Genomic DNA, 176,538 nt, shown 5'->3' with positions numbered 1-176,538 from the left:
CCAAAAGGCCCAACCACCACGGCGCGTGCCCCCCCCTGCGGCCACAGCAACCCCGCCCACCCCCACTCCGCCGCCCCGCCCCCCACACCTCTCCCCCGATCGACGGGGGAGAGGAAGGGCTCCCTTCCGCAACCGTTGCGGAGGATGGGCAGGCAGGTGAGGGGCAGCGCAAACGTCCGCAGGAGATTCAAACCCTGAAGCGCTGCCTTAGACCGATATGCGAGATTGATCCGAGCTGGCGCGCCAGCGCCACTTATGTCCAACACGGTACGAATCCGGCCGATGCAAAATCGTTACCTGCCCTATTTATTGACCTTGCCCAGCCTGTTTCTGGCCGCGGTCGTCATCTTCTGGCCGGTCTGGGACCTGATCCAGATATCGACGCATGATGTCAGCCGTTTTGGGCAGCTGCGCGACTTCAACGATTTCGCCAATTATTCCGCCTTCCTCGCCGATCCCGATTTCCTGGCGGCACTCTGGCGCACCGGCCTGTGGACCGTGCTGGTGGTCGGCGGCGCGCTGCTGTTGTCCGTCCCCGTGGCGATGATCCTCAACACCGATTTCTACGGCCGCGGCATTGCCCGCGTCATCATCATGCTGCCCTGGGCGGTGTCGCTGACGATGACGGCGGTGGTCTGGCGCTGGGCGCTCAACGGCGAAAGCGGGATGCTGAATTCGGCGCTGATCGGGCTCGGCCTGATACATGAAAACATCCAGTGGCTGGCGCGCGCCGAGACCGCCTTTCCGATGCAGGTGCTGATCGGCATATTGGTGACGGTGCCGTTCACCACCACGATCTTCCTCGGCGGCCTGTCGTCGATCCCCGACGACCTCTACGAGGCGGCGGCCCTGGAGGGGGCGACGCCGCTGCAGCAGTTCCGCGAGATCACCTTTCCGCTGCTGAAGCCGTTCATCAACATCGCCATCGTGCTCAACACCATCTACGTCTTCAATTCCTTTCCGATCATCTGGGTGATGACGCAGGGCGGGCCGGCCAACTCGACCGACATATTGGTCACCCATCTCTACAAGCTGGCCTTCCGCATCGGCAAACTGGGTGAAGCATCGGCGGTGTCGCTGCTGATGTTCGCCATCCTTTTGATCTTCACCATGATCTATGTGCGGCTTGCCATGCGGGAGCAGCGCACATGACGCCCAAGCTGAAGCGTACGATCATCGCCTGGCTGCTGCTTTCGCCGCTGCTCGTGGTGACGATCTTCCCCTTCGCGATAATGTTTTTGACCGCGGTCAAGCCGCGGCAGGAGGTGCTGTCGCCGACCTGGTGGCCAAGCGAATTCCGCTGGTCGAATTTTGTCGAGATGTGGGTGGCGACGGGATTCGGCCAGGCGTTGGCCAATTCGCTCTATGTCTCGGTCATCGCCACCGTCGGCGCCATCCTGATCTCGGTGCCTGCTGCCTATGCCATGTCGCGGTTTCGCTTTGCCGGGTATGGCGCCTTCCGCCAGTTCCTGCTGATCTCGCAGATGATCTCGCCGATCGTGCTGGTGCTCGGCCTGTTCCGGCTGATGGCGGCCTGGGGGCTGATCGAATCGACCACGGCGCTCGGCGTCATCTACATGGCTTTCAACGTCGCCTTCACCGTGTGGATGCTGCAAAGCTATTTCGACACCATCCCGCGCGATCTCGAGGAAGCAGCGTGGATGGAAGGCGCCGGCCGATGGCTGACCTTGCGAAAAGTGTTTCTGCCGCTTTGCCTGCCGGCAATAGCGGTGACCGCCATCTTCACCTTCATCAACGCATGGAATGAGTTCGTCGTCGCGCTCACAATGCTGCGCAGCCAGGAAAGTTACACGCTGCCTATCCAGGTGTTCTCGCTGGTCGCCGGCCGCTACACGATCGAATGGCACCATGTAATGGCGGCGACGCTGCTGGCGACGCTGCCGGTGGCAATCCTGTTCATCTGGCTGCAGCGCTATCTCGTCCGCGGGCTGGCGCTCGGGGCGGTCAAATAACGGCGCCATTCACAACGGAGCTTTCATGCGCATCTTCACCGCCTCGCTGGCGACCGAAACCAACACCTTCTCGCCGGTGCCGACCGACCGGGCGTCGTTCGAGATGGCGTTCTATGCCGGGCCGGGCAAGCATCCAGACACGCCGACCTTGTGCTCCTCGCCGATGGTCGCGCTGCGCCGGCGTGCGGCTGCCGAAGGGCTGACCGTCATCGAAGGCACCGCCACCTGGGCGGAGCCGGGCGGGGTGGTGCAGCGGCAGACCTATGAGTCGTTGCGCGACGAGATTCTCGGCCAGTTGAAGGCAGCCTTGCCGGTCGACGCCGTCATCCTCGGCCTGCACGGCGCCATGGTGGCGCAAGGCTATGACGATTGCGAAGGCGATCTGCTGGAACGGGTTCGCGCAATCGTCGGGCCCGACGTGGTGATCGCGGTCGAGCTCGACCCGCACAGTCATCTGACCCCAAAGCGCGTCGCGGCATGCAATGTCATGGCCTATTTCCTCGAATTCCCGCACACCGACTTCTATGAGCGCGGCGAACATGTCGTCGAGCTTGGATTGGCGGCGGCGCGCGACGAGATCAAGCCGGTGATCTCGACGTTCGACTGCCGCATGATCCAGGTGCTGCCGACCAGCCGCGAGCCGATGCGCTCCTTCGTCGACCGCATCAAGGCGCTGCACGGCAAGGACGGCGTGCTGTCGGTCTCGGTCATCCATGGCTTCATGGCCGCGGACGTGCCGGAAATGGGCACGCGCATCCTGGTCGTCACTGACAATGACAAGGCCAAGGGCGATGCGCTGGCGGAGAGGCTAGGGCACGAGCTTTACGCCATCCGCGAAAGGACGGCGATGACGATGCTGAACACCGAGGACGGCATCGCGCGGGCACTGGCCGTGCGCAAGGAAAATCCCGGCAAGCCGGTTGTGATTGCCGACATCTGGGACAATCCCGGCGGTGGCGTCGCCGGCGACGGTACGGTCGTGCTGCGCGCCATGCTGGAACAGGGCGTGGACAATTTTGGCGTGGCGACGATCTGGGACCCGATCGCTGTCACCTTTTGCCAGGCGGCAGGCGAAGGCGCCGTCATCGACCTGCGCTTCGGCGGCAAGGCCGGGCCGCTGGCCGGCGAACCGATCGATGCGCGCGTCAAGGTGTTGAAAGCCGTCCCCGAGGGCTGGCAGAGCTTCGGGCCGAGCCGGGTGACGCTCGGACCGACGGCGCTGGTGCGGCTCGAAGGCACCGAAATCGACATCATCCTCAACACCAACCGCACGCAGACCTTCGAGCCGGATGTCTTCTCCAACATCGATGTCGATCCGTTGTCGAAGGACATATTGCTGATCAAGTCAACCAACCATTTCTACGCCGGCTTTGAACCGATCGCGGCGGAGATCATCTATGTCTCGGCGCCGAGCTCGTATCCGAGCAATCCGGCGGTGACGGATTACAGGAAGCTGACGCGGCCGGTGTGGCCACGGGTGGCGGATCCTTGGCGCTGGTGATCTCCCCCTCGAGGGGGGAGATAAGGCGGCGCTATAGCAATCCCCGCTTCACCATCATCGCTTCCGGCGAAGGCATCTTGCCGCGGAACGCCGTGTACAGCTCCTCCGGATCCTTCGACCCGCCAGCGGCATAGATATTCTTCCAAAGCCGTTCCGCCAGCGCCGGGTTGAAGGGATCGCCGGTCTCCTCGAAGGCGGCGAAGGCGTCGGCGTCGAGCACTTCCGACCACATGTAGGAATAGTAGCCGGCTGAATAACCGTCGCCGGAGAAGATATGGCCGAAATGCGGGGTGCGATGACGCATGGCGATGGTGTCGGGCATATCAAGCTTTTCCAGCGTTTCGGCTTCGAAACGCAGCGGTTCCGCCGGCGCATCCGGCCGCGCGTGATACGCCATGTCGATCAGCGCCGACGCTGTGAACTCGACCGTGGCGAAACCGGCGCCGAACGTGCGGGCGGCCAGCATCTTGTCGAGCAGCGACTTCGGCATCGGCTTGCCGGTCTTAACATGCAGCGCATGCTTTTCCAGCACTGCGGGCACCGTCAGCCAGTGCTCGTAGAGCTGCGAAGGCAGTTCGACGAAATCGCGGGAAACCGAGGTGCCCGCCACCGACGGCCAGGTGACGTCGGTCAGCATGCCGTGCAAAGCATGGCCGAACTCGTGGAACAGGGTCTTGGCCTCATCGACCGACAACAGCGCTGCTTCCCCGGCCGGCGGCTTGGCGAAGTTCATGATATTGTAGATCACCGGCTTGGAGCCATCGCCAAGCTTGTAGCCCGACTTCAGCGCGCTCATCCACGCGCCGGAGCGCTTCGAGGACCGGGCGAAATAGTCGGCGAGGAACAGGCCGCGCTCGCTGCCATCGGCGTTCTTCACCACGAAGACGCGCGCGTCGGGATGCCAGGCGGCGATGCCCTTCTTCTCCTCGAAGGTGATGCCGAACAGTTTTGTGGCGACGTCGAAGCAGGCGTCGATGACCCGGTCGAGTTGCAGATACGGTTTCAGTTCCGCCTCGTCGAAGGCGAATTTTTCGGCGCGCAACTTCTCCTGGTAGAAGCGCCAGTCCCAGGCGGCGAATTTTTCGTTGCTGCCTGCCTTGGTCGCCAGCCGCTCCAGCTCCTTCTGGTCGGCGGCGGCCTTCTCCAGCGCTTTCTCCCAGACCGGGTCGAGGAGGTCGTGCACAGCCTTCGGCGTCTTGGCCATGGTGTCGTCGAGTTTCAGCGCGGCGAACGAGGCATAGCCGAGCAGCTTGGCCTTTTCGGCGCGCAATTTCAGCATGTCGCGCACCACTGCGGTGTTGTCGCTGGCGCCACCGTTCTGGCCGCGCATGGTGAAAGCGCGGAAGGCGGTCTCGCGCAGGTCGCGGCGTTCGGAGAAGGTCGTGAACGGCTCATAGATAGAGCGCGACAAGGTGACTGCGTAGCGGCCTTTCTGGCCGCGCGTCTCGGCGGCTTCGGCCATCGAACTCTTCACGAAGTCCGGCAGGCCCGCAAGATCAGCCTCGTCGAGGAAAAGCGCCCAGTCGCGCTCGTCGGCCAGCACGTTCTGGCCGAAGGTCGTGCCGAGCGAGGACAGCTCCTCGCTGATGTTGGCCAGCCGCTTCTTGCCGTCGGCGTCGAGTTTTGCGCCCGATCGCACAAAGCCTTTCCAGGTCTTCTCCAGCACCCGCAGCGTCTCGACGTCGAGTTTTAGCGTCTCCCGGCGCTGGTAGAGGTCGTCGATGCGGGCAAACAATTTCTCGTTCATCGAGATCGCCGAGAAATGCCGCGACATCTTCGGCGAGATCTCACGCTCCAGCGCCTGGATCGCATCGTTGGTGTGGGCGCCGGCCCGGCACCAGAAGATCGACGAGACATGGTCGAGCGGCTCACCGGCGAGCTCGAGGGCTGCCAGCGTATTCTCGATGGTCGGCGCATCCTTGTTGCCGGCGATCGCATCGATTTCGGCCTCATGTGCCTTCAGCGCCGCGTCGAACACCGAGGAGAAATCGCCGTCGCCGATGCTGGCAAAATCCGGCAGGCCGAGCGGCCCTTGCCATTTGGTCAGCGGATGGGCGGCGAGATCGACGGTTTTCGTGGACGGCATGGGGGATCTTTCGATGATTGGCGGAGCTTGCTGATCGATGTAGGGCGATGACTGGCGCGGCGCAACAGCGCGGCCGTTCAAGCCCGCGTCAGAAGCCATCGCAATTTTCCGCGATCGCCGCTTGCGAACTGGCGGTGATGCGGTTGCCGGTGACGGCGAACGTTTCCTGCATCAGCATGTCATTGTTGGGGAAATCATAGCAGGCGATGACAGTGGTGACGCCGGCCTCGCTCTTTTCGACGCGATGCCGGATTGCGGCGCCGGCGACCGCGCCCTTCCATTCGTCGATCGACGCGATGAACTCCTGCTTCGACTGCACGACGCCGAGATCGTCGAGCTTGGTGCGGACATCGTCGGCGAGCAGGTCCGACAATTCGGTGCGATCGGCGACCAGCAGCGCCGAATACCAGCGGTCGATAATGGCGCCGTCATCGGAGCGGGCAGGGACGAGCGAAATCAGCAGCGCCGCTACGGCGAAAGCGATCGCACGCCAAACCCGCATTCTTCCCTCCTCTTATTTGACCATGCCCTTATCCGAAAACCGGTTCCCACTTTTCGGGATCATGGGTCTACGTCAAATCCGGCCGCTCGAAGTCGCCAGTGTCCTTGTTCATCACCCAGAGCTCGCCTGTCGAGATGTCGAACCAGGCGCCATGCAGCGACAGCCGCCCCTTGCCTTCGAGGATGGAGACGCAAGGGAAGGTCCTGAGATTGGCGATCGAATAGCGGATGGAAATCCGCTCCAGCGCCGTCTGCCGTTCGGTTGTCGTCATGAACGTGCTGGACGAAACGGTTTCGGCCGCCGGCGCGATCAGGCTCATCCATTTGCCGATGAAGTCGCCGGGCGACAGCGGCGCCGAATTGGTGTCGAGCGCGGCGCGGATGCCGCCGCAGCGGCCATGGCCCATCACCACGATGTTTTTCACCTTCAGGCTCTGCACGGCGAATTCGAGCGCGGCCGAGGTCGAGTGGAACTCGCCGTCCGGTGCATAGGGCGGCACCAGATTGCCGACATTGCGCAGGACGAACAGTTCGCCCGGACCGGCGTCGAAGATCGCCTCGGGGGCAGAGCGGGAATCGCAGCAGGCAACGATCATGGTTTCGGGCGCCTGCCCCTCGCGGGCGAGCTCGCGATAGCGTCCGCTCTCGGTGAGATAGCGGCCATTCATGAAGTTGCGGTAGCCGGTCCAAAGATGTTCGGGGAGATGGGGCATGGGTTAGGGATGAAGCCTTTCGGGGTTAGCGACGGCAGCTCATTTCAAGTTAGAAAGGCTCTAACGGCAAATGCCCGTCGCGGGCAATGCCGAATTGCGGATGGCTTCGTCGCAAATCGCCATGCCGCACGCATGGCTCGCCGCTTGCCTCACGCCCAGATCGCCAGGGGAATGCCCAAACGGTCGGCAAGCGGCGGGTCGGGAAACGGCTTTGCCTCGCCGCCGGCAATGCGTCCGGCAATCAGCATCATCGCTGCGGCGTCGAGGAAATCGTCGGCGGCAGCACCGCGTTGCGGCGGCTGGTCAAGGAAAGCTCTGGTATAGCCCTGCCGGCAGAGCAGTGCCTTGCGCTCTTCCATCCCGGCAGGATTGACTGCGCCCTTGATCTTCTTCGGCAGCGTCATCGGTTTTTCGCCGTTCAGCCGGCAGAAGGCCACTTCGGGGTGCGATTCGAAGACGCGGCGGCGCAGTTGCGGACGTGCGATCAGCAGCGCGTCGATCTCGCGTATCTTGGCAAAGATGCCGAAGGCCTGGATCGAGACGCCGCGTGGCGGATCGGAGGTCGCCCTGGCCACCTCGCTGGCGCGCCGATGCGCCTCATACCAGGCCTCGACCGTGGTGAAGTCGCTGATGTCGGCGTAGAGGGCCGCACGGGACGGGATAGAGAAGACGCTGGATTGCCGTGCTCCGAGCATTGGCCGTACCAAGGTCTCCGGCCCGCGCCCGCCTCTTTGCGAGACGTCCGGCAGGCCGATCGGCATGTCGACGGCCACTGTCGCATCGGCGGGCAAGGCGTCGAGCAGGGCCGCAAAGCTGGGAAAGACGCGGACTGACGGCGCGGCATCCAGATCGCGGCGGACGGCGATCCAGCCGGCCTTGCAGCCGTCGACGCCGACGACCAGGGTCGAGGTCACGCCCGGCGGTCCCGCCCCGGATGGGTGAGGTGGCGCAGCTGCACCATCGCCATCGGGTGCGACAGGCTCTGGGCATCGGTTTCAAGCTGCAGCTCGTCGCCGCCACGCTTGGCGGTTCGCGCCAGGATTTCGTAGACGGCGGCGGTGGTCGATTGCAGCGCCTTGATCGGCGGCTGCCCCGACAGGATGCGGGCGAGGTAGACGGCCGCAGTCAGGTCGCCGAGGCCATTCGGCGGCTTGTCGATGAGGCGGTGTTCGGCCAGCAGCGCCTGGGTGCCGTCAAGCAGCAGATTGCCGGTGCCGCCGGTCATCATCGACTGTGCCGACGTCACCAGCATTGTTGACGGTCCGGCATGGAGGGCGGCCGAGATCACCGATTTCAGATCGGGCAAAGGCGCACCGGCCATCCATTCCAGCTCATAGCGGTTGGGGGTGGCGATGTCGGCGATCGGCATCAGTCGATCACGCATGGCGGCGGCCGTCAGCTCGGGCACGTAGAGCCCGCCGGAATCGCCCATCACCGGATCGCATATATAGATCGCGTCCGGCGTCTTGGCCTTGATGGCCGCGACCAGCGAAGCGACGGCGTCGGCCTGGCCGGCCTCGCCGAGATAGCCCGACAGCACCGCACCGACCTCACCCAGCCAGGGCGCGCGCTCGAGATCGGCCATCAGCGCCTTGAACTGGTCGAGCGGCGGCACGATGCGCGTGGCGCGGCCGTGGCCCGGATGCCAGGGCAAGATGACCGTCGGTACCGCCCACACCGGAAAGCCCAGCGTCTCCAGCGCAAACACGGCGGCGCGGTTGCCGACCGAGCCGCGGGCGACATGGCTGGAAATGACGATGACCGCGCGCGGCGCGTCGGCTTTTTCGCTGTTCATGGAAAATCCTAGATACGGATAATTTTTCGTTGAATCGTCATCCTGATCTATCTCTTTGGTTGGAGCATGATCTCCGGACAAAACGGTTCCCGTTTGTCCGAGAAAACCGGTTCCCACTTTTCAGGATCATGCTCTAGCTGCCCCGGGAGACGTAGTACACGAGCCAGATCAAAAGGCCGAGGGCGACGATGAGCCCAAGTGTGCGGCCGATGCGGGTGCCCCAGACCTCGATCGGATCGGATCGGTCGGCCTCGGCTGCGGTAACATGATCGCGGGCGCCTTTCGCTGCCCGTGACACCAGCGATGCGCCGCCAAGGCCGCCCTCGTTCGCCACGCGCTCAATAATGCGGCGCGATTCGCTGTCATCGTCGCGGCGTTCCGCCATGATCCTGTCCTGTTTGCCGGCAACCATATCGTGTTCGCGCGATCAATCACAGGGCCTCGCCGGCGCATGAATGCGCGCCAGGAATGCGCGCCAGCGGCAGACATTTTCTTGAGCGCGGATTGTGCTAATGCTTCGCATGCAACTTCTGTCGAGGGACCTCACCATGTTTGCCCAGCGCCTTGCCTTCCCTTTCCGCAGTCTGCCGGCCGTGCTGATGATGGCCGTCGTGCTGCCTCTGCTCGCCGGCTGCGGCTTCAACACCATCCCGACGGCGGAGGAAAACGCCAAGGCGGCATGGAGCGAGGTGCTGAACCAGTATCAGCGTCGGTCCGACCTCATTCCCAATTTGGTCGAGACGGTGAAGGGCTATGCCTCGCATGAAAAGGACACGCTCGATGCGGTGGTCGAAGCGCGCGCCAAGGCGACGCAGATCACGGTGACGCCGGAAACGCTGAAGGACCCCGAAGCGCTCAAGAAGTTCCAGGATGCGCAATCAGGGCTGACCAGCGCGCTATCGCGGCTGATCGCGGTGTCGGAGGCCTATCCCGACCTCAAGGCCAACCAGAATTTCCTGGCGCTGCAGGCGCAACTCGAAGGCACCGAGAACCGTATCGCCGTGGCGCGGCGCGACTACATCCTGGCGGTCAAGGATTACAATCTGACGCTGAGGACCTTTCCGTCGGTGCTATGGGCAACCTTCTGGTTCCGCAGCAACGAGCCCTTCGCCAACTTCACCGTCGAAGAAGACAAGATGCAGCCGCCGAAGGTCGATTTCGGCACGAAGCAGGGCGGGTGATGACGTCTGGGTGAGCTTGGCCTTTGCCAGCCTTGCGTTCCTTCACACCCCCCTCTGTCCTGCCGGACATCTCCCCCTCAAGGGGGGAGATCAGCTGTCTTCTGTGCTTGCGCCAAATATCAGCGTTGCCGGCTGAGCGTCGGCAGCGAGATTGCCAATCTCCCCCCTCGAGGGGGAGATGTCCGGCAGGACAGAGGGGGACGCGAAGGAACGCCAACCTTGGTGTTCTTCTCGCCTTTCTGGCCGTCTTCCTGCCCCTCACCGCCTTCGCCGCCGACCTCCCCGCGCTGACCGGCCGCGTCGTCGATAACGCCGGCATTATCGACGCGGGAACCAAAGCCGCGCTCACCCAGAAACTCGCCGACTTCGAGACAAAAGGCTCCGACCAGATCGTCGTCGCCACCATCCCCAGCCTCGACGGCGAGGAGATCGAGCCTTACGCCAACCGGCTGTTTCGCTTCTGGAAGCTCGGCCAGGCCAAGGAAAATAACGGCGTGCTGCTGCTGGTGGCGCCGAACGACCGCAAGATGCGCATCGAGGTCGGCTATGGGCTGGAAGGCACGCTGACCGATTTGCACACCAAGCTGATCATCGAAAACGACATGGTGCCGGCGTTCCGCGCCGGCGATTTCTCCGGGGGCATTTCCAAGGCCGTCGACGACATGGTGATGGTGCTGGAAGGCAATCCGGAGGAATTGGAGGCGCGCGGCGAGCGCAACCAGAAGCCGCCCATCAATACCGACAATCTGTTCTTCGGCGTCTTCATCAGCATCTGGGCAATCATCTTCTTCGGCAGCATGGCCGCCTCCATCCTGCCGCCGATCTTCGGCCAAAAACTCGGTCCCGGCCGCTATCGCTGGCTCGGCATGACATTCGAGCCGGGCCGGCGGTCGTCCAGCGGCGGCTGGTCTTCGGGCGGGGGCGGCTGGTCGTCGGGTTCAAGCGGTGGTGGCGGCTTTTCCGGCGGCGGCGGTTCGTCCGGCGGCGGCGGCTCCTCGGGAAGCTGGTGACGAGATGACAACACGCATCGCCAATCCCTGGCATGGCCGCTTCGCCACGATGACCGGCGCTGCCTTGCTGGTCTTGCTCGTCAGCTTCGCGGCGCTGGCGGCGGAACTGCCCGCCCTCACCGGTCGTGTCGTCGACAATGCAGGCATCATCGATGCCGCGACCGAGGCGGCGCTCACCCAAAGACTGGCCGATTTCGAGACCAAAGGCTCCGACCAGATCGTCGTCGCGACGGTTCCCAGCCTCGACGGCGAGGAGATCGAGCCTTACGCCACCCGGCTGTTCAACGCTTGGAAGCTCGGCCAGAAGGCCAAGAACAATGGCGTGCTTCTGCTGGTGGCCGTGAACGACCGCAAGATGCGCATCGAGGTCGGCTACGGGCTGGAAGCCACGCTCACCAACCAGCACGCCACACGGATCATTGAAGGCATGGTGCCGGCCTTCCGCGCCGGGGATTTCTCCGGCGGTATTTCCAAAGCGGTCGACGACATGATCATGGTGATTGAGGACAGTCATGGTGGTTGAGGGGAACTGGTGACGGCATGACAGTACGCGTCTTCAATCCGCCAAGACCTGGCCGCGCAGCCGCGACGATCGGCATCGCGCTGTTGACGATGCTCACCATGCTGTTTGTAGCTTTGGCGGCAGACCTGCCGGCACTCACCGGGCGGGTGGTCGACAATGCCGGTATTATCGACGCCGCGACCAAGGCGGCACTGACGCAGAAGCTCGCGGATTTCGAGACCAAAGGCTCCGACCAGATCGTCGTCGCCACGATCAACAGCCTCGACGGCGAGGAGATCGAACCCTACGCCAACCGGCTGTTCCGCTTTTGGAAACTCGGGCAGGCCGGCGAAAACAACGGCGTGCTTCTGCTGGTGGCCAAGAACGACCACAAGATGCGCATCGAGGTCGGCTACGGGCTGGAAGGCACGCTGACCGACCTGCACACCAAACTGATCATCGAAAACGACATGGTGCCGGCGTTCCGCGCCGGTGATTTCTCCGGCGGCATTTCCAAGGCCGTCGACGACATGGTCATGGTGCTGGAAGGCAACCCGGAAGAGCTGGAGGCGCGCGGCAAGCGCAACCCGGCCGACCGCAGCACGCCCATCGATCCCGTCGTCGCGGTCTTCCTGATCCTGTGGGCGGCGATGTTCTTCGGCGGCCTGGCGATGGCCTTCCTGCCGCCGATCTTCGGCACCAAGCTGTCGCCGGGCGTGTATAAATGGCTGGGCATGACCTTTCGCTACGGCCAGGGGCCGAGCGGATCGTCCTCGGGCTCCAGCAGCTGGACAACAAGTTCGTCGTCGGGCAGCGGATGGTCATCGGGAAGTTCGGGCAGCAGCTGGTCTTCGGGCTCAAGCAGCGGCGGCGGGTTTTCAGGCGGCGGCGGTTCGTCTGGCGGTGGCGGGTCTTCAGGGAGCTGGTGAGAGAAGATGGCAACACGACCGATCAGCCCACAGGACCATGAGCGCATCGCCACCGCGATCCGCGCGGCCGAGGCCAAAACCGACGGCGAGATCTACTGCGTCGTTGCGCATGCCAGCGACGGCTATTTCTTTCCCGCCGCCTTCATGGCGACATCAGGCATGCTGATTGCCAGCCTCGCCGTCGCTTATGGGCTGGAAGCCTGGTGGCTGTCGATCCGGCTGCCGCATTTCGTCATTGTCCAACTGCTGGCACTGGCCTCGGTGTTGGTGCTTTTGTGGGCGCTGCCGGGCTTGCGCATCCATCTGGTGCCGCGCCGGCAGCGTTATCAGGCGGCACATCACAATGCGCTCAGGCAGTTCCTCGCCCGCAATGTCCACCGCACCACGGCGCGCACCGGCGTGTTGGTCTTCGTGTCGACCGCCGAGCGTTATGCCGAAGTGGTCGCCGATTCGGGCATCGACAGCAAGGTCGGCCAGCATGTCTGGGACGGCGTGGTGCGCGATCTCCTGCAGCATGCCGGTGACGACCGGCTCGCCGACGGCTTCGTCAAGGCGATCGGGCAGGTCGGCGCGGTGCTGGCCGAGCATTTCCCGGTGACGTCGGGCGACGCCAATGAGCTGGACGATCATCTCGTCGAGATCTGAAGAGCCTGCACGCGCTACCCGGACGGACGCCTGACCGCGCCGGCTGGGCGCGTTTTCCAGGCAGGCTTTGCCCATTGTCAGCAGTGTCGCGATCGGCTGTGAGAAAGCGGTCGGCGGGCTGACCTCGAGTCTTGCAAATGGCCGATGCGGGTTTATGGTTAACAAATCATGAATACGCTGAGCATCGACATCAGGAAAGCCGAACCGCGCGACGCCGGCGCCATTGCCGACGTGCACCAGCTGGCCTGGGAGGGCGCCTATTCCGGCATCATCCCGCATCGCTCGCTGACCTCGATGATCAACCGCCGCGGCGCCGACTGGTGGGCCAACGCCATCCGCCGCGCCGCCACCGTTCTGGTGGTCGAGATCGGCGGCACCATCGCCGGCTATGCCACGATCGGCAAGAACCGCGCCCGCGAGCTGAAGCAACAGGGCGAAATCTACGAACTTTACCTGCGTCCGGAATATCAGGGCATCGGGCTCGGCAGCCGGCTGTTCAAGGCGGCGCGGGCGCGGCTTGCCGACCACGGGCTGAAGGGAATGGTGGTGTGGGCGCTGGAAGACAACCAGAACGCACTTTCCTTCTATGCCGGCGCGGGTGGCCGTGACGTCGCCGAAGGCGTCGAGATTTTCGAGCAGAGGGCGCTCAAGAAGGTCGCCTTCGTCTGGGAATGACCGGCCTCGGTTACAAATCATCATAAACCGTGCGCTTCCGTTAGCGCTTCGCACCAATCGCCGCATTGCACCATGCCGCGCCGCCCGCTATCGATCTTGGACATCGAGAGAGGGATTTAAGCCATGCGAATCGAAGCCATTGCCATCGGAAAGAACCCGCCCGAGGACATCAACGTCATCATCGAGGTGCCGATCGGCGGCGAGCCGATCAAGTACGAGATGGACAAGGAGGCCGGCACGCTGTTCGTCGACCGTTTCCTGCATACGTCGATGCGCTACCCCGGCAATTACGGTTTCGTGCCGCACACGCTGTCGGGCGACGGCGACCCGATCGACGTGCTGGTCTGCAACACGCGCGCGCTGGTGCCGGGCTGCGTCATCAATGTGCGGCCGATCGGCGTGCTGGTGATGGAAGACAATGCCGGCCAGGACGAGAAGGTCATTGCCGTGCCCTCGCCGAAGCTGACGCTGCGCTACGAAAACGTCACCGAATACACGCAGCTGCCCGAGATCACCCGCGACCAGGTCCAGCACTTCTTCGAGCACTACAAGGATCTCGAGCCCGGCAAATGGGTCAAGATCGAAGGCTGGCACGATTCGAAATACGCCAAGAAGATGATCGTCGACGCGATCGCACGGGCGAAGGCGGCGAAGTAGCGCCGAGAGAGGCCTGCGTCTCGTTCAAGTAAGCGGCAAACGCCAGCGCGAGGCACCCCCCTCTGGCCTGCCGGCCATCTCCCCCTCAAGGGGGGAGATCGGATGTCGCAACGGCTTTCGTCAATTTTCAGCGCCGAAAGAAAAGCGCCGCCAGCGAAGCTGCCAATCTCCCCCCTTGAGGGGGAGATGCCCGGCAGGGCAGAGGGGGGTGCCTTGCACCCACGTGGCTAGTTATCCACCCGACCAAACGCCGGCACGTTGCCGATGACGGTGTGCTTGTCCTTGCCACAGGCGAAACTCTTCGCCTTTTCGTCCGCCAGCTTGCGCGCCTGGTCGTTGGCCTGAGGGTTGCCGGTGGCGAGCACGAGGCCGATGGTGCAGCCGTCGCGGGCTTCCATCTGGGCGACCTTGGCGACGAGCAGCACTTCGGTCGGCTTGTTCTCATCCTCGGGATTGCTGATCGAGCGGCGGTGGATCACCGCGAAGGGAACGGCAACGTCGCCCTTGGTCTCGATGCGCCATTCGACCTTGGCGCCGGACGAGTTGAAGCCGGAAAAGCTCTCCCAGACCGAGGTCATCTCGCCGCCGGGCGGAAACCCGTAGAATAGCGATTCACGCGCATCGTCGTAGGCGATCAGCACGGGATAGCCGCGATAGCCGGAGCAGGCGAGTTCGGCCCAGTCGCCATCGCCTTCCTCGGCCTGCGCATAGGTCACGCAATCCTTTTGCGAGTCGAGGTCGGTGTAGACGCTGGATATGCCATCGGCATGGGCTGCCTGGCAGAGGGCGGCGAGGGCGAATGGAACAAGCAGCAGGGTTCGCATGCGGACTTTTCCCTTGAGGTTGGCCCCAGCCTATCGCCAAATTTGCGGCCGGCCTAGCGTGCCAATCTCAACGTTGGCGCCGCCCACATCGCCCTGCCGGGCAATTCTCCCCCTGAACGGGAGAAAGTGGCCGGCTGCGCCGCTGGCGACAACCTTGCAACGCTGGCAATTGGCGAAATCGTGATGAGAGCGTTCCTCGCCCCATTTCCGGGAAAGGATGCCGTTAGGTGAGGGCGGCGCCAACGTTCGAAATGTTATTTCTTCAAGCTCGCCTCGATCAGCAGGTCGGCGTTGCGGGCCACCGATTGCGCCGGGCCGCCTAGGCCGAAGAGCTGGCCGCTGATATAGGCGCCTTCGATCAACAGCAGCAGGCCGTCGCCGAGCGTGTCAGGGTCTTTAGCGCCCATCGCTGCGGCCATGGCGCGCAGGCGGTGGCGCAGCTCCTGCTTGTTGGCCTCGCTGACGACACGCGCCGGATGGCCATGTTCGGGATATTCCACCGCCGCGTTGGTCATGCCGCAGCCGCGATAGTCCGGCCTTTGCGTGCGCTTGCCGACGCGAGTCAGGAAAGCCCTGAGCTGTGCGCGCGGGTCGCCGGGGTGGGCAGCCACGGCTTCGTCGAAACGCTCCCAATACTCACGGTCATATTGCCTGAGATAGGAAGCGGCGAGCTCGTCCTTGGAGGGAAAGCTGCGGTAGAGGCTGGGCTTGGTGACGCCGGCGCGCTTGACGATCTCGTCGACGCCGATCGCCCGGATGCCGCGGCGGTAGAACAGGTCGTACGCCACGTCGAGGATTTTCTTGGCAGCCTTGGGCGGTGCCACTGCATGACCGTCCTTGATGGTCAGTTCAAAATTTTTGTCCGTTGGCATGGTATGACTCGATTGACGTGTTACCGATCGGTACGTATACAGGTCCTCACCCTGCAACGTACCGGTCAGTAACATGATAGCTCAATCCCGTCCGTTTGGCCAGCGCTACGCTTTCGTCGTGGTTGGCGTCATCTTCCTCTGCCTGTTGATCGCGGCCGGGCTTCGTTCCGCACCCTCGGTGATGATGCTGCCGTTGGATAAAAGCTTCGGCTGGGGGCGCGATACGGTTTCGATTGCCGCCGCGATCGGCATCTTCCTTTACGGCCTGACCGGGCCGTTTGCCGCCGCATTGATGGAGCGTATCGGCTTGCGCCGCACGCTGCTTGCCTCGCTTGTGATCATGTCGGGCTCGACCGCGCTCAGCCTGCTGATGACCGAGCCATGGCACCTGTTCCTCACCTGGGGCGTGTTTTCCGGCATCGGCTCCGGCGCGGTCGCCACCGTGCTCGGCGCCACCATCGTCAACCGCTGGTTCAAGACCAATCGCGGCTTGGTGATGGGGCTGATGTCGGCCTCCAGCGCCACCGGCCTCTTGGTGTTCCTGCCGCTGCTGGCATCGCTCGCCCAGTCGGGCGGCTGGCAGCCCGTCGCTACCGCCGTCTCGATCGCCACCGCCTGTCTTCTGCCGCTGGTCTGGCTGTTGGTTCCGGAGCGTCCCGCTTCGATCGGCATGGTGCGCTATGGCGCCGGGGCCGATGACGTGCCGCCGGTATCGCCGGCATCGCAAGGCAATTTCCTGGCGCATACGCTCAACACGCTGCGCCGCGCTGCCGGCACCCGCGTCTTCTGGTATCTGTTCGCCACCTTCTTCATCTGCGGCTTCACCACCAACGGGCTGGTCGGCACGCATCTGATCTCCTTCTGCGGCGATATGGGCATCCCCGAGGTACAGGCCGCGGGCCTGCTGTCGCTTATGGGCATTTTCGACCTGATCGGGACGACGCTCTCGGGCTGGCTCACCGACCGTTTCGACCCGCGCAAGCTGCTCGGCGTCTACTACGGCATTCGCGGTCTGGCGCTGATCTATCTGCCCTATTCCGGCTTCTCGGCGACCAGCCTGATCATCTTCGCGGTGCTCTACGGTCTCGACTGGATCGCCACCGTGCCGCCGACGCTCAGGCTCGCCAACGAGGCCTTCGGTGACCGCAGCGGCCCGATCGTGTTCGGCTGGATCGTAGCCGGCCACCAAGTCGGCGCCGCCACCGCCGCCGCCTTCGGCGGCACCATGCGCGAATTGCAGGGCAATTACGAACTGGCTTTCCTGATCGCCGGCATGACGGCGATCGTGGCTGCGTGTCTGTCGCTGCTGATCAATACGAGCAGGCCGGCTTTCGATCCGGAGCCGCAAGCGGCGTAAGGCGCGGTACTAATCTCCCCCCTCAGGGGGGAGATGGCCGCGAAGCGGCCAGAGGGGGGTCCGTGCGACCGGACTCAGCCTCTTGCGCAGAGGTCGGCGCTCCAAGCGAGGCGACCCCCTTCTGTCGCCTTCGGCGACATCTCCCCCCTCAAGGGCGGAGATCACCTGTCGATTGTTATCAAAGTTTCATCTTCCCGAGATGTGGCTGAAACATTGAAGCTGGAGCTTGCTGGCACCGTTCGAAGCCATCAGGAGACAGCCATGAACAAGATCTCGTTGACCCGCCGCGCTTTCGTCACCTCTGCCAGCGCCGCCGGTCTGCTCGGCGCATCGGGGCTCGCTTTGCCCTATTATTCGCGCGCCAGCCAGCGCCCGGCCTTCACCCATGGCGTCCAGTCCGGCGATGTCGATGCCTCGAGCGGCATGGTGTGGACGCGCACCGACCGGCCTTCGCGCGTCATGTTCGAAGTGTCGTCGACGGAAAACTTCGCCAATGCGACGCGGCTGGCGCCGCTCGATACCTCGCCGGCCAGCGACTTCACGGTCAAGCGCCTGCTCACCGACCTCGCCTCCGACCAGGATATCTTCTACCGGATGACTGCCGCCGACCTGTCGGATATCAACGCCGTTTCCGAACCGATCGTCGGCCGTTTCCGCACAGCACCCGCCTCGAAGCGCGACATAAAATTCGCCTGGTCGGGCGACACGGCCGGCCAGGGCTGGGGAATCGATGAGACCGGCATGAAAACCTACGCCACCATCGCCAGGCACACGCCGGATTTCTTCCTGCATTCCGGCGACACCATCTATGCCGATGGCGCCATGAAGGACGAGGTAGACCTGCCTGGCGGCGGCAAGTGGAAAAACGTCGTCCTGATCGACGGCAAGCGCAAGGTGGCCGAGACGCTGGATGAGTACCGCGACCAGTGGAAATACAACATGATGGACAAAAACGTTCTGGCCTTGAGCGCCATCTGCCCGACCTTCTACCAGTGGGACGATCACGAGGTGCTGAACAACTGGTCGGATTCGAAGAATCTCGGCGCCGACAGCCGCTACACCGAAAAATCCGTCCATGTGCTCGCGGCGCGTGCGGCGCGCGCCTTCCATGAGATGACGACGATCCGCTACGAGCCGTCCGAGCCCGGCCGCGTCTACCGCAAGATCGCGCATGGGCCGCTGCTCGACGTGTTCTTCCTCGACATGCGCTCCTATCGCGGCCCGAACGGCCCCGACATGCAGGAGGACATGACGCCGCAGTCACGCATGCTGGGCGAACAGCAGACGAAATGGCTGAAGCGCGAGCTGACGAATTCCAGGGCGACCTGGAAGATCATTGCCGCCGACATGCCGCTCGGCCTCGTCGTCTGGGACGACGGCGCCAAGAAGGTCGGCGCGGAAGCCATCAGCAATGGCGACAATGGCCTGCCCAAAGGCCGCGAGCTCGAGATCGCCGACCTGTTGCGCTACATCAAGACTGCCGGCATCACCAACACGGTCTGGTTGACCGCCGATGTCCACTACACGGCGGCGCACTATTACAACCCCGACAAGGCGCGGTTCCAGGATTTCAATCCTTTCTGGGAATTCGTCTCGGGCCCGATCCACGCCGGTACCTTCGGTCCCAATGATTTCGACATGACCTTCGGCCCGGAGCTGAAATTCATCAAGGCGCCGACCACCGAACAGGGCCAGAACCTGCCACCCTCGGCCGGCCTGCAGTTCTTTGGCCTGGTGGACATTTCAGGGGCGACAGAGCAGCTGACCGTGCGACTGATGGATCGCGACGACATCGAGCTTTACAAGGTGACGCTCGATCCGGTGCGGTCGGCGTAAGCCTTTGGGTCGGTGCGAAGGATCGCTATGCCTGGAATGGGCAGCCGTCAGTCCGGGTAGCAAACCGTCGGAATCTTCGGCCACACCGCGCTGTCGCAGCCTGCAACCTGCTGCCTCTGCTTGAAAGAGGCGCTGACCGGGCCGGTGACCACGGGGTCGACGCCATCAGGGGCGTCGGCAAACATCTGCTCGGCCGTCCGGTCGGACGACGAAGCCGGATTGGCTTCCTTCACCGTGGCGGCCGATTGAGCGGCATTGGCCGCCAGCACGGCAGCGAATGCGACCGAAGCGATGAGGGGCCAAAATCGATTGAGTTTGTCGGTCATGAATTTCGAACTACCCGGGCCCAGAAAGGTTCCCGCCTTGGTTAACAAAACCATCTCACACCGAGATGCTTAAGATTTGATGAGTATTTGGTGGTGCGCCTCCTCTTTCGCAATTGCGAAAAACCCTGTATGAGCCGCGCAACCGAAAGAGGCGGCGCCTTTTGGCCTGCTGCCTGCAACGCTCCCGAGACCACAAAATGAAAATTCGTAATATCGCGATCATCGCGCACGTCGACCATGGAAAAACCACCCTCGTCGACCAATTGCTGCGGCAATCCGGTTCCTTCCGCGACAATCAGCGCGTCGCCGAGCGCGCCATGGATTCCAACGACCTCGAAAAGGAACGCGGCATCACCATCCTGGCCAAGGCGACCTCGGTCGACTGGAAGGACACCCGCATCAACATCGTAGACACCCCCGGCCACGCCGATTTCGGAGGTGAGGTCGAGCGCATCCTGTCGATGGTGGATTCGGCGATCGTGCTGGTCGACGCGGCCGAAGGCCCGATGCCGCAGACCAAGTTCGTCGTCGGCAAGGCGCTCAAGGTCGGCCTGAAGCCGATCGTCGTCATCAACAAGATCGACCGTCCGGACGCCCGCCACGTCGAAGTGGTCAACGAGGTGTTCGACCTGTTTGCAGCGCTTGACGCCACCGACGAGCAGCTCGACTTCCCGATCCTCTACGGTTCTGGCCGCGATGGCTGGGTCTCGGAAAATCCGGAAGGCCCGAAGGACCAGGGCCTGGCGCCGCTGTTCGACCTCGTCATCAAGCATGTGCCGGAGCCGACCGTTCATCCTGGCCCGTTCCGCATGATCGGCACCATCCTGGAAGCCAATCCCTTCCTCGGCCGCATCATTACCGGCCGTATCGAGAGCGGCACGCTGAAGTCCAACCAGGCGGTCAAGGTGCTCCACCATGACGGCACGCAGATAGAAACCGGGCGCATCTCCAAGATCCTCGCGTTCCGTGGCCTTGAGCGCCAGCCGATCGAAGAGGCGCAGGCGGGTGACATCGTCGCCATTGCCGGCCTGTCCAAAGGCACCGTCGCCGACACGTTCTGCGACCTGGCGGTGACCGAGGCGTTGCATGCGCAACCGATCGATCCGCCAACCGTGACCATGTCTTTCCTGGTCAACGATTCGCCGCTCGCCGGCACTGAAGGCGACAAGGTGACCAGCCGCGTCATCCGCGACCGCCTGCTGCGCGAAGCCGAAGGCAATGTCGCGCTCAAGATCGAGGAATCGCCCGACAAGGATTCGTTCTTCGTTTCCGGCCGCGGCGAATTGCAGCTGGCCGTGCTGATCGAGACGATGCGCCGCGAAGGCTTTGAAATCGCCGTGTCGCGTCCGCGCGTCGTCATGCAGAAGGGCGAGAACGGTGAATTGCTGGAGCCGGTCGAGGAAGTCGTCATCGACGTCGACGAGGAGCACGCCGGCATCGTCGTGCAGAAGATGTCGGAGCGCAAGGCCGAGATGGTCGAGCTGCGGCCTTCGGGCGGCAACCGTCAGCGCATCGTCTTCCACGCGCCGACGCGCGGACTGATCGGCTACCAGTCGGAACTGTTGACCGACACGCGCGGCACCGCCGTGATGAACCGGCTGTTCCACGCCTACCAGCCCTACAAGGGCGAACTGCCGGGCCGCACCAACGGCGTGCTGATCTCCAACGAACAGGGCGAGGCAGTGGCCTATGCCATGTGGAACCTCGAAGACCGCGGCCCGATGGTCATCGACCCGGGCGTCAAGGTCTATCAGGGCATGATCATCGGCATCCATAGCCGTGACAACGACCTCGAAGTGAACGTGCTGAAGGGCAAGAAGCTGACCAACATCCGCGCCGCCGGCAAGGACGAGGCGGTGAAGCTGACGCCGCCGATCCGCATGACGCTGGAGCGCGCGCTGGCCTGGATCCAGGACGACGAGCTGGTCGAGGTGACGCCTAAGACCATCCGCCTGCGCAAGCTCTATCTCGACCCGAACGAGCGCAAGCGCTTCGAGAAGTCGGCCAAGGTTGTGGGCGCGGCGTAATCGTCTGATTTCCAAATCCGGAAGGAGGCGAAGCACCGATGTGCTTCGCCCTATTTCGATTATCTGCTCGCCCTTGAGATGATGGTTTCTCGGTCGGCTTCGCCGGAGAGATCAATTCGCACGATCGTGCCATCGCGGGCCGGCTTGCGCAAAGCTCTGGCGCCTTCGGGAACAACAACCAGCAATCGTTTCTCCTCCAGCGCCTGAAGCCTTGATCGGGAGATGCCGAGTTCGCCGGCGAGCAGACGGTCGAGCCGCAGCGATGTCGGCATTTCCAGCCCAAGCCTGATTTCAAGCGCGGCTGCGCGTCGGCCTTCGCCGCCGAGCCGGTGTTTGTGAACGGCGACATCGGGAAACTCCTCGACGCGGCCGACCCGGTTTCGCAAAGCCACGACATCGAAGGCATGGCGGCGGGCGAGGGCCGGATCGTTGCTTTCGAGCGCTGCCAGCAGCGCGGGTTCGATGTCGCGGCGGTTGCAGCGTTCGAAAATGCCGAAATTCCACGAATTGTCGCAGTCGATGCAGCGATAGATCAGCCAGACATCAATGCGTTTGCCATTGGCGTTGACGCGGAATTTGTCGCTGCAGCGATAGGCTTTCACGGCGCTGCAGCGGTTGCAGTGGACCAGGGGTCGAGGCGCGATTTCGGGCGTGATTGCCCAGTGGATAGCGAGATGTTGGGACAAGCCGGAAGACCTTCCAGTGTGGAAGTTCTTCAGGTCGGCAATGGCGAGATGCCCATGCGGGCACGGCGTGGCGAGAGCTAGCTATGTCGGAAATCAGCTGTCACGGGCGGCAAAGCGCGCGACAACGGTTCAGCAGTGCCAAACCGGTCTCGAACCGCCGCCTGAGGAACACGTGAAATGGAGCAGGCACCGCTTAATGCGGCGCCCTGCCAAGTGTGATCAGGGGAGTTGGCGAGACCGGCGGTTACTGAGGCAAAATGAAGCTCGAAATGAATGTCGGGACGGTTCTTCTAGCGGCAAGATGCCGAGCGGGCAAGGTTCATAGGGTGTCTCGCCCTGCTCAGGCGAAGGCGATCTGTACCTTCATCGATTTGTTGCGGTCGCCGGCGATCTCGAAAGCCGCAACCGCCTCGTCCATTGGATAGATGCCGGTCAGCAGCGGCTTGACGTCGACGCGACGGTTGTTGATCAGATCGACGGCCAGCGCGAACTCGTCATGGAAACGGAAGCTGCCGTGCATCTCGATCTCCTTGGCGACGATGAGATTCTGCGGCAGCGACATATCGCCGCCAAGGCCGAGCTGGACGAGCACGCCGCGCGGCTTCAGCACGTCGAGCCCAGCCCGCACCGCGCGTTCATTGCCGGAGCACTCGAACATCACGTCGAAACTGCCCTTCTCGACATTGTAGGCGGCGAGGCTGGCGCCGTCGGTGGCGACGTTGATGGTGCGGTCGGCGCCGATCTCGTTGGCCTTGGCCAGAACCGCGTCCATGACATCGGTGACGACGATCTCGCGCGCGCCGTGGACGCGCGCGGCCAGGATGCAGAGCGCACCGATCGGCCCGCTGCCTGTGACCAAGACCCGCTTGCCGAGCAGCGAGCCGGCGCGGTTGACGGCATGCAGCGTTACCGCGAACGGCTCGGCAAAGGCGGCTTCGTTGATGGAGACATGGTCGGCGATCTTGTGGCACTGCCAGGCCTCGGCGACGAGGCACTGGCGGAAGGCGCCCTGTATATGTGGCATCGGCATAGCGCTGCCGTAAAATCGCATGTTGAGGCATTGGTTCTGCACGCCCTGCAGGCAGTACCGGCACGCATTGCACGGCCGGCTGGGCGAAATCGCGACGCGGTCGCCGACAGCGAGGCTGGAGACGCCGGCGCCAAGCACCTTCACCGTGCCGGCGACCTCATGTCCGAGGATCATCGGCTCGCGCAGGCGCACCACGCCGAAGCCGCCATGATTGTAGTAGTGCAGGTCCGAGCCGCAGATGCCGCCGGCCTCGACCGATATTTCGACCTGTCCGGCGCCAGGCGCGCCCGAATCGGTCTCTTCGATGCGCAGATCTTTTGCGGCGTGGATGACGATTGATTTCACGGCCGCGATCCTTTCTCAAACCGCTGGCACGGGCAAGTCCGATCTCCGAAATGTGTCGCGTTCGTTGGCCCATCAGGCAGAGGGGTGCCAAATTGACGCCGATCGGATATTCTTCGCCATCCAACGCTCGAAGGCTCCGTCATGCACCTCACCTCGCTCCTGATCTTCGCCGCCGCTTTGTTCGTCGCCGCCGGTTCGCCCGGACCGTCGATCGCAGCCCTTGTCGCCCGCGTCATCTCGAAAGGCTTTCGCGACGTGTTCCCGTTCCTGCTTGCCATGTGGATCGGCGAGGGCATCTGGTTGTCGCTGGCGGTGTTCGGGCTGGCGGTCGTGGCGCAGACGTTTCATTTCGCCTTCGTCGTCGTGAAATGGGTGGGCGTCGCCTACCTCGCTTACCTCGCCTGGAAGATGTGGACGGCGCCGGTCGAGGCCAGGGAAGGCGAGATGCCGCGTGAGGATTCGCCGCTCAAGCTCTTCTTCGCCGGCATGGCGGTGACGCTCGGCAATCCCAAGATCATGATGTTCTATCTGGCGCTGCTGCCGACGATCATCGACCTCGCTTCGGTGAGTGTCATCGGCTGGGTCGAACTGACGGCGACGATGGCGGTGGTTCTGATCGCCATCGATCTCGCCTGGGTCGTCGCGGCCTCACAGGCGCGCAAACTGTTGAAGAGCAAGCGTGCGATGAAGATCGCCAACCGCATCAGCGCCACGACGATGGCCGGCGCTGCCGGGGCCATCGCGGCGCGATCCTGACCGCCTTTCTATGGGAACCTCAAAGCTAGACTTTGTCCAATAGATCCATGCTATCAGACGTGCCAACTTTCCAGCCGGCGAAGCATCCCAAAACGCCACAGGCCGCGCATCGTACGCCAACATAAAGCCAGCGAACGCCGTCACGTTCCGGGTAGATGGAAAACCCGACACCGATGTTTGCAGCTTCGGAGCCGCACTCGGTGCACGCCCATCGTTCCGGCTGGGCTTCGTCCCAAAATTCCCCGCTGTCGCAGATAAGATGCTCGGAGCCACAGGCTGTGCATGTTCGTCGCGCCACACCCTCGTCATCGTCGGCATCGAGGAGAAACGAGATGGAACCGCACTTGCAGCGGGCGAGCCTGAAGTCGTGAACCTCATATCCTTCGGAGGCATACCCCTCCAGGTATTCTGCGATGTCCGTGGGTTCCCTCCAACCCACCATTTGCCTGAGGTGTCTATGGTCATGAGTTATCTCGTCTATGGCGTGATATCGTTCGTTCGGCCGCATATCGATGGCCGCCGTTACGACTCTCTATTTAGCTGTCGGCATAACAGTTATGTTCCATATGTCGCCGAACACCTTTGTCCTGTTCTGCCCAATTGCCTCAAGCTTTTCCTCGTACAAAACATGTCTGGTCACGCCGCTATCGATGTCGACCGTGCAGTCAGCTGTGTTTGATTTGTGAACCGCAGCATCGGTACGGACGATCTGCTTCTCCGTTTTACCCGTTTCTGGATTCAGTTTCTCGACCGTGTCGACAAGAACCCCGGAGAGTTTCTCGGCATCCGAGGTCATGTGGAATTTCAACGTTGCCGTCCGCGCAATCTGATCGACGCCAACGAGCAGACTCGAGCGCGAATTGGCGAAGGGGTCACCGGCTTCATTTAGCGTCGTGTCGGTCGACGCTGTTTCCCTGCCTATGGGTAAATCGCTGTTCTGGCAGGTCGCTATGATATCAAGTTCCTGTAGGAAGTAAGGAACAGCCGTCTCGGGAGTTAGACCCGCGAAAAACTTACGAATCGTATTTTGAGCTGCTTCGTGATTGGCGTATTTGGGCAGTGCGAACAGCTCCTTCTCGACGACGTCTCGAACAGCTGGCCAACTCTTCAGGGCAACAGGCGCTCCCCGAATGTCGGTATCGAACTCGATGCGCATTCCGCGAAGCGCCGAGACGGTAGCCCAATTGTAAAGCGGGACTGGCCCGCTGCTAAGTTCTGTAATGGTCCAGGCAGAGGAATAGCCGCCTTCGCGGCTTTCTATCACTTCATATCGACCGCTGATCCTGCCTCTTTCCGTTGAGGTGACGCCGCGATCGGCAATCGTCTTCGTCCGCTCTATTTCGACAAGCCAGACTTGTCCCGCGGTTGGTTGGTAGGGAAGGGAAATGGATGCGCCGGCGGGGGCGGTTGTCTCACCATGCGTTTCATGGCCTACCAGCAAAACCGATACGATGGCGGCTGCAAAGATAGAAGCTCGAACCACTTTAACCCTCACCTCGCCATGGCGTGGTATTCGTCGTTCGGCCGCATGTCGATGGCCGCCGCCACGCGGTTCGACATGTTGAAGAAGGCGGCGGTCGAGGCGATGTCCCAGATGTCGCGGTTGGTGAAGCCGGCGTTGCGCAGTGCTGCCCTGTCCGCCTCGACGATCTTTGCCGGCTCTTCCGTCAGCTTGACCGCGAATTCGAGCATCGCCGTCTGCTTCGGTGAAAGATTGGCAGCGCGGAAGTTCATCACCATCATCTCGCCGAGAGCCGGATCGCCGGAGAGCTGGCGCACCGCCGCGCCATGCGCGGTCAGGCAATAATAGCAATGGTTGATCGAGGAGACGACGACCGCGATCATCTCCCGCTCCAGCTTCGACAGGCCGGATTCACCCAGCATCAGATCATTGTAGGTGTCGGTAAAGGCGCGCAGCTTCTTCTCGTCGAAGGCATAGGCAAGAAGCACGTTGGGAACCAGGCCGAGCTTTTCCTCGCATTTGGCGAAATAGGCTTTTGTCGCCTCGCTCAGCTCCGCGATACCGAGGTCAAGTGCGCTGATTTTGCCGGACATGGGGTCTCCTCCTGGTTCACCGCCGCCTGACCGTCGAATTCCTGTAATTCTTATCGAGCCGTCAAACCTTTGTCGCCAAACAGCGGTCATCTGCTACCATAGTCGTAAAAGCATGTGACGGGAGGACAACATGGCGAGCGTGAAATCCGCAGCTAAGCCGAAGAAAACAGCCACTGCCGGGATGAAACCCGACGGGAAGCCGGCCAGGCTCGCCGACTATCTGCTGGCCCGCGCGCCGGCCGAAGACATTGCCGCCTATGACGCCGCCGACCTGGAGCGCGCCGCCGACCTGGCAGGACGTGCGGTCGCCGCCCACAAGAAGGGCCAAAGTGTCGTCGCCGTCGATGCCGGGTCGGGCGTCTCCCGCGAGGGCCGCCCGATGACGACCATCACCGTCGTCAACGACAACATGCCGTTCCTGTTCGATTCGATCCTCGGCGAGATCACAGAAACTGCCGGCGAACCGACTTTGGTCACCCATCCGGTCATCGTCGTGCGTCACGGCAAGGCCGGCGTCGACGAGATCCTCGGCGACGGCAGCGCCCTCAAGGACGATGGCAATCACGACCGCCTGAGCGTCGTCCATGTCCATATTCCGCGCCTGACGGCGGAGCAGGCCGACGCGCTGGCCGACCGCCTGCGCAAGATGCTCAACCAGGTGCGCGCCGCCGTCAGCGACTGGAAGCCGATGCTCGCCCGTCTCGACCAGGCGATTTCCGAATTCCGCTATTCCGCCGTGCCGCTCGACAAGAAGAGCGTTGCCGAGGCCATCGCCTTCCTTGAATGGCTGCGCGACGACAATTTCACTTTCCTTGGCATGCGCGAGTTCAAATATTCCGGCGGCGCGGAGAGCGGCAATCTGGAGCGCGCCGACAAACCCGGTCTCGGCATCCTCGCCGACCCGGATGTGCTGGTGCTCCGGCGCGGCACCGAGGCGGTGACGACGACGCCCGAAATCCGCGCCTTCCTGCATGGGCCGGAGCCGCTGATCGTCACCAAGGCCAACGCCAAGTCGCTGGTGCACCGCCGCATTTATCTCGATTATATCGGCGTCAAAACCTACACCGCCAAGGGCACGCTTGCCGGCGAGTTGCGCATGGTCGGCCTGTTCACCTCGACTGCCTACACGCGCTCGGTGATGAAAATCCCGTATCTGAGGTCAAAGGCCGAGACCATCATCGCCAAGTCCGGCTTTGACCGGCACGACCATTCCGGCAAGGCACTGATCAACGTTCTGGAGAGCTATCCGCGCGACGAACTGTTCCAGGTGCCGGTGCCGATCCTGAAGAAGCACGCCGCGGCCATTCTCGGCCTGGTCGAGCGGCCGCGGGTGCGGGCGCTGGTGCGCGCCGACCAGTTCGACCGCTTCGTCTCGATCCTCGTCTTCGTGCCGCGCGACCGCTATGACAGCGTCGTGCGCGAGAAGATCGGCACCTATCTCAAGACCGTCTTCGAAGGCCGTTTGTCGGCTTATTATCCGGCGTTTCCGGAAGGCGGGCTGGCGCGTGTGCATTTCATCATCGGCCGCTCGGGCGGCAAGACGCCGAAGGTCGAGCAGGCGGTGATCGAAGCGGCGATCCGCGATATCGTGCGAACCTGGGACGACGCGCTGGCCGAAGCCGCGGAAGCCGTCGGCGGCGATCCATCGCTGAAGGCGATCGCCGCGCGTCTGCCTGAGAGCTATCGCGATTCCTTCAGCGCGGCCGTCGCGCTGAAGGATGCGGGGCGCATCGCCGGCATCAGCACCGCCAACCCGATCGCCATCGACTATTACCGCCATGCCGAGCAGAAACCGCATCAGGCAGCGCTGAAGATCTACCACCACGGCAGCCCGGTAGCGCTGTCGCGTCGCGTGCCGGTGCTGGAAAACATCGGCTTCCGCGTCATCAGCGAGCGCACCTTCGAGGTTGGCGAGGACGGCGGCGACACCGTCTTCGTCCACGACATGGAGCTGGAGAACAGCTACGGCAAGCCGATCGACCTCAGCGATGGCGGCGCGCTGTTCGAGGACGCGTTCCTGTCGGTCTGGCGCGGCGACATCGACAATGACAGCTATAACGGGCTTGCCCAGACCGCCGGCCTGTGGTCGGGCGAAGTCAGCATTCTGCGGGCCTATGGCCGCTACCTGCAGCAAGCTGGTATCCCGCAGAGCCAGGATTTCATCGCGGCCGCGCTCAACCGCTATCCCGACATTGCGCGCGGCCTGCATGCACTGTTCGTCGCTCGTCTCGGCCCGACCGCCGAGACGGAAGGCGTCGTCGCCGCCAAGCACCTCAAGGCCAAGATCAAGGACGCGCTGGAGGAAGTCCCCAACATCGATGACGACACCATCATCCGCCGCTATCTCAACCTGATCGAAGCCTCGTTGCGCACCAATCATTTCGTTGCGGGAACGAAGGCGCGGGGCCAGTCACTGGCGATCAAGCTGGACTCGCAAGCGGTCGAAGGCCTGCCGGCGCCGCGGCCGTGGCGCGAGATCTTCGTCTACGGTTCCGAGGTCGAAGGCGTGCATCTGCGCTTCGGCCCGGTTGCGCGCGGCGGCCTGCGCTGGTCGGACCGCGCCCAGGATTACCGCACCGAGGTGCTCGGCCTGGTCAAGGCGCAGCAGGTCAAGAACGCCGTCATCGTGCCGGTCGGCGCCAAGGGCGGCTTCTATCCGAAGAAGCTGCCGATGAGCGCCGGCCGCGACGCCATCTTCGAGGCCGGCACCTCGGCCTACAAGAATTTCGTTTCCAGCCTGCTGTCGATCACCGACAATATCGGCCTCGATGGCGTCATACCCCCAGCCGGCGTCGTCAGGCGCGATCCTGACGACCCCTACTTTGTCGTCGCCGCCGACAAGGGCACGGCAACCTTCTCCGACACCGCCAATGCCATTTCGGAGAAACACGGTTTCTGGCTCGACGATGCCTTCGCCAGCGGCGGCTCGGCCGGTTACGACCACAAGAAGATGGGCATCACCGCCAAAGGCGCCTGGGAAGCGGTCAAGCGGCATTTCCGCGAGATCAACCGCGACATCCAGGCCACCCCCTTCACCGTCGTCGGCGTCGGCGACATGTCGGGCGACGTGTTCGGCAACGGCATGCTGCTGTCGCCGCAGACCAGGCTGATCGCCGCCTTCGACCATCGCGACATCTTCATCGATCCCGATCCAGACAGGGTGGCGTCGATGGCCGAGCGCGAGCGCATGTTCGCGCTGCCGCGTTCGTCCTGGCAGGACTATGACAAGACCAAACTGTCGGAAGGCGGCGTCATCGTCTCGCGCAGCCAGAAGTCGATCACGCTGCCTGCGGCAGCGGCGGCGGCGATTGGCCTCGCCAAGACCACCGCGACACCGGCCGAGATCATGACCGCCATCCTCAAGGCGAACGTCGACCTTCTGTGGTTCGGCGGCATCGGCACGTATTTACGGGCCTCGGGCGAAACCAATGCCGAAGTCGGCGACCGCGCCAACGACGCCATCCGCATCACCGCGCTCGATGTGCGGGCCAAAGTGATCGGCGAGGGCGCCAATCTCGGCGTCACGCAGCGTGCCCGCATCGAATTCGGCATGAATGGCGGTCGCTGCAACTCCGATGCCATCGACAATTCCGGCGGCGTCAACTGCTCCGACGTCGAGGTCAACATCAAGATCGCGCTGGCGTCCGCCATGCGCAAGGGATCGCTGACCCGGCCGGCGCGCAACAAGCTGCTGGCCGAGATGACCGACGAGGTCGCCGGCCTCGTGCTGTCCAACAATTACGAACAGACGCTGGCGCTTTCCATCGCCCGCAAGCGCGGCCTTGCCGACATCGCGCACCAGAGCCGGTTCATGGCGGCGCTGGAGGCTCGGGGCCTGCTCGACCGCGCTGTCGAGACGCTGCCGTCGCCGGCCGCCCTTGCCGAGCGCGAGGCGCGTGGCGAGCCGCTGACCCGGGCGGAGCTTGGCGTGCTGCTCGCCTATGCCAAGATCGTGCTGTTTTCCGACATCGTCGCCAGCGACGTGCCTGACGACGCGCATTTCGACCGCGACCTGATGGGCTATTTCCCTGACCGGATGACGAAGAAATATGCGGCCGAGATCCATGGCCACCGGCTGCGCCGCGAAATCATCGCCCGCGTCGTCGCCAACGATCTCGTCAATCGCGGCGGACCGTCATTCGTCAACCGGCTGCAGGAAGCCACGGGGCGCAGCGCGGCCGACGTGGTGCGCACCTTCGCCGTGGTGCGCGACGGCTTCGCGTTGCCGGCGCTCCATCGGGAGATCGATGCGCTGGACAGCCACATCGACGGCCAGGCGCAGCTCGATCTCTACCAGTCCGTCAGCCGGCTTATCTTCGTGACCAGCGGCTGGTATCTGAAGAACGATGCCGGCACCGCAGCGCTCGGCCAGCGCATTGCCGAACTGCAAGAGGCGCGCATGGCGCTGGAGCCGAAGCTGCTCTCGCTGCTGCCGGCCTTCTCGCGCGAGCGGGTCGAGGAGAGGCGGTATGGCCTGTTCAAGGCCGGCGCCCCGGAAAAGCTCGCCGGGCAGCTGGCAATGGCCGATGTGGCGGGACTGATCCCCGACATCGCACTGACGGCGCGCACGGCCAATGCCGACGTCGTCGCCTCGGCCAAGGCGTTCTTCGCCGTCAGCGATGCCTTCCGCATTCCGCGCGTCGAAGAGGCGGCGCGTTCTATCACGCCGTCGGACTATTACGACCAGCTGGCGCTGTCGCGCGCCACCGACACGATCGGCGCGGCGCGGCGCGGCATCGCGGTGGCGGCTCTCGCCGGCCATGCCGGGACGGCGGATCCTGTGGCGGCCTGGCTGGAAGCCGGCGGCGAGCGCGTGGCGCGCATTCGCGAGCGGCTGCAGGCGCTGACCGAAGGCGGGGATATCACCGTGTCCAGGCTGTCGGTGGCTTCGGGGCTGATGAGCGATCTGACGGGGATGTGAGGCTCGGGACTTTGCCCTCCCCCTTGTGGGGAGGGTCGCTGCGAAGCAGCGGGGTGGGGGTGCGGCACCGACCCCACCCGGACCTTCGGTCCGACGTCCCCACAAGGGGGAGGTAGAGGCGCGGCGCCTTTCTTCGCGTCTCTATGCAGGTAGACAGCGGCGACATCCAGGTGAGGGGCAGCGCGAATCTTTGGCGGTTTGCATGAGCATTCGAAACATGCAGACATGGCGTCCGACAAGCGCGGTGTCCGGGGGAATCATCATGGCGGCGGTAGATGCAGTGCAGCGGGCATCCGGGCGTGGCATCTGGGGATGGATGTTCTTCGACTGGGCGGCGCAGCCGTTTTTCACCGTCGTCACCACCTTCATCTTCGGGCCTTATTTCGTCTCGCGCATGGCGAGCGATCCGGTCTCAGGCCAGGCGGCCTGGGGCTACGGCATCGCTGTTGCGGGCCTGGTCATTGCCGTTTTGTCGCCCATCCTCGGCTCGATTGCCGACCAGACCGGGCCGCGCAAGCCGTGGATTGCGTTCTTCGCCTCGATCAAGATCATCAGCCTTTGCCTGCTATGGTTCGCCGCTCCCGGCTCGAACCTTTTCCTGGTGGTGCTGTTCTTTTCTCTCGCTTCGGTCGCGGCGGAATTCTCGACCGTGTTCAACGATTCGATGATGCCGCGCCTGGTGCCGAAGAGCGAGATCGGCCACGTCTCCAACATTGCCTGGGGACTTGGTTATCTCGGCGGCATGATCGCGCTGATCTTTGTCGTCGCCTGTCTGGCGGGTTCGTCGGAGACCGGCAAGACGATCATCGGCATCGACCCGCTCTTTGGGCTCGACCCGAAACTCGGCGAGGACGCGCGCGCCACCGGGCCGCTGTCGGCTGGCTGGTATTTCCTGTTCATCCTGCCGATGTTCTTCTTCACGCCGGACGCCATCAAAGGCATTCCGATCGGGCCGGCGGTGCGCGAGGGGCTGTCGGAGCTGAAGTCGACGCTGACTGAAGTGCGCCGGCGCAAAGGCATCTTCCGCTTCCTTGTCGCCCGCATGATTTATCAGGACGGCGTCAATGCGCTGCTCGCTTTGGGCGGCACCTTTGCGGCAGCGATGTTCCATTGGTCGATCACCGAGATCGGCATGTTCGGCATTATTCTCAACGTCGTCGCCATCGTCGGCTGCCTGGTTGCCGCATGGCTGGACACCGCGCTTGGCTCCAAGACCATCGTGATGATTTCGCTCGTCCTGCTCAGCATCGCCACCATCGGCATCGTTTCGACCGGGCCAGGCTACACGCTGTTCGGCGCCTGGATGATGCCGGGAGCCGATAGTGGCGGCCTGTTCGGCACGGCGGCGGAAAAGGCCTACATTTTCTATGGCCTGTTGATCGGGCTGGCGTTCGGACCGGTGCAGGCGTCGTCACGCTCCTACATGGCGCGCAGCGTGACCGCAGCCGAATCCGGCCGCTATTTCGGCATCTATGCGCTGGCCGGAAGGGCGACGAGTTTCCTGGCGCCGTTCATGGTGGCGTCGATCACGCTCGCCAGCGGCTCGGCGCGGCTGGGCATGGCGGCAATCGTGCTGTTCCTCGGCGTGGGGATCGCGATATTGATCTGGACGCCGTACCCGGCGGATCAGCCGGTGGAATAGCGCGGCTCTTCCTTCTCCCCTTGTGGGAGATGGTGTCGCCGCAGGCGACGGATGAGCGGTGTTCCAGAAGACACCAACGTCTCACTCCGCTGAAACACCCCTCATCCGCCTCGGCGCCTAATGCCTAAAATGCCTCACGCCCGCAAACACCATGGCGATGCCATGTTCATCCGCGGCGGCGATGACGTCGTCGTCGCGCATCGAGCCGCCGGGCTGGATCACCGCCGTGGCGCCGGCTTCGATGGCTGAGATCAGCCCGTCGGCGAAAGGGAAGAAAGCGTCGGAGGCGACCACCGAGCCCTTGGTCAACGGCTCCGCGAGGCCAGCTGCTTCCGCCGCGTCGAGCGCCTTGCGTGCGGCGATGCGCGAGGAATCGACGCGGCTCATCTGGCCGGCGCCGATGCCGACCGTGGCGCCGTCCTTGGCGTAAACGATGGCGTTCGACTTGACGTGCTTGGCGATGCGGAAAGCGAATTTGAGGTCGGCCATCTCGGCCGCCGTCGGCGCGCGCTTGGTCACCACCTTGAGCTCGAGATCGTCGACCACCGCGTTGTCGCGGCCCTGGACGAGCATGCCGCCAGCGACGGATTTCACAGTGATGCCGCCGGCGTGCGGATCGGGCAGACCGCCGGTGACCAGCAGTCGCAAATTCTTTTTGGCGGCGATGATGCGGACAGCGTCCTCCGACGCGTCCGGCGCAATGATCACCTCGGTGAAGGTTTTTACGATCTCCTGAGCCGCTTCGGTATCGAGGATGCGGTTCATGGCAACGATACCGCCAAAGGCCGAAACCGGGTCGCAGGCCAGCGCTCTCGCATAGGCAGCAGCCAGCGAAGCGTCCTCGGCGACGCCGCACGGGTTGGCGTGCTTGATGATGGCAACGGCGGCGCAGCGGTTGGGATCGAACTCGCCGACCAGCTCGAAGGCGGCATCGGTGTCGTTGATGTTGTTGTAGGACAGCTGCTTGCCCTGCAACTGGCGAGCCGTGGCGACCCCGGGCCGCTTGTCGCCATTGACGTAGAAGCCGGCGCTCTGATGCGGGTTCTCGCCATAGCGCATGACGCTTTCCAGCCTGCCGCCGAAGGCGCGCCAGGTCGGGTGCTCGATCTCAAGCGTTTCGGCGAACCAGCCGGAGATCGCCGCATCGTAGCTGGCGGTGCGGGCAAAGGCCTTGGCCGCCAGCTTCTGGCGGAAATCCAGCGACAGCGAGCCGATGTTCATCTCCAGCGCGTTCAGCACCGAGGCGTAGTCGCCGGGATCGGTGACGATGGCGACATAGGCGTGATTCTTGGCCGAAGCGCGGATCATCGCCGGGCCGCCAATGTCGATGTTCTCGACAACAGCGGCATAGTCGGCGCCGGAACGGCGGACCTCCTCGAACGGGTAGAGATTGCAGACGAGCAGATCGATCGGCTCGATGCGGTGATCGTGCATCGCCTTGGCGTGTTCGGGATCGTCGCGCACGCCGAGCAGTGCGCCATGCACCGACGGGTGCAGCGTCTTGACGCGGCCGTCCATGATCTCGGGAAAGCCTGTCAGTTCCGAGACGTCACGCACCGCCAGCCCCGCCTCGGCGATCGCCTTTGCCGTACCTCCGGTCGAGACCAGCTCGACGCCGGCCGCGACCAGCCCTTTGGCGAAGTCGGTCAGGCCGGTCTTGTCGAAGACGGAAAGCAGGGCGCGGCGGACCGGAACGAGGTCGGGTGCCGGAATGTTCTTAGCGGCGACGGCCATGGGCTGGCGGCCTTTCAGGGCTGATTGGAGAGCGTTGCCGGGCCGTAGCACATGAGGTCAGGAAATCAAGCCGGAAGCTCGATCAAGCCGGCGCCGGCAACGGCGCTCAGCTGTTCTCGGGATAGCCGGCGATGCCGGTGCGCGTGAGCTGCCAATGCACCTCGGCGATCTCCGAGGCCTTGAAGGCGAGCACGATCTGGCGGCTGCGGCGTGGGCCGCCAAGGCCGGCGAAATAGATCGATTCCTCGACCTCCGGCACCACTTCGGTGCAGGTGAACACCCAGGTGTCGGCCTGGTCGGCGGTCAGCACCAGGCGGTCATGCTCGTCCTGCAAAAGGTTGATATCAGGGTGGATGTGGAAGCGCACCACGACGAAGTCGCGGCCATTGTTGCGGATCGCCGCACCGCCCGGGCGGAGGAAGCGATCCCTGCCGGCGAGCACATTGCCCTCGCTCGACAGTTTCAGCTCGCGCTCATGCAGGAAGCCAAAGCGCTGCATATAGCCGTCATGGCGGGCGATGAAGCCTTGCGTGCCCTTCTGGTCGATGCGCTTGCAAGGCACATGCTGCGGGCCGCCGAGCAAGGGCGAGCCGAGCAGGTCGTTGACGCGCAGCGAATGGGAAAACCGCGCCGACGAGGTGTCGTTGATGGTGGCGGTCGAATGCGCCGCGGTGGCACGGGCCAGCGGTCGGAACTCGGCGGCGCCATAGGTGTCGATGCCGGCATTGACGATATAATGCTGGCGACCGGACGAGAGTTCGAAGGCCAGGCAACCGGCATGCGCGGCGTTGGACACATCGACGGCCGGCGACGGGCCGGTATCGGCAATCACCGTCACGCCGCCCATCGACAGGCGCTCATAGCCGGAATGCGGCGCGTGCAGCAGCGGCGCGCCGGCGGTGTCGTCGTGGCGCAAGATGGTGGCTATACGGTCGTGGATGGTGGCGCCCATGCCGTTGAAGCGGGCCAGGCTGCCATCCTGATGGCGGAAGAAACGGAGCGCCGGCAGCATGCGGTCGATGGCGCCCATCAGGGCTGCCGGTGGCGTTTCGGCCTGGTTAGCATAGGTCTGGCGCAGCGGCAGGAGATCGGCGAGCAGTTCGAGAACCGCCATCGGGTTGCGCGAAATATGGCCGCCGTCGGGAAGGATCTGGCGGTCGAGTTCTTCCGCCAGGTTGCGGGTGGCGCCGCGCAGTGCCGAGGCCGGCGCCGGCAGCGACAGCGCGGCGAAGGCAAGCGCGATGCGAGCGCGCAGCCTGTCCTTGCCGTCCGGCATCTCGCGCGCCATCGAGCGGAGATAGCGGATCTGCACGGCGAGCGATTTCAGGAAGGCGCGATAGAACGGAAATTCGGCCCCTTGTAGGACAACCGAGGAGTGTTGCAACCAGGCAATGACTCGCTTGGCGGTGGTGCCGGGCTCCCAGGCTATGCCGGAAATCTGGTTGCCATGCATGGCGATCCAGTCGGAGACAAGCGCGCGTGCATTGGCGGCGGCCAGCTCGGTGCCGGCGGCGCGCATATGGCGCAGCCAGCGAAAGCCGTGCAGCGTCTTCACCCAGCCGCGATTGGCGACATCGATCTGGAATGGCGATTTGCCGCCGGTCTCGACGAGGTGTCCCGACAGCGGATAGCGGCCATAGTAGATCTCGAGCGCGATCTGCGGATCGGCGAGCCTGAGGTCGGGCGGTGCAATCAGGACGCGTTCGGGCGTGCGCCCGGAATAGCGCCAGCGATAGACTGGCCCTGCGCGAAGGCGCCGGCGCGTCTTGCGCCAAAACTCCTTAGCGACAAGCGTCCACAGACGTGTCGTGCTGCCGGCAGCCAGTGCCAAAACCCCTCCTCGTCGCCTGGAGATAGAGCATGCTGTCGCCCGAAAACCGCGTCGCAGGTTTCGGCATCATGTTCCGGTACCCCAGCACAAGCTTATATGATTCAAGAACTTGTGCGAAGTCGAATTCCGCCGACGTGAAGCGCCTCACGCTGCCGGCCACCGACCCACCCCGAAAAAAGTCAAGTGCTTCGCGGGGTTAAGCCTGGCAATCCGGCACTCACTTGCGGTTGTGGCGAGACCGAAATTCGCTGGGCGAACAGCTTTCGCGGTCGCGAAACAGACGGGAGAAATAGAAGGCGTCGTGGATGCCGACGGCGGCCGCAATGGACTCGATGGGCGAATCGGAGGCGGCCAGCATCTGTTTGGCGCGGTCGAGCCTCGTGCGCAGTTGGAAGGCCTTGGGCGACATGCCGGCTGCCCGCGCAAATCTGCGCCGCAAGGTTGCCGGCGACATCGAGAATTTCGCGGCGAAGGCATCGAGATCCACCGGGTCGCACGCGCAGCGGCGCAATTCGTCGATGATGGGCTGCATGTCGGCATGCTGGAAGCCGGGATTTCGTTGACGGTTGTTCCAATCCATTGCCTGGCGGGCAGCACGCACGACGATGCGATGCATCGTGGCGGCGGCTTCTGCCTGGCTCAGCATCGTATCGAGCGACAGCTCACCATGCAGCCTGTCGAACAGCCGCTGCATTTTGCCGAGGTCGCGCAAGGGGACGATAGGGGCGTCCTCGGCAATCAGCCGCAGCCGGGTGAAATCGCGTATCAAGGCGCCGTCGAAGAGCGCCCAGCGTTCGAGCCAGCCCGATGCGTCCGGCCCGTAGGAATGCATCCTCCCGGGAAGCAGCCAGAACAGGGCCGGCGCTTGGATCGTCTGCATGCCGGCAGTCTTGGTTTCAAGCCAGCCTTGACCGTTCTCAATCAGCACCACGGCGAATTCCGGCAATTTGCGCGCTTGGATCGCCTGCGTGACGCGATGCCGACCAATCCCTGTAACCGACAGGCCGCCGGCCGCGGCCGGTGCGGATCTGTAGAGCGCGTAAGAGAGATCGTTCATGAGCGAAAAGTCCATGGCTTCGTTCCGTCCATGGGCGAGCGTGCGAACAGTATGGCATTTCCAGCTAAGGATGGAAAATCGCAGGTGGCTGAAATGTCAAGCTCAACAGGTGGCACGCAACGACGGATTCCTGTTGCGTCAATCGATCTGAACGCCAACGGCAAGATATTATCGATGGCGCCGAACCGGTTAGGTCATCTCGTGCCAACCGACGCCGGGGTCGGCATCGATGCCATTCGCGGCCTCCTTGCCGAGCAAGGCTATGTCTGGCTGAAAGGTATGCTGCCGCGCCGCGACGTCATCGATTTTCGCGGCTGGGTGTTTTCATATCTGGCCGACACCGGCTTGCTGCAGCCCGGGTCCGATCCCGCGCTTGGCCTGGCGGCGGCCGCCGGCACGTTCGACCGTCAGCTCGCCGATCGCCGGTTGATGGCGCTGGTTCGCTCCACCGCCTATGAAGGGTTCTGCGCACAGCCCCTGATGGCCCGGCTGATGGATGCGTTCGTCGGCGGGCTGTCCTATTTGCACAAGCGCAAGATCATGCGTTTCACCCAACCGGGCACCACTGTGGCGACGCCGGCGCATTACGACCTCGTCTATCTGCGCGGCGGCACCAGCCGCATCGTCACTGCCTGGATCCCGATCGGCGACGTTCCCGTCGACATGGGCGGCCTGGTCTATCTCGAGGGATCGCACGCCATCGGCCTCGACATGGAGGCCCGGTTCGCCAGGGAAAATGCCGGGCTGAGCCCGCAGGAGCGCATCAGCGCCTACAACAGGAACATGAGCGAGGGCGGCTGGGTGTCGAAGGACCTGCCCGACATGGCGGAGCGGTTCGATACACGCTGGCTGATCGCGGATTTCGAGGCCGGCGATGTCGTCCTCCACTCGCCCTACATGATCCACGCCTCGACGACCAACCAGAGCGCGGAGGGGCGTATCCGGCTCTCCACCGATATCCGCTACCAGAATGTCGATGATGAGATCGATGCAAGGTGGGGGAAGCACTGGTCCTTGGACGACATGCTTTAGGCATGTCGTCGCGTCGGAGTCAGGCCAGTCGTCGCATGCGGGCGGCGAAGAAGCCGTCCAGGCCGGAAACCCCTGGCGAACCAAGGTCAAGATCGGCGGGTGTGGTGCGCAGCGTGCCTTGCGGGGTCAGGAAGGCGTCGATGCCAGCGATTTCGCCGGGCTGCAGCGGATCGTCGGCGACGGTCTTGTTGCCGGCCAGAAAGGCGCGATACAGATCCTCGCCTTCGATCGGGTCCAGCGAACAGTTGGAAAAAACAATCCGGCCGCCCGGTTTGACCAAAGTGACGGCGCGGGCGAGCAGCTTTGCTTGCAGATCGGCTAGCTTTTCGACGTCGGCTACCGGCTTGGTCCATGGCACGTCCGGGTGGCGCCGAACCGTGCCGGTGGAAGAGCAGGGCGCGTCGAGCAGGACGGCGTCGAAAAGCTCCGCCGGCTGGTATTTCAGCAGATCGGCCTGCACGATCTCGGCGGACAGCCCAAGCCGTTCGAGGTTCTGCGTCAGCCGCGCCAGCCGGTTCTTCGAGGTGTCCAAGGCGGTGACTTTGGCGCCGGCAAGGATAAGCTGAGCGGTCTTGCCGCCGGGGGCGGCGCAGAGGTCGGCGACGCGTAATCCTTTGACATCGCCGAACAGCCGCGCCGGAAAACTGGCGGCGGCGTCCTGGACCCACCATGCGCCTTCGCTGAAGCCCGGCAGTTCGGTGACGGAGGCGCTGAGCTTTTCCACTCGCACCGTGCCGGTCGGCAGCACGATGCCGCCGAACTTTTCGGCCCACAATTCGGGATCGGCCTTGACCGTGAAATCGACCGGCGCCTCAACGCGATGCGCCGCCAGGATCTGTCTGGTCATCTCGGCGCCATAGGCGGCCTTCAGCCGGTCGGAGAACCATTTTGGCGCCTCGTCGGTGGCGGCAAGAGCTGCCGGCAGTTCGGTCTCCTTGGCGCGCACCAAAGTGCGCAGCACGCCATTAACGAGGCCGGAAAAGCGCTGCGTGCGTGGGTCCGACTTGGCGTGGGTCACAGCCAAATCGACGGCGGCGCTGTCGGGGATGTCGAGGAACAGGATCTGCGCCGCCGCAACATGCAGGATGTGCGACAAAGCTGTGGCGTTGGGCGGCAGCGGCTTTTCAAGGCGGCGGGCGAGGAGCCCGGCAATGGTCATGCGGTAGCGCAGCGCGGTCACCAGCATGGCGCGCACCAGGCCGCGGTCGCGCAGGTCGAGCACTTTGTATTGCGGATGGCCGTTCTCGTGGTCGGTCAGCCCGTCGAGCGGCGTCTTGGCGTCGATAACGGCGGCCAGCAGCCGCGCCGCTGCCTTGCGCGCGGCGAGGCCGGCGACGAATTCGTCCGAGCTGTTTTCGCGATCGCCTGAATGTGCGGGCCGGGGTCTGGCGCCGCTCACGACCACGGACCTTTGGGTCCGGTCGGATTGCGGCCCCACGGATTGGCTTTCGGCTTGGCCGGTTTGGTCGGCGGCGTGGGGCGTGCTGCCTTGCCCCACGGACCTTGCTCGGCATCGGCCGGCAATTCTTCGATCGGCGCCTGGCGCGGCGCCGGCTGGCGGCCTGCCATGTCGCGCGCCATCGCCCGCAGCGCGGCGATGCGGTTGTCGGTGTTCGGGTGGGTCGAAAACAGGCTGTCCATTCGCTCGCCGTGAAGAGGATTAATGATGAAGAGATGCGCGGTCGCGGGATTGCGTTCGGCATCCGGGTTGCGGATGCGTTCGGCGCCGCGGGCGATCTTGTCAAGCGCTGATGCCAGCCAAAGCGGATTTCCAACGATTTCGGCGCCGCGCCGGTCGGCCTCGTATTCGCGGGTGCGGCTGACCGCCATCTGCACGATCATGGCGGCGAAGGGCGCGACAAGCATCGCCACCAGCACGCCGACAAAGCCGAACGGGTTGTTGTTGTCGCGGCTGCCGCCGAAGAAGAAGGCGAAATTGCCGAGCATCGAGATGGCGCCGGCGAGTGTCGCGACAATGGTCATGGTCAGCGTGTCGCGATGCTGGATGTGGGCCAGCTCATGCGCCATGACTGCCGCCACCTCCTCATGCGAAAGGCGCTCCAGCAGCCCGGTCGAGGCCGCGACCGCGGCGTTCTCTGGATTGCGGCCGGTGGCGAAGGCGTTCGGCTGCGGATTGTCGATCAGATAGGTCTTGGGCATCGGCAGGCCGGCCTGCTTGGCCAGCGCCTCGACGATGGCGTGGAATTCGGGTGCGTTCCTGGCATCGACCTCGACGGCGCGGTTCATCGAAAGCACCATCTTGTCGGCATTCCAGTAGCTGAACAGATTGGTGCCCGCGGCGACCAGGAAGGCGATCATCATGCCGCCGGTGCCGCCGATCAGAAAACCGACGCCCATGAACAGCGCCGTCATCGCGGCCAGGAGCATGGTGGTGCGTAGCGTGCTCATCATCTGCTCCCTGTGCGGCCGTGGCAAAAAAAGGTCGATCGGGGTGAACTCATGGCTATATGATGGGAAACGCCGCCCTTCGTTTCAATCCGCCCGGACTATCGCATGACCGACCAACCCAGCAAAGCTGATGCCGACCGGGAGAAGGACCTGACGCCGGCGGCCAGCCGGGCGCTGGCTGAAGCCGAGGCGCGCCGTGAAGCGTATCGCCAGAAGGAAGCTGCGTTGCCGAAGGAAATCGGCGGCCGCGGCGGCAAGGAACCCGGCCGCTACGGCGACTGGGAAGTGAAGGGACTGGCTAGCGATTTCTAGGGGTTCAGGAACGGAAGAACTGGGGAACTGGTGAACTGAAGAGTTGAAGAAAAAGGCGCATAGCAGTCCTCCAGTCCTCCAGTCCTCCAGTCCTCCAGTTCCTCAGGCCGCGCTGCGCCGTGCCCCCAGCGTCATCCAGCCGCTGTCATCGATGGCGATGGAGACGGTTTCGTAGCCGCCAATCGAGTTGTGCTGAGTCGTCATTGGATGCTGGTGAGTGGCGCTGATCACCATCACCGACGCGCCCGCTGCTTCCGCCGCCGCGATACCGGCCGGTGCGTCCTCGAAGACCAGACAGTCGCCGATATCGACGCCGAGCCGTTTTGCCGCCAGCAGGAAACAGTCGGGCGCCGGCTTGCCGTGCGACACATCCTCGGCCGCGACCACCAAGGCGGGAACCGGGATGCCGGCGGCCCGCATGCGCAGCAGCGCCAACGGGCGCGGCGCCGAGGTGACGATCGCCCAGCGCTCTGGCGGCAAAGCGTTGAGGAACGGCACGGCGCCGGCGATCGGCAGCACGCCTTCGACATCGTCCGACTCGGCCTGCAACAGCACAAACGCCTCATGAACAGGGTCGAGGCCGGGAAGCGCCAGCCTGGTGATGGTCTCGACCGCCCGCACGCCATGGATCGTCGGCAGGAAGGCTTCGACGTCGACACCGTGCTTAAGCGCCCACGCCGCCCAGACGCGCTCGGCCGAGGCGATCGAATTGAGCACCGTGCCATCCATATCGAACAGGAACGCGGCGAATTTTCTGCCTGCAAACATCAGGTTTTCCAAGGGGGTTAGGGATCGTTTCGGGAGGGTCGAAACATGTCGTGCGACCGTAACGTCGCCACGCCTGCCTGGGAAGCTGCGGGAGAGCCTTTTCGATAGTTCCAGGGAACCATGGTCCCGCCTCTGGCGTTTTGAGCATACTGTTTTCCACGGGATCGAAGGGGCAATCATTGTGCTGATCCGGCTCGGCTACGAAATCGCCATTGAATGCGTCGGCGCCACGCCGGTCATCTCGCTGCTTGATATCCACAGGGATCGTCAGGCCGACATCAAACGGCAGACGCGCGTGCTGACGTCGCCTTCAGTGCCGAGCAAGGTCTATCACGATCTGTTCGGCAATACCTGCCGCCGCTTCACCGCACCCGCCGGCAGTTTCCGCATTCTCTATGACGCAGCCGTCGAGGACAGCGGGGAGCCTGACGCGGTCAACACGCTGGCCAGGGAAGTGCCGGTGGCGGAACTGCCGGACGACGTGCTCGGCTACCTCCTCGGCAGCCGCTATTGCGAGACCGATCATCTGAGCAGTCTGGCCTGGCAGCTTTTCGGCCATGTTCCCTCCGGCTGGGCGCGGGTGCAGGCGATCGTCGACTATGTCCACAACCGGCTGTCCTTCGGCTATGGCTATGCGCGGTCGACGCGCACCGCAGCCCAAGCGCATGAGGAGCAGGTTGGTGTATGCCGCGACTTCGCCCATCTGGCGATCACGCTCTGCCGCTGCATGAACATCCCGGCCCGCTATGTGAACGGTTATCTCGGCGACATCGGCGTACCGGCCGACCCGGCGCCGATGGATTTTTCGGCCTGGATGGAAGTGTTCCTCGACGGCAAATGGTACACGTTCGACCCGCGTCATAATCGTCCGAGGATAGGCCGCGTCGTCATCGCGCGCGGTCGTGATGCCACGGATGTCCCGCTGCTGCACAGCTTCGGCCCGCACCAACTTTCGCTGTTCAAGGTCTGGACCTACGAGCAGGAAGGCAATCTGTTCAACCCGCCCTATCACGGCGTCGACAAGACGGTGAGCGCGCGGACGCTGGCGTGACCGGATTCTGATCCGCTTCGACACACAATCCGGAAATGGAAAAGGCCGCCGCTTCTTGACGAAGCCGGCGGCCTTCCGTGTTTCCGTCCGTGGCGCGGCCAATGGCGGCGACCGAGGTCACCCGCCGCGCTTATCGCGCCTTAACGGGAAGACTGCTTCCCGAAAGTGCAATCCGCTGAGGCCACGTTCTGGAAAACGAAATCACTCGACATCGGATCACCTCCTTTCGATTTGTTGAACACGTACAGATGATGGGGTGCGTTGCAGCAAAAAACAAGATGCCGATTTGAAATAGCTTGCGAGCCGCCTTTTGCGCCGGGTTGCGAAGAGCCGCGCGGGCGGGCAAAATCCATGCAAGGTGGATTGTCAGGACTCGGGAGGATGGCCATGGAGGCAGCCGAGAAGGCCGCGCGCATCGTGCGAACGGTGATCGAAACGCTGAAGCCGGGTTTTGCGGTCAAGCTGTGGACCGGCGAGCGGATCGGTCCCGCCACCGGGCCCGTGCTCACCATCAACGACCAGGACATCGTCTGGCAGGTGGTGAAGCGGCCATCACTGTCGACGCTGATCGAGATGTGGATCTCCAAGACGATAGACATCGAAGACGGGACGATTTTCGATTTTTATGCACTGCCGTCGCAAGGCAAGCTCAGGACCAAGCTCAAGTCGCTGCCGAAGCTGGCGATCCTGCGCGACCTGCCGGCGGTGCTCCTGTCACGCAAGCAGATGAGTGCACGCACCGATCTGTCGGGTCGCAACCCCTATGTCAGCGGGTCGAGCCAGGAGGCGATCCAGCATCACTACGACATTTCGAATGCCTTTTACCGGCTCTTCCTCGACGAGCGCATGGTCTACAGCTGCGGCTACTTTAAGGATTTCGCCGATGGCATCGACCAGGCGCAGGCCGACAAGCTCGACCATATCTGCCGCAAGCTCAGGCTGAAATCGGGCGAAAAGCTGCTCGACATCGGCTGCGGCTGGGGCGCCATGCTGATCCATGCGGCCAAAAATTACGGCGTCGTCGGCCATGGCGTGTCGCTGTCGCAGGCGCAGACCGATCTCGCCCGCGAGCGCATCCGCGCCGAAGGGCTGCAGGACCGCATCACCATCGAGATCAAATCCTATGCGGAACTCAAAGGCTCCTTCGACAAGATATCGTCGATCGGCATGTTCGAGCATCTCGGCCTCGCCAACCACGCTACCTATTTCAAGACCATCCATCGCTTGCTGAAGCCCGGCGGCATCTATCTGCACCACGCCATCACCAGGCGAAGCAAGGGCGACTTGAAGAAAACCTTGCGCAAGGGGCCGGAGTTCAAGGCGCTGCTCAAATACATTTTCCCAGGCGGCGAACTCGACACGATCGGCATGACGCTGGGCAATCTGGAGGCGCATGGCTTCCTGGTCTACGACGTCGAGAATCTGCGCGAGCACTATGCGCGCACCTGCCGGCTGTGGGCCGAGCGGCTACAGGCTCGCTTCGACGAGGCGGTCGCCGAAGTCGGCGAGGCCAAGGCACGGCTGTGGCTGCTTTATCTCACCGGCTGCTCGATCACCTTCGAGCGCGCCTCGGCGCAGATTTTTCAGACCGTCGTCACCAAACGCGCACGCGGCCCGAGCGGGCTGCCGCCGACACGGGCGGATCTGTATCGGTAGAGATAGGATTCGGGGCCGAACCCCACGCTTTCCAAGGTCTGCGATTCGCTGCCTCGCGGTAGAGGCCTACACGAACCGCATCGGCGCGCCGATCTCGACGCGGGCAGGCCTGTCCACAGTGCAATAGACGCCGAGATTATGGGCGTTGTGGCGGACCAGATTGCGCAGGATGCCGGGATCGTGGTCGAAGCCGTCCTGGCTGATGATGGTGAAGCCGCAGCGGCGGCACGGCTCCGAGACGGTCACCAGCAGGTCGCCGATGGCAAGCTTGCGGCCAATCCATTCGGTCTCGGGAAACGAGCTTTCGACCGCCGCCATGTCGATAACGATGTTGGGGCGGAAGCGGCGCGGATCGGGAATGCCTTCGGGGTGCAGCGCCTTGAGCCGGGCCAGCGATGCGGTGGTCAAGAGATGGATCGGCGCTTTGCGGTAGCGCGCCGCGGTCAGCGGGCCGGTGTAGCCGGGAGCGTTGTCCTGGCTGAACGGCCGGATCGAGGCGGCGAAGCCGAGATAGGTCGAGACGGCGCTGTCGCATTCAGCGCCCGGCGCTACCAGCCAGTCGCCGTCGGGAACGGCGATCTCCAGCTTGCGGTCCTTGCTCAGCCGGGTGCGGATGCGCGGCACCTTGTGCCACTTGGCGTCGCGGTCGGGCCGCGCGATCTCATTGTCCGAGACATCGACAAGGCCGAACAGCCGGTCGCCGTCGATGGTTTCAAGGCCGACCGAAATGGCGTCCTGGCGTTCGCCGGCAAGCGAACTTGCAGGGTAACGCCAGAGCTCCGTGACTGCGCCCAGTGCAGCAATCAAATCCCCTCAGCCCTTCTTGTTCTGGCGGTTGGCGATCAGATCATCGACCACGGCCGGATCGGCCAGTGTCGAGGTATCGCCGAGCGCGGAAAAATCGTCCTCGGCGATCTTGCGCAGGATACGGCGCATGATCTTGCCGGAGCGGGTTTTCGGCAGTCCGGGCGCGAACTGCAGCTTGTCGGGCGAGGCGATGGCGCCGATCTCCTTGCGGACATGGGCCACGAGCTCCTTGCGCAGTTCCTCGCTCGGCTCCACGCCTTTCATCAAGGTAACGTAGCTGTAGATGCCCTGGCCCTTGATGTCGTGGGGATAGCCGACGACAGCTGCTTCCGACACCTTCTCATGGCTGACGAGCGCCGATTCGACCTCGGCCGTTCCCATGCGGTGGCCGGAAACGTTGATGACGTCGTCGACGCGGCCGGTGATCCAGTAATAGCCGTCGGCGTCGCGGCGACAGCCGTCACCGGTGAAGTATTTACCCTTGTAGGTGGAGAAATAGGTCTGCACGAAGCGGTCATGATCGCCATAGACCGTGCGCATCTGGCCGGGCCAGGAATCGGCGATGCAGAGATTGCCGTCGGCCGCCCCTTCCAGCACCCTACCTTCGCCGTCGACCAGCTGCGGCCTGATGCCGAAGAAGGGCCGCGTCGCCGAACCAGCCTTGAGGTCGGTGGCGCCGGGCAGCGGCGTGATCAGGATGCCGCCGGTCTCGGTCTGCCACCAGGTGTCGACGATCGGCACCTTGCCGTTGCCGACGATGTTGAAATACCACTCCCAGGCTTCCGGATTGATCGGTTCGCCGACCGAGCCCAGCACGCGCAGCGACTTGCGCGAGGTCTTCTTCACCGGTTCGTCGCCGGCGCCCATCAGCGCGCGCAGCGCCGTCGGCGCGGTGTAGAAGATGTTGACCTTGTGCTTGTCGATGACTTCCCAGAAGCGCGACTGCGAGGGGTAGTTCGGCACGCCCTCGAACATCAGCGTGGTGGCGCCGTTGGCGAGCGGGCCATAGACGATATAGCTGTGGCCGGTGACCCAACCGACATCGGCGGTGCACCAGTAGATATCGCCATCATGGTAGTCGAAGACATATTGGTGGGTCATCGCGACATAGACGAGATAGCCGGCGGTGGTGTGCAGCACTCCCTTCGGCTTGCCGGTCGAGCCTGAGGTATAGAGGATGAACAGCGGATCCTCGGCCTTCATCTTCTCCGGCTTGCAGTCGCCTTTCACCGTGGCGATCTCGTCATGGTACCAGATGTCGCGTCCCTGGACCCAGCCGGTCTTGCCGCCGGTGCGGCGAACGACGACCACCTTATCGACCTTGGTGCCGGCCTTGGCGGCGATTTCGATCGCTCTGTCGGTGTTTTCCTTCAGCGGGATCGGCTTGCCGCCGCGCAGGCCTTCGTCGGCGGTGATGACGAAGGTCGACTTGCAGTCATTGATGCGGCCGGCCAGCGCGTCCGGTGAAAAGCCGCCGAAGACGATCGAGTGGATGGCGCCGATGCGGGTGCAAGCCAGCATCGCGTAGGCCGCTTCCGGGATCATCGGCATGTAGATGGTGACGCGGTCGCCCTTCCTGACGCCGTGCTTCTTCATCACATTGGCGAGCCGGCAGACATGCTCGTAGAGCTCGTTATAGGTGATCTTCTTGTCGTCGTAGGGATTGTCGCCTTCCCAGATGATGGCTGTCTGGTTGCCGCGCTTCTTCAAATGGCGGTCGATGCAGTTGTAGGAGACGTTGGTTTCGCCGTCCTCGAACCATTTGATCGAGACCTTGCCCTCGAAGGAGGTGTTCTTGACCTTGCTGAACGGCTTGAACCAGTCGATGCGCTTGCCGTGCTTGCCCCAGAACTTGTCCGGATTCTTCACGCTGTCAGCATACCATTTGAGGTAGGTGTCATTGTCGATCAGCGCATTCTTCTTCCACGCCGGCTGGACGCGGTGGATCTTCACCTCGGACATGTCTTCACTTTCCTCCCAAACCACCCCGCCGGCTTGACCACAGCCAGGATCACGGCGACGCAGCCGCGAATTCGGCGGCATTATTAACAGTTCCGCGCTGACGGCAACATTAGACGTTGGATTCGCGTGGCGGGATGCCGCAGCTCCCGTCTCGGTTGTATCAGCACTCGGCAGCGGTCGCTGCTAACTGCATGTTTTCGTGCATAAAACCCGACTGGGATCAGGAAAATCATAGACAGTTAAGGAACGGCGCGCACAATTCGGTGTTGGGAGGAATGGAGAATCAACTAGGCCAAGGGGCTGTCATGCGCGATCATTCCGAAATGGACCTGATGCTCAAGGGGTATGGCCTGACCACGGCCAAGATTCTATACCATTTTCCCGACCACCCGCATCTGCTGCAGAGCTTCATCTGGCAGGATTACGATCTGGCGCCGAAGTTTCCGGTGCTGATCAAGTTCATCGAGTTTTGGAAGGCCAGGCTCGACGGGCCGCTGCATTCGATCAGCTACACGCACCAGAAGCTGATCGCGCCGAACGAATGGCGGAAGGTGGATGGGGAGTTCGTGCTGCACTGAGCGGCAGTATAGCTGAACTCCCCCGCGAGGGGGGAGATTGGCAGCTTCAACGTCGGCGATCACACCGCAGGCGGGTTCAGCCGGGCGAAACCTTCCTGGCGGTGATAGGGGAAGTACGGGTAGGGCGCGGTCACTTCGCTTGCCTTGTCGAGCTTTTTGACCTGCTCCGGCGTCAACGCCCAGCCGACGGCGCCGAGGTTCTGGCGCAGCTGTTCCTCGTTGCGGGCGCCGATGATGACCGAGGACACGGTCGGGCGCCGCAACAGCCAGTTGATGGCGATCTGCGGCACGGTCTTGCCGGTCTCTTCAGCCATCGCATCAAGCGCATCCATGACCCGGTAGAGATGTTCGTCCGCGACCGGCGGGCCGAAATCGGCGGTGTCGTGCAGCCGGCTCTTTTCCGGCAGGGGCTGGCCGCGGCGGATCTTGCCGGTCAGGCGGCCCCAGCCGAGCGGGCTCCACACCAGCGCGCCGATGCCCTGGTCGATACCGAGCGGCATCAGCTCCCATTCATAGTCGCGGCCGACCAGCGAATAGTAGACCTGGTGTGCGGCATAGCGCGGGTAGCCATGCTTGTCGGCCTCGGCCAGCGATTTCATCACCTGCCAGCCGGAGAAGTTGGAGACGCCGACATAGCGCAGCTTGCCGGCGCGCACGAGGTCGTCCAGCGTCGACAACACCTCCTCGATCGGCGTGCCGGCATCGAAGGCGTGCAGCTGCAACAGGTCGATGTAATCGGTGCCCATGCGCTTCAGGGACGCGTCCACGGCCTTGATCAGCCGCGAGCGCGACGAGCCGTAATCGGCCCGGCCGTCCCCCATCGGCAGCGAGGTCTTGGTCGAGATCAGCACCGCGTCGCGGCGGCCTTTGATGGCTTCGCCAAGCACTTCCTCGGAGGCGCCGTTTGAATAGACATCGGCGGTGTCGAACAGATTGACGCCGGCCTCGAGGCAGATGTCGATGAGCCGCCGCGCTTCCTTGGCGTCGTTGTTGCCCCACGCCCCGAACAGCGGCCCGGAGCCGCCGAAAGTGCCGGCGCCGAAAGACAGTGCGGGCACTTTCAGGCCCGATGCGCCGAGACGTCGATAATCCATTTTATGCTCCTTGATGATGTCGAAGAAGGATTTGCGCGTGATGCTCATGACGGGGCGCAGACCGGCGCCCCGATTGTGGGGGCGCGATCGAGGCGCAGCGCCAGGGCAGCGACGCCAAGAGCCGCGACCGGCAGCAAAGCGGCGATCCAGGTTAGTGAGCCGAGGCCGAGGCCATGGGCAATCACCGCGCCGCCAAGCCAAGCGCCGGCGGCATTGCCGAGGTTGAAGGCGGCGATGTTGAAGGACGAGGCGAGGCTCTGGCCCGCGCCTTGCGCCTTTTCCAGCACCCACATCTGCAGCGGCGCCACGGTGGCGAAGGCGGCGGCACCAAGCAGGCCGACATAGATGACGGCCAGGATTTGGCTGTGGACGGCGAAGGTCATTGTGGCCAGCACCAACGCCAGCACCACGAGGCTGCCGAGCACCGCCGGCACCAACCAGCGGTCGGCGACCTTGCCGCCAAGCAGATTGCCGGCGATAAGACCGCCGCCGAAGACGAGCAGGATCGGCGACACCGCGGCCTCCCTGAAGCCGCTGATCTCGGTGAGCAGCGGGGCGATGTAGGTGAAGACGGCGAAGACGCCGGCATAGCCGAGCACGGTGGTGGCGAGGCCGAGCAGCACCGGCGTGCGGCGCAGCACGGCGAGGTCGGCGCGCAGATTGGTCTTCTCGGGCGCTTCCTTGCTGCGCGGCACCAGAAGCAGGATGACGGCAAAGGCTGCCAAGCCGACCAGGGTTACCGCCCAGAAGGTGGCGCGCCAGCCGAAGGCCTGGCCTAGCCAGGTGCCGAAGGGCACGCCGAGGATGTTGGCGATAGTCAGTCCGGTGAACATCAGCGCGATCGCCGAGGCTTTCTTGTTGGGCGCGACCAGGCCGGTGGCGACCACCGAGCCGACGCCAAAGAAAGTGCCATGGGCAAAGGCGGTGATGATGCGGGCGCCCATCAGCGTCCAGTAGTCGGGGGCGATCGCACAGGCGAGGTTGCCGAGCGTGAAGATCGCCATAAGGGCCAGAAGGACGGTCTTGCGGGGCCAGTTGCCGGTGGCGATGGTCAAAAGCGGCGCGCCGATGACGACGCCCAACGCGTAGCCCGAAATCAACTGGCCGGCGGCCGAGATCGAGACTCCGAGATCTTTGCTGACATCGATCAGCAGCCCCATGATGACGAATTCGGTGACACCGATGCCGAAGGCGCCGGCAGCGAGGGCGTAGAGAGCAAGAGGCATGGCGGTTTCCAGTTCGAACTCGAATGAGCGCGCTGTCCAGACCCGCGCCCCGACCGCAGAGATCGTGTTGCCATGCCTTGTGAACCAGACTTGCCTTGGGCATATTTCCTGTGAAATAGATTCACAGATGGCCAGACCCGACATCAACCGTTCCGGCGAGATCGAAGTGTTCGTCCGCGTCGTCGAGGCGAGCAGCTTCTCGGCTGCGGCTCGTTCGCTGCGTATGACACCGTCGGCGGTGAGCAAGCTGATCGCGCGACTGGAGGCAAGGCTCGGCGCGCGGCTGGTCACCCGCTCGACGCGCAAGCTGCAGCTGACGCCGGAAGGGACGGCGTTCTATGACAGCGGGGTGCGCATCTTGGCCGATATGGCGGAGGCCGAGCGCGAGGCGGCCGTGGGTGCCGCGCCGCGCGGACGGCTGCGCGTCAACTCCTATGTGCCCTTCGGGGTGCATCGGCTGATCCCGCTGCTGCCTGATTTCCTCGAACGCTATCCCGAGATTTCGGTCGATCTGGTGCTGACCGACAGCGTCATCGATTTGATGGCTGAGCGTGCCGACGTCGCCATCCGCGCCGGGCCGCTCGGCGAGTCGCGGCTGGTGGCGCGCAAGCTCGGGCAAAGCCGGATGACAGTCGTTGCCGCACCGTCCTATCTCAAGACGCATGGCACGCCGCTGGTTCCAGCAGATCTCGAACGGCACAATCGCATGGCTTTCGGCTTTGTCCGGCATGTCGATGGCTGGTCGTTTGTCGATGCAACCGGGAACGCCGTCATGGTGCCGATCACCGGAAACACGCTGGTCGGCGATGGCGAGTCGATGCGGTTGATGGCGGTCGGCGGCGCCGGCATCGCCCGGCTGGCACACTGGCATGTGGCCGATGACATCGCGGCGGGGCGGCTGACGGCACTGCTGGAGGATTTCAATCCGGGCGACGAGGAGCCTACCCACGCCGTCTATGTCGGCCAGGGCCGGCATTTGCCCGCACGGGTGCGGGCGTTTCTCGACTTTCTGGTCGAGAGCGTGCGGATGAGCTGAAAAGACGTTGGGGAGCCAGATGACCCCCAAGCATCAGGCGACAGCGATGACTATTTCTTCGGGGTGAACGGCGCCGGGCGGCGACCGGCGCCCTGACGCTCCAGCATCCAGCCGGGATATTCGGCCGGCAGCGCACTGACCTCATCCAGTCTGGCGAGATCGTCGGCGTCGAGCTTCACCTCGGCCGCGGCAAGGTTCTGCTCGAGCTGCTCCATGCGGCTGGCGCCGAGGATGACGCTCATGACGAAAGGTTTGGCCAGGACATAGCCGAGCGCCACCGTGGCGACGCTGACGCCGTGCTTCTGGGCGATCTCGCGCATCACGGCGACAGCCGCCCAGGCGCGGTCCTCATCGACCGGCGGGAAGTTGAAGGCGGCGCGGCGGCCTTCGCCATTGCCGGGCGCGCCGGGGCCGTATTTGCCCGACAGCAGGCCGCCGGCCATTGGCGACCAGACCATCAGGCCGAGCTTTTCCTCGTTGATGAGCGGCACGATCTCGCGCTCGAGGTCGCGGCCGGCGATCGAGTAATAGGACTGGATGGTCTCGAAGCGGGAAAATCCCTTGCGCTCAGCAACGCCCAGCGCCTTGGCGATGCGCCAGGCCGCCCAGTTGGAGACGCCGACATAGCGGACCTTACCGCTGGCAACGAGATCGTCGAGCGCCCGCAGCGTCTCGTCGACTGGCGTCACGGTGTCGGTGCCGTGCAGCTGGTAGAGATCGATATGGTCTAGCTGCAGCCGCTCCAGGCTGCCCTCGACCGAATCCATGATGTGGCCGCGCGAAGAGCCGCGCTCGTTCGGGCCCTGGCCCATGGCGCCATGCACCTTGGTGGCAATGACGACGTCCGAGCGTTTGACGCCAAGATCCTTGAGCGACTGGCCAAGCAGGCGTTCGGACTGGCCGAATGAATAGACGTCGGCCGTGTCGAAGAAATTGACGCCGGCGGCGATGGAACGGGCAACGATGTCGTTGACGCCCTTCTGGTCGAGGCTGGCGATCAGGCCCCATTGGGCATTCTCGCCGGCGGCGCCGAAGGTCATGGTGCCGAGGCACAGTTCGGAGACGAACATCCCCGTATTTCCGAGTTGATTGTAGCGCATGGTTGCGGCTCCAGAAGATTGGTGATGACGCTAAGCATATAGGAACGGTCCGTTTCGTTTCCAGTGGTGGCGTAATCGACCGAACGCATCTGGCCCCATAGAACTCGTCAACCGTGGCGAGATGCGCGAGGCGATGTTTGTGTCGAAAATCTATCAGAATTCCACGGGCCGGATCATCGTCTCTGAGCGGCGGTTGACCTCCTCGACGAAATCGTCGTCCCATGCGGGACCGGAGAGAAGATATTCCGCAAGCGAAGGCTTTGCGCCGATCAGTTGGTCATAGTCATCAGGAGACAACACGACGGCAGCTGGCTTTCTACGCAAGGTGATGGTTTGCGCCCTTCTTCGCGCGCCTGTCGCACAAGCTTGAAAGATTGTTTCTTGCGTCCCTGAGGTGCCAGTCAAGAAGAATAGTCCTCGCTAACTCGGCCGGATATGCTCCATACTTAGCTCGAATAATAGGGGAACGACAGGTGTCTCACGAAGCCGAAGGCTACCGGCTCCCAAAAATCGCCGAGCCGACGCGGACGCTGTTGGCGCCGAAGGCTATGGCGGTCTCGAAGTCGCCGGACATGCCCATCGACAGTTTTGCGACCCCGGCTTCCTTGCTGAGCTTTTCCAGCAAGGCGAAATGCGGGCCGGGGTTTTCGTCGGCCGGCGGAATGCACATCAGGCCTTCGATGGCGAGACCATGGACATCGCGGCAACGGGCGACGAAGGCAACGGCGTCGCGCGGCTCGATGCCGGCCTTTTGCGGCTCCGAACCGGTATTGACCTGGACATAAAGCTTTGGTGCGCGGCCCTGGCGCACGATCTCCTTGGCGAGCTCGGCGGCGATCTTTTCGCGGTCGACCGTCTCGATGACGTCGGCGAGCGCAACGGCTTCCTTCGCCTTGTTCGACTGCAGCGGGCCGATGAGATGAAGCTCGATGTCGGGGAATTCGGCTTTCAAGGCCGGCCATTTGCCTTGCGCTTCCTGCACGCGGTTTTCGCCGAAGACGCGCTGGCCTGCCTCGATGACCGGGCGGATGACGTCGGCCTCAAAAGTCTTCGACACCGCAACCAGCGTCACCGAACCGGCGTCACGGCCGGCCTCGCGCTCGGCGGCAGCGATCCTCGTCTTGACGGCGAAAAACTGTTCGACGACGCTGGCCATGCCTATATCCTGCCTGTCTTTAATCGCGCTGCCCGGCGCGCCGCAGTTGACGGGTCCGGCAATCCATGGTGAACACCGCGACGACATTTACCTCGGCCACCGGGCCTTGTCCGGCGGTCTGCGCCTGCTTTTAAGTGAAAATCATCCGATGGCAACCGAACGATACAATCCGCGCGCGTCAGAGCCCAAATGGCAGAAGGCCTGGGCCGAAAAGAAGCTGTTCGAAGCGCATAACAACGATCCAAAGCCGAAATACTACGTGCTGGAGATGTTCCCCTATCCCTCGGGGAAGATCCATATCGGCCACACCCGCAACTACACGATGGGCGATGTGGTGGCGCGCTACAAGCGGGCCAAGGGCTTCAACGTGCTGCACCCGATGGGCTGGGACGCTTTCGGCATGCCGGCCGAAAACGCGGCGATGCAGAACAAGGTCCATCCTAAGGAATGGACCTACGCCAACATCGCCGCCATGCGCGAGCAGCTCAAGATGATGGGCCTGTCGCTGGACTGGGCGCGTGAGTTCGCCACCTGCGACGTCGACTATTACCACCGCCAGCAGATGCTGTTCCTCGATTTCGTCGAAAAGGGGCTGGTGACGCGCAAATCCTCCAAGGTCAACTGGGACCCGGAGGACATGACGGTGCTCGCCAACGAGCAGGTCATCGACGGCCGTGGCTGGCGCTCGGGCGCGCTGGTCGAACAGCGCGAGCTGACGCAGTGGTTCTTCAAGATCACCGACTACGCGCAGGACCTGCTCGACTCGCTGAATGGTCTCGGCGAGTGGCCGGAAAAGGTCAAGCTGATGCAGCAGAACTGGATCGGCCGCTCGGAAGGGCTGCTGATCCGCTGGCCGCTGGCCGCTCCGGTTGGCGATGCGAAGGAACTGGAGGTCTACACGACCAGGCCCGACACCATTTTCGGCGCGTCGTTCATGGCGGTTGCCGCCGACCATCCGCTGGCCAGGAAGGCCGCCGAGACCAATCTCGATCTGGCCAAGTTCATCGACGAAATCAGGCATATGGGCACGTCGGTGGCCGCACTGGAGACGGCCGAGAAGAAAGGTTTCGACACCGGCATCCGCGTCGTGCATCCGTTCGACGACTCGTGGACGTTGCCGGTCTATGTCGCGAATTTCGTTTTGATGGAATACGGCACCGGCGCCATATTCGGCTGCCCGTCGGGCGACCAGCGCGACCTCGATTTCGCCAACAGATACGGCCTGCCGGTGATCCCGGTGGTGATGCCGGAGGATGCCGACGCCAAGACCTTCCAGGTCACGGAAGAGGCCTATGTCGATGACGGCGTGATGATCAATTCGCGTTTCCTCGACGGCATGAAGCCGGAGCAGGCGTTCGACGAGGTGGCAAAGCTCCTGGAGCAGAAGACCATAGGCGGGCGGCCAATGGCGGAGCGCAAGGTGAACTTCCGCTTGCGCGACTGGGGCATTTCGCGTCAGCGCTACTGGGGCTGCCCGATCCCGATGATCCATTGCGAGGATTGCGGCGTCGTGCCGGTGCCGAAGGCCGACCTGCCCGTCAAGCTGCCCGACGACATCGAGTTCGACCGTCCCGGCAATCCGCTCGACCGCCACCCGACCTGGCGGCATGTGAAGTGCCCGCAGTGCGGCAAGGATGCGCGCCGCGAGACTGACACGATGGACACGTTCGTCGATTCGTCCTGGTATTTCGCGCGCTTCACCGCGCCCTGGGCCAACGAGCCTACGGAGCCGAAGGCTGCCGATGACTGGCTGGCCGTCGACCAGTATATTGGCGGCATCGAGCACGCGATCCTCCATCTGCTCTATTCGCGCTTCTTTATCCGCGCCATGCGCGCGACCGGGCATCTCGACCTGGCCGAGCCGTTCAAGGGCCTGTTCACGCAAGGCATGGTGGTGCATGAGACCTACCGCGTCGGCGGAGCGTCGAACAATGGCCGCTGGCTGTCGCCGGCTGAGGTCAGGATCGAGGATGTCGGCGGCAAGCGCCGCGCCATCGAGATCGCCACCGGCGAAGAGGCGGCGATCGGCTCACTCGAAAAGATGTCGAAGTCGAAGAAGAATACGGTAAGCCCGGAAGACATCACCGACGGCTACGGCGCCGACACCGCACGCTGGTTCATGCTGTCGGATTCGCCGCCCGAGCGCGACGTCGAATGGACGGACGATGGCGCCGCCGGCGCGCACCGTTTCATCCAGCGTGTCTGGCGCCTGGTGTCGATCGCCGCCGAGACGCTTGACGGCGCCAAGCCGCAGGCGGCGCCGGAGGGCGAGGCGGGGGCCGTTTCCAAGGCCGCGCACAAGATCCTGAAGGCTATCGGCGAGGATATCGAGAAGCTCGGCTTCAACCGGGCCATCGCCCGCATCTACGAACTGGCCAATGCCTTGACCGCGCCGCTCAACGACGTCGCCGAGGGCAAGGCCGACGCGGCGCTGAAAGGCGCCTGCCGCGAGGCGGTGGAGATCCTTGTGCATGTGGTCGCGCCGGTCATGCCGCATCTGGCCGAAGAGTGCTGGCACACGCTCGGCGGCACCGATCTGGTCGCCGAACGGCCTTGGCCGGTCTACGATCCGGCACTGGTGGTCGACAACGAGATCGTGCTCCCGGTTCAGGTCAACGGCAAGAAGCGCGGCGATTTGACAATTGCCCGCGACGCGGACCAAGGTGCGGTCGAAAAAGCGGTTCTGGCTCTCGACTTCGTGCAGAAAGCGCTGGAAGGTAAGGCGCCCCGCAAGGTGATCATCGTGCCGCAGAGGATCGTCAATGTCGTTGCCTGATTTCAAAAAGACGGGGCTTGACTTCGGAAAGACGATGCGTTTGCTGCGCCGCACCGCGCTCTGCGGGCTCGTGGCCTCGATGACGCTGGTTTCGGCCTGCACGGTCAGGCCGCTCTATTCGAGCGCTCCGCTGACGGCAGGCTCGACTGTCAGCGCGTCGGCGGAGCTCGCCTCGATCGCGGTCAAGCCGGTCAAGACCCGCTATGCCCAGCAGGTCCGCAACAATCTGATCTTCGCCTTCGGCCAGGGTGCCGGCGAGCCGCCGGCGCCGGTCTACATGCTCGATCTCGGCGTCACCGAACTGGTCGAATCGGCCGCGGTGGTGCAGATCCAGACCGACGAAGACGAGCCGACGGCAGGCACGGTGACGCTGACCGCAAACTATGTGCTGACCGATGCCAGGACCGGCGTGGTGATCGCCACCGGCAAGCGGTCGATCCCATCATCTTTCGACAAGCCGACGCAGGAGTTCGCCTCCTACCGGGCGCAGCTCGACGCCGAGAACCGCGCCGCACGCGAACTGGCTGAAATGGTGAGCCTGTCGGTCGCCCAGGATTTGGTCAGGCACGGCAAGAAGGCCTGAGCATTCCCCGGCGCTGCCAACTAGACTTTTAGCAGTCCGCAACAAAAAGGCCGGTTTCCCGGCCTTTTTGTTTGTATCGAACCGATCTCAGCCGATCTTCTGGCCGGTCTTGGCCCAGTCGGCAGCGAACTGATCCAGGCCCTTGTCGGTCAACGGGTGCTTGACCAGCGCCTTCAGCGTCGCCGCCGGTGCGGTAACGACATCGGCGCCGATCAGGGCTGCCTGCTTGACGTGGTTCACGGTGCGAACCGATGCGACGAGGATCTCGGTGTCGAAATCGTAATTGTCGTAGATCTGCCGGATCTCCTGGATCAGCTCCATGCCGTCCGCGCCGGTGTCGTCGACGCGGCCGACGAAGGGCGAGATGAACGAGGCGCCGGCCTTGGCCGCCAGCAGCGCCTGGTTGGCCGAGAAGCACAGCGTTACATTGACCATGCGGTTCATCTCGGTGCGGATCGTCTTGCAGGCGCGCAGGCCGTCGAGCGTCAGCGGCACCTTGATGCAGACATTGTCGGCGATCTTGGCCAGGATGTTGGCCTCGGCCATCATGTCCTTGTATTCGACCGCAACAACCTCGGCCGAAACCGGGCCCCTGACGATGTCGCAGATCTGCTTGGTGACCTCGGCGATCTTGCCGCCGGATTTCAGGATCAGCGAGGGATTGGTGGTCACGCCGTCGAGCAGCCCCAGGTCGTTCAGTTCCTTGATGTCCCTGATGTCAGCGGTGTCGACAAAAAATTTCATGGGGGTCTCCTGAAAGATTTCCATGTGCATGCCATGCACATTCGGGGTTGCCCTTTGATCTAGACCAAAGTCGGGGCAAGGTCACGCCCGATGATCGAAGATTCGCCCTTTGTCGCAGCCGCGCCGGTGCTGGTGCCGATGCCCGCCGAACGGCCCTACACCTACGCTGTGCCTGCCGGCGTGCGCGTGGTGCCGGGCTCGATCGTGCGCGTGCCGCTCGGTCCGCGCCAGGTTGCCGGCATCGTCTGGGATGGTGCGGTCGAGAATATCGACGCCAAAAAGCTGCGCCCGATCGAACAGGTCTTCGACTGCCCGCCGATCGACCGCGGCATGCGCCGCTTTGTCGACTGGCTGGCGCAGTACACGCTGTCGCCGCCCGGCATGGTGGCGCGCATGCTGTTGCGTGCGCCGGAGGCGTTCGATCCCGAACCATGGATCGAGGGCCTGCAGCGGACCCTCGTCACGCCCGACCGGATGACGGATGCCAGGACGCGCGTGCTGGAGACGGCGGAAGGGGGGCTTGCCTGGACGCGATCCGGCCTGGCGCACGCGGCGGGCGTGTCGTCGACGGTGGTCGAGGGGCTCAAGGCGCAAGGCGTGTTCGAGACGGTGATGATCCCGCCTCGACCGGTGGTCGCCGCGCCCGATCCCTCCTACGCCATGCCGGAGCTGATGCCGGACCAGGCAGACGCGGCCGCCATGCTGCGCGCCAATGTCGCGGCCGCTGCTTTCAACGTCACGCTGCTCGACGGCGTCACCGGCTCGGGCAAGACGGAAGTTTATTTCGAGGCGGTGGCGGCAGCCCTCGACCGGGGCAAGCAGGTGTTGATCCTTTTGCCGGAGATCGCGCTGACGCATGCCTTCCTCGAACGCTTTCAGCAGCGCTTCGGCGCCAAGCCGGCGGAATGGCATTCCGACCTGCCGCCCCGAATGCGCGAAAAGGTCTGGCGACAGGTGGCGGAAGGCGGCGTGCGCGTCGTCGCCGGCGCACGCTCGGCGCTGTTCCTGCCGTTCCGCGAGCTCGGGCTGATCGTCGTCGACGAGGAACACGACCCCGCCTACAAGCAGGAGGACCGTGTCTTCTACAATGCCCGCGACATGGCGGTGGTGCGCGGCCATATCAGCGGCTTCCCGGTGGTGCTGGCGTCGGCGACGCCGTCGGTCGAAAGCCGGGTCAATGCGAGCCAAGGTAAATACGATAGAGCGGTTCTCTCTGCCCGCTTCGCGGAGGCGGCGCTTCCGCATCTCAAATCGATCGACATGCGCCGCGCGCCGCCGGCGCGCGGGGGGTTTCTGTCGCCGCTGCTGATCGGTGAGATGCAACGTACGCTGGAGAAGAAGGAACAGTCGCTGCTGTTCCTCAACCGGCGCGGCTACGCGCCGCTGACGCTGTGCCGTGTCTGCGGCCACCGCTTCGGCTGCCCGGTTTGTTCGGCCTGGCTGGTCGAGCACCGCTTTCGCGGCCAACTCGTCTGCCATCATTGCGGGCACAATGAGAAGCGGCCGGAGGCTTGTCCGGAATGCGGCACGCTCGACCATCTGGTCGCCTGCGGGCCTGGCGTCGAGCGGATAGCTGAAGAAGTCGTGGCGCATTTCCCCGACGCGCGCACGATCGTCCTGTCATCCGATTTGATGGGCGGGGTGCGCCGGCTGCGGCTGGAGCTCGAGGCCATCGCCAATGGCGAGGCCGACATCGTCATCGGCACGCAGCTGGTCGCCAAGGGCCATAACTTTCCCAACATGACGCTGGTCGGCGTCGTCGATGCCGATCTCGGCCTCGCCAATGGCGATCCGCGCGCCGCTGAGCGCACCTTCCAATTGCTCAGCCAGGTGACTGGACGCGCCGGCCGCACCGGCAAGAAGAGCCTCGGCCTGCTGCAGACTTTCCAGCCGGACCATCCGGTGATGCGGGCGATCGTCTCGGGCGATGCCGAGGCCTTTTACGAACGCGAGATCACTGAGCGCGAACGGGCAGCCCTGCCGCCCTTCGGCAGGCTTGCCGGCGTCATCGTCAGTGCGGTGACGCGGGCCGAGGCCGAAGGCCACGCGCGCGGCCTGCGCCGTGCAGCACCCCAGGCCAGCGACCTGTTCGTGCTCGGTCCGGCCGAGGCGCCGCTGTCGCTGCTCGGTGGGCGCCATCGTTTCCGTTTGCTGATCCAGGGTGAAAAGCGCGCCGACATCCAAGGCTTCATCCGCACCATGCTGGCCGAAGGGCCGAAGCAGCGCGGCTCGGTCCGCGTGCAGGTCGACATCGATCCGCAGAGCTTCTTGTAAGCACAAAGGCTGACGCCGCCGCCGGCCGCCCGTAAGCCGTTTGTCAAGAAAACTCAGCATCTTAGTGCCGGCTAAAGTGCGCGCCGTTCATGTACCCGGCTCCCATCCGTTCGCTGACTAATCCTGATTTGAAAAGCCACAAAATAAATGTTGACTCGTTTTATCATGAATTATAACTGGGCCTTTCCGCTCTGGCGCTGGGGACCAGGGCATGGATGGGGACAGCATGCGCAGATTTTTCAGTACGCTTCTTTGGTCATCGGCTTTGGGTTCGTCGATTATGGCAGGCGCGGCATTTGCCCAGGAAGCCGCTCCGACGGACCAGCAGGGAGCCACCGTGCTCGATCAGATACTGGTCACCGGCCGCAATGAAAGGTCGATTTCCAGCGTCGCTCAGTCTGTCCAGGTCGTGGAACAGGAACAGGTCGAGGAAGCCGCGCAGGAAAATATCGACGCCGCGACCCTGATCAGCCGCATCGTCCCCGGCTACGCGCCACGCAACCAGACCATTTCCGGCGCTTCGGAAACCTTCCGCGGGCGCAGCGTTCTCATCATGGTCGACGGTGTGCCGCGCAACACACCGCTGCGGGACGTCTCACGCATCCTGTCGATGATCGACCTGAATTCGGTCGAGCGCATCGAAGTCATCAATGGCGCGTCCAGCCTTTATGGCGCCGGCGCCACCGGCGGCACGATCAACTTCATCACCAAGCGCGGCGACAGCGACAAGCCGAAGGTGACGGTGCGCACCGGCGTCACCGCCTTCACCGAAAACCCCGGCAAGTCGGCCGGGCCAAGCACCAGTGTCTCAGTCGAGGGCAAGAAAGGCGATTTCGACTATTTCTTCTCGGCGTCCGGTGATCTGTCGCGCCGCACCTATGACGGCCACGGCAACGAGGTGGCTTCCGACGCCATGCTTGGGCAAGGCGGCGGCGACCGCACCGGCAGGGGCAATCTCTTCGGCGTGGCCGGCTACCAGTTCGATTCCAGGCGCTTCGAGGCCAGCGTCGACTGGACCTATGCCAACCAGAAGCCGGACTGGTTCACCGATTACACGACCAATCCCGTCTCCCCGGATTTCGGCGATCCCTATGAAGGCAAGCCGCTGAAGGAAGATTCGAAATATCTGACCGCCAAATACACCGACAGCGACTTCGCGCTCGGAAACCTCGAGGTCAAGGCGTTCTACAACGACATCTTCAAGCAGTCGCCCTTTACCAAATTCTCGGCCGTCAACAGCCAGGTGTATTTACCGACGAACCCGACGCGGCCGGTGATCCTGCCGCCGGGTACGGACCCGACCGCCGACTTCAACCAGACGGCGCTGCAATCGCGGCGCAGCGGCGTCAACCTGACCGTCAACACGCCGATGGACTTTATCACTCAGGGCAGCACGCTGACCTGGGGCGCCGACTACGTCTTCGATGCCACCGATCAGCAGCTGACCAACGGTCAGGACGCCATCTCGCCCACGACCCAGAACTCGGTTGCCTTGTTTGCGCAAGGCGAAATTCCGGTGACGGATCGCTTTCGCATCAGCGGCGGCGCGCGCTACGACCAGTTTTATCTCAATGTTGAAGACTTCACCCGGCCTGCCGCTGCCGTTCTGCTCGGCCGCAACATTATCGGCCTGCCGGCGATCCGGGTGACCGGCGGCTCGTTCGACTACGACGCCGTCACCTTCAACGCCGGCGCCGTCTACGATCTGACCGAAAGGATGCAGCTTTTCGGCAATTTCTCGCAAGGCTACAGCCTGACCGACATTGGCGGCTTCACCCGCCGGGCCGGGTTGAACTCCAACGCCGAAACCTGCGACGCCTATGGCACCGCCATCCGGCCGCTGCTGCCGTGCACCAACGCGCCGGATTACGCGATCAGCTATGCCGATATCGCGCCTGAACCCCAGCTGGTGAACACCTGGGAAGCCGGTCTGCGCGGCGATTGGGGCGACTATCGCGGCGGCGTCAGCACCTATCTGTCGACCTCGGACAACGGCGTCAGCTACGACATCGTCAACAACCGGGTATCGCAGCAGAAGGAACGTATCTGGGGCGTCGAAGCCAATCTCGAGGCAGACCTCAGCGGCATGTTCACGCTGGGCGGATCGGTCGGCCATGTCGAAGGCAAATACGACGCGGATCGCGACGGCCACATCGAAGCGAACGAGTATCTGCCGAACAACCGTGTCCCCTCGACCTACAAGGGCCTGGTCTATCTCACCACCCGTTTCGAGAACGAGCTGACCCTGCGCAGCGAGTTGGAGCTGTTTTCCGGACGCGACCGCATCGCCACCCAGGAACTGGACGGTGCAGCACTGGTCAATCTCGCCGTCTCGAAGACGTTCGGCAATGAAAGCGTGCTGAACCTTGCCGTGCGCAATGTGTTCGACACCTACTACATCAACCCTTCCGCATCGGCGACCCGCGGCGCCGACGTTCCGGGTCTGGGACGTTCGGTTGCGTTGTCCTACCAGATCACATTCTGAGGGGCGGCGGTGGCGGTGTCTCTCCAACGAAACGGTGCATTAGTCTCGCTGCTGGCAGAAGCGCCAGCCGATCCGGCGGATGGCGCGCGCTATATCGAGGCGCTCGGCCGCCTTTCGCAGGAACGGGAGCCGTTCGTGCTCCTGGTCGATATCCGCATCGAGATCGCGCTGAGCGACGCCCAGCGCAAGGCGCAAAACCTCTGGTACAAGGCGGAACGCGAGCAGCTCGAAAAAGCCTGCCGCGCCTGTGCGCTGGTGCGCCCCGCCGCCGACGAGAACATGCAGCGCGTCTGGCAAAGCCTGTTCGGCTTTCCAGTGCTCGTCACCCGCAGCCGGGCGGAGGCCGGCGCCTTCCTGAACGGTTACGCACCGAAGGACTATGTCAAATGAGCGCCGACGCAGACCGGCCGGCGCCCGCCGGGCTTTCGCGCCTGCGGCTTTTCGTCGTTCTCGCCTGCCTTTATCTGGCGCAGGCCATCCCGAGCTATCTGTTTGCCGCGGCGATCCCGCCGATCCTGCGCGAGCAGGGCGTGTCGCGCACCGCCATTGGCTCGATGGCGCTGCTGATGCTGCCGCTGGTGCTGAAATTCCTATGGGCGCCGCTGGTCGACCGCTTTCGGCCAATGGCCCGCGCCCATCGCGCCGGCTGGGTCATCATCACCCAGATCGGCGTCATCGCCGGCATCGCCGCCATGCTTTGGATCGAGCCGACCGATGTCGCCGGGATCTTTGCCGTCGGCCTTGTCGTGAGCCTGTTGATGTCGACCCAGGACATCGCCACCGACGGCTACGCGGCCAAATATCTCGACCCGAAGGACAGGCCGATCGGCAATGCGATCCAGGGCGGCGCCGTCGCGCTCGGCGTCGTTCTCGGCGGCACGCTCGGCCTGTTGGCTTATCATCATGCCGGCTGGCAAACCATGGTGGCCATGGTGGCCGCGCTGTCCATCATCCCGCTGGTCGCCGCCTTCGCCATGCGCGAGACCGATCCCGTCGCCAGCGCGCCGCAGGCGGCCATCGACCGCCCCTCGATCCTGCGCTTTCTGCGCCGGCCGGAGGCACGCCAGATCCTGTGGATCGCGCTCATCTACCGCGCCAGCGAGGGGCTGGTGAAGTCGATGGAAGGCTCCTATCTCGTCGATGCCGGCGTGCCGCTCGATATCATCGGTTATCTCTCGGGCGGTGCCGCGCTCACCGTCGGGCTCGGCGGCTCGGCGCTGGCGGCGTGGCTGCTGCACAACAGGGGCGCCGCCTCGGTGCTCGGCCTGCTCGGCGCGCTGCGAACCATCTGCTTCCTGATCTTCGCGCTGCACGCTTTCGGCGCTATCGCCGGCTTCTGGCCGATCTTCGGCGCCTCGTTCCTGCAGACGCTGGTGCGCTACATGGAGATCGTGGCGCTCTACAGCCTGTTCATGTCCGTCACGTCGTCGGACCAACCCGGCACCGATTTCACCATCCTGTCCTGCGCCCAGCTCATCGTCTACCTCGTCGGCTCCATGCTTGCCGGCCGCCTTGCCGACATGCTCGGCTACTCCGCGTTGTTCACCCTGGCGACAGTGCTGTCGGGCATCGCCGTGGTGGCGACCTATCGCATGCTGAATGCCCATTTCGCCGATGCCGCAAAGACCCAGCCAGGAACGCCGATGCCGCTGCCGAAGGTCGCCGAATGAGTGCGGGTTCGCTAGTGCTTATGAACCATGGCTGCAAGACCGGCTGCGGCCAGAGCCAGCGCCGCGCAGCCGGCCAGCGGCGCAAAGGGCCAGAGCGTGAAGGCGAAGCCGCCGGCCAATGCGCCGATGCTCTGGCCGAGCACATGGGTGCTGGTGAGCCAGCCGGCCGCCGCGCCCTGCTCGCCGGGCTCCAGGCGCTTCATCAGCCAGGCGGTGTAGCCGGGTGTCGCCAGGGCAATGCCGGCCGCCGCCACCACCAGAGACGCTGCCGAGGCAACATGGCTGGCCGTGACGGCCAGCGCCGTCATGCCGACGCAAACCATGAGACAGCCGACGATGACGCTGTTGCGCTCCGCCAGCCGCAGGCGCGCCATGAGCAGTCCCTGGACCAGAACCATGACGACGGCGACCAGCATCAGGGCCAGGCCGGTCAACGTCGTGGCCTGCGTCGCACCAAGGCCAAAACGCTGCTGGGTCATCGGGCCGAGCATCATCTGCACCTGTCCGAAGCCGAGCGTCAGGCACAAGCCCATCGCCAGGCAAGGCAGAGCGCGGCGATCGAAGGGCGATATTCCACGGCCGACGTCGGCCGCCCTGCCGTCGGTCCGTCCGCCGGCTTCCCCTTTGCCCCGCGCGAGCCACAGCAACAGCGGGCTGAACAGGAACAGGATGGGCGGCAGCAGCGGCGACAGGACGGCAGCCGTTGCCGCCAGCGCGCCGGCCAGCCGCCCCATGCTGACGCCGGCGCCAAGCAGTCCCAGCGCGGCCTGTCGCCTGTCATCGGCAACCGAGCGGCTGGCCCAGACCTGCGCCGTCGGCATGACGCCGGACGCGGCAAAACCGTACACGGTTCGCGAAAGCATCAGCAAAGCGATGCCCAGCGCGGCTCCCGTGCCGGCTATCAGCAGAATGGCGAACACCGCCTGGCCGGCCAGCATGGCGAGGCCGAGCAAGCGCAGCAGCCTGGCATGGCCAAGCCGCTCGCCCATGCGACCCCACAGCGGCGAGCCGACCAGAAAGGCCGCCGCGCCGACAGCAGTTGCCGCGCCGATGGCAAACGTGTCGAGCCTCAGCCGCTCCATCACCAGGGGAACGAGCGATACGAAGGCCGACTGGCCGAAGCCGATTGCCGAGACCGCGGTTGCCAGGCGGCGCAGAAGCGAAGATCGATTTTTCATACGGGTCGTCACAAGACCAAGCTTATTTCTTGTTCAGAATAGATAATCAACAGAAATGTTTAAAGACGACAACGTATAAATGCAATGCATGCAGTTATTGGGATTTATGGGGGATGCACATGGAACAAGTAAAACCAGAATCTTCCTCTGCATTAAGCCCGTTACTCAATGCGTTGCTGCGGGAATGGGATAGCTGGGAATTCGTCGACGCCAGGCAAACCGGGCTGTTTCGGCCGCAGGCAGCCGTGCTGCGTCTGAATTTCCCTGCCTCGCGCGCGGCGGTGCTCGTCGAGGCGCGGCATCGCTCGAAGGTTGGTTACCACGATTTAGCGATGCCGCTCTGGCGCCTCGATACTAGTAACGAGGGGGCCGATGGCGAAGCGACCAAGATCGACCTTTTCAGCCTTTTGGCGCTGATCCTGGCGGATCCCGACATTGCCGGCCGGGCGACAGCGAAAAGCCGACTGACCTTCCTGCGCCGCAGCCTGGCCAGCATCGCCGCAATCGCTGACGCGACTGCGGCGCGTGGATCGTCGCGGCCCTTCTCCGAAGGCGATCCTGATTTCATCGATGCCGAAAGCGCCCTGCGCTTCGGCCATGCCGTGCATCCGGCGCCGATGAGTCGCGAAGAGTTCACGCACACGGATTCCGCGCGCTTCGGGCATGAATACTGCAATGCGTTCAAACTGCGCTGGTGGGCCGTCGACCCGACCATCCTCACTGGAGGCAGCGTCGAGCCGCTAGATGTCACCGAGATGGTCCGCGGGCTTGCCGCCAGCGATCCGCAGCTGCTTGCTCGGGCTGGCAAGCAACAGGGCAAGGTTCTCGTTCCGATGCATCCGTGGCAGGCCGTACGGCTCATGCTGGAAGACCGCGTCGAGCGCCTGTTTCGCGCCGGTCGTATCGTCGATGTTGGGCTCGGCGGACCAGCGTGGCGGGCCACGACCTCGCTGCGCACGGTTCATTCGTCTGAAGCCGAGTGGATGCTGAAATTCTCGCTCAGCCTGCGCCTGACCAATTCCAGGCGCATCGTCGAGGAGCATGAGTGCCGGCGCGGCCTTTCGGTGCACCGGCTGGTCAAGGGCAAGCTCGGCTATGCCTTGCAGCGGCGCTGCCCGACCATGACGGTGCTGGGTGAGCCCGCCTGGTTCGGCCTGCGTGACGAAGACGGCCGGCTGATGACGGATACCATCGTCTCGTTTCGCGAAAATCCGTTTCGCGGCACGGGCAATCCGCCGGCTGCCGTTCTCGGCGCGCTTTGCGAGCGCCATCCCGGCCGTACCGAAAGCCATCTGTCCGACCTGGTCCACCGTATCGCCCGCGACGAGAAGCGACCTGTCGAGGAAACGGCGCGTTTGTGGTTCGAGCGTTTCCTTCATGCCGCCATCGAGCCGTTTATCGTTGCCTTCTCGGAATTCGGCCTGCTGTTCGGCGCCCATCAGCAGAACCTCGTCGTCGGCCTCGCCGGCGGCTGGCCGAATGCGCTCTATTTTCGCGACTGCCAGGGCACCGGGTATGTCGAGGAATTCCTGCCCAGGCTGCGCGAATTCGTGCCCGAGGCTGGTCAGGCGGGCGATCATGTCTTCCCAGCGGAAGCGGCTGCGAAGCTGTTCGGCTACTATCTGGTCGTCAATGGCGCTTTCGCTGCCGTCGCAGCCCTTGCCGCCGCTGGCCTCACCAACGAAGACGATCTGCTGGCGATATTCCGCCGCTCGCTCGAGCGGCTGGCCGCCACGCCGATGGCTGACCGGTCCTGCGTCGACTATTTGCTCAACGCGCCGACGCTGGCTGCCAAGGGCAATTTCCTGATCGCGCTGCGCGACATCAATGAGAACACCGAGGTGACCGATCCGCTGGCAGGTTACGTCGAGCTTCCCAACCCCCTGCATGTGAGAGAATACGCATGAACATCGAGGCTGCGAAGAACTGGTCACCCGCCACCGTCGCCGGCAACGAAGGATGGCAGCATCTGGCCTCGGCCGCGGAGCCGCTCGCCATCCGTGCCGGCGATGGCCATGTCAGCCTGGTCAACGCTGAGGGAACAGCGGTGGGACAGGCCCGCATCTCCATCGCGGATGGCCGCCTGCTCATCGACGATGTCGCGTTCACTGGCGGCCGCCTCGACCAACCGCAAATCCTTGCAGGTCTCGTCGACGCCGCGCTGCGCCTGCATCCTTCCTTCGACCGCGCCTTCCTGCCGGCGGCCAAGACGCTGTGGCCGGTTTCGGCGCTGGCCACCGAGACGGTTCCGGGTGAACCGGAACGCGCCGTCATCCATCGCTCGGTCCTCCGCCAGCTGCCGCTGCTGTGGCGCAGCCAGGCCTCGCATGTCACCTATCCGGCATTGACGACCGCTATCGGCCCGCAAGACCGGCTGCCGCCATTGCGCCAACCGCGCCCCTGCGGCCCGATGTACGAACGCTGGATTGCCGAGATCGGTCTCACCGTGTCGTTGCGGCCGATCGACCGCCGGACCGATCTCGACCTCTTCCATCGCTGGATGAACGATGGCCGTATCGCCTTCTTCTGGGAGCTTGCCCGGGGCCATGAGGAGCTCGACAAATATCTCGCCGAGCAGGAGAGCGATCCGCATATTTTCGGCGTCATCGCCAGCTTCGACGGCGAGCCGACCGGCTATTTCGAGTTCTACTGGGCCAAGGAGGACCGGCTCGGGCCCTATTACGAGCCGCTCGACTGGGACCGCGGCTGGCATGGGCTGATCGGCAATACGCGCCATCTCGGCCGGCCGAAGACGCTGGCTCTGTTCCGTTCCGTCACCCACTATCTGTTCCTCGACGAGCCGCGCACGCAGCGCGTCGTCGGCGAGCCACGCGCAGCGCACCAGAAGATGCTGAGCTATTGCGCCGGCGCCGCCTACGACAAAGTCAAGGAGTTCGACTTCCCGCACAAGCGCGCGGCACTGGTCTGCTGCGAGCGGGAACGCTTCTTCCGCGAGGTGCCGATGTGACGGTGCAGCAACCGATTGCCAAAGCGGGCGAGGCGACACGCTGGGCCGCGATCAACCGCGATGCCGTCGCCAAGGCCATTTCCGAACTGACCTTCGAGGAGTGCCTGTCGCCCCGCGAGCTTTCGCCCGGCCGATGGAAACTGACGCTCGGCCCCGGCTTGACCTATCGCTTTGCCGCGACGCGGCGCCTGTGGGGTCAGATCGCCGTCCGTCCGGAGACGCTGACCCGCGATGCCGGCATCGAGCTGCCGGTCGACGATGCGGTCGCCTTCTTCGCCGACGCGCGCGAGACGCTCGGCATGCCGCCGGCAACATTCTGCACCTATGCGAAGGAGCTTTACAACACGCTGATGGCCGACATGCGGATCGCCAAAGCCCGCGGCAATCGACCAGCCGCCGAACTAGCCGCGCTGCCGGATACCGAGTTGCAGGCATTGCTCGACGGCCATCCGAAGGCGCCCGCCAACAAGGGCCGGCTCGGCTGGGGACGGGACGACTTCGAGCGCTACGCGCCAGAATCGGCCACCGCATTCCAGCTCTTCTGGCTTGCCGCCGCCAGCGATCGCTGCCTGCTGGCGCTTGACTGCGGGCTCGACGAAGAGGCGCTGCTGCAGGCCGCACTCGGCGACTACGAGCGCGCAAGGCTCGAAGCGGCTTTCAGCGCCGCCGGGATCTCGCGATCGACGCATAGGCTGCTGCCGGTCCACCCCTGGCAGTGGCAGGCGATGATCGCCTCGCAATATGGTAGCGAGATCGCTGCCGGCCGGCTGGTGCCGCTTGGCCAGTTCGGCGACGCGTTCCTGCCCTTGCAGTCGCTGCGCACGCTTGCCAATGTGGCACGGCCCGAGGCGCTGCATGTCAAGCTGCCGCTGACCATCCTCAACACCTCAGCGTGGCGCGGCGTGCCGGGCAAATACATGGCGATCGGCGCCGATCTGTCGCGCTGGCTGGCCACGGTGGCGGCCGCGGACCCGGTGCTCAAGGACGTCAAGGTGCTGAAGGAAGTCGCCGGCGCCTTCTATCCGCATCCGCACTATACCGGCGTTGAAGGCGCGCCCTATCAGTTTTGCGAGATGCTGGGCGCCATATGGCGCGAAAGCCCCGAAAAGGATCTGACAGCGGGCCAGCGGCCGATGATGATGGGCGCCCTGCCGCAGCGCGACGCGCATGGCAGGCCGATCGCCAGCGCCCTGATCGAGCAGTCCGGCCTTGGTCCGGAGGCATGGCTCGATCGCCTGTTCTCCACGGCCTTCGTGCCGCTCTACCACTTCATGTGCCGTTACGGCGTCGGCTTCATCGCCCATGGCCAGAACGTCACCATCATCCTCGACGGAGCGACGCCTCTCGGCGTGGCGGTCAAGGACTTTCAGGGCGACCTCGACCTCGTCGACCAGCCGTTTCCCGAACTGGCCGGCCTCGACCCCAAAATCCTGTCGACGCTGAAGCGCCGGCCGCCGGCACATCTTCTCCAGCATTTGCAGACGGGACACATCGTCAGCGTTCTGCGCTTCCTTTCCGAGGCGCTGGCCGCCTATGACCGCTTCGACGAGAGGACTTTCTACGCCATCCTGGCCGGCGCCATCCGGCGCTACCAGGCGCAGAACCCGGATCTGTCGGAACGGTTCGCGCTCTTCGATCTGTTTGCTCCGAAGATCCCACGCATCGCCATCAACAAGGTGCGCTTTGCCATCGGCTACGGCGACAGCGGCGAACGCCCTCTGCCTGACCTTGGCACACCGCTCGACAATCCGCTTAACCCCGAGTCAGCCCGGCGATCTCCCAGCAGCCCAGCCAGCTCCATAAGGAGTTCGCCATGACCCATACGCTTGACCTCGCAGGCATCGGCATCGGGCCGTTCAATCTCAGCCTCGCCGCCCATCTCGATGCGGTGGACGGCGTCGAAGCGCGCTTCTTCGATCGGGCGACGCGGCTCGAATGGCACCCGGGCATGATGCTGCCGGGCGTCGAACTGCAGACATCCTTCCTCAAGGATCTCGTCACCGCGACGCATCCGACCAGCCCATGGTCGTTCATGTCCTATCTGGTCGCGCAGAAGCGGTTCTATGAATTCCTCAACGCGGATTTCTCAGCCATCCCGCGGCCGGAATTCGCCCGCTATCTCGGATGGGTCGGCGAGAACTTGTCTTCGCTGCGCTTCGCCAGCGCCGTCGACCGGATCGACTTCGACGGAACGAATTTCAGGCTGCGTATCGGCCGCGAGCAGGTGAACGCGCGCAATCTCGCCATTGCCGTCGGGCTGGTGCCCAACATCCCCGCCTGGGCGCGGGCGGCGGCCTCCGATCAATGCTTCCACAACGCCCAGGCCGCCAATCGCCTCGATCGCCTGAGCGGACAGCGTGTCGCCGTGATCGGCGGTGGCCAGAGCGGCGCCGAAGTGCTTCTGCATCTGATCTCCTCCGACCGCTTCGCCGGCCGCGAAATCGAGTGGATCTCGATGCGGCCGAATTTCCTGCCACTGGACGACTCGCCTTTCACCGACGAACTCTTCACGCCGGGCTATGTCGAAAACTTCCATCGGCTGCCGCAAGGGCGGCGCGAGACGATCCTGGAACAGCAGCTGCTTGCCGGTGACGGCGCATCGGCGAGCACGCTGAAGGCGATCTATCGCCAGGTTTACACGCTGCGGCACCTCTCGGAAGAAACGACGGCGGTCAACATGACGCCGCACCGCGAAGTGCTGAACGTGACGCGGGAAGGCAGCGAATACCGGCTGATCATGCGCAACGGCTTCGACGGCGCCATCGAGACGCGCACCGTCGATGCGGTGGTTCTGGCCACCGGCTATGCCTTTGCCATTCCTGATTGCATGGCGCCGCTCATGAACAGGATCGCGCTGGACGAGCGCGGTCATTACAGGCTCAACGCCAGCTTCGAGGTCGAATGGGACGGGCCCGACGACCGCCGGATCTACGCGCTCAATGCCGGCCGGCTCAGCCATGGCATAGCCGAGCCGCAGCTCAGCCTGATGGCTTGGCGCAGCGCCAAGATCGTCAATTCGCTGCTCGGGCGGGCACAGTTCGATCTCGATCTGCCCGATCCGCCGGTTGCCTGGAGTTCAAGGCACACGACACAAAGCCTGCATCATCTCGGCGCCAATGCGAGGATGACCGAATCGGGCGCGCGGTGATGTTTGTGGAGGCGGGCCGAAGAGCGTGGTACGGCGCGCGTTAAGATTGACATCGACCCGTAAAGCTTTTCTGTGAGAGAGATCGTTCGGTCCTGCTGGAGGCTCAGCGAATGAAAACCCTTGGCCTCATCGGCGGCATGAGCTGGGAATCGACCGCAATCTATTATCGCCTGCTCAACGAGATCGTGCGCGAGCGGCTGGGCGGGCTGCATTCGGCAAAGCTGCTACTCCATTCCTTCGATTTCGCCGAGATCGCCGAGCGGCAGCATCATGGCGACTGGGACGGTGCGGGTGTGCTGCTGTCGGATGCCGCGCGCAAGCTGGAGGCGGGCGGCGCCGAGGGTCTGCTGATCTGCACCAACACCATGCACAAGCTCGCCGACCGGGTGCAGGCGGCGGTGTCGATCCCGCTTATCCACATTGCCGACGCCACGGCCGTCGCGGTCAAGGGCGCCGGCGTCAAGCGGCCGGCGCTGCTGGCGACCCGCTTCACCATGGAGCAGGATTTCTACAAAGGCCGGCTGACGGAGAAATACGGGCTGCAGCCCGTGGTGCCGAACCAGGCCGGGCGCGACATGGTGCACCAGGTAATCTACGACGAGCTCTGCCAGGGCATCGTCAGCGCGGCATCGAAGGCGGCCTATATCGACGAGGTGGCCCGTCTGCGACGCGATGAGAAGATCGATGGCGTCATCATGGGCTGCACCGAGATCACCATGTTGATTGGCGAGCGCGATTTCGACATTCCGGTGTTCGACACCACGCGCATCCATGCTGAGGCGGCGGTCGCATTCATGCTGCCCTGAAGGGCCAAAACAGAGATCAGGGCTGGGCGGCCACGGCGACATTGCCGCTGCGGACAACTTTCAGCTTCCATCGATCTGCTTCCGTGCCGGCCAGATTGAGGTGCCTGGTCAGGAAATAAGGGCGATCGGTGTCGGGGCCTTTGGCTGTGCAAAACCGGTCCTGCAGATAGGAGGGAGGCGTCGCCTGATAATACAGGTTGGCCCCGATGCTGGCCGGACGCGCGCGCGGCCTAAACAGCCTTCCGCTCCTTCACGAATTGCGCGCCGAAACTGCCGCGCGCTTGACTTCTTTTTGCAGCGACATTCAATACATCCGGCATTGCTGTGAGGGGATGAAAGCAAGATGGAATTTGCGTTTCCGTGGCCGACCAGCCAGGGCGAATGGCTGGCTTGGTCCAGCGCCGTCGTCACCTTGGCGCTCGGTCTGCTGTTTTTCCTCGCGCCAGGGCTGGCATTTCGGATTCTGCGGCTGCAGGTCCGGCCCGAAAGGGGAGCGGCAATCGCGGAAGGGCGCGGCCGCATGTCGGGCTTCTATCTCGGCGTCAGCCTGTGCTGCATTCTGTTGGCGCAGCCGTGGCTCTATATGGCACTCGGCTTTTCCTGGCTGTTCACCGCTTTTGGCCGTTTGCTGTCGATGATGTCGGACGGCGCCAACACGCCTTTCAACTGGGCGTCGATCGTCGTCGAACTCGTCCTGGCCGCGTTGCCGCTCGCCTTCGTCTTCGGCTTTCTGCCCTGAATCGGCAGCCAATCCAAAGGCTTCAGTTGAACTCTACGGCCGGATGCGACAATAGTGCCCGAAAAGCATGCGGAACGACGCATTGCGGTCTTAAAATGCCTGTGCTAGACGGCAATCGACTTTCGGCCGGGGATAGCGGAAGCCGCGCCTCCGTGCTTGGAAAAACTTAGTAAGGTCAAAGATTTAGCCAGAGTTTTTGCTCGCGCCAACAATCTGCGGCCCCTCAGACAAGAGAAAAGACGGTCCGTGGCTCAATCGTCATCGCAAATCTCAGGTGTCGCAGAACGCTACGCGGGTTCGCTGTTCGAACTTGCGCTGCAGTCGAATTCGGTGGCCAAGGTCGAGGCCGACCTCAACAGTTTCGCCAAGATGCTGGATGACAGCGCCGACCTGACGCGCCTCATCAACAGCCCGGTGTTCTCCAGCGAGGACCAGGCCAAGGCAATCGCGTCGATCGCCGACAAGGCCGGCATCACCGGCCTGACCGGCAATTTTCTGCGCGTCGTCGCCCGCAACCGCCGGCTCTTCGCGGTGCCCGGCATGATCAAGGCATTTCGCCGGATTTCCGCCGAACAGCGCGGTGAGACATCAGCGGAGGTCACTTCGGCGCATGAACTGACGGCTGCCCAGCAGACGGAACTCAAGGCCGCGCTGAAAAGCGTCGCCGGCAAGGACGTAGCCATCACTGTTACCGTCGATCCGTCGCTGCTCGGCGGGCTGGTGGTCAAGATGGGCTCGCGCCAGATCGATACGTCGCTCAAAACCAAACTCAATTCGCTCAAGCTTGCACTGAAAGAGGTCGGCTGATGGACATCCGCGCCGCGGAAATTTCCGCAATTCTCAAAGACCAGATCAATAATTTCGGCAAGGAGGCCGAGGTCTCCGAAGTCGGCCAGGTGCTGTCCGTCGGTGACGGTATCGCTCGCGTCTACGGCCTCGACAATGTCCAGGCCGGCGAAATGGTCGAGTTCCCCGGCGGCATCCGCGGCATGGCGCTCAACCTCGAAGCCGACAATGTCGGCGTCGTCATCTTCGGCGCCGACCGCGACATCAAGGAAGGCGACGTCGTCAAGCGCACCGGCGCCATCGTCGATACGCCTGTCGGCATGGGCCTGCTCGGCCGCGTCGTCGACGCGCTCGGCAATCCGATCGACGGCAAGGGCCCGATCAAGGCGACCGAACGCAAGCGCGTGGACGTCAAGGCGCCAGGCATCATCCCGCGCAAGTCGGTCAACGAGCCGATGTCGACCGGCCTCAAGGCCATCGATGCGCTGATCCCTGTTGGCCGCGGCCAGCGCGAGCTGGTCATCGGCGATCGCCAGACCGGAAAGACCGCGATCATCCTCGACACGATGCTCAACCAGAAGGCCGTGCACGACAACGGACCGGAAAAGGAAAAGCTCTACTGCGTCTATGTCGCCATCGGGCAGAAGCGCTCAACGGTCGCGCAGTTCGTGAAGGTTCTCGAAGAGCGCGGCGCGCTTGAATATTCGATCATCGTCGCCGCCACCGCTTCCGATCCGGCGCCGATGCAGTTCCTGGCGCCGTTCACCGGCGCCACTATGGGCGAATATTTCCGCGACAACGGCATGCATGCGCTGATCAGCTATGACGATCTGTCGAAGCAGGCCGTCGCCTATCGCCAGATGTCGCTCTTGCTGCGCCGCCCGCCGGGTCGCGAAGCCTATCCGGGCGACGTGTTCTACCTGCATTCGCGCCTGCTCGAGCGCGCCGCCAAGCTCAACGACGATCTGGGCGGCGGTTCGCTGACCGCGCTGCCGATCATCGAGACGCAGGCCAACGACGTGTCGGCCTACATCCCGACCAACGTGATCTCGATCACCGACGGCCAGATCTTCCTCGAAACCAACCTGTTCTTCCAGGGCATCCGTCCGGCGGTCAACGTCGGCCTGTCGGTGTCGCGCGTCGGTTCGTCGGCGCAAATCAAGGCGATGAAGCAGGTCGCCGGCTCGATCAAGGGCGAGCTCGCGCAGTACCGCGAAATGGCTGCGTTCGCGCAGTTCGGCTCCGATCTCGACGCCGCCACGCAGCGCCTGCTCAACCGCGGCTCGCGCCTGACCGAACTGTTGAAGCAGCCGCAGTTCTCGCCCCTCAAGGTCGAGGAGCAGGTCACGGTGATCTTCGCCGGCGTCAACGGCTATCTCGACAAGCTGGCGCTGAACCAGGTCGGCAAGTTCGAGCACGGCCTGCTCAGCCATATGCGCTCGGCCGGCAAGGACGTGCTGGACGGCATCCGCAAGGAAAAGGCACTGTCGGACGATCTGCGCGCCAAGCTGAAGGCCGAGATCGACGCCTTCGCCAAGACCTTCGCTTGAGAAGAAGCCGGACGCTCGGGATCAGGTTTGAAGCATGCCTTCATTAAAAGACCTTCGTAACCGTATCGCCTCGGTCAAGGCGACGCAGAAGATCACCAAGGCGATGCAGATGGTCGCCGCGGCGAAGCTGCGCCGCGCGCAGGAAGCAGCGGAGGCGGCGCGTCCCTATTCCGAGCGGATGGGTGCGGTGCTGGCCAATATCACGCAGGCGATCGGCGGCGGCGGCGATGCCCCGGCGCTGATGACCGGCACCGGCAAGGACGATGTGCATCTGCTCGTCGTCTGCACCGCCGAGCGCGGCCTGTGCGGCGGCTTCAACTCGCAGATCGCACGTCTGGCCCGCGACCATATCCGCCGGCTGCTGGCCGACGGCAAGCAGGTCAAGATCATCTGCGTCGGCAAGAAGGGTTTCGACATTCTGCGCCGAGACTATGCCTCGCTGATTATCGACCGCGTCGACCTCCGCGATGTCAAGAAGCTCGGCTTCGTCAATGCCGATGCGATCGCCCGTAAGATCATCCATCTGTTCGGCGAAGGCGGCTTCGATATCTGCACGCTGTTTTATTCGCAGTTCAAGTCGGTGATCAGCCAGATTCCGACCGCGCAGCAGATCATTCCTGCCGGCGTGGCTTCCGCTCCCGCCGAAGCGACCGCCGGTGGCAATGCCGTCTACGAATACGAGCCGGAGCCGGGCGAGATCCTCACCGATCTCATTCCGCGCAACATCTCGGTCCAGGTCTTCCGCGCGCTGCTCGAAAACGCAGCCGGCGAGATGGGCGCCAAAATGAGCGCCATGGACAATGCAACGCGCAATGCCGGCGACATGATCAACAAACTGTCGATCACCTATAACCGCCAGCGGCAGGCGCAGATCACCAAGGAACTGATCGAAATCATTTCGGGCGCCGAAGCGCTCTAGGCGCGACCGCCAGGAGGTCATCGACCTTCTGATGGAGCGTGAGAAACAAAGGACGAGAAGGGTAAAGACGATGGCGAAAGCAGCGACCCCCGCGAAGACGGCCCCCAAGGCGGCCGCAAAGGCTCCGGCAGCAGCGGCGAAGGCCGCTCCGGCCAAGAAGGCGGCCGCGCCCGCCAAGGCCGCGGCCCCGGCAGTGAAGACGACGAGCGTTGCCGTCAAGAAGACCGGCGCCATCGGCAAGGTTCGCCAGGTCATCGGCGCCGTCGTCGACGTGCAGTTCGGCGATCATCTGCCGGCCATTTTGAACGCCATCGAAACCTCCAATGTCGGCAACCGCCTGGTGCTCGAAGTTGCCCAGCATCTGGGCGAAAACACCGTGCGCTGTATCGCCATGGATTCCACCGAAGGCCTGGTTCGCGGCCAGGACGTCTATGACACCGGCGCGCCGATCACCGTTCCGGTCGGCCCGGGCATGCTCGGCCGCATCATCAACGTCATCGGCGAGCCGGTCGACGAAGAAGGCCCGGTCGACGGCATCGAGATGCGCGCCATCCACCAGCCGGCGCCTACCTATGTCGAACAGTCGACGGAAGCGCAGATCCTGATCACCGGCATCAAGGTGCTCGACCTTCTGGCGCCCTACGCCCGCGGAGGCAAGATCGGCCTGTTCGGCGGCGCCGGCGTCGGCAAGACGGTTCTGATCCAGGAGCTGATCAACAACGTCGCCAAGGCGCATGGCGGCTTCTCGGTCTTCGCCGGCGTCGGCGAGCGCACCCGCGAGGGCAACGATCTTTATCACGAGTTCATCGAGTCCGGCGTCAACAAGAAGGGCGGCGGCGAAGGCTCCAAGGCGGCACTGGTCTATGGCCAGATGAACGAGCCGCCGGGCGCGCGTGCCCGCGTCGGCCTGACCGGCCTGACGGTCGCCGAATATTTCCGCGACCAGGGCCAGGACGTGCTGTTCTTCGTCGACAACATCTTCCGCTTCACGCAGGCCGGTTCTGAAGTGTCGGCGCTGCTCGGCCGTATTCCTTCGGCCGTGGGTTACCAGCCAACGCTGGCCACCGACATGGGTGCGCTGCAGGAACGCATCACCACAACGACCAAGGGTTCGATCACTTCGGTGCAGGCGATCTACGTGCCGGCCGACGATTTGACCGACCCGGCGCCTGCGACCTCGTTCGCCCACCTGGACGCGACGACCGTGCTCAACCGCGCGATCTCGGAAAAGGGCATCTACCCCGCCGTCGATCCGCTCGACTCGACCTCGCGCATGCTCGATCCGCTGGTCGTCGGCGAGGAGCACTATGCCGTCGCCCGCCAGGTGCAGTCGATCCTCCAGCGCTATAAGTCGCTGCAGGACATTATCGCCATCCTTGGCATGGATGAGCTGTCGGAAGAGGACAAGCAGACGGTGGCCCGCGCCCGCAAGATCGAGCGCTTCCTGTCGCAGCCGTTCTTCGTCGCCGAAGTGTTTACGGGTGCGCCGGGCAAGCTGGTCGACCTCGCCGACACAATCAAGGGCTTCAAGGGCCTCTGCAACGGCGACTACGATCACCTGCCGGAAGCCGCCTTCTACATGGTCGGCGGCATCGACGAAGCGGTCGAGAAGGCTCAGCGCCTGGCGGCTGAAGCAGCGTAATCAAGGCAATAGGGAGTAGTCAGTAGTCAGTAGTGAATAGCGGCCGGGTGATCAGGACAGCTGTCCTCTCCCTACTCCCCACTCACTATTCCCTACTCACTAAATTGACATGGCTGAAGCTTTCAAGTTCGAACTGGTCTCGCCGGAGCGCCTCCTGGTTTCCGAGCAGGTCGAGTCCGTCGTCATTCCAGGCGCCGAAGGTGAAATGACGGTCATGGCGCACCATGCGCCAGTCATGACCACGATCAAGCCGGGCGTCGTCACGCTGAAGACCGCCGGCGGCAAGGAAGAGCGCTATGTGGTGTTCGGCGGCTTTGCCGACATCGTCCCTGCCGGCTGCACGCTGCTCGCCGAATCGGCGGTCGCCGTCGGCGATATCGACCGCGCCGATCTCGCCCGCCGCATCCAGGAAGCCAAGGAAGACGCCGCCGACGCCAAGGACGACCAGAGCCGCAGCAAGGCGGAGCAGTTCCTTAGCCAGCTTACCACGCTCGAAGGCGCGCTGCTGCCGGCGTAAGCCGCAGAATGACTTGAAGAAAAGGCCGGGCTCAGCCCGGCTTTTTTGTTGCGGCCGCCATCCTGGATCGTCTCGCATAGGCGCAGGGCCTTGGCGGGATTTCAGGGCGGGCAGCCAGCATGATCAGATCGGGTGGCGGCATGCCGGCTGCCAGTCAGGGCGAGATGAGCTTGTATTAGGCGATGGCGCCGGCGGAACCGCGATTTGGCTGCGGCGGTACAGTCGGATCGGGGCTTGCCCCTGCTTTCTGGTTGTTCGACAGTCCGGCTGTCTATCGATTTGGGGTGGCCGATGACGGAACAGACAACGCAACCGGAAGCGGCCTCGCGATCCCGGTGGACGACGGCGCTGATCGCGGCCTTTGGCGGTCCGTTCGGCGGGTTCCTTTGGGTCGGCGCCGGCCGGCCGGCGGTTGCCAGCCTGGTGGTGATCAGCGCCATAAGCATTGCGCTGACATATGTGGGATTCCCGGTTCTGCCGGGGGTCGATCTCGCCTGGCTGGTGGATCTCTCCAGTTTAGGTCTCATGGTCCTGTGGGTAGCGCTCGTCGTGCCTTTCGCGTCACGATACAGACCGAACCGGTGGTATTCACACGGCCTTTCGGTGCTGCTGTTGGCCGTGCTGACCTCCTACGGAGCCGCGTTAGCGATCCGCACATTCCTCTTCCAGCCGTTTTCGACCCCGGCAGGCAGCATGACACCAACGCTGGAACTCGGCGACTATTTCTTCGTCTCGAAGTTTGCCTATGGTTACAGCCGCTACAGTGTTCCTCTTGGGCTGCTGCCCTTCGAAGGCCGGATCTTTGCCGCCGAGCCGAAGCGCGGAGATATTGTGGTGTTCAAATTTCCTGCGGATCCGAGCATCGACTACGTCAAGCGGGTCGTTGGACTGCCGGGCGACAAAATCCAGATGGTCGACGGAATCCTTCGCATCAATGGTGTGGCGGTCAAACTCGAGGATGTTGGTCCGTACAGCTCCGAGGACTCTCCCCAAAGCGCCAGACTGCAACGTGAAACCCTCCCCAACGGCGTTTCCTATTCCGTCATCAGTCTTACGGACAATTCAATAACCGACAACACGCGGGTGTTCGACGTGCCCGAAGGCCACTATTTCGCGCTTGGCGACAACAGGGATAATTCCTCCGATAGCCGGCTCAGTGTCGGCTTCGTTCCTGCCGAAAACCTGGTCGGCAAGGCAGTGCGACTGTTCTGGAATTCGCAAGGCACGGAGTATTCGTCGCGGCAGAGGCTGGACGCTCCGGCGGGACAATAGGCTTGAAATGGGCGGTTCCGGACCAGCTTCAGCCTACGTTTGTCGGCTCCGGTATGCCGAGCGCTGAGAGCGCAAGCACGATCCCGCCTTGCAGGATATGCTCGCGATGAGCGGCGACCAGTTCGATCAGCGTCTGCCGCTCGGGCTTGCCGCTGGCGAAGCCGGCCCAGTCGAACACCGCCGCTACTCGTTCCAGCATCCGTCGTTCGTCGAGCGCCGCCAGCGCCGCGTCGAGCGGATCGGTAAAGTGGGCTTCCGGCAGGTCCTTGCCGCGCGCCTCGCAGGCGGCGATCCAGGCGGCGATCACCAGCGTCAGATGCTCCGGGACCAGGCCGGCCTGGATGCATTCGATGGCGGTAGCGACAATGCGCTGCGGCAATTTCTGGCTGCCGTCATTGGCGATCTGCGCGGTGCGGTGGGCCAGCGCGGTGTTGGAGAAACGTTCGGCAAGTTCGGCCGTATAGGCTGACGTGTCGAGCCCGGCATCCCCAGGCAATGTCGGGATGGCCTCGGCCCAGAGCCGGTCGACGAACGCGCGGATCGCGGGATCCGCGAAGGCGCGGTCGACGGTGACGTGGCCGCTGAGCAGGCCGATATAGGCGATGCCCGAATGGGCGCCGTTGAGCAGCCGAAGCTTCATGTCCTCGAACGGCCGGACATCCTCGACCATGGTGACGCCGAATTTCTCCCAGGCCGGGCGGCCGGCTGGAAACCTGTTTTCGATCACCCATTGCCGGAACGGTTCGGTCATCACCGGCCAGGCGTCCTCGCGGCCGAGTTCGACCGCGATGCGCGCCCGGTCGGCATCGGTGGTTGCCGGCACGATGCGGTCGACCATGCTCGATGGGAATGCAACGTCATCGGCTATATGACCGGCGAGGGCAGCGTCGCCTGAAGCAGCAGCGCCGGCATCGCGCAGTTTTGCAAACCCGACCAGCAGCCGGTGCAGCGTGGCGCCATTGGCCGGCAGGTTGTCGCAGCAAAGCACGGTGAAGGGCGGCGTGCCGGCGGCCCGGCGTCGCACCAGCGCTTCCGCCAGGAATCCATGCGCTGTCCTGGGAGATCCGGGATTGCCCAGATCGTGGACGATATCGGGATGGTTTTCGTCGAGGCTGCCGTCGGCGGCCCTGAGATAGGCCTTTTCGGTGATGGTCAGGGTGACGATGCGGGTGCGCGGGTCGGTCAGCGCGGCCAGCACCGCGCCGGGGTCTTCCGGCGCGACCAGCATCGACTGGATCGAGCCGATAATGTGCAGCGCTTCGCCATCGCTGCCGCGCACCGCCAGCGTGTAGAGCCCGTCCTGTGGCGTCAGCGCATCGCGCGTGTAGGGGCTGCGCAGCGAGACGCCGACAATGCCCCAGCCGGTCTCGCCGGCCGCTAGGCAGTCATCGACATAGGCGGCCTGATGGGCACGGTGGAAGGCTCCAACGCCGAGATGGACGATGCCTGGGGCGACACTGGCGCGATCATAGGGGGGGACCGCGACCGAGGCCGGCAAGGATTGCACTGTTGCGTTGGAAAGGCGTCTGCTGGTCATGGCGCGGCTTGTCGCTGGATGGTGTGCGGGGCGGGATCTGCTAGCGGCGTAACATCCGCTCTTCCGCCGCACAATGACCTGACGCCGGTTAAAAGTCATCATACAACAATCCAGTTTTTGTATGTTGACATTATTTCTTTCCAATCCTACCGATATCGCCCCTGGGAGGAACGACGTGGCGGGACTGACCGATCCGGATCTGCTTTTTGCCGCCGAAGGGCGCGCGCTGTCGATCGCGCGCGATCTCCATGCCGGCATCAAGGACCTGCCGATCATCAGCCCGCACGGCCACACCGATCCGCGTTGGTATGCGCTCAACGAACCATTCCCCGATCCCGCGCAATTGCTGGTGGTGCCCGACCACTACATTTTCCGTATGCTGTTCAGCCAGGGCGTGCGGCTGGAAGATCTCGGCGTCCCGACCCTCGACGGCTCGCCGGTCGAGACCGATCCCAGGGCGATCTGGCGGCGCTTCGCCGAGCACTATTACCTCTTCCGCGGCACGCCGACGCGGTTGTGGCTCGACCATGTGCTCGAGCATCTGTTCGGCATCGAAGAGCCGCTCAACGCCAGCACCGCTAGCCGCCATTACGACACCATCGCGGCGCTTTTGCAGCGCGACGATTATCGCCCACGCGCGCTGTTCGAGCGCTTCAACATCGAGGTCATCGCGACGACCGAGGGCGCACTCGACGATCTCCAATGGCACAAGACGATCCGCGACAGCGGCTGGCAGGGCCGCGTCGTCACTGCCTACAGGCCGGATGCCGTCGTCGATCCCGACTTCGAAGGATTTTCTGCCAATCTCGATCGCCTGGGCGAGATCGCCGGCTGCGACACCCGCACATGGGTCGGCTATCTCGACGCGCATCGCCAGCGCCGCGCCTTCTTCAAAAGTTTCGGCGCAACCTCGTCGGATCACGGCCATCCGACGGCCGAGACCGCCAATCTTTCCGATGCGGCGGCGGAAGAGCTGTTCAACCGCATCCGCCGCGGCTCGGACGACGAGCGCGAGCGCAAGCTGTTTCGCGCCCAGATGCTGACCGAAATGGCCAAGATGAGCCGCGACGACGGGCTGGTCATGCAGATCCATCCCGGCTCATGGCGCAACCACTCGCCTGGTGTTTTCCAAAAATTCGGCCGCGACAAAGGCTTCGATATTCCGACCCGCACCGACTATGCCGCGGCGCTCAAACCCTTGCTCGACTGCGTCGGGCTGGAGCGCGACCTCTCCATCATTCTGTTCACGCTCGACGAGACCAGCTACGCGCGCGAACTGGCGCCGCTGGCCGGCGTCTATCCGGCGTTGAAGCTCGGGCCGGCCTGGTGGTTCCACGACAGTCCGGAAGGCATGCGCCGGTTCCGCGAGATGACCACCGAGACCGCCGGCTTCTACAACACCGTCGGCTTCAACGATGACACCCGTGCCTTTCCGTCGATTCCCGCCCGTCACGATGTGGCGCGCCGGGTTGACTGCGCCTTTCTCGCCCGTCTCGTCGCCGAGCACCGGCTGCGTGAGGACGAGGCGCATGAGCTGGCGCGGGAGCTTGCCTACACGCTTGCCAAGAAGGCGTACCGGCTGTGAGCCGGGCGCGTGGAATTTTAAAAGGGAGGAAGACAGTCATGTTGCATTTTTCAAAACTGGTGGCAGCCACATTCGCCTTCGGCTCGCTGATGATCGGCGTTGCCGGCGCCCAGACCGTACTGCGCTCGGCTGACACCCATCCGGACGGGTATCCGACCGTCGAGGCGGTCAAATATCTCGGCGAGCTCATCAAGGAGCGCACTGCCGGCCGCTATTCGGTCGAGGTCTATCATTCGGCGCAGCTCGGCGAGGAAAAGGACACGATCGAGCAGACGCAGACCGGTGTCATCGATCTGAACCGCGTCTCGATGGGTCCGTTCAACGGCATCGTGCCGGAAACCGCGGTGCCGTCGCTGCCCTACATGTTCCGTTCGGTCGAGCACATGCGCCATGTCATGGACGGGCCGATCGGCGACGAGATCCTCAAGGCCTTCGAGACGCATGATCTGGTCGGCCTTGCCTTCTACGATTCCGGCGCCCGTTCCTTCTACAACACCAAGAAGGACATCACCTCGATCGCCGATCTGAAAGGCATGAAGTTCCGCGTCATCCAGTCCGACGTGTTCGTCGACATGGTCAACGCGCTTGGCGCAAATGCCACGCCGATGGCCTATGGCGAGGTCTATTCGGCGCTCGAAACCGGCGTCATCGACGGCGCCGAGAACAACTGGCCCAGCTTCGAATCCGCCAAGCACTACGAAGTCGCCAAGCACTATACCGTCGACCAGCACCAGATCGTGCCGGAAGTGCTGGTGATGTCGAAATCGAGCTGGGACAGACTGACGCCGGAAGACCAGGCGATCGTCAAGCAGGCGGCCAAGGATAGCGTCGTCAAGATGCGCGAATTGTGGGACGCGCAGGAGAAGAAGTCGCGAGAGATCGTCGAGAAGGCCGGCGTCAAGGTCAGCGAGATCGACAAGCAGCCGCTGATCGATGCGATGAAGCCGGTCTACGACAAGTATCTGAAGACGCCGGAGCTCAAGGACCTCGCGACGCGCATCCAGGCGACCAAGTGATTTTCTGGCGGGGCGGCATGGCGCCGCCCCGCCAATCGCTTTTAGGGGACGGAAAGACCGGGAGGATCGGATGACTGCGGGAACGGCCAGGAGCGGAGCGCCACCGCGCTTCAGCGCGGTGCTTTCGAAGATTTGCGACGGTGCGCTCTATCTCGCGGGCATCGGGATGGTCGCCATGACCGCGCTTGTTGCCTACCAGGTGTTTTCCCGCTTCGTGCTCAACGCGTCACCGAGCTGGACCGAAGTCACCGCCATCATGCTGATGAACTGGTTCATCTTCCTGGGCGCTGCCGTCGGCGTGCGCGAGAATTACCATATGGGCTTCGACGTGCTGCTCTATATCCTGCCCAAGGGCAGCAAATGGGCGCTGCGCACCCTGTCCGACCTGATCGCGTTTGGCTTCGGCTTCGGCATGGTCTGGTACGGCTGCAAGCTGGTCGGGCTGACCTGGCACACTGTCATCCCGGCGCTCGAACTTCCCGGCGGTTTCGACTATCTGCCGCTGGTTGCCGGCGGCTTTCTGATCTGCCTGTTCTCGGCCGAACGCATCGCGCTGCGCTGGTCCGGCGCCGACATCGACAAGGATATCAATCTCGAAGAAGTGCCGGAAATGCCGGCCGTGCAGGAGGCCTAGATGGAACTCTGGATCCTGTTTGGCGTCTTCACGCTTTTGATGTTTGCCGGCACGCCGATCGCCTTTTGCCTGGGTGCGGCGTCCTTCGCCACCGTGCTTTATCTCGGCCTGCCGCCCCTGGTGGTGTTCCAGCAATTGAAGTCGGGCATGTCGGCGTTCTCGCTGATGGCGATCCCGTTCTTCATCTTTGCCGGCGACCTGATGGTGCGCGGCGGCATCGCGCAGCGCATCGTTTCCTTTGCCGGCTCGCTGGTCGGTCATGTCCGCGGTGGGCTCGGTCAGGTCAACATCATCGCCGCGACGTTGTTCGGCGGCATTTCCGGCTCGGCTGTGGCGGAAGCCGCTGCCGTCGGCGGGCTGATGATCCCGCAGATGAAAGCGCGCGGCTACGGCGCCGACTATGCCGTCAACGTCACCTCGATGGCGGCGCTGATCGCGCTGCTTCTGCCGCCGTCGCAGAACATGATCATCTATTCGATCGCCGGCGGCGGCAAGATTTCGATCGCCGACCTGTTCACCGCCGGTATCCTGCCTGGTCTGCTGTTCGCCGCTTCGCTGATGGTCACCGCCTATTTCGTCGCCCGCAGCCGCGGCTACCCGGTCGAGGCTTTTCCCGGCTTGTCGCGTGTCGGCCAGCTGGCGGTCATCGCCATCCCCGGACTTCTGCTCATCGGGATCATCTTCGGCGGCGTTCGCTCGGGCGTTTTCACGGCGACGGAAAGCTCCTGCATCGCCATCATCTACGCTTTGCTGGTCACCGTCTTCGTCTACCGGTCGATGGCCTGGGGCGATTTCGTCCATGCCACAAAGGGCGCGGTGCGCACGACCTCAATGGTGCTGCTGATCATCGGCACGGCGGCCTCGTTCAGCTGGCTGATGGCCTATCTCAAAGTGCCGGTGCTGCTGATCGCAGGCATGAACGCCATCTCCACCGATCCGCTGGTGGTGCTGCTTCTGCTCAACGTCCTGATGCTGCTGCTCGGCACCTTCATGGACATGGGGCCGATGATCATCATCTGCACGCCGATCTTCCTGCCGCTGGTCACCCATTACGGCGTCGACCCCGTGCATTTCGGCGTCATCACCATCCTCAATCTCGGCATTGGCCTCAACACGCCACCGGTCGGCACGGTGCAGTTCGTCGCCTGTGCCGTCGGCAAGATTACGGTCTGGGAAGCGATGCGCTCGATCTGGCCGTTCTATGGCGCGGGCATCGTGGTTCTGGGGCTGGTGACCTATATTCCGGCGATTTCGCTCTGGTTGCCGAGCGTGTTCAAATAGGCGTCTTCAAACAGGGGTGCGATATGGCATCGGATAGCGCTGTCGATCTCAGGGTCGAGAGAAAACCCAAACTGTCGGAGACCGTCGTTGCGGCGATCCGCAAGCAATTGCAGGCGGGCGAGATCCTGCCCGGCCACAAATTGCCGACCGAGGGCCAGCTGACCGAGACCTTCGGCGTCAGCCGCACCGTCATCCGCGAAGCGCTGGCCAAGCTCGCCGCCGACGGGCTGGTCGAGGCGCGCCAGGGCGCCGGCGTGTTCGTCACCGAGCACATCTCAACGATGTTCGGCGCGCTCGCCGCCGATATGGGCAGCAAGGATTCCATCGCGCTCAATGTGCTCGAAGTGCGCCTGGCCGTCGAAATCGAATCGGCCGGGCTCGCCGCCATTCGCCGCAACGCCGCGCAGGAAGCGGCGATCCAGGAAGCCTTCTTCGAGTTCGAACGGCTGCTTCTCAACAGCGAGCCGACCGGTCCGGCCGATCTCGCCTTCCACCGGGCAATCGCCAGCGCCACCAACAACCCGTTCTATGTCGAGATGCTCGATGTGCTCGGACGCCGCGCCATTCCTTGCGACGTGACCTCGCCCTGGTCGACCGAACTGGTGCAATCCGACAGCTATCAGCGAGGGCTGCAACGCGAGCATCTGGTGATCCTGAATGCGATCACCTCAGGCGACGCCGAAGCCGCGCGCGAGGCGATGCGCGCTCATCTCACCGCCAGCCAAGAGCGCTACCGCGAGCGGCTGCACGCCCGCCAGGTCTACTACGCCGACTCGGTCAAGGCGTCGGCAACCAAATAGCCATTCATTCAGCTGGAGCAGCAATGACTCAAAGTCACCCGCATACCGATTTCACCTCGCGTTTCGCCATCGACCCGGTCGCCGCTGCTTCCATGGGCACCGACGAACTGCGTCACAATTTCCATATTGACGACCTGTTCCAGCCGGGACGCATAAGCCTGACCTACACCCATTATGACCGCATGATCGTTGGCGGCGCCGTGCCGGAAGGGACAGCGCTGCCGCTGGAGGCGATCAAGCCGACGGGGACCAAGAATTTTCTCGACCGCCGCGAGCTGATCATCGTCAATATCGGCGGCGCCGGCTCGGTGACGGCAAATGGCGAGACCCACCAGTTGCAGGCGCGTGACATGCTCTATCTCGGCATGGGCAGCACCGACGTGTCGTTCGCGTCGGCCGACGCGGGCGCACCGGCCAAATTCTACCTGCTCAGCGCGCCGGCGCATCATACCCATCCGAGCCGGCTGATCCGCATTGGCGATGCCAAGCGCCTCGATCTCGGCAGCAAGGAAACCTGCAACGAACGCTCCATCTTCCAGTTCATCCATGCCGATGGCGTCAAGACCTGCCAACTGGTGGTCGGTATGACCCAACTGGCGCCGGGCTCGGTGTGGAACACTATCCCTTGCCATGTGCATGACCGGCGCATGGAGGCCTATCTCTATTTCGACCTGCCGGAGACGGCGCGCGTCTTCCATTTCATGGGCGAGCCGGACGAAACGCGGCATCTGGTGATGGCTAACGAGGAGGCGGTGCTGTCGCCGGGCTGGTCGATCCATTCGGGGGCCGGCACCTCGAACTATGCCTTCATCTGGGCGATGGCCGGCGACAATGTCGACTACACCGATGTCGACCCGGTGCCGCTGGGTGAATTGCGTTGAGCGGCCCTTCCTCCTTCAGCCTGGCCGGCAAGCGTATCCTGGTCACCGGCGCGAACACCGGCATCGGCCAGGGCATCGCCGGCTCGATCGCGCGCGCCGGCGGCACCGTCATCGGTGTCGGCCGCTCGGCGATGGACGACACGGAAAGACAAGTCGCGGAAGCCGGTGGCCAGTTCGAGGCGGTGCGATGCGATCTTGCCGACCATGCGGCCGCCAAGGCGATGCTCGACCAGGTCTGGGAAAAGACCGGCCCGATCGACGGGCTGGTCAACAATGCCGGCATCATCCGCCGCGCCGATGCGGTCGATTTCTCCGAGGCCGACTGGGACGACGTCATCGACGTCAATCTGAAGACGCTATTCTTTCTCAGCCAGGGTTTTGCCAGACACGTGCTGGCCGATCCCGGGCGGCGCGGCAAGATCGTCAACATCGCCTCGGTGCTGAGTTTCCAGGGCGGCATCCGCGTCGCGTCCTATACCGCGTCGAAACATGGCGCGCTCGGCGTGACCCGGCTGCTTGCCTGCGAATGGGCGGCCAAAGGCATCAATGTCAATGCCATTGCGCCCGGCTATATTGAAACCAGCAACACCGAGGCGTTGCGCGCCGATCCCGACCGCAGTGCTGCCATCCTGGCGCGCATTCCGGCGGGACGTTGGGGCGGGCCGGAAGACATAGGCGATGCCGCCGTGTTCCTGCTGGCGCCAGCGTCCGACTATATGCATGGCGCGGTGGTTCCCGTGGACGGCGGCTGGCTGGCGCGATGAGGAGATGGTCATGATTGAAGCCAAGATTTTCGCACAGCCCGGCGAGAGCGCCTGGACGCCGACGCCGGACGGCAACAGGCGGCGCGTTCTCCTGCACACCGACGAACTGATGATGGTCGAGTTCGGTTTCGACAAGGGCGGCGTCGGCGCACTGCATTCGCACCCGCATGTCCAGGCCAGCTATGTCGCCGAAGGTCGCTTCGAGGTGACCATCGACGGCCGCACCGCGACCATCGAGACCGGCGGCAGCTTCATCGTGCCGTCCAATCTGGTGCACGGCGTCAAGGCGCTGGAGGCCGGGCGCCTGGTCGACAGCTTTACCCCGCACCGCGCCGATTTCCTGGCCTGAACCTTTTTCGGCAATTCCAGAAACAGGAAACCCGCGCCTCCTGGGGAGGCGCGGGCCGTTGCCTGTGCGCTCGTGGCGCAGCGGTACTCGAAACATCGCCGCAGGGTTGGACGGTGCCGCAACATGGTGAAGATAGGTTTAACGATGCCAATCAGGTCGATCGCCGGTGGGGTGTTGCTGCTGCTTGTTGTGGTCGCGCAGGGGCTGCGCTAATCGTTCTGTCCACGCCGCTGCTTCGGGCGGCCGATCGCAAAAACATCAGTGATGCAGATATCGACGACAAGCGTGCCGACGCACGATCCCAAACGGCGCGTCCTCAAGGACGTGTTCGGCTTCGACGATTTCCGTCCCGGACAGGCCGCGGTGATGGAGGCGCTGCTTGCCGGCCGTCATGTGCTGGCCGTCATGCCGACGGGTGCCGGCAAGTCGCTCTGCTATCAGGTCCCGGCGCTGGTCAAGGGCGGGCTGACCATCGTCGTTTCGCCGCTGGTGGCGCTGATGCAGGATCAGGTCGCGGCACTGCGCCTCGCCGGCGTCGCCGCCGATACGATCAATTCCTCGATCGACCGTGATGCCAATGTCGCGGCATGGCGCCGCGTCGCGTCGGGCCAGACGCGGCTGCTCTACCTCGCGCCGGAACGGCTGATGACCGAGCGGATGCTGGATGCGCTTGCCAGGCTCGATGTCAGCCTGATCGCCATCGACGAGGCGCATTGCATTTCGCAGTGGGGGCCGGCGTTCCGGCGCGAATATGAAGACCTGTCGCAGCTGCGTGGCATCTTTCCCGACGTACCGATCATTGCGGTGACGGCGACGGCGGACGAGACGACGCGGGCAGACATCGAGAGACGGCTGTTTGGCGGGCGTGTCGAAACGCAGGTGCTTGGCTTCGACCGGCCCAACATCAAGCTTGCCATCGAGCCCAAGCAGGACAGCAAGCGGCAGTTGCTCAACTTCATCGAGCGCCATCAGGGGCGCAGCGGCATCGTCTACTGCCTGTCGCGCAAGAAGACCGAAGAGATGGCGGCATTCCTCGAAAAGAACGGCGTGACCGCGCTCGCCTATCACGCCGGGATGAGCAAGGAGGCGCGTGATGCCAACCAGAACGCCTTCATGACCCTGTCGGGCGTCGTCATGGTGGCGACCATCGCCTTCGGCATGGGGATCGACAAGCCTGATGTCGCCTATGTCTTCCACACCGACCTGCCGGGCAGCCTCGAAGCCTATTACCAGGAAATCGGCCGCGCCGGTCGCGACGGCCGGGCGGCGGAGGCGCATATGCTTTACGGCCTTGGCGACATCCGCATGCGCCGCATGTTCATCGACGACGAGGACGCCGCTGTCGAACACAAGCGCCGCTCGCATGGCCGGCTCGATACGCTGATCGGCTATTGCGAGACGGCCGAGTGCCGCCGCCAGGTGCTGCTCGGTTATTTCGGTGAAGAGGCGGTCCCTTGCGGCAATTGCGACAATTGCCTGGAACAGGCGCCGCGCGCCGACGGCACCGCCGAGGCGCGCCTCATCCTGGCGGCCGTGGCGCAGAGCGGCGAGCGCTTCGGCGCCGGCCATGTCATCGACATCCTGATCGGCCACGAGACTGAAAAGATCGCGGCAAGGGGGCATCACAGGCTGGCAGCCTTCGGCAATGGCGCCGCGCACAAGAAGGATTTTTGGCAATCTATGATTCGCCAGCTGGTCGCGAACGGTTTCCTGATGCCGGACCCGGCCGGCCATGGCGGGTTGGCCATCGCGGACAAGGGCCACGCACTCGGCCGGGGCGAGGTGCCGTTCCAGTATCGGGTCGAGATGCGCACGCGCGCCGCGCGCCGCGCGGCTCATGCCGGGCAGAGCCCTCAGAGCGAAAATGTAGATGCGTCGCTGCTCGCGACGCTGAAGACGCTGCGGCTGCGTCTGGCCAAGGAACGCCAGGTGCCGGCCTATGTGGTGTTTTCGGATCGTACACTGATCGACATGGCCGAGCGTCGTCCGCAAGACCTCGACGATTTCGCCGGGGTCAACGGCGTAGGTGCGGCCAAGCTCAAGGAGTTCGGCAAGGCTTTTCTGAGCGCCATTGCCGCGCACTTTTCCGAGGCGTCAGGCTGAGAGGCTTTTGCTGGACCAAAGCCCGATCGGCATCAGTACGCCTTCAACTTGCCCGCCCGCTTATCCTTTCATTTGGGCGCTACCCTGCCGTAGGGGAATGGCCTTCCAAATTGTATGGAACCGTGACGACAACACACATTCCTGAATCTATGCGGTCGATTCTTCGGATGTAGCCGTGACTATGGAAACCCGCTGTTGCGCGCGGAAGGCGGTTTTCTCGGCCTTGGAGACGCTACGTCGGCAGCTGCTATCCGCTGACCCGAATGGTATGATTCAGACCATCTTTGTTGTTGAAAACCCGCTTTCGACGGGCGTATAGCACTCGCCGTTACCATTGCTCTTCGTAGGGAGGCTGTGATGGATAACGTGGTACCAATCCGCAAAGCATTGCCTTGCGTGGAAGTGGTCGAAGCCGGCGGCGGATGGTCCGTTCCTGTGGCCAAGGAAGACCAGGAAATTACCCGATCATTCGTGATTGAACCGTTTGCGCTGTCCTATGCTGAGGGCCAGCGGATACGCCTGCATCACGACAAGTTCGTTCGTCTGTAGAGAGGCTAAGCCCGATGAAAGACCGGTGGGAACCTGACCACCAGTTCATTGAAAGCGCCCGCCGTAGCCAGCTCCGAGCGGAGAGCCAACTGGACTCCCTGCAATCGACCATCGCCGAAACGCGCCGCGTCCTAGAGGCTTCACGGAAGCTCTTGGAAAAGATTGCCGAGCGGGAACACCATACCCAGCCATAGGGAATGGCCGGTGCAGGTTGGGCATGCTTGTGGGGCTTCACCGCACCGGCCACTGCGGGAAGATATGAGGCCCCCCGCGCCGCCTAAGATATAGGCATATTAGCAATCGCGCAATTAACCCTATTGCGCTACCCAGCCGTAGAGGCAAGGAAATCGGAGAAGTTGGTGCCGGTTAACCGCCAGCACGCGAGCAAGTCATTCTGAAAGCATGAAAAACGCGATTTTGCTCGTGCCAATTGAGCGTCTGAAATCTAGTTCCTGCTGCCGATTATCCCTAAGTTAACTGGAATACTTATATCCCCGAAGGGTTGCGAATCAGTCGATTGTCAAGCGCATGCCATGGAGCAAGCAAGGGATCGATTTGAGCAGAAGGGCCGCAGCGGTCGAAGCGCGCCGGGAAATCCGAGCGGCTTCGGCAATTGTCCGCTCTGGCTCGCCCGCTACAACTCGACTCGCGCAGTGTGGACGAAATCACCGGCCATGTGGACGAGAACAATCTGGCGATGTCGTTCACCGAGTTTCGTTCGCGCTACAGCCTCTAAGGGCAAGGTGATCAAGGCGCTCGGATCGCCGCCTCAGGCGGCTTCGCGTTCGGCCTGCGCAGTCAGGTCCGGCTCCCGGCGGCTGTACTGCCGCGGCGAACAGCCCATGACGCGCTTGAATGCCGTGCTGAAGGCGCTTTCGGATTCGTAGCCGAGCGCCAGCGCGATGACGGAAACCGGATCGCCGGAATGCATCAGCCTGTCGCCGGCCAGCATCATGCGCCAGCGCGTCAGATAATCCAGGGGTGAGGCCCCGACCGTCTGCTTGAATCTGAGCGCAAAAGTCGATCGCGACATGCCGGCGCGCTCCGCCAGTTGCTGCAATGTCCAGCCATGCGCCGGGTCCTCGTGCATGGCGCCGATCGCCGCGCCGATCTGCCTGTCGGTCAGTGCGAACAGCCAGCCGACATTGCCTTGCGCGGTCATATGCAGGCGCAAGGCCTCGATCATGATCATGTGGGCGAGGTGCTCGACGATGAGAAAGCCGCCGGGACGCCGCTGGCGCAATTCCTGCATCATCCGCTCCACCGGCCAGCGAAGCGCCGAATGGTCGCTCTCGCCGCGGATGTGGACGATGGGCGGCAGCATCCGCAAGAGGATGCCGGCATGGTCGCCGGACAGCGTGAAGCGACTGCTGACCAGGAGGAAATCGCCGCCGCCATTATGGACGGTGATGCCGCCGGTCCGCGCCGGTGAAAAGATCGTTCGCGCATCGACCGTCGGCAGGCCGAGATCGCTGGCAAGGCGGAAAGGCCGGCCGCGCGGCAACAGGAAGCAGTCGCCCACGTCCAGCCGCACCGCGTCAGGGACGCCCTCGACCGACAGCCAGCATCGGCCGGACACCACGGCGCCGCATTTGATGGCGGCCTGCTGGTCAGGAAACTGGATCGCCCAGTCGCCACCGGTTTCCAGCCCAGCCGACAGGTAATTGCGCGGCTTCAGTAGCGACAGCACGTCTGACAGCGGATCCATGAGCGTTCTCGGACGATTGCGAAGATATCTCGGATTTTACACTATAGATCGTATGATCTCAAACTTCTATCTCCTTCGCAACGGGCTGCCTGTACGGCCCTCGACAACAACCAAGGAGAAATCATCATGCGTGTGTTCGTTACCGGGGCTACCGGTTTTGTCGGTTCGGCTGTTGTGCGGGAATTGCTCGGGGCGGGCCATCAGGTGCTTGGCCTCGCGCGGTCGGAAGCAGGTGCGGAGTCGATCGTGGCCGCGGGTGCCGAGGCGCATCGCGGCGATATCGAGGATTTCGACAGCCTGCGCAGCGGCGCTGCCCAATCGGATGGCGTCATCCACACGGCCTTCAACCACGACTTTTCGAGATTCGCCGCCAGTTGCGCAGTTGACCAGCGCGCCATCGAAACGCTCGGCGCGGCGCTCGAGGGTTCCGAGCGGCCGCTGCTTGTCACCTCCGGCCTCGCCGGTTTTGCGCAGGGAAGGCCGGCAACCGAAGACGACAAACCCGCGCCTCCATCGGCCGCCATGCCGCGCGCTTCGGAAGCAACGGCCGTGGCGCTCGCAGCGCGCGGGGTGCGCGCATCGACGGTGCGGCTGGCGCCGACCGTCCATGGCGAGGGCGATCACGGTTTCGTGCCGATGCTGATTGCCATTGCGCGTGAAAAGGGCGTCTCGGCCTATGTCGGCGACGGCGCAAATTGCTGGGCGGCGGTGCACCGGTTCGACGCCGCCACCCTGTACAGGCTGGCGGTGGAGAAGGGGGCGGGCGGCGTCAGCTATCATGCGGTTGCCGAACAGGGCGTGGCGAGCAAAGAGATCGCCGAGATCATCGGCCGCCGGCTCGGCCTGCCGGTCGTTTCCATAGGCCCCGAGGACGCGGCTGCGCATTTCGGCTTTCTCGGGCATTTCATCGGCAGGGACTTGTCGGCGTCAAGTGAGCAGACCCGCACTGCGCTGGGATGGCAGCCGACCGGGCTTGGGCTCATCGCCGATCTCGACCGTCCCGGCTATTTTGCGAGCTGAATGGGATCAGGGCCAGTCGCGTTGCATTGCACGACCGACAGCCTGGCGATCAGCGGCAGTGCCAGCAACACGGCCACACGCAGCCCGCCGAGCGGGCAGCACCGTCGTGCTGCTGGAACCGCCGCCACATCTGTATGGAGGCAAGCAGAACGAACACGGCGTAGGCCGCCCGCAGCCCGGACGACCTGCTCGCCCGTCGCCGGAAAGCCGGCGAAGGCATGGCCTCGTCATGGCAGACCTACCTTGTTACGGGGATGCGCGCGCGATTCCCGCGCCTAGTTAGAGATCGCTCTTCCTCACCTTGCCGTAAACGATATTCCGGTTCGAGCCATAGTAGACTTTCGCGTCGAAAGGACTCCCGCCGAGGGCGGCATTGATGATGTCCCACATATCGTCGGCCGAACGTAGGATGAGCGGCCAATCCATGAAAGTCTCCATGTAACCATCCGTCGTTATCTCGTCGCTGAAATTGGCAAACAGGAATTCGCCACCGGGCTTGACGAGTTCCATGGCTCTTTGAAGCAGGCGGACGCCGATGGCACGCGGCAGGTAATCGTAAAGCCCCGATGCGTAGACTAGATCGAATGTGCCAAGGGCGTAGGCGCGGCGCAGGATGCCGCGTACGGAACCCTGGACTGCCTCGACTGCCGTGCCGGCAAAGTCGTGGTTCACCGTGGCTACGCTGACGGGGTCCTGATCCAGGCCGATCCAACGCTGCAGTTTATGCCTGGCCAACGCGTCGGAGCGTTCGGCTTCCCTGAGGTGGCCGCAGGCAATCGCCAGCACCTCAGCCTTTTCCACACTGCTGGCCGTCTCGTCCACGGTCCTGGCCAGAATATCCCGCCGCTCGCGCCCCGCCACCGAACTGGCAGCTTCACTGGTGTACGCATAGATTTGCCGACCAAGTAAGGTCGACGAGGCCACGATCTCGTCGGCGATCGGATGCTTGTAGTAAATATCCAGCAGGCCTGCATCGCCCGAATACCCGCGCGGTTTTTCGACCGACCACCGCGTGAACGGGTCCTGGAGCAAATATTCCGCAACCCGATGCTGCTGAGCCAAAGGAACGAGTTTCTGCCAAACCGCGGGAGCAACCTGCCGGCGGAGCTTGTGGAGTCGCCCCGCCAAACGATGGACAATGGGGGCGGCCGGTTTGTGTCGCGCAAAGGCTTGATGAGCAAGGTCCAGTATCAGGGCGAGCTGGGCCGTGCTGTCCCTCAACTCGTCGGAGTCAGCTGCCTCTTCGGAGGTCGCAACATGTTTCTTCATCAGCCTGGTGGTGACCAGGCTGTATTGGTCGAGCTGCAGTTTTGGCTTGATAGGCATGCCGTTTACTCTCCGGTTACCGCCCCGGTCCCCGGCCAGCAGCATAGGTGCGCCGCCAACCAATGCTAACAATTTTAATAAAATTTTAATAAAATTTTAGTCGATGGAGCGGCCATCAATTCTGCAAAACTGGCTAAATCCGAACCACCCGTTTACCCTCGGTTAGTGACATCTGACTTTTCCTGCGGACAGGGGCGTCTTCATTCCCCGACCGCAGGCGACGTCGGCTGTTGCATTCGCTACTGCAGATCGCGGAGGAGCGTTGCGATGCAACTGAGCGAGGACGTTGCCCACAAGGTGGCGGCAGCGATTGGACGTCCGCGGTGGCATTCCGCCGATCCGGAACTGCTGGCACTGTTCCTGCAGAAGGATGCCGATGAGAATCGCAGTCTTGTGCGATGGGGTATTGCGGCTGCTGTATTCAGCTATGTGGCCTATGGCCTTTTCGATTGGTTTCTTTTTCCGGATATCGCCGGCCGGCTTGTTTTGACGCGCGTTACGCTAGGGATCACTTCCCTTGCGCTTGTCGAATTTGTCGCCCGACGGGGCTTTGCCCTTGCCACCTTGCACCTTGTAGCAGCGCTGGCGATTGTATCCGGTGCCCTTGGGTGGCTCGTCTCCGCTGTTGGAACAGAGCATCAGGATGCCCTCTCCCATTTCATGGTTTTTGGCACCGTGTTCATCCTGGGTGCGAATCTGTTCTTCAACTTCCGTTTTTGGCTTTCAGCCCTTGCCTCCGCGACGGTCGCCGCAAGCTTTGTGTACGCCGCGATGTTCTCCCTTCAGGCCGACATCGCCGGTCGGGTCGTGTTGTCGGCCTATTTCGTGAACTGCCTCGTCTTGTCGCTTTATCTTTCGTGGCGGCTGAGCCTGGAGCGTTACCAGACCTTCCTGCACGCGCTTCGGGCACAATTCCAGGAGCAGGCTGCTATCAAGAAGGGGCAAAAGCTAACCGAAATCGCCGACACCGATCCGCTCACGGGAATGAAGAACCGCAGGGCGATCATTCGAGAATTCTCGGAGCTGCGCGAAGACTGGGCCGCGGACGACGACGAGATAGGGCTCATTCTGATCGACGTCGACTACTTCAAAAGGTTCAATGACGGACTTGGTCATCAGGCCGGCGACGATTGCCTGATCAAACTCGCCCATGTCCTTTCCGAGATGGCGGCTGCCAACAACGCCATCGCGGCCCGCTATGGCGGAGAAGAATTCGTCATTCTCTGCAAGGTCACCGGGCGGGCTCACCTTCATGAGATAACGAAGAAATTCTGTCGCGCTGTAGAGGATTTGGATATTTACCACCCTGATCGGGGCGACAAGCTCAACATCGTCACGATCAGTGCCGGGGCGTCGTTGACGCGCGCCGATCAGAGCATAGAGCTTAGAATCCTGCTGCAGGAAGCTGACCGCGCACTCTACGCGTCCAAGTTTGCCGGTCGGGCTACGTTCACGATTTACGACCCGCACGCCACCAGCCAGGATCGCTCCGGCGAAAATCTTTCAGAACTGCTGAAGGTGGCAGTTTCCAACCAGCTCGTTTCTGTCGCTTACCAGCCAATTCGCGAGCTGGCGTCGGGACGCGTGCTGGGCCACGAGAGTCTGATGCGGGTATGCGACTTCGACGGCACCATGATCAGTCCGTCCGTATTCATACCCGTTGCCGAGCAGACCGGAGCGATCGTGGAGCTGGGTACATGGCTGATCGATCGAGCCTGCGGTGACATGGCGGAATACGGATTGGGCTCGGTCGTGACGGTGAACGTATCCGTTCTTCAGCTCAAGGCTCCCAACTTTTCACTCCGGATCACCGAAATCCTTGGCAGGCACGGCCTTGCGCCCCAGAAACTGGCCATCGAAATCACCGAAGGCAGTGACATCTTTCTGGAGGCGCAAGCGGTCAGAAACGTGGAGCGGCTGCGAAAACTCGGCGTTCAGATCTGGCTGGACGACTTCGGAACGGGATTTGCCGGCTTGACATGGCTCCGCCGCTTCAAATTCGACGTGGTCAAGATTGATCGCAGCTTCCTCCACGATTGCCAGACGTCTCGTGGCTTGAGCCTGTTGCGGGACATGGTCGGGCTGCTTCGCAATCTCGGCCATGTCGTGCTCGCCGAGGGCGTCGAAACGGAGGAGCAGTACATATTGCTGCAGCGCCTGGGGGTAAATTTGATGCAGGGCTTCCTCACCGGGCATCCAGTCCCGATCGAAGAGGTAAACCAAATGAGGCAAGGCCTCGTTGCCTAGCGGCAGCCCCTTCGCTGAAGCTTCGGAGGGCATCCTGCTTCGTTCCGGTCCCCTACGCTACTTCGTAGCTTCGGGCGACACTCCTACGCCCAGATGCGGTTCCGGGTGGCCTGCCACCCGAAGCCCGCAGGGCGTAGGGTGGCGGAGAGGGAGGGATTCGAACCCCCGATGGGCTTGCACCCATGCCGCATTTCGAGTGCGGTGCATTCGACCACTCTGCCACCTCTCCGCGGTCATGGTCCGCCGTTGCCGGCGCGGCGCACTAGATAACGGCTGGGCGGGCAGGTTACAAGGCCAAATCCGCGGGGGAATTCAGCTTCCTGTGCGGGCTCTGTCTGGAGGGCTGCGTTGCGGCCACGTCGGCAGATGGGGCCAACCGGTCCTCGACCGGAGAGATCGGGGGCGGCAAGGAGGCGGCGTGGCCAAGGATTCCGCCCGTTTGCCTTGACTCGTACCGAACCTTCGGTTAGGGGAAGCGCGCAATCGGCGTGGAGGGTTCTTCCACGCCGCTTGTTTTTCGAACCCGCAGACTGACAAAAGACGGCCGAACCGCGTGACGCGGCTCATCGAGGCCGACCGAACAGCGAAAGGCAAAAAATGTTCGCAGTCATTAAAACGGGCGGTAAGCAGTATCGCGTTGCCGCCAACGATCTCCTGAAGATCGAGAAGCTCGAAGCCAATGTCGGCGATATCGTCGAAATCGGCAGCGTCCTCGCCCATGGCGAAGGCGAAAATGTCACCTTCGGCGCCCCGTTCGTCGATGGCGCTCTGGTCACGGCGGAAGTCGTCGAGCAGGGCAAGAACCGCACCGTCATCGCTTTCAAGAAGCGCCGCCGGCAGAATTCGCGCCGCAAGATCGGCCACCGCCAGCTTCTGACCACCGTGCGGATCGCCGAGATCCTGCTGGGTGGCGCCAAGCCTTCCAAGAAGGCCGCAGCCAAGGTGGAAGCCAAGGAAGTCAAGGCTGACGTAGCGCCCGAGGCGAAGGCTGAGGCCGCGCCGAAGGAAGCCAAGGCGAAGAAGGGAGCCAAAGCCGAGGCTGCTCCGAAGGATGAAGCCAAGACGGAGACCGCCGTCGCCGCGCCGCTGTTCAAGGCGCCGAAGGGCGAGCCGGACGATTTGGCCGTGATCAAGGGCATCGGCCCGGTTGCCGCCGGCCAGCTGCACGAGCAGGGCATCACCACCTTCGCCCAGCTTGCCAAGCTGTCGGACAAGGACGTGGCCAAGATCGACGCGCACATGCCCTTCAGCACCGACCAGATCAACGACTGGCGCGAGCAGGCCAAGGAACTGGCGAAGAAGTAAAACGAACCGGCGACAAGGTCGCCGGATCGGACTTGAAACGGAACGCGAACGCGTTCATAAGACCATTCAAGCGCCCCAGGGCGCATCGGAGTTAGTTAGATGGCACACAAGAAAGCTGGCGGCTCGTCGCGCAACGGTCGCGACTCGCATTCCAAGCGTCTGGGCGTGAAGAAGTTCGGCGGCGAAGCCGTCATCCCGGGCAACATCATCATCCGTCAACGCGGCACCACCTGGCATCCCGGCGTCAATGTCGGCATGGGCACGGACCACACCCTTTTTGCGCTCGAGACCGGCGCAGTCACCTTCAACAAAAAAGCCAACGGCCGAACCTACGTATCGGTCAACCCGATTACCAAAGCCGCGGAGTAGCCGGTTCCGCACTATAAAACCGGCGCCCATCTCGGGAACCGGTGTCTGGCCAAACCAGTGAATGGAGCCAGGAAAAGGATCAGGGGAGATGGGTTTTCCATCTCCCCTTTTTTCTTGCCTGGAGGACGTCGAATGGTTGCCGAAGCGGAAGACACCGAGGACGAAAGTTACGCGATAGACTGCCCGGTGCTGGCCACGGAGCGGCTGGTGATGCGCGCTCCCTGCGAAGCCGATATCGCCCAACTGGTCGAGCTTGCCGACAACCGTCATGTCGCCGAGATGCTGGCCCGCATGCCGCACCCCTATGGCGAGGCCGAGGCACGCGCCTTCCTGGCTATGACGAGATCGCGCCGGGCCGGCATCGCCTATGCGCTGACGCTGGCCAGTACCGACATTTTCGTCGGCTGCGCCGGCCTCAACATGACCGACCGCGGGCTGGAGCTCGGCTACTGGATCGGCGAGCCCTACTGGAAGCGCGGCTATGCGACGGAGGCCGCGCACGCGTTGGTCGACCTCGCCTTCCAACGGACCTCGATCCAGGTGCTGCAGGCTTCGACGCGGGTGATCAATCCGGCCTCGCGCCGCGTCATCCACAAATGCGGCTTCCAGTATGCCGGCCAGGGCATGCTGAACTCGATCGTCGCCGGCCAGGTGCCGGTCGAGCGGTACCGGCTGGACAGAAAGACCTGGATCAGTCTTCGAAACTGGGTGCATTTCTAGGTGTTTTGATATTCAGGTGAGGCCGGCCTGCAAACGCGGGTTTATGCGCTTCCGGTGCACGTACTTAAGTACGCTCCGCTCCGGTTCTCGAAAACCAGTGTTTTCGGCTCGGTCTGACCTGAATCTCAACACACCTAGCGCGTGCCTCCAAACGACAGGTTTGGCAACGTTGGTTGTGGATCGGACTCAACTCAGCCCATCTCGACCCAAATCGGGAGATGGTCCGAACCGACCGCTTGACGGTCGACCCACAGGCGCTTCAGCGATCCGGCGAGCGAGGCCGAGGTGAAGATGTAGTCTATGCGCTTGTGGCGGCTTGTGTCTTCGGGTCGCGTGGGATCGACCCAGGTGACGACGTCTGGTGTGTTCAGGCGCTGGGCGACGTCGACGGCGAGATCGGCGGTCAGCGGCATGCCGAATTCATGGTCCGGGCGGCCGACGAGTTCGACATATTCGGGCGAGCCGGGCAGCATGTTGAAGTCGCCCATGACGATGAAGGCTTCGGGATAGGGCAGGTCCGGCAGGCCGATCTCGGGAATGCCGGAGAGGCCGCCGCCCTCGAAGGCATAGTTCAACAGGCGCTGGCGCAGGAACCGGATCTGGCTGGCGCGTTCAACCGGACTGCGATGGTCGAGATGCGTGGAATAGAAGCGGATGAAGCCGAGCGGGGTCTCGACCAGCGCCTCGAGTGCGCCGCGCTGGAAGTTCATCGCCTCAAGGCTGCGGCTGCGCGGCAAAAGCAGATTGCGCGACAGATGGATCGGTGTCTTCGACAGCACCATGTTGCCGAGCTGGAAAGTGGTGGTGATGGCGCGGCCGGCCTCCAGGCGCGAGCCGACATTGACCTCGAAATTGCTGCCGTAGGCGGCAAAATATTCGGGCAGCGCCTCGCCGATCTCGGCGACCATGTCGCGGTTGCCGTTCCTCGGATTGTTGCGGGTCACTTCCTGCAGCGCGATCACATCGGCGCCGCGAACCGCCGCGGTGATGCGGCCGAGATCGTAGAGGCCATCCAGACCGATACCGTACTGGATGTTGTAGCTTACAACCTTCATTCCCGCGCCCCTCAAGCTCCGTCCGCGAACACTGCTACCGCGTCCCCGGCAAAAGGGCATCCGGCGCTTTAGTCGCAAAACGGCCTCGCCCTTGGCCGCGCCTTGGTTTAGAGCAAGGCGCAAGATCTAAAGCAAAGCCGCAAGGCCAACAGAAACTGCGTAGTCCAATGAAATTTCTCGATCAAGCCAAGGTTTATATCCGCTCCGGCGACGGTGGCGCCGGCTCTGTGTCGTTCCGGCGCGAAAAATTCATCGAGTTCGGCGGCCCGGATGGCGGCGACGGTGGCCGCGGCGGCGATGTCTGGCTGGAAGCGGTCAATGGGCTGAACACGCTGGTCGACTATCGCTACCAGCAGCACTTCAAGGCCAAGACCGGTGTCCACGGCATGGGCCGCAACATGACCGGCGCCAAGGGCGCCGATGTGACGCTCAAGGTGCCGGCCGGAACCCAGGTGTTTGCCGAGGACAATGAGACGCTGATCTGCGACCTGACCGTGGTCGGCCAGCGCTTCCTGCTGGCCAAGGGCGGCAATGGCGGTTTCGGCAACCAGCATTTCAAGACCTCGACCAACCAGGCGCCTCGCCGCGCCAATCCGGGCCAGCCCGGCGAAGAGATGAATGTCTGGCTGCGGCTGAAGCTGATTGCCGACGCCGGCCTGGTCGGGCTGCCCAATGCCGGCAAGTCGACTTTTCTGGCAACCGTCACCGCAGCCAAGCCAAAGATCGCCGACTACCCCTTCACCACGCTGCATCCAGGTCTCGGCGTTGCCCGCATCGATGCGCGCGAATTCGTCATCGCCGACATTCCGGGCCTCATCGAGGGCGCGCATGAGGGTGTCGGCATCGGCGACCGGTTCCTCGGCCATGTCGAGCGCACGCGTGTGCTTTTGCATCTGGTTTCGGCGCAGGAGGAAAATCCGGGCAAAGCCTATAAGACCGTGCGCGCCGAGCTCGACGCCTATGGCAATGGGCTGATCGAGAAGGTCGAGATCGTCGCGCTCAGCCAGGTCGATATCCTAGATGCCGATGAGCGCAAGAAGAAGGTTGCGTCGCTCAAACGCGCTGCCGGCCGCGCGCCGATGCTGCTGTCGGCGGCCACCGGCGAGGGCGTCGAAGCGGTGCTGCGCGCGCTGATGGCGGTTGTCGGCGAAGCGCGCGACAGGGCTGCCGCTCCCGTCGAGACCCGCTGGGACCAATAGCGATGACGGCGCAATCGCTGACAAAATACCGGCGCATCACAGTCAAGATCGGTTCGGCCTTGCTGGTCGACCGCACCAGCGGCCTGAAGCGCGACTGGCTTGCCTCGCTTGCCGAGGATATTGCGGTGCTCGCCAATGGCGGCGCCGAGATCCTGGTCGTATCGTCCGGCGCCATTGCGCTCGGCCGCACCATTCTCGGTCTCGGCAAACGGGCGCTGAAGCTGGAAGAAAGCCAGGCGGCTGCGGCCGTCGGCCAGATCGCGCTGGCCGGCGCGTGGTCGGATGCGCTGGGCAAGGGTTCGCTGAAATCGGGCCAGATCCTGCTGACGCTGGGCGACACCGAAGAGCGCCGCCGCTATCTGAATGCCCGCGCGACGATCTCGACGCTGCTCAAGATGAAGGCGGTGCCGGTCATCAATGAGAACGACACGGTGGCGACCTCCGAAATCCGCTATGGCGACAATGACCGGCTGGCGGCCCGGGTGGCGACGATGATGGGCGCCGACCTGCTTGTGCTGCTCTCCGACATTGACGGGCTCTATACGGCGCCGCCGGCGCGCGATCCCGATGCAAAATTCATTCCGGTGGTCGACCGCATCACGCCCGATATCGAGGCTATGGCCGGGGCGGCCGCATCCGAACTGTCGCGCGGCGGCATGCGCACCAAGCTCGATGCCGGCAAGATCGCCACCGCCGCCGGCACCGCCATGATCATCACCTCGGGCACCAGGCTGTCGCCACTGATGGCGATCGAGCGTGGCGAGCGCGCCACCTTCTTCAGGCCGAGCGCCAATCCGGTGAAAGGCTACAAGACCTGGATCGCCGGCCAGCTCGAACCGGCCGGGCGGCTCACCGTCGACGCCGGCGCCATCGGTGCGCTGCTGTCCGGCAAATCGCTGCTGCCGGCGGGCGTCAGGCTGGTCAGCGGCAATTTCTCGCGCGGCGACACGGTGGCGATCCTGTCGCCCGAAGGGCGCGAGATCGCGCGCGGGCTGGTTGCCTATGATGCCGCCGATGCCGTAAGGATCGCAGGCCTGAAGACCACCGAGATCGAATCCGTGCTCGGCTACGAGGCGCGCTCGGCGATGATTCACCGCGACGATCTGGTAGTGAGCGATCCGGGTGACCAGATACGGGCTGCCGGCCAGGTATGGGCCGGGGGCGAGGTAAGCGGAGGATGAGACATGCCGAAGTTGCATGAACAATCCGGGGATGACACCGTCGCGCTGATGGCTGATATCGGCCGCCGCGCCCGCGCGGCCGCCCGACCGTTGGCGATTGCGACCGCCGCCGCCAAGAATGCCGCACTCGTCGCCATGGCCGACGCGATCATTTCGCGTGAGCAGGACATTCTCGACGCCAACGCCATCGATGTCTCGAATGGCCACGAATCGGGATTGTCCGGCTCGTTCATGGACCGGCTGAAGCTCGATCCGGCGCGCACCCGTGCCATGGCGGATGGCATCCGTGAAATCGCCGAGCTCAGGGACCCCGTCGGCGATGTGATCGCGGCCTGGGATCGCCCCAACGGCCTGCAGATCGAGCGCGTGCGCACGCCGCTCGGCGTTGTCGGCGTCATTTATGAAAGCCGGCCGAATGTGACGGCGGATGCCGGCGCACTCTGCCTCAAGGCCGGCAATCCGGTGATCCTGCGCGGCGGCTCGGACTCGCTCAATTCGTCCGCCGCCATCCATGCCTGCCTGGTCGAGGGGTTGAAGGCCGCCGGCCTGCCCGAAGACGCCATCCAGTTGGTGCCGACCACTGACCGCGCCGCCGTCGGTGAGATGCTGAAAGGGCTTTCCGGCAATCTCGACGTCATCATTCCGCGGGGCGGCAAGAGCCTGGTCGGGCGCGTCCAGAGCGAGGCGCGGGTGCCGGTCTTTGCCCATCTTGAAGGCATCTGCCATCTCTACATCGACCGCTCGGCCGATCTCGACATGGCGGTCAGGATCGCCGTCAACGCCAAGATGCGGCGCACCGGTGTCTGTGGCGCTGCAGAGACTTTGCTGGTCGACCGCGCGGTGGCCTCCACGCATCTGGTGCCGATCCTCGACGCGCTACGCGCCGCCGGCTGCGAGATCCATGCCGATCAGGAAGTGATGAAGCTGTTCTTCGACGCCAAGCCGGCGACCGATGCCGACTGGGTGACCGAATATCTCGAGGCCATCATCGCGGTAAAGCTGGTAGACGGAATTGCCGGTGCCATCGACCATATCGAGACGTTCTCCTCACACCACACCGAGGCGATCATCGCCGAGGATACCAAAGTGGTCGAGCGGTTCTTCAACGAGATCGACTCGGCGATCCTTTTGCACAATGCCTCGACGCAGTTCGCAGATGGCGGCGAGTTCGGCATGGGCGCCGAGATCGGCATCGCCACCGGCAAGATGCATGCGCGCGGACCGGTTGGCGTCGAACAGCTGACCTCGTTCAAATACCGCGTGCGCGGGTCGGGACAGGTGAGGCCTTGACGTTTTTTGCCCAAGGGGCCTGAAAGCTTGCGCCCAGCCACCCCCCTCTGCCCTGCCGGGCATCTCCCCCTCAAGGGGGGAGATTGGCCTTCATCTGTGTTTTCGCCAATAGTCAGCGTTGGAAAATGGCCGCCATCGCCGAAACCGCTGATCTACCCCCTTGAGGGGGAGATGCCCGGCAGGGCAGAGGGGGGTGCTTAGCACCATGCCTTCGCAGTCTGAGCACTCCATCCCCTCGCACTACCTCCGCATGCCGCATGCCGAAAAGGGCCTTGCCGTCGGCCTGTTCGGCGGCTCGTTCAACCCGCCGCATGCCGGTCATGCGCTGGTGGCGGAAATCGCGCTCAGGCGCCTCGCGCTCGACCAGCTCTGGTGGATGGTCACTCCAGGCAATCCGCTGAAGAGCACGAGGGAATTGGCGCCGCTGAGCGACCGGCTGCTGCAGTCGGAGCAGATCGCCAAGAACCCGAAGATCAAGGTCACCGCCTTCGAGGCGGCGCATCATATTCGCTTCACCGCCGACACGCTGGCGCTGGTCAAGGCACGCAATCCCGGCGTCGACTTCGTCTGGATCATGGGCGCCGACTCGCTCCGCGATTTCCACCGTTGGCAGCGCTGGCGCCAGATCGTCATGACCTTCCCGATCGCCGTCATCGACCGCCCGGGCGCGACGCTGTCCTTCCTGTCCTCGGTCGTGGCCAAGACCTTCGACTATGCCCGCGTCGACGAGGGTGACGCGCCCCGGCTCGCCCGCATGAAGGCGCCGGCCTGGACCTTCATCCACGGCCCACGCTCGTCGCTGTCATCGAGTGCTATTCGCCAGCAAGCCAAGGGGTAACTCCGTAAGACCAGATCGCCGATGTCGCTTTTACGGCGGCCTTTCGCGATCGGCTGGGCGATGCTGCGCTGGATATGGCCACTTCAGTGAACCAGACCGACATCGACCCCAATCATGGCGCCCCGCCGGCGCCCGTGATCGCCATTGCCAGCGTAATCGTGTCGATGGCGCTGATCGCGGTCGGCAACGGGTTGATGTTCGCCTATATCCCGGTCCGGCTTGGCGTCGAGCGCTTCGATCCGACCTGGGCCGGGCTGATCATCACCGGCCTGTCTGCCGGCGGACTTGCCGGCTGTATCCTGACCGGGCCGCTGGTGCGCCGCGTCGGGCACGCCCGCGCCTTCATGGTGCTGTCGGCGCTGATAGCGCTGTCGAATGCTGCCATTGGCGCCGGCACCTACCCGCTGCTGTGGATCGCGGCGCGCGCGCTTTACGGTTTTGCAATATGCGGCCTGTTCATCGTCGCCCAGAGCTGGCTCAACGATGCCGTCGCAAACGCCATTCGCGGCCGGGTGATGGCGGTGTTTTACGTCGCCTATGTCGCCGGACTTGGCGTCGGCTATGCCCTGCTGGCGGCGGTCGACATCGCGACGGCGCAGGCGCCGCTGATCGGCATTGCCTTCACCGCAGTGTCGATCCTGCCGGTCGGCATGACGCGGTTGGCTCAACCGCCGCCACCTCGCGCAGCCTCCGTGGCGCTCGGTCGCGCCTGGCGGATTTCGCCGGTCGGAGTGGCCGGCATGCTCGCCGTCGGCGGTCTGTCGATGGCGATCGCCGGCTTTGCGCCGATCCATGCCACGGCCAAAGGCTATAGCCAGGCCGATGTGGCGCTGCTTTTGTCGGCCATGCCCGTCGGCACGCTGATCCTGCAGATACCGCTCGGCTGGATTTCCGACCGTACCGATCGCCGTTACGTGCTGGCCGGCGCTGCGGCACTGGCCATCGTTGCCGGTATTATGGCTATCGGCTTTGACGGTGGCGCTCTGGCGGTGCTGGTGGTGATCTATGTGATCTGGGACGGCGCTTCGGAATCGATCTATTCGCTGGCCAGCGCGCATGCCGCCGACCGCGCCGGCAAGGACGACATGGTGGCGCTGTCGAGTTCGTTGCTGTTTGCCTGGTCGCTGTCGGGTTTCATCGTGCCGGGTATCGTGACGGCCCTGTCGGCTGTCTATGGTACGCAGGCCTTCATTTATGTGGCCATCGTCATCGCCACCGTCTTCTGCCTGTTCGTGCTGTGGCGAGTGGCCACCACGCGCGCCGTCCCCGCCACGGCGACCGGCAGTTTCGCGCCGATGTCGGCGCAGGCGCCGCTGCCGGTGGAGCTCGCCTACGCCCCGGAAGATCAGCGCTGAACGGTTTCACAGCTCCTACTGCCTGGTGGCGGCAGTTTCCTGTCGAGCCTCCGGCGGAGGTGCGGGAACCGAAATGGCTTCGGCGTCGAACGCCTGCTTGACGCGTTTGGTGAGATCGATCTGGGTGGCGAAGAAATCCGCCGCCGTGGTCCAGTAGCGCAAGGTGATGGCGACGCTGGCATCGCCCACCGTGGCGACGAAGGCGATCGGCGCCGGCTCTCGCTTGACGCGGCGCTCGCTGCCGGCAACGCCCAGCATGGTTTTCTGCGCCAGGTCGATGTCGTTCCAGGAGCCGATGCTCAGCGTGATATCGCCGCGGCGCACACCATTACGGGTAAAATTGCGCACCGGCTGGTTCCATAGCGTCGAATTGGGCGCCAGCACATAGACGCCGTCTGTCGTGCGGAGCTTGGTGGCGAACAGGCCGATTTCCTCGACGGTGCCGGAAATGGCGCCGACCTCGACATATTCGCCGATGCGGAATGGCCTGAGCGCCAGAAGCATGATGCCTGCGGCGATGTTCTGCAGCGTGCCTTGCAGCGCCAGGCCGATTGCCAGCCCGATGGCGCCGATGGCGGCGATGATCGAGGCCGTCTGAACGCCGAACTGGCCGAGCACCATGATGATGACCAGGATCAGGATGGCGTAGCGCACGATCTTCGAGAAGAAATGGCGCAGCGTCGCGTCGAAACCATGGATATGGCCGAGGCCGGCTGAGATCGATCGTTCTGCGAGCCCGGCGACGAGATAGCCGACGACCAGCAGGATGATGGCGCCGATGGCGGAGAAGGAATAGGAAACGATCAGTGTGCTGAGTTGCGCAAGGCCAGCCTGCACGGTGAGCAGCGTGTTCTGGGGGTCGATTGGCATCAGGAAAATCCGTTTGGGGGTGTGTCGATAACCTCTGCCGCGGCCATGGGTTCCGATTTTTCTCAAGGCTCCGGAACCGGAAGTCGTGCACTGCGTTCGCGCTGGCAGGGCCTCCCGTCTTGAACTGCAAGGGAACTCTGCCTATCTATAGGGTGTCACCTGATTTCGTGGGTGATTTGGTTGTTCTTGCTGCGAAAGGAAATACACTGAGAACAGCATTGCGGAAGAAGGCTGACATCATGCCTTCGCCGGCCAGGATCAGCGTAGATGACGCCGTGTCCCGTGCCATCAAGACAGTCCTTGCCAGTCTGGAAGACTCCAAGGCCGAAAATATTGTCTCAATCGACATTCAGCGGAAATCGAGCCTCGGCGACTATATGGTCATCGCGTCGGGCCGGTCGCACCGTCATGTCTCGGCTGTCGCCGACCACCTCCTCAAGGCGCTCAAGGATGCCGGTCTCGGCACGGCGCGCGTCGAGGGGCTGTCCGGCGCCGACTGGGTCCTGATCGATTCAGGCGACATCATCGTCCATGTCTTCCGCCCAGAAGTCCGCGAATTCTACAATCTTGAAAAGATGTGGCAGGCGCCGGACCTCGAGGAAGAGACCTTGCACTGAGCTCCGTCTCATGTCGTAACCATCCTGGGTGCGACATGGATTGAAAGCTCGCCGAGGCAGGGATGAAGATAGCAGTTCATGCCGTGGGCCGGATGAAGGCCGGCCCCGAGAGAGAACTCGCCGACCGCTATTTCGAGCGTTTCGCCAAGAGCGGCCCGGCGATCGGGTTCGAATTCTCTGGTGTCGCCGAGATCGCCGAGGGACGAGCCCAGAACGCCAATGAGCGCCGCCGCGAGGAAGGCCAGAAGCTGCAGGCACAGCTGCAGCCGGGCACGGCGCTGTTCCTGCTCGACGAACGCGGCAAAAACCTGTCCTCAGACGATTTCGCCAGCCGTATCGGCCAGCTGCGCGATGGCGGACGCAAGGCGTTGGTCATCGCCATTGGCGGCGCCGACGGGCACGACCAGTCGATTCGCGATCAGGCTGAGCTGATGGTCTCGTTCGGCGCGGCGACCTGGCCGCACCAACTGGTGCGTGTCATGCTGGGCGAGCAGCTCTATCGGGCGGCAACGATTCTTTCGGGACATCCCTACCACCGTTCGTAAATCAGTGGGTCGAGGGTCAATCGTCCAGATTTCCGCCCCAATGCGCGGCTGTTTTGTGCTAGGCTTCGGTTCGATCATGGTTGATGGTTCGTTAACGAAGCCACGCATAGAGTCGGGCTTCAATGGCTGACAACGGGAAATCACGAACGGGCTTCCGGCACGCGCGCTGCGGCATCGCTGCGGCGGTGGTTTTGCTGTCGCTCGGGCTTGCACGGGCCGAAAATACGCTGGACGTGGCGCCCGACCCCGATCTGAGCCGTGCCGAATATGAGAAGGTGTCGGCCGAGATCACGCTGTCGTCCGAACGGCTGGCCAAGCTCGCCGCCGACATTGCTTCGGTCAAGAAGGACCATGCCTCGATCACCGCGGCGCTTATCCAGTCGGCTATGACCGAGCAGAAGCTCGGCCAGGACATCGAGGATATCGGCGCCAGGCTCGAAGGACTGAAGGGCGAGGAACAGAAGATCCGTGTCTCGCTGGCGGCGCGGCGCGACGTGCTGGCCGAGGTGCTGGGCGCGCTGCAGCGCATGGGGCTCAATCCGCCGCCGGCGATCCTGGTCAAGCCGGAAGACGCGCTGTCGTCGGTGCGCAGCGCCATCCTGCTCGGCGCAGTGGTTCCGGAACTGCGCCAGCAGACCGACAAATTGCTGGCCGACCTCAGGGAACAGACCCGGGTGACGGCCTCGATCGAGGCCGAGCGGACGCGGCTGACGGCGGCGGTCGGCGAGCAGACGGCGGAAAAGAAACGCCTCTCCATGCTGCTCGAAGCCAAGCAGAAGCTCGAGGCGGACACCTGGACGGCGATGGCCGCTGAAAAGCAGCGGTCCCAGGCGCTTGCGGCCAAGGCCGGCAGCCTGAAAGAGCTGATCGCTTCGCTTGAAGCCGACAAGAGCCGCAAGGCGGCGGATGCCGTCAAGGCAGGCGAACAGAAAGCGGCCGACAGCGATAAGCCGGACGCCGATAACGCCGATGCAGGCACAACCGCGTCGACGGAGCTGGCTTCGCTGCCCGTGCCGGAAGGCAACCGCCTCACCGCCGCCGCGCCGTTTTCGGCACTTCAGGGACAAGTCTCGCTGCCGGTCACCGGCAAGATCAAGCTGCGTTTCGGGGCCGATGACGGTAACGGCGCGGTGATGCTTGGCGACATGGTTGCGACACAATCGGGAGCCATCGTCACGGCACCGGCGGACGGAAATGTGCTTTATGCGGGGCCTTTTCGCTCCTATGGTCAACTCTTGATCCTCAATGCGGGAGACGGCTATCATGTCGTCCTGGCGGGGATGAGCAGAATCAGCGTCGCGTCTGGCCAGTCGGTGCTCGCAGGAGAGCCGGTCGGCGCGATGGGAGAGGCCCGGGTGGCAAGCACCTCGGCCTCGAAGAATGGAAATGCCACGCCGGAACTCTATGTCGAGTTCCGCAAGGATGGAAAACCCGTCGATCCGACCCCATGGTGGGCGGACCGCTTCTCTGGAAGGACGTGAAATGATGCGGAAACTGTCGCTTCTTATTGCCGGTGCGCTGATGGGCGCGTCAGCGATGAGCCTGGTCTATGGCGCGCCCGGCTCGACGGCGAACGCTGCAGGCTCCGAGACCTACAAGCAACTGGCAATCTTCGGCGACATCTTCGAGCGCGTGCGGGCGCAGTATGTGACGCCGCCGGACGACAAGTCGCTGGTCGAAAACGCCATCAACGGCATGCTCACCTCGCTCGACCCGCACTCCTCCTACATGAACGCCGAGCAGGCGCAGGACATGCGCGTGCAGACCAAGGGTGAGTTCGGCGGCCTCGGCATCGAGGTCACCATGGAGAACGACCTGGTCAAGGTGATCACGCCGATCGACGACACCCCGGCTGCCAAGGCAGGCGTGCTGGCCGGCGACTATATCGCCAAGATCGACGGCCAAGAGGTTCGCGGCCTGACGCTCAACGATGCGGTCGAAAAGATGCGCGGCCTGGTCAATACGCCGATCAAGCTGACCATCCTGCGCCAAGGCGCCGACAAGCCGATCGAGCTGACGGTGGTGCGTGACATCATCAAGGTCAAGGCGGTCAAGTTCCGGGTCGAGAACGACATCGGCTACATGAAGATCACCTCCTTCACCGAAAAGACCTATGACGACCTCGAGAACGCCATCGACACCATCAAGAAGCAGGTGCCGAACGACAAGCTCAAGGGCTATGTGCTCGATCTGAGGCTCAACCCGGGCGGCCTGCTCGACCAGGCGGTGAGCGTGTCCGACGCCTTCCTCGACCGTGGCGAGATCGTCTCGACCCGCGGCCGCGACCCGAAGGACGTCACCCGCTTCGACGCCAAGGCAGGCGACGACATCGGCGCCAAGCCGCTGATCGTGCTCGTCAATGGCGGTTCGGCCAGCGCCTCCGAGATCGTCGCCGGCGCGCTGCAGGACCTGCGCCGCGCCACAGTGGTCGGCACGCAGTCCTTCGGCAAGGGCTCGGTGCAGACCATCATCCCGCTTGGCGAGAACGGCGCGCTGCGCCTGACGACGGCGCTCTATTACACGCCGTCCGGCAAGTCGATCCAGGGCAAGGGCATCACGCCCGACATCAAGGTCGACCAGCCGCTGCCGCCCGAACTGCAGGGCAGGGACCTGACGCGCGGTGAATCTGACCTCAAGGGCCACATCAAGGGCGCCGACGAGAGCGATACCGGCTCGGGCTCGGCTGCCTATGTGCCGCCGGATCCGAAGGACGATCTGCAGCTGATCTATGCCGAACAGCTGCTGCGCGGCCAGAAGACCGATCCGGCATTCCCGCCGAATCCGGAGAAGGCAGTGCTTAACCAGTAAAATCGACTGGTAGCTCTGGCTGCCCAATCGAAGCGATGCAATGCTGCCGGGACCGTGAGGTTCCGGCAGTTTGATTCGGGGGCAGCTGGGCGCTGTGCCTCAAAAGGCGCAGGGGACGCGCCGTCAGTTTTGGATCTGCGCGTGGCGAAAAGATTTCGCTGATCACGCGCCGGGGGATGCGGCTTGGCTGACGTCGGCAAGGACATCGAACGCCCGCTCGGACAGACCGTCCGACCGCGTGCCGCGTCGCGCGGGATCAGCGCTGGCGCCGTCGCGGCGACGCTGGTCGTGCTGGCCGCAGTCGGCATCTCCGGCGCGATCGCGCTGCGCGAGAAGCCGTTCCGCAAACCGGAAGCAATCGCGGTCTCGACGCCAAAGGTCACGGCGGCGGCCGAGCCCGCGGCCGCAGCGCCCACTGCTCAAGCGACGGCCGCAGCGCCGAAGGCGGAAACGCCCAAGGCCAGCGGTCCGCAGATCATCCATGTGCAGTCCCAGGAGGGTGATGGCCCGCCCAATGCAGCCATCGTCATCCACGACCCGTCGACGATCGGCCAGAACCTGAAGATCGCGCATATCCCCGACAGGGCGCTGATCGAGGCCAGCGACACCGGCCCGTTGCCGGTTCGCGCCGCTGACGGCCGGCGGCCGTTCGATGTCTATGCGCGGCCGTGGTCGGGTTCGCGTGGCGCTCGAGTGGCAATCGTCATCGGCGGGCTTGCCGTGTCGCAGACCGGCACGCAGGCCGCGATCGCCAAGCTGCCGGCCGAAGTGACGCTGGCTTTTGCGCCGCAAGGCAACAGCATCGGCCGCTGGATGCAGGCGGCACGGCAGAGCGGGCATGAGGTGGTCATGCAGGTGCCGCTCGAACCGTTCGACTATCCCAACGTCAATCCCGGCCGCAACACGCTGACAGTGGCGGCAAGCCCGGACGACAATCTGAAGAATCTGCGCTGGGCGCTGTCGCGGACCACCAACTATACCGGCGTCATGAACTATATGGGGGCGCGCTTTTCGGCCGACGCGACAGCGATGGGGCCGTTCATGGCCGAGCTTGGCAAGCGCGGCCTTGCCTATGTCGATGACGGCTCGTCCGCGCGGAGCCTGGCGTCCGATCTCGCCTTGAAGGACGGTGTGCCGTTCGTCGCCGGCGATACGGCAATCGACGCCGTGCAGGACCGCGGCGCCATCCTGAAAAAGCTCGACGCGCTGGAAGCGACCGCGCGTGCCAAAGGCTCCGCCGTCGGCATAGGCTCGGCCTTCGACCTCACCGTCGATACCGTGGCGTCCTGGGTGGTCGAAGCAAAAAAGCGCGGCATCGAGATCGTGCCGATCTCGGCGGTGGCCATCGACCCGGAAAAAGGCTGATCATGACGAAGAAACCTGTCGACCCCGAGACGCTGCCATACCGCCCCTGTGTCGGGCTGATGATCCTCAATGGCGACGGGCTGGTCTGGGTTGGGCACCGCATCGCCGAGCCGGACAGCGAATTCGCCGGGACCACGCAGCTCTGGCAGATGCCGCAAGGCGGCATCGACGAGGGCGAGGAGCCGCTGCAGGCGGCCGGGCGCGAGCTCTATGAAGAGACCGGCATGCGCTCGGTCACGCTGCTCGCCGAGGCGCCGCACTGGATCAATTACGACCTGCCGCCCGATCTGGTCGGCATAGCCCTCAAGGGGCGTTATCGCGGCCAGACGCAGAAATGGTTCGCCTACCGCTTTCACGGCGAGGCCAGCGAGATCCAGATCAATCCGCCGCCGGGCGGCCACACCGCCGAATTCGATGAATGGGCATGGCGGCGAATGCAGGACCTGCCCGATCTGATCGTGCCGTTCAAACGGAAGGTCTATGAGGATGTGGTGGCGGCGTTCCGTCATCTTGCCTAGCTGGATGTGACGGTTCGCACGGCACCTGATTCGTGCTTTATTGATCGGGACACCCGCAGCCACGAGACCCATATGAACGACGCCGGGCAATGGCCTCTTAGCGCAGCGTCTGGGCTGCCCCTCACCTGCCTGCCGGCTTTCGTCACTCGAAAAGCCAAGCAGTTGGCTTTTCGTCCGCTTTACGCGGACCGCTCCTCAACTCCCCGTATAGGGTCGGGGAGAAATATCCGGCAGGACAATGAGGGGCAGCGCCGACTTCAGCGGGTCTGCAATGCATAATGCCAAAGATACGATCAGCGAAGCGGCGGCCGGCGCCATTCTCACCATTGATCTCGGCGCGGTCAGGGAGAATTACCGGCGGCTCAAGGCAAAGCTCGGCGGCGTACGCTGCGCCGGCGTCGTCAAGGCCGACGGCTACGGGCTCGGTGCGCGGCAAGTGGCGGCGGCACTGGTTGCCGAAGGCTGCGACAGCTTCTTTGTCGCGCATCTCGCCGAGGGTGTCGCGCTGCGCGACGCACTCGGACCGAAGCTGGAAATCCATGTGCTGAATGGGCTGCCGCCGGGCTCGGAACCCGAAGCCGTGGCTGCCGACCTTGTTCCCGTCATCAACAGTGGCGGACAATTGAAGGCGTGGAGCAAAGCCGGCCAGAAGGCCGGCCGCAAGCTCAAGGCCGCCATCCAGGTCGACAGCGGCATGTCGCGGCTGGGCATGGGCCTGGCAGAGGTCGAGGCGCTTACGGCCGATGCTTTCGCCGGCGTCGATGTCGTCCTCGTCATGAGCCATCTGGCCCGTGCGGACGAACCGACCAATGCGGCCAATGACGCGCAACTCAGGGAGTTCGAACGGCTGCGCAAAATGCTGCCCAAGGCGCCGGCGTCGCTCGACAATTCCTCCGGCATCTTTCTTGGGCCGCGCTATCAGTACGACCTCGCGCGTCCGGGCGCTGCGCTCTACGGCATCAATCCGACGCCTGATGAGGCGAACCCGATGCTGCCGGTGGTGCGGCTCGAGGCAAAGATCATCCAGACACGCGGCATCGATAAGGGCGCGGGCGTCGGCTACGGACATGCGTTTCTGGCCAGCGGTCCCTTGCGCGCGGCCACGATCTCGCTCGGCTATGCCGATGGCTGGCACCGGCGCGCGGCTTCGGCTGCCTGGCTCGACGGCGTGCGACTGCCCTTTGTCGGGCGGGTGTCGATGGATTCGATCATACTCGACATCTCGGCCCTGCCGGCCGGCCGGCTGCGCGAGGGCGACCTTGTCGAACTCCTGGGCCCCTCGCAGAGCGTCGATGACGCCGCCGGTCATGCCGGCACGATCGGTTATGAAATCCTGACCAGTCTCGGCCCCCGCTTCCACCGCCGCTATATCAACGAATAGAGCCGCGACACGCCGCCCCTTGGCGGACGCCGCAGAATCCGGCAGACAGGAGGCGGCGGCCCTCTGACGGAAGTCGTCGTGGAGAGTGATGCGATGAAGATCTTCGTGTTGGGCGGCGGCGTTATCGGGGTCACCACTGCCTATTATCTCGCTGAGGCCGGCCACGAGGTGACGGTGTTCGACCGCCAGAAAGGGCCGGCGCTGGAAACCAGCTTCGCCAATGCCGGCGAGATCTCGCCGGGGTATGCTTCGCCCTGGGCCGGCCCCGGCATTCCGCTGAAGGCAATCAAGTGGCTGTTGATGAAGCACGGCCCGCTGGTGGTGCGGCCGGCCTTCGATCCGTATATGTGGACATGGCTCATCAAGATGCTGCGCAATTGCACCGCGGATCGCTACGCCATCAACAAGGCGCGCATGGTGCCGCTCGCCGAATACAGCCGCGACACGCTGAAGGCGCTGCGCGAGGCGACCGGCATCGCTTATGATGAGCGGACCAAGGGCACGCTGCAGCTGTTTCGCACGCAAAAGCAGCTCGACGGCACCGGCGGCGATGTAGAGGTGCTGAAGAAATATGGCGTTCCCTACGAGTTGCTCGATCCCGAAGGCTGCATTGGCGCCGAACCTGCGCTGGCCGGCGTGCGGGAAAAGTTTGTCGGCGGGCTGAGATTGCCCGGCGACGAAACTGGCGACTGCAAGATGTTCACCGATCGGCTGGCCGAGCTCTGCGTGGCGCGCGGCGTCACGTTCGAGTACGGTACGCAGATCCGGCGCTTCTCCAAGAACCGCAATCGCATCGTCAGCGTCGGCACCGACCAGCGCTCGCGCGCGGCCGACGCTTATGTGCTGGCGCTGGGCAGCTATTCGGCGCGCTTCATGCGCCTGCTCAGGCGCCCGATCCCGGTCTATCCGGTCAAGGGCTATTCGATCACCGTTCCGATCAAGGACGCGGTCGCCGCCCCGGTGTCGACGGTAATGGACGAAACCTACAAGGTGGCGATCACCAGGCTCGGCGACCGCATCCGCGTCGGCGGCACGGCGGAGATTTCCGGCTTCGATCTCAGGCTGCATGAATCGCGCCGGCGCACCCTCGAACATTCGGTCGGCGATCTGTTCCCGGATGGCGGCGACCTCAAGGCGGCGTCCTTCTGGTGCGGGCTGCGGCCGATGACGCCGGACGGGCCGCCGCTGGTCGGCCGCACCGAGTTCTCCAACCTCTATCTCAACACCGGGCACGGCACGCTTGGCTGGACCATGGCCTGCGGCTCGGCCAAGGTGCTGTCCGACATCATCTCCAGCAAGGTGCCTGATATCGATGTGCGGGAGCTGGGGCCGGAGCGGTATTTGAGGTAGGGGTGCTTTTTAAAGCTGGCGGGCCAGCACCCCCTCTGTCCTACCGGACAGAGGGGTGTAAAGGATCGCTACAGAACGGCATTCCTTCAGCCTCGCCAGCCCCTCAAAACGCCTCCTTCACCCAACCCTTCGAGAACAGCCATCGGTAGGCCCACGGTATCGTCACCTTGGTCGATACCGGGTTCGAATGGGCGACATAGTCGTCATAGACCGGCTGCATCCTGGCGTAGAAGGCAGGGTCGAGCACCGTCATGCCGTTCTCCAGATCGTGGAAGAAACTGCGGTTGTTGAGATTGACCGACGAGATCGTCACCAGCCTTTCGTCGATCATCATGATCTTGGAGTGCAGCACGACATCGGGCGCCTTGAATTCGCGGATGTTGATGCGGTCGCCATATTTCTCGACGAACAGCTTGTTGAGCGCGGTCAGCAGCTTGCCGCCAATATCGCCCTTGAGGTCGATGCGGCCGACAATGTCGATCCTGACGCCGCGCGCCAGCGCCCGCTCGATGGCCAGGCTGAGCTTCGGCGTCAGATTAAGGTAGGGATTGACGATCTCGATATGGTGCCGGGCAGTGTCGATCAGCTCGACGAAATAGGTCTCGAGCGCATGGTTGTCCTCGTAGGGCACGGAAATGAAATGGCGCACCGTGCCCGGCGGGCGCCGGCTGTCGGAGCGCACCGGAATGGAGAAGGGTCTTGCGATGTTGGTGTCGGCGTCGCGCAGCCACAATGTCGAGAGATGCGCGGCCAGCGTCTCGACCGTGGCCGGGTCGGCAAACTCGATGTCGAAATCGCTCCAGTTCGAATAGTAGTTGAGCGAGAGGCCGTCGGTCTTGCCGTATTGCTCGAGGTTCGGATAGCGCGACAGGTCGATCGGCTTGTGGAACAGGAAGCCGTCATGAATGTTGCGGCCGCCGATGATGACGCGCGAGCGGGCGGGATCCTCGGCAAGTGTCGCCAGCATCTTGACGTGATGGGTCTTGTGCAGCTGTGACAGTTGCTCGTCGACCGGCGCGCCGTGGTCGGCCCGCCAACGATATTCCTGCAACTCGACATTGGGATAATCGGCCGCCAGCCGGTGCAGCAGGACATCGTCCTTGTCGCGCTCCAGCACGTCTGTGACCATGATGCGCACTTTGGTGCCGAGGGCTGCGTGATGGCGGATCAGCCGCTCGATGACGCGGCCGGAAAAATCGGCCTTGAACTCCAGCGACGACAGATAGACCAGCTTGAGTTTCGGCGCGCGCGAGAAATCGAGCGGCAGTTCGGGGTCGGCCTTGTCGAAGGCGCTGTCGGGTAAAGGCGCGCCGAGCAGCGCTTCGACCTTGGCGTTGAAGCCGTCGCGCGACTTGCGTGACAGGCGCGGTGACCCGAGCGGCAGCGAACAGCTCTGCGACAGCCAGCGGCCGGCGTAGAAGACGCGGGCGAGTTCATCCAGGCCGGATGGACCGGGCACTGGACAACGCTCGTAGCGGCTGTCGAGCGCGGCTATCGCCGGATAGGCAACCTCTTCGCGCAGGATGGTGAGCGGGGCGCCTGCCGGCGCCAGACTGGAGCTGAGCTTGAGACTGCAGCGGTTCAAACCATCGCTGGGGAACAGGCTGGCGGTTTGCCCGGCCGACAGGCGGAGGCGGAAGGCGGCACCGCTCGCCACGCTGCGCGAGCCACCGCCGGCGCGAATCGCCAGCGCCCCGTCGCAGGCGCCCGATATCTCAACCGGCTGCTTTCCCGCCTGGCGCATCACGATCTCGATCGAGCGCGCCTGCAGGCCGGAAAAGCTGAACGTCTTTGGCGCGGAGGGCCGCGCGGCGGCGTTGACATAGAGCGTCTGCCGCGACACGCGCCAACGGCCGTTGAAATGGCCTTCGCCGGCTGTGCCGCTCACTGCCGGCATCTGTTCGGCGGTAACCGGCTTCGCCAGCCGTTCCAGCGTCCGGTAGGTGGCCTGGAAATCGCGGTTGGCGATGGCGTGGCGGTCATGTCCGAACGGACCGGTGCCGTTCGCCCTGTCGATGGCGCCGATCTGGTTGTGGGCGAGCAGCGCCAGAAACTGCCTTTCATAGTCGCTGGCACCGGCATCGCCGAAAAACGCTGCTGCTGCAGTCTGCGGTCCGGGCCTGCCGGCCGATACCGACGGCCGGCCGCAATCCTTCGCATCGGGGAAGAAATCGCAGCTGTGCCGGATCGGGGCGGCGCAACCGGCAAGGGCCGCCAGCCCCAGCCCGGCCAAGGCCAGGCAGATGGCGCGGTTCATCCGGTCGCACCGTTCATCGTCTTCAGTTCAGCCGGATCGCGCGGCGGCAGGAAGCCATGCGGAAACACCTTACAGACGGGAAGCGCGAAAGTGGCGATCAAAAGCTCGGCCTCGCCGCGCATCTTTTTCGGCGCTGTCTTGTCAACACGGATCGCCTTTGCCGAGGCGACGAGCGCGCCGTCGCAGTCGCAATGATTATGGCGCGCGATGTAGCAGGCGTCATGGATTTGGCAGGCGCTGTCGAGGCGATTGACAGGGCGAGCCGAGAGGTCGCCGGTGCGGGTGCCGGGACCGCAGTAATTGCCGAAGACGAAAGGCGACGGGCGGGCCATTGCGATGCGGACCGGCTTGGGCAATTCGGCTTCCGGAACTTCGGTCCATGGATTGGCGCAGGCGGAAAGCGCGACAAGCGGCAAGATGGCGAGCACCGCTCGCATTTTGATCCGCACCAGCTTTGCAAAAAAGTGTCCCACCCGGCGCAGCCAATCCTTAATGATAGGCGACATCGCGCTTGTTGCCACACTGGCCGATTTTGTGGCGAGGGCAAGGCGGCGCGGCCATCAGACAAACAGCCCGCGCTCTCTCTCGACCGCCTTGGTGATGAAGTTGGCGACGATCTGCACGCGGCGCAGCGGTCGGACCGATTCATGATAGACCAGCCAGTAGGCGCGGCGGATCGGCGTCACGATGTCGACGGGGATCAGCTCCGGCATCGAGCGGGCGACAAAGGTGTGCAAGATGCCGATGCCAGCGCCCGAGCGCACCGCTTCGGCCTGGCCCAGCGCTGAGGAGATGGCGAAGCTGGTGCGCCAGTCCGGGCTGAACTCCGCCGCATAGTCGAGCGACGGGCTGACGATCAGGTCTGGGACATAGCCGATCAGCGTATGCTGGCCGAGTTCGGCAGCGGTCTCCGGTAAGCCGTGCGCCTGCGCATAGTCGCGCGAGGCAAACAGGCCGAGGGTGTAGTCGACCAGCTTTCCCGCCACCAGCCTGCCTTCGGTCGGCCGCTCGACGGTGATGGCGATGTCGGCCTCGCGCCGCGACAGCGAGAAGGAACGCGGCACCGGCACCAGCTGGATGGTGAGTTCGCGGTGCAGCGCGGTCAGCGCGCCAAGACGCGTGGCGAGGAATGCAACGCCAAACCCGTCGGGCGCGCCGATGCGCACCGTGCCTGAGATATCGTCGCCTTCGCCCGACACGGCGGAGCGCGCGGCGATCATGTCGGCTTCCATGCGCTCGGCAATGTCGAGAAAGCGCTGGCCGGCCGGCGTCAGCTCGCTGCCGGTGGTAAGCCGGCGAAACAGTTTTGTCCGTAACGCATCCTCAAGCGCTGCGATGCGGCGCGAGACGGTGGCGTGATTGAGTTCCAGCCGCTTGGCGGCGCCAAGGATCTGCCCGGCGCGGGCCACGGCGAGGAAGATGCGGACGTCATCCCAGTTCATGGGGGTGGTCCGGGCTAGCGGCGAACGCGGCGTTCCCGCCCACCCCCCTCTGGCCTGCCGGCCATCTCCCCCGCAAGGAGGGAGATTGGCAGCTCCGCCACCTGCGTCTCTTTTGCTGCGTTGAAGATTTGCGAAGGCGGCAGCCACATCTGATCTCCCCCCTTGCGGGGGAGATGTCCGGCAGGACAGAGGGGGGTGTGACGGAGCGCAACCTTCGGGCCTTTCAGCAATCTGTAATTTGCGGCAATTAATGCACACTCGTCCTTCGTTGTCTATTTCTCGCACAACGGTTGCGTTTCCCCTCGCGTTGCCTTCGCGCCTGCAAAGGCGTTGAATGCTTCATCACAAACTCAGGGAGAGAAACCATGATCGAATACGGTCATTTCATTGGCGGCAAGCATGTCGCCGGGACCAGCGGGCGCAAGCAGGACGTCATGCAGCCCATGGACGGCTCGGTGCGCGGCACGGTGGCGCTGGCTTCGCCGGCGGAACTGCGTGCGGCTGTCCTGAATGCCAAGGAAGCACAGATCAAATGGGCTGCGACCAACCCGCAGCGGCGTGTGCGCGTGCTGATGAAGTTTCTTGAACTGGTTGCCCGCGACTATGACGAACTGGCCGATCTCCTGGCGCGCGAGCACGGCAAGACCATCGCCGACGCCAAGGGCGACATCCAGCGCGGCCTCGAAGTGGTCGAAGTCTGCATCGGTGCGCCGCACATGATGAAGGGCGAGTTCACCGACGGCGCCGGCCCCGGCATCGATGTCTATTCGATGCGCCAGCCGCTTGGCGTCGTTGCCGGCATCACCCCGTTCAATTTCCCGGCGATGATCCCGCTGTGGAAGATTGCCCCGGCGCTGGCCTGCGGCAACGCCTTTATCCTGAAGCCTTCCGAGCGTGACCCTGGCGTGCCGATGCGCATCGCCGAACTGTTCCTCGAGGCTGGCCTGCCGGCTGGCGTTCTCAACGTCGTCAATGGCGACAAGGATGTCGTCGACGCCATCCTCGACGATCCTGATATCAAGGCTATCGGCTTTGTCGGCTCGACGCCGATCGCGCATTACATCTATTCGCGCGGCACGGCCGCGGGAAAACGCGTGCAGTGCTTCGGCGGCGCCAAGAACCACATGATCATCATGCCCGATGCCGACATGGACCAGACCGTCGATGCGCTGATCGGCGCGGGCTACGGCTCGGCCGGCGAGCGCTGCATGGCGATCTCGGTTGCCGTTCCCGTCGGCAACGACACCGCTAACCGGCTGATGGAAAAGCTGATCCCGCGTGTCGAAAGCCTCAAAGTCGGCCCGTCGACGGATTCGTCCGCCGATTTCGGCCCGCTGATCACGGCGCAGGCATTGGAACGCGTCAAGGGTTATGTCGACACCGGCGTCAAGGAAGGCGCCAAGCTGGTCGTCGATGGCCGCGGCTTCTCCATGCAGGGCTACGAGGATGGCTACTATATGGGCGGCTGCCTGTTCGACAATGTGACCGCCGACATGCGCATCTACAAGGAAGAGATTTTTGGCCCGGTGCTGTCGGTGGTGCGTGCGCCGACCTATGAGAGCGCCATCAAGCTCGCCAACGATCATGAGATGGGCAATGGCGTCGCCATCTTCACCCGTGACGGTGATGCTGCTCGTGATTTTGCTTCGCGCGTCCAGGTCGGCATGGTCGGCATCAACGTGCCGATCCCGGTTCCGATCGCTTACTACACGTTCGGCGGCTGGAAGGCGTCGTCCTTCGGCGACCTCAACCAGCACGGCCCGGACGCGTTCCGCTTCTACACCAAGACCAAGACGGTGACCTCGCGCTGGCCCTCCGGCGTCAAGGACGGTGCCGAGTTCGTCATCCCGACGATGAACTGACCGGACGATTTCGAAGATCGGCAAGAAGGCCCGGGTTCAACGTCCTGGGCCTTTCTTTGTACGAAACCGACATTGGCCATCACGTTAAAGCGATGGAACCAAGAGCCTGTCATCTGCCTTAAATTGCATTCCTGCCGTGGTGCAGGCCATCAAAATAGCGCCGGTTGCAGCCGGGGTTCTCGTCTGGCGCAAGGAGGTGTCAGATGACACGACGTCTTGTGGCGGCGATGTTCTTTGCGGTGTTCGCGATGTCCGGCATCGCCCAGGCTAAAGCCGATCAATGCGCGGCGCGGACCGACTTGGTCAAGGCGCTCGGCGAGAAGTTCCACGAAAACCAAGCCGCTCGTGGCTTGGTGAACCCAAATGTGGTGCTTGAGATATTCGTCTCCGACCAGGGCACCTGGACCATCCTGGCCACCGACACACACGGCCAAAGCTGCATCATCACGGCTGGCGAAGGCTGGGACGGGGCGACCATGGCCGCAGTCTTGCCGGGCACCTGATAAAGACCGGTCGGAAGTCTGGAGCAGAGACGGAGTTCAGCGTGTGGCGGCCACTTCGGCATGGCCGCGCAGCAGTGCCATAAGGCGTTTGGCGTCCTTGGCGGCAGCCTCTTCGTCACCGGCCAGGATCGAACGGATTAGCGCGACGTGGTGTTCGGCCGATTCGGCCAGCCCTGTGTCGGCCTTGTAGCGAAACCAGAAGCGGCGGCTGTGGGTCTGCAGGGGCGCGGCCAGACGGGCCGCAAAAGGGTTGTCGGCGGCCATCGCCAAGGCCTCGTCGAGCGCCTTGTCGGCCTGGATGAAGGCCAGCACATTGCCCGAGATGACGGCCTTCTGCATGGCAAGGGCTGCCTCATGAAACAGGTCGGCGGCCTCACGGGTGACGAAGCGGGCGGCCGAGCGCGCCAGCACCACCTCGACGCCGCGCCTGGCATCCAGCACGCGCAGCCAGTCGCCGGGATGTAGCGGGGCAATGGCGATGCCGGCGCGTGGCCTGACATCCAGCAGTCCTTCCCAGGCGAGGCGCTGGATCGCTTCGCGCACCGGCGTGCGTCCTAGCGCCAGCTTCTCGATGAGGGCGCCTTCGGTGACAAAGCTCGCCGGCGCCAGTTCCAACGTCACGATCATATGCTCGAGTACATGGTAGGCCTTGGCAGCGGCCGGCTCGGGGTATGCTGTCTCACTGGATATCAAAGGTGGGCTCCTGATATATCTTACATATATCATAACGAATTCCGCGTTGACAGCCGGTTTTCAAATAGATATACGGCTGATATATCAGATGGAGAGACGATTATGTGGACCGGAGTTTTCCCCGCCGTCACGACCAAGTTTACTGATGACGACCGCCTCGATCATGCCGAGATGGAGCGCTGCTTTGCTTTGCAGATGGAGGCAGGCTGCGACGGTATCATCGTCTGCGGTTCGCTCGGCGAAGGGCCGATGCTGTCGCATGACGAGAAGATCGAGGTGCTGAAGACTGCCCAGAAAGTTGCAGGCAACAAGCCGGTGCTGCTGACGGTCAACGAGGCGGGCACCCGCGAGGCGGCGAGCATCGCAAAGCGCGCGAGCCGGGAAGGCGCCAACGGGCTGATGGTGGTGCCGAGCCCGATCTATCACACCAACCCGGAAGAGACGGTCGCCGCCTTGCGCGCCGTCGCTCAGGCCGGCGACCTGCCGGTGATGATCTACTCCAACCGCCTCGCCTACCGCGTCGACGTCACCGTCGACCAGATGGAGGAACTGGCCGCCGACAAGCGCTTCGTCGCCATCAAGGAGTCCTCCGACGACATCCGCCGCTCGACAGAGATCATCAACCGCTTCGGCGACCGCTACGATCTGTTCACCGGCGTCGACAATCTCGCCTTCGAGGCGCTGTCGGTGGGCGCCATCGGCTGGGTGGCGGGTCTGGTCGTCGCCTTCCCGCGCGAGACCGTCGCCATCTACCAGCTGATGAAGCAGGGCCGCCGCGAGGAGGCGCTTTCGATCTACCGCTGGTTCCGGCCGCTGCTCGATCTCGATGTCTCGACCTATCTGGTCCAAAACATCAAGCTTGCCGAAGTGCTCGCGATCGACACAAATGACCGCGTGCGCATGCCGCGCCAGCCGCTGTCGGGCGAGCGCCGCAAAGCGGTCGAGAAGATCGTCAAGGACGCGCTGGCGGTACGGCCGAAGCTGCCGCAGTTCTGAAGGCTTTCTTCTCCCCATTCACGGGGAGAAGATGGCGGCAGCCGGATGAGGGGCAGCGCCGACGTGCAAGGAAATTCCAGGGACACAGAGGAGGGCCGCCGCCCCTCATCCGCCCTTCGGGCCCCTTCTCCCCGTGAACGGGGAGAGAGGGTAGATATCGCCATTGTCGGTGGCGGCATTGTCGGCATCTGCGCGGCGGCCATGCTGGCCGAGGCCGGGCGCAGCGTCACGGTCTTCGACCGCACCGGCATCTGCGAGGAGACGAGCTCCGGCAATGCCGCCGCCTTCGCCTTCTCCGACGTGCTGCCGCTGGCGCATAAGGGCATGATGCGGCACTTGCCGAAATGGCTTGCCGATCCGCTCGGGCCACTCAGCATCCCGCCGGCCTACTTGCCGAAGCTGTTGCCTTGGCTGTTGCGCTTCTGGCGCGCTGGCGCACCAGAAAAATATGAGGCGAGCCTTGCTGCTCAGGCAGGCATGATGAAGCTCGCCGAGGCTGAATGGATGGGCCTGCTCGACCGTTCCGGCACGCGGCTGATGCTGCGCGAGGACGGCTCGCTGGAGCTTTATGAAAGCGAGGCCGAATTTCAGGCCGGGCTGCCGGGCTGGGCGGCGCGCGAGCGCTTCGGCATCGGCTTTCGCCATGTCGAAGGCGACGAACTGGCGCCGCTGCAGCCGGGACTGTCGCCGCGCTTCATCAAGGGCACCTTCGTGCCGGGCTGGAAGACCGTCGCCGATCCGAAACTGCTCGGCAAGGGGGTGTGGGCCTATGCCGAAAGGCTGGGCGCGCGTTTCGAAAAGGCGCGCATAGAGCGCGTCGCCGCCAATCCTGATGGCGCGACGCTGACGCTGACGGACGGCACGACCAGGCAGGCAAGACATCTTGTCGTGGCCGCCGGGGCATGGTCGCATCTGCTGACGAAGGCGCTTGGCGACACCATCCCGCTCGAAACCGAGCGCGGCTACAACACGACACTGCCGAAGACCGCTTTCGACGTGCAGCGGATGCTGATCTTTTCCGGCCATGGCTTCGTCATCACGCCACTCGAGACGGGCTTGCGCGTCGGCGGCGCCGTCGAGTTGGGCGGTCTCGACCGGCCGCCGAATTTTGCGCGTTCGAAGGCCATGCTGGAAAAAGCCAGACAATTCCTTCCGGGGCTGGACGCGTCAGGCGGCCGCGAGTGGATGGGCTATCGCCCGTCGCTGCCGGATTCGCTGCCGGTGATCGGCACGGCGCGAACCGCGCCCAACGTTGTCTACGCCTTCGGCCATGGCCATCTCGGCCTGACCCAGGCGGCGGCCACCGGCCGCTTGATCCGCGATCTTGTTCTCGGGCAAACTTCGCCGATCGATCTTGCTCCCTTCAGCCCGCAACGGTTTTGAGTTCGAGGAAATCATGGCCAAAAAATCCTTCTTTTGCATCGACGGCCATACCTGCGGCAATCCGGTGCGGCTGGTCGCCGGCGGCGGCCCTTTGCTTCAGGGGTCGACGATGATGGAGCGGCGGGCGCATTTCCTGGCGGAGTATGACTGGATCCGCACCGGGCTGATGTTCGAGCCGCGCGGCCACGATGTCATGTCGGGCTCGATCCTCTATCCGCCGACGCGCGAGGATTGCGACATAGCCATCCTGTTCATCGAGACGTCGGGCTGCCTGCCGATGTGCGGCCACGGCACGATCGGCACGGTGACGATGGCCATCGAACATGGGCTGATCAAGCCGAAGACACCCGGCGTGCTCCGGCTCGACACACCGGCCGGGCTGGTTATCGCCGAATACAAGCAAGTCGGCGACTATGTCGAGGAGGTGCGCATCACCAATGTACCGTCCTTCCTTTATGCCGAGGGACTGACGGTCGACTGCCCACAGCTTGGCGAGATCACCGTCGATGTCGCCTATGGCGGCAATTTCTACGCAATAGTCGAGCCGCAGGCGAATTTTCGCGACATGGCTGATTATTCCGCCGGCGATTTCGTCGCCTGGAGCCCTGTGGTGCGGCAGCGGCTCAACGAGAAGTACTCGTTCGTGCATCCGGAAAACCCCGGCATCAACCGGCTGTCCCACATGCTGTGGACCGGCGAGCCGACAGTGGCGGGCGCGGATGCGCGCAACGCGGTCTTCTATGGCGACAAGGCGATCGATCGCTCACCTTGCGGCACCGGCACCTCGGCGCGCATCGCGCAGCTCCATGCCAAGGGCAAGCTCAAGGCCGGCGACAGTTTTGTCCACGAATCGATCATCGGCTCGCTGTTCAAGGGCAAGGTCGAGAAGGACGTCACTGTTGCCGGCAAGCCGGCCATCATTCCCTCGATCGGCGGCTGGGCGCGGATGACCGGCCTGAACACCATATTCATCGACGACCGCGATCCGTTCGCGCACGGTTTTGTGGTTAAGTGATACGGTAGGCTGCCGATCATCCACCGAGACGAAGACTTGGACCCAGAGCGGGACCTCTTGGCGAAACCAGTCAGCGGAAGGTTAGCGCGTTGGGTGAGGCATCCACCGCCATAGTCGGGAACTAACCCATGTTGCAGCTGGTCAGTACGGAATGTGGCTAAAAAACGAAGCCCGCCAACAACGCAAAGATTCGTCTCATCACCGAATTTCGACCGGGATTCCTTCGAAATGAGGTCGCTGGTCCGGCGGAATCGTCAAAGACATTGCGTTATGCCAATGATAGGGTCCGCGATAGTCCAGGGGTCGGGAGCAAAAAAACGGGCAATCGGAAGGCGTGCCGGCAAAACACGCTCGATGTTTGAAAAATCACGTTGCAATCCGGGCTCGAAACTTTACGACTAGGGGAAATACGAAAAGGAATGCGTCTGCATGGGCGACATTCCAGGGGAGCCATGTACACATGCAGTACTTTGTCCAGCAGCTTATCAATGGGCTGACGCTGGGATCGATCTATGGGCTGATCGCAATCGGCTACACGATGGTCTACGGCATCATCGGCATGATCAACTTCGCCCACGGCGACATTTTCATGGTCGGGGCATTCGCCGCCCTCGTTGTCTTCCTCATCCTCGGCTCCTTGTTCTATTCGGTCCCGGTCGTCCTGGCGCTGCTGATCATGATGATCGTGGCGATGCTGCTCACCAGCCTCTACAACTGGACGATCGAGAAGGTGGCCTACCGGCCGCTGCGCGGTTCGTTCCGGCTGGCGCCGCTGATCACCGCCATCGGCATGTCGATCGCGCTGTCGAACTTCATCCAGGTGACGCAAGGTCCGCGCAACAAGCCGATCCCGCCGATGGTCAGCCAAGTCTACAACATCAACGGCATCAGCGTGTCGCTGAAGCAGATCATCATCGTCGTCGTCACCGCCCTGCTGCTGGCGCTGTTCTGGTACCTGGTCAACAGGACTTCCCTCGGCCGGGCGCAAAGGGCGTGCGAGCAGGACCGCAAGATGGCGGCGCTGCTCGGTGTCGATGTCGACCGTACGATCTCGATCACCTTTATCATGGGTGCAGCGCTTGCGGCCGTCGCGGGCACGTTGTTCCTGATGTATTACGGCGTCATCGCCTTTTCCGACGGCTTTGTGCCGGGGGTCAAGGCCTTCACCGCGGCCGTTCTCGGCGGCATCGGGTCTCTGCCGGGCGCGGTGCTTGGCGGGCTTTTGATCGGCTTCATCGAGAGCATGTGGTCGGCGTATTTCTCGATCGACTACAAGGACGTCGCGGCGTTCTCGATCCTGGCGATCGTGCTGATCTTCCTGCCTTCCGGCATTTTGGGCCGGCCAGAAGTCGAAAAGGTCTGAGACAATGGCGGTTTCCGTATCCTCGGAGCGCGACACCGTCGCCTCCCCCGTGCAGCGTGCATTGCGCGAAGCGTTCTATGCCGGCGCCATCTCGCTGGGGTTGTTCATTCTCTTCATCGGCCTGAAGACCGACCAGAACATAAGCAACCAGCTGATCCTGGTGCAGCGCTGGTTGCTGCTCATCACCGTGGTCGTGCTGACCATGCTTGGCCGCTTCTTCTACATTGCATATGGCCAGCCGTTCATGGCCAATCAGAAGATCACCAATGTCGCCACCGGCCTGTTGCCGGCGAGCGTCGCGTCGCGCTTCTTCCTGCTTCCGGCCTTCATCGTCGCCGTCGTGCTGGCGGTTGTCCTGGTTGCGTTCGGCAGCGCTCTGCCGGTGTTGGTGGGACCCGATCTGGCCGGCTACCTTCAGTTCCTGCGCGCATTGGCCGTCATTTACGCGCTCGCTTGCGTGATCTTCTATTTCCGCTCCTTCATCCACGCCAATTTCACCAAGCTCGGCATTGCGGCGCTGGTGCTATACCCGATCCTCGTCGTCGTGGTGCTGTCGATCTACGCGTGGTCGATAACCGGCGGCCTGCAGGGCTCGTTGAAGTGGGTCGACAATTTCGGCATCCAGATCCTGATCTATGTGATGCTGGCCTGGGGGCTGAACATCGTCGTCGGCCTCGCTGGCCTGCTCGATCTCGGCTACGTCGCCTTTTACGCGGTCGGCGCCTATGCCTATGCGTTGCTTGGTTCGCAATACGGCCTGTCGTTCTGGATCCTGCTGCCCGCCGCCGGCGCCATGGCCGCCTTCTGGGGCGTTATGCTCGGCTTTCCGGTGCTCAGGCTTCGTGGCGATTACCTGGCGATCGTGACGCTGGCCTTCGGCGAGATCATCCGCCTGGTGCTGATCAACTGGCGTGAAGTCACCAACGGCTCGGCCGGCATCTCCGGCATCCCGAAGGTCACCTTCTTCGGCCTGATGACGTTTAATTCGACCGACCCGAACTATATCGGCAAGGTGCTGCACATCGCCCAGTCAAGCGCCTACTACAAGATCTTCCTCTACTATCTCATTCTCGGGCTGGCGCTGCTGACCGCCTTCGTCACCATCAGGCTCAGGCGCATGCCTGTCGGCCGCGCCTGGGAGGCGCTGCGCGAGGACGAGATTGCCTGCCGCTCGCTTGGCATCAACACCACCACCACCAAGCTCACCGCCTTTGCCACCGGCGCCATGTTCGGCGGTTTTGCCGGCGCCTTCTTCGCCGCACGGCAAGGCTTCGTCAGCCCTGAATCCTTCGTCTTCCTCGAATCGGCGATCATCCTGGCCATCGTGGTGCTCGGCGGCATGGGCTCGCTGGTCGGCATCGCGGTCGCCGCGCTGGTGATGATCGGCGGCACCGAGGCGCTGCGCGAACTCGATTTCCTGAAAAGTGTCTTCGGAAAAGATTTCACCCCGGAGCTTTACCGCATGCTTTTGTTCGGCATGGCGATGGTCATCGTCATGCTGTGGAAGCCGCGCGGCTTTGTCGGCAGCCGTGAACCGACGGCATTCCTCAGTGAACGAAAAGCGGTCTCCTCCTCCTTCACCAAGGAAGGGCACGGCTGATGAGCGCGACCTCCATTCAGAAGACCAATCCGGGTATGAAAGACGCCATCCTCCAGGTCGAGCATCTTTCGATGAAGTTCGGCGGCCTGATCGCCATCGGCGACCTGTCGTTCCAGGCCAAGCGCGGCGAGATCACCGCTCTGATCGGACCCAATGGCGCCGGCAAGACCACCGTCTTCAATTGCATCACCGGCTTCTACAAGCCGTCGGAAGGCATGATTACGCTCAACCGGGCCGACGGCTCGAGCTTCCTGCTCGAACGGCTGCCCAATCATGAGATCCCGGCGCGCGCCAAGGTGGCGCGCACCTTCCAGAACATCCGCCTGTTCTCGGGCATGACGCTGCTGGAGAATCTGCTGGTTGCCCAGCACAACAAGCTGATGAAGGCATCCGGCTACACGATCCTGGGCCTGTTCGGGATCGGCGGCTACCGCAGAGCCTCGGCTGAATCGGTGGAGCTTGCCAAGCACTGGCTGGAGAAGGCCGACCTTGTCGATCGCGCCGACGATCCGGCCGGCGACCTGCCCTATGGCGCGCAGCGGCGCCTCGAGATTGCGCGCGCCATGTGCACTGGGCCCGAACTTCTGTGCCTCGACGAGCCTGCGGCCGGTCTCAATCCGAAGGAGTCGGCTGCGCTGAATTCGCTGCTGATGGACATCAAGAGCAGTACCTCGATCCTGCTGATCGAACATGACATGTCGGTGGTCATGCAGATTTCCGACCATGTCGTGGTGCTTGAATATGGCCGCAAGATTTCCGACGGCAGCCCGCAATCGGTGCGTACCGACCCGCGCGTCATCGCCGCCTATCTCGGCGTCGACGACGAGGAGGTCGAGACGGTGCTGACCGAGGTCGGCGATGAAGACGTCATCGAGCAGCTGGACATCGGGCCGGATTCGGCTCACGGACCAGGCACATCGTCTTCCTATCTCGCCGGCCCGGTAAGCGACACGATCGGCCACAGCCAGGGCGAGCGGGTCACAGTGTCGAAGGGAGCTTCAAAGGCCACCCAATACGATACAAGAGCCAACTCCGCGCCAAGAGCACCGTCCGAGCGTCTAACGGCCAAGTCCAAACCGGCGGCCACCAAATCCCCGACAGGCAAGCCGCGCGGAGGGCGTAAGTGATGGCCGAGACAACGCTGCTCGACATCAAGGGCGTCGAGACCTACTACGGCAACATCAAGGCGCTGAACGGCGTCGATGTCCACGTCAACCAGGGCGAGATCGTCGCGCTGATCGGCGCCAACGGCGCCGGCAAGTCGACGCTGATGATGACCATCTTCGGTGCGCCGCGCGCTCGTGCCGGCTCAATCACTTTCGCCGGCACCGACATCACCCAGATGCCGACGCACGAGATCGCCCGCATGCGCATTGCGCAGTCGCCGGAAGGCAGGCGCATTTTCCCGCGCATGACGGTGATGGAAAACCTGCAGATGGGCGCCGGTCTCGACAATCTCAAGCACTATGACGAAGATGCTGAGAAGGTGTTCGCGCTGTTCCCGCGCCTCAAGGAGCGCATTGCCCAGCGCGGCGGCACGCTGTCGGGCGGTGAGCAGCAGATGCTGTCGATCGGACGTGCGCTGATGGCGCGGCCTAAGCTGCTGTTGCTCGACGAGCCGTCGCTGGGTCTGGCGCCGCTGATCGTCAAGCAGATCTTCGATGCCATCCGCGAGCTGAACCGCACGCAAGGGCTGACCGTGTTCCTGGTCGAGCAGAACGCCTTCGGTGCGCTCAAGCTCGCCACGCGCGGCTATGTCATGGTCAACGGCAACGTGACCATGAGCGGCACAGGCAAGGAATTGCTCGCCAATCCGGAAGTGCGGGCGGCCTATCTCGAAGGCGGCCATCACTGATTTTGGAGCGGAATGTATGCATACGGTATTCCGCTCCAACTTGTTTGTTTGTCGCATGACCTTTGTCCGAAAAGTCTGCAACTTTTCGGGATCATGCTAGGGAGTCTTCATCATGCAAGGCATTCTTCACGAGGAACCTTCCATCTGGCAGTTCTTCTTCGTCACCTGTCTGCTCGGCGGCTGGGCGGCATGGATGACCGGCAAGGCCAGCGCCCAGACATGGCGCAGCCTGCCGGCGCTGTTCGCCTATCTGCTGGGCCTCGGCATCGGCATCAGGTTCATCCATCATGCCTTGTTCGGCGGCACGATGTTTTCGCTGCAATACTATGTCGTGGACACAATCGTGCTCATGATATTGGGGTTTGTCGGCTATCAATACACGCGTACGAACCAGATGGTGACGCAGTATAATTGGCTTTACGAACGGGCTTCGATCTTAAGCTGGAAACCGAAAGGTTGACGTTCATCATTAACGCCGTTCCGGGGATGAATCGGCGTGACAAGGGCCTGAAAATCGGCAAAGTACGCTTTCTGCGATAAGGGTGGGCATCGCATGAAAGTTTCATCCACGCCCACCTCGTAAATGGGAGCGTTTAAATGAAGAAATCACTTTTGTCCGCCGTTGCCCTGACCGCGCTTGTCGCGTTCGGTGGCAATGCATGGGCTGACGTTATCGTCGGCGTCGCAGGTCCGATCACCGGTCCGAATGCGGCCTTCGGTGCGCAGCTGCAGAAGGGTGCGGAAGCGGCCGTTGCCGACATCAACGCCGCAGGCGGCATGAACGGCGAGCAGATCAAGCTCGAAGTCGGCGACGACGTCTCCGATCCGAAGCAGGGCATTTCGGTCGGCAACAAGTTCGTCGGCGACGGCGTGAAGTTCGTGATCGGCCACTTCAACTCGGGCGTCTCGATCCCGGTTTCGCAGGAAGTCTACGTCGACAACAACATCGTCGAAGTAACCCCGGCGGCGACCAACCCGAAATTCACCGAGCGCGGCCTGTGGAACGTGTTCCGCACCTGCGGACGCGATGACCAGCAGGGCGGCATCGCCGGCGGCTATATCGCGACCAACTTCAAGGACGCCAAGGTTGCCGTCATCCACGACAAGACCCCCTATGGTCAGGGCCTTGCCGACGAGACCAAGAAGGCGATGAACGCAGCCGGCCTGACCGAAGTCATGTACGAAGGCGTCAATGTCGGCGACAAGGACTTCTCGGCGCTGATTGCCAAGATGAAGGACGCCGGTGTTACCCTGATCTATTGGGGCGGCCTGCATACCGAAGCCGGCCTGATCATCCGCCAGTCGGCGGACCAGGGCCTCAAGGCCACCCTGATGTCGGGCGACGGCATCGTCACCGACGAGCTGGCTGCGATCGCCGGCGATGCGGTTATCGGCACGCTCAACACCTTCGGTCCCGATCCGCGCCTGATCCCCGAGAACAAGGCACTTGTCGAGAAGTTCCGCGCCCAGGGCTTCGAGCCGGAAGCCTACACTCTCTACTCCTACGCCGCCATGCAGGTGATCGCCGAGGCCGCTGCCGTGGCCAAGTCGAACGACCCCGTGGAAGTGGCCAAGGCGCTGCACGAGAAGGGCCCGTTCAAGACCGTTCTGGGCGATCTCGCCTATGACGCGAAGGGCGATCCGAAGCTCCCGGGCTACATCATGTACGAATGGAAGAAGGGTCCGGACGGCAAGATCTCCTGGTTCCCGAAGTCGTAATTCGGAACACAGCTCTATGGAATGCCCGGCGCTCGCGCCGGGCATTTTTTCTTTGGTGACAGGGCGGCAGCGAGGGTGGCTGGATAAGCCGCTAGCCGGGTCGAATTTGTGCGGGCACGACAATTAGCGTCACCTCGCGACGCCAATCGCACGCATCTTTTCGAGCGGTGGTGCTAGAATCGCATTTAAATCGGTTTAACCTCTCCCCGATTTTGGTTGCACTGCAGCATTTTCGCGTTAATCATGCCTCTGCCCCACCCTCCTGTCCGGAGCCTGCTTCCTTGGCCATCACGAAGATCCTCGTCGCCAACCGGTCCGAAATTGCCATCCGCGTCTTTCGCGCGGCCAACGAGCTCGGCCTCAAAACCGTGGCGATCTGGGCCGAGGAGGACAAATATTCGCTGCATCGGTTCAAGGCCGATGAAAGCTACCAGGTCGGGCGCGGGCCGCATCTGGCCAGGGACATGGGGCCGATCGAAAGCTATCTGTCGATCGAGGAAGTGATCCGCGTCGCCAGGCTGTCCGGCGCCGACGCCATCCATCCAGGCTATGGCCTTCTGTCGGAAAGCCCTGAATTCGCAGATGCCTGCGCCGAGGCCGGCATCACCTTCATCGGACCGAAGCCCGCCACGATGCGCCGGCTCGGCAACAAGGTCGCCGCGCGCAATCTGGCCATCGAGGTTGGCGTGCCGGTGGTGCCGGCAACCGAACCGCTTCCGGACGACATGGAAGCAGTCAAGCAGCTCGCCAAGACAGTCGGCTATCCGGTGATGCTCAAGGCATCATGGGGCGGCGGCGGGCGCGGCATGCGCGCCATCCGCGCGGAAGCCGACCTCGCCCGCGAGGTGATGGAAGGCAAGCGCGAGGCCAAGGCCGCCTTCGGCAAGGACGAGGTCTATCTCGAAAAGCTGATCGAGCGCGCTCGCCATGTCGAGGTCCAGGTGCTCGGCGACACGCATGGCAACGCTGTACATCTGTTCGAGCGCGACTGCTCGATCCAGCGCCGCAACCAGAAGGTCGTCGAACGGGCGCCGGCGCCCTATCTCAGCGAGGCATTGCGCCAGGAGCTTTGCGGCTATGCGCTCAAGATCGCGCGCGAGACCAGCTATATCGGCGCCGGTACGGTGGAATTCCTGCAGGACGCCGACACCGGCAAATTCTACTTCATCGAGGTCAATCCGCGCATCCAGGTCGAGCACACCGTCACCGAGCAGGTGACCGGCATCGACATCGTCAAGGCGCAGATCCACATACTGGACGGCTTTGCCATCGGCACGAAAGAGTCGGGCGTGCCGGCGCAGGCCGACATCAGGCTGAACGGTCACGCGCTGCAGTGCCGCATCACGACCGAGGATCCGGAGCATAGTTTCATTCCGGACTACGGCCGCATCACCGCTTATCGCGAAGCCGCCGGTTTCGGCATCCGCCTCGACGGCGGCACCGCCTATTCGGGCGCGGTCATCACCCGCTTCTACGATCCGCTGCTGGAGAAGGTGACTGCCTGGGCGCCGACACCGGCCGAGGCGATCGCCCGCATGAATAGGGCCCTGCGCGAGTTCCGCATCCGCGGCGTGGCGACCAACCTCACCTTCCTCGAGGCAATCATCAACCACCCGCGCTTCGCCGACAATTCCTATACGACCAGGTTCATCGACACGACGCCGGAGCTGTTCGCGCAAGTGAAGCGGCAGGACCGCGCCACCAAGCTGCTCAACTATCTGGCCGACGTCAGCGTCAACGGCCATCCCGAAACCCGCGGCCGTCCGATGCCCAAGGCCGATGCGGCAGCGCCTGTCGTGCCCTATCTCAACGGCAACGTGCCTGATGGTAGCAAGCAGAAGCTCGACGCGTTGGGGCCGGAGAAATTCGCTGCCTGGATGCGTGAGCAAAAAGAGGTGCTTGTCACCGACACGACGATGCGCGACGGCCACCAGTCGCTGCTCGCCACCCGTATGCGCACGCATGACATTGCCGGCATCGCCGGCACATATGCGCGGGCGCTGCCGCGGCTGCTGTCGCTGGAATGCTGGGGCGGCGCCACTTTCGACGTCGCCATGCGCTTCCTGACCGAGGATCCGTGGGAGCGGCTGAGCAAAGTGCGCGAAGCCGCCCCCAACCTTTTGCTGCAGATGCTTCTGCGCGGCGCCAACGGCGTCGGCTACACCAACTATCCCGACAATGTGGTGCAACATTTCGTCAGCCATGCGGCGGCCGGCGGCGTCGACCTGTTCCGCGTATTCGACTGCCTGAACTGGGTCGAGAATATGCGCGTCGCCATGGACGCGGTGGGCGCCGAGGGCAAGCTGGTCGAAGCGGCGATCTGCTACACCGGCGACATCCTCGATCCGGCGCGCGCCAAATACGACCTTAAATACTATGTCGGGCTGGCGAAGGAATTGCAGGCCGCCGGCGCCCATATCATCGCCGTCAAGGACATGGCCGGGCTTTTGAAGCCGGCTGCCGCCCGCGTGCTGTTCAAGGCGCTGCGCGAGGCGACCGACCTGCCGATCCATTTCCACACCCACGACACGTCAGGCCTGTCGGCGGCGACGGTGCTGGCCGGCGTGGAAAGCGGCGTCGACGCCATCGACGCGGCGATGGATTCCTTCTCCGGCAACACCTCGCAGCCTTGCCTGGGCTCGATCGTCGAGGCGCTGAAGGGAACCGAGCGCGATCCCGGCCTCGATCCGCAATGGATCCGCAAAATCTCCTTCTACTGGGAAGCGGTGCGCAACCAGTATGCCGCCTTCGAAAGCGACCTCAAGGGGCCAGCCTCGGAAGTCTATCTGCACGAAATGCCGGGCGGCCAGTTCACCAACCTCAAGGAACAGGCGCGTTCGCTGGGGCTGGAAACGCGTTGGCACGAGGTGGCACAAGCCTATCACGACGTCAATTTGATGTTCGGTGACATCGTCAAGGTGACGCCGTCGTCCAAGGTGGTCGGCGACATGGCGCTGATGATGGTGAGCCAGGATCTGACCGTTGCCGACGTCGAAAACCCAGCCAAGGACATCGCCTTCCCGGACTCGGTCGTCTCGATGCTGCGCGGGGATCTCGGCCAGTCGCCCGGCGGCTGGCCTGCGAAGCTGCAGAAGAAGGCATTGAAGGAAACCAAGCCGATCACCGTACGGCCGGGCTCGCTGCTCAAGCCAGCCGACCTCAAGGCCAGCCGCAGGGAGATCGAGCAGAAGCTGGAGCGCAAGCTCTCGGAGTACGAATTCGCCTCCTGGCTGATGTATCCGAAGGTGTTCACCGACTTCGCCGCCGCGCAGGAAACCTACGGGCCGGTCAGTGTGCTGCCGACGCCGACCTATTTCTACGGCATGAAGTCCGAGGATGAGATCTTCCTGGACATCGAAAAAGGCAAGACGCTTGTAGTGCGCTGCCTTGCGATCGGCGACGTCGATGAGAAGGGCATGGTCACCGTGTTCTTCGAGCTCAACGGCCAGCCGCGCCGTGTCCGGGTGCCGGACAGGGCGCATGGCGCCTCGGCGGCCAAGGCTCGGCGCAAGGCCGAGCCCGGCAACGAGGCGCATGTCGGCGCGCCGATGCCGGGCGTGGTCTCCGCCCTTTCGGTTGCCGCCGGCCAAGCTGTCAAGGCCGGCGACGTGCTGTTGTCGATCGAAGCCATGAAGATGGAGACGGCCCTGCATGCCGAGCGCGACGGCACAGTGGCCGAAGTGCTGGTCAAGGCCGGCGATCAGATCGATGCGAAGGATCTGTTGATCGCGTTTGGCTGACGCGCGGATCCATCACACTGGGGACGGCTGGCAGCAGCCGTTCACGAAGCGCCGATAATGGCTTGACCCGCCGCGCCTGCTCGGGCATCGAACCCGCTCCAATTTACCGCGCCAGAATCGCGGTGCGAAAAAGTAGCGGAGAAAAAACATGGCCGACGACATCACAGATACCAGCCAGACTGTTGCCGCCGGCCAGTTGCGCGCCTTCATCGAGCGCATCGAGCGGCTCGAGGAAGAAAAGAAGACCATCGCCGACGACATCAAGGAAGTGTTCGCCGAGGCCAAGGGCACCGGCTTCGACACCAAGGCGATGCGGTCGATCATCCGGCTGCGCAAGAAGGACCAGGCCGAGCGCCAGGAAGAGGAAACCATCCTCGATCTCTACAAGGCCGCGCTCGGCATGGTGTAAGGCTGTCTGGAAATTCTACTCCGGCTGATATCGCCAGAGCGAATTTCGAAACAGTCTCGGGCCAAGGAATGATGCTGGAACGGGCATCGAACCATGAGCGAATTCGACTTCGGCGCCCGCCGCGCCTCTGAATTCCGCCAACGCAGCTTCTGGGCGCTGTTCGCCGAACGGCATCCGGAGGAACGCGCTTCCATGGCGCGGCGCGGACCCTGGTTCTGGCAGCGCGGGCTGCCCGACTTCGCTCTGGTCCTGTCCATGTATGTCGCGCCGGCGCAAAGCCAAGTTGGCGTCTTTTTCGGCCGTAACGAGAAGTTCGGCGCGACCGGGGTCTGGTCGCGGCTGAAGCCGTTCCAACCGGCAATCGAAGACTGGCTGAAGCTCAGGCCGGAGCAGAGCTGCGAGGGCCTCGGCATCAATTCGATGTGGCGGGTGAACTGCTATGCCGAGGACAACTGGCCGGCCATGGCCGACTGGCTGGTGACGGAATGCTCGCGCTTCGAGCGCGCCGTCACCGACGTGCTGGGAGAGGGATAGCTATCAGGTGTTGGTGCAAAGCATCGGATCCTTCTTCGGCTCGCGCTGGCAAGGCGCGGTGCCGGTCGAGCGGTTGTTCTGGCGCGATCTAGTCCTTGTCGGCACGGCGATCAACATCGCCTCGTCGGTGGCCGCGCTCATTCTGCTCGGCTTGAAGCTGCCGCTCGCCGTCGTCCTGGCGGTGCATTTCGCGCCCGTGCCCTACAACATCTTTCTGACCTTTGCCGTCTGGCGAACCACGGAAAAATCCAGTGGCGCCAAGGCTTCGTTGATGACGCTCGGGGCTACGCTTTGGCTGATCCTGGTGGTGGTTGTCTGAGAAGATTGACACGAAAAAGGGCGGCCGAAGCCGCCCTTTGAAGATGGTGGTCAAGCTGCGGCTTAAGCCGCCGGCTCGAATTTCAGCGCCACGCCGTTGATGCAATAGCGCAGGCCGGTCGGCGGCGGGCCGTCCTCGAAGACATGGCCGAGATGGCTGCCGCAGCGGGCGCAGTGGCATTCGGTGCGGACCATGCCGTAGCTGCGGTCGACGGTGTTTTCGACCGAACCGGGCACCGGATCATTGAAGCTCGGCCAGCCGGTGCCGCTCTCGAACTTGAGCTTGGATTCGAACAGCGGCTGGTCGCAGCCGACGCAGGAAAAGGTGCCGGCGCGCTTTTCGTAGAGCAGCGCGCAGCTTCCGGGCCGTTCGGTGCCATGGCCGCGCATGACCGCATATTGCTCGGGCGTCAGGCGGGCGCGCCATTCGGCGTCGGTGCGGGTGACAGGGTAGGTGTGGGTGTCCATTTGATCTCCTCAGCCTTGGCGGCTTGTTGTTGGTTGCAAGCTATATTCGCTTAGAGATAGGCGTTTGTTACGTGTTTTGCTCGCATTTTCAGCCGAGCTCCTACCCAATCGCCTGAAGATAGCGGGCGATCGACGCATGAAATGCCGTTCTTGCGCCGCCGATGATGTTCTGCTGCCACCACGCGCCGTAGATGTCGTCGAATTCGAAAGGCTCAAGTGCCGCCGCGATGCGTCGCACGGCCGGCGCATTGAGCGGAATGTAGTTCGGATAGCTGTACATGAAGCTGACATGGCGACGCGTCGGCGTCACCTGCAATATGTCGCCGGACAGCAGGGCGTTACCGTCATCGCGTTTCCAATGCAGCACCTGGCCGCCGGCAAAATGGCCACCGCAACGCACGAGTGTCAGCGACGGGTTTATGGCCAGCGTCTCGCCCGCCCAGCTGACGATGGCGTTGTGCGGCCGCATAATCCACTGGCGGTCGTCGGCATGGAGATAGATCGGCACGCCGCCAAACGCCTCGCTCCACTCGACCATCACCGAATAATAGTGGCAGTGCGAAATGGCGATCGCGGCCAGGCCGCCGCGACGGTTGATTTCGGCTACCGCCTCGTCGCTCACCATCGAGATGCAATCCCACAGCACATTGCCGTGCGGCGTCTGCGCCAGCAGCGCCCGCTGGCCGATAGCAAAGCGCGGCTCGATGCCGAAAGCGAGAACGCCGGCATCGTCCTTCATCACAAGCCTATGCCCGGCAGAGAGTTCTTCCCCAGTGATCCAGGCCTGGCCTTCCCAGCGCACATATTGCCGCTCGTCCTCGCAGATCGGGCAATTTTCTGGAGGGGTCTGCGTTGCCGCGAACTGGACGCCGCATTGCGGGCAAAGAAAGCAGGTCATCGGTTTTCCTCTCATATCAATGCTTGCGTGAAAGCTGCTTCGTCGCGGCTTCCAACCCGGCCAGCGTCAGTGGGAACATGCGGTCGCCGAAGAGATCGCGGATCATCGCGATCGAATGGGTGAAGCCCCATTTTTTCTGATTTTCGGGGTTCAGCCAGACCGCATTCGGCCATTGCTGGATGAGGCGGCCAAGCCAGACACTGCCGGCTTCCGGGTTCCAATGCTCGACCGAACCGCCGGGATGCGCGATCTCGTAAGGGCTCATCGAGGCATCGCCGACGACGATCACCTTGTAGTCGGGGCCGTATTTGTGAAGCAGATCGAAGGTCGGGATGGTCTCGGCATGCCTGCGCCGGTTGTCCTTCCAGACGCCCTCGTAAAGGCAGTTGTGGAAGTAAAAATATTCGAGCTGGCGGAATTCGGCGCGGGCGGCCGAAAACAGCTCCTCGACGCTTTTGATGTGGTCGTCCATCGAGCCGCCGACATCGAAGAACATCAAGAGCTTCACGGCGTTGCGCCGTTCGGGGCGCGTCTGCACATCGAGATAGCCGTGCTCGGCGGTGGCATGGATGGTGCCGGGCAGGTCGAACTCTTCCTCCGCACCCTCGCGCACCCAGCGGCGCAGGCGCTTCAGCGCCACCTTGATGTTGCGGGTGCCGAGCTCGACGGCGTCGTCGAGATTTTTGAACTCGCGCTTGTCCCAGACTTTCACCGCACGGCGATTGCGGCTTTCATGCTGGCCGATGCGCACGCCTTCGGGATTGTAGCCATAGGCGCCGAAAGGCGAAGTGCCGCCGGTGCCGATCCATTTCGAGCCGCCCTGGTGGCGGCCTTTCTGCTCCTCCAGCCGCTGCTTCAGTGTCTCCATCAGCTTGTCGAAACCGCCGAGCGCCTCGATCAGTTTCTTCTCTTCCTCGGTCAGGTGCTTTTCGGCGAGCCGGCGCAGCCATTCCTCAGGGATGTTGGCGACACCGACGGCATCGGGGCCGGTGAGCGCCTCGATCCCCTTGAAGACATGCGCAAACACCTGGTCGAAGCGGTCGATATGGCGTTCGTCCTTCACAAGCGCGGCGCGGGCGAGGTAGTAAAAACCCTGGACGTCATAGTCGACCAGCCCGGCCTCCAGCCCTTCCAGCAGCGACAGATATTCCCTGAGCGAAACGGGAACCCGCGCGGCCTTTAGTTCGAGAAAGAAGGGGAGGAACATGGTTGGCCGTTATCTATGCCGAACGGTCACGGCGGAGTCGCCACGGGCACTGTCGATTTCGCCGGATTGCAGAAGATTTGCCACAGTACGTGGGTTGGGCATGGGCAAGTGCTTTGCGATGCGGGCTTCCGCCCATTCGCGCATAGCCGACGCGGCATCGGCTATCGCTTCAGCCGGGTTTGCGCCGGCCCCGTGGCAGCCGGCGAGATCGGGCATCCGCACTCCCCAAACGCCGTCACTGCCATCCAGGATTCCGACATAGCGGATCATTCGGCTCCTTCCGCGTTATTTCGATCGCGCTCGCATCATAGCAGATCATACTCGATAAACCCTGTCCGCCGCGCGACATGGTCGTAGAGTTTGCGCGCGGTGGCGTTGGTTTCGTGGGTCATCCAGTAGACGTTCTTGACGCCGATCTTGCCGGCTTCCTGCTTCACCGCTTCGATGAGGGCCGCACCGATGCCCTTGCCGCGCACGTCGGGGTCGGCGAACAGGTCCTGCAGGTAGCAGTTGTTTTTCTCCGACCAGCCGGAGCGGTGATAGAGATAATGGGTCAGGCCGACCGCCTTGCCGTCGAGCGTGGCGATAAACCCCTTCGGTTCGAATTCACCTTCCGTGAACAGTCGTTTCCAGGTGATGTCGTAGACCTCGTCCGGCAGCTTGGTCTCGTAGAAGGTGAGGTAGGCAGTCCACAGCCGCCGCCAGTCGGCATGGTCGGCCAGCGCCAGCGGGCGGACGGTGATCTCGGTCATTTCGGTTCCTCCAAAGCCTTATCGGATTCCGGCGGAATCAGATCGGAAACACCATCGCCTAATCCACCGGCGAATTGTACTCGCGAAATGCGGTCGCCAGCATTTGCAGCGCGTCACGCGCCCGCGGCGCCAGATTGTGCGAATGCAGCACCACTTCGGAAGGGTCAAGCGATGGAAGACCAAGTTTGCGGCCAACCTCGATCAGGCCGGGCGGAGCGACGCAGTGAGCCAGCGCCGAAACGGCAAAGCCCGCCGATATCGCAATGTTGACGGCCGCGCCGCCGCCGCCGACGAAGGCCTCCTCCCAGGCGATGCCTGCTTTGTCCAGCGCCTCGACCGCCCGCACACGATCCGGACAGTTGCACACGGTGCTTAAGAGCGCGAGGCGCAACGGCGTTCCGCGCTGCCACTCGAAGGAAGGTGCTGCGAACCAGCCATAGTGGTTGCGCGACAAGGTCCGGCCAGGACGGCTGTCGCCTTCGCGGTGCACGATAACCGCGTCGAGCTCGCCGTGATCGAAAGCTTCCTTGAGCACCGTGCTGGTATCGATCCTCAAACTGAGCGTCAGCGATGGATCGTGCGCATGGAGCTGGGCAATCAGAATGGACAGCGCCGGACCGGCGGCATGATCGACAAAGCCGAGCGCAAGCCGGCACGGTGCTGACGCAAACTCCGCCATGGCGCGCTCGTGCGCTGCAAGGAAGTCGCGCGCGGCGGGAAGGAAGACGGCGCCTCGTGCCGACAGGCTGACGCGGCGCGGCGTTCTTTCGATCAATCGCGCGCCGAGCTTTTCCTCAAGACGGCGCAGCTTGACGCTGATTGTCGCCTGGGTGCTGCCCAGCGCCGTGGCCGCCTGGGTGAAGCTCTGCAGATCGGCCACCATCACAAAGGTTCGTACGGCGTCCACATCAAGACTGGTCATCGCAGCACTCCATTGGCTAATCATTCCGTTTTGTCATTTCTGATATAGCCGAGCATAGCCTTTTTTCATGATCAAGTCTCCTCTATCTCAACTTAATCGCGGTTTGAAGAGCGCCTCATGCTCGGATGGAAAGAGATCGATATGCCGATTCAACGAAACACCATCGCGCTCACCGGCGTGTGCCTGGCGTCGCTCTTATTCGGGCTCGAAATCTCCAGCGTGCCGGTGATCCTGCCGAAACTGGAAAGCGTGCTCGCCGCCAATTTCAGGGATTTGCAGTGGATCATGAATGCCTACACCATCGCCTGCACGACAGTGCTGATGGCGACAGGGACATTGGCCGACCGTTTCGGCCGCAAGAGCGTGATGGTGATCACCACCGTCGCCTTCGGCCTCGCCTCGCTGCTGTGCGGCCTGGCTCCGAGTGCTGCACTGCTGATCGCCGCCCGCTTCCTGCAAGGTCTCGCCGGCGGCGCGATGCTGACCTGCAGCGTCGCCGTGCTGTCGCATCAGTTCCAGGACGGCCGCGAACGCGGCAAGGCTTTCGTCGCCTGGAGCGTCGTCTCAGGCATCGGGCTCGGTTTCGGGCCCGCCATCGGTGGCTTGATCGTGGCGCTGTCGAACTGGCAATGGGTGTTCCTCATCCACGTGCCGCTGGCGATCCTGGCGCTCGCCTTTATCGGCGCCGGTGTCACGCAATCGCGCGATCACAACGCCCAGAAGCTTGACTGGGCCGGCATGCTGACGCTGTCGGCTTCTGTGTTCGGCTTCTCCTATCTGATTACGCAGGGTGCGGATCTCGGGAACAGCGCCCGCATCGGCGTGATATCAGCCTCCGTGGCTGCGTTCATCGCTTTCCTTGTCGCCGAGAGGGTCAATCCCTATCCGATGTTCGATTTCTCCGTGTTCCGCATCCGCCAGTTTTCCGGCGCGATCATGGGCGCCATCGGCATGAATTTCAGCTACTGGCCGTTCATCATCTATCTGCCGATCTATTATTCGGGCGTTCTCGGCTATGACAGCACGACGACCGGCCTGCTGTTGCTCGTCTACACGCTGCCCTTCATGGTGATGCCGCCGATCGCCGAGCGCATTCGCGCGCGCTATCAGGCACGAATTGCCATCCCGCTCGGTCTGCTGACGCTAGGGATCGGTTTCATCGCCATGTGGATCGGCTCCAGGCTCGAGGGCGCCACCTGGCTGACCATGCTGCCCGGCACGCTGATTGCCGGCATCGGCATCGGTCTCACCAATTCGCCGACCACCAATACCACGACCGGCGCGGTATCGCCGGATCGTGCCGGCATGGCGTCCGGCATCGACATCAGCGCACGCCTGATCACGCTCGCTATCAACATCGCGGTGCTCGGCCTGCTGCTGACGCAAGGTATCGTTTCCCACCTGCGGGCCACACTCGGCGCGGCTTTGGAGCCGGATGAGTTGCGGGCACTGGCGGAAAGGGTCGCCACCGGCAATCTGGAGGGCCTTGCGCAGGGGACGCCGAAGCTCGCAGCCCTCGACCCATCCGGCGCCATCGTGCATGCCGCGCTGGTCAATGGTTTCGGCTGGGTCATGCTCTATTGCGGGATCGGCGTTCTCGCCCTGTCGGTCATCGGCTTCGTCATCTTCGGGCCGAAGCGCGTCGCGCCGCAGGAGAGAGGGTTTGCTCCCGCGGAGTAAGCGGCCAAAGCCGCCCGTAGCTGTCAGCCAACCCTCGATCCTCACCCCTGCCGTCTGGCCATGAAGGCCAGGCGTTCAAACAGATGCACGTCCTGTTCGTTCTTGAGCAGTGCGCCGTGCAGCTTCGGCAGCGCGTTCCTGGGGTCGGCGCGCAGATCCTCGGGTGCGATGTCGTCGGCGACCAGCAGGCGGATCCAGTCGAGCGCCTCGGAGGTCGACGGCTTCTTCTTCAACCCCTGCACGTCGCGGATCTCGTAGAACTGGGTCAGGGCAGCACGCACCAAATTCTGCTTTATGCCGGGATAGTGCACGTCGACGATTTTGTGCAGCGTGTCGACATCGGGAAAGCGGATGTAGTGGAAGAAGCACCGGCGCAGGAAGGCGTCGGGCAGTTCCTTCTCATTGTTGGAAGTGATGATGACGATGGGGCGCACAGCGGCGCGGATCGTTTCGCCGGTTTCGTAGACGAAGAACTCCATCCGATCGAGTTCCTGCAAAAGGTCGTTGGGGAATTCGATATCGGCCTTGTCGATCTCGTCGATCAACAGCACGACCTTCTTACCGGCCGCGAAGGCGTGCCAGAGCTTGCCGCGCTTGATGTAGTTTTTGATGTCGTTGAACCTGGCATCGCCGAGCTGGCTGTCGCGCAGCCGCGAGACAGCATCATATTCATACAGTCCCTGCTGCGCACGGGTGGTCGACTTGACGTGCCATTCGATCAGGTCGAGGCCGAGCGCCGATGCCACCTGGCGGGCAAGCTCGGTCTTGCCGGTGCCCGGCTCGCCCTTGACCAGCAATGGCCGCTCCAGCGCGATCGCGGCGTTCACCGCCACCATCAGATCCTTGTCGGCGACATAGGCCGCCGTGCCTTCGAAACGCATACTTGCTCCTCGGTTGGTCAGCGCGAGCGTAAGGACGCTGCTTGACCTGTGCAAGGGCGAGCCGGCTGCGACCAAAGCGTGTGAGATCGAAATGGAAACATCGGCTCATGTCAGGTAGTGTCTCAGTTTGAAATTCAGAGCTTGTATTCGAATTCCCATAGCCCGACCCGCGAAAGCTCAAAGGCTATCTCATGCCAGCTATTGCCCTCAGCCGAAGCACATCGAGCGATGAGAAATTTTTCCAGTTGAAGGTGATCGAACGTCCGCATGAAAATCACGCTTTCACCAGAAAATACCGCTTCTTTGTGGGACCGAAGAAACCATGTCGGCGAACACACCGTGGCAGTGAAAGCATCCGAGCCTTCTTTGCCCTCTTCTCCCGCATAGAAATCAATGGTGACCGAAAAATCAGTTGGATCGGACGGACGCCATGTAGAGAGATCGAACGCGAGTTTATCGGCTTCCACAATCCTATGACCCTTATACTCCGCTTTCATGAAACTCACTGTTCCCGCTTCTTATAAGGACCACGTTTCCCCGGCTTCGGAGCAACAGCGTCCATCTTCTCGCAAAGATCTTCCATGGACCAGAGAGTTTGTGACACGCCAGCCGCCATGATGGCGCGAAAAGGTTTGAAGCGGGAAGACAACCCCTTCGACTACGCCGGGCCGCTGGAATTGTCGGCAAACGAATTTCAGATGAACATGGCCGCTGACGTCATCAAAAAAGAAGGCATCAAAGGCGAATACCGGGTCATAGACCGCAATAAGAAGATTGCGCAGGACGTGCGGAAGGTGATGCGCGAAAACGGCTCAACGATGCCGGAAAACCTTCCGGTTGCCGAGCCGATTAGGGTAGTCGAAAAGAGAGTGAAGGCGGCCCGCAAACTCGAAATTAAGTCTTAGCCCACCGCTTTTCCGCTGCCTTCTTGGCAATTTCAGCGCGCCGCTCTGGCGTCATGTTCTCGGCGCGCTTCTTCCCGCCCTTGGCGCCCAGCGCCTTCGCAGCGGGGTCTTTGCCGTCGTCAATCACGGTGTCGTCTTCATCGCCAGTGGCAATGCGCATGACGCGGCCGGCGTTGCCGATCACGTCGGCGGGGCGCTTCTGGCCTTTAGGTCCGGTTGGCATTGCTACTCCTATGTGCTTTCCAGAGTGACAAACACCAGCGGCACCTTCTCCACGTCCGCCGGCTGCGGCACATGTGTTATCTCGGTTACCGCGTAGATGGCCAGACTATCGCCGGATGGCATGTGCACCCAGTCGCCTATCACAGGCGTTGACGCGAAGGTCCACATCGACGCTTCGTTTTCAATTTTAACAAGGCAACGGATCGCCACACAACCACTCCATGCTTTCCGCTAAGCATATAGGCGTTTCCGCCTATGCGGGCAAACCCGGATAGGCGCTTTCGCATATTTCAAATTTCAAACTGAGACACTACCTCATGTCACTAGCGCTTGACCGACCAGCCGCCTATATTGGGCTTGGCGGTCTGCGCTTCCCGGCAGGAGAACATTTTCCCCGGGGCCTTAACGATCCTTAGGGAGCTGTCCCTGGGAAGACCCGTGGGTTTTCTCATACGGCGCCCACCTACTTTGTAGGTTCCCGGGATCGCTCTCTCCACCGGTTGTGTGGATCGTCACTTACCTGTATCCGCCCAGTTTGGCGGATGATGTGGTAGAAAACGTCGCTCATGAAACGTCACCCAGATCCGACCTTTTCTATCGTCCGCGCATGACATCTCCCAAAGCCCTGAAAAAGCAGCTGCGCCTCGAGGCACTCGGCCGCCGCGATGCGCTCGATCCGCTGTGGCGGGTGGAGATCGCGCTTGAGATGGCCGAGACGGCGCGCGACCACCTCGCCATCGAGCCGGGTCAGATCGTTTCAGCTTTCTGGCCGATGCGATCGGAAGTCGACATCAGGCCGCTGATGTTCGCCTTGCGCGAGAAGGGGGCCAGGCTTTGCCTGCCGGCCATCCTCGACAAGACCACCATCGTCTTTCGCGAACTGGTGCGCGGCGCGCCGATGGTCGAGATGGGTTTTGGCACGGTCGGTCCGCATGCGGAGGCCGAGGTTCTCGATCCCGCGGTGATGCTGGTGCCGCTCGCGGCCTTCGACAGCCGCGGTCATCGCATCGGGTATGGCGCCGGCTATTACGACCGCGCCATCGCCAGGCTGATCGACAAGGGCCAGCCGCCACGACTGATCGGCATCGCCTTCGATTGCCAGGAGGTGGGTCTGGTGCCGGATGAGGCGCACGACGTCATCATCCCGGAAATACTCACCGAGAGCGGTTTGCGCCGCTTCGACATCGCTTAAAAGACCGCGATCCCGCTTAACGCGTTTCCAAGACGTGCCGGATAGAATTCCGGCAACACAGTCCGAGCCGATGGCGGCCATCATGTTTGTCTTCGCACGCTTCCTGCTGATGCCGTTCGTCCTCATCGCGGTAACGCTGTTCGCGATGGCATTGCACATTTCCGGAACGGCCCTGCACCACCAGTTCGCCTGGCATCAGACGGTTGCCACAGTGACGGATATCAGTTCCTACAGCGAAGCCCAGGGTAATGGCCTCACCGCGAAAGGCATCAACGTCGCTGTCACCTATGTCGCGAACGATGCACCGATGACGTGGTCCGGCAAGGGAAAGGACATCGGCCTCTACACGGCGTCCAAAGGCGACGCGGTGGAGTTGTATTACAACCCTGCCAATCCATCGATCCTCGATACCGCGGCGATGAAGGGCTGGCGCGGCGGGCTGTTGCTCCTGGCCGCTACTGGTGGGTTCACTGTTTTCTACGTCTGGTTCTTCTGGCTGCGCGGACGCGCCGCACCGCCGGCGTCACCGATGATGCCTTCGGCAGTTCGCGTCGCGGGCGCGAGCGCAAAGCCGTCTCAACAGCAGCGTGGTACTTTCGGCCGGCGTTAGCGCCAATCGCCCGGGTAGCGCTTGCCTAGCGTCCGTGCCTCTGGATAGAAGTGGGCATGAGACTTCTCTTCCTCGGCGACATGGTGGGCAAATCGGGACGTACGGCGGTGTGGGAACAACTGCCCAGCCTGATCTCGGATTTCAAACTCGACTTCGTCATCGTCAATGGCGAGAACGCCGCCGGCGGCTTCGGCATCACCGAAGACATTTTTCGCGACACCATCGCCGCCGGTGCGGATGTCGTCACCACCGGCAACCATGTCTGGGACCAGCGCGACGCACTGGTCTTCGCGCCGCGCGAGGAGCGCTTCTTGCGCCCGTCCAACTTCCCCAAGGGCACGCCGGGGCGCGGTTCCGGCGTCTATATCGCCAAAAACGGCGCGCGCGTGCTGGTCGCCAACATCATGGGCCGGGTGTTCATGCATCCCGAGCTCGACGATCCGTTCCAGGCCGGCGAGCGCGAGCTGGCCGCCTGTCCGCTGGGCGAGCAGGCCGATGCCGTGGTCATCGACTTCCATGCCGAAGCGACCTCGGAGAAAATGTGCTTCGCGCATTTCGTCGACGGCCGCGCCAGCCTCGTCATCGGCACCCATACGCACCAGCCGACGGCCGACCACCAGATCCTCAACGGCGGCACCGGCTACATGTCCGATGCCGGCATGTGCGGCGACTATGATTCCTCGCTCGGCATGGACAAGGAAGAGCCGCTCAACCGCTTCCTGTCGAAAGTGCCGAAAGGCCGCTTCGAGGCGGCGACCGGACCGGCGACATTGTGCGGCGTCGGCGTCACTATTTCCGACCGCACCGGCCTGACCGAGAAGATCGCGCCTTTTCGTCGCGGGCCGCGGCTCGAAGAAACCGCGCCATCCTTCTGGTCATGACATTGATATAGTCGAGTAAAGTACCTAACTGGCGACGAAACTGCTCTAGATCGTTAAAGAGGGGACGACCTCCATGCAGCTGATCGAGTTCTTTGCGCCGCATTTTCAATTTGTTTCCGATCCAACCGCGTGGGTCGCGTTGCTGACGCTGATCGTCCTCGAGGTCGTGCTCGGCATCGACAATCTGATCTTCATCTCGATCCTGACCAACAAATTGCCTGAGGCGCAGCGCGCCCGCGCCCGCCGTCTCGGCATCTCGGCGGCGCTGATCATGCGGCTGGTGCTGCTCGCAACCATCTCCATCATCGTGCAGCTGACGACGCCGGTGTTCACAGCGTTCGGCCATGGCTTTTCCTGGCGCGACCTGATCCTGATTGCCGGCGGCCTGTTCCTGGTCTGGAAGGCGACCAAGGAAATCCACCACACCGTCGATCCCGACGACCACAAGGATACGATGATGGGCGAGACGCTGCAGATCTCGCTTGCCGGCGCCATCTTCCAGATCCTGCTGCTCGATCTCGTCTTTTCGATCGATTCGATCATCACCGCCGTCGGCATGACCGACGAGATTGCCATCATGTACATCGCCGTGATCGTGGCGGTGAGCGTGATGATGCTGGCGGCCGGGCCGCTGGCCAATTTCATCGCCAAGAACCCGAGCATCGTCATGCTGGCGCTGGGCTTCCTGCTGATGATCGGCATGACGCTGATCGCCGACGGCATGGGCTATCATGTGCCGAAGGGCTACATCTACGCCGCGATGGGCTTTTCCGCCCTGGTCGAGGGCCTCAACATGCTGGCGCGGCGAAGGAAGAAATCCAGCGGTGGGCATTGAGGCTGGGCGATCGGGGCGATCCTAGCGCCCCGGCACGCCCTTCGGATAACGGTCGCCGATCAGGCCAAGCGACAGGCCCTGTTCCAGCCATGCCTTTGCGCCGGCAAGAACCAGTGCGAAGCCGTCGGTCGAGCCGACCGCCTGCTTGACCTGCTCGTCGGCGGTGCCGGCGAAGCCGAAATTGCTGACCTCAAGAAAGGTCGCACCGTCAGGCGTTTCGGCGCCGGGCATCTCCGTGAATGTCCAGACCACAGTGGTCGGCGGATCGCTCCATTGCATGACGATCTTCTTGTTCTCGACGATCTCGCTGACATTGACCATCGCCGAGGCCCCGTACATGCGCCACTCCCAGCGAACCTCTTTGCGGCTATCCAGCCGGCCGCTACTGTGGGTAAACCAGAATTTCGTGGTGATGGCCGGGTCGACGATCGCCTCGAAGACCTCGGCGACCGGCCGCCTGATCAGCATGCCGGCTTCGGCAGTCGGCGTTTTGTGAATTTCCATCGATGCTCCTTTATTGTCCGGTTTGCGCTCACCAGGCGTCAGGCTCGCGCACCATGTGAACGATGCTGGCCGGGTTGGCGATCCAGAAGCCGCGAAAGCCTTCGCCCAGGGGCTCGACCGCGTCGCAACGGACGACGCCGGCCTTGGCGAGATGATCCGCAATGGCTGCAGAATCGTCGGTGAAAAGCTCAAGCCAGACTTCGGCCTGGCTCAGCATCGGCCCCTCGTCGATCCACAGACGGTTTGGGCCAAGCTCGAAGCCGATGGCCGGCGTCTTGGCGGTGAATGGATTCAAGCCGACGACGTCGCGATAGAAGGCGATCGTCGCCTCGTACTGATGTGACGGGACTTTCATGGCGATGTTGATTCCACCTGTCATTTTCGCGGTCATTGCGGGCTCCGTTGCGCTGTTCATCTGTTTGTCTCGTTGGCCGGCTCGCCCCTCATCTCGCCGCGGTAGTAGCCGTCGCGCAGATTGATGCCGTATTCGACATAGGCCTTCATGCAGGCCAGCATCTGCGACCAGCCCTCGCAATTGAGGTAGGATTTCTGCAGGCCGACCACGCCTTCCGGCCAGCCGGATTCAGCAATGGTCACAAGGGTGCCGCCATCGTCCAGCGGCTCGAAGTTCATCTCGATGCGTGTCTTGTAGGCGGGCTTGCCTTCGGCATCGGTGGCATCCCAGCGCAGCACGATATGGCGGTCCTTGATCACCTCATCGACTTCGACGGGCACCTTGCCCCACCAGACCACCCCGGTGCCGGCCTTCAGCGGCGCGCTGGCGCCGCCGATGGTGGTGAAATAGCCACGACGGCGTCGAAGACTTCGGCGACCGGTTTGCCGATGCGCCCGGAAACTCTGAATCCAAGAGACATATCCACAGCTCCTTCCTTGATTGGCTCGACAATATGTTATAGAAACATAACATGTCAAGCCAAACCGCAGACGATCACGTTTTCAAGGCGTTGGCGCATCCGCGCCGTCGCGAATTGCTGGATCGGCTGAAGGATGCGCCGCAGACGACCGGCATGTTGTGCGAGGCGTTTCCCGACATCGATCGCTGCACCGTCATGCTGCATCTCAAGGTGCTGGAAGAAGCCGAACTGGTGGTGGCAAAGCGCCAAGGGCGAGAGCGCTGGAACCATCTCAACGCGCTGCCGATCAAGCACATCCACGACCGCTGGATCAGCCAGTATGCCGGCCATGCGCTCAGCATTATCGACCGGCTGAAGTCCGATCTGGAGGGCTGAACCGGCGCGGCTGGACGAATTGAGCCGATTTATCTATAAGCCGGCCATTCCGACAGAGAACGCCGTGCATCCATCGCGTTGCACCTTGGACGGCTCTGAAAATTTGAATTCGAGTACCCGGGAGGACGAGGTGAGACCACCTCGCTTCGGGATGCTCTAGCCGAAGACGACAGGGGTGCCATGGCCGGCCATTCACAGTTCAAGAACATCATGCACCGCAAGGGCCGGCAGGACGCGGTGCGGTCGAAAATGTTTTCCAAGCTGGCGCGCGAAATCACCGTCGCCGCCAAGAGCGGAACACCGGATCCGTCGATGAACCCGCGTTTGCGCCTGGCCATTCAGAACGCCAAGGCGGTGTCGATGCCGAAGGACAACATCCAGCGCGCCATCAACAAGGCATCGATGGGCGATGCCGAGAATTACGAAGCGGTGCGCTATGAAGGCTATGGGCCAGGCGGCGTGGCGCTGATCGTCGAGGCGCTGACCGACAACCGCAACCGCTCGGCCTCGAACGTGCGCGCCGCCTTCACCAAAGCCGGGGGTGCGCTTGGTGAAACCGGCTCGGTGTCGTTCATGTGGAACCGCGCCGGCGAGATTTACTATCCGGCCTCCGCCGGCAGCGCCGACAAGGTGATGGACGCGGCGATCGAGGCCGGCGCCGATGACGTCGAGTCCGACGAGGAAGGCCACACCATCTACTGTGCGTTCGAGAGTATGGGCGAAGTGTCTAAGGCGCTGGAAGCCTCGCTTGGCGAGGCCGAATCGGTGAAGCCGATCTGGCAGCCGCAGAACAATGTCCCGGTCGACGAAGAGCGGGCGCAATCGCTGATGAAACTGGTGGCAACGCTCGAGGACGATGACGACGTGCAGAGCGTCTACGCCAATTTCGAGGTCGACGACGAGACCATGGCCAAGCTCAGCGCGGCGTAGGTCCGTGCAATACAGTCGGATGCGAATATTGCTGTATGACGGCGGCCTGCCTATAGATTAGTCAGTTATCAGGGGGGGGCCGATGACCGACTATAAAGAGGCAAGTTTTGCCGATGCGGTGGCCTGGCCTCGCCGGCCCGGCATATGGCGACGGTTTCTCGCTGCACTCATCGACTACCTTGTAATCCTGATCGCCCTCTATTTGCTCGTAGGGGCTCTATTTCTGCTGACCAACGGTGGCGTAAAAGGCAGCTTTTGGCTGAACTGGAAACTATGCCAGGAGGGTACGGTTCACGGTGCCCCGACACTTGCCCGTTATGATTGGCAGGTGTGTAGAACATCAGTACTCGGTTTGCCGGTCGCCATATGGAGCGTGGGTACGGCGCCGGGCTCAAAGCCTGGAGAAACCTCCTCCATCTCGATCGATTTGGATTCGCAAGGGAATTTCAGGCCTGCAGCATTGGACCTGGGTTTCCTCGAGCTGATCGCTCTGGCGTCTTATCTCCTCATTATGGAGTTGAAGTCCGGCCAATCAATCGGCAAGCGGCTCACGGAGCTCACTGTACATGATGAGGACGACAGACATAGGGTCGGCCTGCCGGCGAGAAAGGCTGTTCGGCGGCAACTTATCAAGTTTCTCGGCGCATTACCGATCGTCCTGACGGGAAGCTGGTATGCTTTTCAGGCTTGGGGCACCGCTCCCGGTGGCGTGCAGGATTACTCCAGCCTGGAAATAGTGGTTGCATCCGCTGCCCTCGTTTTGGTGCTGATCTGGCCGGTCTGGATTGCGATATCCATAGCTCTGGGCGACGACCCGATACACGATCGATTCGCAAATACCACGGTGCGCATACAGGAGGCCCAGACATGAGTGTGCCGGAGAGGCCCCGCGTGGTCATCACCTATTGCACGCAGTGCCAGTGGCTGTTGCGGGCCGGCTGGATGGCGCAGGAACTGCTCTCCACCTTCGGCACGGATCTTGGTGAAGTGACGCTGGTGCCGGGCACAGGCGGCATCTTCACCGTTTCCTGCAACGATGTGCTGGTCTGGGACCGCAAGCGCGACGGCGGCTTTCCCGATGCCGCCAAGCTCAAGCAGCTGGTGCGCGACGTCATCGATCCGGGCCGCGATCTCGGTCATTCCGACCGCAAGGGTCACACGCAAAAGGACCCCGCTTGAGGCGAGGTCCTTGCGTTTGCGAAGTGTCATTTTTCAGAGCAATGCGAACATGAAGCAGGCCATCGACACGATGGCGGTGATGGTGCGGACGTGGTTCCACATCACCCATTGATTCAGATGGTTCGCCCACACGGCTGCGCCATTGGCGCTGGCCGGGTCGACGGCGGCGAGCGCATCGTTGAGCGGCACATTGAAGACCATGGTCACGATCGGGTTGCCGATCAAATAGATCACGGCGCCGGCAAGCAGCCAGTATGAGCCGGACTGGCGCCACCCCATGAGAACGGCGGCGATAAGCACCAGACAGAGCAGGCCGGTGCCGAACAGCGCCGTCATGAAGGTGGGCGTGATCACCGTGATGTTGATCGAATTCATCGCTGCGATGCCTTGGGGGACCGGCAGCCGGGCAAGCGCCGCCATGATAAAGTTGGAAAAGGCGAAGAACACGCCGCCGACGACGCCCGAGCCGATGGCGGCGATGATGGTGAGGGTGGGAAGAAGCTTGATCATCTCAGTTGCTCCAGATGCCGGTTGCAGCGGTTTCATTTGCGTAGGCGGAAAAGTCTTTCGGCGCGCGGCCGAGCACACGCTGGACGCCGTCGGTCAGCGTCTCGTTGCGGCCGTCAAGCACTTCGGTGAACAGCTCGTTGAGCAGCCAGGCGATTTCGGGCGGCAGTTCGTATGCCGCCGTCGCGGCGGTGAATTCGTCATGCGAGATCTTGATATAGCGGATGTCGCGGCCGGTCGCCTTGGCGATCTCGGCAACCGCGTCGGCGAAGCTTAGCAGCCGCGGCCCGGTCAACTCATAGAGCTGGCCGACATGACCCGGTTCGGTCAGCGCAACGAAGGCAGCATCGGCGATGTCGTCGACATCGACGAAGGGCTCGCCAACAGGGCCGACAGGCAAAGCCACTTCGCCTTGCCGCAAGGACTCGACGAGAAAACCTTCACTGAAATTCTGCGAAAACCAAGCGCAACGCAGGATGGTCCAGTCAGCGCCCGAGGCTTTGACCATCTCTTCGCGCGCTGGGCTTCGGTCTCGCCGCGGCCGGAGAGCAGCACCATGCGGGTGACGCCATTTGCCACCGCAAGCCTGGCGAAGGCGCCGACGGTCTCGGCGGCGCCCGGCACGGCGATGTCGGGATAGTAACTGATGTAGACGGCGCCCACGCCCTGCATGGCAGGCTCCCAGGTCGCCGGAACCTCCCAGTCGAAGCGAGGGCTGCCGGAACGCGAGCCGATGCGCACGGGAATGCCCTGTGAGGTCAGCCGCCCGGCGAGGCGACGGCCGGTCTTGCCAGTGCCACCGAGGATCAGGACTGGTTTGGTGTCGGTCATTGTGGTTTTCCTCTGTTTACAAATATGAGTAATCCTCACATTTGCAAAACGTGATAAACCCTCGTATTTTGGGAGTCAAGCCGTCTGTTGGCAGATTTTGTCGAGACCGGAGGCCGTCATGGAAGACACAGCAACGCCCGCATCTGCCCAGGAGCAGGTCGCATCGCCGCGACGGGCGCCCACCCAGCAGCGCAGCCGCGAGCGGGTCGAGCGCATGCTGGCCGCAGCCTCGGCGCTGATTGCCGAGCAAGGCAGCGACGCCATGCGCATGGGCGAGGTGGCGGAACGGGCCGCGGTGTCGATCGGCTCGCTCTACCAGTTCTTTCCCGACAAGCGGGCGATCGTCTGGGCGCTGGCCGAGCGCTACACCGCCGAAAGCCAGGCCTGCATCTCCTCGGCGCTCAAGGATGTCGTCGACGCCGAGGGCCTGCGGCAGGCGTTTTCGGAGCTGGTGGATATCTACTATCAGCTGTTCCTGGCCGAGCCGGTGATGCGCGACATCTGGTCGGGCACGCAGGCCGACAAGGCGCTGCGCCAGCTCGAACTCGCCGACAGCCGGGCAAATGCCGAATTCCTGACCATGGTGCTGAAGCGGCTGCATCCCGGCGCCGATCCGGTGGCGCTGGAGACCACAGCGTTTCTGGTCTGGCAGATGGGCGAGGCTGCCGTGCGGCTGGCGATCTCGGTCGACCGGCAGGAGGGCGACAGGCTGGTCGCCGCCTACAAGCGCATGGCGCTGCGGGAATTGGTGGACGGGTAGGCTCGCACCACTCTGGGAAGGGTCGCTTCGAAGCAGCAGGGTGGAGGCGTCGGACCGCACCCGACCCTTGGGCCGACCTCCCCACAAGCGGGCGGTATCGGCGCGTAAGCTTGAAGCGACTGACTTTGGCGGCAACAAAAAACCCGCCACAAAGGCGGGTTCTTGATTCAGCGATACAGGTAAACTTTAAAGGCCGAACCCTTCGAAGCGCTTCTTGAACTTCGACAGGCGGCCGCCGCGGTCGAGCAGGGTCTGCTGGCCGCCGGTCCAGGCCGGGTGCGTGGTCGGGTCGATATCGAGGTTCATCGTATCGCCTTCCTTGCCCCAGGTCGAACGGGTCGAGTATTCGGTGCCATCGGTCATGACGACCTTGATGGTGTGGTAGTCGGGATGGATATCGGCCTTCATTGTCGTGCTTCCTGGCTTGTGGCGCTACAGACTGGCCCGCGGCCTGCGTCGATGCGCCCCTTTTTAAAACTCGAAGCCGCAGCTATTGAAAAGCCACGGCTTCTAAAACGGTCGGCGAGCCTATACATCAGCCGGAATTGAATCACAAGGCCACGGCAGGCGCATATTGAACGCGCCCACCTGGAAGCGGCCAGAGGAAACGGTCATGGCGGACATCAGCGGCGAGCAAGACGGGCGCAGGCGCTCGCTCGGGCCGCTCAGGCGCCTGTATCCCTATATATTCCGCTACCGCAAACTGGTCATAGGCGCCCTCATTTCGCTCGCCATCGCCGCGGCGACGACGCTGGCGCTGCCGCTGGCCGTGCGGCGCATGATCGACCACGGTTTCAGTGCTTCCGGCACCGTCTTCATCGCCGAATATTTCGCCGCTTTGGTGGCGATGGCAGCCATTCTGGCGGCGGCGTCGGCCGGACGCTACTACTTCGTCATCACGCTCGGCGAGCGGGTCGTCGCCGACATCCGCAGCGACGTGTTTTCGCATGTCACGACGCTTTCGCCGTCCTTCTTCGACACCGCGCAATCGGGCGAGATCGTCTCGCGGCTTGCCGCCGACACCACGCAGGTGAAATCCGCGGTCGGCGCCACCGCCTCCGTGGCGTTGCGCAACGTCATCCTCGGCCTTGGCGCGGTGGCGATGATGGTCGTCACCAGCCCGAAACTGTCGGGCCTGGTGATCGCGGCCATTCCGCTCATCGTGCTGCCGCTGGTCGCGTTCGGCCGTTCGGTGAGGCGCCGGTCACGGCAGGCGCAGGACACGCTGGCGCAAGCGACCGCCTATGCCAGCGAGCAGATCGGCGCGGTGCGCACGCTGCAGGCGTTCACCAACGAGACGCTGGTCACCGGGCGGTTCTCGGCCGCGGTGGAAGCCGCCTTCCAGGCGGCGCGCTCGTCGATCTTCTCCCGCTCGCTGCTCACCTTCTTTGCCATCTTCATGATCTTTTCCTCGGTCGTGGCGGTGTTGTGGTTCGGCTCGCGTGACGTGCTTGCCGGCACGATGTCGCCCGGCACGCTCGGCCAGTTCCTGCTTTACTCCGTGTTTGCCGCAGGCGCGCTGGGCGCACTGTCGGAAGTCTGGGGCGAGCTTGCCCAGGCGGCGGGTGCGGCCGAAAGGCTGACCGAGATACTCGACGAGACGCCGGCGATTCAACCGCCGGCCAATCCGCTGCCGCTGCCCGCCAAGGCGACAGGCGCGATCAGTTTCGACGACGTCTCCTTCTCCTACCCGGCAAGGCCGGACCGTGCCGCCGTCCGCGGCTTGAGTTTTCAGGTCAAGCCCGGCGAGACGGTGGCGATCGTCGGCCCGTCGGGCGCCGGAAAGAGCACCGTCTTTTCGCTGATCCTGCGCTTCTACGATCCAGAAACCGGCCGCATCGCCATTGACGGCGTCGACGTGCGCGAAGCCGATCCGGCTGAAGTGCGGGAGCGCATTGCGATCGTGCCGCAGGACGTCACCATCTTTGCGGCAAGCGCGCGCGACAATATCGGCTTTGGCCGGCCGGGCGCGACGAATGCCGAGATCGAGGCCGCCGCCAGGGACGCGCTGGCCGACGAGTTCATCCTCAGGCTCGACAAGGGCTACGACAGCCAGGTCGGCGAGCGCGGTGTGACCTTGTCCGGCGGCCAGCGCCAGCGCGTGGCGATCGCCCGCGCCATCCTGCGCGACGCGCCGATCCTGCTGCTCGACGAGGCCACGTCGGCGCTCGACGCCGAAAGCGAAACGCTGGTGCAGACGGCGCTGGAACGGCTGATGCAGGGCCGCACCACCATCGTCATCGCCCACCGGCTGGCGACCGTGCTGAAGGCCGACCGCATCCTGGTCATGGATGGCGGCCGCATCGTCGAGGAAGGCACGCACCAGAGCCTGGTCGCCAAGGGCGGAATCTATGCAAGGCTGGCCAAGCTGCAGTTCGAAACCGGAGCAAGCGCCTTCAGGGGTGCCGCGGAGTAGCAACCCGCAATCAGGCGGGACCATACCGCTTGCGGAGATGCTCGGTGAAATGCGCGGCATTCAGTTTCTCGCCCGTGGCGCGCTCAAGCAGTTCGGGCGTCGACCAGCGCGATCCCTGCGACCAGATATTGTCGCGGCGCCAGTCATTGATGGCGGCGAAATTGCCCCTGGCGAGATCGCTGTCGGCTGAAGGATGGTCGCGCGTCAGCGCAGCCCATTGCTGCGCCGCCATCATGGCGCCCAGCGTATAGGACGGGAAATAGCCGAAGGCGGCGCCCGGCCAATGCACGTCCTGCATCGGTCCGTCGGCTGGGTTGTCGATGGTCGAAAGGCCAAGATACTCCCGCATCTTGGCGTCCCACGCCTCGGGCAGGTCGGCCGCCTGCAGCCGCCCCGAGACCAGCTCCTGCTCCAACTCGTAGCGCAGGATGACATGCAGCGGGTAGGTGACCTCGTCGGCGTCGACGCGGATCAGGCCGCGCTCGACCCGGTGCACATGCGGCAGGATGTCGTCCAGCGACCAGGCCTCGCCGAGATGCTTTTCCACCACCGGCAGCGCCCAGCGCCAGAATTCGGGGTTGCGGCCGATCTGCTTCTCGACGAACAGGCTCTGGCTTTCATGCACCGCCATGCCGCGCGCCTTGCCCAGCGGCCAGTGCGCCCACGCCTTCGGCAGGTTCTGCTCGTAGAGCGCGTGGCCGGTCTCGTGCAGCACGCCCATCAAAGCCGACAGGAAATCGGACGTTTTGTAGCGGGTGGTGATGCGCACGTCGCTCGGCACGCCGCCGCAGAAGGGATGGTGCGATACGGACAGAGAACCGTGGGTGAGGTCGAAGCCGACTGAAGCCATCATGGCGAGACCAAGCTCGCGCTGCCGGTCGATCGCATAGCTGCCGGAGAGCGGCTTCACGGGATGCCTGGCCAGGCGCGCTTCCTGCGCGGCCAGGGCTTCCGGCACGAAGCCCTTCAGGAATGTCTTCAGCTCGGTGAAGACCGGCGTGATGTCGGCGGCGCGGTTGCCAGGATCGTATTGCTCCATCAGCGCGTCGTAGGGATCGAGGCCGAGCGCGTCGGCGCGCAGGGCGGCTTCCTCGCGCACCAGCGCGATGACACCTTCGAGCGCCGGCAGGAAGCCTGCCCAGTCATTCTTGGCGCGCAGGTCGCGCCAGAGCTGCTCGGAGCGCATACGCGCTACCGTCTGGCGCTCGACGAATTCGACCGGCAGGCAGGTCAGGTTGGTGTATTGGCGACGCAGTTCGCGGACCGCCGCCTGCTGCTCCTCGTTGAGCGCCTCCTGTTCGGCGGCGGCGAGCCAGTCGGCGATCTCCGGCGCCGTTGCCCTGATATGCAGCATCCCGGCCAGGGACGACATGGCTTCGGCGCGCTTCTCGCCGCCGCCGACAGCCATGTGAGTCGCCTCGTCGGCGCCGAGGATAGCGAGCGCATGTTCCAGCGCTTCGAGCTTGTGGCCGAGATCATCGAGCTTCTGAAAAGACATGACAGGTTCCGCGTTTTGGACCGCGGGAAAAGATATCAACGCGCCAGGATTGGCAACCCTCAAAGGTGGCTATGCAGCTTGCGCCGGTGAGCTGGTGCGTGGAATGCTGGCTGGCGGTGGAACACCGCCATGGAGGGGAGACTAAGATGATCGGCAATATCCTGGTCGGGCTGGTGGCCCTGATCCACCTCTTTATCGTCTATCTGGAGATGGTGGCGTGGGACACACCGCGCGGGCACAGGGCGTTCAACCTCAAGCCGGACTTCGCCAGCGCATCGAAGGTGCTCGCCGCCAATCAGGGGCTCTACAACGGCTTCTTGCCGCCGGGCTGATCTGGGGCCTCTATCTCGGCGCGGCGGGATTCCAGATCAAGGTGTTCTTCCTGCTTTGCATCGCCGTCGCCGGCCTCTATGGCGCGGCGACTGCCAGCCGGAAGATCCTCTATATTCAGACCGTGCCGGCGGTGCTGGCCCTCGCTGCGCTGTGGCTGGGCTGGTGACAAAAAAGACGCCCTCGGAGCCAGATCCGGGGGCGTCAGACAGTCCCTTCCTCATTCCTGGAGATATCAGAGCGGATCTCAGCCGTTCGGATAATTTCCGCCGTCGGAGCCATCACCGATCATGAAGCCGCTGCCGGTGTCGGACATCAGCCTCTGATCGACATTGTCGAGGCGGCGCAGCAGATCGTGATATTGCGCGGCCGGGATCCGGCCATGGTCCGAAGCGGCGACCCGTTCGGCGGCCTGGCCGATATGCGCAGCACGCAGATGCAGCCACTGCGCTTCCGAGGTCGAGATGCCCTTCGTCTCGCGCGCATCCGTGATGCCCTGTTCGACGCCCCGCACCTGCTCGATCAGGCCGGTCACGCGGGGACCGGTCATGTCGGTCTGGTCGCTGGCGTCGAGGGCGCCCTTGTGATGTCCGGCGGCATAGGCGCCGGCGAGTGGAACAGTGATCAGAAGTGTCGTGAGGGTTGCGGTCCTGAGAGTCTTCAAAGAGCGCATGATGTGCGTCTCCTCCTGCTATGGAAGGGGCAAGCGCTTTCGCTCCGCCTTCCGGAAGCGGGCCGTCCGGTTCCGTCGCGTCGCGATGGGAGGCATCGCCGGCGGTTCTCGGCCCTGCGCGTCAAAGTAGGAGCCCGGAAACGCGAAGTGTAATTAAAGAAAGATAATGTTTTCAGGCCTTGCCGACCTGGCGTTGCGCCCTAGAGTTGAGCCGGCAAACAATTTCGCGTGACTGAAAATCACCGTTCGGTGAGCTTCAGTTCAATGCGTCGGTTCTTGTTGCGGGCGTCTTCGGTGTCGGCGGGGTCGAGCGGCTGGAATTCGCCGAAGCCGGCCGCAACCAGCCGGTTGGCGGGCACGCCGTTCTCGATCAGGAACTTGACCACCGAGGTCGAACGCGCCGTCGACAATTCCCAATTGTCGCGATAGCGGCCGGCGCCGGACAGCGGCTTGTTGTCGGTGTGGCCGTCGACGCGCAGCACCCAGTTGATCTCGGGCGGGATTTCCTTTTGCAACTCGATGATGGCATCGGCGAGCTTCTTCATCTCGACTTTGCCGGCATCGTTGATCACTTCCGACCCGGTCGGGAACAGAACTTCCGACTGGAAGACGAAGCGGTCGCCGACGATGCGGATGTTCTCGCGGTCGGCGAGGATTTCGCGCAGGCGGCCGAAGAAGTCGGAGCGATAGCGGTTCAGCTCCTGCACGCGCTGCGCCAGCGCGACGTTGAGCCGACGGCCGAGATCGGCGATCTTGGTGTTGGAATCGCGGTCGCGCGTTTCGGACACATTGAGGGCGTCCTCGAGCGCGCCGATCTGCTTGCGCAGTGCTGCGATCTGCTGGTTCAGGATCTCGACCTGGCTCAGCGCCTGCTGGCTGATCTGGCGCTGGCTGTCGAGTTCGCCGCCGAGTTCCGCGGCGCGCTGGGTGGCGGCGTCGCCGGCGCCGGCACCTTGTGCCAGCAGCTGCTCGAGCCGGCTCTTCTCAGCTTCGGCGGCCGACAGCGACGCCTGCAGATTGGCCAGCGAATCGTCCTTGTCCTGCGCGCTCGAGCGCTCCAGCGCCAGCAACTGCGTCAGTTCGTTGATCTGCGAGTTGAGGCGCGTGAGCGCCGTATCCTTGCCGGAGAGTTCGCGTCCGAGCAGGAACTGCGCCAGCACGAAAACGGTGAGCAGGAACATGATGGCGAGCAGCAGCGTCGACAGCGCGTCGACGAAGCCCGGCCAATAGTCGATCCGGCGATCGGTGCGCCGGCCCCTGGCGAGAGCCATGCTAGTGGACCCCGGGTTTCTTCAGCGCGTCGGCGATCTTTTCCAGCGTGTTGCGCATCGCCTTCTGCTCGTCCGATTGGGCCTCGACCCAGTCGCGCATGATCTGCTGCTCGGAGCGCATGTTCTTGACCAGTCCGGAAATGCCGTCGGCGAGATTGGCCATGGCGGTGGCGACGCGCGGATTGGAGCCGCCGCCGCTTTCCTGCATGCTGCGCAGCCGTTCCGACAGGACCCGGATCTCGTCGGAGGATTCAGTCTTGGCCGGGTCGGCGACGGCGATGTCGGAGGAGAGATCGGTGACCGAGGACAGCCAGTTTTCAAGCTCGGTATAGAAGCGGGTCTGCGCGCGGCCGGCCTGCAGGTCGAGGAAGCCTAGCACCAGCGACCCGGAAAGGCCGAACAGCGAGGACGAAAAGGCCGTACCCATGCCGGCCAGCGGCGCCGACAGCCCCTGCTTCAGCGAATCGAGCACCGCGGCGGCGTCGCCAGTGCCGGGATCGAGCGATTCGATGGTTTCGCGGATCGAGCCGATGGTGTTGAGCAGGCCCCAGAAGGTGCCGAGCAGACCGAGGAACACCAGCAGGCCGACGAGATAGCGCGAGGTGTCGCGGCTTTCGTCGAGGCGGGTGGCGATCGAATCCAGCATGGTGCGCATCGAAGACGTCGAGAAGGCCACCGTCGAGGAGCGGCCGATCATCGCCTTCATCGGCGCCAGCAGCACCGGCTCGGTGGTTTCGGAACCGGCGCGGAAGGAATTGACCCAGCGCACTTCGCGAAACAGTCGTCCGACCTGGGCGAAGGCAAGCAGGATGCCGACCACAAGGACGCCGACGATCAGGCCGTTGAGGCCGGGATTGCTCCCGAAAGCGGTCGAGATCTGGCGGGTGAGGATGGCGGCGATGAAGGCGACGATGACCAGGAAGATGACCATGGTCAGGAGGAAGACCTGCGGGCTCGACAGTTTGTGCGGATCGTACATCAGGACATCAGAACGCCTGCCCACGCCGAAGGATCTGAGAAAAGCCATCCGTGCCCCGTTTCCGATGCTCTATTTGCCTTGACGCAATTCCGAACGGGAAGCCGCTCATACTTCCCTGGAACCGCTCCATTGCCGCCGATCACGTAATTCGCGACTCTAAACGGAATTGTGACCAAATTGAATGGCGCTTGGCAATATTGCCCGACTGTCGGGCCGCACCACGCCGTTCAGAGGCGGTTGACGACTAGGCAGTCGACCATGGCGGCAAGATGCAGCCCGGCGCCGGTGACGAGCCGTGCCAGAGGGCATTGTGAAAGCGCAGGCGTTTCCAGGCGAAGAAGATGACGCCGCAGGAGTACACGATGCCGCCGGCGACAATCAGCGCGATCGAAGTCGTCGGCAACGTCGCCACCAGCGGCTTGACCAGGACGACGCCGCTCCAGCCGATGGCGAGATAGAAGACAATGGCCAGACGATCGAAGCGGCCGGGCAGGAACACTTTCATGGCAATGCCGGTCAAAGCAGCGGTCCAGACAAGCACAATCATCGGCAGCGCCAGCGGCGAGCCGTCGAGCTGGGCCAGAAAGGGCGTGTAGGTCGCGGCGATCAGGAGGTAGATCGCCGCATGATCGAAGCGCCGCAAGATCCACTTCGCCGGCGACGTCACCGGCCACAGATTGTAGGTCAGCGAAATCGACAGCACAGTCAGCAGCGACACCACAAAGAAGGCTGCGGCGATGTATTCGCCGGGACCGGCATGGAAGGCGGCCAGCGCCAGCAACGCCGAGCCGGCTGCTATCGCCAGCACGATGCCGACCGCATGGACGATGCCATCGGCGATCATCTCCGCACGCGAGTAGTGCCAACGCCTGACAAAAGGGATTTCAATTGGCTGGTCTGGCTGCGCTTCTCGCGAGGATAGTGAAGGTATGCTCGTCATAAAAGATCCTGCGTCACCCTTATCTGGGCGGCCGCCGGGCAGTATTTCAAGCTTTGATTGCGGTTTTGCGACTGCGGCGCTTCAGCGCGCCGCGCCGGCATGCCAAGTGATCAGCGCGCCGAAAGCGGCTTCTTCACCGCCTTGAGCAGCGCGCGCTGGATGACCTCGTTGCCGGCGACGAGCGAACCCGCCTCGAGCATATCCTGGCCTCCATCCATGTCGGAGACGAAGCCACCGGCCTCGCGGATCAGCAGCAGGCCGGCGGCAATGTCCCAGGCCGAAAGGCCGGTTTCCCAAAAGCCGTCCATGCGGCCGGCGGCGACATAAGCGAGATCGAGCGCGGCGGAACCCAGGCGGCGCACGCCCGAGACCTCGGCCATCACATTGCGCAACTCGACGAGGAAATTGCCGTGCTGGCCGCGGCCGAGATGCGGCACGCCGCAGCCGATGACGCAGTCGGTGAGCTTGCTGCGGCCGGCAACGCGCAGCCGGCGATCGTTCATGAAGGCGCCGCCGCCGCGCTCGGCGGTGTAGAGCTCATCCATTGCCGGATTGTAGATGACGGCGGCGACCAACTGGCCTTGGCGCTCCAGAGCGATCGAGATGGAAAAGATCGGAATGCCGTGCAGGAAATTGGTGGTGCCGTCGAGCGGGTCGACGATCCAGCGGTGCTGGTCGTCGTCGCCTTCGACCAGGCCGCGCTCTTCCATCAGGAAGGCATAGCCCGGCCGTGCCTTCGACAGTTCGGCAAACAGAATGTCCTCGGCCTTGCGGTCGGCTTGGCTGACATAGTCGCCCGGTCCCTTCATCGACACCTGCAGGTTCTGCACCTCGCCGAAGTCGCGCGACAGCGAGCGGCCGGCCTTCATGGCGGCCTGGACCATGACATTGAGAAGTGCGGAGCGTGCCATCGTATCTGTTCCTGCCTACGCGTCAGTCTGCGCGGCGCATGTAGGTGAGTTCGTTGGTGTCGACGACGATGCGTTCGCCGGCGCCGATGAATGGCGGCACCAGCACGCGGATGCCGTTTTCCAGCACCGCCGGCTTGTACGAGGACGCGGCCGTCTGGCCCTTCACGACCGGGTCGGCCTCGGTGATGGTCAGCGTCACCTGGTCGGGCAGCGAAATGCCGATCGGCCTGTCCTCATAGAGCTGGACCGTCACCATCATGCCGTCCTGCAGGAAGGCGGCGCGGTCGCCGACGAAATCCTTCGCCAGCTCGAGCTGCTCGTAGCTCTGCGTGTCCATGAACACCAGTGCGTCGTCCTGGGCGTAGAGGAAGGAAAAATCCTTCAGGTCGAGCCGGATCTGCTCGACCGTCTCGGCCGAGCGGAAGCGCTCGTTGAGCTTGGTGCCGTTGATCAGGTTCTTCAGTTCGACCTGGTTGTAGGCACCGCCCTTGCCGGGCTTGACGGTGTTGGTCCTGACCGCCACCCAAAGGCCGCCATCGTGCTCGATGACATAGCCGGGACGGATTTCGTTGCCATTGATCTTGGCCATGATGAGATTGATCCGGGATGCTACCAACGGCTTGGCCGTTGGTATGGGGATGGTCGCTGGACAAGCGATTTCGGGCCCCCAAGACCACAAATCGGCAGGAGAGGCAAGGGATGCCAGATCGCCCGACAAGGGCTGGTAGCCTCAAACCTGGGCTGCAATGACTTTGCCGACGGCCTCGACTATGGCATCCGCGGCCTCAGTCAGCCGGTTGAGATGAGGCGAACGAAGTGCGGCGACCTGCAAGGAAAGGTCGACATCTTCCGTGTTGACCAGCATGAGGCCGTCGGGAAGTCCGCGCCTTGCAAGACGCAACGGCACTAGCCCAAGGCCGTGCCCCCGACGGACCCATTCCATCTGCAAGGCCGGATCCTGTATCTCCGCCGCGATCTCGAAACAACGCCTTCCGCCGACCAGAACCGACATGAGTTTCTGGCGCGCGTCGCAAGGGGCCGGACTAAGCACCCACGGCATGGGTGTCCGGCCACCGTCTTCCGGATCGGGGACGGTGGACGCAGCTATGACGCCAAGACGTTCAGTGCCAAGCGCTTCCGGGCCTGGCTTATCCGACGATCGCAGAACAATCGTCACATCGAGCTCGCCGCGTTCGAATTGATCGATCAGTTCGGCGCTCCAGCCGGTCTTGAGCCGTAGCGACACTTTCGGGAACGCCGCCGCGGCGTTGGCGATGGCCCCGGCGATGTCGCGGTCCGAGAGGCCATGGGCGAGACCCAGGCGGAACAGTCCTTCCGGCTCGGTCTTTCCGGCGAAGGATTTCAGCGCTTCTACGGAAGCGATGATATCGCGTCCGCGCGCCAGCACTTCCAGCCCCGTCGGCGTCAGTCGCGGCGGCTTTTGCCGGCGGTCGAGCAGCGTCGTGCCAAGCATGTCCTCCAGCCGCTGGATTTGCCGGGTCACAGCCGGCTGCGTCAGCGGCAGGCGCCGGGCGACCTTCTGGATCGAGCCCTCCTCGGCAAACAGGGCGAGCGTGCGCAATTCCTCAAGCATAGCTAGAACCATGTCTCGTAAGCATAATCATTGTAAACATTATGAATTTGAAATCCATCGCCTGGCAGCAATTTTCCTTTCAAACGAAAGGACGACGACAATGAAGGCAATCGAACTGCAGAAGCCGGGCGGCATCGACAATCTCAAGATGGTCGAACGACCAATGCCGGAGCCCGGCCGTCAGGAGATGATCGTCCGCGTCAAGGCGACGGCGCTCAACTATCGCGATGTCGAGATCGCGCGCGGCAGCTATCACACGACATTCCCCTTGCCGCTGGTGCCGCTTTCCGACGGCGTCGGCGAGGTCGTCGCGCTTGGCCCCGAGGTCAGCCGCTTCAAGGTTGGCGACCGGGTCTGCGGCACGTTCTGGCAGCGATGGGTCGGCGGCAGCTTCGCCATGGCCGAACCTTCCTACCAGCGCGGCGGCCCGATCGACGGTTTGCTGAGCGAATTCGCCCGGCTGGACGAACAGGCGGCTGTCATCGCGCCGGCGCATCTCAGCGACGTAGAGGCGGCGACATTGCCTTGCGCCGCCGTCACTGCCTGGCATGCGTTGTTCACCGAGGGCAAGCTCAAGCCAGGCGAAACCGTGCTCAGCCTCGGCACCGGCGGCGTGTCGCTGTTTGCCGTGCAGTTCGCAAGGGCGGCCGCAGCGCGCGTCATTGTTACGTCGAGCAGCGATGAGAAGCTTGCCTGGGCGAAGGGGCTTGGCGCGCATGATGGCGTCAACTACCGCGACAACCCAGACTGGTCGTCGGCCGTGCTGGCGCTGACCGATGGCCGCGGCGCCGATCACATCATCGAAGTCGGTGGGCCACAAAGTTTCGCGCAGTCGCTCAAGGCGTCGGCGCGCGGCGCCCAGATCAACGTCATCGGCTATCTCGGCGGCAGCGAAGGGGTGATCAATCCGCTCGACATCTTCCGCCGCCAGGTGAAAGCACGCGGCATACCGGTCGGCTCGCGCGAGTCCTTCGAAGCGATGAACCGGGCGCTCGCCGTCAATCGGCTGCGGCCGGTGATCGACCGGGTCTTCCCATGGGCAGAGGCAGCGCAGGCCCTTCGCCATCTCGAACACGGCTCTCCCTTCGGCAAGGTTGTGCTGGATCATACACAGTGACGTTGCGTGTCAGGGCAGGCGGTTGGCCTTCTGCAAGGCTTGCTTTGTCTGATCGTCGGTCAGCCCTTGCAGGAAATCGTCCATCTCCGGATCGATAAGGCCGGCGCGGCGGGCGACCACATACCAGGCCCCGGCCAGGATCAGGTCGGGGTCGGTTCCGATGCCGCCCATATAGAGCTTTGCCAACCGGTTCTGGGCAGCGACATTGCCGCCTTCAGCTGCCTGCTTCATCCAGTTGAAGCCGGATTTCAGGTCGCGAACACCGCCCCGGCCCTCGATCATCCAGGCGGCAAGATCGATCTGCGCGGTGTCGTAGTTCTGCCTGGCAGCCTGTGCCAGCAAGCTGCGGGCCTTTCCATCGTCGCGGGTCTTGCCGCCGACGCCATTGGCATAGACCTGCGCCATCGCATACTGGGCGTCGGCAAGCCCTGTCGCCGCGGCACGCTCATAATAAGGCACAGCCCTGGCGATGCCGGCATCGCCAGGATCCTGCTGCACGAGCAATTGCGCGAAGTTGAACTGCGCCAGCCGGTTGCCGGCCTCGGCGGCGGCCTGCATCAGCGCATAGGCTCCCTTCTCGTCCTTCTTGACGTAGCGGCCGTCGAGCAGCATCAGCGCATACTGGAACTGCGATTCAGGAATCCCCTGCTCGGCGGCCTGCGCATACCATTTGGCGGCTTCCGCTGGGTTGAGCGGCACGCCCAACCCGCGCGACAGGATCTCGGCCACCAGCGTTTGCGCCGCCGGGTCGCCATTCTTGGCCCGCACCAACGCCAGATTGTAGGCCGTCTTGTAAAGGCCGCGCTGGAAAGCGCCATAGGCGGGGTCCGCCGGCTTGGCGCCGAAACGTTCGGGGTTGATCGCGTCGGCCGACGGCAGCGGCGCGGTTGTCGCCGGCTGCGGCAGCGGGGTGTCGATCGGCTTGTCGATATGGACGCCGGAATCCGTGGCACCGGCTTTTGGGGCACCCGCATCGGGGGCGACCGCATCCGGCACGCTGAGGGCGGGCGCGCTGGTGTCCGGCCTCGGCTGCGGCAGCGGAACGGTCTCCGCCGCGATCGCTGCCCCACTCATCAAGGCCGCAACGAGAACCGCCAGAGGAAGTCCAGGTCGGCGCACGTCAGCCCTCGAAGCGCGGCGCGGTTTCGTCGAGCAGCGCATTGGCGGCAGCAATCGCCGCCTTCGGATCGGCGCCTTCGGCAAAAACGGCGCTGGACAGCGCCACGAACTCGGCGCCAGTGGCGGCCACCGCTTCTACCGAAGCGATGGCGGAACCGGCCATAACGACGCAAGGGATCTCGATCACGTCCGCCCACCATTGCCCAAGCGACAGGTTGCGCGGGTGCGGCTCGGGCTTGTTGTCGTAGCCGAAGCGGCCGAAGAAGATGTAGTCGGGCCTGGTTTCGCCGAGTTCCAGCGCGTCGTCGCGCGTCTTGGCGCCACCGGCGCCGACCATCATCTTGCCCTGGAAGTGTTCGATGGTCTCAGCGAGCGCGTCCTTGGAAACCTCGACATGAATGCCGTCGGCCTGGACACGGCCGGCAATGCGGGTATCGCCGGCGATGATGACGGCGATGCCGGCCGCTTGCGCGGCCGGTACGATCTGTTCTGCAAAAGCCTGGAAGGCAGCCTCGTCCATGCCGTTTTCAGGCAGGATCAGCGAAGCGATATCACCGCCGTCGAAGGCAGCCGCAATGCGGCGCGCCGGAGCGTCCTTGGGTGCGATCAGCACGATGCGGCAGCGGTTGGGGGGTGTTGCGTCGTTCATTGGCTTTCGATCCCGGGTTTCGCCTATGCCGGGCGAAGATGGTTGCATTGCGGCATAGAACAAAGCGCCCGCCTTGAACAGGCGGGCGGGGATCGATGCGATGGCTTTGGTTTACGATCGCCGGCGAGCCGACGCTCTGCGGCTCATTTGACGGCTTGCGGGCTTTCGGCCGGCGATTTGGCCCTCCACAAAGTCCAGCCGAGATTCATGCCGGCGGCGGCGATCAGGATGGCGGCGGCGCCGACGAGCTGGGCCGGATGCAGCCGGTGGCCGAAGGCCATGACATCGACCAGGATCGCAACGACAGGATAGATGAAGGACAGCGACCCCTGCAGATGCGTCGGCAGCTTCTGGATGGCGGCGTACATCAATATGTACACCAGGCCGGTGTGAACGACGCCAAGCGTGGCCAGAATGGTCCAGCTCCAGGCGTCGGCGGGCAAATGCGAGAGGTTGGCGAAGGGCGCCAGCATGACGACGCCGACGCAGACCTGGATCAGCGCGATCAGATGCGGCGGGGTGCCCTTGAGCTTCTTGGCGACGATTGCCGCGACAGCCCAGAAGAAGGCCGCTCCGAGCGCCATGACGATGCCGATGACATAATCTGTGCCGGTTATGCCGGAACCGACACCCGCATCGGGCCCTGTCTGCACGATCAGCAGCATGCCGGCGAAGGCGATGCCGAGCCAGGTCAGCTTGGCCAAGGTCAGCCGCTCGCCGAAGAACAGCGCGCCGAAGCCGACCAGCATGAAGGGCTGCGTGTTGTAGACCGCCGTGGCAATCGAGATCGAGGCGCGGGAGAAGGCGCTGAACAGCAACAGCCAGTTGATGACAATGGCCGCGCCGCCAAGAGCGGCGATGGCAACAATGCGCAGCGTCAGCCTGCCGCGCAGCAGCCCGAGTGCCGCGCAGGTGATCAGCAGCGCCACCGCGCCGAAGGCGCAGCGCCAGAACACCACGTCCATAACGGGCTGGCCCGACATGACGACAAACCAGCCGATCGTGCCGACGATCGTCATCGCCGCCGTCATCTCGATCGTGCCGCGTACCGTGTTGTCCATGACAATACCTCTATCTGTTGAGGCCATAATCTCATGCCGTCTTGAGGGTTTATATGCCCTATGAAAGGTGATAAGGGGGCAACACCTTATTTAATAAGGCGCGCGCTGCCCTTTTGCGAGGAGATGAAAATGCTGGACGAGTTGGACAGAAAGCTTCTCGACATCCTGATCCTGGATTCGCGGACTTCGTTGAAGGATCTGGCGCAGCAGGTCGGGCTGTCGTCGCCGAGCGTCTCGGAACGGCTGCGGCGGCTCGAGGAACGCGGCGTCATCCGCGCCTTCACCATCGAGATCGACCCGGAGGCGCTGGGGTTTCCGCTGCAGGCGATCGTGCGGGTGCGGCCACTGCCGGGCAAGCTGCATATCGTCCAGTAGCTGATCGAGGAGATCCCGGAATTCGGCGAATGCGACAAGGTCACTGGCGACGACTGTTTCGTGGCCCGGCTCTACGTGCGCTCCATCGGCGAGCTCGACAAGCTTCTCGACCGCATCGCCGACAAGGCGGAGACCAGCACCGCCATCATCAAGGCGCAGCCGATCCGGCGCCGTCCGCCGCCACTGAATTAAGCTCCAGCTTGTAGCCGATGTGGCTGGCCTTGAAGCCGAGCCGGTCATAGAAGCGATGCGCGTCCTGGCGGCTCTTGTTGGTGGTCAGCTGGACAATCTTGCAGCCGCGTTCACGGCACTGTTCGACCGCCCATTCCAGCAGACGCTGTCCCAGCCGTTCGCTGCGGCGGTCTGCGACGACGCGCACAGCCTCGATCTGGCCGCGCAAGGCGCCCTGCAGCGGCAGCCCGGCGAGATAGCTGATCTGCAACGTGCCGATGACGCGGCCGCTATCCGTCATCACGGCAAGAAACTGGCTGGGGTCGGCGTCGATGGCGGCAAAGGCGTCGCGATAGGCCTTGGCGAGTGGCTCGGTCGCATCCTCGCGGCTGCGGCCAAGCGGATCGTCGGCGAGCATGGCTACGATGGCAGGCAGGTCGGCCGCTTCGGCGCGGCGGATGTGGGGTTCGCTCATTGTCAAAAACCTGGGGTCAAAAACCTGGGGTCAAAACCTGGGGCCAAAACCTGGGGTCAAAACCTGATGCATCGGACGGCGCCCTTATGCATCGGCGGCGATCTTGCCGTAAATCCGGAACCGTCGCTTTACGCACAGTTGATCGACACGGCCGGCATTTTCCCGGTCGCGGCGCAAGGGTTTCTGGGCTATTGCAGGGCAACCGTCTTCCCTCCAGCTTTTCCAGTTCATGTCAGGTCTGCTCCCCGATCCGTGGTTTTATGCCGCCGCCATTCCGGCGGTGATACTTGTCGGGCTGTCGAAAGGCGGCTTCGGCGGCGCTGTCGGCTTCGTTGGCGTGCCTTTGATGGCGCTGGCCATGCCGCCGGTGCAGGCGGCGGCCATCCTGCTGCCGATCCTGTGCCTGATGGACATCGTTTCGGTGTGGACGTGGTGGGGCGTCTACGACAGAAAGATGCTGGTCGACATGATGCCGGGCGCGGTGATCGGCATTGGGCTCGGCTGGCTGACGGCAGCGCTCGTAACCGAAGAGATGGTGCGGCTGATCGTCGGCGCTGTCGCGCTGATCTTCGTGCTGCGCTGGCTCTATCTCCAGTTCCGCCACGGTTCCGACCATGCGGCGGCGCCCAACCGCATCGCCGCCGCCTTCTGGGGCACCGTCGCCGGCTTCACCAGCTTCGTCGCCCATGTCGGCGGGCCCCCCTTCCAGGTCTATGCGCTGCCGATCCGGCTCGATCCGAAGGTGCTGTCGGGGACATCGGCGATCTTCTTTGCCGCCACCAACGCGCTGAAGCTGATCCCCTACTTCGCGCTTGGCCAGTTCGACACCGCCAACCTGACGGCGTCGGCCGTGCTGATGCCGCTGGCGCCGCTGGCCACCATCGCCGGCGCCTGGCTGGTGCGGCGCATGCGGCCGGAGATTTTTTATCCCTTCACCTACGCGACCGTGGCCGTGGTCGCGGTCAAGCTGCTTTGGGACGGGATCGCCGGCCTGCTCTAAATCCCGCTCAGGCGGCTGCCGGTTTGGTTCGCGGGGCGCTCGCAAAGGTCAGCGATGCACCACCCATGACCACGACCGCCATTGCGCCGAGAGTGGCGATGTCGTGCGCGGTCGGCTTCAGCACCATGTCGGCGACGACGGCGATCATGATGACGAAATCGAACTTGACGATCCGTATCATGCGGCGCCCAAACGCTATGGCAGCCGGGGTCATGCCGTCCGCGGCAAGCATTGTGGCAAGCTTTTCGAACGAAGGCTTCAGCACGAGGATACCGGTCAGAAACGCGGCGGCGTAGCCGCAAAGGCCGATGACGACCCAAAGGTCGGAGAAGCCGGTCCATAGCGAAGTCAGCACCAGGCCAGAAGCCAGGGTCGCGATAGACGCCGGCACGAACAGACGCAAGCCGAGTTTGTCCGTCGTTCTCAGCATGACCATCAGCGTCTCGTCGTCGCCGGCGCGATCGGCGAGTATCGAAACCAGCAGCATGGCGAAACCGCCGCCGAGCCAGAGGATCGCTGCCATGACATGCAGGAATTTGAAGAGAGAATACCAGTCCATTGCCGCTCCTTGTGCATCGTTCCGAAGGTAAACGCTGCTTTCGCGCGTCTGCTTCCGAAGGAGGGCGGATTATCTCCGTACATGTATCCAGAAGATGCCGCGTGGGTGCCGGCTTGTTGCGGTGGCGCCGTCGCCGGATTTTACCGCCAGCCCGCACAATACCCGGCATTTGCCGGATAGACGCCGTGTCGGCATTGGCTGGTTCGCGGCATGATCCTGAAACCTGCGGGGACTAAGCCGCTCGCGACCGACGCTCCATTTTGGCCGCGCGCGGTCGGACCAAGTCTGCAACAACCAACGAGGGTATCCCATGCAAGGCGTAGCACGAAATTTCTTCACCCTGGCCGTCATCTATTCCCTGTGCGGCATGGCGCTCGGCCTGCATATGGCGATCTCCAATGACCATGGGCAGATGCCGACCACGCGCACACCATGGTGGCGGGCTGGCTGATGTCGGCGGTGTTTGCCTTCTTCTACCACCTGTTTCCAGCGGTCGGGCAAAAGACGATTGCCGTCGTGCATTTCTGGCTGACGGCAATCTGCGGCATCGCACTGATGATTGGGCTTTACTTTGAACTTGCCGGCCATCCGGAGATCGAGCCGGTGCTGGCTTCCTCCTCGATGGGGTTTTATGCGGCAATGCTGCTGTTCGCCTTCATTTCCTTGCCGGCTGTGTGGAAGAAGGCATGAACAAGCCGACGATCAGGCTTAGGGCACCGTTGTGCTGATACGGCACAGAAGGGCAGCGGTCGATCAAGAAATATCCGCGCCGTTAAGGGTTCATTAAGCTTTACAGGTGTTTACTATGTCCATCCAGTGATCTGGATTCTTACCGAGTGGTTGGAGCCACTTCGTTTGACGCCTCCCTGTTAAACTCCTGAGAGCCGCCTTATCCGCGGCTCTTTTTTTGTCTGCTTCTGGTCCGCTTGGCGCCCCTGCGCAGGCGTTAACCGTTTGTTAAACATGTGCTTGCCTTCGCCGGCGGCGAAGCGCATTTTCAAGCTTCAGTCATCTAGGGTGCCGGCGTGACGGCGAGAAGCCGAATCAGCCGACGGGGCAGTGCAGGGGCGTATCGATGAACGAGCCTTCGAAGGGCATCGCGAAAACCATCAAGCTGGCGGAACGCCGGGTTTTCTCCCAATCCTTCAAACCGCTCTACCAGGAAGGCATGGGCCTGGTCGAACAGGCAGCCGAGTATCTTGACGGCAAGGGCCGGGCCGAGGCCAAGAAGCTGTCCAGGCTGGCGGCGACGCTCTATGCTGCCGAATCGATGCGGCTGACCACAAGGCTGATGCAAGTCGCCTCCTGGCTGCTTTTGCAGCGGGCGGCAAATTCCGGCGAGATGACCCGCGACCAGGTCGCTTCGGAAAAATCCAAGGTGCGTCTCGACACCGCCTCGGCGCATGACGAAGCGGTCGGCTGGGGCGAACTGCCGAAGGATTTCCTCGACCTCGTCACCCGCTCGCTGCGCCTGCAGGCGCTGGTGCGCCGCATGGACGAAGAGATCTATGGCGGCGCGTTTGCCGAGACGCCTGCCGCCGCCCGCCGCGCCAATCCGGTTTCCGACCAGATCACGCTGCTGAACACGGCTTTCGCTCGAGGTTAAACGCCTCCGTTTCCGGTTTGTTCACATTTCGCTGACATCGCTGTGCGCCGGAGGTAGACTTCGCGCATGAGGGAAGCGATTCGCATTATCGGTATCGATCCGGGGCTGAGGCGCACCGGCTGGGGCATCGTCGAGAGCCTCGGCAACTCGCTGCGCTTTATCAGCTCCGGCACTGTACGCTCCGACGACAAGGCGGCGCTGGCGACACGGCTCTGCCAATTGCATGACGGGCTGGCCGAGATCCTGCATGCGGCCATGCCCCAGGAAGCGGCCGTCGAGCAAACCTTCGTCAACAAGGATGCGGTGGCGACACTGAAGCTCGGCCAGGCGCGCGGCATAGCCATGCTGGTGCCGGCGCGCGCCGGCCTTGTTGTGGCCGAATATGCCCCCAATGCCGTCAAAAAGGCGGTGATCGGCGTTGGCCATGGCGACAAGAAGCAGATCCACATGATGGTAAAGGTGCTGTTGCCGAAAGCCGTTTTCGACACCGAACATGCCGCAGACGCGTTGGCTATCGCCATCTGCCACGCGCATCACCGGCAAAGCGTCGCCTACAGGATGGCGCTGGCATGAGGGATCACGCATGATCGGCAAATTGAAAGGCACGCTGGACGAGATCGAGGAGGATTTCTGCCTCGTCGATGTGCACGGCGTCGGCTATGTCGCCTATTGCTCGGCGCGCACGCTGGCCGCGCTGCCTTCGCCCGGCGAGGCGGTGGTGCTGTTCATCGAGACCTATGTGCGCGAGGACATGATCCGGCTCTACGGTTTCCAGTCGGTGCTTGAGCGCGAATGGTTCCGGCTGTTGATGAGCAATGTGCAAGGCGTCGGCGCCAAGGTGGCGCTGGCCATCCTGTCGACGCTGGCGCCGGCAGACCTCGCCAATGCGATCGCGCTGCGCGACATCGCCATGGTCAGCCGCGCGCCCGGCGTCGGCAAGAAGGTGGCCGAGCGCATCGTCACCGAGTTGAAGAACAAGGCGCCGGCCTATGCCGGAACCGCCTCCGGCACCATCGGCCTTAAGCAGGAGCTCGGCGAAGGCGTGGCGCCGGCGCCGATCACCGACGCCGTCTCGGCGCTGGTCAATCTCGGCTATTCGCGCGACACCGCAGCCAATGCTGTCGCGGCGGCGCTGAAGACGGCCGGCGAGGACGCCGATGCCTCGAAGCTCATTCGTTTCGGGCTGAAGGAACTGGCGCGGTGAGTGATTGCTTGTCCGGTCCTTTGCCCTGTGCGAGGAAGGCCGCATGAGCCTTTCACCCCGCCTCATTGCCCCGGAAAAGCGCGGCGAGGATGCTGAGCAGACCTTGCGGCCGCAGACGCTCGCCGATTTCGTCGGCCAGGCCGCGGTGCGGGCCAACCTCAAAGTCTTCATCGAGGCCGCCAAGGGCCGCAGCGAGGCGCTTGACCATGTGCTGTTCGTCGGGCCGCCGGGGCTTGGCAAGACAACGCTGGCGCAGATCATGGCGCGCGAGCTCGGCGTCAATTTCCGCTCGACCTCCGGTCCGGTGATCGCCAAGGCCGGCGATCTCGCCGCACTTCTCACCAATCTCGAAGACCGCGATGTGCTGTTCATCGATGAGATCCACCGGCTCAATCCGGCAGTCGAGGAGATCCTTTACCCGGCGATGGAGGATTTCCAGCTCGACCTGATCATCGGCGAAGGTCCGGCGGCACGCTCGGTCAAGATCGATCTTGCCCGCTTCACGCTCGTCGCCGCCACCACCAGGCTCGGCCTTTTGACCAACCCGCTGCGCGACCGTTTCGGCATTCCGGTGCGGCTCAATTTCTATTCTGTCGAGGAACTGGAGCAGATCGTGCGGCGCGGCGCCCGCATCCTGCAAATGCCGCTTGGCGACGATGGCGCGCTGGAGATCGCACGTCGCGCCCGCGGCACGCCGCGCATCGCCGGCCGGCTGCTGCGCCGCGTGCGCGATTTCGCCTCCGTCGCCGGCGACGGCCACGTCGACAAGCAGATTGCCGACGAAGCTCTCACCCGGCTCGAGGTCGACGCGCTCGGCCTCGACGCACTCGACCGCCGCTATCTCTCGATGATCGCGCGCAATTTCGGTGGTGGGCCGGTCGGCATCGAAACCATCGCCGCCGGCCTCTCCGAGCCGCGCGACGCCATCGAGGACATTATCGAGCCCTATCTGATCCAGCAGGGTTTCATCCAACGCACGCCACGCGGCCGCGTGCTGACCGCCAACGCCTGGCGCCATCTCGGCCTCGACGCGCCAAAGGATCTGGCACAGCAGCAGATCAACCTGTTCCAGGAAGAGTAACGGACATTTGTTCTTCGGAACGGATTTCTGTGCAGAATCTCCTCAAACCTGCCAGCGTGAAGGCGCATTCCTCGATTGTATCGGGCGTCGCAATGTCGGCGCGAACTGCTCCGATCAAGGTCGGAGCCA

General features: G+C 63.4%; 163 protein-coding genes, 1 tRNA gene, 1 other RNA gene and 9 pseudogenes. 105 read left to right on the top strand and 69 right to left on the bottom strand.

The features are described 5' to 3' along the window. Positions 1–282: 282 nt before the first annotated feature. The 3 genes from NKH38_RS14210 to NKH38_RS14200 are packed head-to-tail and all read left to right on the top strand — an operon-like array spanning position 283 to position 3,474. Positions 283–1,152, top strand: a complete 870-nt coding sequence (locus tag NKH38_RS14210; protein ID WP_023745368.1) for a carbohydrate ABC transporter permease — start codon at positions 283–285, stop codon at positions 1,150–1,152. Beyond that, positions 1,149–1,973, top strand: a complete 825-nt coding sequence (locus NKH38_RS14205; protein ID WP_352765496.1) for a carbohydrate ABC transporter permease — start codon at positions 1,149–1,151, stop codon at positions 1,971–1,973. The genes NKH38_RS14210 and NKH38_RS14205 overlap by 4 nt, the downstream gene beginning before the upstream one ends. Positions 1,974–1,998: 25 nt before the next feature. Continuing rightward, positions 1,999–3,474, top strand: coding sequence for a M81 family metallopeptidase (locus NKH38_RS14200; protein WP_352765497.1), 1,476 nt, complete (start codon positions 1,999–2,001; stop codon positions 3,472–3,474). A 31-nt stretch (positions 3,475–3,505) separates the two neighbouring features. Here the strand turns inward: NKH38_RS14200 and NKH38_RS14195 are convergent, their stop codons facing one another. The 6 genes from NKH38_RS14195 to NKH38_RS14170 form a co-directional block, all read right to left on the bottom strand. Next, positions 3,506–5,560, bottom strand: a complete 2,055-nt coding sequence (locus tag NKH38_RS14195; RefSeq protein ID WP_352765499.1) for a M3 family metallopeptidase — start codon at positions 5,558–5,560, stop codon at positions 3,506–3,508. Between the two features lie 88 nt (positions 5,561–5,648). Continuing rightward, on the bottom strand, positions 5,649–6,062 hold the full coding sequence (locus NKH38_RS14190; RefSeq protein WP_352765500.1) for a nuclear transport factor 2 family protein: 414 nt from the start codon (positions 6,060–6,062) through the stop codon (positions 5,649–5,651). A gap of 67 nt (positions 6,063–6,129) precedes the next feature. After that, positions 6,130–6,774, bottom strand: a complete 645-nt coding sequence (locus NKH38_RS14185; RefSeq protein WP_023668613.1) for a carbonic anhydrase — start codon at positions 6,772–6,774, stop codon at positions 6,130–6,132. A gap of 149 nt (positions 6,775–6,923) precedes the next feature. Further along, positions 6,924–7,688 (bottom strand): DUF429 domain-containing protein, encoded by a 765-nt coding sequence (locus NKH38_RS14180; protein WP_352765502.1) that lies wholly within the window; start codon positions 7,686–7,688, stop codon positions 6,924–6,926. After that, complete coding sequence (gene pdxY, locus NKH38_RS14175) at positions 7,685–8,569, bottom strand: pyridoxal kinase PdxY (RefSeq protein WP_352765504.1); 885 nt, start codon at positions 8,567–8,569, stop codon at positions 7,685–7,687. The genes NKH38_RS14180 and pdxY overlap by 4 nt, the downstream gene beginning before the upstream one ends. A 133-nt stretch (positions 8,570–8,702) precedes the next feature. Beyond that, complete coding sequence (locus NKH38_RS14170; protein ID WP_023732941.1) at positions 8,703–8,954, bottom strand: hypothetical protein; 252 nt, start codon at positions 8,952–8,954, stop codon at positions 8,703–8,705. A gap of 163 nt (positions 8,955–9,117) precedes the next feature. On the opposite strand from NKH38_RS14170, the gene NKH38_RS14165 reads away from it, so the two are divergent. The 7 genes and pseudogenes from NKH38_RS14165 (at position 9,118) to ppa (ending at position 14,168) form a co-directional block, all read left to right on the top strand. Next, complete coding sequence (locus tag NKH38_RS14165) at positions 9,118–9,750, top strand: LemA family protein (protein WP_023681434.1); 633 nt, start codon at positions 9,118–9,120, stop codon at positions 9,748–9,750. Between the two features lie 239 nt (positions 9,751–9,989). Beyond that, positions 9,990–10,760 carry a TPM domain-containing protein gene (locus tag NKH38_RS14160; RefSeq protein ID WP_196813610.1) on the top strand — a complete coding sequence of 257 codons (771 nt, stop codon included), beginning with the start codon at positions 9,990–9,992 and terminating at the stop codon, positions 10,758–10,760. 49 nt (positions 10,761–10,809) lie between these two features. Then, a pseudogene (locus NKH38_RS14155) lies at positions 10,810–11,265 on the top strand (TPM domain-containing protein); the annotation flags it as partial. Positions 11,266–11,300: 35 nt separating this feature from the next. Further along, on the top strand, positions 11,301–12,191 hold the full coding sequence (locus NKH38_RS14150) for a TPM domain-containing protein (RefSeq protein WP_023681431.1): 891 nt from the start codon (positions 11,301–11,303) through the stop codon (positions 12,189–12,191). A 6-nt stretch (positions 12,192–12,197) separates the two neighbouring features. After that, positions 12,198–12,836 carry a TPM domain-containing protein gene (locus tag NKH38_RS14145; RefSeq protein ID WP_352765507.1) on the top strand — a complete coding sequence of 213 codons (639 nt, stop codon included), beginning with the start codon at positions 12,198–12,200 and terminating at the stop codon, positions 12,834–12,836. 168 nt (positions 12,837–13,004) lie between these two features. Further along, positions 13,005–13,511 carry a GNAT family N-acetyltransferase gene (locus tag NKH38_RS14140; RefSeq protein WP_023688843.1) on the top strand — a complete coding sequence of 169 codons (507 nt, stop codon included), beginning with the start codon at positions 13,005–13,007 and terminating at the stop codon, positions 13,509–13,511. Between the two features lie 123 nt (positions 13,512–13,634). Further along, on the top strand, positions 13,635–14,168 hold the full coding sequence (gene ppa, locus NKH38_RS14135; RefSeq protein ID WP_023668623.1) for an inorganic diphosphatase: 534 nt from the start codon (positions 13,635–13,637) through the stop codon (positions 14,166–14,168). Between the two features lie 227 nt (positions 14,169–14,395). Here ppa and NKH38_RS14130 read toward each other — a convergent pair whose 3' ends face one another. Beyond that, on the bottom strand, positions 14,396–14,992 hold the full coding sequence (locus NKH38_RS14130; protein WP_023712049.1) for a hypothetical protein: 597 nt from the start codon (positions 14,990–14,992) through the stop codon (positions 14,396–14,398). Positions 14,993–15,246: 254 nt separating this feature from the next. Continuing rightward, positions 15,247–15,864, bottom strand: coding sequence for a TetR/AcrR family transcriptional regulator (locus NKH38_RS14125; protein WP_023835195.1), 618 nt, complete (start codon positions 15,862–15,864; stop codon positions 15,247–15,249). 73 nt (positions 15,865–15,937) lie between these two features. Here NKH38_RS14125 and NKH38_RS14120 point away from each other — a divergent pair, with 73 nt between their 5' ends. Both NKH38_RS14120 and NKH38_RS14115 read left to right on the top strand, forming a co-directional pair. Beyond that, positions 15,938–17,221 (top strand): MFS transporter, encoded by a 1,284-nt coding sequence (locus tag NKH38_RS14120; protein ID WP_023835196.1) that lies wholly within the window; start codon positions 15,938–15,940, stop codon positions 17,219–17,221. A 261-nt stretch (positions 17,222–17,482) separates the two neighbouring features. Beyond that, on the top strand, positions 17,483–19,057 hold the full coding sequence (locus NKH38_RS14115) for an alkaline phosphatase D family protein (protein WP_023830139.1): 1,575 nt from the start codon (positions 17,483–17,485) through the stop codon (positions 19,055–19,057). A gap of 47 nt (positions 19,058–19,104) precedes the next feature. Here the strand turns inward: NKH38_RS14115 and NKH38_RS14110 are convergent, their stop codons facing one another. Continuing rightward, entirely contained in the window at positions 19,105–19,383 is a 279-nt protein-coding gene (locus NKH38_RS14110; RefSeq protein WP_023753187.1) for a hypothetical protein, read from the bottom strand. A 197-nt stretch (positions 19,384–19,580) separates the two neighbouring features. Between NKH38_RS14110 and typA the strand changes: the two genes are divergently transcribed. Then, positions 19,581–21,410, top strand: a complete 1,830-nt coding sequence (gene typA, locus NKH38_RS14105) for a translational GTPase TypA (RefSeq protein WP_023681424.1) — start codon at positions 19,581–19,583, stop codon at positions 21,408–21,410. 59 nt (positions 21,411–21,469) lie between these two features. Here the strand turns inward: typA and NKH38_RS14100 are convergent, their stop codons facing one another. Then, the gene (locus NKH38_RS14100; protein ID WP_352761339.1) at positions 21,470–22,096 is read right to left on the bottom strand and encodes a DUF1062 domain-containing protein; all 627 of its coding nucleotides are present in this window, start codon (positions 22,094–22,096) and stop codon (positions 21,470–21,472) included. A gap of 340 nt (positions 22,097–22,436) precedes the next feature. Continuing rightward, positions 22,437–23,471 carry an L-idonate 5-dehydrogenase gene (locus NKH38_RS14095; RefSeq protein ID WP_352761334.1) on the bottom strand — a complete coding sequence of 345 codons (1,035 nt, stop codon included), beginning with the start codon at positions 23,469–23,471 and terminating at the stop codon, positions 22,437–22,439. A 141-nt stretch (positions 23,472–23,612) separates the two neighbouring features. Here NKH38_RS14095 and NKH38_RS14090 point away from each other — a divergent pair, with 141 nt between their 5' ends. After that, complete coding sequence (locus NKH38_RS14090; protein ID WP_352761328.1) at positions 23,613–24,227, top strand: LysE family translocator; 615 nt, start codon at positions 23,613–23,615, stop codon at positions 24,225–24,227. 532 nt (positions 24,228–24,759) lie between these two features. On the opposite strand, the gene NKH38_RS14085 is transcribed toward NKH38_RS14090, so the two are convergent. Next, the gene (locus tag NKH38_RS14085; RefSeq protein ID WP_155921634.1) at positions 24,760–25,710 is read right to left on the bottom strand and encodes a hypothetical protein; all 951 of its coding nucleotides are present in this window, start codon (positions 25,708–25,710) and stop codon (positions 24,760–24,762) included. Positions 25,711–25,718: 8 nt separating this feature from the next. Beyond that, a complete protein-coding gene (locus tag NKH38_RS14080) occupies positions 25,719–26,282 on the bottom strand; it encodes a peroxidase-related enzyme (RefSeq protein ID WP_352638447.1) in 564 nt (187 codons plus the stop codon). 130 nt (positions 26,283–26,412) lie between these two features. Between NKH38_RS14080 and NKH38_RS14075 the strand changes: the two genes are divergently transcribed. Together NKH38_RS14075 and NKH38_RS14070 are read left to right on the top strand one after the other, a co-directional pair. Further along, positions 26,413–31,203: an NAD-glutamate dehydrogenase gene (locus NKH38_RS14075; protein WP_352761316.1), complete on the top strand. Its 4,791-nt coding sequence runs from the start codon at positions 26,413–26,415 to the stop codon at positions 31,201–31,203. A gap of 262 nt (positions 31,204–31,465) precedes the next feature. Further along, positions 31,466–32,845, top strand: a complete 1,380-nt coding sequence (locus NKH38_RS14070; RefSeq protein WP_023824309.1) for an MFS transporter — start codon at positions 31,466–31,468, stop codon at positions 32,843–32,845. A 117-nt stretch (positions 32,846–32,962) separates the two neighbouring features. Here NKH38_RS14070 and purH read toward each other — a convergent pair whose 3' ends face one another. The 3 genes from purH to NKH38_RS14055 all read right to left on the bottom strand — a co-directional run bounded on the left by purH (position 32,963) and on the right by NKH38_RS14055 (position 37,482). Then, positions 32,963–34,579 (bottom strand): bifunctional phosphoribosylaminoimidazolecarboxamide formyltransferase/IMP cyclohydrolase, encoded by a 1,617-nt coding sequence (purH, locus tag NKH38_RS14065; protein WP_027050550.1) that lies wholly within the window; start codon positions 34,577–34,579, stop codon positions 32,963–32,965. A 106-nt stretch (positions 34,580–34,685) separates the two neighbouring features. Beyond that, positions 34,686–36,410, bottom strand: coding sequence for a heparinase II/III family protein (locus NKH38_RS14060; protein ID WP_023693200.1), 1,725 nt, complete (start codon positions 36,408–36,410; stop codon positions 34,686–34,688). Between the two features lie 217 nt (positions 36,411–36,627). Beyond that, positions 36,628–37,482: a helix-turn-helix transcriptional regulator gene (locus NKH38_RS14055; protein ID WP_502896595.1), complete on the bottom strand. Its 855-nt coding sequence runs from the start codon at positions 37,480–37,482 to the stop codon at positions 36,628–36,630. Positions 37,483–37,641: 159 nt separating this feature from the next. On the opposite strand from NKH38_RS14055, the gene NKH38_RS14050 reads away from it, so the two are divergent. Further along, the gene (locus NKH38_RS14050) at positions 37,642–38,499 is read left to right on the top strand and encodes a phytanoyl-CoA dioxygenase family protein (RefSeq protein ID WP_502896594.1); all 858 of its coding nucleotides are present in this window, start codon (positions 37,642–37,644) and stop codon (positions 38,497–38,499) included. Positions 38,500–38,518: 19 nt separating this feature from the next. Here NKH38_RS14050 and NKH38_RS14045 read toward each other — a convergent pair whose 3' ends face one another. Next, positions 38,519–39,904, bottom strand: coding sequence for an RsmB/NOP family class I SAM-dependent RNA methyltransferase (locus tag NKH38_RS14045; RefSeq protein WP_352761293.1), 1,386 nt, complete (start codon positions 39,902–39,904; stop codon positions 38,519–38,521). Beyond that, positions 39,895–40,908 (bottom strand): zinc metalloprotease HtpX, encoded by a 1,014-nt coding sequence (gene htpX, locus NKH38_RS14040; RefSeq protein ID WP_352761286.1) that lies wholly within the window; start codon positions 40,906–40,908, stop codon positions 39,895–39,897. Before htpX ends, NKH38_RS14045 begins: the two co-directional genes overlap by 10 nt. A gap of 105 nt (positions 40,909–41,013) precedes the next feature. On the opposite strand from htpX, the gene NKH38_RS14035 reads away from it, so the two are divergent. Beyond that, entirely contained in the window at positions 41,014–41,220 is a 207-nt protein-coding gene (locus tag NKH38_RS14035) for a DUF1674 domain-containing protein (RefSeq protein ID WP_023688862.1), read from the top strand. Between the two features lie 102 nt (positions 41,221–41,322). Here the strand turns inward: NKH38_RS14035 and NKH38_RS14030 are convergent, their stop codons facing one another. Next, positions 41,323–41,988 carry an HAD-IA family hydrolase gene (locus tag NKH38_RS14030; RefSeq protein ID WP_352761278.1) on the bottom strand — a complete coding sequence of 222 codons (666 nt, stop codon included), beginning with the start codon at positions 41,986–41,988 and terminating at the stop codon, positions 41,323–41,325. Between the two features lie 181 nt (positions 41,989–42,169). On the opposite strand from NKH38_RS14030, the gene NKH38_RS14025 reads away from it, so the two are divergent. Next, on the top strand, positions 42,170–43,039 hold the full coding sequence (locus NKH38_RS14025) for a transglutaminase-like domain-containing protein (RefSeq protein WP_352459936.1): 870 nt from the start codon (positions 42,170–42,172) through the stop codon (positions 43,037–43,039). 387 nt (positions 43,040–43,426) lie between these two features. Further along, positions 43,427–44,695: a class I SAM-dependent methyltransferase gene (locus tag NKH38_RS14020; RefSeq protein ID WP_352747326.1), complete on the top strand. Its 1,269-nt coding sequence runs from the start codon at positions 43,427–43,429 to the stop codon at positions 44,693–44,695. A gap of 66 nt (positions 44,696–44,761) precedes the next feature. On the opposite strand, the gene NKH38_RS14015 is transcribed toward NKH38_RS14020, so the two are convergent. Together NKH38_RS14015 and acs are read right to left on the bottom strand one after the other, a co-directional pair. Beyond that, positions 44,762–45,502, bottom strand: coding sequence for an MOSC domain-containing protein (locus NKH38_RS14015; RefSeq protein WP_352747329.1), 741 nt, complete (start codon positions 45,500–45,502; stop codon positions 44,762–44,764). 6 nt (positions 45,503–45,508) lie between these two features. Next, positions 45,509–47,464, bottom strand: a complete 1,956-nt coding sequence (gene acs, locus NKH38_RS14010; protein ID WP_352761259.1) for an acetate--CoA ligase — start codon at positions 47,462–47,464, stop codon at positions 45,509–45,511. A 305-nt stretch (positions 47,465–47,769) separates the two neighbouring features. On the opposite strand from acs, the gene NKH38_RS14005 reads away from it, so the two are divergent. Continuing rightward, complete coding sequence (locus NKH38_RS14005; RefSeq protein ID WP_023668649.1) at positions 47,770–48,042, top strand: usg protein; 273 nt, start codon at positions 47,770–47,772, stop codon at positions 48,040–48,042. A 59-nt stretch (positions 48,043–48,101) separates the two neighbouring features. Here NKH38_RS14005 and NKH38_RS14000 read toward each other — a convergent pair whose 3' ends face one another. After that, the gene (locus NKH38_RS14000) at positions 48,102–49,136 is read right to left on the bottom strand and encodes an aldo/keto reductase (protein WP_027050554.1); all 1,035 of its coding nucleotides are present in this window, start codon (positions 49,134–49,136) and stop codon (positions 48,102–48,104) included. Between the two features lie 44 nt (positions 49,137–49,180). Next, positions 49,181–50,362, bottom strand: a complete 1,182-nt coding sequence (locus tag NKH38_RS13995; RefSeq protein ID WP_027050555.1) for an MFS transporter — start codon at positions 50,360–50,362, stop codon at positions 49,181–49,183. A 127-nt stretch (positions 50,363–50,489) separates the two neighbouring features. On the opposite strand from NKH38_RS13995, the gene NKH38_RS13990 reads away from it, so the two are divergent. After that, complete coding sequence (locus tag NKH38_RS13990) at positions 50,490–51,398, top strand: LysR family transcriptional regulator (RefSeq protein WP_352761244.1); 909 nt, start codon at positions 50,490–50,492, stop codon at positions 51,396–51,398. A gap of 50 nt (positions 51,399–51,448) precedes the next feature. Here the strand turns inward: NKH38_RS13990 and NKH38_RS13985 are convergent, their stop codons facing one another. From NKH38_RS13985 to NKH38_RS13975, 3 genes are all read right to left on the bottom strand, one after another. Further along, positions 51,449–52,498: an aldo/keto reductase gene (locus tag NKH38_RS13985; protein ID WP_352761238.1), complete on the bottom strand. Its 1,050-nt coding sequence runs from the start codon at positions 52,496–52,498 to the stop codon at positions 51,449–51,451. Positions 52,499–52,651: 153 nt separating this feature from the next. Further along, positions 52,652–52,903, bottom strand: a complete 252-nt coding sequence (locus NKH38_RS13980; RefSeq protein ID WP_352761233.1) for a type II toxin-antitoxin system Phd/YefM family antitoxin — start codon at positions 52,901–52,903, stop codon at positions 52,652–52,654. Positions 52,904–52,991: 88 nt separating this feature from the next. Next, entirely contained in the window at positions 52,992–53,654 is a 663-nt protein-coding gene (locus tag NKH38_RS13975) for a YggS family pyridoxal phosphate-dependent enzyme (RefSeq protein ID WP_352761228.1), read from the bottom strand. A gap of 148 nt (positions 53,655–53,802) precedes the next feature. Here NKH38_RS13975 and leuS point away from each other — a divergent pair, with 148 nt between their 5' ends. Together leuS and NKH38_RS13965 are read left to right on the top strand one after the other, a co-directional pair. Next, a complete protein-coding gene (gene leuS, locus NKH38_RS13970; protein WP_352904345.1) occupies positions 53,803–56,430 on the top strand; it encodes a leucine--tRNA ligase in 2,628 nt (875 codons plus the stop codon). Then, entirely contained in the window at positions 56,417–57,013 is a 597-nt protein-coding gene (locus tag NKH38_RS13965; RefSeq protein WP_352761218.1) for an LPS assembly lipoprotein LptE, read from the top strand. Before leuS ends, NKH38_RS13965 begins: the two co-directional genes overlap by 14 nt. A gap of 87 nt (positions 57,014–57,100) precedes the next feature. Here the strand turns inward: NKH38_RS13965 and fsa are convergent, their stop codons facing one another. Next, complete coding sequence (gene fsa / locus NKH38_RS13960) at positions 57,101–57,757, bottom strand: fructose-6-phosphate aldolase (RefSeq protein WP_352761212.1); 657 nt, start codon at positions 57,755–57,757, stop codon at positions 57,101–57,103. Positions 57,758–57,847: 90 nt separating this feature from the next. Between fsa and NKH38_RS13955 the strand changes: the two genes are divergently transcribed. From NKH38_RS13955 to NKH38_RS13940, 4 genes are all read left to right on the top strand, one after another. Beyond that, positions 57,848–60,031: a primosomal protein N' gene (locus NKH38_RS13955; protein ID WP_352761207.1), complete on the top strand. Its 2,184-nt coding sequence runs from the start codon at positions 57,848–57,850 to the stop codon at positions 60,029–60,031. Positions 60,032–60,311: 280 nt separating this feature from the next. Next, complete coding sequence (locus NKH38_RS13950; RefSeq protein WP_352761201.1) at positions 60,312–62,516, top strand: TonB-dependent receptor; 2,205 nt, start codon at positions 60,312–60,314, stop codon at positions 62,514–62,516. Positions 62,517–62,531: 15 nt separating this feature from the next. Continuing rightward, a complete protein-coding gene (locus NKH38_RS13945; RefSeq protein ID WP_155923829.1) occupies positions 62,532–62,906 on the top strand; it encodes a hypothetical protein in 375 nt (124 codons plus the stop codon). After that, positions 62,903–64,186 carry an MFS transporter gene (locus NKH38_RS13940; protein WP_023736841.1) on the top strand — a complete coding sequence of 428 codons (1,284 nt, stop codon included), beginning with the start codon at positions 62,903–62,905 and terminating at the stop codon, positions 64,184–64,186. The genes NKH38_RS13945 and NKH38_RS13940 overlap by 4 nt, the downstream gene beginning before the upstream one ends. 11 nt (positions 64,187–64,197) lie before the next feature. On the opposite strand, the gene NKH38_RS13935 is transcribed toward NKH38_RS13940, so the two are convergent. After that, positions 64,198–65,364, bottom strand: coding sequence for an MFS transporter (locus NKH38_RS13935; protein ID WP_023712027.1), 1,167 nt, complete (start codon positions 65,362–65,364; stop codon positions 64,198–64,200). A gap of 119 nt (positions 65,365–65,483) precedes the next feature. Between NKH38_RS13935 and NKH38_RS13930 the strand changes: the two genes are divergently transcribed. The 12 genes from NKH38_RS13930 to lepB all read left to right on the top strand — a co-directional run bounded on the left by NKH38_RS13930 (position 65,484) and on the right by lepB (position 79,711). Continuing rightward, positions 65,484–67,271: an IucA/IucC family protein gene (locus tag NKH38_RS13930; RefSeq protein ID WP_352761187.1), complete on the top strand. Its 1,788-nt coding sequence runs from the start codon at positions 65,484–65,486 to the stop codon at positions 67,269–67,271. Then, on the top strand, positions 67,268–68,332 hold the full coding sequence (locus NKH38_RS13925) for a GNAT family N-acetyltransferase (RefSeq protein ID WP_023835221.1): 1,065 nt from the start codon (positions 67,268–67,270) through the stop codon (positions 68,330–68,332). The genes NKH38_RS13930 and NKH38_RS13925 overlap by 4 nt, the downstream gene beginning before the upstream one ends. Continuing rightward, positions 68,329–70,149: an IucA/IucC family protein gene (locus tag NKH38_RS13920; RefSeq protein ID WP_352761178.1), complete on the top strand. Its 1,821-nt coding sequence runs from the start codon at positions 68,329–68,331 to the stop codon at positions 70,147–70,149. The genes NKH38_RS13925 and NKH38_RS13920 overlap by 4 nt, the downstream gene beginning before the upstream one ends. Then, positions 70,146–71,480, top strand: a complete 1,335-nt coding sequence (locus NKH38_RS13915; protein ID WP_352543853.1) for a lysine N(6)-hydroxylase/L-ornithine N(5)-oxygenase family protein — start codon at positions 70,146–70,148, stop codon at positions 71,478–71,480. Before NKH38_RS13920 ends, NKH38_RS13915 begins: the two co-directional genes overlap by 4 nt. A 110-nt stretch (positions 71,481–71,590) precedes the next feature. Further along, positions 71,591–72,286, top strand: a complete 696-nt coding sequence (locus tag NKH38_RS13910; protein WP_352761169.1) for an aspartate/glutamate racemase family protein — start codon at positions 71,591–71,593, stop codon at positions 72,284–72,286. A gap of 343 nt (positions 72,287–72,629) precedes the next feature. Further along, on the top strand, positions 72,630–73,025 hold the full coding sequence (locus NKH38_RS13905; RefSeq protein WP_023736848.1) for an AGROH133_08824 family phage infection protein: 396 nt from the start codon (positions 72,630–72,632) through the stop codon (positions 73,023–73,025). A gap of 246 nt (positions 73,026–73,271) precedes the next feature. Further along, complete coding sequence (locus tag NKH38_RS13900) at positions 73,272–73,832, top strand: F0F1 ATP synthase subunit delta (RefSeq protein ID WP_352761160.1); 561 nt, start codon at positions 73,272–73,274, stop codon at positions 73,830–73,832. Continuing rightward, entirely contained in the window at positions 73,832–75,361 is a 1,530-nt protein-coding gene (gene atpA, locus NKH38_RS13895) for a F0F1 ATP synthase subunit alpha (protein ID WP_352761154.1), read from the top strand. The genes NKH38_RS13900 and atpA overlap by 1 nt, the downstream gene beginning before the upstream one ends. Before the next feature lie 34 nt (positions 75,362–75,395). Continuing rightward, positions 75,396–76,280 carry a F0F1 ATP synthase subunit gamma gene (locus NKH38_RS13890; RefSeq protein ID WP_023668672.1) on the top strand — a complete coding sequence of 295 codons (885 nt, stop codon included), beginning with the start codon at positions 75,396–75,398 and terminating at the stop codon, positions 76,278–76,280. Between the two features lie 70 nt (positions 76,281–76,350). Further along, positions 76,351–77,922, top strand: coding sequence for a F0F1 ATP synthase subunit beta (gene atpD, locus NKH38_RS13885; RefSeq protein ID WP_023698224.1), 1,572 nt, complete (start codon positions 76,351–76,353; stop codon positions 77,920–77,922). Positions 77,923–78,031: 109 nt separating this feature from the next. Beyond that, a complete protein-coding gene (locus NKH38_RS13880) occupies positions 78,032–78,439 on the top strand; it encodes a F0F1 ATP synthase subunit epsilon (RefSeq protein ID WP_023668674.1) in 408 nt (135 codons plus the stop codon). A gap of 525 nt (positions 78,440–78,964) precedes the next feature. Further along, positions 78,965–79,711, top strand: coding sequence for a signal peptidase I (gene lepB, locus NKH38_RS13875; protein WP_352761401.1), 747 nt, complete (start codon positions 78,965–78,967; stop codon positions 79,709–79,711). A gap of 28 nt (positions 79,712–79,739) precedes the next feature. On the opposite strand, the gene NKH38_RS13870 is transcribed toward lepB, so the two are convergent. Continuing rightward, positions 79,740–81,248, bottom strand: coding sequence for a mannitol dehydrogenase family protein (locus NKH38_RS13870; RefSeq protein WP_352761140.1), 1,509 nt, complete (start codon positions 81,246–81,248; stop codon positions 79,740–79,742). Positions 81,249–81,423: 175 nt separating this feature from the next. On the opposite strand from NKH38_RS13870, the gene uxaC reads away from it, so the two are divergent. The 10 genes from uxaC to NKH38_RS13820 all read left to right on the top strand — a co-directional run bounded on the left by uxaC (position 81,424) and on the right by NKH38_RS13820 (position 91,210). Next, positions 81,424–82,833: a glucuronate isomerase gene (gene uxaC / locus NKH38_RS13865; RefSeq protein ID WP_352761135.1), complete on the top strand. Its 1,410-nt coding sequence runs from the start codon at positions 81,424–81,426 to the stop codon at positions 82,831–82,833. A 38-nt stretch (positions 82,834–82,871) separates the two neighbouring features. Beyond that, the gene (locus NKH38_RS13860) at positions 82,872–83,849 is read left to right on the top strand and encodes a TRAP transporter substrate-binding protein (RefSeq protein WP_023668677.1); all 978 of its coding nucleotides are present in this window, start codon (positions 82,872–82,874) and stop codon (positions 83,847–83,849) included. A gap of 70 nt (positions 83,850–83,919) precedes the next feature. Further along, entirely contained in the window at positions 83,920–84,483 is a 564-nt protein-coding gene (locus tag NKH38_RS13855; RefSeq protein ID WP_023668678.1) for a TRAP transporter small permease, read from the top strand. Further along, a complete protein-coding gene (locus tag NKH38_RS13850; RefSeq protein WP_023755526.1) occupies positions 84,484–85,764 on the top strand; it encodes a TRAP transporter large permease in 1,281 nt (426 codons plus the stop codon). Between the two features lie 23 nt (positions 85,765–85,787). After that, positions 85,788–86,564: a FadR/GntR family transcriptional regulator gene (locus tag NKH38_RS13845; protein ID WP_023700229.1), complete on the top strand. Its 777-nt coding sequence runs from the start codon at positions 85,788–85,790 to the stop codon at positions 86,562–86,564. A 23-nt stretch (positions 86,565–86,587) separates the two neighbouring features. Then, on the top strand, positions 86,588–87,445 hold the full coding sequence (gene kduI, locus NKH38_RS13840) for a 5-dehydro-4-deoxy-D-glucuronate isomerase (RefSeq protein WP_352761124.1): 858 nt from the start codon (positions 86,588–86,590) through the stop codon (positions 87,443–87,445). Next, a complete protein-coding gene (kduD, locus tag NKH38_RS13835) occupies positions 87,442–88,209 on the top strand; it encodes a 2-dehydro-3-deoxy-D-gluconate 5-dehydrogenase KduD (protein WP_352761118.1) in 768 nt (255 codons plus the stop codon). The genes kduI and kduD overlap by 4 nt, the downstream gene beginning before the upstream one ends. A gap of 10 nt (positions 88,210–88,219) precedes the next feature. After that, positions 88,220–88,558, top strand: coding sequence for a cupin domain-containing protein (locus NKH38_RS13830; protein WP_023668682.1), 339 nt, complete (start codon positions 88,220–88,222; stop codon positions 88,556–88,558). 264 nt (positions 88,559–88,822) lie between these two features. Further along, the gene (gene recQ, locus NKH38_RS13825; protein WP_352761399.1) at positions 88,823–90,661 is read left to right on the top strand and encodes a DNA helicase RecQ; all 1,839 of its coding nucleotides are present in this window, start codon (positions 88,823–88,825) and stop codon (positions 90,659–90,661) included. Between the two features lie 357 nt (positions 90,662–91,018). Further along, a complete protein-coding gene (locus NKH38_RS13820) occupies positions 91,019–91,210 on the top strand; it encodes a hypothetical protein (protein WP_352761112.1) in 192 nt (63 codons plus the stop codon). Between the two features lie 769 nt (positions 91,211–91,979). Here NKH38_RS13820 and NKH38_RS13815 read toward each other — a convergent pair. Beyond that, positions 91,980–92,918 carry an AraC family transcriptional regulator gene (locus tag NKH38_RS13815; RefSeq protein WP_352761107.1) on the bottom strand — a complete coding sequence of 313 codons (939 nt, stop codon included), beginning with the start codon at positions 92,916–92,918 and terminating at the stop codon, positions 91,980–91,982. Between the two features lie 126 nt (positions 92,919–93,044). Between NKH38_RS13815 and NKH38_RS13810 the strand changes: the two genes are divergently transcribed. Beyond that, positions 93,045–93,938, top strand: a complete 894-nt coding sequence (locus NKH38_RS13810; protein WP_352761102.1) for an SDR family oxidoreductase — start codon at positions 93,045–93,047, stop codon at positions 93,936–93,938. A gap of 279 nt (positions 93,939–94,217) precedes the next feature. On the opposite strand, the gene NKH38_RS13805 is transcribed toward NKH38_RS13810, so the two are convergent. Continuing rightward, positions 94,218–95,264, bottom strand: coding sequence for a class I SAM-dependent methyltransferase (locus tag NKH38_RS13805; RefSeq protein ID WP_352761097.1), 1,047 nt, complete (start codon positions 95,262–95,264; stop codon positions 94,218–94,220). A 267-nt stretch (positions 95,265–95,531) separates the two neighbouring features. Here NKH38_RS13805 and NKH38_RS13800 point away from each other — a divergent pair, with 267 nt between their 5' ends. After that, positions 95,532–97,511, top strand: a complete 1,980-nt coding sequence (locus NKH38_RS13800) for a putative bifunctional diguanylate cyclase/phosphodiesterase (protein WP_023824285.1) — start codon at positions 95,532–95,534, stop codon at positions 97,509–97,511. Between the two features lie 139 nt (positions 97,512–97,650). Here the strand turns inward: NKH38_RS13800 and NKH38_RS13795 are convergent. After that, positions 97,651–97,740 (bottom strand) — tRNA-Ser (locus tag NKH38_RS13795). 368 nt (positions 97,741–98,108) lie between these two features. Between NKH38_RS13795 and NKH38_RS13790 the strand changes: the two genes are divergently transcribed. The 3 genes from NKH38_RS13790 (at position 98,109) to NKH38_RS13780 (ending at position 99,905) form a co-directional block, all read left to right on the top strand. Beyond that, entirely contained in the window at positions 98,109–98,816 is a 708-nt protein-coding gene (locus NKH38_RS13790; protein WP_352761087.1) for a 50S ribosomal protein L21, read from the top strand. A 99-nt stretch (positions 98,817–98,915) separates the two neighbouring features. Continuing rightward, positions 98,916–99,185 (top strand): 50S ribosomal protein L27, encoded by a 270-nt coding sequence (gene rpmA, locus NKH38_RS13785; protein WP_015315190.1) that lies wholly within the window; start codon positions 98,916–98,918, stop codon positions 99,183–99,185. A 132-nt stretch (positions 99,186–99,317) separates the two neighbouring features. After that, positions 99,318–99,905 (top strand): GNAT family N-acetyltransferase, encoded by a 588-nt coding sequence (locus tag NKH38_RS13780; protein WP_023700237.1) that lies wholly within the window; start codon positions 99,318–99,320, stop codon positions 99,903–99,905. Between the two features lie 191 nt (positions 99,906–100,096). Here NKH38_RS13780 and NKH38_RS13775 read toward each other — a convergent pair whose 3' ends face one another. Further along, positions 100,097–100,960 carry an endonuclease/exonuclease/phosphatase family protein gene (locus NKH38_RS13775; RefSeq protein ID WP_352761076.1) on the bottom strand — a complete coding sequence of 288 codons (864 nt, stop codon included), beginning with the start codon at positions 100,958–100,960 and terminating at the stop codon, positions 100,097–100,099. 167 nt (positions 100,961–101,127) lie between these two features. Between NKH38_RS13775 and obgE the strand changes: the two genes are divergently transcribed. From obgE to NKH38_RS13750, 5 genes are all read left to right on the top strand, one after another. Further along, positions 101,128–102,159 (top strand): GTPase ObgE, encoded by a 1,032-nt coding sequence (gene obgE, locus NKH38_RS13770; RefSeq protein ID WP_352761073.1) that lies wholly within the window; start codon positions 101,128–101,130, stop codon positions 102,157–102,159. A 2-nt stretch (positions 102,160–102,161) separates the two neighbouring features. Further along, on the top strand, positions 102,162–103,340 hold the full coding sequence (gene proB, locus NKH38_RS13765) for a glutamate 5-kinase (protein WP_352904344.1): 1,179 nt from the start codon (positions 102,162–102,164) through the stop codon (positions 103,338–103,340). A 3-nt stretch (positions 103,341–103,343) separates the two neighbouring features. After that, a complete protein-coding gene (locus NKH38_RS13760; protein ID WP_352761067.1) occupies positions 103,344–104,630 on the top strand; it encodes a glutamate-5-semialdehyde dehydrogenase in 1,287 nt (428 codons plus the stop codon). A gap of 250 nt (positions 104,631–104,880) precedes the next feature. Continuing rightward, a complete protein-coding gene (locus NKH38_RS13755; protein ID WP_023815254.1) occupies positions 104,881–105,468 on the top strand; it encodes a nicotinate-nucleotide adenylyltransferase in 588 nt (195 codons plus the stop codon). Between the two features lie 74 nt (positions 105,469–105,542). After that, positions 105,543–106,823, top strand: a complete 1,281-nt coding sequence (locus NKH38_RS13750; protein WP_352761064.1) for an MFS transporter — start codon at positions 105,543–105,545, stop codon at positions 106,821–106,823. Between the two features lie 15 nt (positions 106,824–106,838). Here NKH38_RS13750 and NKH38_RS13745 read toward each other — a convergent pair whose 3' ends face one another. Then, positions 106,839–107,693, bottom strand: a complete 855-nt coding sequence (locus NKH38_RS13745; RefSeq protein ID WP_286439560.1) for a mechanosensitive ion channel family protein — start codon at positions 107,691–107,693, stop codon at positions 106,839–106,841. Positions 107,694–107,932: 239 nt separating this feature from the next. Between NKH38_RS13745 and rsfS the strand changes: the two genes are divergently transcribed. The 8 genes from rsfS (at position 107,933) to NKH38_RS13705 (ending at position 116,277) form a co-directional block, all read left to right on the top strand. Next, entirely contained in the window at positions 107,933–108,310 is a 378-nt protein-coding gene (gene rsfS / locus NKH38_RS13740) for a ribosome silencing factor (protein WP_023668698.1), read from the top strand. A 62-nt stretch (positions 108,311–108,372) separates the two neighbouring features. Further along, positions 108,373–108,855, top strand: coding sequence for a 23S rRNA (pseudouridine(1915)-N(3))-methyltransferase RlmH (gene rlmH, locus NKH38_RS13735; RefSeq protein ID WP_023668699.1), 483 nt, complete (start codon positions 108,373–108,375; stop codon positions 108,853–108,855). Positions 108,856–108,977: 122 nt separating this feature from the next. Further along, positions 108,978–110,336, top strand: coding sequence for a murein hydrolase activator EnvC family protein (locus NKH38_RS13730; protein WP_023668700.1), 1,359 nt, complete (start codon positions 108,978–108,980; stop codon positions 110,334–110,336). 1 nt (position 110,337) lies between these two features. Beyond that, the gene (locus tag NKH38_RS13725; protein ID WP_023668701.1) at positions 110,338–111,663 is read left to right on the top strand and encodes a S41 family peptidase; all 1,326 of its coding nucleotides are present in this window, start codon (positions 110,338–110,340) and stop codon (positions 111,661–111,663) included. 183 nt (positions 111,664–111,846) lie between these two features. Next, positions 111,847–113,028 (top strand): divergent polysaccharide deacetylase family protein, encoded by a 1,182-nt coding sequence (locus NKH38_RS13720; RefSeq protein ID WP_352761061.1) that lies wholly within the window; start codon positions 111,847–111,849, stop codon positions 113,026–113,028. A gap of 2 nt (positions 113,029–113,030) precedes the next feature. Then, positions 113,031–113,546 carry an RNA pyrophosphohydrolase gene (locus NKH38_RS13715; protein WP_023728664.1) on the top strand — a complete coding sequence of 172 codons (516 nt, stop codon included), beginning with the start codon at positions 113,031–113,033 and terminating at the stop codon, positions 113,544–113,546. Between the two features lie 271 nt (positions 113,547–113,817). Beyond that, positions 113,818–114,927 carry an alanine racemase gene (gene alr, locus NKH38_RS13710; RefSeq protein ID WP_352761059.1) on the top strand — a complete coding sequence of 370 codons (1,110 nt, stop codon included), beginning with the start codon at positions 113,818–113,820 and terminating at the stop codon, positions 114,925–114,927. A 93-nt stretch (positions 114,928–115,020) separates the two neighbouring features. Beyond that, a complete protein-coding gene (locus tag NKH38_RS13705) occupies positions 115,021–116,277 on the top strand; it encodes a D-amino acid dehydrogenase (protein ID WP_023668705.1) in 1,257 nt (418 codons plus the stop codon). Positions 116,278–116,380: 103 nt separating this feature from the next. On the opposite strand, the gene NKH38_RS13700 is transcribed toward NKH38_RS13705, so the two are convergent. The 3 genes from NKH38_RS13700 to NKH38_RS13690 all read right to left on the bottom strand — a co-directional run bounded on the left by NKH38_RS13700 (position 116,381) and on the right by NKH38_RS13690 (position 119,976). Next, entirely contained in the window at positions 116,381–118,534 is a 2,154-nt protein-coding gene (locus NKH38_RS13700) for a phospholipase D-like domain-containing protein (protein WP_352761056.1), read from the bottom strand. Continuing rightward, positions 118,531–118,971: a phospholipase A2 family protein gene (locus NKH38_RS13695; protein WP_352761390.1), complete on the bottom strand. Its 441-nt coding sequence runs from the start codon at positions 118,969–118,971 to the stop codon at positions 118,531–118,533. Before NKH38_RS13695 ends, NKH38_RS13700 begins: the two co-directional genes overlap by 4 nt. A gap of 123 nt (positions 118,972–119,094) precedes the next feature. Continuing rightward, the gene (locus NKH38_RS13690) at positions 119,095–119,976 is read right to left on the bottom strand and encodes a LysR family transcriptional regulator (protein WP_023728659.1); all 882 of its coding nucleotides are present in this window, start codon (positions 119,974–119,976) and stop codon (positions 119,095–119,097) included. A gap of 365 nt (positions 119,977–120,341) precedes the next feature. On the opposite strand from NKH38_RS13690, the gene NKH38_RS13685 reads away from it, so the two are divergent. Beyond that, entirely contained in the window at positions 120,342–121,838 is a 1,497-nt protein-coding gene (locus tag NKH38_RS13685) for a CoA-acylating methylmalonate-semialdehyde dehydrogenase (protein WP_023755539.1), read from the top strand. 203 nt (positions 121,839–122,041) lie between these two features. Next, the gene (locus tag NKH38_RS13680) at positions 122,042–122,341 is read left to right on the top strand and encodes a hypothetical protein (protein ID WP_023688917.1); all 300 of its coding nucleotides are present in this window, start codon (positions 122,042–122,044) and stop codon (positions 122,339–122,341) included. Positions 122,342–122,377: 36 nt separating this feature from the next. On the opposite strand, the gene NKH38_RS13675 is transcribed toward NKH38_RS13680, so the two are convergent. Beyond that, positions 122,378–123,067, bottom strand: coding sequence for a GntR family transcriptional regulator (locus NKH38_RS13675; protein WP_050588433.1), 690 nt, complete (start codon positions 123,065–123,067; stop codon positions 122,378–122,380). 69 nt (positions 123,068–123,136) lie between these two features. Here NKH38_RS13675 and NKH38_RS13670 point away from each other — a divergent pair, with 69 nt between their 5' ends. The 13 genes and pseudogenes from NKH38_RS13670 to NKH38_RS13610 all read left to right on the top strand — a co-directional run bounded on the left by NKH38_RS13670 (position 123,137) and on the right by NKH38_RS13610 (position 137,967). Then, a complete protein-coding gene (locus NKH38_RS13670; protein ID WP_023700249.1) occupies positions 123,137–124,030 on the top strand; it encodes a dihydrodipicolinate synthase family protein in 894 nt (297 codons plus the stop codon). Positions 124,031–124,075: 45 nt separating this feature from the next. Beyond that, positions 124,076–125,413 carry an NAD(P)/FAD-dependent oxidoreductase gene (locus tag NKH38_RS13665; protein ID WP_352761051.1) on the top strand — a complete coding sequence of 446 codons (1,338 nt, stop codon included), beginning with the start codon at positions 124,076–124,078 and terminating at the stop codon, positions 125,411–125,413. Positions 125,414–125,426: 13 nt separating this feature from the next. Then, positions 125,427–126,428 (top strand): 4-hydroxyproline epimerase, encoded by a 1,002-nt coding sequence (locus NKH38_RS13660; protein ID WP_352761048.1) that lies wholly within the window; start codon positions 125,427–125,429, stop codon positions 126,426–126,428. Between the two features lie 460 nt (positions 126,429–126,888). Beyond that, on the top strand, positions 126,889–127,791 hold the full coding sequence (locus NKH38_RS13655; protein WP_023668715.1) for a branched-chain amino acid ABC transporter permease: 903 nt from the start codon (positions 126,889–126,891) through the stop codon (positions 127,789–127,791). Between the two features lie 4 nt (positions 127,792–127,795). Next, on the top strand, positions 127,796–129,391 hold the full coding sequence (gene livM / locus NKH38_RS13650; protein ID WP_023668716.1) for a high-affinity branched-chain amino acid ABC transporter permease LivM: 1,596 nt from the start codon (positions 127,796–127,798) through the stop codon (positions 129,389–129,391). Continuing rightward, a pseudogene (locus tag NKH38_RS13645) lies at positions 129,391–130,497 on the top strand (ABC transporter ATP-binding protein); the annotation flags it as partial. The gene livM and the pseudogene NKH38_RS13645, both read left to right, overlap by 1 nt. A gap of 20 nt (positions 130,498–130,517) precedes the next feature. Further along, entirely contained in the window at positions 130,518–131,246 is a 729-nt protein-coding gene (locus NKH38_RS13640) for an ABC transporter ATP-binding protein (RefSeq protein WP_023668718.1), read from the top strand. Positions 131,247–131,358: 112 nt separating this feature from the next. Further along, positions 131,359–131,706, top strand: coding sequence for a DUF6867 family protein (locus NKH38_RS13635; RefSeq protein ID WP_023668719.1), 348 nt, complete (start codon positions 131,359–131,361; stop codon positions 131,704–131,706). Positions 131,707–131,843: 137 nt separating this feature from the next. Further along, positions 131,844–132,965, top strand: a complete 1,122-nt coding sequence (locus NKH38_RS13630) for a branched-chain amino acid ABC transporter substrate-binding protein (RefSeq protein WP_023668720.1) — start codon at positions 131,844–131,846, stop codon at positions 132,963–132,965. 281 nt (positions 132,966–133,246) lie between these two features. Continuing rightward, on the top strand, positions 133,247–136,705 hold the full coding sequence (gene pyc / locus NKH38_RS13625) for a pyruvate carboxylase (protein ID WP_352761044.1): 3,459 nt from the start codon (positions 133,247–133,249) through the stop codon (positions 136,703–136,705). Between the two features lie 148 nt (positions 136,706–136,853). Continuing rightward, on the top strand, positions 136,854–137,114 hold the full coding sequence (locus NKH38_RS13620) for a DUF2312 domain-containing protein (protein WP_023668722.1): 261 nt from the start codon (positions 136,854–136,856) through the stop codon (positions 137,112–137,114). Between the two features lie 93 nt (positions 137,115–137,207). Then, positions 137,208–137,648 carry a hypothetical protein gene (locus NKH38_RS13615; protein WP_023668723.1) on the top strand — a complete coding sequence of 147 codons (441 nt, stop codon included), beginning with the start codon at positions 137,208–137,210 and terminating at the stop codon, positions 137,646–137,648. 7 nt (positions 137,649–137,655) lie between these two features. Next, complete coding sequence (locus NKH38_RS13610; RefSeq protein ID WP_023688926.1) at positions 137,656–137,967, top strand: hypothetical protein; 312 nt, start codon at positions 137,656–137,658, stop codon at positions 137,965–137,967. Between the two features lie 62 nt (positions 137,968–138,029). Here NKH38_RS13610 and msrB read toward each other — a convergent pair whose 3' ends face one another. The 6 genes from msrB to NKH38_RS13580 form a co-directional block, all read right to left on the bottom strand. Next, positions 138,030–138,434 carry a peptide-methionine (R)-S-oxide reductase MsrB gene (msrB, locus tag NKH38_RS13605; protein WP_013529102.1) on the bottom strand — a complete coding sequence of 135 codons (405 nt, stop codon included), beginning with the start codon at positions 138,432–138,434 and terminating at the stop codon, positions 138,030–138,032. A 100-nt stretch (positions 138,435–138,534) separates the two neighbouring features. Then, positions 138,535–139,332: an MBL fold metallo-hydrolase gene (locus tag NKH38_RS13600; protein WP_023684142.1), complete on the bottom strand. Its 798-nt coding sequence runs from the start codon at positions 139,330–139,332 to the stop codon at positions 138,535–138,537. Positions 139,333–139,348: 16 nt separating this feature from the next. Then, complete coding sequence (locus NKH38_RS13595; protein ID WP_352761037.1) at positions 139,349–140,539, bottom strand: vWA domain-containing protein; 1,191 nt, start codon at positions 140,537–140,539, stop codon at positions 139,349–139,351. A 9-nt stretch (positions 140,540–140,548) separates the two neighbouring features. Next, positions 140,549–140,809, bottom strand: coding sequence for a type II toxin-antitoxin system HicB family antitoxin (locus NKH38_RS13590; RefSeq protein ID WP_050485875.1), 261 nt, complete (start codon positions 140,807–140,809; stop codon positions 140,549–140,551). Positions 140,810–140,844: 35 nt separating this feature from the next. Further along, complete coding sequence (locus NKH38_RS13585; protein WP_023668728.1) at positions 140,845–141,291, bottom strand: GNAT family N-acetyltransferase; 447 nt, start codon at positions 141,289–141,291, stop codon at positions 140,845–140,847. A gap of 58 nt (positions 141,292–141,349) precedes the next feature. Continuing rightward, positions 141,350–142,213, bottom strand: a complete 864-nt coding sequence (locus NKH38_RS13580; RefSeq protein ID WP_023737887.1) for a LysR family transcriptional regulator — start codon at positions 142,211–142,213, stop codon at positions 141,350–141,352. 141 nt (positions 142,214–142,354) lie between these two features. On the opposite strand from NKH38_RS13580, the gene NKH38_RS13575 reads away from it, so the two are divergent. Continuing rightward, the gene (locus NKH38_RS13575) at positions 142,355–143,893 is read left to right on the top strand and encodes an MFS transporter (protein ID WP_352761033.1); all 1,539 of its coding nucleotides are present in this window, start codon (positions 142,355–142,357) and stop codon (positions 143,891–143,893) included. Positions 143,894–143,934: 41 nt separating this feature from the next. Here NKH38_RS13575 and NKH38_RS13570 read toward each other — a convergent pair whose 3' ends face one another. The 3 genes and pseudogenes from NKH38_RS13570 to NKH38_RS33335 form a co-directional block, all read right to left on the bottom strand. Further along, the gene (locus NKH38_RS13570) at positions 143,935–144,774 is read right to left on the bottom strand and encodes an AAA family ATPase (RefSeq protein ID WP_023694573.1); all 840 of its coding nucleotides are present in this window, start codon (positions 144,772–144,774) and stop codon (positions 143,935–143,937) included. A gap of 134 nt (positions 144,775–144,908) precedes the next feature. Continuing rightward, positions 144,909–145,271: an Imm8 family immunity protein gene (locus tag NKH38_RS13565; protein WP_023700256.1), complete on the bottom strand. Its 363-nt coding sequence runs from the start codon at positions 145,269–145,271 to the stop codon at positions 144,909–144,911. Positions 145,272–145,276: 5 nt separating this feature from the next. Next, positions 145,277–145,390, bottom strand: a pseudogene (locus tag NKH38_RS33335) (IS1 family transposase); the annotation flags it as partial. On the opposite strand from NKH38_RS33335, the gene NKH38_RS13560 reads away from it, so the two are divergent. Further along, a complete protein-coding gene (locus NKH38_RS13560; RefSeq protein WP_352761030.1) occupies positions 145,356–145,679 on the top strand; it encodes a hypothetical protein in 324 nt (107 codons plus the stop codon). The pseudogene NKH38_RS33335 and the gene NKH38_RS13560 sit on opposite strands and share 35 nt — an antisense overlap. Here the strand turns inward: NKH38_RS13560 and NKH38_RS13555 are convergent. Beyond that, positions 145,669–145,902, bottom strand: coding sequence for a hypothetical protein (locus NKH38_RS13555; RefSeq protein ID WP_023700260.1), 234 nt, complete (start codon positions 145,900–145,902; stop codon positions 145,669–145,671). The genes NKH38_RS13560 and NKH38_RS13555 overlap by 11 nt on opposite strands. 8 nt (positions 145,903–145,910) lie before the next feature. Next, positions 145,911–146,111, bottom strand: coding sequence for a hypothetical protein (locus NKH38_RS13550; RefSeq protein WP_156033771.1), 201 nt, complete (start codon positions 146,109–146,111; stop codon positions 145,911–145,913). Between the two features lie 149 nt (positions 146,112–146,260). Here NKH38_RS13550 and ssrS point away from each other — a divergent pair. From ssrS to NKH38_RS13525, 5 genes are all read left to right on the top strand, one after another. Then, positions 146,261–146,416, top strand: a non-coding RNA gene (gene ssrS / locus NKH38_RS13545) — 6S RNA. Positions 146,417–146,508: 92 nt separating this feature from the next. Then, on the top strand, positions 146,509–147,093 hold the full coding sequence (locus NKH38_RS13540) for a 5-formyltetrahydrofolate cyclo-ligase (RefSeq protein ID WP_023832606.1): 585 nt from the start codon (positions 146,509–146,511) through the stop codon (positions 147,091–147,093). An 82-nt stretch (positions 147,094–147,175) separates the two neighbouring features. After that, complete coding sequence (locus NKH38_RS13535) at positions 147,176–147,703, top strand: DUF3592 domain-containing protein (protein WP_196814896.1); 528 nt, start codon at positions 147,176–147,178, stop codon at positions 147,701–147,703. A gap of 56 nt (positions 147,704–147,759) precedes the next feature. Further along, on the top strand, positions 147,760–148,584 hold the full coding sequence (locus NKH38_RS13530; RefSeq protein WP_352759218.1) for a TIGR00282 family metallophosphoesterase: 825 nt from the start codon (positions 147,760–147,762) through the stop codon (positions 148,582–148,584). Positions 148,585–148,657: 73 nt separating this feature from the next. After that, entirely contained in the window at positions 148,658–149,419 is a 762-nt protein-coding gene (locus NKH38_RS13525; RefSeq protein ID WP_023694576.1) for a TerC family protein, read from the top strand. A 21-nt stretch (positions 149,420–149,440) separates the two neighbouring features. Here the strand turns inward: NKH38_RS13525 and NKH38_RS13520 are convergent, their stop codons facing one another. The 3 genes and pseudogenes from NKH38_RS13520 to NKH38_RS13510 all read right to left on the bottom strand — a co-directional run bounded on the left by NKH38_RS13520 (position 149,441) and on the right by NKH38_RS13510 (position 150,798). After that, positions 149,441–149,923, bottom strand: a complete 483-nt coding sequence (locus NKH38_RS13520; RefSeq protein WP_023698429.1) for an SRPBCC family protein — start codon at positions 149,921–149,923, stop codon at positions 149,441–149,443. A gap of 28 nt (positions 149,924–149,951) precedes the next feature. Continuing rightward, positions 149,952–150,314: a VOC family protein gene (locus tag NKH38_RS13515; RefSeq protein ID WP_352761024.1), complete on the bottom strand. Its 363-nt coding sequence runs from the start codon at positions 150,312–150,314 to the stop codon at positions 149,952–149,954. 20 nt (positions 150,315–150,334) lie between these two features. After that, positions 150,335–150,798, bottom strand: a pseudogene (locus NKH38_RS13510) (SRPBCC domain-containing protein). A 51-nt stretch (positions 150,799–150,849) separates the two neighbouring features. On the opposite strand from NKH38_RS13510, the gene NKH38_RS13505 reads away from it, so the two are divergent. The 4 genes from NKH38_RS13505 (at position 150,850) to NKH38_RS13490 (ending at position 153,282) form a co-directional block, all read left to right on the top strand. Beyond that, a complete protein-coding gene (locus tag NKH38_RS13505; RefSeq protein ID WP_023668739.1) occupies positions 150,850–151,173 on the top strand; it encodes an ArsR/SmtB family transcription factor in 324 nt (107 codons plus the stop codon). A 180-nt stretch (positions 151,174–151,353) separates the two neighbouring features. Next, positions 151,354–152,103, top strand: coding sequence for a YebC/PmpR family DNA-binding transcriptional regulator (locus NKH38_RS13500; RefSeq protein ID WP_023668740.1), 750 nt, complete (start codon positions 151,354–151,356; stop codon positions 152,101–152,103). 82 nt (positions 152,104–152,185) lie between these two features. Then, complete coding sequence (locus NKH38_RS13495; protein WP_023700267.1) at positions 152,186–152,974, top strand: RDD family protein; 789 nt, start codon at positions 152,186–152,188, stop codon at positions 152,972–152,974. After that, positions 152,971–153,282 (top strand): Rdx family protein, encoded by a 312-nt coding sequence (locus tag NKH38_RS13490; RefSeq protein ID WP_023668742.1) that lies wholly within the window; start codon positions 152,971–152,973, stop codon positions 153,280–153,282. Before NKH38_RS13495 ends, NKH38_RS13490 begins: the two co-directional genes overlap by 4 nt. A gap of 33 nt (positions 153,283–153,315) precedes the next feature. Here NKH38_RS13490 and NKH38_RS13485 read toward each other — a convergent pair whose 3' ends face one another. Continuing rightward, positions 153,316–153,792, bottom strand: a complete 477-nt coding sequence (locus tag NKH38_RS13485) for an anthrone oxygenase family protein (protein WP_352459888.1) — start codon at positions 153,790–153,792, stop codon at positions 153,316–153,318. A 1-nt stretch (position 153,793) separates the two neighbouring features. Beyond that, a pseudogene (locus tag NKH38_RS13480) lies at positions 153,794–154,620 on the bottom strand (NAD(P)H-binding protein). Positions 154,621–154,738: 118 nt separating this feature from the next. Between NKH38_RS13480 and NKH38_RS13475 the strand changes: the two are divergent. Further along, positions 154,739–155,380 (top strand): TetR/AcrR family transcriptional regulator, encoded by a 642-nt coding sequence (locus tag NKH38_RS13475; protein ID WP_023684159.1) that lies wholly within the window; start codon positions 154,739–154,741, stop codon positions 155,378–155,380. Between the two features lie 186 nt (positions 155,381–155,566). Here NKH38_RS13475 and rpmE read toward each other — a convergent pair whose 3' ends face one another. After that, on the bottom strand, positions 155,567–155,788 hold the full coding sequence (rpmE, locus tag NKH38_RS13470; RefSeq protein WP_023668748.1) for a 50S ribosomal protein L31: 222 nt from the start codon (positions 155,786–155,788) through the stop codon (positions 155,567–155,569). Positions 155,789–155,993: 205 nt separating this feature from the next. On the opposite strand from rpmE, the gene NKH38_RS13465 reads away from it, so the two are divergent. Further along, the gene (locus NKH38_RS13465; RefSeq protein ID WP_352761017.1) at positions 155,994–157,796 is read left to right on the top strand and encodes an ABC transporter transmembrane domain-containing protein; all 1,803 of its coding nucleotides are present in this window, start codon (positions 155,994–155,996) and stop codon (positions 157,794–157,796) included. 10 nt (positions 157,797–157,806) lie between these two features. Here the strand turns inward: NKH38_RS13465 and NKH38_RS13460 are convergent, their stop codons facing one another. Further along, positions 157,807–159,294 (bottom strand): carboxypeptidase M32, encoded by a 1,488-nt coding sequence (locus NKH38_RS13460; RefSeq protein WP_352761014.1) that lies wholly within the window; start codon positions 159,292–159,294, stop codon positions 157,807–157,809. A gap of 146 nt (positions 159,295–159,440) precedes the next feature. Here NKH38_RS13460 and NKH38_RS13455 point away from each other — a divergent pair. Further along, positions 159,441–159,793 (top strand): annotated as a pseudogene (locus NKH38_RS13455) (DUF1304 domain-containing protein). A 78-nt stretch (positions 159,794–159,871) separates the two neighbouring features. On the opposite strand, the gene NKH38_RS13450 reads toward NKH38_RS13455, so the two are convergent. The 7 genes and pseudogenes from NKH38_RS13450 to NKH38_RS13420 all read right to left on the bottom strand — a co-directional run bounded on the left by NKH38_RS13450 (position 159,872) and on the right by NKH38_RS13420 (position 166,004). Continuing rightward, the gene (locus NKH38_RS13450) at positions 159,872–160,297 is read right to left on the bottom strand and encodes a hypothetical protein (protein WP_352761011.1); all 426 of its coding nucleotides are present in this window, start codon (positions 160,295–160,297) and stop codon (positions 159,872–159,874) included. 239 nt (positions 160,298–160,536) lie between these two features. Then, a complete protein-coding gene (locus NKH38_RS13445; protein ID WP_023684164.1) occupies positions 160,537–161,568 on the bottom strand; it encodes a peptidoglycan -binding protein in 1,032 nt (343 codons plus the stop codon). 1 nt (position 161,569) lies between these two features. After that, on the bottom strand, positions 161,570–162,595 hold the full coding sequence (locus tag NKH38_RS13440; RefSeq protein WP_023668754.1) for a MotA/TolQ/ExbB proton channel family protein: 1,026 nt from the start codon (positions 162,593–162,595) through the stop codon (positions 161,570–161,572). Positions 162,596–162,774: 179 nt separating this feature from the next. Beyond that, positions 162,775–163,487: pseudogene (gene trhA, locus NKH38_RS13435) on the bottom strand (PAQR family membrane homeostasis protein TrhA). A 110-nt stretch (positions 163,488–163,597) separates the two neighbouring features. Continuing rightward, positions 163,598–164,398 carry an inositol monophosphatase family protein gene (locus NKH38_RS13430; protein ID WP_352761006.1) on the bottom strand — a complete coding sequence of 267 codons (801 nt, stop codon included), beginning with the start codon at positions 164,396–164,398 and terminating at the stop codon, positions 163,598–163,600. A gap of 22 nt (positions 164,399–164,420) precedes the next feature. Beyond that, positions 164,421–164,987 (bottom strand): elongation factor P, encoded by a 567-nt coding sequence (gene efp / locus NKH38_RS13425; protein WP_023668757.1) that lies wholly within the window; start codon positions 164,985–164,987, stop codon positions 164,421–164,423. Between the two features lie 141 nt (positions 164,988–165,128). Beyond that, positions 165,129–166,004 carry a LysR family transcriptional regulator gene (locus tag NKH38_RS13420; protein WP_352904343.1) on the bottom strand — a complete coding sequence of 292 codons (876 nt, stop codon included), beginning with the start codon at positions 166,002–166,004 and terminating at the stop codon, positions 165,129–165,131. 88 nt (positions 166,005–166,092) lie between these two features. Here NKH38_RS13420 and NKH38_RS13415 point away from each other — a divergent pair, with 88 nt between their 5' ends. Continuing rightward, positions 166,093–167,109, top strand: a complete 1,017-nt coding sequence (locus tag NKH38_RS13415; protein ID WP_352761001.1) for a zinc-dependent alcohol dehydrogenase family protein — start codon at positions 166,093–166,095, stop codon at positions 167,107–167,109. A 9-nt stretch (positions 167,110–167,118) separates the two neighbouring features. On the opposite strand, the gene NKH38_RS13410 is transcribed toward NKH38_RS13415, so the two are convergent. From NKH38_RS13410 to NKH38_RS13400, 3 genes are all read right to left on the bottom strand, one after another. Continuing rightward, positions 167,119–168,183 carry a tetratricopeptide repeat protein gene (locus tag NKH38_RS13410; RefSeq protein WP_352760999.1) on the bottom strand — a complete coding sequence of 355 codons (1,065 nt, stop codon included), beginning with the start codon at positions 168,181–168,183 and terminating at the stop codon, positions 167,119–167,121. Between the two features lie 46 nt (positions 168,184–168,229). Beyond that, positions 168,230–168,877: a thiamine phosphate synthase gene (locus NKH38_RS13405; RefSeq protein WP_352444876.1), complete on the bottom strand. Its 648-nt coding sequence runs from the start codon at positions 168,875–168,877 to the stop codon at positions 168,230–168,232. A 143-nt stretch (positions 168,878–169,020) separates the two neighbouring features. Continuing rightward, on the bottom strand, positions 169,021–169,938 hold the full coding sequence (locus tag NKH38_RS13400; protein ID WP_352760996.1) for a DMT family transporter: 918 nt from the start codon (positions 169,936–169,938) through the stop codon (positions 169,021–169,023). A gap of 129 nt (positions 169,939–170,067) precedes the next feature. Here NKH38_RS13400 and NKH38_RS13395 point away from each other — a divergent pair. Next, positions 170,068–170,505, top strand: a pseudogene (locus tag NKH38_RS13395) (Lrp/AsnC family transcriptional regulator). Here NKH38_RS13395 and NKH38_RS13390 read toward each other — a convergent pair. Both NKH38_RS13390 and NKH38_RS13385 read right to left on the bottom strand, forming a co-directional pair. Further along, entirely contained in the window at positions 170,462–170,959 is a 498-nt protein-coding gene (locus tag NKH38_RS13390; RefSeq protein ID WP_352760994.1) for a GNAT family N-acetyltransferase, read from the bottom strand. The pseudogene NKH38_RS13395 and the gene NKH38_RS13390 overlap by 44 nt on opposite strands. Positions 170,960–171,043: 84 nt before the next feature. Next, positions 171,044–171,190 (bottom strand): hypothetical protein, encoded by a 147-nt coding sequence (locus tag NKH38_RS13385; protein WP_352512211.1) that lies wholly within the window; start codon positions 171,188–171,190, stop codon positions 171,044–171,046. Between NKH38_RS13385 and NKH38_RS13380 the strand changes: the two genes are divergently transcribed. After that, positions 171,189–171,959, top strand: coding sequence for a sulfite exporter TauE/SafE family protein (locus NKH38_RS13380; RefSeq protein WP_352512213.1), 771 nt, complete (start codon positions 171,189–171,191; stop codon positions 171,957–171,959). The genes NKH38_RS13385 and NKH38_RS13380 overlap by 2 nt on opposite strands. 7 nt (positions 171,960–171,966) lie before the next feature. On the opposite strand, the gene NKH38_RS13375 is transcribed toward NKH38_RS13380, so the two are convergent. Then, a complete protein-coding gene (locus NKH38_RS13375; protein WP_352760990.1) occupies positions 171,967–172,518 on the bottom strand; it encodes a DUF2269 family protein in 552 nt (183 codons plus the stop codon). Between the two features lie 310 nt (positions 172,519–172,828). Here NKH38_RS13375 and NKH38_RS13370 point away from each other — a divergent pair. From NKH38_RS13370 to ruvB, 5 genes and pseudogenes are all read left to right on the top strand, one after another. Continuing rightward, a pseudogene (locus tag NKH38_RS13370) lies at positions 172,829–173,208 on the top strand (hypothetical protein). Positions 173,209–173,593: 385 nt separating this feature from the next. Beyond that, positions 173,594–174,124 (top strand): protease adaptor protein RcdA, encoded by a 531-nt coding sequence (rcdA, locus tag NKH38_RS13365; RefSeq protein WP_023668768.1) that lies wholly within the window; start codon positions 173,594–173,596, stop codon positions 174,122–174,124. 66 nt (positions 174,125–174,190) lie between these two features. Next, the gene (ruvC, locus tag NKH38_RS13360) at positions 174,191–174,697 is read left to right on the top strand and encodes a crossover junction endodeoxyribonuclease RuvC (RefSeq protein ID WP_023668769.1); all 507 of its coding nucleotides are present in this window, start codon (positions 174,191–174,193) and stop codon (positions 174,695–174,697) included. 10 nt (positions 174,698–174,707) lie between these two features. Continuing rightward, positions 174,708–175,328, top strand: a complete 621-nt coding sequence (gene ruvA / locus NKH38_RS13355) for a Holliday junction branch migration protein RuvA (protein WP_023668770.1) — start codon at positions 174,708–174,710, stop codon at positions 175,326–175,328. A gap of 43 nt (positions 175,329–175,371) precedes the next feature. Then, entirely contained in the window at positions 175,372–176,409 is a 1,038-nt protein-coding gene (gene ruvB / locus NKH38_RS13350) for a Holliday junction branch migration DNA helicase RuvB (RefSeq protein WP_023700287.1), read from the top strand. Positions 176,410–176,538 lie beyond the last annotated feature (129 nt).

It is taken from the genome of Mesorhizobium sp. M1078, from assembly GCF_040318615.1.
In the GTDB taxonomy this organism is placed as follows: Bacteria; Pseudomonadota; Alphaproteobacteria; order Rhizobiales; family Rhizobiaceae; genus Mesorhizobium.
This window is presented reverse-complemented; position numbering and strand designations above follow the sequence as displayed.

Excerpts from the sequence above, each read along its gene's own strand:
- NKH38_RS14210 (WP_023745368.1), top strand. The coding sequence starts at position 283 with ATGCAAAATCGTTACCTGCCCTATTTATTGACCTTGCCCAGCCTGTTT.
- NKH38_RS14205 (WP_352765496.1), top strand. The coding sequence starts at position 1,149 with ATGACGCCCAAGCTGAAGCGTACGATCATCGCCTGGCTGCTGCTTTCG.
- NKH38_RS14200 (WP_352765497.1), top strand. The coding sequence starts at position 1,999 with ATGCGCATCTTCACCGCCTCGCTGGCGACCGAAACCAACACCTTCTCG.
- NKH38_RS14195 (WP_352765499.1), bottom strand. The coding sequence starts at position 5,560 with ATGCCGTCCACGAAAACCGTCGATCTCGCCGCCCATCCGCTGACCAAA.
- NKH38_RS14190 (WP_352765500.1), bottom strand. The coding sequence starts at position 6,062 with ATGCGGGTTTGGCGTGCGATCGCTTTCGCCGTAGCGGCGCTGCTGATT.
- NKH38_RS14185 (WP_023668613.1), bottom strand. The coding sequence starts at position 6,774 with ATGCCCCATCTCCCCGAACATCTTTGGACCGGCTACCGCAACTTCATG.
- pdxY (WP_352765504.1), bottom strand. The coding sequence starts at position 8,569 with ATGAACAGCGAAAAAGCCGACGCGCCGCGCGCGGTCATCGTCATTTCC.
- NKH38_RS14170 (WP_023732941.1), bottom strand. The coding sequence starts at position 8,954 with ATGGCGGAACGCCGCGACGATGACAGCGAATCGCGCCGCATTATTGAG.
- NKH38_RS14165 (WP_023681434.1), top strand. The coding sequence starts at position 9,118 with ATGTTTGCCCAGCGCCTTGCCTTCCCTTTCCGCAGTCTGCCGGCCGTG.
- NKH38_RS14150 (WP_023681431.1), top strand. The coding sequence starts at position 11,301 with ATGACAGTACGCGTCTTCAATCCGCCAAGACCTGGCCGCGCAGCCGCG.
- NKH38_RS14145 (WP_352765507.1), top strand. The coding sequence starts at position 12,198 with ATGGCAACACGACCGATCAGCCCACAGGACCATGAGCGCATCGCCACC.
- NKH38_RS14140 (WP_023688843.1), top strand. The coding sequence starts at position 13,005 with ATGAATACGCTGAGCATCGACATCAGGAAAGCCGAACCGCGCGACGCC.
- ppa (WP_023668623.1), top strand. The coding sequence starts at position 13,635 with ATGCGAATCGAAGCCATTGCCATCGGAAAGAACCCGCCCGAGGACATC.
- NKH38_RS14130 (WP_023712049.1), bottom strand. The coding sequence starts at position 14,992 with ATGCGAACCCTGCTGCTTGTTCCATTCGCCCTCGCCGCCCTCTGCCAG.
- NKH38_RS14125 (WP_023835195.1), bottom strand. The coding sequence starts at position 15,864 with ATGCCAACGGACAAAAATTTTGAACTGACCATCAAGGACGGTCATGCA.
- NKH38_RS14120 (WP_023835196.1), top strand. The coding sequence starts at position 15,938 with ATGATAGCTCAATCCCGTCCGTTTGGCCAGCGCTACGCTTTCGTCGTG.
- NKH38_RS14115 (WP_023830139.1), top strand. The coding sequence starts at position 17,483 with ATGAACAAGATCTCGTTGACCCGCCGCGCTTTCGTCACCTCTGCCAGC.
- NKH38_RS14110 (WP_023753187.1), bottom strand. The coding sequence starts at position 19,383 with ATGACCGACAAACTCAATCGATTTTGGCCCCTCATCGCTTCGGTCGCA.
- typA (WP_023681424.1), top strand. The coding sequence starts at position 19,581 with ATGAAAATTCGTAATATCGCGATCATCGCGCACGTCGACCATGGAAAA.
- NKH38_RS14090 (WP_352761328.1), top strand. The coding sequence starts at position 23,613 with ATGCACCTCACCTCGCTCCTGATCTTCGCCGCCGCTTTGTTCGTCGCC.
- NKH38_RS14080 (WP_352638447.1), bottom strand. The coding sequence starts at position 26,282 with ATGTCCGGCAAAATCAGCGCACTTGACCTCGGTATCGCGGAGCTGAGC.
- NKH38_RS14075 (WP_352761316.1), top strand. The coding sequence starts at position 26,413 with ATGGCGAGCGTGAAATCCGCAGCTAAGCCGAAGAAAACAGCCACTGCC.
- NKH38_RS14070 (WP_023824309.1), top strand. The coding sequence starts at position 31,466 with ATGGCGGCGGTAGATGCAGTGCAGCGGGCATCCGGGCGTGGCATCTGG.
- purH (WP_027050550.1), bottom strand. The coding sequence starts at position 34,579 with ATGGCCGTCGCCGCTAAGAACATTCCGGCACCCGACCTCGTTCCGGTC.
- NKH38_RS14055 (WP_502896595.1), bottom strand. The coding sequence starts at position 37,482 with ATGGACTTTTCGCTCATGAACGATCTCTCTTACGCGCTCTACAGATCC.
- NKH38_RS14050 (WP_502896594.1), top strand. The coding sequence starts at position 37,642 with ATGGCGCCGAACCGGTTAGGTCATCTCGTGCCAACCGACGCCGGGGTC.
- htpX (WP_352761286.1), bottom strand. The coding sequence starts at position 40,908 with ATGAGCACGCTACGCACCACCATGCTCCTGGCCGCGATGACGGCGCTG.
- NKH38_RS14035 (WP_023688862.1), top strand. The coding sequence starts at position 41,014 with ATGACCGACCAACCCAGCAAAGCTGATGCCGACCGGGAGAAGGACCTG.
- NKH38_RS14030 (WP_352761278.1), bottom strand. The coding sequence starts at position 41,988 with ATGTTTGCAGGCAGAAAATTCGCCGCGTTCCTGTTCGATATGGATGGC.
- NKH38_RS14020 (WP_352747326.1), top strand. The coding sequence starts at position 43,427 with ATGGAGGCAGCCGAGAAGGCCGCGCGCATCGTGCGAACGGTGATCGAA.
- acs (WP_352761259.1), bottom strand. The coding sequence starts at position 47,464 with ATGTCCGAGGTGAAGATCCACCGCGTCCAGCCGGCGTGGAAGAAGAAT.
- NKH38_RS14005 (WP_023668649.1), top strand. The coding sequence starts at position 47,770 with ATGCGCGATCATTCCGAAATGGACCTGATGCTCAAGGGGTATGGCCTG.
- NKH38_RS14000 (WP_027050554.1), bottom strand. The coding sequence starts at position 49,136 with ATGGATTATCGACGTCTCGGCGCATCGGGCCTGAAAGTGCCCGCACTG.
- NKH38_RS13995 (WP_027050555.1), bottom strand. The coding sequence starts at position 50,362 with ATGCCTCTTGCTCTCTACGCCCTCGCTGCCGGCGCCTTCGGCATCGGT.
- NKH38_RS13990 (WP_352761244.1), top strand. The coding sequence starts at position 50,490 with ATGGCCAGACCCGACATCAACCGTTCCGGCGAGATCGAAGTGTTCGTC.
- NKH38_RS13985 (WP_352761238.1), bottom strand. The coding sequence starts at position 52,498 with ATGCGCTACAATCAACTCGGAAATACGGGGATGTTCGTCTCCGAACTG.
- NKH38_RS13975 (WP_352761228.1), bottom strand. The coding sequence starts at position 53,654 with ATGGCCAGCGTCGTCGAACAGTTTTTCGCCGTCAAGACGAGGATCGCT.
- leuS (WP_352904345.1), top strand. The coding sequence starts at position 53,803 with ATGGCAACCGAACGATACAATCCGCGCGCGTCAGAGCCCAAATGGCAG.
- NKH38_RS13965 (WP_352761218.1), top strand. The coding sequence starts at position 56,417 with ATGTCGTTGCCTGATTTCAAAAAGACGGGGCTTGACTTCGGAAAGACG.
- fsa (WP_352761212.1), bottom strand. The coding sequence starts at position 57,757 with ATGAAATTTTTTGTCGACACCGCTGACATCAGGGACATCAAGGAACTG.
- NKH38_RS13955 (WP_352761207.1), top strand. The coding sequence starts at position 57,848 with ATGATCGAAGATTCGCCCTTTGTCGCAGCCGCGCCGGTGCTGGTGCCG.
- NKH38_RS13950 (WP_352761201.1), top strand. The coding sequence starts at position 60,312 with ATGGCAGGCGCGGCATTTGCCCAGGAAGCCGCTCCGACGGACCAGCAG.
- NKH38_RS13940 (WP_023736841.1), top strand. The coding sequence starts at position 62,903 with ATGAGCGCCGACGCAGACCGGCCGGCGCCCGCCGGGCTTTCGCGCCTG.
- NKH38_RS13935 (WP_023712027.1), bottom strand. The coding sequence starts at position 65,364 with ATGAAAAATCGATCTTCGCTTCTGCGCCGCCTGGCAACCGCGGTCTCG.
- NKH38_RS13930 (WP_352761187.1), top strand. The coding sequence starts at position 65,484 with ATGGAACAAGTAAAACCAGAATCTTCCTCTGCATTAAGCCCGTTACTC.
- NKH38_RS13925 (WP_023835221.1), top strand. The coding sequence starts at position 67,268 with ATGAACATCGAGGCTGCGAAGAACTGGTCACCCGCCACCGTCGCCGGC.
- NKH38_RS13915 (WP_352543853.1), top strand. The coding sequence starts at position 70,146 with ATGACCCATACGCTTGACCTCGCAGGCATCGGCATCGGGCCGTTCAAT.
- NKH38_RS13910 (WP_352761169.1), top strand. The coding sequence starts at position 71,591 with ATGAAAACCCTTGGCCTCATCGGCGGCATGAGCTGGGAATCGACCGCA.
- NKH38_RS13905 (WP_023736848.1), top strand. The coding sequence starts at position 72,630 with ATGGAATTTGCGTTTCCGTGGCCGACCAGCCAGGGCGAATGGCTGGCT.
- atpA (WP_352761154.1), top strand. The coding sequence starts at position 73,832 with ATGGACATCCGCGCCGCGGAAATTTCCGCAATTCTCAAAGACCAGATC.
- NKH38_RS13890 (WP_023668672.1), top strand. The coding sequence starts at position 75,396 with ATGCCTTCATTAAAAGACCTTCGTAACCGTATCGCCTCGGTCAAGGCG.
- atpD (WP_023698224.1), top strand. The coding sequence starts at position 76,351 with ATGGCGAAAGCAGCGACCCCCGCGAAGACGGCCCCCAAGGCGGCCGCA.
- NKH38_RS13880 (WP_023668674.1), top strand. The coding sequence starts at position 78,032 with ATGGCTGAAGCTTTCAAGTTCGAACTGGTCTCGCCGGAGCGCCTCCTG.
- lepB (WP_352761401.1), top strand. The coding sequence starts at position 78,965 with ATGGTCCTGTGGGTAGCGCTCGTCGTGCCTTTCGCGTCACGATACAGA.
- NKH38_RS13870 (WP_352761140.1), bottom strand. The coding sequence starts at position 81,248 with ATGACCAGCAGACGCCTTTCCAACGCAACAGTGCAATCCTTGCCGGCC.
- NKH38_RS13860 (WP_023668677.1), top strand. The coding sequence starts at position 82,872 with ATGTTGCATTTTTCAAAACTGGTGGCAGCCACATTCGCCTTCGGCTCG.
- NKH38_RS13855 (WP_023668678.1), top strand. The coding sequence starts at position 83,920 with ATGACTGCGGGAACGGCCAGGAGCGGAGCGCCACCGCGCTTCAGCGCG.
- NKH38_RS13850 (WP_023755526.1), top strand. The coding sequence starts at position 84,484 with ATGGAACTCTGGATCCTGTTTGGCGTCTTCACGCTTTTGATGTTTGCC.
- NKH38_RS13845 (WP_023700229.1), top strand. The coding sequence starts at position 85,788 with ATGGCATCGGATAGCGCTGTCGATCTCAGGGTCGAGAGAAAACCCAAA.
- kduI (WP_352761124.1), top strand. The coding sequence starts at position 86,588 with ATGACTCAAAGTCACCCGCATACCGATTTCACCTCGCGTTTCGCCATC.
- NKH38_RS13830 (WP_023668682.1), top strand. The coding sequence starts at position 88,220 with ATGATTGAAGCCAAGATTTTCGCACAGCCCGGCGAGAGCGCCTGGACG.
- recQ (WP_352761399.1), top strand. The coding sequence starts at position 88,823 with ATGCAGATATCGACGACAAGCGTGCCGACGCACGATCCCAAACGGCGC.
- NKH38_RS13820 (WP_352761112.1), top strand. The coding sequence starts at position 91,019 with ATGGATAACGTGGTACCAATCCGCAAAGCATTGCCTTGCGTGGAAGTG.
- NKH38_RS13815 (WP_352761107.1), bottom strand. The coding sequence starts at position 92,918 with ATGGATCCGCTGTCAGACGTGCTGTCGCTACTGAAGCCGCGCAATTAC.
- NKH38_RS13810 (WP_352761102.1), top strand. The coding sequence starts at position 93,045 with ATGCGTGTGTTCGTTACCGGGGCTACCGGTTTTGTCGGTTCGGCTGTT.
- NKH38_RS13805 (WP_352761097.1), bottom strand. The coding sequence starts at position 95,264 with ATGCCTATCAAGCCAAAACTGCAGCTCGACCAATACAGCCTGGTCACC.
- NKH38_RS13800 (WP_023824285.1), top strand. The coding sequence starts at position 95,532 with ATGCAACTGAGCGAGGACGTTGCCCACAAGGTGGCGGCAGCGATTGGA.
- NKH38_RS13790 (WP_352761087.1), top strand. The coding sequence starts at position 98,109 with ATGTTCGCAGTCATTAAAACGGGCGGTAAGCAGTATCGCGTTGCCGCC.
- rpmA (WP_015315190.1), top strand. The coding sequence starts at position 98,916 with ATGGCACACAAGAAAGCTGGCGGCTCGTCGCGCAACGGTCGCGACTCG.
- NKH38_RS13780 (WP_023700237.1), top strand. The coding sequence starts at position 99,318 with ATGGTTGCCGAAGCGGAAGACACCGAGGACGAAAGTTACGCGATAGAC.
- NKH38_RS13775 (WP_352761076.1), bottom strand. The coding sequence starts at position 100,960 with ATGAAGGTTGTAAGCTACAACATCCAGTACGGTATCGGTCTGGATGGC.
- obgE (WP_352761073.1), top strand. The coding sequence starts at position 101,128 with ATGAAATTTCTCGATCAAGCCAAGGTTTATATCCGCTCCGGCGACGGT.
- proB (WP_352904344.1), top strand. The coding sequence starts at position 102,162 with ATGACGGCGCAATCGCTGACAAAATACCGGCGCATCACAGTCAAGATC.
- NKH38_RS13760 (WP_352761067.1), top strand. The coding sequence starts at position 103,344 with ATGCCGAAGTTGCATGAACAATCCGGGGATGACACCGTCGCGCTGATG.
- NKH38_RS13755 (WP_023815254.1), top strand. The coding sequence starts at position 104,881 with ATGCCGCATGCCGAAAAGGGCCTTGCCGTCGGCCTGTTCGGCGGCTCG.
- NKH38_RS13750 (WP_352761064.1), top strand. The coding sequence starts at position 105,543 with ATGGCCACTTCAGTGAACCAGACCGACATCGACCCCAATCATGGCGCC.
- NKH38_RS13745 (WP_286439560.1), bottom strand. The coding sequence starts at position 107,693 with ATGCCAATCGACCCCCAGAACACGCTGCTCACCGTGCAGGCTGGCCTT.
- rsfS (WP_023668698.1), top strand. The coding sequence starts at position 107,933 with ATGCCTTCGCCGGCCAGGATCAGCGTAGATGACGCCGTGTCCCGTGCC.
- rlmH (WP_023668699.1), top strand. The coding sequence starts at position 108,373 with ATGAAGATAGCAGTTCATGCCGTGGGCCGGATGAAGGCCGGCCCCGAG.
- NKH38_RS13730 (WP_023668700.1), top strand. The coding sequence starts at position 108,978 with ATGGCTGACAACGGGAAATCACGAACGGGCTTCCGGCACGCGCGCTGC.
- NKH38_RS13725 (WP_023668701.1), top strand. The coding sequence starts at position 110,338 with ATGATGCGGAAACTGTCGCTTCTTATTGCCGGTGCGCTGATGGGCGCG.
- NKH38_RS13715 (WP_023728664.1), top strand. The coding sequence starts at position 113,031 with ATGACGAAGAAACCTGTCGACCCCGAGACGCTGCCATACCGCCCCTGT.
- alr (WP_352761059.1), top strand. The coding sequence starts at position 113,818 with ATGCATAATGCCAAAGATACGATCAGCGAAGCGGCGGCCGGCGCCATT.
- NKH38_RS13705 (WP_023668705.1), top strand. The coding sequence starts at position 115,021 with ATGAAGATCTTCGTGTTGGGCGGCGGCGTTATCGGGGTCACCACTGCC.
- NKH38_RS13700 (WP_352761056.1), bottom strand. The coding sequence starts at position 118,534 with ATGAACCGCGCCATCTGCCTGGCCTTGGCCGGGCTGGGGCTGGCGGCC.
- NKH38_RS13695 (WP_352761390.1), bottom strand. The coding sequence starts at position 118,971 with ATGCGAGCGGTGCTCGCCATCTTGCCGCTTGTCGCGCTTTCCGCCTGC.
- NKH38_RS13690 (WP_023728659.1), bottom strand. The coding sequence starts at position 119,976 with ATGAACTGGGATGACGTCCGCATCTTCCTCGCCGTGGCCCGCGCCGGG.
- NKH38_RS13685 (WP_023755539.1), top strand. The coding sequence starts at position 120,342 with ATGATCGAATACGGTCATTTCATTGGCGGCAAGCATGTCGCCGGGACC.
- NKH38_RS13680 (WP_023688917.1), top strand. The coding sequence starts at position 122,042 with ATGACACGACGTCTTGTGGCGGCGATGTTCTTTGCGGTGTTCGCGATG.
- NKH38_RS13675 (WP_050588433.1), bottom strand. The coding sequence starts at position 123,067 with ATGATATATGTAAGATATATCAGGAGCCCACCTTTGATATCCAGTGAG.
- NKH38_RS13670 (WP_023700249.1), top strand. The coding sequence starts at position 123,137 with ATGTGGACCGGAGTTTTCCCCGCCGTCACGACCAAGTTTACTGATGAC.
- NKH38_RS13665 (WP_352761051.1), top strand. The coding sequence starts at position 124,076 with ATGAGGGGCAGCGCCGACGTGCAAGGAAATTCCAGGGACACAGAGGAG.
- NKH38_RS13660 (WP_352761048.1), top strand. The coding sequence starts at position 125,427 with ATGGCCAAAAAATCCTTCTTTTGCATCGACGGCCATACCTGCGGCAAT.
- NKH38_RS13655 (WP_023668715.1), top strand. The coding sequence starts at position 126,889 with ATGCAGTACTTTGTCCAGCAGCTTATCAATGGGCTGACGCTGGGATCG.
- livM (WP_023668716.1), top strand. The coding sequence starts at position 127,796 with ATGGCGGTTTCCGTATCCTCGGAGCGCGACACCGTCGCCTCCCCCGTG.
- NKH38_RS13640 (WP_023668718.1), top strand. The coding sequence starts at position 130,518 with ATGGCCGAGACAACGCTGCTCGACATCAAGGGCGTCGAGACCTACTAC.
- NKH38_RS13635 (WP_023668719.1), top strand. The coding sequence starts at position 131,359 with ATGCAAGGCATTCTTCACGAGGAACCTTCCATCTGGCAGTTCTTCTTC.
- NKH38_RS13630 (WP_023668720.1), top strand. The coding sequence starts at position 131,844 with ATGAAGAAATCACTTTTGTCCGCCGTTGCCCTGACCGCGCTTGTCGCG.
- NKH38_RS13620 (WP_023668722.1), top strand. The coding sequence starts at position 136,854 with ATGGCCGACGACATCACAGATACCAGCCAGACTGTTGCCGCCGGCCAG.
- NKH38_RS13615 (WP_023668723.1), top strand. The coding sequence starts at position 137,208 with ATGAGCGAATTCGACTTCGGCGCCCGCCGCGCCTCTGAATTCCGCCAA.
- msrB (WP_013529102.1), bottom strand. The coding sequence starts at position 138,434 with ATGGACACCCACACCTACCCTGTCACCCGCACCGACGCCGAATGGCGC.
- NKH38_RS13600 (WP_023684142.1), bottom strand. The coding sequence starts at position 139,332 with ATGACCTGCTTTCTTTGCCCGCAATGCGGCGTCCAGTTCGCGGCAACG.
- NKH38_RS13595 (WP_352761037.1), bottom strand. The coding sequence starts at position 140,539 with ATGTTCCTCCCCTTCTTTCTCGAACTAAAGGCCGCGCGGGTTCCCGTT.
- NKH38_RS13590 (WP_050485875.1), bottom strand. The coding sequence starts at position 140,809 with ATGATCCGCTATGTCGGAATCCTGGATGGCAGTGACGGCGTTTGGGGA.
- NKH38_RS13585 (WP_023668728.1), bottom strand. The coding sequence starts at position 141,291 with ATGACCGAGATCACCGTCCGCCCGCTGGCGCTGGCCGACCATGCCGAC.
- NKH38_RS13580 (WP_023737887.1), bottom strand. The coding sequence starts at position 142,213 with ATGACCAGTCTTGATGTGGACGCCGTACGAACCTTTGTGATGGTGGCC.
- NKH38_RS13575 (WP_352761033.1), top strand. The coding sequence starts at position 142,355 with ATGCCGATTCAACGAAACACCATCGCGCTCACCGGCGTGTGCCTGGCG.
- NKH38_RS13570 (WP_023694573.1), bottom strand. The coding sequence starts at position 144,774 with ATGCGTTTCGAAGGCACGGCGGCCTATGTCGCCGACAAGGATCTGATG.
- NKH38_RS13565 (WP_023700256.1), bottom strand. The coding sequence starts at position 145,271 with ATGAAAGCGGAGTATAAGGGTCATAGGATTGTGGAAGCCGATAAACTC.
- NKH38_RS13560 (WP_352761030.1), top strand. The coding sequence starts at position 145,356 with ATGGACCAGAGAGTTTGTGACACGCCAGCCGCCATGATGGCGCGAAAA.
- NKH38_RS13555 (WP_023700260.1), bottom strand. The coding sequence starts at position 145,902 with ATGCCAACCGGACCTAAAGGCCAGAAGCGCCCCGCCGACGTGATCGGC.
- NKH38_RS13540 (WP_023832606.1), top strand. The coding sequence starts at position 146,509 with ATGACATCTCCCAAAGCCCTGAAAAAGCAGCTGCGCCTCGAGGCACTC.
- NKH38_RS13535 (WP_196814896.1), top strand. The coding sequence starts at position 147,176 with ATGTTTGTCTTCGCACGCTTCCTGCTGATGCCGTTCGTCCTCATCGCG.
- NKH38_RS13530 (WP_352759218.1), top strand. The coding sequence starts at position 147,760 with ATGAGACTTCTCTTCCTCGGCGACATGGTGGGCAAATCGGGACGTACG.
- NKH38_RS13525 (WP_023694576.1), top strand. The coding sequence starts at position 148,658 with ATGCAGCTGATCGAGTTCTTTGCGCCGCATTTTCAATTTGTTTCCGAT.
- NKH38_RS13520 (WP_023698429.1), bottom strand. The coding sequence starts at position 149,923 with ATGGAAATTCACAAAACGCCGACTGCCGAAGCCGGCATGCTGATCAGG.
- NKH38_RS13515 (WP_352761024.1), bottom strand. The coding sequence starts at position 150,314 with ATGACCGCGAAAATGACAGGTGGAATCAACATCGCCATGAAAGTCCCG.
- NKH38_RS13505 (WP_023668739.1), top strand. The coding sequence starts at position 150,850 with ATGTCAAGCCAAACCGCAGACGATCACGTTTTCAAGGCGTTGGCGCAT.
- NKH38_RS13500 (WP_023668740.1), top strand. The coding sequence starts at position 151,354 with ATGGCCGGCCATTCACAGTTCAAGAACATCATGCACCGCAAGGGCCGG.
- NKH38_RS13495 (WP_023700267.1), top strand. The coding sequence starts at position 152,186 with ATGACCGACTATAAAGAGGCAAGTTTTGCCGATGCGGTGGCCTGGCCT.
- NKH38_RS13490 (WP_023668742.1), top strand. The coding sequence starts at position 152,971 with ATGAGTGTGCCGGAGAGGCCCCGCGTGGTCATCACCTATTGCACGCAG.
- NKH38_RS13485 (WP_352459888.1), bottom strand. The coding sequence starts at position 153,792 with ATGATCAAGCTTCTTCCCACCCTCACCATCATCGCCGCCATCGGCTCG.
- NKH38_RS13475 (WP_023684159.1), top strand. The coding sequence starts at position 154,739 with ATGGAAGACACAGCAACGCCCGCATCTGCCCAGGAGCAGGTCGCATCG.
- rpmE (WP_023668748.1), bottom strand. The coding sequence starts at position 155,788 with ATGAAGGCCGATATCCATCCCGACTACCACACCATCAAGGTCGTCATG.
- NKH38_RS13465 (WP_352761017.1), top strand. The coding sequence starts at position 155,994 with ATGGCGGACATCAGCGGCGAGCAAGACGGGCGCAGGCGCTCGCTCGGG.
- NKH38_RS13460 (WP_352761014.1), bottom strand. The coding sequence starts at position 159,294 with ATGTCTTTTCAGAAGCTCGATGATCTCGGCCACAAGCTCGAAGCGCTG.
- NKH38_RS13450 (WP_352761011.1), bottom strand. The coding sequence starts at position 160,297 with ATGCGCTCTTTGAAGACTCTCAGGACCGCAACCCTCACGACACTTCTG.
- NKH38_RS13445 (WP_023684164.1), bottom strand. The coding sequence starts at position 161,568 with ATGGCTCTCGCCAGGGGCCGGCGCACCGATCGCCGGATCGACTATTGG.
- NKH38_RS13440 (WP_023668754.1), bottom strand. The coding sequence starts at position 162,595 with ATGGCTTTTCTCAGATCCTTCGGCGTGGGCAGGCGTTCTGATGTCCTG.
- NKH38_RS13430 (WP_352761006.1), bottom strand. The coding sequence starts at position 164,398 with ATGGCACGCTCCGCACTTCTCAATGTCATGGTCCAGGCCGCCATGAAG.
- efp (WP_023668757.1), bottom strand. The coding sequence starts at position 164,987 with ATGGCCAAGATCAATGGCAACGAAATCCGTCCCGGCTATGTCATCGAG.
- NKH38_RS13420 (WP_352904343.1), bottom strand. The coding sequence starts at position 166,004 with ATGGTTCTAGCTATGCTTGAGGAATTGCGCACGCTCGCCCTGTTTGCC.
- NKH38_RS13415 (WP_352761001.1), top strand. The coding sequence starts at position 166,093 with ATGAAGGCAATCGAACTGCAGAAGCCGGGCGGCATCGACAATCTCAAG.
- NKH38_RS13410 (WP_352760999.1), bottom strand. The coding sequence starts at position 168,183 with ATGAGTGGGGCAGCGATCGCGGCGGAGACCGTTCCGCTGCCGCAGCCG.
- NKH38_RS13405 (WP_352444876.1), bottom strand. The coding sequence starts at position 168,877 with ATGAACGACGCAACACCCCCCAACCGCTGCCGCATCGTGCTGATCGCA.
- NKH38_RS13400 (WP_352760996.1), bottom strand. The coding sequence starts at position 169,938 with ATGGACAACACGGTACGCGGCACGATCGAGATGACGGCGGCGATGACG.
- NKH38_RS13390 (WP_352760994.1), bottom strand. The coding sequence starts at position 170,959 with ATGAGCGAACCCCACATCCGCCGCGCCGAAGCGGCCGACCTGCCTGCC.
- NKH38_RS13380 (WP_352512213.1), top strand. The coding sequence starts at position 171,189 with ATGTCAGGTCTGCTCCCCGATCCGTGGTTTTATGCCGCCGCCATTCCG.
- NKH38_RS13385 (WP_352512211.1), bottom strand. The coding sequence starts at position 171,190 with ATGAACTGGAAAAGCTGGAGGGAAGACGGTTGCCCTGCAATAGCCCAG.
- NKH38_RS13375 (WP_352760990.1), bottom strand. The coding sequence starts at position 172,518 with ATGGACTGGTATTCTCTCTTCAAATTCCTGCATGTCATGGCAGCGATC.
- rcdA (WP_023668768.1), top strand. The coding sequence starts at position 173,594 with ATGAACGAGCCTTCGAAGGGCATCGCGAAAACCATCAAGCTGGCGGAA.
- ruvC (WP_023668769.1), top strand. The coding sequence starts at position 174,191 with ATGAGGGAAGCGATTCGCATTATCGGTATCGATCCGGGGCTGAGGCGC.
- ruvA (WP_023668770.1), top strand. The coding sequence starts at position 174,708 with ATGATCGGCAAATTGAAAGGCACGCTGGACGAGATCGAGGAGGATTTC.
- ruvB (WP_023700287.1), top strand. The coding sequence starts at position 175,372 with ATGAGCCTTTCACCCCGCCTCATTGCCCCGGAAAAGCGCGGCGAGGAT.